The organism is Candidatus Tisiphia endosymbiont of Xenochironomus xenolabis (genome assembly GCF_964264705.1).
Lineage (GTDB): Bacteria > Pseudomonadota > Alphaproteobacteria > Rickettsiales > Rickettsiaceae > Tisiphia.
In genome coordinates this window covers 922747-1153432 of sequence record NZ_OZ183473.1, presented here as the reverse complement: position 1 = coordinate 1153432, position 230686 = coordinate 922747, and the positions used below count along the sequence as shown (strand labels likewise).

At 33.3% G+C, this 230686-nt stretch carries 199 protein-coding genes, 4 tRNA genes, 1 rRNA gene, 5 pseudogenes and 1 riboswitch (2 of these 210 running past the window's edge); of the genes and pseudogenes, 78 read left to right on the top strand and 131 right to left on the bottom strand.

The annotated features are described in order from the left end of the window. Positions 1 to 617: the 3' portion of a tRNA preQ1(34) S-adenosylmethionine ribosyltransferase-isomerase QueA gene (queA, locus tag ACFELY_RS05605; RefSeq protein ID WP_375333868.1), read on the top strand. Its footprint begins 475 nt before the window's first position; only the last 617 of its 1092 coding nucleotides appear in the window; the start codon falls outside the window, past its left edge; the stop codon is at positions 615 to 617. 415 nt (positions 618 to 1032) lie between these two features. On the opposite strand, the gene ACFELY_RS05600 is transcribed toward queA, so the two are convergent. The 6 genes from ACFELY_RS05600 to ACFELY_RS05575 all read right to left on the bottom strand — a co-directional run bounded on the left by ACFELY_RS05600 (position 1033) and on the right by ACFELY_RS05575 (position 6945). After that, a complete protein-coding gene (locus ACFELY_RS05600) occupies positions 1033 to 3771 on the bottom strand; it encodes an ankyrin repeat domain-containing protein (RefSeq protein ID WP_375333867.1) in 2739 nt (912 codons plus the stop codon). Positions 3772 to 4053: 282 nt separating this feature from the next. Beyond that, positions 4054 to 4611: a 16S rRNA (guanine(966)-N(2))-methyltransferase RsmD gene (rsmD, locus tag ACFELY_RS05595; protein ID WP_375333866.1), complete on the bottom strand. Its 558-nt coding sequence runs from the start codon at positions 4609 to 4611 to the stop codon at positions 4054 to 4056. A 4-nt stretch (positions 4612 to 4615) separates the two neighbouring features. Further along, positions 4616 to 5326, bottom strand: a complete 711-nt coding sequence (locus ACFELY_RS05590; protein ID WP_375333865.1) for a pseudouridine synthase — start codon at positions 5324 to 5326, stop codon at positions 4616 to 4618. 18 nt (positions 5327 to 5344) lie between these two features. After that, positions 5345 to 5674: a type II toxin-antitoxin system PemK/MazF family toxin gene (locus ACFELY_RS05585; protein ID WP_341759077.1), complete on the bottom strand. Its 330-nt coding sequence runs from the start codon at positions 5672 to 5674 to the stop codon at positions 5345 to 5347. After that, positions 5668 to 5904 (bottom strand): AbrB/MazE/SpoVT family DNA-binding domain-containing protein, encoded by a 237-nt coding sequence (locus ACFELY_RS05580; RefSeq protein ID WP_375333864.1) that lies wholly within the window; start codon positions 5902 to 5904, stop codon positions 5668 to 5670. Before ACFELY_RS05580 ends, ACFELY_RS05585 begins: the two co-directional genes overlap by 7 nt. Before the next feature lie 180 nt (positions 5905 to 6084). Beyond that, positions 6085 to 6945, bottom strand: coding sequence for a DUF1189 family protein (locus tag ACFELY_RS05575; RefSeq protein WP_375333863.1), 861 nt, complete (start codon positions 6943 to 6945; stop codon positions 6085 to 6087). 288 nt (positions 6946 to 7233) lie between these two features. On the opposite strand from ACFELY_RS05575, the gene ACFELY_RS05570 reads away from it, so the two are divergent. Continuing rightward, positions 7234 to 9318 carry a transketolase family protein gene (locus ACFELY_RS05570; RefSeq protein WP_375333862.1) on the top strand — a complete coding sequence of 695 codons (2085 nt, stop codon included), beginning with the start codon at positions 7234 to 7236 and terminating at the stop codon, positions 9316 to 9318. Positions 9319 to 9510: 192 nt separating this feature from the next. Here ACFELY_RS05570 and ACFELY_RS05565 read toward each other — a convergent pair whose 3' ends face one another. From ACFELY_RS05565 to ACFELY_RS05540, 6 genes are all read right to left on the bottom strand, one after another. Then, on the bottom strand, positions 9511 to 9909 hold the full coding sequence (locus ACFELY_RS05565) for a hypothetical protein (protein WP_375333861.1): 399 nt from the start codon (positions 9907 to 9909) through the stop codon (positions 9511 to 9513). Between the two features lie 284 nt (positions 9910 to 10193). Next, positions 10194 to 10715: a hypothetical protein gene (locus ACFELY_RS05560; protein WP_375333860.1), complete on the bottom strand. Its 522-nt coding sequence runs from the start codon at positions 10713 to 10715 to the stop codon at positions 10194 to 10196. Positions 10716 to 10774: 59 nt separating this feature from the next. Next, on the bottom strand, positions 10775 to 12046 hold the full coding sequence (gene glyA, locus ACFELY_RS05555; protein ID WP_375333859.1) for a serine hydroxymethyltransferase: 1272 nt from the start codon (positions 12044 to 12046) through the stop codon (positions 10775 to 10777). Between the two features lie 12 nt (positions 12047 to 12058). Further along, a complete protein-coding gene (locus tag ACFELY_RS05550; RefSeq protein WP_341759069.1) occupies positions 12059 to 12709 on the bottom strand; it encodes a dienelactone hydrolase family protein in 651 nt (216 codons plus the stop codon). Between the two features lie 3 nt (positions 12710 to 12712). Then, on the bottom strand, positions 12713 to 13453 hold the full coding sequence (locus ACFELY_RS05545) for a sugar phosphate nucleotidyltransferase (protein WP_375333858.1): 741 nt from the start codon (positions 13451 to 13453) through the stop codon (positions 12713 to 12715). Between the two features lies 1 nt (position 13454). Continuing rightward, positions 13455 to 14207, bottom strand: a complete 753-nt coding sequence (locus ACFELY_RS05540; RefSeq protein ID WP_375333857.1) for a YebC/PmpR family DNA-binding transcriptional regulator — start codon at positions 14205 to 14207, stop codon at positions 13455 to 13457. A gap of 174 nt (positions 14208 to 14381) precedes the next feature. On the opposite strand from ACFELY_RS05540, the gene coxB reads away from it, so the two are divergent. From coxB to ACFELY_RS05515, 4 genes are all read left to right on the top strand, one after another. Then, positions 14382 to 15329 carry a cytochrome c oxidase subunit II gene (coxB, locus tag ACFELY_RS05535; protein ID WP_375333856.1) on the top strand — a complete coding sequence of 316 codons (948 nt, stop codon included), beginning with the start codon at positions 14382 to 14384 and terminating at the stop codon, positions 15327 to 15329. 117 nt (positions 15330 to 15446) lie between these two features. Continuing rightward, positions 15447 to 16064 carry a CatB-related O-acetyltransferase gene (locus ACFELY_RS05530; protein WP_375333855.1) on the top strand — a complete coding sequence of 206 codons (618 nt, stop codon included), beginning with the start codon at positions 15447 to 15449 and terminating at the stop codon, positions 16062 to 16064. Between the two features lie 188 nt (positions 16065 to 16252). Then, on the top strand, positions 16253 to 17830 hold the full coding sequence (ctaD, locus tag ACFELY_RS05520) for a cytochrome c oxidase subunit I (protein ID WP_375329711.1): 1578 nt from the start codon (positions 16253 to 16255) through the stop codon (positions 17828 to 17830). A 181-nt stretch (positions 17831 to 18011) separates the two neighbouring features. Then, positions 18012 to 18296 carry an RDD family protein gene (locus ACFELY_RS05515; protein ID WP_375333854.1) on the top strand — a complete coding sequence of 95 codons (285 nt, stop codon included), beginning with the start codon at positions 18012 to 18014 and terminating at the stop codon, positions 18294 to 18296. 105 nt (positions 18297 to 18401) lie between these two features. On the opposite strand, the gene terL is transcribed toward ACFELY_RS05515, so the two are convergent. The 3 genes from terL to ACFELY_RS05500 are packed head-to-tail and all read right to left on the bottom strand — an operon-like array spanning position 18402 to position 21228. Further along, entirely contained in the window at positions 18402 to 19805 is a 1404-nt protein-coding gene (gene terL / locus ACFELY_RS05510; RefSeq protein WP_375333853.1) for a phage terminase large subunit, read from the bottom strand. After that, a complete protein-coding gene (locus ACFELY_RS05505; protein WP_341749493.1) occupies positions 19802 to 20065 on the bottom strand; it encodes a hypothetical protein in 264 nt (87 codons plus the stop codon). Before ACFELY_RS05505 ends, terL begins: the two co-directional genes overlap by 4 nt. After that, positions 20062 to 21228 carry a phage portal protein gene (locus ACFELY_RS05500; RefSeq protein ID WP_375333852.1) on the bottom strand — a complete coding sequence of 389 codons (1167 nt, stop codon included), beginning with the start codon at positions 21226 to 21228 and terminating at the stop codon, positions 20062 to 20064. The genes ACFELY_RS05505 and ACFELY_RS05500 overlap by 4 nt, the downstream gene beginning before the upstream one ends. 183 nt (positions 21229 to 21411) lie before the next feature. On the opposite strand from ACFELY_RS05500, the gene ACFELY_RS05495 reads away from it, so the two are divergent. Both ACFELY_RS05495 and ACFELY_RS05490 read left to right on the top strand, forming a co-directional pair. Beyond that, complete coding sequence (locus ACFELY_RS05495; protein ID WP_375333851.1) at positions 21412 to 22323, top strand: Rpn family recombination-promoting nuclease/putative transposase; 912 nt, start codon at positions 21412 to 21414, stop codon at positions 22321 to 22323. Positions 22324 to 22431: 108 nt separating this feature from the next. Then, a complete protein-coding gene (locus ACFELY_RS05490) occupies positions 22432 to 22611 on the top strand; it encodes an Rpn family recombination-promoting nuclease/putative transposase (protein WP_375333850.1) in 180 nt (59 codons plus the stop codon). Positions 22612 to 22753: 142 nt separating this feature from the next. On the opposite strand, the gene ACFELY_RS05485 is transcribed toward ACFELY_RS05490, so the two are convergent. The 10 genes from ACFELY_RS05485 to ACFELY_RS05440 form a co-directional block, all read right to left on the bottom strand. After that, positions 22754 to 23050: a transposase gene (locus tag ACFELY_RS05485; RefSeq protein ID WP_375334153.1), complete on the bottom strand. Its 297-nt coding sequence runs from the start codon at positions 23048 to 23050 to the stop codon at positions 22754 to 22756. Between the two features lie 16 nt (positions 23051 to 23066). Further along, entirely contained in the window at positions 23067 to 23483 is a 417-nt protein-coding gene (locus ACFELY_RS05480) for an IS3 family transposase (protein ID WP_375333849.1), read from the bottom strand. A gap of 7 nt (positions 23484 to 23490) precedes the next feature. Then, positions 23491 to 23790, bottom strand: coding sequence for a transposase (locus ACFELY_RS05475; protein ID WP_375333457.1), 300 nt, complete (start codon positions 23788 to 23790; stop codon positions 23491 to 23493). A gap of 43 nt (positions 23791 to 23833) precedes the next feature. After that, positions 23834 to 24760 carry a hypothetical protein gene (locus ACFELY_RS05470; RefSeq protein WP_375333848.1) on the bottom strand — a complete coding sequence of 309 codons (927 nt, stop codon included), beginning with the start codon at positions 24758 to 24760 and terminating at the stop codon, positions 23834 to 23836. A gap of 324 nt (positions 24761 to 25084) precedes the next feature. Further along, a complete protein-coding gene (locus tag ACFELY_RS05465; protein WP_375333847.1) occupies positions 25085 to 25504 on the bottom strand; it encodes an SCO4402 family protein in 420 nt (139 codons plus the stop codon). 12 nt (positions 25505 to 25516) lie between these two features. After that, a complete protein-coding gene (locus ACFELY_RS05460; protein ID WP_375333846.1) occupies positions 25517 to 26791 on the bottom strand; it encodes a hypothetical protein in 1275 nt (424 codons plus the stop codon). 36 nt (positions 26792 to 26827) lie between these two features. Continuing rightward, a complete protein-coding gene (locus tag ACFELY_RS05455) occupies positions 26828 to 27823 on the bottom strand; it encodes a hypothetical protein (RefSeq protein WP_375333845.1) in 996 nt (331 codons plus the stop codon). 57 nt (positions 27824 to 27880) lie between these two features. Next, entirely contained in the window at positions 27881 to 34660 is a 6780-nt protein-coding gene (locus tag ACFELY_RS05450; RefSeq protein ID WP_375333844.1) for a hypothetical protein, read from the bottom strand. A gap of 13 nt (positions 34661 to 34673) precedes the next feature. Then, the gene (locus tag ACFELY_RS05445; RefSeq protein WP_375333843.1) at positions 34674 to 36137 is read right to left on the bottom strand and encodes a hypothetical protein; all 1464 of its coding nucleotides are present in this window, start codon (positions 36135 to 36137) and stop codon (positions 34674 to 34676) included. Between the two features lie 220 nt (positions 36138 to 36357). Next, positions 36358 to 38985, bottom strand: coding sequence for an ankyrin repeat domain-containing protein (locus ACFELY_RS05440; protein WP_375333842.1), 2628 nt, complete (start codon positions 38983 to 38985; stop codon positions 36358 to 36360). Positions 38986 to 40144: 1159 nt separating this feature from the next. Between ACFELY_RS05440 and ACFELY_RS05435 the strand changes: the two genes are divergently transcribed. Further along, positions 40145 to 41959: an AAA family ATPase gene (locus tag ACFELY_RS05435; RefSeq protein WP_375334152.1), complete on the top strand. Its 1815-nt coding sequence runs from the start codon at positions 40145 to 40147 to the stop codon at positions 41957 to 41959. Here the strand turns inward: ACFELY_RS05435 and ACFELY_RS05430 are convergent. From ACFELY_RS05430 to ACFELY_RS05415, 4 genes are all read right to left on the bottom strand, one after another. Beyond that, positions 41841 to 43253, bottom strand: a complete 1413-nt coding sequence (locus ACFELY_RS05430; protein ID WP_375333841.1) for a recombinase family protein — start codon at positions 43251 to 43253, stop codon at positions 41841 to 41843. The two genes, ACFELY_RS05435 and ACFELY_RS05430, sit on opposite strands and share 119 nt — an antisense overlap. An 18-nt stretch (positions 43254 to 43271) precedes the next feature. Further along, a complete protein-coding gene (locus ACFELY_RS05425; protein ID WP_375333840.1) occupies positions 43272 to 43535 on the bottom strand; it encodes a recombinase family protein in 264 nt (87 codons plus the stop codon). Positions 43536 to 43736: 201 nt separating this feature from the next. Then, positions 43737 to 43952, bottom strand: a complete 216-nt coding sequence (locus ACFELY_RS05420; protein WP_375333839.1) for a hypothetical protein — start codon at positions 43950 to 43952, stop codon at positions 43737 to 43739. 216 nt (positions 43953 to 44168) lie between these two features. Then, a complete protein-coding gene (locus ACFELY_RS05415) occupies positions 44169 to 44426 on the bottom strand; it encodes a hypothetical protein (RefSeq protein WP_375334171.1) in 258 nt (85 codons plus the stop codon). A 166-nt stretch (positions 44427 to 44592) separates the two neighbouring features. On the opposite strand from ACFELY_RS05415, the gene ACFELY_RS05405 reads away from it, so the two are divergent. Next, positions 44593 to 44892, top strand: a complete 300-nt coding sequence (locus tag ACFELY_RS05405; RefSeq protein WP_375333457.1) for a transposase — start codon at positions 44593 to 44595, stop codon at positions 44890 to 44892. 7 nt (positions 44893 to 44899) lie between these two features. Next, the gene (locus ACFELY_RS05400; RefSeq protein ID WP_341758831.1) at positions 44900 to 45718 is read left to right on the top strand and encodes an IS3 family transposase; all 819 of its coding nucleotides are present in this window, start codon (positions 44900 to 44902) and stop codon (positions 45716 to 45718) included. A 71-nt stretch (positions 45719 to 45789) separates the two neighbouring features. Here the strand turns inward: ACFELY_RS05400 and ACFELY_RS05395 are convergent, their stop codons facing one another. Beyond that, entirely contained in the window at positions 45790 to 46050 is a 261-nt protein-coding gene (locus ACFELY_RS05395) for a hypothetical protein (RefSeq protein WP_375333837.1), read from the bottom strand. A gap of 429 nt (positions 46051 to 46479) precedes the next feature. Between ACFELY_RS05395 and ACFELY_RS05390 the strand changes: the two genes are divergently transcribed. Further along, positions 46480 to 47166, top strand: coding sequence for a TIM44-like domain-containing protein (locus ACFELY_RS05390; RefSeq protein ID WP_341759059.1), 687 nt, complete (start codon positions 46480 to 46482; stop codon positions 47164 to 47166). Here the strand turns inward: ACFELY_RS05390 and ACFELY_RS05385 are convergent. From ACFELY_RS05385 to ACFELY_RS05375, 3 genes are all read right to left on the bottom strand, one after another. After that, positions 47123 to 47437, bottom strand: a complete 315-nt coding sequence (locus tag ACFELY_RS05385) for a hypothetical protein (protein ID WP_341759058.1) — start codon at positions 47435 to 47437, stop codon at positions 47123 to 47125. The genes ACFELY_RS05390 and ACFELY_RS05385 overlap by 44 nt on opposite strands. 440 nt (positions 47438 to 47877) lie before the next feature. Next, the gene (locus tag ACFELY_RS05380; protein ID WP_341759057.1) at positions 47878 to 49197 is read right to left on the bottom strand and encodes an MFS transporter; all 1320 of its coding nucleotides are present in this window, start codon (positions 49195 to 49197) and stop codon (positions 47878 to 47880) included. A gap of 647 nt (positions 49198 to 49844) precedes the next feature. Beyond that, the gene (locus tag ACFELY_RS05375) at positions 49845 to 50000 is read right to left on the bottom strand and encodes a hypothetical protein (protein ID WP_341759056.1); all 156 of its coding nucleotides are present in this window, start codon (positions 49998 to 50000) and stop codon (positions 49845 to 49847) included. Between the two features lie 87 nt (positions 50001 to 50087). Here ACFELY_RS05375 and ACFELY_RS05370 point away from each other — a divergent pair, with 87 nt between their 5' ends. Then, a complete protein-coding gene (locus tag ACFELY_RS05370; protein ID WP_341756233.1) occupies positions 50088 to 50240 on the top strand; it encodes a Sec-independent protein translocase subunit TatA in 153 nt (50 codons plus the stop codon). 44 nt (positions 50241 to 50284) lie between these two features. On the opposite strand, the gene clpP is transcribed toward ACFELY_RS05370, so the two are convergent. Continuing rightward, positions 50285 to 50887 carry an ATP-dependent Clp endopeptidase proteolytic subunit ClpP gene (gene clpP / locus ACFELY_RS05365; protein ID WP_341759055.1) on the bottom strand — a complete coding sequence of 201 codons (603 nt, stop codon included), beginning with the start codon at positions 50885 to 50887 and terminating at the stop codon, positions 50285 to 50287. Positions 50888 to 50925: 38 nt separating this feature from the next. Then, positions 50926 to 52455 (bottom strand): Npt1/Npt2 family nucleotide transporter, encoded by a 1530-nt coding sequence (locus ACFELY_RS05360; RefSeq protein WP_375333836.1) that lies wholly within the window; start codon positions 52453 to 52455, stop codon positions 50926 to 50928. Between the two features lie 212 nt (positions 52456 to 52667). On the opposite strand from ACFELY_RS05360, the gene ACFELY_RS05355 reads away from it, so the two are divergent. The 5 genes from ACFELY_RS05355 (at position 52668) to ACFELY_RS05335 (ending at position 57114) form a co-directional block, all read left to right on the top strand. Next, positions 52668 to 53189 (top strand): hypothetical protein, encoded by a 522-nt coding sequence (locus ACFELY_RS05355; protein WP_375333835.1) that lies wholly within the window; start codon positions 52668 to 52670, stop codon positions 53187 to 53189. Between the two features lie 225 nt (positions 53190 to 53414). Continuing rightward, positions 53415 to 54386: an Rpn family recombination-promoting nuclease/putative transposase gene (locus ACFELY_RS05350; RefSeq protein ID WP_375333834.1), complete on the top strand. Its 972-nt coding sequence runs from the start codon at positions 53415 to 53417 to the stop codon at positions 54384 to 54386. A gap of 55 nt (positions 54387 to 54441) precedes the next feature. Next, positions 54442 to 54603 carry a hypothetical protein gene (locus ACFELY_RS05345; RefSeq protein WP_341759051.1) on the top strand — a complete coding sequence of 54 codons (162 nt, stop codon included), beginning with the start codon at positions 54442 to 54444 and terminating at the stop codon, positions 54601 to 54603. Positions 54604 to 54619: 16 nt separating this feature from the next. Beyond that, on the top strand, positions 54620 to 54991 hold the full coding sequence (locus ACFELY_RS05340) for a helix-turn-helix domain-containing protein (RefSeq protein ID WP_341759050.1): 372 nt from the start codon (positions 54620 to 54622) through the stop codon (positions 54989 to 54991). A gap of 431 nt (positions 54992 to 55422) precedes the next feature. After that, positions 55423 to 57114: an IS1634 family transposase gene (locus ACFELY_RS05335; RefSeq protein ID WP_375333833.1), complete on the top strand. Its 1692-nt coding sequence runs from the start codon at positions 55423 to 55425 to the stop codon at positions 57112 to 57114. Positions 57115 to 57339: 225 nt separating this feature from the next. Here ACFELY_RS05335 and ACFELY_RS05330 read toward each other — a convergent pair whose 3' ends face one another. The 9 genes from ACFELY_RS05330 to ACFELY_RS05290 form a co-directional block, all read right to left on the bottom strand. After that, complete coding sequence (locus ACFELY_RS05330) at positions 57340 to 57645, bottom strand: transposase (RefSeq protein WP_375333832.1); 306 nt, start codon at positions 57643 to 57645, stop codon at positions 57340 to 57342. Between the two features lie 14 nt (positions 57646 to 57659). Next, positions 57660 to 58073, bottom strand: coding sequence for a cytochrome c maturation protein CcmE (gene ccmE / locus ACFELY_RS05325; RefSeq protein ID WP_375333831.1), 414 nt, complete (start codon positions 58071 to 58073; stop codon positions 57660 to 57662). After that, positions 58051 to 58176 carry a hypothetical protein gene (locus ACFELY_RS05320; RefSeq protein ID WP_275656748.1) on the bottom strand — a complete coding sequence of 42 codons (126 nt, stop codon included), beginning with the start codon at positions 58174 to 58176 and terminating at the stop codon, positions 58051 to 58053. The genes ccmE and ACFELY_RS05320 overlap by 23 nt, the downstream gene beginning before the upstream one ends. Before the next feature lies 1 nt (position 58177). Further along, positions 58178 to 58816, bottom strand: coding sequence for an SCO family protein (locus tag ACFELY_RS05315; protein ID WP_094649564.1), 639 nt, complete (start codon positions 58814 to 58816; stop codon positions 58178 to 58180). Between the two features lie 10 nt (positions 58817 to 58826). Beyond that, positions 58827 to 59828, bottom strand: a complete 1002-nt coding sequence (gene hemB, locus ACFELY_RS05310) for a porphobilinogen synthase (protein WP_094649563.1) — start codon at positions 59826 to 59828, stop codon at positions 58827 to 58829. A gap of 588 nt (positions 59829 to 60416) precedes the next feature. Continuing rightward, a complete protein-coding gene (locus ACFELY_RS05305) occupies positions 60417 to 61070 on the bottom strand; it encodes a tetratricopeptide repeat protein (protein WP_375333830.1) in 654 nt (217 codons plus the stop codon). Then, entirely contained in the window at positions 61067 to 62074 is a 1008-nt protein-coding gene (gene holA / locus ACFELY_RS05300; protein ID WP_375333829.1) for a DNA polymerase III subunit delta, read from the bottom strand. Before holA ends, ACFELY_RS05305 begins: the two co-directional genes overlap by 4 nt. A gap of 8 nt (positions 62075 to 62082) precedes the next feature. Continuing rightward, entirely contained in the window at positions 62083 to 62583 is a 501-nt protein-coding gene (locus ACFELY_RS05295) for a hypothetical protein (protein WP_375333828.1), read from the bottom strand. A gap of 11 nt (positions 62584 to 62594) precedes the next feature. Then, on the bottom strand, positions 62595 to 64754 hold the full coding sequence (locus tag ACFELY_RS05290; protein ID WP_375333827.1) for a ribonuclease E/G: 2160 nt from the start codon (positions 64752 to 64754) through the stop codon (positions 62595 to 62597). A gap of 330 nt (positions 64755 to 65084) precedes the next feature. On the opposite strand from ACFELY_RS05290, the gene ACFELY_RS05285 reads away from it, so the two are divergent. Continuing rightward, on the top strand, positions 65085 to 66242 hold the full coding sequence (locus ACFELY_RS05285) for a hypothetical protein (RefSeq protein WP_375333826.1): 1158 nt from the start codon (positions 65085 to 65087) through the stop codon (positions 66240 to 66242). Here the strand turns inward: ACFELY_RS05285 and ACFELY_RS05280 are convergent. Together ACFELY_RS05280 and nusB are read right to left on the bottom strand one after the other, a co-directional pair. Further along, positions 66222 to 66914 (bottom strand): RlmE family RNA methyltransferase, encoded by a 693-nt coding sequence (locus ACFELY_RS05280; RefSeq protein WP_375330473.1) that lies wholly within the window; start codon positions 66912 to 66914, stop codon positions 66222 to 66224. The genes ACFELY_RS05285 and ACFELY_RS05280 overlap by 21 nt on opposite strands. Further along, a complete protein-coding gene (gene nusB, locus ACFELY_RS05275) occupies positions 66904 to 67389 on the bottom strand; it encodes a transcription antitermination factor NusB (RefSeq protein ID WP_341759209.1) in 486 nt (161 codons plus the stop codon). The genes ACFELY_RS05280 and nusB overlap by 11 nt, the downstream gene beginning before the upstream one ends. A 92-nt stretch (positions 67390 to 67481) precedes the next feature. Between nusB and rseP the strand changes: the two genes are divergently transcribed. Both rseP and bamA read left to right on the top strand, forming a co-directional pair. Beyond that, the gene (rseP, locus tag ACFELY_RS05270; protein ID WP_375333825.1) at positions 67482 to 68576 is read left to right on the top strand and encodes an RIP metalloprotease RseP; all 1095 of its coding nucleotides are present in this window, start codon (positions 67482 to 67484) and stop codon (positions 68574 to 68576) included. A gap of 63 nt (positions 68577 to 68639) precedes the next feature. Further along, positions 68640 to 70949 carry an outer membrane protein assembly factor BamA gene (gene bamA / locus ACFELY_RS05265; protein WP_375334151.1) on the top strand — a complete coding sequence of 770 codons (2310 nt, stop codon included), beginning with the start codon at positions 68640 to 68642 and terminating at the stop codon, positions 70947 to 70949. 233 nt (positions 70950 to 71182) lie between these two features. Here bamA and ACFELY_RS05260 read toward each other — a convergent pair whose 3' ends face one another. The 6 genes and pseudogenes from ACFELY_RS05260 to ACFELY_RS05235 all read right to left on the bottom strand — a co-directional run. Next, positions 71183 to 71956, bottom strand: a complete 774-nt coding sequence (locus ACFELY_RS05260) for a thiamine diphosphokinase (RefSeq protein ID WP_341759211.1) — start codon at positions 71954 to 71956, stop codon at positions 71183 to 71185. Continuing rightward, a complete protein-coding gene (locus ACFELY_RS05255) occupies positions 71946 to 72209 on the bottom strand; it encodes a SemiSWEET family sugar transporter (RefSeq protein WP_094649175.1) in 264 nt (87 codons plus the stop codon). Before ACFELY_RS05255 ends, ACFELY_RS05260 begins: the two co-directional genes overlap by 11 nt. Continuing rightward, positions 72196 to 72300: riboswitch (TPP riboswitch) on the bottom strand. It overlaps the preceding gene by 14 nt. A gap of 11 nt (positions 72301 to 72311) precedes the next feature. Then, the gene (locus tag ACFELY_RS05250; protein WP_341759212.1) at positions 72312 to 72491 is read right to left on the bottom strand and encodes a palindromic element RPE2 domain-containing protein; all 180 of its coding nucleotides are present in this window, start codon (positions 72489 to 72491) and stop codon (positions 72312 to 72314) included. A gap of 272 nt (positions 72492 to 72763) precedes the next feature. Next, positions 72764 to 73345: a phospholipid-binding protein MlaC gene (locus tag ACFELY_RS05245; RefSeq protein WP_094649780.1), complete on the bottom strand. Its 582-nt coding sequence runs from the start codon at positions 73343 to 73345 to the stop codon at positions 72764 to 72766. A 13-nt stretch (positions 73346 to 73358) separates the two neighbouring features. After that, positions 73359 to 74120, bottom strand: a complete 762-nt coding sequence (locus tag ACFELY_RS05240; RefSeq protein WP_375334150.1) for a VacJ family lipoprotein — start codon at positions 74118 to 74120, stop codon at positions 73359 to 73361. Between the two features lie 182 nt (positions 74121 to 74302). After that, a pseudogene (locus ACFELY_RS05235) lies at positions 74303 to 75310 on the bottom strand (palindromic element RPE2 domain-containing protein); the annotation flags it as partial. A 480-nt stretch (positions 75311 to 75790) separates the two neighbouring features. Between ACFELY_RS05235 and ACFELY_RS05230 the strand changes: the two are divergent. The 5 genes from ACFELY_RS05230 to ACFELY_RS05210 all read left to right on the top strand — a co-directional run bounded on the left by ACFELY_RS05230 (position 75791) and on the right by ACFELY_RS05210 (position 79956). After that, entirely contained in the window at positions 75791 to 76993 is a 1203-nt protein-coding gene (locus ACFELY_RS05230) for a pyridoxal phosphate-dependent aminotransferase (protein WP_375333823.1), read from the top strand. Next, the gene (locus tag ACFELY_RS05225; RefSeq protein ID WP_375333822.1) at positions 76954 to 77631 is read left to right on the top strand and encodes a lysophospholipid acyltransferase family protein; all 678 of its coding nucleotides are present in this window, start codon (positions 76954 to 76956) and stop codon (positions 77629 to 77631) included. The genes ACFELY_RS05230 and ACFELY_RS05225 overlap by 40 nt, the downstream gene beginning before the upstream one ends. Next, a complete protein-coding gene (waaA, locus tag ACFELY_RS05220) occupies positions 77628 to 79028 on the top strand; it encodes a lipid IV(A) 3-deoxy-D-manno-octulosonic acid transferase (RefSeq protein ID WP_375333821.1) in 1401 nt (466 codons plus the stop codon). The genes ACFELY_RS05225 and waaA overlap by 4 nt, the downstream gene beginning before the upstream one ends. Then, positions 79028 to 79660 carry an isopentenyl-diphosphate Delta-isomerase gene (gene idi, locus ACFELY_RS05215; RefSeq protein WP_375333820.1) on the top strand — a complete coding sequence of 211 codons (633 nt, stop codon included), beginning with the start codon at positions 79028 to 79030 and terminating at the stop codon, positions 79658 to 79660. The genes waaA and idi overlap by 1 nt, the downstream gene beginning before the upstream one ends. Before the next feature lie 220 nt (positions 79661 to 79880). Next, a tRNA-Ala gene (locus tag ACFELY_RS05210) sits at positions 79881 to 79956 on the top strand. Between the two features lie 708 nt (positions 79957 to 80664). Here the strand turns inward: ACFELY_RS05210 and ACFELY_RS05205 are convergent. The 7 genes and pseudogenes from ACFELY_RS05205 to ACFELY_RS05175 form a co-directional block, all read right to left on the bottom strand. Then, positions 80665 to 81078 (bottom strand): annotated as a pseudogene (locus tag ACFELY_RS05205) (recombinase family protein); the annotation flags it as partial. A 71-nt stretch (positions 81079 to 81149) separates the two neighbouring features. Then, a complete protein-coding gene (locus ACFELY_RS05200) occupies positions 81150 to 81647 on the bottom strand; it encodes an IS630 family transposase (RefSeq protein ID WP_375329725.1) in 498 nt (165 codons plus the stop codon). Positions 81648 to 81667: 20 nt separating this feature from the next. Next, positions 81668 to 81973: pseudogene (locus ACFELY_RS05195) on the bottom strand (helix-turn-helix domain-containing protein); the annotation flags it as partial. 18 nt (positions 81974 to 81991) lie between these two features. Then, a protein-coding gene (locus ACFELY_RS05190) for an IS5 family transposase (protein ID WP_375333819.1) occupies positions 81992 to 82754 on the bottom strand; the annotation gives its coding sequence in 2 pieces (ribosomal slippage) (positions 81992 to 82385 and positions 82384 to 82754; 765 coding nt in all). Between the two features lie 62 nt (positions 82755 to 82816). After that, positions 82817 to 83014, bottom strand: a complete 198-nt coding sequence (locus ACFELY_RS05185) for a hypothetical protein (RefSeq protein ID WP_375333818.1) — start codon at positions 83012 to 83014, stop codon at positions 82817 to 82819. Positions 83015 to 83075: 61 nt separating this feature from the next. Beyond that, entirely contained in the window at positions 83076 to 83645 is a 570-nt protein-coding gene (locus tag ACFELY_RS05180; RefSeq protein WP_375333817.1) for a Sca4 family protein, read from the bottom strand. Between the two features lie 13 nt (positions 83646 to 83658). Continuing rightward, positions 83659 to 84336: a Sca4 family protein gene (locus ACFELY_RS05175; protein ID WP_375333816.1), complete on the bottom strand. Its 678-nt coding sequence runs from the start codon at positions 84334 to 84336 to the stop codon at positions 83659 to 83661. Between the two features lie 853 nt (positions 84337 to 85189). Here ACFELY_RS05175 and ACFELY_RS05170 point away from each other — a divergent pair. Then, complete coding sequence (locus tag ACFELY_RS05170; protein ID WP_375333815.1) at positions 85190 to 85786, top strand: helix-turn-helix domain-containing protein; 597 nt, start codon at positions 85190 to 85192, stop codon at positions 85784 to 85786. Between the two features lie 77 nt (positions 85787 to 85863). Here ACFELY_RS05170 and ACFELY_RS05165 read toward each other — a convergent pair whose 3' ends face one another. From ACFELY_RS05165 to ACFELY_RS05155, 3 genes are read right to left on the bottom strand one after another with little or no spacing between them, the layout of a single operon-like run. Continuing rightward, positions 85864 to 86079 carry a type II toxin-antitoxin system VapC family toxin gene (locus ACFELY_RS05165; RefSeq protein WP_375334149.1) on the bottom strand — a complete coding sequence of 72 codons (216 nt, stop codon included), beginning with the start codon at positions 86077 to 86079 and terminating at the stop codon, positions 85864 to 85866. Beyond that, positions 86069 to 86242 carry a type II toxin-antitoxin system VapC family toxin gene (locus ACFELY_RS05160; protein ID WP_375333814.1) on the bottom strand — a complete coding sequence of 58 codons (174 nt, stop codon included), beginning with the start codon at positions 86240 to 86242 and terminating at the stop codon, positions 86069 to 86071. Before ACFELY_RS05160 ends, ACFELY_RS05165 begins: the two co-directional genes overlap by 11 nt. Positions 86243 to 86244: 2 nt before the next feature. Further along, the gene (locus ACFELY_RS05155; RefSeq protein ID WP_341750724.1) at positions 86245 to 86484 is read right to left on the bottom strand and encodes a type II toxin-antitoxin system prevent-host-death family antitoxin; all 240 of its coding nucleotides are present in this window, start codon (positions 86482 to 86484) and stop codon (positions 86245 to 86247) included. 395 nt (positions 86485 to 86879) lie between these two features. Here ACFELY_RS05155 and ACFELY_RS05150 point away from each other — a divergent pair, with 395 nt between their 5' ends. The 5 genes from ACFELY_RS05150 (at position 86880) to ACFELY_RS05130 (ending at position 92669) form a co-directional block, all read left to right on the top strand. Beyond that, positions 86880 to 88976, top strand: a complete 2097-nt coding sequence (locus tag ACFELY_RS05150; protein ID WP_375333813.1) for a sodium:solute symporter — start codon at positions 86880 to 86882, stop codon at positions 88974 to 88976. 56 nt (positions 88977 to 89032) lie between these two features. After that, a protein-coding gene (locus tag ACFELY_RS05145) for an IS5 family transposase (protein WP_375329714.1) occupies positions 89033 to 89796 on the top strand; the annotation gives its coding sequence in 2 pieces (ribosomal slippage) (positions 89033 to 89365 and positions 89368 to 89796; 762 coding nt in all). Beyond that, entirely contained in the window at positions 89796 to 90893 is a 1098-nt protein-coding gene (locus ACFELY_RS05140) for a hypothetical protein (RefSeq protein ID WP_375333812.1), read from the top strand. The genes ACFELY_RS05145 and ACFELY_RS05140 overlap by 1 nt, the downstream gene beginning before the upstream one ends. A gap of 135 nt (positions 90894 to 91028) precedes the next feature. Further along, positions 91029 to 91223 carry a hypothetical protein gene (locus tag ACFELY_RS05135; protein ID WP_375333811.1) on the top strand — a complete coding sequence of 65 codons (195 nt, stop codon included), beginning with the start codon at positions 91029 to 91031 and terminating at the stop codon, positions 91221 to 91223. Between the two features lie 525 nt (positions 91224 to 91748). Beyond that, the gene (locus tag ACFELY_RS05130; RefSeq protein WP_375333810.1) at positions 91749 to 92669 is read left to right on the top strand and encodes a hypothetical protein; all 921 of its coding nucleotides are present in this window, start codon (positions 91749 to 91751) and stop codon (positions 92667 to 92669) included. 61 nt (positions 92670 to 92730) lie between these two features. On the opposite strand, the gene ACFELY_RS05125 is transcribed toward ACFELY_RS05130, so the two are convergent. From ACFELY_RS05125 to ACFELY_RS05110, 4 genes are all read right to left on the bottom strand, one after another. Continuing rightward, positions 92731 to 93438, bottom strand: a complete 708-nt coding sequence (locus ACFELY_RS05125; RefSeq protein WP_375329879.1) for a hemerythrin domain-containing protein — start codon at positions 93436 to 93438, stop codon at positions 92731 to 92733. Beyond that, the gene (locus ACFELY_RS05120; protein ID WP_375333809.1) at positions 93422 to 94285 is read right to left on the bottom strand and encodes a hypothetical protein; all 864 of its coding nucleotides are present in this window, start codon (positions 94283 to 94285) and stop codon (positions 93422 to 93424) included. The genes ACFELY_RS05125 and ACFELY_RS05120 overlap by 17 nt, the downstream gene beginning before the upstream one ends. A gap of 674 nt (positions 94286 to 94959) precedes the next feature. Continuing rightward, positions 94960 to 96462 (bottom strand): 16S ribosomal RNA (locus tag ACFELY_RS05115). Positions 96463 to 96690: 228 nt separating this feature from the next. After that, positions 96691 to 97158, bottom strand: a complete 468-nt coding sequence (locus tag ACFELY_RS05110; protein WP_375333808.1) for a hypothetical protein — start codon at positions 97156 to 97158, stop codon at positions 96691 to 96693. Between the two features lie 426 nt (positions 97159 to 97584). Between ACFELY_RS05110 and ACFELY_RS05105 the strand changes: the two genes are divergently transcribed. Genes ACFELY_RS05105 through ACFELY_RS05095 form a run of 3 tightly spaced genes read left to right on the top strand, consistent with a single transcriptional unit; the run spans position 97585 to position 99390 of the window. Next, a complete protein-coding gene (locus ACFELY_RS05105) occupies positions 97585 to 98193 on the top strand; it encodes an S-adenosyl-l-methionine hydroxide adenosyltransferase family protein (protein ID WP_375333807.1) in 609 nt (202 codons plus the stop codon). Further along, the gene (locus tag ACFELY_RS05100) at positions 98189 to 98428 is read left to right on the top strand and encodes an SAM hydroxide adenosyltransferase (RefSeq protein WP_375334148.1); all 240 of its coding nucleotides are present in this window, start codon (positions 98189 to 98191) and stop codon (positions 98426 to 98428) included. The genes ACFELY_RS05105 and ACFELY_RS05100 overlap by 5 nt, the downstream gene beginning before the upstream one ends. 56 nt (positions 98429 to 98484) lie before the next feature. Continuing rightward, positions 98485 to 99390, top strand: a complete 906-nt coding sequence (locus ACFELY_RS05095) for a DMT family transporter (RefSeq protein WP_375333806.1) — start codon at positions 98485 to 98487, stop codon at positions 99388 to 99390. Here the strand turns inward: ACFELY_RS05095 and ACFELY_RS05090 are convergent. The 3 genes from ACFELY_RS05090 to ACFELY_RS05080 form a co-directional block, all read right to left on the bottom strand. Continuing rightward, complete coding sequence (locus tag ACFELY_RS05090) at positions 99377 to 100642, bottom strand: FAD-dependent monooxygenase (protein WP_375333805.1); 1266 nt, start codon at positions 100640 to 100642, stop codon at positions 99377 to 99379. The two genes, ACFELY_RS05095 and ACFELY_RS05090, sit on opposite strands and share 14 nt — an antisense overlap. Beyond that, the gene (locus ACFELY_RS05085; RefSeq protein WP_375329885.1) at positions 100642 to 100902 is read right to left on the bottom strand and encodes a monovalent cation/H+ antiporter complex subunit F; all 261 of its coding nucleotides are present in this window, start codon (positions 100900 to 100902) and stop codon (positions 100642 to 100644) included. Before ACFELY_RS05085 ends, ACFELY_RS05090 begins: the two co-directional genes overlap by 1 nt. Before the next feature lie 307 nt (positions 100903 to 101209). Continuing rightward, complete coding sequence (locus ACFELY_RS05080) at positions 101210 to 101956, bottom strand: hypothetical protein (RefSeq protein WP_341759304.1); 747 nt, start codon at positions 101954 to 101956, stop codon at positions 101210 to 101212. Between the two features lie 166 nt (positions 101957 to 102122). Here ACFELY_RS05080 and ACFELY_RS05075 point away from each other — a divergent pair, with 166 nt between their 5' ends. Further along, entirely contained in the window at positions 102123 to 103124 is a 1002-nt protein-coding gene (locus tag ACFELY_RS05075) for an NAD(P)/FAD-dependent oxidoreductase (RefSeq protein WP_375333804.1), read from the top strand. After that, complete coding sequence (locus tag ACFELY_RS05070; RefSeq protein ID WP_375333803.1) at positions 103124 to 103999, top strand: bifunctional 5,10-methylenetetrahydrofolate dehydrogenase/5,10-methenyltetrahydrofolate cyclohydrolase; 876 nt, start codon at positions 103124 to 103126, stop codon at positions 103997 to 103999. The genes ACFELY_RS05075 and ACFELY_RS05070 overlap by 1 nt, the downstream gene beginning before the upstream one ends. Before the next feature lie 27 nt (positions 104000 to 104026). Here the strand turns inward: ACFELY_RS05070 and ACFELY_RS05065 are convergent, their stop codons facing one another. Beyond that, positions 104027 to 104557, bottom strand: a complete 531-nt coding sequence (locus ACFELY_RS05065) for an acyloxyacyl hydrolase (RefSeq protein WP_375333802.1) — start codon at positions 104555 to 104557, stop codon at positions 104027 to 104029. 761 nt (positions 104558 to 105318) lie between these two features. On the opposite strand from ACFELY_RS05065, the gene ACFELY_RS05060 reads away from it, so the two are divergent. Then, a complete protein-coding gene (locus ACFELY_RS05060; protein ID WP_375333801.1) occupies positions 105319 to 107568 on the top strand; it encodes a tetratricopeptide repeat protein in 2250 nt (749 codons plus the stop codon). A gap of 237 nt (positions 107569 to 107805) precedes the next feature. Here the strand turns inward: ACFELY_RS05060 and ACFELY_RS05055 are convergent, their stop codons facing one another. The 3 genes from ACFELY_RS05055 to clpB are packed head-to-tail and all read right to left on the bottom strand — an operon-like array spanning position 107806 to position 112232. After that, positions 107806 to 108576 carry a TatD family hydrolase gene (locus tag ACFELY_RS05055; RefSeq protein WP_375334147.1) on the bottom strand — a complete coding sequence of 257 codons (771 nt, stop codon included), beginning with the start codon at positions 108574 to 108576 and terminating at the stop codon, positions 107806 to 107808. A 53-nt stretch (positions 108577 to 108629) separates the two neighbouring features. After that, entirely contained in the window at positions 108630 to 109637 is a 1008-nt protein-coding gene (locus ACFELY_RS05050; protein ID WP_375333800.1) for a mitochondrial fission ELM1 family protein, read from the bottom strand. 15 nt (positions 109638 to 109652) lie between these two features. Next, on the bottom strand, positions 109653 to 112232 hold the full coding sequence (clpB, locus tag ACFELY_RS05045) for an ATP-dependent chaperone ClpB (protein WP_375333799.1): 2580 nt from the start codon (positions 112230 to 112232) through the stop codon (positions 109653 to 109655). A gap of 403 nt (positions 112233 to 112635) precedes the next feature. Here clpB and yidC point away from each other — a divergent pair, with 403 nt between their 5' ends. The 17 genes from yidC to mgtE all read left to right on the top strand — a co-directional run bounded on the left by yidC (position 112636) and on the right by mgtE (position 147067). Continuing rightward, complete coding sequence (gene yidC, locus ACFELY_RS05040) at positions 112636 to 114324, top strand: membrane protein insertase YidC (protein ID WP_375334146.1); 1689 nt, start codon at positions 112636 to 112638, stop codon at positions 114322 to 114324. Beyond that, entirely contained in the window at positions 114314 to 114922 is a 609-nt protein-coding gene (gene yihA, locus ACFELY_RS05035) for a ribosome biogenesis GTP-binding protein YihA/YsxC (RefSeq protein ID WP_341748854.1), read from the top strand. Before yidC ends, yihA begins: the two co-directional genes overlap by 11 nt. Continuing rightward, positions 114876 to 115802, top strand: coding sequence for an acetylglutamate kinase (locus ACFELY_RS05030; protein ID WP_341759312.1), 927 nt, complete (start codon positions 114876 to 114878; stop codon positions 115800 to 115802). Before yihA ends, ACFELY_RS05030 begins: the two co-directional genes overlap by 47 nt. A gap of 119 nt (positions 115803 to 115921) precedes the next feature. Further along, positions 115922 to 116209: a VirB3 family type IV secretion system protein gene (locus tag ACFELY_RS05025; protein ID WP_094648608.1), complete on the top strand. Its 288-nt coding sequence runs from the start codon at positions 115922 to 115924 to the stop codon at positions 116207 to 116209. 26 nt (positions 116210 to 116235) lie between these two features. Then, entirely contained in the window at positions 116236 to 118650 is a 2415-nt protein-coding gene (locus tag ACFELY_RS05020) for a VirB4 family type IV secretion/conjugal transfer ATPase (protein WP_375334145.1), read from the top strand. A 91-nt stretch (positions 118651 to 118741) separates the two neighbouring features. Continuing rightward, positions 118742 to 121696, top strand: coding sequence for a type IV secretion system protein (locus ACFELY_RS05015; RefSeq protein ID WP_375334144.1), 2955 nt, complete (start codon positions 118742 to 118744; stop codon positions 121694 to 121696). Further along, positions 121683 to 123722: a type IV secretion system protein gene (locus ACFELY_RS05010; RefSeq protein WP_375334143.1), complete on the top strand. Its 2040-nt coding sequence runs from the start codon at positions 121683 to 121685 to the stop codon at positions 123720 to 123722. Before ACFELY_RS05015 ends, ACFELY_RS05010 begins: the two co-directional genes overlap by 14 nt. Before the next feature lie 22 nt (positions 123723 to 123744). Further along, positions 123745 to 126597 (top strand): type IV secretion system protein, encoded by a 2853-nt coding sequence (locus ACFELY_RS05005; RefSeq protein ID WP_375333798.1) that lies wholly within the window; start codon positions 123745 to 123747, stop codon positions 126595 to 126597. Between the two features lie 44 nt (positions 126598 to 126641). Further along, positions 126642 to 129353, top strand: coding sequence for a type IV secretion system protein (locus ACFELY_RS05000; protein WP_375333797.1), 2712 nt, complete (start codon positions 126642 to 126644; stop codon positions 129351 to 129353). Between the two features lie 196 nt (positions 129354 to 129549). Beyond that, positions 129550 to 132798 carry a type IV secretion system protein gene (locus ACFELY_RS04995; protein ID WP_375333796.1) on the top strand — a complete coding sequence of 1083 codons (3249 nt, stop codon included), beginning with the start codon at positions 129550 to 129552 and terminating at the stop codon, positions 132796 to 132798. Positions 132799 to 133560: 762 nt separating this feature from the next. Next, positions 133561 to 134655: an efflux RND transporter periplasmic adaptor subunit gene (locus ACFELY_RS04990; RefSeq protein WP_341749121.1), complete on the top strand. Its 1095-nt coding sequence runs from the start codon at positions 133561 to 133563 to the stop codon at positions 134653 to 134655. A gap of 129 nt (positions 134656 to 134784) precedes the next feature. Next, positions 134785 to 139773 carry a hypothetical protein gene (locus ACFELY_RS04985; RefSeq protein ID WP_375333795.1) on the top strand — a complete coding sequence of 1663 codons (4989 nt, stop codon included), beginning with the start codon at positions 134785 to 134787 and terminating at the stop codon, positions 139771 to 139773. 8 nt (positions 139774 to 139781) lie between these two features. Next, complete coding sequence (locus ACFELY_RS04980; RefSeq protein ID WP_375333794.1) at positions 139782 to 142784, top strand: efflux RND transporter permease subunit; 3003 nt, start codon at positions 139782 to 139784, stop codon at positions 142782 to 142784. Between the two features lie 236 nt (positions 142785 to 143020). Continuing rightward, positions 143021 to 143230, top strand: a complete 210-nt coding sequence (locus ACFELY_RS04975) for a cold-shock protein (protein ID WP_341759321.1) — start codon at positions 143021 to 143023, stop codon at positions 143228 to 143230. Positions 143231 to 143660: 430 nt separating this feature from the next. Then, positions 143661 to 144878: a DEAD/DEAH box helicase gene (locus tag ACFELY_RS04970; protein ID WP_375333793.1), complete on the top strand. Its 1218-nt coding sequence runs from the start codon at positions 143661 to 143663 to the stop codon at positions 144876 to 144878. 493 nt (positions 144879 to 145371) lie between these two features. After that, positions 145372 to 145456: transfer RNA gene (locus ACFELY_RS04960), tRNA-Leu, on the top strand. A 240-nt stretch (positions 145457 to 145696) separates the two neighbouring features. Further along, positions 145697 to 147067 carry a magnesium transporter gene (mgtE, locus tag ACFELY_RS04955; RefSeq protein WP_341759323.1) on the top strand — a complete coding sequence of 457 codons (1371 nt, stop codon included), beginning with the start codon at positions 145697 to 145699 and terminating at the stop codon, positions 147065 to 147067. A 224-nt stretch (positions 147068 to 147291) separates the two neighbouring features. Here the strand turns inward: mgtE and ACFELY_RS04950 are convergent, their stop codons facing one another. The 3 genes from ACFELY_RS04950 to uvrA form a co-directional block, all read right to left on the bottom strand. Next, positions 147292 to 147840 (bottom strand): GNAT family N-acetyltransferase, encoded by a 549-nt coding sequence (locus tag ACFELY_RS04950; RefSeq protein WP_341759324.1) that lies wholly within the window; start codon positions 147838 to 147840, stop codon positions 147292 to 147294. Between the two features lie 15 nt (positions 147841 to 147855). Continuing rightward, a complete protein-coding gene (locus tag ACFELY_RS04945; RefSeq protein WP_341759325.1) occupies positions 147856 to 148689 on the bottom strand; it encodes a 7-cyano-7-deazaguanine synthase in 834 nt (277 codons plus the stop codon). 272 nt (positions 148690 to 148961) lie between these two features. Beyond that, positions 148962 to 151820 (bottom strand): excinuclease ABC subunit UvrA, encoded by a 2859-nt coding sequence (gene uvrA / locus ACFELY_RS04940; protein ID WP_375334141.1) that lies wholly within the window; start codon positions 151818 to 151820, stop codon positions 148962 to 148964. 106 nt (positions 151821 to 151926) lie between these two features. On the opposite strand from uvrA, the gene ssb reads away from it, so the two are divergent. Then, positions 151927 to 152370, top strand: coding sequence for a single-stranded DNA-binding protein (gene ssb / locus ACFELY_RS04935; RefSeq protein WP_094649241.1), 444 nt, complete (start codon positions 151927 to 151929; stop codon positions 152368 to 152370). Then, positions 152354 to 153175, top strand: a complete 822-nt coding sequence (locus ACFELY_RS04930) for an alpha/beta hydrolase (protein ID WP_375334140.1) — start codon at positions 152354 to 152356, stop codon at positions 153173 to 153175. Before ssb ends, ACFELY_RS04930 begins: the two co-directional genes overlap by 17 nt. Positions 153176 to 153713: 538 nt before the next feature. Here the strand turns inward: ACFELY_RS04930 and dnaE are convergent. Then, positions 153714 to 157352: a DNA polymerase III subunit alpha gene (gene dnaE / locus ACFELY_RS04925; RefSeq protein ID WP_375333792.1), complete on the bottom strand. Its 3639-nt coding sequence runs from the start codon at positions 157350 to 157352 to the stop codon at positions 153714 to 153716. Further along, positions 157342 to 158646 (bottom strand): UDP-glucose dehydrogenase family protein, encoded by a 1305-nt coding sequence (locus ACFELY_RS04920; protein ID WP_375334139.1) that lies wholly within the window; start codon positions 158644 to 158646, stop codon positions 157342 to 157344. The genes dnaE and ACFELY_RS04920 overlap by 11 nt, the downstream gene beginning before the upstream one ends. Before the next feature lie 220 nt (positions 158647 to 158866). On the opposite strand from ACFELY_RS04920, the gene ACFELY_RS04915 reads away from it, so the two are divergent. Continuing rightward, positions 158867 to 161539, top strand: a complete 2673-nt coding sequence (locus ACFELY_RS04915) for a palindromic element RPE1 domain-containing protein (RefSeq protein WP_375333791.1) — start codon at positions 158867 to 158869, stop codon at positions 161537 to 161539. Between the two features lie 261 nt (positions 161540 to 161800). On the opposite strand, the gene ACFELY_RS04910 is transcribed toward ACFELY_RS04915, so the two are convergent. The 9 genes from ACFELY_RS04910 to rpmF form a co-directional block, all read right to left on the bottom strand. Further along, complete coding sequence (locus ACFELY_RS04910; RefSeq protein ID WP_375333790.1) at positions 161801 to 163297, bottom strand: NADH-quinone oxidoreductase subunit M; 1497 nt, start codon at positions 163295 to 163297, stop codon at positions 161801 to 161803. 163 nt (positions 163298 to 163460) lie between these two features. Continuing rightward, positions 163461 to 164951, bottom strand: a complete 1491-nt coding sequence (gene gatA, locus ACFELY_RS04905; RefSeq protein ID WP_375333789.1) for an Asp-tRNA(Asn)/Glu-tRNA(Gln) amidotransferase subunit GatA — start codon at positions 164949 to 164951, stop codon at positions 163461 to 163463. A 3-nt stretch (positions 164952 to 164954) separates the two neighbouring features. Continuing rightward, on the bottom strand, positions 164955 to 165257 hold the full coding sequence (gene gatC, locus ACFELY_RS04900) for an Asp-tRNA(Asn)/Glu-tRNA(Gln) amidotransferase subunit GatC (protein WP_094649006.1): 303 nt from the start codon (positions 165255 to 165257) through the stop codon (positions 164955 to 164957). A 256-nt stretch (positions 165258 to 165513) separates the two neighbouring features. After that, the gene (gene frr / locus ACFELY_RS04895; RefSeq protein ID WP_375333788.1) at positions 165514 to 166074 is read right to left on the bottom strand and encodes a ribosome recycling factor; all 561 of its coding nucleotides are present in this window, start codon (positions 166072 to 166074) and stop codon (positions 165514 to 165516) included. 5 nt (positions 166075 to 166079) lie between these two features. Continuing rightward, on the bottom strand, positions 166080 to 166796 hold the full coding sequence (pyrH, locus tag ACFELY_RS04890; RefSeq protein ID WP_094649315.1) for a UMP kinase: 717 nt from the start codon (positions 166794 to 166796) through the stop codon (positions 166080 to 166082). Between the two features lie 368 nt (positions 166797 to 167164). After that, positions 167165 to 167665: a palindromic element RPE1 domain-containing protein gene (locus ACFELY_RS04885; RefSeq protein WP_375333787.1), complete on the bottom strand. Its 501-nt coding sequence runs from the start codon at positions 167663 to 167665 to the stop codon at positions 167165 to 167167. Then, entirely contained in the window at positions 167655 to 167954 is a 300-nt protein-coding gene (locus ACFELY_RS04880; protein ID WP_341759885.1) for an HU family DNA-binding protein, read from the bottom strand. Before ACFELY_RS04880 ends, ACFELY_RS04885 begins: the two co-directional genes overlap by 11 nt. Before the next feature lie 71 nt (positions 167955 to 168025). Beyond that, a complete protein-coding gene (locus ACFELY_RS04875) occupies positions 168026 to 168979 on the bottom strand; it encodes a beta-ketoacyl-ACP synthase III (protein WP_375329907.1) in 954 nt (317 codons plus the stop codon). A gap of 6 nt (positions 168980 to 168985) precedes the next feature. Next, the gene (rpmF, locus tag ACFELY_RS04870) at positions 168986 to 169186 is read right to left on the bottom strand and encodes a 50S ribosomal protein L32 (protein WP_341750951.1); all 201 of its coding nucleotides are present in this window, start codon (positions 169184 to 169186) and stop codon (positions 168986 to 168988) included. A gap of 106 nt (positions 169187 to 169292) precedes the next feature. On the opposite strand from rpmF, the gene ACFELY_RS04865 reads away from it, so the two are divergent. Next, positions 169293 to 169754 (top strand): outer membrane protein assembly factor BamE, encoded by a 462-nt coding sequence (locus ACFELY_RS04865; RefSeq protein ID WP_375333786.1) that lies wholly within the window; start codon positions 169293 to 169295, stop codon positions 169752 to 169754. A gap of 112 nt (positions 169755 to 169866) precedes the next feature. Further along, positions 169867 to 169941: transfer RNA gene (locus tag ACFELY_RS04860), tRNA-Glu, on the top strand. Positions 169942 to 170767: 826 nt separating this feature from the next. On the opposite strand, the gene ACFELY_RS04855 is transcribed toward ACFELY_RS04860, so the two are convergent. Continuing rightward, positions 170768 to 171286 carry a helix-turn-helix domain-containing protein gene (locus ACFELY_RS04855; RefSeq protein ID WP_341759336.1) on the bottom strand — a complete coding sequence of 173 codons (519 nt, stop codon included), beginning with the start codon at positions 171284 to 171286 and terminating at the stop codon, positions 170768 to 170770. A gap of 615 nt (positions 171287 to 171901) precedes the next feature. Here ACFELY_RS04855 and ACFELY_RS04850 point away from each other — a divergent pair. The 3 genes and pseudogenes from ACFELY_RS04850 to ACFELY_RS04840 all read left to right on the top strand — a co-directional run bounded on the left by ACFELY_RS04850 (position 171902) and on the right by ACFELY_RS04840 (position 173318). Continuing rightward, positions 171902 to 172087, top strand: coding sequence for a hypothetical protein (locus ACFELY_RS04850; RefSeq protein WP_375329909.1), 186 nt, complete (start codon positions 171902 to 171904; stop codon positions 172085 to 172087). A 368-nt stretch (positions 172088 to 172455) separates the two neighbouring features. Beyond that, positions 172456 to 172645: pseudogene (locus tag ACFELY_RS04845) on the top strand (type I methionyl aminopeptidase); the annotation flags it as partial. A gap of 418 nt (positions 172646 to 173063) precedes the next feature. Next, the gene (locus tag ACFELY_RS04840; protein ID WP_375333785.1) at positions 173064 to 173318 is read left to right on the top strand and encodes a hypothetical protein; all 255 of its coding nucleotides are present in this window, start codon (positions 173064 to 173066) and stop codon (positions 173316 to 173318) included. 267 nt (positions 173319 to 173585) lie between these two features. Here ACFELY_RS04840 and ACFELY_RS04835 read toward each other — a convergent pair whose 3' ends face one another. From ACFELY_RS04835 to ACFELY_RS04820, 4 genes are all read right to left on the bottom strand, one after another. Next, the gene (locus ACFELY_RS04835) at positions 173586 to 173864 is read right to left on the bottom strand and encodes an acyloxyacyl hydrolase (RefSeq protein ID WP_375334138.1); all 279 of its coding nucleotides are present in this window, start codon (positions 173862 to 173864) and stop codon (positions 173586 to 173588) included. 262 nt (positions 173865 to 174126) lie between these two features. After that, entirely contained in the window at positions 174127 to 175515 is a 1389-nt protein-coding gene (locus ACFELY_RS04830) for a S41 family peptidase (protein ID WP_341748886.1), read from the bottom strand. A 7-nt stretch (positions 175516 to 175522) separates the two neighbouring features. Next, on the bottom strand, positions 175523 to 177505 hold the full coding sequence (parE, locus tag ACFELY_RS04825) for a DNA topoisomerase IV subunit B (RefSeq protein ID WP_341759340.1): 1983 nt from the start codon (positions 177503 to 177505) through the stop codon (positions 175523 to 175525). A 36-nt stretch (positions 177506 to 177541) separates the two neighbouring features. Further along, positions 177542 to 177718, bottom strand: coding sequence for an HIG1 domain-containing protein (locus ACFELY_RS04820; protein WP_341748884.1), 177 nt, complete (start codon positions 177716 to 177718; stop codon positions 177542 to 177544). A gap of 221 nt (positions 177719 to 177939) precedes the next feature. Here ACFELY_RS04820 and ACFELY_RS04815 point away from each other — a divergent pair, with 221 nt between their 5' ends. Continuing rightward, entirely contained in the window at positions 177940 to 178185 is a 246-nt protein-coding gene (locus ACFELY_RS04815; RefSeq protein WP_375329914.1) for a palindromic element RPE2 domain-containing protein, read from the top strand. Here the strand turns inward: ACFELY_RS04815 and rpoC are convergent. The 17 genes from rpoC to ACFELY_RS04730 all read right to left on the bottom strand — a co-directional run bounded on the left by rpoC (position 178160) and on the right by ACFELY_RS04730 (position 196602). Further along, positions 178160 to 182305: a DNA-directed RNA polymerase subunit beta' gene (gene rpoC / locus ACFELY_RS04810; RefSeq protein WP_375333784.1), complete on the bottom strand. Its 4146-nt coding sequence runs from the start codon at positions 182303 to 182305 to the stop codon at positions 178160 to 178162. The two genes, ACFELY_RS04815 and rpoC, sit on opposite strands and share 26 nt — an antisense overlap. 391 nt (positions 182306 to 182696) lie before the next feature. Then, a complete protein-coding gene (rpoB, locus tag ACFELY_RS04805) occupies positions 182697 to 186803 on the bottom strand; it encodes a DNA-directed RNA polymerase subunit beta (protein WP_375333783.1) in 4107 nt (1368 codons plus the stop codon). Between the two features lie 919 nt (positions 186804 to 187722). Beyond that, a complete protein-coding gene (locus tag ACFELY_RS04800; RefSeq protein ID WP_375329917.1) occupies positions 187723 to 187845 on the bottom strand; it encodes a palindromic element RPE2 domain-containing protein in 123 nt (40 codons plus the stop codon). Between the two features lie 22 nt (positions 187846 to 187867). Then, complete coding sequence (rplL, locus tag ACFELY_RS04795) at positions 187868 to 188236, bottom strand: 50S ribosomal protein L7/L12 (RefSeq protein ID WP_250312032.1); 369 nt, start codon at positions 188234 to 188236, stop codon at positions 187868 to 187870. A 32-nt stretch (positions 188237 to 188268) separates the two neighbouring features. Further along, entirely contained in the window at positions 188269 to 188778 is a 510-nt protein-coding gene (rplJ, locus tag ACFELY_RS04790) for a 50S ribosomal protein L10 (protein ID WP_341752976.1), read from the bottom strand. Positions 188779 to 188799: 21 nt separating this feature from the next. Further along, positions 188800 to 189528, bottom strand: a complete 729-nt coding sequence (rplA, locus tag ACFELY_RS04785; protein WP_375333782.1) for a 50S ribosomal protein L1 — start codon at positions 189526 to 189528, stop codon at positions 188800 to 188802. 3 nt (positions 189529 to 189531) lie between these two features. Next, on the bottom strand, positions 189532 to 189966 hold the full coding sequence (gene rplK / locus ACFELY_RS04780; RefSeq protein ID WP_375333781.1) for a 50S ribosomal protein L11: 435 nt from the start codon (positions 189964 to 189966) through the stop codon (positions 189532 to 189534). Between the two features lie 13 nt (positions 189967 to 189979). After that, entirely contained in the window at positions 189980 to 190198 is a 219-nt protein-coding gene (locus ACFELY_RS04775; RefSeq protein ID WP_375329920.1) for a palindromic element RPE1 domain-containing protein, read from the bottom strand. 139 nt (positions 190199 to 190337) lie between these two features. Beyond that, on the bottom strand, positions 190338 to 190871 hold the full coding sequence (gene nusG / locus ACFELY_RS04770) for a transcription termination/antitermination protein NusG (RefSeq protein ID WP_375334137.1): 534 nt from the start codon (positions 190869 to 190871) through the stop codon (positions 190338 to 190340). A gap of 17 nt (positions 190872 to 190888) precedes the next feature. Next, positions 190889 to 191089, bottom strand: coding sequence for a preprotein translocase subunit SecE (gene secE, locus ACFELY_RS04765; protein WP_341751060.1), 201 nt, complete (start codon positions 191087 to 191089; stop codon positions 190889 to 190891). A gap of 21 nt (positions 191090 to 191110) precedes the next feature. Further along, positions 191111 to 191186, bottom strand: a tRNA-Trp gene (locus ACFELY_RS04760). Between the two features lie 212 nt (positions 191187 to 191398). Beyond that, positions 191399 to 193474 carry an elongation factor G gene (gene fusA, locus ACFELY_RS04755; RefSeq protein WP_375333780.1) on the bottom strand — a complete coding sequence of 692 codons (2076 nt, stop codon included), beginning with the start codon at positions 193472 to 193474 and terminating at the stop codon, positions 191399 to 191401. 18 nt (positions 193475 to 193492) lie between these two features. Continuing rightward, positions 193493 to 193972, bottom strand: a complete 480-nt coding sequence (gene rpsG, locus ACFELY_RS04750; RefSeq protein WP_341749677.1) for a 30S ribosomal protein S7 — start codon at positions 193970 to 193972, stop codon at positions 193493 to 193495. 19 nt (positions 193973 to 193991) lie between these two features. After that, positions 193992 to 194378: a 30S ribosomal protein S12 gene (gene rpsL / locus ACFELY_RS04745; RefSeq protein ID WP_341748806.1), complete on the bottom strand. Its 387-nt coding sequence runs from the start codon at positions 194376 to 194378 to the stop codon at positions 193992 to 193994. Between the two features lie 190 nt (positions 194379 to 194568). Continuing rightward, positions 194569 to 195306, bottom strand: coding sequence for an RNA methyltransferase (locus tag ACFELY_RS04740; protein WP_375333779.1), 738 nt, complete (start codon positions 195304 to 195306; stop codon positions 194569 to 194571). A 29-nt stretch (positions 195307 to 195335) separates the two neighbouring features. Then, positions 195336 to 195806: a crossover junction endodeoxyribonuclease RuvC gene (gene ruvC / locus ACFELY_RS04735; RefSeq protein WP_375333778.1), complete on the bottom strand. Its 471-nt coding sequence runs from the start codon at positions 195804 to 195806 to the stop codon at positions 195336 to 195338. Between the two features lie 64 nt (positions 195807 to 195870). Beyond that, positions 195871 to 196602: a 16S rRNA (uracil(1498)-N(3))-methyltransferase gene (locus tag ACFELY_RS04730; protein WP_375333777.1), complete on the bottom strand. Its 732-nt coding sequence runs from the start codon at positions 196600 to 196602 to the stop codon at positions 195871 to 195873. 159 nt (positions 196603 to 196761) lie between these two features. Here ACFELY_RS04730 and ACFELY_RS04725 point away from each other — a divergent pair, with 159 nt between their 5' ends. Genes ACFELY_RS04725 through ACFELY_RS04715 form a run of 3 tightly spaced genes read left to right on the top strand, consistent with a single transcriptional unit; the run spans position 196762 to position 198177 of the window. Beyond that, positions 196762 to 197556, top strand: coding sequence for an isocitrate lyase/phosphoenolpyruvate mutase family protein (locus tag ACFELY_RS04725; protein ID WP_375333776.1), 795 nt, complete (start codon positions 196762 to 196764; stop codon positions 197554 to 197556). Positions 197557 to 197576: 20 nt separating this feature from the next. After that, positions 197577 to 197705: a DUF1674 domain-containing protein gene (locus ACFELY_RS04720; RefSeq protein ID WP_375333775.1), complete on the top strand. Its 129-nt coding sequence runs from the start codon at positions 197577 to 197579 to the stop codon at positions 197703 to 197705. Positions 197706 to 197727: 22 nt separating this feature from the next. Then, the gene (locus ACFELY_RS04715) at positions 197728 to 198177 is read left to right on the top strand and encodes a type II toxin-antitoxin system RatA family toxin (RefSeq protein ID WP_375333774.1); all 450 of its coding nucleotides are present in this window, start codon (positions 197728 to 197730) and stop codon (positions 198175 to 198177) included. Positions 198178 to 198579: 402 nt separating this feature from the next. Here ACFELY_RS04715 and ACFELY_RS04710 read toward each other — a convergent pair whose 3' ends face one another. The 5 genes from ACFELY_RS04710 to ACFELY_RS04690 form a co-directional block, all read right to left on the bottom strand. Beyond that, positions 198580 to 198963, bottom strand: a complete 384-nt coding sequence (locus ACFELY_RS04710) for a polysaccharide deacetylase family protein (protein ID WP_375333773.1) — start codon at positions 198961 to 198963, stop codon at positions 198580 to 198582. Positions 198964 to 199052: 89 nt separating this feature from the next. Next, on the bottom strand, positions 199053 to 199970 hold the full coding sequence (secF, locus tag ACFELY_RS04705) for a protein translocase subunit SecF (RefSeq protein ID WP_375333772.1): 918 nt from the start codon (positions 199968 to 199970) through the stop codon (positions 199053 to 199055). Between the two features lie 17 nt (positions 199971 to 199987). Next, positions 199988 to 200224, bottom strand: a complete 237-nt coding sequence (locus ACFELY_RS04700; RefSeq protein WP_094649130.1) for a DUF2312 domain-containing protein — start codon at positions 200222 to 200224, stop codon at positions 199988 to 199990. Between the two features lie 156 nt (positions 200225 to 200380). Further along, complete coding sequence (locus ACFELY_RS04695) at positions 200381 to 201631, bottom strand: MFS transporter (protein WP_375333771.1); 1251 nt, start codon at positions 201629 to 201631, stop codon at positions 200381 to 200383. After that, a complete protein-coding gene (locus ACFELY_RS04690) occupies positions 201628 to 202530 on the bottom strand; it encodes a DMT family transporter (RefSeq protein ID WP_375333770.1) in 903 nt (300 codons plus the stop codon). The genes ACFELY_RS04695 and ACFELY_RS04690 overlap by 4 nt, the downstream gene beginning before the upstream one ends. Before the next feature lie 176 nt (positions 202531 to 202706). Here ACFELY_RS04690 and ACFELY_RS04685 point away from each other — a divergent pair, with 176 nt between their 5' ends. Further along, entirely contained in the window at positions 202707 to 203420 is a 714-nt protein-coding gene (locus ACFELY_RS04685) for an OmpW family outer membrane protein (RefSeq protein ID WP_375333769.1), read from the top strand. Between the two features lie 197 nt (positions 203421 to 203617). Beyond that, positions 203618 to 204187 carry a cell cycle transcriptional regulator TrcR gene (locus ACFELY_RS04675; RefSeq protein WP_375333768.1) on the top strand — a complete coding sequence of 190 codons (570 nt, stop codon included), beginning with the start codon at positions 203618 to 203620 and terminating at the stop codon, positions 204185 to 204187. Positions 204188 to 204195: 8 nt separating this feature from the next. Here ACFELY_RS04675 and ACFELY_RS04670 read toward each other — a convergent pair whose 3' ends face one another. The 4 genes from ACFELY_RS04670 to hflK form a co-directional block, all read right to left on the bottom strand. Beyond that, the gene (locus ACFELY_RS04670) at positions 204196 to 204951 is read right to left on the bottom strand and encodes a rhodanese-like domain-containing protein (protein ID WP_375333767.1); all 756 of its coding nucleotides are present in this window, start codon (positions 204949 to 204951) and stop codon (positions 204196 to 204198) included. 197 nt (positions 204952 to 205148) lie between these two features. Then, positions 205149 to 206684, bottom strand: a complete 1536-nt coding sequence (locus ACFELY_RS04665; RefSeq protein WP_375333766.1) for a Do family serine endopeptidase — start codon at positions 206682 to 206684, stop codon at positions 205149 to 205151. A 77-nt stretch (positions 206685 to 206761) separates the two neighbouring features. Next, entirely contained in the window at positions 206762 to 207619 is an 858-nt protein-coding gene (gene hflC / locus ACFELY_RS04660; protein ID WP_094649661.1) for a protease modulator HflC, read from the bottom strand. A 6-nt stretch (positions 207620 to 207625) separates the two neighbouring features. After that, a complete protein-coding gene (gene hflK / locus ACFELY_RS04655; protein ID WP_375333765.1) occupies positions 207626 to 208681 on the bottom strand; it encodes an FtsH protease activity modulator HflK in 1056 nt (351 codons plus the stop codon). 178 nt (positions 208682 to 208859) lie between these two features. Between hflK and ACFELY_RS04650 the strand changes: the two genes are divergently transcribed. The 3 genes from ACFELY_RS04650 to ACFELY_RS04640 are packed head-to-tail and all read left to right on the top strand — an operon-like array spanning position 208860 to position 211380. Then, the gene (locus ACFELY_RS04650) at positions 208860 to 209855 is read left to right on the top strand and encodes an Mrp/NBP35 family ATP-binding protein (RefSeq protein ID WP_375333764.1); all 996 of its coding nucleotides are present in this window, start codon (positions 208860 to 208862) and stop codon (positions 209853 to 209855) included. Between the two features lie 13 nt (positions 209856 to 209868). Then, positions 209869 to 210777, top strand: a complete 909-nt coding sequence (lipA, locus tag ACFELY_RS04645; protein WP_341759364.1) for a lipoyl synthase — start codon at positions 209869 to 209871, stop codon at positions 210775 to 210777. 48 nt (positions 210778 to 210825) lie between these two features. Beyond that, positions 210826 to 211380: a phospholipase D family protein gene (locus tag ACFELY_RS04640; protein ID WP_375334136.1), complete on the top strand. Its 555-nt coding sequence runs from the start codon at positions 210826 to 210828 to the stop codon at positions 211378 to 211380. A 232-nt stretch (positions 211381 to 211612) separates the two neighbouring features. Here the strand turns inward: ACFELY_RS04640 and ACFELY_RS04630 are convergent, their stop codons facing one another. Continuing rightward, positions 211613 to 212491: a TIGR01459 family HAD-type hydrolase gene (locus ACFELY_RS04630; protein WP_375329938.1), complete on the bottom strand. Its 879-nt coding sequence runs from the start codon at positions 212489 to 212491 to the stop codon at positions 211613 to 211615. 170 nt (positions 212492 to 212661) lie between these two features. On the opposite strand from ACFELY_RS04630, the gene gyrB reads away from it, so the two are divergent. From gyrB to ACFELY_RS04605, 5 genes are all read left to right on the top strand, one after another. Continuing rightward, positions 212662 to 215091, top strand: coding sequence for a DNA topoisomerase (ATP-hydrolyzing) subunit B (gyrB, locus tag ACFELY_RS04625; RefSeq protein ID WP_375333763.1), 2430 nt, complete (start codon positions 212662 to 212664; stop codon positions 215089 to 215091). A gap of 266 nt (positions 215092 to 215357) precedes the next feature. Continuing rightward, positions 215358 to 216518 carry an ADP-forming succinate--CoA ligase subunit beta gene (sucC, locus tag ACFELY_RS04620; protein ID WP_375333762.1) on the top strand — a complete coding sequence of 387 codons (1161 nt, stop codon included), beginning with the start codon at positions 215358 to 215360 and terminating at the stop codon, positions 216516 to 216518. A 67-nt stretch (positions 216519 to 216585) separates the two neighbouring features. After that, positions 216586 to 217506 carry an Rpn family recombination-promoting nuclease/putative transposase gene (locus ACFELY_RS04615; RefSeq protein ID WP_375333761.1) on the top strand — a complete coding sequence of 307 codons (921 nt, stop codon included), beginning with the start codon at positions 216586 to 216588 and terminating at the stop codon, positions 217504 to 217506. 169 nt (positions 217507 to 217675) lie between these two features. Continuing rightward, the gene (gene sucD, locus ACFELY_RS04610; protein ID WP_341759370.1) at positions 217676 to 218554 is read left to right on the top strand and encodes a succinate--CoA ligase subunit alpha; all 879 of its coding nucleotides are present in this window, start codon (positions 217676 to 217678) and stop codon (positions 218552 to 218554) included. A gap of 266 nt (positions 218555 to 218820) precedes the next feature. After that, positions 218821 to 219888: a hypothetical protein gene (locus tag ACFELY_RS04605; protein WP_375333760.1), complete on the top strand. Its 1068-nt coding sequence runs from the start codon at positions 218821 to 218823 to the stop codon at positions 219886 to 219888. Positions 219889 to 220403: 515 nt separating this feature from the next. On the opposite strand, the gene ACFELY_RS04600 is transcribed toward ACFELY_RS04605, so the two are convergent. Next, positions 220404 to 221167, bottom strand: a protein-coding gene (locus ACFELY_RS04600; protein WP_375333759.1) for an IS5 family transposase whose coding sequence is annotated in 2 segments (ribosomal slippage) — positions 220404 to 220810 and positions 220810 to 221167 — 765 coding nt in all. Because the reading frame shifts where the segments join, the coding sequence is not laid out codon by codon here. Between the two features lie 72 nt (positions 221168 to 221239). On the opposite strand from ACFELY_RS04600, the gene ACFELY_RS04595 reads away from it, so the two are divergent. Beyond that, positions 221240 to 221518, top strand: a complete 279-nt coding sequence (locus tag ACFELY_RS04595; RefSeq protein ID WP_375333758.1) for a hypothetical protein — start codon at positions 221240 to 221242, stop codon at positions 221516 to 221518. Positions 221519 to 221556: 38 nt separating this feature from the next. Here ACFELY_RS04595 and ACFELY_RS04590 read toward each other — a convergent pair. The 11 genes and pseudogenes from ACFELY_RS04590 to ACFELY_RS04540 form a co-directional block, all read right to left on the bottom strand. Next, a pseudogene (locus ACFELY_RS04590) lies at positions 221557 to 222267 on the bottom strand (pseudouridine synthase); the annotation flags it as partial. Positions 222268 to 222621: 354 nt separating this feature from the next. Then, entirely contained in the window at positions 222622 to 223635 is a 1014-nt protein-coding gene (locus ACFELY_RS04585) for a COX15/CtaA family protein (protein WP_375333757.1), read from the bottom strand. Positions 223636 to 223716: 81 nt separating this feature from the next. Continuing rightward, entirely contained in the window at positions 223717 to 224571 is an 855-nt protein-coding gene (locus ACFELY_RS04580; protein ID WP_341759377.1) for a CPBP family intramembrane glutamic endopeptidase, read from the bottom strand. A 53-nt stretch (positions 224572 to 224624) separates the two neighbouring features. Beyond that, positions 224625 to 225059 carry a hypothetical protein gene (locus ACFELY_RS04575; RefSeq protein WP_375333756.1) on the bottom strand — a complete coding sequence of 145 codons (435 nt, stop codon included), beginning with the start codon at positions 225057 to 225059 and terminating at the stop codon, positions 224625 to 224627. Next, the gene (locus ACFELY_RS04570; RefSeq protein ID WP_375333755.1) at positions 225017 to 225580 is read right to left on the bottom strand and encodes an Rpn family recombination-promoting nuclease/putative transposase; all 564 of its coding nucleotides are present in this window, start codon (positions 225578 to 225580) and stop codon (positions 225017 to 225019) included. Before ACFELY_RS04570 ends, ACFELY_RS04575 begins: the two co-directional genes overlap by 43 nt. Before the next feature lie 40 nt (positions 225581 to 225620). Further along, positions 225621 to 225947, bottom strand: a complete 327-nt coding sequence (locus ACFELY_RS04565) for a transposase (protein ID WP_375333754.1) — start codon at positions 225945 to 225947, stop codon at positions 225621 to 225623. Positions 225948 to 226043: 96 nt separating this feature from the next. Continuing rightward, a complete protein-coding gene (locus ACFELY_RS04560; protein ID WP_375333753.1) occupies positions 226044 to 226601 on the bottom strand; it encodes an Rpn family recombination-promoting nuclease/putative transposase in 558 nt (185 codons plus the stop codon). Positions 226602 to 226641: 40 nt separating this feature from the next. Beyond that, complete coding sequence (locus ACFELY_RS04555; RefSeq protein ID WP_375333752.1) at positions 226642 to 227586, bottom strand: Rpn family recombination-promoting nuclease/putative transposase; 945 nt, start codon at positions 227584 to 227586, stop codon at positions 226642 to 226644. Positions 227587 to 227589: 3 nt separating this feature from the next. Then, positions 227590 to 228891 carry a proline--tRNA ligase gene (gene proS / locus ACFELY_RS04550; RefSeq protein ID WP_341759381.1) on the bottom strand — a complete coding sequence of 434 codons (1302 nt, stop codon included), beginning with the start codon at positions 228889 to 228891 and terminating at the stop codon, positions 227590 to 227592. A 14-nt stretch (positions 228892 to 228905) separates the two neighbouring features. Beyond that, on the bottom strand, positions 228906 to 229484 hold the full coding sequence (gene folE, locus ACFELY_RS04545; RefSeq protein WP_375333751.1) for a GTP cyclohydrolase I FolE: 579 nt from the start codon (positions 229482 to 229484) through the stop codon (positions 228906 to 228908). Between the two features lie 17 nt (positions 229485 to 229501). After that, a protein-coding gene (locus ACFELY_RS04540; RefSeq protein ID WP_375333750.1) for a cbb3-type cytochrome c oxidase subunit I crosses the window boundary here: on the bottom strand, positions 229502 to 230686 show its 3' portion. Its footprint extends 156 nt past the window's final position; only the last 1185 of its 1341 coding nucleotides appear in the window; its start codon lies beyond the right edge, outside the window — the gene reads right to left on this strand; its stop codon occupies positions 229502 to 229504.

The following is a 230686-nucleotide window of genomic DNA, read 5'->3' as shown; positions in this document are numbered from 1 at the left end:
ACGCTAATTTAGAGGATGATATAGGCAATTCAGAAGAATTTGACTATAATAGATATCAAACAGTTTATAGCAAGAACCATGGAGCAGTAGCCTCCCCAACTGCAGGGCTACATTTCTCCGAACAATTGTTGGCATTAGTTAAAGCAAAAAATATTGAAACTGCCTTTATTACCTTGCATGTTGGGGCAGGGACGTTCCTACCAGTTAAAACTGAAGATATTGATCAACATCAAATGCATTCAGAGTATTATCATATAGATAAAAAAACTGAAGATATGATTAATAAGGCAAAAAAAGAAAATAGACGAATAATAGCCGTCGGCACTACCACCTTACGAGCATTAGAAAGTAACGCCATAGCAAATAATGGGCAAATAACAAATGGTGAATTTGAAACAGCCATTTTTATTAGACCAGGATTTAAATTTCAAATTGTCGATATGTTAGTTACCAATTTTCATTTGCCAAAATCTACATTATTCATGTTAGTCTGTGCATTTGCTGGCTATCAGGAAATAACTAATATCTACAAATATGCTATAGATCAAAAAATGCGATTTTTTAGTTATGGTGATGCAACGCTTCTTTATCAGCACTGTCATTGTGAGGAGCCTTGAGCCTCAACCTTCATTGCGAGGAGCCTTGAGCCGACGAAGCAATTCTGTTCTATGTCATCTCAACTTTATGTCACCCCTGCGTAGTACTACAGTTGTAGATTGAATGTGAGTGTTCACGGAAAAAAGGTTAAAGTATAAGATGTCATTGCGAGGAGGTTGCCAGACCGACGGAGCAATCCAGGAAAGTGATTAGAAATGGATTGCTTCGTTGACCTTACGGTCTCCTCGCAATGACGCTTGGTGATCAGGTTTTTTTATTCATCACAAAAAAATCGTGAATGCTCACATCTAAACTACAAATGTAGTAGGCAGGGGTTTATACTAGATTCCCGCCTACGCGGGAATGACAAGAGTACTCGGAATGACAAATTAATTTGTAGCATGTCAATCAAAATTTGAGAATAGAATTATAATATTAATCGGCATCATTATTACCAGAATCCCCTAATGTTTTCATCTTCTCCTCTTCTTGTAAATGCAGTACTAATGTTTTCATCTCCTCCAAATCTAAGTTTTGTGTATCAGTGCTACATTCAGGCTCTTTTGGAAGAGAAGAGAAATAAGATATTTCATCTGTTTCAATAATTTTTAAACCTTTGCTTAGTTTTACCGCATTCTTTACATCATTATGATTACCTTGCTTGTTAAAATAAATTAAGTATTTGCCTTGAGGATTTTTATAAATCTCATATGTATATAATCGCTCATCACCAGTAATTTTAAGCTCTATCAGTATGTTGGGTATAATTTTTATCCCATTACTCTTATGGTCTTTATCAATTAATCCTTTTAATAAGGCATTATTAAAATTTTCAAGTAGTTGAGTATCCATTTTCTCTTTCAACTTTCGATCAACCATCACATAGAAATTTGGTTTATCTTCTACAGAATAAATATCTTGTTGATTAGAGACGTAAGTATCTTTACCAGTATTCCAATTAGCTGGCTGTTCTTTAGTAGCAGTAGTGTCTAATGACTTTTTAAGTAAAGCTTTTTTCTGGTATTGAAAATAAGCATGTATTGACCTAGGAGTAAGATTAGCAATAAACTCATTTAACTCGTCAGTATCCATCAAGTCGATTGAAACAATATTATTCTCTTCTGTAGTCTCTATGGTAGCAGCCTGGGCTAGGGGTAGGGGGACTTGTTCCTGCTCTTTTTGAAGTCTTGCTAGTAATGAACTAAGTATCTTTATTTTGGCTATAGTTGATGAATCTAAACTAGTTGCGTTATTTAAATAACACATGGCTGTGTTAAAATCCTCTTTTTCTACAGCTATATAAAAAGCAAAATCTTGAGCAGAGGATAGTAACAGAGCAGACCTATCGCCTAAGCTAGCATTCTCTTTTAGAAACTGTAAGCAGGGTTCAGATTTTTCTTCCAAACCATTCTGTTTATAAAATATAAATTCTAGATATTTAAGAAGAGGGAAAGTATGATGTCCTAAAATTTCAGGATATTGTTTGTACTGCTGGTTAATAAATTCTAACCCTTCTTGCCATAACCCAGCTTCTTTACAAATTTTTAATATTTTAAATAATTTAATTGGTATATTAAGCTCCTTTGTACAACAAATAGTGATTTCATTGCAACACTCAATGGCTTTGTTAAATTCCTTATGTTGTAAAAAGAATTTTATCCATATTTCTTTATAAATCGCTAAATAATCGTTCTGATGTGTATTATTCTGAAAAAACGTACCTAATTCTGCAAGGGAAGCATCTTGCTTAGATGCAAATTGCAGCATTATTGTAGATAAATTTTGCAGTGCTGGATCTGTTAACGTCTTTGCATGGTTTTCTAATGCTGTTAAAATAGAAAAATTTGGTGCAGACCCAACAATATTAAGCATTATTTGATACAACTCTCTAATAGCACTATCTTTAATTTTTGCTATTTGCCTTGAAATATTGTAAATATCACCATTATTAATATAATGGTTTAATTGTTCCATTATTGCCCCTTGATCATCTGGCGTTAATTTTTCCGCCTGAGAAAAATACTCTAAAGACTTTGCTATATCAGAATGTTTCCACGCTAATCCTAGATTAAATAATATCTCATATAACGATTCATTATATGTTCCAGCTGGTAGTTTTTTGAAACTCTTAATTAGATAATTATGGGCATATTCAGCATATTTAATGGTATTATTGTCATCTGCTACTCCTAAGCACTCTATACACATTATATTATATAATACTGTCAGAATAGTAGATAACTCCAAGGTTGTAGCTTTATCTATTATATATTTTTGCAATTCAGCACTCTCTTGATATTGATAGTGCTTATATAATCTAATTAACGTTTCTAAGCTGTTAATGACATATGGCATTTCATCAGATGACATCTTCTCAGAAGGTTTTGCTAATTGCTCAAGGAAGCTTTTTATACCATCGATCGCACCTACAAAATATTTTTCGTTATTTTTTTCTGATAAAATAGCTTTATAAAAATCTGCCATTCCTTTGTAAAAGCCTAAGATTTTATCTTCCTCTGGTTGCGGTTCTACAAGTTTAGCTGTTACTTTTCCCTTGTTCTTCAATACCTCTTTGGCGAATGCTACATAATTATAGAATTTACCACTTGGAGCAATTAGCTCTGCTCCGGCTGCTTTTAATTCGTTGACTATTGGAGTATATTCAAGTAAACGTGCGAAATAAAGAGACGCAAATTTTTGATTATCTTGAACATTTAAATCTGCTTTAGCTTTAATGAGTGTAATAACAGTTGGCAAACTATTAGCAATTATTGCTCTATGTACTGAAGTTTGTCCTTGAAAATCTTGATTATTAGGATTAAATCCTTTGCTAAGTAGAAAACTGACAATTTTTTCAGATCCATAGATAGCAGCTTGATCAAGTAAAGTTGCTTTAGCTGCTGAATCTTTTTGTTCTCTGAGATCAACCTTGAACTCATTAATTATTAGTTCTATTATATTTACATTGTTATCATCTTCGACTAATGGAACTAATTCATAAAATAATTCCTTGGAGCTTATTTTTAAACAAGATTTTAAGTTAGTTAACTTAAATAATAATTCAAGTGCTGTAAAGTCCTGAGCTATAATAGAATTTCTAAAAGCTTGATTTAGAAAGGCTTTATCTGATTTGTAAAAATCTAATTCTTCTTTTGTTGTTGTAATTTTTCCCATAAGAACCACTATTTATATTATTCATTTCCACCCACTATTGTCATTTCCGCGAGTTCTTGATAAAAACGTCATTGCGATGAGGCATAAGCCGACAAAGCAATCCATGCAGTCAGCTTTTTTACTCACCGAAGCAGGATGACACTAAAGATAATATACCATAAAATTTAGTGCCACTAATAACAAAGATATTATTTTTTAAAAATTTTTAATAATATTAACCATATATTAACCTTATTTTCCATAATAATTATTATAGAACTATTGTATACAAGTAAGTTTAAGCTAGGAACGTAAAATAAGCAATTTACTATCACCATATATTTTCTCTTTAACCATTTCTAAAGAATCGTCTGTAAGATGCTCATTTTTAGCAAATTCAACGACAATAATTGTTCCATCTTTTAACCATTGACTTTTTTTCAAAGCATTTACTGCCTTTGATACAAGATTTTGATAGTATGGTGGATCAATAAAAATTAGATCAAAGCTGTTTTTACATTTTGGCAAAGCTGTAGCATTGATATTTAGGAAAGTCATTTTATCCATTTCACCTATTTTACTAGCAAATGCTTTTGCTGCCCGCAAATAATCAGCATTTATATCAATTACTGTAATATCCCCTGCCCTTCTAGAACAACTTTCAAAAGCTAGGCTACCAGTGCCGGCAAATAAATCGAGAACCTTAGACTCCTTGGTAAATAACCTACCATCACTAAATTCTCCTGAAGTTAATATACTAAAAATCGCTTCTCGAATTTTGCCGGTGGAAGGACGATAATTAGAATTTTTTAAGGTGGGTATTATCCGGTTTTTATGTTTACCGGCGATAATTCGTATCATAAAATCATAAAAATTTCTTAAATTTCTCAAGAGGCAGTTCTTTATACTGATTTGGTTGCAAATCACCTAATATAAACCCCCCATAACTAATTCTAATTAATCGGTTAACACTTAGACCAAAATATTCAAATATCTTCCTAATTTCACGATTTTTTCCTTCAGTTAAAATTACTTCAAACCAACAATTAGTTTTTCCTGATTTTATTAATTTAATTAATTTAGGATCATAACGTATTTGATCAATCTCTATATTCTTATAATTTTTAAGCAATGAGCTTGGGTTACCGTGTGCTCTGACTCTATATATACGTTCAAGTTTACTTGATGGTAACTCAAACTTCCTTGCTAAGTCACCATTATTGGTAAGTAATAGTAATCCTTCACTATTGAGGTCTAATCGCCCGATTGAAATTACCCTAGGCATATTCTGTAATGCCAAATTTTCAAAGACAGTTTCTCTACCATAATTATCTTTATGCGAGGTAATTAAGCCGACAGGTTTATAATATACCCATAAACGTGGAGTTTGTTGTTCTATTACTTTTCCTGATACTTCAATAAGGCTAGTATTATCAACCATGGTGGCAGGTGAATCGATAATCACGCCATTTACCTTTACTTCACTATTTTTGATAAGCAGCTCTGCAGCACGCCTTGAACATATCCCTGCATTACTAATCGCCTTTGCCAACCTTTGTGTACTATCCTGTTTCAAAAATCCACTTCCAAATAACTACAACAATAGTCTTAATTTTGATAATATAACATTTATGAGTATTTTGTCTAATGTAAGAATCTTAGTTGCTATACGGATTCTCCAATCCATAGATCGTGCTTGATCGCATAATACCGCTCCCTTTATTTGTTCAAAGTTTATCATTACTTCAAAGGGATAGCCCTTAATTTGACTAGTAATAGGTACAAATAGAGCAAGACCACTCTTAAGGTTATATTTGTAAGGACTAAGAACTACAGCTGGTCGTGTTTTTTGAATCTCTCTACCTTTTTGAGGTTCAAAATTAATCCAAACTACATCACCTCTTTCAGGTATGAATGTTACCACAATTCATTACCTACAACAATGTCATCATTTAATATTTCATGATGACAGTTAAAATCTGTAATATTATCCAATAATATATCTAATTCTGATATTTTTGTAGTGATAATCAAATGGTTATCAGCTATTTCTAAATTAACAAATGCACCTTGTTGGAAATGTAACTTATCAGCTAGATTTTTAGGAATTCTAATCCCCAAGCTATTTCCCCATTTTTGAATTTGAGTTTGCATAATATCATTAACATTTTTATTGTATAAACAAGTATACACAATAAACCTACATCCTGCAAGTTAAAAATTCTTTAATGTCATTGCGAGGAAGCGTAGCCAACGATTCCCAGACGTCACTGCAAGACCATGTAATGGTCGAAGCAATCCTTTCTAATCACTTTCCTGGACCACCCCCCTTCCCTATTTGTTTCGTATCCTCAACATTGCTAAAAGCAGTAACAAACTAGTAAACATCTGTATATAAAATATAATACTACTAAATTCTGGCAAAAATATAACTATCATAGGTTGTAATAAAATTGCTATGCCACTTGAAAATAAGGTTATTCTAATACAGGTTTGCCAAGAGGACTTAGGACCAAAATAGTTAGTTAACAAATATACTAAGATAATAATAAAGCTTTTTTCAAATAAAATTGTTATAAAACGAAAAGCTATTATTATAGGCATTAAAATGTAAATAAATATCTTCGGTGCTTGTGTTAGGGTTTTGGCAAAGTGCTTTTTAATAACTTCTTCAGTGAGAATCTTTTGATCAGGAGTAAATAATTTAGCATATCCAATATTAAACACACTCTTTTTTTTATCGGTTATTTCTACTGTAGTAAGGGTTATATTGTTACTACTAAATAGGACGGGAACTTTAAGTTTTTCCCCATAAGATAATTGATTTTTTGAGTCTATAGCCGCAAGCTTATTGCCATTCTCATCGAGTAAATATATAGGTTCATCCTGATCAACTGAAATTTTACTACCATCATAATAGATTTCCGGTAATTGTTTAAATATATATTCGATAGTTATTGTGCCTTTTGTTAAACGATTCTCAGTAAAGTAATCGGTGAGGACTAACAAGTAATTAAATATAACAATACAATAGATCAATGATGATATAAAAGACACAGCAAATATATACTTAATCCCGTATCCTTTATATGATTTATAAACATCTTGGTAAAAATTTACTGAACTAATTGATAACCACAATTGATTCAATAACGTGCTAAACCATGAAAAAACGGATAATAGTTTTGTTGTCATAATATCTATTTTGATGTAGATTCATAAAAAATTTTTATAATTAACCCCTAACGTCATTGCGAGACCATGTAATAGTCGAAGCAATCCATTTCTAACCATTTTCTTGGATTGCTTCATCGGCTATGCCTCCTCGCAATGACTTTATCTGTCATTGCGAGACCACATAGTGGTCGCGGCAATCCACACTTATTGGATGTTTCGTCGGCTCACGCCTCGTCGCAATGACGCGTAATGTTAATCTGGTTATCTATATCAATATCTTTTAACACAAAATTAATATTTATTATAATGAAGTTTAATAAAATCCCCAAATATTCAGAAAAATATTCTAAATTAAGTAACTGTATTAGAGTTTTAGCAAGTGATAGTATAGAATATGCTCAATCAGGGCATCCAGGTATGGTTCTTGGTATGGCAGATGTCATGACCATGTTAGTATTTAATTTTCTAAAATTCAATCCTAATGATCCAACTTGGTTTGACCGTGATCGCCTGGTTCTATCAGCTGGACACGGTTCTATGTTGCTGTATAGTTTTTATTATTTAACAAATTATAAAAATTTTCATCTAGAAGATTTAAAACAATTTCGAAAATTACATTCAAAAACTCCTGGACATCCAGAATATGGAGCATATGAAGCTATTGAGGCTACTACAGGACCTTTAGGGCAGGGGTTTGGTATTTCAGTTGGGATGGCGATTGCCCAAAAAAAATATCAACAAAAATTGGGCAAAGATCTTAGTGCACACAAAATTTATTGTATAATTGGAGATGGATGCCTAATGGAAGGTATAAGCTATGAAGCTGCTTCTTTAGCTGGGCATTTATGCCTAAATAACTTAATAGTTTTATTTGATGATAATAAAATTTCCATCGATGGCTCTACCAACCTTACTGTATCTGAAAACCATCTGCTGAAATTTGCCGCCATGGGCTGGAATACCGAATCTATTGATGGGCATGATTTTGAGCAAATTAATGCCAGCCTAATTAAGGCACAAAATTCTGATAAACCATACTTGATTGCCTGCCGTACTTTAATTGGCAAAGGCTCTATTAACAAGGTGAATTCAAATGCCGCCCATGGCTGCCCGCTTGGTAAAGATGAGGTTAAACTTCTTAAAGAAAATTTAGGTTTTAATGATCAGGCGTTTACTATACCAAAGGAATTACAAGAGATATGGGGTACAGCTTGGTTAAGAAATCAAGCGAGTTATACTAATTGGCAAGAGAAGTTTGCTGATATAACTCCAGAGCAAAAAGCCTATTGCAATAAAGCTGATATAGATTGCTCTTTTCTTGATAATATCCCTATTCCAGAAAAAGCTGAAGCAACCCGTTGTTCATCTGGTAGAGTTATAGAATATCTAACCAAACTATCAGATAAAATTATTTTTGGCTCAGCTGATTTATCATTATCCAACAATATCAAAAATACTGCTAGTAACATAATTAATAAAGATGATTTTACTGGCAATTACATCCATTATGGGGTTCGTGAAAATGTTATGGGGGCTATCATGAACGGACTCGCATTATCAGGCTTCTTACCCGTAGGGGCTACTTTTCTAATATTTTCTGATTATATGAAACCAACTATGCGGCTTTCTTCTATTATGCAGCAGCAAGTGATCTACATCATGACCCATGATTCAATTGGGGTAGGAGAAGATGGCCCTACTCACCAACCAATAGAGCATCTAGCATCCTTTCGAAGCTTACCAAATATGATGGTATTACGCCCGGCAGACTATCTTGAAACAGTTGAATCTTGGCGAATTGCTTTAGCTAATAAAGATGGCCCTTCTGTTCTTGCTTTAACCAGACAGTCAGTATCTCAAATAGTTATAGTTAATTCAGGAGGATTTGGTGCTAGGAGCGATGGGGCTACGCCTATAAGTAATAGGCGAGCGACGAGTGACGACGTCACCAACTTCTCATCAATTGACTATAGCCGAAATATTTCGCAAAATTTATGTTCTAAAGGTGGGTATATACTGTCAGGGAATAATCAAGAAACAGTAGATGTTGCTATCTTCGCCACCGGCTCTGAATTATCAATATCATTAGAGGTAAAAGATATACTAAGCAAAAATGGCTTTAGTACCAATGTGATTTCAATGTTATGTTTTGAGTTATTTTTTAAACAGCAACCTAGCTATATCCAAAATATCCTATCCAATGCCAAATTAAAAGTTGCTATAGAAGCTGCAAGTAGCTTTGGCTGGCATCGAATCATTGGAGAGAACGGAATGTTCTTCGGAATGGAACAATTTGGACTCTCAGCTCCCTCTAATGATTTATACTCATATTTCGGTCTTACTCCATCAAATATTTCCGAAAAGATTATGGCAAGAATCCAAAAAAATTAGAATTGGATTGCTTCGTCGGCTAACGCCTTCTCGCAATGACGTTATCTGTCATTGCGAGCCACCATAGGTGGCGTGGCAATCTATTTCTAATAGCTTTTCTGGATTGCTTCGTGACCTTACGGTCTCCTCGCAATGACGGTTTCTCAATTATTGTTTTCTTAAACTAACGCTTATGAAATACTAATGGGTTAGCTATATCATAGTACTTTCAGCTCCTGTTAAATTAACAGTGTCGCTGACATCAAGATTAACTGTATTGGGGTAAGAATTAACTTCATCATGGTTAGCAGAATAACCATGATTAACAGAAGAATAACCATCATTATGATTAGTTCGAGTAAAAATATCTTTCAAGGAGTCCAAAACTTTTGTACGCAATCCGATTGGTTTTGCTTGTACTACTGGTACTGCTACAATTTCTTCATCCGTTTCTTCTTCATATGTTTCTTTTACATAGTTAATTGTAGTTACAAGTGGGTTGAAAGATACTGATTTTTTACTTGGAGGGTCTTGCGACTCAATGTAATGTTGGTTCTTATTGAGAGCTTGTATATTAGAGTTAGATTTACTCTTAAATATCTTCCGCTTCATAAACTTTACCTGTTTTAAAACTATTGTAACGGATTGTAAATTGTCATTCCCGCGTAGGCGGGAATCTATATCCCGCACTGAAGCATAAGCGTCAGTTTAAGAAAATAAAGTAGAAAATCGTCATTGCGAGCCACCGTAGGTGGCGTGGCAATACATTTCTAATTTTGGATTGCCACATCACCACAAAGCCGCTCCTCGCTAATAGATGTTGGGCAAGCAGATTTTTTATTCATCATAAAAAATAGCAAAAAAACCGTGAACGCTCACAATTCAGTTAATTTCACCTACGATTGCACTTCAGCTCCTGCTAAACTAATAGCGTCCTGGTGATCAATATAACCAGGATTAACTACACAAGGGGAAGAAAAAGCTCCATCAAGATTAATAAAAAAATCACTAGAATCAACAAAACAATCATCACTAGGATTGGGAATATCATGAGTAAAAATACGCTTTAAAAACATAAATATTCCTGTGCAGCATCCGATTGCTTCTACTAATGCTGCTGAGCCTTCTTCTAATGTTATATCTTTAGGTGTTTTTTCTATAGATTCAGCTAGTTTAGCTATTTTAGTTGAACTTGGTTCTTTAAGAGAAAATGCTCTTTTAGTTAGCTCAATTTTAGCTAAACTTAGTTCTTCAAGAGAAAATGCTCTTTTAGTTGGCTCAATTTTAGTTGAACTTAGTTCTTCAAGAGAAAACGCTCTTTTAGTTGGCTCAACTGCATTATTATTTATACTCGAAATGGCTTGCAACTCTATAGAACTTGAGTTATCATTGGGAGCTTGTATATCAGATAACTTCATAAACTTTACCTTTTTAAAACGTTATAACGGATAGCAATAATTTCTTATAGCCTGTTAACTTATGGTTTATAAACGTAAACTAGGAAATTATCTACTAATTTTTTAACTTGTTGGAAAGTTTTTGTCTCACAATCACTATTGTCTTGCATAGTTTTTAAGCCATCTAATACATCGCTAATCATATTACCAACTTCTATAAACTCTTGTTCTTTGAATCCTCTAGTGGTGCATGCTGGAGTGCCGAGCCTAATACCAGAAGTAATAAATGGTGAAGTGGCATCAAACGGTATCGCATTTTTATTGCAAGTTATACCGGCTCTTTCAAGCGAATCTGCTGCCACCTTACCAGTTATACCATATTTTCTTAAGTCCACTAATACTATATGATTATCAGTACCATTAGTTAAAATATCATAGCCTCTTGCCATCAAACTATTAGCAAGAGCCTTGGCGTTGTTGATAACCTGTTTTATATAAAGGTGATATTCTGGCTGTAAACATTCCAAAAATGCTACTGCTTTTGCTGCAACAATATGCATTAATGGACCACCCTGTAACCCAGGGAATAAAGCAAGATTTATCTTCTTACCCAATTCCTCATCATTTGACAGAATAAGACCACCACGTGGACCACGCAGAGTTTTATGAGTAGTAGAAGTCACAACGTGAGCATAAGGCAAAGGACTTGGATGTTCACCTACCGCAACCAGTCCAGCAATATGGGCAATGTCTGCTACTAAATACGCCCCTACTCTATCAGCAATTTCCCTAAATTTAGCAAAATCTAATTGACGTGAATGAGCAGAATAGCCAGCTATAATCAATTTTGGCTTATGCTGAACTGCCAATTGCTCTATTTGGGCATAATCAATTAGATAACTCTCCTTATTTACAGAATAGAACACTGAGTTAAACCATTTGCCAGATAAGTTAGGCGGAGCACCATGCGTCAAATGCCCACCTGTATCTAGCGACATACCAAGTATGGTGTCATGTGGTTTTAATAGAGTTAAAAATACTGCCTGATTAGCCTGAGATCCGGAATGAGGCTGAACGTTAGCATATTTACAATTAAATAGTGTTTTTACCCGCTCTATAGCCAAAAGCTCAGCCTTATCAACCTCATTACAACCGTTATAATAACGTTTTCCCGGATATCCTTCAGCATATTTATTGGTCAGAATTGAACCTTGTGCCTCTAATACCGCCGGGCTTACAAAATTCTCAGAAGCAATCAATTCAATAAAATCATGCTGACGCTTCTTCTCACCATTGATAATTTGGTATATTTCGTTATCTGTTTCAGATAATTTATTGGTAAACATATTCATTGATTGGACCTACTATTTAATGAGGTGTGTTTTTATAAACTTGACAGCAAACTGTATCCCCCTATCATCAATAGAATGTGTAAGATTTGGTATTTTGTATTTACTATAAGGAATATCATATTTCTCTAGATATTCTACTGTTTCATCCATACTACTTACATCAACCACATCGTCTAATTCGCCATGTATCACGCAAACTGGTGTAGTTTTATTGATACATTCTTGTGGGGCAATTAATCTGCCAGAAAACCCTACCATAGAATCAAAAGGTTCTTTTTGTATAAAATTCAAATATAACCCCATCATGGTACCTTGCGAAAAGCCAATTAGGATAGTATCTTTATTAGTTAAATTTAATTCTGCTTGTTTCTTTTGGATTATGTCAGTAACTAAGCCAGTATTTTTAGCAACTAATTCCCTAACATAATCAGGGTTACGGTTATTTAAACTAAACCATTGTCGACCATAAGGTGCACTATCAAATTTTTCAACGCCATGTGGGGCAATAAAGTGACAATCGGGTAATTCTTTAGACATAAAAGGAACTAATCCTATTAAATCATCGCCATCTGAACCAAGCCCATGTAATAATACTACAAGTTTTTTACATTCACTGCTCAAACTTTTTACTTCTGGGTAAGATAATATTTCATTTTTAGTCATTTTTTAAGTTCCTATAGTTAACTTAGCAATAGTTCTATTAGCTTCTTCTAGCTCTTGTTTAGTATTTACTCCAACCACTATGTCGTGGTTGGCGGATAGCAAATACGATACTTTTTCGCCATTATCCTTAACGATTTTTACCAGTTCCGTTAAATACAACTCTTTTGATTTGTCAGGATTCTTTAAAAAAATAGTAGGTAAATATTTTTTTAATATACCATTGGCAAAAGCCATAATACCAGAATTACAAGTTGTTATAGCTAATTCTTCACTCGTTGCTTGTTTAAATTCAACAATTTTCAAAAAATTTCCTAGTTTATCAGTAACTATTCGCCCATATTGCCCAGGATTATCTCGCTCAAAGCACAAGGTTGTTATGGCAGAATTTGTCGAAACTAGATGTTTTAGTAAATCATTAATAATCTCTGGCGTAATTAAAGGATTATCTCCATAAAGTACGGCTATAATTTTATTGTCATCAATTAAGTCCAAAGCACTATATACCGCATGAGCAGTACCAAGAGGTTCTGGCTGTAAAACAAATTTACAGCTATCTTTATAACAAGCAATATGTTTTTCTAATTGCCAGGAGTGGACTAAGATAACTTCATTGCTAACTTGTTGGGCATTGGTTATTACCCTATCAAGCATCGATTTACCACCAACTTTATGCATTACTTTTGGTAAGGTAGATTCCATTCTTCTACCATTACCTGCAGCTAGAACAATAACTTGGCAATCCATATTAAACGTCCTTCATAGTTTCATAAATTGCATCAGATAATTCATAATTACCAAAAACTTTTTGCACATCATCACTTTCTTCTAAAATATCTACTAATTTTAACAACTTCTCGGCTTTATCATTCTCTTCTATAATTATGGTATTTTTAGGCACCCAACCTATGTAAGATTCTTCAGGATGTCCATATTTACTGGTCAGAAATTCAAGAGCTTGCACAAAGTTCTCAATATCTGTATAGATTAAATATGTATCTTCTTCAGAAATCATATCTTTTGCTCCAGCCTCTAGGCTACTTTCAAACATAGCTTCTGCTGTGGCTAAATTTGCCGGATATTGTACTACTCCGAGATGATCAAACATATAGCTGACACTGCCCGTTTCACCTAAATTGCCACCAAATTTGCTAAAAGCCGCCCTAATCTCCGCAGCCGTACGATTTTTATTATCAGTTAAAGCCTCTATTATTATTGCAATTCCACCGGGAGCAAAGCCCTCATATCTAATTTCGGTATAATTTTCGTTGTTATTCGAATCACTTGCCGCACTTATTGCCTTATCTATTCGATCCTTTGGCAAATTTTGACTCCGAGCGGCAGCCATGCTACTCCGCAACCGTGGATTATTACTTATATCAGCCCCTAATTTAGCAGCAGTAATAATTTCTCTAACTAACTTAGTAAAAATTTTTGCCCTTTTTTTATCTTGTGCACCTTTTCGATGCTGGATATTTTTAAATTTTGAATGACCTGCCATGTTGTAATCTTAAATCATTATTGAGTAAGCCGAATGTATCAGAAGGCAATTTAAAGTCAATAGTAAATTCCTCAAGTTTTTTCACTATACTTTATTTTTTACTTTAATAAAACTGTATATCGTCTTATATTGTCTAACTATAACATATAGAATTGAGTCCACTAAGTACTATTTATGAAAAAATTTATAATAGACTTGCTGCATAAGTCAAAAATAGTTGAAGGATTTTTAGGAGAAACGAAGCCGAGTACCGCAGTGTACATAAACGTACATGAGGAGCGAAGGCGAGTTTCGACGACAAAATCATCAACTAGATTGACTTATGTAGCAAGTCTAATTTTATATCTCTTATTTGCTCACGATTGCCTAGCATCAGAACCTCAGGCATGGCAAATGCTGTTACAGACTCCAGCCAGTCATCTTATGGAAGAGCTTCAGGAGTTTCATAATTTCCTACTGCTCATATCAGGAGGAATAGTTGCTTTTATCATTGTTTTATTAATTTATGTTTGCATCAGATTTAATGCCAAAGCCAATCCTATTCCAGCAAAATTTTCTGATAATATATTGGTTGAAATTATTTGGACGATAATTCCTATAGTTATTTTAATTATTATTGCTGTACCATCATTTCGTGTTGCACGTATTGCAGAAGATATTCCTGAAATAGACATGACGGTTAAAGTTGTAGGATATCAGTGGTATTGGCACTATATCTACCCTGATCATGATAATATGGAATTTGATAGTTGTTTAATTACTGATGAAAATTTAAAACCTGGTCAAAAAAGATTATTAGAAGTTGATAATCGTATTATTATACCAGAAAATACTACCGTAAAATTTTTAATTACTGCAGGGGATGTTATACATAGTTTTGCAGTACCAGCATTAGGTATAAAGCTCGATGCTGTGCCTGGCAGAGTTAACGAAACCTGGACTAAAATTAGTAAAAAAGGTGTGTATTATGGTCAGTGTTCAGAGCTTTGTGGTGTTAATCACGGCTTTATGCCTATTGCCATTGAAGTAGTAAGCAAAGAAGAATTTCAAGATTGGTTGATTGCGGCAAAAACAAAATTTTCTATGAAAGTAAAGACAAACGTTATTGCGATGAAACCATGAGGACGACGAAGCAATAAATTGTCATTTTCGTTTCGGTGCGGAATCTAAGACCCCTGCTTACGCAGGGGTGACACTAAGTCGAGCAAGGATAACATTAACTAAATGAACAAGAGCCATATGGTAAGCCATAATAATCTTTATCCACATATTTACCCAAAACATGTTAAAGAAATTATATTTTTAAAACATTTTATTCACAATCCTAACATAATAGTAGGGGATTATAGTTATTATCATGATAACCATCACCCAGAACATTTTGAATGTAATAACGTTGTAGGATATTATCAGTGTAAATTAATTATTGGTAAGTTTTGTACTATTGCTAGAGGAACGACTTTTATTGCGGATGATGTCAATCACCCAATGGATGGTTTTTCTACTTATCCATTTTTTATTTTCGAAGGTTGGAATAATTATACGCCAACTCTTAATAAAGGAAGGAGTACAATAGTTGGTAATGATGTGTGGTTTGGTACTAATGCAGTCATTATGCCGGGAGTCACAATAGGAGACGGAGCAATTATTGGAGCATATGCAGTGGTTACTAAGGATGTACCACCTTACTCTATCGTTGCAGGTAATCCTAGTAGAATTATTAAAAAAAGATTCTCCGATGATATAATTAATGAGTTAGTACAAATAAAATGGTGGAATTGGGATTATGATAAAGTTACTAGAAATATCAAGCTCATAGTAGGAGCAGATATTGAGCAACTTAAAAAGTGTGAATAGGTATAGTCAATTGATGAGAAGTTGGGGACGTTGTCGCTCGTCGCTCGCCTATTACTTATAGGCGTCACTCCATCGCTCCTAGCCCCAAATTCTCCTGAATTGACTATAAAACGTAGACGCCTATGCGAAATATGCTACTCTTTATGACTTTTCTGCTATAATAATCTCAAGATATAAAAGGATAATTTATGAATCAAACAACAGATCATCACCAAACTCCTAAAGGTATAAAAAGATGGATTTTCTCTACCAATCACAAAGATATTGGCATTATGTATATTATATTTGCCATATTTGCTGGGATCATTGGTGGGTTATTTTCTGTTATTTTTAGACTAGAATTAGCAATGCCTGGTGGGCATATATTAGGGGCAAATTACCAACTATATAATGTATTAATTACTGCTCATGCGATAATTATGGTATTTTTCATGATTATGCCAGCTTTATTTGGTGGGTTTGGTAATTATTTTGTACCAATTTTAATAGGTGCACCGGATATGGCTTTTCCAAGGCTAAATAATATAAGTTTTTGGCTGCTTGTTCCTGCTTTTATGTTATTAATGCTTTCGGCTTTTGTTGATGGTGGTGCAGGTACTGGCTGGACGCTTTACCCCCCTCTAAGTACTCTAGTGGGACATCCTGGGGCGGCAGTCGATATGGCTATTTTAAGTTTACATATTACAGGGCTTTCTTCTATTCTTGGTTCAATCAATATGATTGTTACTATCTTTAATATGAGAACCGATGGTATGGGGTTATTTGAAATGCCTCTATTTATTTGGTCAATTTTGGTTACTGCCTTCTTGTTGATACTAGCAATTCCAGTATTAGGTGGTGCAATAACCATGTTATTAACTGATCGAAACTTTGGTACTACTTTCTTTAAACCTGAAGGGGGCGGAGATCCAGTATTATTTCAGCATTTATTTTGGTTTTTTGGTCATCCAGAAGTATATATCGTAATATTGCCAGGGTTTGGGATAGTTAGTCAGGTTCTTTCTACTTTCTCTCGTAAGCCGATATTTGGTTATTTAGGTATGGTGATAGCTATGGTAATTATAGGGTTTGTCGGTTTTATAGTTTGGGCTCATCATATGTTTACTGTTGGTCTTTCATACAATACATTAATCTATTTTACCGCTGGTACAATGATTATCGCGGTGCCTACTGGTATTAAAATATTTAGCTGGATTGCCACAATGTGGGGAGGATCAATTACTTTTGAAACCCCTATGTTGTTTTCCATAGGGTTTATCTTGTTATTTACTATTGGTGGAGTTACCGGCATAATATTATCAAATTCGGCAATCGATAGAATTTTACATGATACATACTATGTGGTAGCACATTTTCACTACACTATGTCGCTTGGGGCTTTATTTACTGCATTTGCTGGATTCTATTATTGGTTTGGTAAAATGTCAGGAAGACAATATCCTGAAATGATGGGCAAAATTCATTTTTGGATTACGTTTATCGGCGTTAATTTGACATTTTTCCCTCAGCATTTTCTGGGATTAGCTGGGATGCCAAGAAGAATACCGGACTATCCGGACGCTTTTGCCGGCTGGAATATGGTATCATCTATCGGAGCAGTTATTTCCTTTATTGCGGCTCTTTACTTTGTATTCATTGTTATTTACACTCTGAAATATGGCAAAAAATGCCCAAATAATCCTTGGGGCGATGGGGCTAATACTCTCGAATGGACAGTATCTTCTCCTCCACCATTCCATACTTTTGACGTACTACCTAAAATTTAATAGAGGAATAATTTGATAGGTGAACATATATATTGTGGCTTTTGGCGAAGAATAGCAGCTGGATTGTTTGATTACATTATTATGACATTAATATGTACAGTTATAGGTCTTGTATGTATAATTGTGGGTGTTGTTTGGCTTTTTTTAACAAATATTTCTTTTTTTTTTAGCGGAAATATTTATGGATTGGACTTTTCCAACCACATTACTACTATTCTTATATATTCCAATATTCGAGTCATCTTCAATGCAAGCAACTCCTGGCCGTTATATCTTGGACATGAAAATTATAAACAAAAATGGTACTCGAATAAGCTTTTTTAAATCTTTGTTTAGATTTATTACATTAGTATTGATAAATAGTACTGGGATATTGATAATCCCAAATATTGCTTGCATTATATGTACCAATGAAAAAGTGTTTCTACATGACATATTGTTTGGCACCAGAATGATAAGGCGATAAAGTTTAGTAGTTAGCTAACCCGATTAGTATTTAGCCATAGTAAACTAACGTCTATTAGTGATGAAGCGTAATGTTAGTCGGGTTAGCAATTCCTCACTTCGCCAATTAAAACCCCCTTATCCTTGCTATTGATTTGTTAGATCGCTCTTTGATAAAATTCAAAAATTGACTAACTGAATCAACTATATCATCATTTTTGCAATGTGGGAAATTTAACAATTCATTGAGTAATATACTATTAAAAGCCGACTGTTTTGGCAAAACTACGGCTGTAGATTGAAATAAAGCTAAAACTGAGGAGAATCTAGTAATTTTATCAAGCCGGGGCTTTATGGCAACTATATTAACAATCCCATCTAATCTTAGGTCTTGTATAACTTGCTGACCACTGGCTTTATCTTCAATTAATATATATCTAGGACAATATTTCTTGGCTAGTTTTTCTACTTGCCCCTTTAACTCTGGATAAGTAACTTTTTGCCTAAACATTGATACAAGATAATATTTCTTATCTAAAATACCCCAAGAGGTACAAACGCTATAATCAGCATTTTCTGAAATTTTAATGGCGGTATCCCAACTTTGCACAAAATAATCAAATTTTTTTGGTATGGTTTCATAAAAACTAATATCCTCAATATTTAACAATATACAATTATTAGATATTGGCTCTTGCAAATATTGAGCAGCATAATTATGCACACCAATTTCTTGTTCTAATTTTATCAGATAATCAGGATTATCGCGAAAACTATGCAAAATATCACCTGTAACATATTGATATTTATACTTATTGATTGAAAATATTTGTTCTCGTTTTGCCATAGCTGGAATTTTTAAATGATGCCAACAATTGGAATTTGCCAATAAATGTCCGCTTAAATCTTCTTCATGTAATCTTTGCATAACTAATACTATTGCTCCGGTATTTTTATTATTAAGCCTAGTGACAAAAGTTTGTTCAAACCATTCAATCACCCGTTTACGCATTTTGGGTGAATTGATTTGAGTAGGGTTATGTGGGTCATCAATAATGAGTATATCACCCCCCTCACCTGTTGCCGAACCACCAACTGACGTAGCAAACCTAAAACCATTATTATTTGTCAGAAATTTACTTTTTTGATTATGTTTTTTACTTAAAATAGTCTTCGGAAAAATTTGCTGATACCAATCGGAAGTAAGTACCAAACGACAATCTAAAGAATGTTTTACACTTAATACTTGAGAATAGCTGGCGGACATAATCCTTTTTGTTGGATCATGTCCTAATATCCAGGCTGGCCATGCTACTCCAATACATACAGATTTTAGAGACCTAGGCGGCATATTAATGATTAGCCTCTTAATATCTCCATTCTGTACTGCTTGCAAATATTCAGCAATTAGCTCAATATGCCAATTGGCTTGATATTCTACTCCAGGATTAATGGTATTAAATACTTTATTGATGAAACTATTAAAATCTTGCCTCAATATTGCATATAATAACTTCTTCGGATAAGTCATTGATATTTACTCAAAAATTCAGCTATAATTTCTTTGTCCTCTTCTTTCATTATGGTGTTTTCATTTAAATACTCATCTTTGCTAAGTTTATTTAGCTGAATAATTAAATTGACTAATTTATTCAGCGTTTCAGTAATATTCTTTTTAACTACTATCTCCCCCTTGGATTTTTTTGATTCTAGCTCATCTATTTCATCTTCAAGCAGAGAAACTATCTTAGCAATAAAACCATATAATGTAGTAATTGTATCGTTTGTCATAATCTATCTCCACCATCTATTGGTTTAAGACCGACAAGAGATATCTTCTCGTTCAAAGTCATAAAACTAGCATTGGAGATTTTAGCCCATAAATTCTCTCGTTTTTCGGTCAATGCTGAAATACTATCCCGATCAAAATCAATAATAATCTCCTCTTGATACCAGTGAGACAACCAGTTACCTAAGGCGTCTGATAATTTATCAAGCAACGGAATTAACGTCTCTTCCCACAGAGCTAATCTAGCTTCTTGCATATTACTATAAGTATTATCACCATTGATACCTAACAATTGAGGGGGAATACCAAAAGCTAAAGCTATTTCCCTAGCTGCAGAGTTTTTTGCCTCGATAAAATCCATATCCTTGGGATTAATACTCATTTCTTGCCAGTCAAGTCCACCTTCTAAAAGAAGAGGCTTACCAGAATTATTACTACTGGTAAATTTTTCGGTAAGTTGCTCGTGTAACCTATCAAACTGCTCATCACTAAGATAACCATTAGTTTCTTTGACTATCAATGCTCCACTTGGACGAGCTCCATTCCTCAGTAAAGAACTATTCCAGCTAGTAGCTTGCAAATGCAGATCGATTGACAAGGAAGCCGCATCAAGGCAAGATAATCCATAATAACAATTGGTAGGATGATAGTTTTTCAAATGTAACACCTTGCTCATTCGATCAATTGATGAAATAGGATAAATTCTTTCTCCACTGCTATTTATATATCTATATGCTACTGGAGAATTCCTCTCTAATACTAATTCAGTCGAATTGGCAGGTAATAAGTAAATTTCTCGGGGACGATTATTTATTAATGTTACTAAAATATAAGCATTACCATATAACAGCTTACTTGCTATCACTTCACCAAAAAAATCTGCTCCAGCTTTTTCTGGATTAGGTTTTTTCAATAAATTATAAACAGGATGATTTGGCATTTTTTCAAAAGCCCCTCGATTGTTTTTACTAACTATCCAAGGGACATGACTTGCTGACTGGGCTATTAAATTCACACATCGATAAACTATAACATTTTTACGATATGCCTCTATCCCAATTTTTACATCCCTAAATTCTGAATTCCCTAAACTATTAAAATCAATAAATGTATGAGATTTACAATTTTTGGCTTTAAAGACCTTTCTAAGATATTCTGTTATCATACTTACCTAAAATAAATTTCTTGTAATTACTTATAACATTATTTTATTGCTGCACTAAGTGTTGACGCATAAATATTTGTCAAATATTTAAATTTTTTTTATTGCATTACATACCTCCCTTGATTACAAATAAATCAACTAACCAATAAACACGGAAAAATAATATGTCTAAGGATAATTAAGATGACCAAAAGACCAAAACATGACCAGTTATTTAAGAAGATAATGGGCAATGAAATAGCAGCCCAAGAATTCTTAGAATATTATTTACCGAATAATTTTAAAGAAAAGATAGACTTATCAAAGATCAAAATAGAGCAAGAAAGCTATATTGAAGAGAGTTTGAGACGAAAATATAGTGACATAGTTTATTCGGTAAAAACTAAAAATGATGAGAGTGCATTCATCTATGTTTTGCTTGATCATCAATCGACATCTGATTATTGGATGGCACTAAGACTTTGGAGGTACACGTTATTATTATGTGAAAGGCATAAAAAGAATGAGGGTAAGCTACCATTAATTTGTCCGATTATCATGTATAATGGTGTAGATAAATATCATGCTCCAAGGAATTTATGGAATTTATTTACGGATTCTGAGCAAGCTAAAAAACTGATGACGGAAGATTACCAATTGGTAGATTTACAGAGTATGTCTGATGATGAGATAGTGCAGAAGAAACATTTAGGGATGATGGAATATGTGATGAAGCATATACATCAGCGAGATATGATAAAATTATGGGAGCAGTTTTTAGAAAGGTTTAAGTTAGAAATATTAGTGGATAAAGAGAATGGTTATATTTACTTAAGATCGTTTTTATGGTATACTGATGCCAGATTGCCTGAAGAAAAGCAATCGGAATTAGAACAGTTACTAGCTAAATATTTATCTGAAGAAGAAAAAGGAAATATTATGAGAACCATTGCACAAAAATATATAGATGAAGGAGAAGCTAGAGGAGAAGCTAGAGGGGAAGAGAAAAAAGCTATGGCTGTAGCTAAAAATTTACTTAAAGTTGGTGTGTCAATTGATATCATCTCTACATCCACAGGATTGTCTAAAAAAGCAATAGAAGAGTTGATGGTATAATAGGAAAAGCTTTAGCTAAGAAAATGTTTATAAGTCTGGCATCTGTATACCAAATACCAAAAATAACACCAAAAGGCTTAAGCAAAATATGAATATACCAATAATAAGATGACCAAAAGACCAAAACATGACCAGTTATTTAAGAAAATAATGGGAAATGAAATAGCAGCCCAAGAATTCTTAGAATATTATTTACCGAATAATTTTAAAGAAAAGATAGACTTATCCAAGATCAAAATAGAGCAAGAAAGTTATATTGAAGAGAGTAAGGTGGTCCCCTTTGTCTAGACAAAAATTTAGATAAATAGAGATATAATTCACAAAAATTAAATTGTTGTTTTTATACAATATTTTTTTCAAAATATACACATTCTGGAGTTTTATAATCCAAAGTTTGATGCATCCTTTGTCTATTATAAAAGTCCATATATTAGTTAATTGCTATCTTTGCCTCCTTTACTGTTGTTAAAATAATCCGATAAATTTTTTCCTGTTTTAATGATCGCCAAAAACGTTCAATAAAAATATTATCTAAGGCTCGTCCCTTACCATCCATACTAATCAAGATATTATGTAGCTTTAGCATACTAATAAAATTCTCCGAGGTAAATTGTACTCCTTGATCAGTATTAAATATTTTTGGCATACCATATTTTTCTATAGCGTCTTCAAGGGCTGTTACACAAAATTCACTTTCCAAACTAATGGAGATTCGCCAACTTAGAATATAACGACTATACCAGTCAATAATAGCTACTAAATATACGAACCCTTGGCTCAGTCTTATATAACGTTATATCTGTACTCCAAACCTGGTTTGGCAATACTATTTCTAATCCTTTTAGTAAATAAGGATATATTTTATGTGCCTGATTCCTCTTGCTTAAATTTATTTTAGGATAAACAGCTTCAAGACCCATTATCTTGTAGTAACGTCTAACAGCTTTACGACCTACCGAAAAACCTTGGGCTTGTAAATATTTAGCCATCCGCCGCATACCATAATATGGATGCATAGTATAGGTCTCATCAATTATTGCCATAATCTTGATATCTTGTTCACTAATACCAGTAGGTTGGTAGTAATAGGTTGACCTGCTAATATCCAATAACTTACACTGTTGTACAATTGTTAACTTATTATGATTAGGCTCTATCATATTACACCTAACCTTTAATTCCAAACAATGCAGATTTTTTTTTGAGCCAGTCACACTCAACGCTTAACTGACCAATTTTCTCATATAGATTCTTGATTAACCCCTGCTGATTTGGGTCAGCACTCTGTGTTTTATTCTTAAAACCTTGTACTAACAACTCAAGACCTTGTTTTTTCCAGTTACTTATCTGTGTTGCATGAACACCATACTTACTGGTTATCTGGGCTATTGTTAGCTCTCCCTTAATTGCTTCTATGACAATTTTGCCTTTCTCCTCAGCACTATATTGCCTTACTTGTTTTTTCATCTCTAGCTCTCCTTGTTTGCTAAAGAATTCTATCTCATTTTTCTTATTTTTCTGTCCAAAATATTGGAACCATTATAATTAATCCGGTAACCTCACCACCTATTCTATACTCTGCTACTTGCATTTTATATGGATCATTGCTAGCATCTTCAAGTATCTTGTTAGCATATTTAACTGCTTGATCCATTCTGTCTTCAACAGATTTCACTGGCTGATCTTTTCTAGCTTCTATTTCTGCTAAACATTTATTATATATACCTTCTATATGATCTATTGCACTTGGATCAAGATGACTACCACTTAACGCAATTATTTGGGCTTTCTCTTCTGCTGTTAGTTTACTATATATTGTTGCACTATTTACATCCTTTCCCCCTTGCTCATCTTTGTTAAGGAACAACATTGAATAGTCGAATGGTTGATTATTCTTGGTTTGACTGGCGACAAGCAACTTTGCCACTCCCTCTTCAGTCCATTTAAACTCGGTTGATTCAGCAACTGGCTTGTTGCTAGCTGGTATGCCTGGAGGAACAGTAATTTGCGGAGGGGGCTTTCCTAGTAATTCTAGTGGCAGTGCTATCTCGCCGCTACCAGCTGCATTAAAGCTATAGAGAGGCTTTCCGCTTGCTGTTGCTCCGCCTGATGATCCACTTGGTGGTTTTGGCAGTGGAGGTGGAGGCTTTGGTACTCCTGAAGACGCAGTTATCGGACAGGCTATGTTCTGTAAGAAATCAGACGAGTACTTACCTTGAGTGCTACCGGATATAGCATCATATATGCTGCCACTATTATTCGAACCTTTATTAGAAAAACTAAAATATTGCTGGTTAGTTGGGTTATAACCGATAGTAATTGCCTTACCACCCTGACTTTTGCCATAAGATTGCAGCATCTTACCATTTTCAAAGACATAGATCGGCTGTTTCAATGAAGATGACAATAATACCATTGAATAGTCATTACCAACCATAGAACCTGACTTTCTCGATAGCGAATCGATCCATAGTAAACTGGCGTCATTGCGAGGAGTAGCTTTGCTTCGTCGGCTCACGCCTTCTCGCAATGACGTAATGTTGCAAAGTGACCTTCTCGCTAGTAGACCTCTGTGAATTTGGTGTAATATTAGCCGGGTTAGCTATAACTAGTTTCCCCTGAATAAGATTTAACATAGCAACTAATTTTCTTAACTTGCTATAATATACACTACAACACCACTAGCACTAAGTAGCAGAATGAAAAAAAAATATAATAATTTAGAAGAAATTATTATTAATCATATTGAGTATAAAGCACTTTAATTATTTGCTATTTCGGAGAAATGATATTTTTTATCATTTCTATCCATCAATTCATACATCTCTTTGGCTCCAGTATAAACTTTAGACCATTCTGGGTGATTTAAATAATCTGTATTTGGCTTTCTCTCACCTATTTCAAAATCTAACAAATCAGAAAACCATTTACAAAATTTCTGAATTTGTTGTGCTTCATCTTCGTCATATAATATCTCACCAATATTGCTTTCTCTATAGTCATCTAAATCACACCAATTATATAATGTATCTAGTACATAGTATTTCAAACCATCCCAATAAGAATGAGGAGATTTTTTTTTTAGCAACTCTTCCATTTGCCAATCCCGGTCTGCTAAATATTCTAATGCACCTTTAATATTAATGCGTACTTGTGGATATAATAAAAACTTTACTACCATATATCATTACCTTTAATCTGGTTTGTAAAAACTTTTCCATTTAACCCAGATATCTGCTGGAATATGGGCATCTGGATGAGCTGATGTTTCTTTTAAACGAGGATTATTATTAATTTCAAACCAATAGGATTGATCGTGATTATATCCTTTTTCAAAATCTTCTCGACGAATTTTATACATATTATTTGTTTTACTATCGTACATAATATAATTGTTACCAGTATGATCAACAACTTTACCATTATATCTTATTGCCACATGATCACCCCTTTGGGTTGGATAGTCCGCAGCTGGATTTCCTTGATCTATCCTAATAGCATGTTTACCAGCTTTATCTTGCACTTCCCATCTTAGTCCTACTCCCTTTCTCTCATATATAGGCATACCAAACTCTCCTGGCACTTTTTCAACAAGTTTTGATAGTTGAGTCCAATTTTCATATTGTTTAAGAGACGTTGTATATTGTTCTAGTTTAAGGTCTACAGGTTTTGTAATGCCGGTAACATTCTCAATATGTTTTTTCAATGATAGATCACTAGCTACATTTGATGTCCCTAATTTCACTTCCCCAACTTCTGAAGTTGATAATTTTTGCTCAACCTTAGGAACCACAGATGAGGGTGTGGGTTTGATTTCCAGTGGGATAGGTTTGGTTAGGACATTCTCACCAAGAGCTGTTAATGAACCACCTTCAATGGCTAGCATTTTTTCTTCAAAAGCTAGCATAGCACTTGGGGTGGTAGATATACCTGGCTTATGTGGGATATGCTGGATCGTTGCTGGCACCGGTGAGGTAAGACCAATCTTGAGAGCTGAGCCTGCTCCTTGTAATATTAACCCGTCGGTAAACAGGTTTAATGTTACTTTAGTATTATCTGGTAACCCATGATAGAACTCTGATAAATTCTGATAATACTCTTTAGGCAAATATTTTTTAGCTATATCCTTGCTAAAATCTTTTACTGTAGCAATTAATTTATTGGGAATATAGCCAACAACTGCTAAAGTTTGTGACCCACCTTCAACAGTACTGATTTGGTGGACAACTTGCTGCATGCCACAATCTATTAAATCACCAACTGTTGACCATGCCGCAAGTGGCAAATTACCACCATATGTAGGGTTTATAAGACCGCTTAAAGAATTCTGCCAAACATCGTTGAGGCTTTTTGCTTGCCCTCCTGGTTCTACCCTTTTAAGTGGTATATATGTTTCCCCACCGACTGCGTAAGCTTGTTGCATTCGGGCTTCATCCCGGGCAAGTTGCTTAGCCGCAGCATCACGCATATTCTGCCCAGCAATTTGCAGGATGTTTTGGTAATATTACTGCTGTTTGTCTTGTGCTGCCTGTTTATCGGCTGTTAGAGTAGCTAGCAAAAATTTAGCTCCTGATAATTCCGCTGGACTTAAGGGTTTCGGTTGAGGAGTTGATGGTGATGGTGGGTTTAAGGGTTCTTTAGGCACAATCGGACAGGCTATGCTCTGTAAGAAATCAGACGAGTACTTACCTTGAGTGCTACCGGATATAGCATCATATATGCTGCCACTATTATTCGAACCTTTATTGGTCAAACTAAAATATTGCTGGTTAGTTGGGTTATAACCGATAGTAATTGGTTTACCACCCTGACTTTTGCCATAAGATTGCAACATCTTCCCATTTTCAAAGACATAGATCGGTTGTTTCAATGAAGATGACAATAATACCATCGAATAGTCATTACCAACCATAGAACCTGACTTTCTCGATAGCGAATCGAGTACTAGATCGCCGCTGGTCAACCACGGAAGATTGGTATCTGGAGCTTTATTAGTTCCTCCAGCGGGTTTAGGGTAAGGAGGACCACCACTCAGTTTAGGAATAGCACCACCATAGCTAGCAGGACGATAAGCAGCAAGTTCAGCCTTTCTAATGTTAATTTCTTTCTTATACTCATTTAATAGTTTCATTTGATCATTTTGGTAATTCTCAAGCAACTTATCGGTAACATAACCAATACTACTACCTACAATCGGATTAACTAGCTTCCCCTGAATAAGATTTAACATCGCTTTGCCAACCATATTACCTATCTCCTTAGATAAATCGGCAATTTTACTATCCTGCTCGCTACTACTCATTTCCATAGTTTGGTCTTTAAACTTAGCTTTGGCTCTTCCCCCTGCTCTATTAATGCTAGTTTCTATATTATGTTTTATATCATCTATGATCGGTTCTAATTTGCTTGCTATATCTATCATACCGCCTACTCTATGGACAACATGTATAGCCTTTGCCAAACCACTCTGCTTAGCTGCAGCAGAAGATATTCCAGACACTAACTCATTGATAATCCTAGCATGTTCCCTGGTCTTAGTAGCATGGAAAATACTCTGTTATATTTCTGTCATCATCTGGTGACGCTCTACATTACCCTTGCCTAGTAATATAGTATTATGACTTAAAGCATTACTTGCTACCTTTGCAACACCGCCAGCTATCCTTTCTTCTACACCCTCTAGGACATTTTTTCTTATCCCATTACTTAGCCAATCGCAGGCTTGTTCAACAGCTATAGTTTTAGCAAATTGAACCCCTGCTGTTTCAGCTAATTGCTTAATTGCCCCTAATTTTAGTTCACTCATAGTTCCTTGAACTACTGTAGTTTCTAAAGCTTTTTCTGCGGCTGTCCCAGTTGCTGCTTGTTTTGTTCCTTCTGCTGCGGCTTTTCTAGCAGCAGAAGCTTCAGCTAGTTTAGTACAACCAACTTGTGCACCAATTACCGCATAGCTAATTGCTTTACCGAGGAAGTAATCCTCTAAATTAATTGCTTTACCTTTAGCAACGCTAGCAGCTACCTTATAGGCATCCATCAACCCTTCAATAAAAATACTAGTAGCAAGTGGCATACCACCACCTAGTGTCCCAACAGCAATAAGTGCTCCTACTGCCATTTGGGCAATAGCACAAACTGCTACCAATATGGTATTCTCCCATTCTTGCCGTGGTTTATAAGTCTCTAGCTCAAATATTGTACTAATGCCCATAAACTCGATTTCCACTATATCGTCTTTGCTTAAATCAGGAGCTAATTTATCTTTGCCAATATTTGATTTAACTCTTACTTCCAACTCACCGGATTCGTTAATTATCTTAAGTGCTGAGTTTATATGCTCATAAAAACTCTTAAAAAAACCAATCTTAGTGGTAATTTGCTTTAATAATTCATTGTCAGCACTGGTGGAGGTAGCTACTGTTGTAGCCATGGCTGTTAAATATGATAAAATTTCAGATAATCTGTTGCCAGTTTCCAGTAACGACGATATTGCATTACTTTTATAGTTCTCATCGTTTTCGGGACCTCTGTTAATAAAACATTCTGCTGTGTAATAATGAGCAGCAAAATTATAGATATCATCAATATCTGTAGCTTTGCCAAGAGTTCTAAGAATAGCTCCAGAATCACTAAGACCATAATAGTGAAGAACTGCATAACTAGGATTACTATAATTACCAGCTTGATGCTTAGCTTTAGCAGTGGTAATAAACGTATCTATATTATCACTTTCTTTGTGGGTTTTTAGCCATAAGCCAAAATCCTCAATGAATTGCTTAACCTTGCCATCAACTCTTCTTTTATCCCCAACTGCTTTAGTGAATTCTGAGTAGACAGAAGTAAATTTTTGGTATAAGTCATCTTGAGCAAGAAAACCTGGTATAGTATGCTCTATACTATGGGTAATATGATAACTTTCTTGTGCGTCACGCTCTTGCTTCTTAGCAGCAACTACTTCCTCGCTACTTATACCAAGAGATTGATACTCATAATAGTTGTTATCTAACGCGATAATCTGATAACTACCACTATTACCTTGCCTTGCAGTCCTACCCTTTACTTGTGCTTCATCTCTGGCGTTCTTGGCAATGAAAGTAGATATAACATGTAGACCACCATTTGCCTCCACCTCTGAACTAGTCTTAATGTCTGTTCCTCTACCAGCTAAATTAGTTGCCACTATAATAGTATTGGGCTGGGCTAATTGCTCTATATCGGAGTTATATAAAGTCTTTTCACTTCTTGAATAATTAATAATTTTACCCTTATTGCCACATTTATTTTCCAACGCTGTACAAAGCTCTGCTGCATCCTTGATGTTCTTGCATATTATTAGTACAGCTCTATTGTGCAATATCGCTTCTTGGTAGCTACTTTCACATACTGCCTCTCTTAAATCATCTAAGGTTGGTTCAAGCCTAGCTGGTAGCTCTATAACCTGTTTGTCTTTATAAGTCGGAACAAAGGTAATATCTACTCCATATACAGTTTTTACAAATTTCTGTGAACTATCAGAGCCAAGTGTACCGGTCATGCCAAGAATTTTGCCATATTTTAGGAAATAACAGATATTGCTAATAAAAAAGGTAGTTAATCCTTCTGACGAAATACGACAATTATGCTTTATTTGTAAGAATTGGTGCAAGCCATTCTGCCATACCATATTTTCTTGCGTCACCCCAGTACTACTATCCACAGGGTTGATTACTTTCTTACCATCAGCATTAATGTTAATTACATAGTCTATATCTAATTGCAACTTAAGTGCAGCTCCTACTAAACTTGCTGCCCAATTGCCTGCCTGGAATTTAGCATATTGCACTAGATGTTTTGGTATGGGTGATGCATCGATAATGCTCTCTATCATTTCCCTAGTCCTTTCAATAGCAAAACTTTCTTCAAAATTCATAGGTAGAATGACTTTCTGAAAATTATTCCATGCTATAGTCAGAATAGGTAGTAAATATTCCATCAACGGAACAGGGGCTGTTTGTTTAGCAATATGATTGCTGCTATCTACTAGCATACTATCGACTTCGTCTACTATAGTGACGGCAAAATCTCTATCACCACGGCTTGCACCTTGACCGCTAGTATTACTGAGAAAGTCGGTTTGAAAACTTAACGCATCTCCGTATACTATATCACAGGAATAACAAGCTTTCTGCCCATCCATACTGGATTTTCCAATATTAATACCAACGCTTAGTCCCAATAACTCAAAAAAACCACTAGCTCCTTCATAACCAATGCTAGACAGAACAGGTGAACTAGTGATTAAATCTACTTTTTCTCCATTTAAGGCTAGTATGGCAGCCAGCATGGCTGATATTGTTGATTTGCCCTCACCAGTTGCGATTTGTAGTAAATTACCTTTGTTAATTGGATCATAATCAAGTAACAATAATAGGGATACTATTTGCGTATCGCGAAGTAAATGCCCTTCTTTACCATTTTGTACCGTATGTAGATTATTAGCTCTTTGTAGTACTGCTATAAGTTTTACTAGATCATCTTTACTAATAACACTTCCCGGTGAACAACTAGCCTTAAATTTTATTGCCCACTCTTTTACTTGTTCTGCATTCCAATCTTTTATAGCTAACCCATTATCATTATCACTAGCTAAATATAAATTTTGGACTTTTTGCAAAATAGCTACATATTCTTCAGCTTTTCCTTCTAAATCAGGGTTAAGCTCAACAAACTTTCTTAGTAATTCAGCCCCCTTATTCTCCAATTTATGCTCAAATTGATTACTAGCAATAGTATAAATGGCTGGCTCCAATTTCTTGCCAGGCTCTTTACTAACAATATCAACTACCGTATCACCTTCTTTGTTCCTTTGTTCATCGGTTATTTGATATTCATAAATAGTTGTAAAGCCACTTACAAAAAACAATATATTATTTGCATTAATATATTGTAAAATCTCAACTAAGTTACTTACTGACCAGCCTTTTGACTTTAATTGATAACACAACTTCCTAATCCTTGCCAAAATATCGTCTGCTCCAAGACCTTCAAGGCTCTCTAATGATTCAGATAATATTTTAGTTTCTATAACATCTATTATATTTGCTAGGCTGGCATAGCCTAAATTACTTATTATCTCTTGTTGGCTAATATTATGCTTGTTTATTAATTTCAAGAAATTACTATATTCTTCTATAGAGCTTGCTTTCTCTAATATTATTCCCAATAAAATTTCCTCCATAAACTCTGGACTATCGGAATGATAATTTAAGCTTTTCTCCAACTGTTCAAGATAGAAATGAGTTAAATGCCAATCAGGAAATTTAATCTCTATAATATTTTTAATCCTTCTCTGCTGTTCGCTTAGTAAAAAAACCTCCACGTCACCGGTTAAAAATGCCTTTAACTTAAGATATTCGTCCTCTAACCCCTCACGGGATTTACAAATAATTTCACTTATTTCCTCATCTAAATAAGGTGGAGGGAATAAATTAGCTAAAACTTTAATACATGCTTTAGTCAAATTTTTTGATTTGATTAAGTGTAAAATGGTATTAATGGTCTCTATTTGTAATTCTCTACCTTCCAGAGAGGTAATTAGAGATATCTTATCTATGCTGGCATCCACTGATCGCAATTGTAATAAGATTTTTGCTTCCTCTCTAAGTTGACTAGTAGGCAAAACTCCTAAGGGTGTTTTGGACTCTAAAAATTTAAATAATACTGCAATTGACTTAGGAAGTAGCAATTGTTTACCAGCCTTAGCCCATAAGTTCGATAGCACTAAGGTTAGTTGTTTATTACTATTGTTAAATAATTCTTCTAATAAGCTAAATTGATAATCAGCTAAATTCGCCTTATTTAGCTGAATAATCCTGATAATATTAACCGCCTGAGCCGGTAAATCCTTAGCTAAACTAATCAAATTATTAATAGTATCTAAAGCTAAATCACCACTAATCACTACCAAAGAACTTAGACCTCCAAGCATCTCTCTCAAGGTATGAGAATCTTCTAGTAATTTATCAATATTACTATTAAAATATTCCTCAATAGCCTTATGTAATAACTTCGAGTAGCAGCCTTTACTAATGAACCAACACAAATCCCGGTAAGATATCTGCTTAAAATCTATCAGCTGATTAATTACTTTAATATCTTCATTTGTACTCTCCTTTAAATCATTTGAGTATAGCAAAATTATTCGCTGCACTAATAGCAAACATTCGTTAAATGAGTCCGGATTAACTATTAGTGTCTTACTAATTATCTGATATAATCTACCTATATTCTGTACGCCATCATCCTTAAGCAAATCAATTAACTTATTTAATTCCTCGCCAATTAGTTTAGACTTATCATATACTTTAGCTATACTATGATCCGCTAACTCATCATTGAGCAACTTATCTAGTGAGTCCAAACTTGTATTAAATAATATTTGATAATGTATTTGTGAGTGGTGTTCTTTTATATAATCAAATAACTCCTGCTTAAGTAAAGCTGGATGCTTCTCAGCAACAATCGCAAGTGCTGCCAAGGCTTCTGCGGCTAGAACATCATTATTTAATGCTTGTTCCAAAGAATTAATACTTACCTCAGTAAGTCTACCATGTTTTGCTGATGCATATTTAGCAAGTAGTTTTGTTACAGCTAGTGCTGTTTTATAATCTATTACTTCAGTACTGGATTCTTTAGCAATTAGATTATTATCACCAATATCATCTAAAATATCTCCTGTAGCTCCAGTATCCTTGATTGACTGTAAATATTCTAAATCAAATTGCTTCCAATCAATATTATCTGCTAATGGTAGCTGACTATTATTATAATCAACTCCCATATAGATAGTTTGCTTTTCTCCTTTCAGTAACTTAGATAAATTAGATACATCCTCCTCCCTTATTCCTCCTGCTACTCTTTGTAGCAACTCTATTGCCCTAATGCGTAATGTTATCCCATTGTCAAGGTCTAGAATAAACTCTGTTAATGAACTAATACTCTGCTCAGGAAGCTTACCTGAATTACTAGCAATAATCTCCAAAGCTCCTAATATTCGATCGAGTACCAATGATTGACCAAGATATTTCTCACATATAATATCAGTCAAATTATCATCTTGAATCTTAAATCTAGCAAAATTCTCAAATGCCCCAACAATATTATTGATATTATTTTGATTTGAACTATTAGTGCAGCTCTTCAATAATGCTATACTTGTATTGATGGTCAAAACTGGAATCTTATTATGCGAAGCTAATATCGCTAATATTCCAGATATGTTAGCAATATTAGTATTATTTATCGGATTATTATTAAGGCTACTTATCAAAATTTCCAAACATTCCCCTGATATATTGCAGCCTTGCGTTAATAGCATTGCACAAATATTTGTATTATTTTCTATCATTTTTAGATAGATTGCTTGATTAATGGTAAAATAAGAGCTACTTAATAATTCCATTAAATATCCTTGATAATCACCAACTAATTCTACATCAATAGCAACTGAACTTCTAAAAAGTTTTATTAGCCGTCCTTCAATACCCCTAATGTCTGTAAGAGTTTGAATGTACAACAGTGGGGTATTATCCCCTATTTTTAATAATTTTTCTAAACGTTGTAAGCTGCTTTTTAGTTCCTCAATGACAGGTTCAAAGAACTTTCTATCAGCAATTACTATTTCAGACAGAAAGCTTATATCTTGGGATGATTTGAAGAGTTCTAATATTTGAGGTGCTAGTTTTTCTTTAAGAAGATTATTATTGTTGAAACTCTGAATAATCAATAATAATTGCTGTTTATATACTGAGTCATTAGTACCACTAATTTTATGGAATATATTACCTATTGTTTCAATATTAACCTTACCCTTAGCTAATAATAACTCAAGAATCAAACTGGAAGAATTGGAGTCAAGAGAGATAACCAACTTGTTAAGCTTGATACTTTGCTGATCACTAACTACATATTCTCCATTGATCAGCATATGACAAATAGTAGTTCTATGCTCTGAATAATTATCGCTAAGTAATAATGTTATTAATTGATCGTTAACATGGCTGAAGAGAACAGCATTACCATGTTCTCCAACCGTTTTTAATGTATCTAAACATTTACCGAGAATATTAGAGTTTGATTCTTTCTGGGGGTTAGCAATGATTTTATCTAATAATGAGCTAACTAATATATAACCTTGAGTCCTGATCTCTTCATTTGTAGCATCAGGTGTAATAGGTAAAACAATCCCACTACTGTGAGCAAACTCTACAATTTCTTTAAAATATGGTTGCTTTACTACATCAAGAGCTAAAACCCCGCTACCTATAATTTCTGTAGCAGAATTATCATATAATTCCGGCATTTACATACATTAGCTAATTCAAATAAAACAGATCATCTACTTCTTGTACACCTATAACTACTGCATTAAAATTATCGCATAGTGCTTCTTGTAAATATTCATTCTCTGCTATTTTTTGTTGTATTACTTGCTCCGCTGTTTCTAGCCTTGCTTTTTCCTCAACCCCACTAACTCCTTCTACAGTAGCTTTGCTATTAACTTGCTCATGCTCATTTTCGTGATTCTGCTTGCTAAGCAGATATTGTTGCAACGATATTTCTTCACCTCTCAACAGTTTAATTACAGTTTCAATATCTTGGTACTCTAATATCTTATCTTTCAGAGCCTGCTCAACTTTCAAACCAAGCTGAGCTATTTCTTCCTGTAAATTGACATGCTTAGTTACCTTTTCTAAAATCCCTGCATTACCTGATCTAACAGCAATTTTCAAAGCTGATTCACCGTTACTAGTTAAAACTCCAGCACTGTTACTATTTAGTTGCAAAATTTTTTCCACTATTTCTGCTTTTTGTGCAGAAATGGCAATTTGCAAAAGCGTATAACCAGCAAATTTTTGTAATAGGAGACTATTATCATAAGATGATAATTTACTGATGGTAACAATATCATTTTGACCTATCGCCTCCACTACCGTACTAGCCAAATCTTGCCTTGTTGCTAGAATCTTTTTAATAAAGCTTTCGTTCCCACTATGTATTAATTGTTGTAATAATGTTTTGCCCTCTATTTGATAGTCACAACAATTAGCCCCATAATTTAGAGCTAAAACAAATAATTCATTATTTGATTTCTTGATAGCATAATATGCTAACTGATTAGCATCAACTCCTAGAGATTTTATCATACTAATCATTGTCATTGATTCACTATCATACTTACCAAATAGCTCAGATAAAAAAAATGCTCGCTGCTGGCTATCAGCTGATTTCAGCATATCCAAAACAGCTTTTTGCTGCTGGCTAATATTAGCACTTATTACGTCATTGCCATGTTTTACTGCTTCTAATTTTGCTTTTTCAGCAGCTATAGCCTCTAATCTTGCTTTTTCAGCAGCTATTTTTTGCTGTCTTTCCTGTTCGATAGCTGCTAACCTTGCTTGTTCAACAGCTATTTTTTGTTGTCTTTCTTGCTCAATAACAGCTAATCTTGCCTGTTCAGCAGCTATTTTTTGCTGTCTTTCCTGCTCAATAGCCGCCAACCTTGATTGTTCTTCTTGTTGTCTTAAGGAGTTAATTTGTGAATCTAAATTTCTAATTCTCTCATTTGCCGCTGCTATATCTCGATCATAGTCTCCTTGTCTAAATCTTCTTACTGTATCGTAAGTATAATAAGGAAATGAATTTATCACCCATAAAAAATAAGTCCTATGTTTTATTTCTACTGTTTCATTATAATAATACGATTCCTTATCAATATTGTTTCTATGATTAACCGCTGCTTCCTTCTGGTTAAGAAGCTCTTGTATACGTTGTTTCATATATCATCATCCTTAACACAAAAGTTTTTTAACACCATCATAATTTCTTCCTTCCTAATTCCTATAGCTAACCTGATGCATTATTCCGTCATTGCGAGACCACGTAGTGGTTGTGGCAATCCATTTCTAATCACTCTTCTGGATTGCTTCGTCGCCACTAAAGTGGCTTCTCGCAATGACGTCAATTTGCTATGGCTAAATACTGATCAGATTAGCTATATCAAATAGCAAAATCATTTATACCTACAAGACTTGCTTCAAACTCTCCAGAAGGTAGTGAGCCAGGATATTTAAGCCACTGTAATGCTTCTGGTAAGTACTTATTCGCTATCTCTAGTACTGTTTCACCTTTATTAGCAACATGATCAGTTGAAGCAGAGTGTTCAAGAAGATATTTTACAACGTCTAGTTTTTTTATCTTAGATATCCCCTCACTTTCCCACAACGCAGAATATAAAGGAGTATAACCTCTATCATCTACAGCATTAACTGAAGCTCCTGCATTAAGTAACATTTTTACAGCAGGCAAATTAGCCAACCAGCTAGCCATATGTAAAGGTGTATAATCATTAGATGGTGATAGGTTAATATTGGCAGCATGATCAATTAGAATTTTGCTAATCTGATGCCTCAGTTCATCATCATTTTGCAGTGAGTAATATAACGGTGATGCCCCATCTTTATCAGCTTTATTTATGTTCACGCCATTAGCAATTAAACATTCTACCACTTGTAACTGTTCCTTACATATTGCTGCTTGCAAAACTGTACGACCATCACTTTGACGAATAGCATTGATATCAGCCCCTTTATCAATTAACCACTTAACTATGTCAACATGCCCCTGTTGCGATGCTAACCATAAAGCGGTATATTGCTCACTATTAGTTGTTTTATAATCAATATCTAAAATTGTAGGAGCTAGTATCTTCATTATCTCAATAAAACCTTTAAAACTAGCTATATGCCATGGAAGTGTACCTTCATTACTTGGAATATTACTATCTGCTTGTTTGCTTATTAATAATTCTGTTATTAATTTATTACCATTCGATACAGCACAAAATAATGGAGTTACTCCAACGATACTTTTAGCATTAATATTAGTTCCTTTGGTTAAAATATTTTTGACAATATTAATATCTTCTAAATTTACTCCCCAATGCAATGCTATCCATCCACCAGCATCAACTATATTAACATCAGCTCCTCTGGCTAATAATTCTTCTGCTACTTCAGGATGCTTTTTTTGCATTGCTACATGTAGAGGTGGCATACCATTAACAGCATTTATTGCATTTATATTAGCCCCAAGCTGAAGTAGAGTTTTTACTGCTTCTAATTTACCTTCCTGAGCAGTAAACCATAAAACCTTCTTCTCGTCACCTTTATCTACGATCGTTTTATCGTAGTTAATTAACGCTTTGATAACCTCTAATGCTTCTGTAGCAACTGCTTCATGTATTGGGAATGCTCCATCTTTACTTAAAATTAGAGAATTTGCACCATTATCTAATAGAAACTTAATTATTTGAGGTAGATTATAATGTGCACACCAGGATAGAGCTGTTAAACCTTTAGCATCCTGATGATTAATATCAATACCACCTTTATTTAATACTTTTTCTACCCAGGATACATCTTTAAATTCTAAAACCCAATGTAAATATCCATATCCAAAGTTATCTATAACAGTATTGTTAAATTTTGGATGGTTAAATATATATTCGGCTATAGCAGTATTTTTCTTCATACAAGCTATAAAAAATGGAGTAAATCCTTGTTTAGTAGTTTTGGCATTAATATCTGCATATTCTCCAACTAACCATTGTACAGTAACTAACTGACCTGATTCTGAAGCTATATGTAATGCTGTTGAGTTTACAGCATCAGTAGTTTTCAAGTCGATAATATTAGGAATCTTGTTTTTTAGAAACTTCATTGTGTTTATAGCCCCGTATTGACTTGCATAATGCCAAAGATGCCTACCTTCTATATCTAAAATATTAATATCAGCTTCATATTTCATTAGAAACTCCAATGTTTCTACATTATTGCGCATTGCTGATTGTAATGCCGGGGTTCCTCCTCCTTTATTCTGAGTGTTAACATGAATATTTTTAGTAAGCATTAATTGCATAACACCAATAGAGTGTGGCACCCTTGCAGCATAATGTAAGTATGTATTATCCTGAACATCTTTTAGGCTAAAATCCATTACACCTTGATATTGTGTTAATAATTCATTGGTTAAATATCTGAATCCATGATCACAAGCTAAGAAGAATGGTGTAAGTCCTTTATCATTCTGAACGTTGATATCAGCACCTTTGTCGGTTAAGAATTTAGTTGTTCTTAAGGTTTTTTCTTGATTTACTGTGTAACCATCAAGTACCCTAATACCACCACACCCCCTTAGTGTAAAGTTTTCATCAATTACCATTTGTTGCCCAACTATATATAGTTGATTAGCATCTTGTAACTCATTATTTAATTCACTGGCAAAGATTATTTCATTTGTATGGGATATAATAAGATGAAGAGCTGTACCACCATCAAAGAGGGCAGATTTATAATTAATATCAGCGGTTTTCTCAGCAATCTGTTTTATATATTTTATATGAGGAATCTGAACACAATATATCAAAGCATTCGCATCTTGCTTATCTACTAAATTAACATCTGCTCCTTTTTGCAAGAGTTTATCAACCCCATAATAAAACCCATTAATAACTGCATACATCAAAACTGTCTTGCCATCTATATCTTGATAATCTAAATCTGTAATCTTGGCAAGTGCAAGATCAAAAGCTGCTGAGTGTTGAGATTTACTTGCTTCCTTAAGCACATCAGTATGAGCTAATTCCTCTGCAGAAATAGTTTTTGTTATTACTATTAGGGGGTTTAAAGCAATACCCTTTAATTCTCGATATGAATTGAGTAAATATTTAAAAGTATTAGAAATATTTACTTGCTTTTGTAGTTGAGTACTTAAAGTAGCCTGTTGTGCTAATGCCTGACTTAACTGATTAGATAAATTTTTAAGTTACTCTTACTCATGCATTATTACCTTGTTAATTCAATATTGTCCTAAATACGTCCATAATCACCTTTAATAGTATAAGTGTAGCTCATTTAATTATTATAAATCCATATATGATCAATGGCATCATCGTGTAATTCTAAAACTGCTTTATCGCTACTTGAATGGCAATCAATACCTGCTTAGGAGTCCACATTTGACGTGTTTTGCGATCAAGTTCATATGGAGTTTATAAAAAAATTATCTTTACAACTCCTACTAAATACAACCCACCATCTTAAAAGTTGTTAAAATGACTTCTGAGATGGTGAGTAAATTTGAGTTAATTATCTTTACACATTCTTAATTTTAATGACAACAATTTATATACTATTTATCATAATATTTATTTTATAGGTTGTAAATCTACCACAGTAAAAGTTTTTTCTATATAGCTGTAACTAATCCGATAGGAATTGTCATTATAATTTAGGCTATTTCTTCTTTTACTCTACTGTGTAGAGCAAATTTACTATCATTAATAACAGCTCATGCACTGATTTCAACAGATAAATTTAGGAAACTTATATTATTTACCACATATAGCTTAATCCAATAGAATGGTGACAAGAGGATAAAAATATAGAGAGAAAAAATTATAATAAAATCAGATACCAGGAAGTTATAATTTTTTTCAGGTACTTTGTGCAGCCTTGGCTGATGTTGCCATATGATACCAGAGTATAAATTTATGTAAGGTACTAAAGGATTAATATACCGTGTCAATTATTTCAATTGGTATTATATGGTTAAGCTAGGCACTGTTAACAAAGGTATTTAACCAACTAGTTATAATGTTTTTAGTACAAATTATAAAAAAGAAATATATTATAATTTTATAGCAAGAATTTTACTAATTAGCTATTAGTGGAGAATAAAAAAGTAGTATAATGGATATTATAGTTGGAAGGAACAGGTGAAAACAATGATAGAAGAAAAAAATAAAAATAATATTAATTACCAACCAAGAATGTTTGTTGGTACCGATGACTTCAAGACATTATTGCTAAATAGCGATGTATTTGTTGATAAGAGTCTAATGATCAAAGAATTATTAGAAGATAGTGGAGCAGTTACACTCATTACTCGCCCAAGGCGGTGGGGGAAGAGCTTGAATATGGATATGGTGCGAAGATTTCTAGAAATAGAAGTGGATGAGTATGGGATACAATTGCCGCAAGAACAAAGAGTTAATTATAAGCTGTTTAGTGGAGGAGAGGTAGATTTAGGTTTTGATGAGACTAAAGAACTAAAGCCATTAAAAATTGCTAATGTAGCAAACTCTATGAAACGCCAAGGTCAATTCCCAGTTATTATTATAAGTTTTAAGGGGATTAGGGGTAGTAGTTATGAGGAAATTGAAAGTAAAATCAATTATCAAGTAATACAGTTATTTAGTAATTATCGTTATTTGGAGACTTATTTAACAGATAAGGAAAATTTATTAAATGATGCACAAAAGAAACAATTAACTAGATATTTTTCTGGAGAATTTAACAAAGTAGAGCTTGAGAATAGTTTGAAATTTTTAAGCGACTTACTTTATAAACATTTTAATCAAAAAGTTTACATACTAATTGACGAATATGATACGCCAATTAATAGTTCCTACATGGAATTTGGTCATACAGAAGAATTTAATCAGGTACTTAAACTATTCCGGGCAATATTTGGCAATAGTCTTAAAACCAATGATTCATTACAAAAAGGTGTTATTACCGGCATATTGCGTGTTGCTAAGGCTAATTTGTTTTCAGATTTGAATAATTTAACTGAATGTAGTTTACTAGATGAAAGATTTTCTAGCAGTTACGGTTTTACTCAAGTGGAAGTTGATGAATTATTAACTAAAGTGCCGCTTAAAACTAATCCAGAAGAAATTAAAAATTGGTATAATGGCTATAATTTTGGTGGAGAAGTCATTTATAATCCATGGTCAATTATGCAATGTTTGGCAAGTAAAGGCAAGCTTGATCACTATTGGATTGATAGTGGTGGGACTAATTGGATTGATCATGTATTGCTTTCAGATGAGATGCAACAAAATATCCAGGCTTTAGTTGCAGGTAAAACGATTACTTCTTCTATTACTAAACATATAAATTTTGCTGATATCAACCAACCAGAAGGGTTATTTAGCTTATTATTATTTAGTGGCTACCTAAACACAACTACCAAGATACCAGAAAGAGACATTTATGATTTATCTGCTCCTAACTACGAGGTGAAATATATTTATGAAAAGAGAATGCTGCAATGGGTTACTAAACAAATAAAAATTGATAATTCGGGATATTATTCTTTCGTTACTTTATTACCAGATGGTAGAATAGAGGAGTTTAAGGAGCGTCTGCAGGAATTGTTACTTAATTCTACTAGTTTTCATCAAACAGGAGAGAAAAAAGCCGAATTATTTTATAGTGGCTTTATGCTCGGCTTTGTTAATATGTTAGCTCCTAATTATATAATATCAAGTGAACAAGAATCAGGGGATGGCAGAGCCGACGTTATGATGATTCCAAAAATTGGCAAAGGTGATAAAGCGATGATTATCGAGTATAAAATCGCTAAATCCTCAGAAGAGCTAGCAGATATAGCCAAAGCAGGCTTACAACAAATTATTAATAGAAAATATGATAGTAAAATAAAAGAGTATTCACATGTAAAACAAATATTAAAAATTTCGATGGCATTTTGTGGAAAAAATATGGAGTTAGAATATGAAGTAACGAAGCTCTAATGATGAGCGTAAGCACTTGTATAATAAGCAATTTGGTATCTGATTGGGTTCGGAAATTGTTCACTACGCCCCGCCATTCGGTACGAGTTGTCGTTTTTTCAAAAATATCGAACGGGAAACATAGAAAGGTCTCAAGTTTTTTACCTCTAAGTTTCAGGTTCTGAAATACGAATTTTATCATTTTGCGTTTTTGAGGCATTTCAGAACCTTTGAAAATTTCATAGGCTTCAGAAGCTAGAGTTATAAAGGTTGAGGCGGTATCAGTAAATTTGTCATCTGCTTCATCATAAATTTTCAATAATCGATTAATTTCATATTGACGATCTTTTAATTGTTGTTTTTTTGCTTGAAATTCTTCTGTACTCAATTCACTATTAAGTCGTAAATCTATTAATGAGTTCAATCTTTTTTTGTTTTCAGTATGTTCTTTCTTTAAACTAGCTATCGCTTCATCATGTTCATCTTTTTTTAGCTCATTAGTGTTTTTAAGGTGTTCTAGCGTGTCTTTTAATAGCTCTGTGTCTCTCTTAATACCTATTTTCTTAAAAATCTCTTCTATCTTTGCTAAAACCTCATCTTCCCTAACATATATTTTTTTGTTTGGATTTTTTAGATCCCATGCTGCCAAATAAACCCATTGTTCTACCTTACCATTAGCATATGTTTTACTATGAATTTCCGATGTCACTATCTTGCCTGTTGTTGCACAAGTAATTAACCCTCTAAATAGGAAATCTTTACCTCCATATTTGAAAGGCTTTTTATTCCAACCTAAAAGTACTTCTTTACATGCCATAAATGTTTCTCTTGTAATAATTGGTGGATAATTATGCAACCACATCTCTCCTTTTACTAACATTTCACCGTAATAAAATGGCTGCTGCATTAAACGGTGTAATACTGTTTTATTTAGGTAATAATTCTTTTTACTCCTTAACCCTAACTCTTTTGCCATGGTTACTATGCTTCCAAGAGTATATGCACCTGTAGCATATTCTTCAAATAATTTTTTTATAATAAAAGCTCTAGATGAATCTAGAATTACTGTACTATTGCCATTTACATCTCTGCTATTTAGATAACCAATAGGAGCAGGACCTATCCATTCTCCTTTACGTAATTTATGATCTAAACTCCTTTTGACATTATCACTTAAACTATCAACATAAGATTGAGCCATTAATACGTTCATTCCCCATACCAATTTTTCATGAGATTGAGAATCTTTTGTTAATATATAACCTTCAGTTCTAAAATGTAATTCTATTTTACCATCTTTTATTGGTTCTTCCAATAATGAAATTTCTGAAATTCATCTTTGAACGCGATCAACTTTATCAGCTACAATAGCAATGGTTTCTCTATGGCTTTTAGCAAATTTGATCATCTCTTTAAATTGTTTGCGATCACCTCTGCTTGAAGATTCGATAATTTCAAAAGTTTTGATAACTTCAAGATTTTTACGTTGGCAATATTCTACTAATCTATATTTTTGAGCTTCAATTGAATGCCCCTCTTCTTGCTCCCTTGTTGAAACACGAACTAAAATTATAGCATTTGTTGCTTTGTCTGTCATATATTCTTCTCATTATAATGTTAGTTTAATTGCTTAAAACAATCTCCATCATGGATAGACCGTATAATTAGATCAGTCAAGTAAAGTATGTGCTTAATTGTCGCATTGTAGTGAGTCATTGCAGGTAAATGTAACATTTTTAGCCTATACAAATTTTTCAAGAGATTTTGAGGCTTATCTTCTGGCAAATCAGATTATTACTTATTTTTCTTGTTCTTTTTTCTGTTTCATTTTGTAGTCAATAATTATTTGATAAAAACCAATTAAATTCTTAGCTGAGTCATGAAGTTCTTCGTCACTCAATTGGTTGTTAGACATAGTCTTTAGTTTGTTAACTATTGACAGGTAAGTTTCTTTGGAAGAGCTTTTATCCTTATCTATTTCCTTTGCTATTTTTTGTATATCGGCTTTGCTCATAATATCCTCATCTTATTAAATGTTATTTTATATTCAGGAGTTTTGGACTTTGTAAAATTATGCTAAATTTTTTATTTTTTAAGCAAAAATTAAATTATAAAGTGCTGTATGCTATAATTTAAAAACCTTAATATGCAATCAAGTTACCCTCAAGTTATAATATTTAATGGGATGAGCATTTTTGGCTTTTTACTAAATGCGAAACTCCCGATATTCTTATTCATTTCTTTTTGAGAGTGGTGGTTGTTCAAATATTCCAGCATCACAGCCATAAAAATCATTAGGTGTCACAGCTCCTTGGGTTATTTTAAAAATATTCACCAATGATCTTGCTACTTTAGCAGATTTAGAATGTTTTGTCAGCCTACCAGAGCCAAAAGCTAGAATAGCTAGAATTAAAGTGCCAATAGCCTCTGATGTTCCGCTTAAACATCCTGGATTTGTTGCTGCAAGTAGAGCTACTAATAATTCCATTAGACCTCTTTCGAAACTCGCTTATGCTGAGGAATTTGTAGGAGACACGGAACGGAGAACCGCAGCGTACTCAAATGTACGTGAGGATTTATAATGGTTCCAATATTTTGGACAGAAAAATAAGAAAAATGAGATAGAATTCTTTAGCAAACAAGGAGAGCTAGAGATGAAAAAACAAGTAAGGCAATATAGTGCTGAGGAGAAAGGCAAAATTGTCATAGAAGCAATTAAGGGAGAGCTAACAATAGCCCAGATAACCAGTAAGTATGGTGTTCATGCAACACAGATAAGTAACTGGAAAAAACAAGGTCTTGAGTTGTTAGTACAAGGTTTTAAGAATAAAACACAGAGTGCTGACCCAAATCAGCAGGGGTTAATCAAGAATCTATATGAGAAAATTGGTCAGTTAAGCGTTGAGTGTGACTGGCTCAAAAAAAAATCTGCATTGTTTGGAATTAAAGGTTAGGTGTAATATGATAGAGCCTAATCATAATAAGTTAACAATTGTACAACAGTGTAAGTTATTGGATATTAGCAGGTCAACCTATTACTACCAACCTACTGGTATTAGTGAACAAGATATCAAGATTATGGCAATAATTGATGAGACCTATACTATGCATCCATATTATGGTATGCGGCGGATGGCTAAATATTTACAAGCCCAAGGTTTTTCGGTAGGTCGTAAAGCTGTTAGACGTTACTACAAGATAATGGGTCTTGAAGCTGTTTATCCTAAAATAAATTTAAGCAAGAGGAATCAGGCACATAAAATATATCCTTATTTACTAAAAGGATTAGAAATAGTATTGCCAAACCAGGTTTGGAGTGCAGATATAACGTATATAAGACTGAGCCAAGGGTTCGTATATTTAGTAGCTATTATTGACTGGTATAGTCGTTATATTCTAAGTTGGCGAATCTCCATTAGTTTGGAAAGTGAATTTTGTGTAACAGCCCTTGAAGACGCTATAGAAAAATATGGTATGCCAAAAATATTTAATACTGATCAAGGAGTACAATTTACCTCGGAGAATTTTATTAGTATGCTAAAGCTACATAATATCTTGATTAGTATGGATGGTAAGGGACGAGCCTTAGATAATATTTTTATTGAACGTTTTTGGCGATCATTAAAACAGGAAAAAATTTATCGGATTATTTTAACAACAGTAAAGGAGGCAAAGACAGCAATTAACGAATATATGGACTTTTATAATAGACAAAGGATGCATCAAACTTTGGATTATAAAACTCCAGAATGTGTATATTTTGAAAAAAATATTGTATAAAAACAACAATTTAATTTTTGTGAATTATATCTCTATTTATCTAAATTTTTGTCTAGACAAAGGGGACCACCTTAGAGAACCGTTGCACAAAAATATATCGATGAAGGAGAAGCTAGAGGGGAAGCTAGAGGAGAAGAGAAAAAAGCTATGGCTGTAGCTAAAAATTTACTTAAAGTTGGCGTGTCAATTGATATCATCTCTACATCTACTGGATTGTCTAAAAAAGCAATAGAAGAGTTGATGGTATAATTATTACAAAAAGAAATCATAATCAACAGGTTTGTTTCAGCAATTATAAATTCAAAAATATTAGTTTTAAAACAAAATAACATTACAATTTTAGAGCTAACTATAACGTTAATTACTAATTATTTAGAGACTTAATTACTCTAAATTTACACCTGTAAGCTACAATTATAGCTATATTACGGCAATTTATATTTTGAATTTATAATTGCTAGTAAAATTACTTGTCATTTTGTTTCCATTCTATTAAAGTATTAGTATGTACTAGCCTAATAAGTTATGGACACGGAGGTAGTGGTTGGACATTAGGACCAGGATCAGCCCACTATTTTACGGTATAAAATAATGGTAAAGCTAATCCAATTAGTATTTTAGCCATATAGTAAACTGGCGTCATTGCGAGACATAATAGATTGCTTCGTCGCCACTAAAACGGCTTATCGCAATGACAGGTGGTGTAAACTTTAGTGCAAGGTACATTGAATGTTAAAGAATTTAAACAATGAGTTATATTAATGTCTGCTCAAATAATAGAGTTATTAATTTTTGCTGGGGTTGCTTTTTTTATTATAAATAGGCTAATTGCTACGCTTGGCTCTACGTCAGATGAGGATCCAGCTAAACGTAAATCTTCCTTTTTCGGTGAAACAGGAATCAGAGACGTTACTTGCACAGCAAAAGCTGATACTAGTGTTTTTTTTAAGAAAAATTTACCTCAAACTATGGTAAAACCAGCCCCTATCAATCCTATGGAGTTTGATGGGTTAATAGTTGACGAAAATTCTGTGGCTATAATAGCTGGGATTGCAGCTATATCTGCTAAACTTCCATCATTTCAAGCAAGGAAATTTTTATATAGTGCAAAAGCAGCCTTTGAGCTGATCATTGAAGCTTCTAATGATGACGATATTGAAGATTTACTGACATTGGTGGATAAAAGATATATACAGGAATTTCATATTTTTTCTGAAACCTATGGAGAATTTGTCCATGGTAGCGTATTAGATACTAAAATTTCTGAAGCTTATACATTTGCTAATAATATTTTTATAAAAGTATTATTCACTGGCGAAAATATAACTAGTAAGATAAAAAACATGCAAGAAGAATGGACTTTCTCGAGAAGCCTTGTTTCTAAAAGTACAGATTGGTTTTTAACTAATGTTGCTCGTCTAGAAAATGAAGAGCAACTAACTTCTTAGCCTCTGATGATTCACCAGTATAAGTTATATTTTGGTAATTAAGTTTGATAGCAGTAAACAAAGCTGGGTGATCGTTCTCTACATTAACAATAATTTTTACGATTTGGGGAAATTCTTTGTTTAGTGTTTTAAAAATATAGTCAAGTACCAGCATACCGTAATATCTTGTACTACCACTTTTATTAGTTAAAATAACAGGATCGTGAAATTCAGATAAAAACTCTCGTGCATCACTTAAGTTTCCTATTGTATAAGTTGTTGGGTTTGGCATTTTATAAACCTATCTAAAATTATGCTATATATTAAATTACCATAAAGAGTCAGTTTAGTATACTCTTCTGCTTTGAAGAATTGGTTCCATAAAACTTCGGGGTATTCGCGTACTCATATACTAGCTGTACACTCCGCTCGCTTACCCCTTGTTTTACGTTTCAATTCTTCAAATCATTTGAGTATATATGCTTTTATGGTATATAGTAAAATGTATTAAATTAGGTGACAAAAAACATAGAGATAATTTCGAATAATTTGCTAGTTTCTGTCACATTGTTTTTAGTGGGACTTTGAAAGATGAGATTGTTATGGTATAATTGTTAAAAAGAAAAAATAGAGTTGTAGAATGTCTTCGAATCAAATGACGATATGAATTATGCTATAATTCTATATGTAGAGAATATAACACAAATAAGCTAGAAATTACTTATTAAATTATTAAACATTGCGTAACTTCTCCAACATTGCAAAATGACGCAGACCAAATCCATATGCCACAAGGAAAGGTGCAAATAATATTACTATGCCCCAATTACCAAAATACTCTATTAAGTAAACTAATCCAAAAGAGACAACAACATACATTATTGCCCGTATCACAGCACAGGAGATACTGATACATCTAAAACGTTTAAACACAGGAAACTGCTTATAAAATATTGATTTTGCTGGAAATGCTCCTGTCTCAAATAGCAATATAAAAAACTGCAACAATAATAAATAAAAAGGCAATGGGATATTAGCTAATAAATATGGTAAAAATATAATAATAATAGCCAAGGCTGTTAATCTTATTTTTAAAATTTTTATAGGATATATTTTATAACTCAAATAAGTATAAAGGATACCGATAAGTAGCTCTACTATCGCAAGAAGCAAGTTATGACTAATAATTTGTTCAGTACTATAATTGAAAGTGTTTTTCAGTATAGTAGTACAATGCATATATACAAAATAAAAAACAATTGGTCCAATAGACTCAATTGATAAATAAGCTAATAGAGTTTTTATATTAATCTTTTCATTTAGCATTTCTTGATTAGTAATATCTTTTTTCTCAAAACCGAAAGTTTTAAGTTTATTTAGCAGCCTTCTGGTTGCATCAGCAAATTCTGGAGTTTCTCTCAGTCGCGTTCTTGCCGCAGCTCCTACCAGACCAATTATTGTACCAAATAAAAAAGTATATCGCCAATTAAAACCATATGTAGTAACCAATGTTGCAATACCTAAAGCACATACTCCACCTAGATTAGCAGATATAGTAATAAAGCCAACAATAGGATATTGTATTGGTGGTTTGGTCATTTCCGTTAAATATAATCCAGCCCCTACTGCTTCTCCTAAGGATGACATACCTTGCATTATTCGACAAATAGTGATTAATATCGAAGCGATAATCCCAATTTGGGCATAAGTAGGCAAAATAAACATCACCACACAAGAACATGCCATCATGAAAGTTGTAACAACTAGTGTAGTTTTACGACCTACTTTATCGCCTATCCAACCAAATAGCAAAGCCCCAATTGGTCGAAAAACAAAAGTAGCACAGAAAGCAAAAGCCGACAGCAGAGTAGCAGTGTGCGGATCAGTTTTTGGAAAAAATAACTCATTCAACAATACTGCCATATGAACGTAGAGCATTAAGTCAAAATATTCAAGCAATGTTCCTATTGACAGCAACCCAACAGCTTCTTTTTGTTCTCTAGTTAAACTAGTATGGGTAATTCTGGTATTTTCTTGAACAAGTTCACTCATAGTGGACTCAATGTTATTGTTAACTTCGTATAGTTCATATTTCCCCGATGGTTATTTTGTTAAACATAATTTTTATTCTGTCATTGCAAGGAAAATCATAGGTCGACGAAGCAATCCAAGTTTGATCACCTAATTTAGCTCCAATTCTGCTAATATCTTAGGCGGAATATCACTACCCAACAAACTGCTTATGTAAGCATGGAGTCTTACCAACTCAGCTGGGTTGGTGGAGCGAATTTGTGATTTGACAACATTAATAGCATTTTCAAATTGAGCAAAACCTACATTGTCTTTTTTATTCCCTTTGTTATCTTTACCTCATCAGAAATCATCAGCCATATATCGTGTTTTCACCATGTTTAAGTTTTGTTCAAAGTAGCTATAATTATGATTAAATATAACCTACATTAAATAGTCAACTAATTTTTTATTAAAATATATTTATTTTTTGTTAATAAAAACAATATTCAATACTCTACTCACATGGGATATGGTTTTGATGGTTAATACCCCCTTAATTTCGTATGATATTTTAGCAATATCTCTTTTTATTACTTATCTGCCTTCGTAAAACTTCGGGGTATTCGCATGCTCACGTAGGTTTACTACGCTCCGCTCGCTCATCCCTTGTTTTTCGTTCCAATTCTTTAAATCATTTGAGTATAACTCAAATTTTCAACTGGCTTTAAGTCAGACAAGCCATACTTTTCAGCCAATTCATCGACAATTCTTGGTAAGTCATCTAACCAAACTTTACCTTGATCACCATAGATATTAATGATATTAGTTTTGAATGTTTTCATATTTATATATCTGCATTCTTTCATACTAAATAAAATTAACAATATTTGCTATAGTAACTTTAACTTAAAACTTACAAAATTGATATTATGGGAATGAGCTTCAGTCACTTATTAGTGATCTTATTAATTATCTTAGTATTGTTTGGTGCTGGTAAATTGCCTCAAGTAATGTCAGATATTGCTAAAGGTCTTAAAGCTTTTAAGGAAGGAATGAAAGATGATAAGAAAAAAGATGAATAACAAGAACATTCGTACCTTCACCTTCTTCCCGTACCATTACAATTTTATTTTTTTACTAAAATTTTTGCTCTATCGGTGATAATTTCATCAACAAGCCCAAATGATTTGGCTACTTCAGGATCCATGAAATTATCGCGTTCCATGCTTTTTTCAATAGTCTCTAGTTCTTGCCCTGTATGCTTGACATATAAGAGATTAAGCATTCTTTTTAGTTTCATGGTTTCTTTGGCATGAATTTCGATATCTGTAGCCTGCCCTTGGTAACCACCTGACGGCTGATGGATCATTATACGACTATGCGGTAGGGAGTAACGCATACCTTTCTCCCCAGCAGTAAGCAACATAGAACCAGCAGAGCAAGCTTGACCTATACAAAGAGTAGAAATCTTAGGCTTAATATATTGCATAGTATCATAAATTGCCAAACCAGAAGTTACAACGCCACCAGGAGAATTAATATACATAGAAATATCTTTTTCTGGATTTTCTGCCTCAAGGAATAGTAATTGTGCAACCACTACATTTGCCATATAATCTTCAATTTGACCACAAACAAAAACTATACGTTCTTTTAATAACCTAGAATATATATCATAGGCTCTTTCCCCTCTAGGGGTTTGTTCGATTACCATTGGTACGTATGTCATTAAATTTTCTCTAAATTTATTAGACTTCCTATAAAACTTTACTTCTGCTGTGCTAACAAGTTTTTATAATATCGATTTAAGACTTTTACTGCTAAAATCCAAATTATACAAACAATAAAAGAAACAGCCATCAAAAGACCAGCAAGATCACTATGTACAACGTTTGGGAAAATGCTGAAAGATAGAAATTGAATAGCTGATCCCGAAGATTTTCCTATTTTATACCCAAGTACATCTACCGCTGCCTTGCCTTTAGTCTTCATTTCGTTATCAAGAGGCATGTAGGACATTTCTTTAGTACAGTCAAACAATGAATATTTTACCCCTTTTCCTAAAACATGCCACAACCCTCCTATAATAACAATCATCATTAACGGAGAAATACAACTAAACCCAGTCATAATTACTAATAAAGGTTTTTCTAGTAAAACAAAAGTAAAAAACACCATACCTGTTAATAACATCGCAATTGGGGTAAGTATTGCCCCCCAAAACCAACCACAAATCCTAATTAAACTACTACCAAGAAAAGCACAAATTAATGCAGCTATTCCAGTCCAAAAGAATACTGTACCGTGGTAAGAAATAAATTCTTGAGTAGAAGGGTATAATTGTTTGGCTTTGGACATCCATAACCCTTCAGTTAGGTTAATTGTCATGGAATATGAAATCATTAATATGCAAATAATTCCTAAATATTTGGAGGAAAAAATTATCTTAGCACTCTCAACTAATCCTAGTTTCAGTATATCGGTTCTTTTATTTTTATATCTAATATTTTTAGTAGTTTCTATAATTTTCAATTCGACGAATCTATGTAAAATTAAACAAATCACCCCAGAAATTAGAATAATTACCGTAAACAATTTGAGTAAAATTTCTGTTTGGTCGTTAATATGAGAAAATAAAGGTAATAAGAAGTGGTCACCTTTGGCAAAATAGACAATTATACTACCAGATATTAATAAATTAGTTTGACCAAATAAAGAAAAGAATGAATAAAACCTTGGGGCTTCTTCAATAGTGGTAATCTTATTAGCAAGTTGCCAGAATAATAAGGTAAATACAATTACTGGCCATAATTCTCCCATTACATAAAATAACGATATACTCCATTTTCCCCAAATGAGGATAAACCACTTTAAGTGTGGTAACATGGTAACATAATGGGTTACTGTTTTAGGATCTGGATGAAAATATTCTTGATATGGAAATAAAACAAAGGCAAATAATGTAAAAAACCCTAAAAGAAAGCACATTATTATTCTAAATGCTTGTTCAGTTGTCACAACATTACAAAGTTTGCAGTAAAGAATGACGAATAAAAAGCCTAGAGGCATCTCACCCCAAAGTTTTAGAAAGCTTATAACTTCCGAACTAATTAATGTTATCACCAGGCTATCTTTCATACTACGTACTAGATTCTGGTTAAGAAGAATAAAGAATATTAGTAAAGCCATAGGTACAAACTTTACCAACTCGTTAGATCTAATAGGCCAAACAATGTGTCTAAATTTACTATTTCTAGCTCTATTCCACATAGTGAAAGAAGACTCTACTGCATTCATATAATACTCATGCTCATTTTCAAGCAACCTAAACTATTATAAAACCCCTGTCAAGTGGTTTTATAATTTAACAAAATTATAAATTCAAAAATATTAGTTTTAAAATAAGATAGAATTACAATTATCAGGTAGACTAGACTATATTTAAATCTTCTTCATAATATAGACTCCATTGTGAGTTATTATATACAAATACCCTTATTTGTAAAGATTTGCCATATATTAAACGGGAGGTACAAGATATCTTAGCAGTTTTTAATGATTCTACCAAACAATGTAATAATAATATCGATATTCAGTTAGAAGCTTTTAAAAAGAATCTTTGCAAGCTTAGTGAAGAGTATTACATTTTAAACAAAATACCAGAAAAGTTAAATAAAAGCATAATAACTATTGCTCCTGAAGTGGCTGGGGCAATTCAAGATAATAACCAACTGAAAATAGAAGAAATGACTACAGCAATTAATGGCTGCATTCAAACTTTAAAAAATATTAAAGCTGATATTGAATTTTTCAGGATTGATCGTAGTAAAAATTTCTTTTTTATGGTAGCAATTAGTCTTATCTCATCAATTATTACCTCAACCACAGTCCTTTATTTTGTATTACAATGGTTTCCACCACAGCAAAAATATGTGGTTGAAAAAGCTCACGATATTCACACAGAAGGAGTGGTACAAATATTTGATATGCAAGGTAAATTTTGTAATAAAGCACAAATAATCAAGGATTAAATGCAATCATACCTGACATCTATTTCAAAAAAACCATGTTTATTCGCAGTCAAAAAGAACTCAAAATATAATTAATTATTGCAGGCAGCCTCCTAGCATATGGACTTAAGATCATTAAAAATGGCAATATATATAATAGATTTTGTAGCAAATCATATATATGATATTATCTATTAAAAGTTTTTATGTCAAAACATATGGGAGTTCTTAAAATAGCTAGGTAAAATGACAGAACGTTTAAAGCATGATAAAATTTTTCGCAAAGCAATGGAGAATCCGCTAGTAGCACATGAATTTCTGCATGCTCATTTACCTAAACATATTAGGGATATAGTAAATTTCCCTAGTTTGACAATTGAAAATACCAGTTTTATAGAGCTAGATTTAAGAGATTCTATTTCGGATGTGTTATTTTCGGCAAAATTTGATAATAATAGGGATGGGTATCTGTATTTGATGGTCGAACATCAAAGTTCGCCTGACCACTTCATGGCATTCAGGATGTTCAAATATTTCATTAATATTTGTGATCGATATTTGACTTTAAATCCTGAGACCAAGATGTTACCATTAGTCTATCCGTTAATATTTTTTAATGGTACAGAAAAATATAATGTTCCAAGGAACTTATGGGATTTATTTGAAGACAGTAAGCTAGCAAGAAGTGCTTGGATCAATGACTACCAACTAGTTAATGTTCATGATATTCCTGATGAGCAGTTGAAACAAAGGACGTGGTCAGGGATACTTGAGTTTTTTATGAAGCATATCAAGAAACGCGATCTACTAAAAAAATGGCAGGAAGTAGCTTATATGTTACCTGAAATAACCAAGGTAACTATTGGGTACAATTACTTAGAGCTGCTATTATGTTACACATTGACAAGAATAAACCAATCGGATAGAGTAAAATTAGAAAAGTTATTAATAAGTAAGTTAAATCAGGAAACAGGTACAAAGCTTATGGGTAGTTTGGCACAACATTGGAAAGAAGAAGGCGTCATAGAAGGTTTACAAATTGGTGAGGCTAAAGGAATCCAAATTGGTAAAGAGAAGGGAATCCAGATTGGTAAAGCTGAAGGTAAAGCTGAAGCGATGAAAGCGGTAGCAAAAACTATGTTAATTAAAAATAAACCGTTAGATGAAATTATTGAATTTACTGGCTTAACTAAAATACAAATTAATAAATTGAAATAGTATATCGGAAATAGCAAAAAGCTATGAGTATCTGAAAGAGAAATATTAGGTGCCATTGAACAAATTTAAGAAAGCTGGATTCATGAAAAAAATTTTAAAAAAGAATGTTCCATCCCTTTACAGGTTATCTTATCCTGATGAATCTTTAGACAATGAGTTAGATATAACCTATCAGTCGTTTCTAATAGATGTAATTAATCTACCTAGCACATATTAATCTAGGGAAGTTAATTATGGCAAGAAGCAATGACTATATAAACAAAATCGATAAATTGATAGGACAAAAGATATATTCTCTAAGGCTTGCTAAAGGCTTGTCACGTCACCAACTTGCAACGGCAATAGAGGTAACACTTCAACAATTACAAAAATATGAGACTGGTTTCAATAGAATATCAATAGGTAGGCTGATTCTTATTGCTAAAGCATTAGAAAAAAATATTGGTTATTTTTATGAAGATTTAGAAGACATTAAAAATATTGAGCCTATTCAAACTCAGCATCAGCGTTTGTGTATAGAGGTGTCGAGGAATTTTATGAAAATACGTAACCCAGCGTATCAACAAGCTGTTAATGCATTGATACACTCACTGATTAAAGAGTAGTAGAGTAAAGGGAAAGTGCCGATACAGTTATATTGGTATCTAGGAGGCTGCCTACAATAACTAAAGTAATTCTATATTTGGCTCTTTTTGGCTGTGAATAAACATGATTTTCTTGAAATAATTACACTATTCCGCTAAGGTTTTTATGGGGTTCCTAAATTTTGTTGGGACTCTTATATGGCTACGCTAAATTTTTTGTTCACAGGACCTAGAAGATTAGCATCTGCTTCTCTTTCTGTATATAGGGTAGGTCCATACCATTATCTTCCTGACTTCGAAAAATAGTTAAAGATAAGTGTATAGAAAAAGCAGGAGAAAAAAGGTTTTGTTAATTAGAGGGCGTTTGTTGTGCCTCCATATATTTTTATTATTGACATACAATATTTTAGTAGATATACTAACCAACAATTAGTTTTAAATATACTACTTATATGTTCGTTAGAGTCAAGAAATCTGCTACCCGTAATGTTAACGCTGTTCAACTAGTAGAAGGGATACGCGATCCCATAACTAATAAAGTAAAACAACGGGTTGTTCAACATATTGGCAGTGCATCAGACCAAGAAGAAATAACTAAATTAATAGAGCTTGCTGAATTCATTAAGGTTGAAATCACTAGTAGCACTCAACCTAATCTTATCCCAGACAAGGATATAGTATCGATGGCGATGTCATCTAGACAGCGGTGCGAGAAAGAACAAATACAACCACAACCTATTGATGATATCAGCAATTTACGTAGTCAAGGAAGCACTATCATTGGCATTCATGAGGTGTATGGAAAAATTTATGACCAACTTGGTTTTAATAAAATCTTACCCAACCCTGCCAGGGAAGTGTCGAGCATAAACATAATACGCAATGTTGTTTTAGCTCGTATTGCTAACCCAACTAGTAAGCGTGAAACAGTCAATTTATTGGTCAATAATTATGGAGTAGATTTAAAGCTTGATTCGGTATACAAAACTATGGATAAAATAGATGATAAGGTGGTTGAGAAAATCGAGCAGTGTGCTTTACTTAGCAGTCAAAAGTTGTTTAAAGAAAAAATCGATGTACTATTTTATGATGCAACAACTCTTTATTTTGAATCATTTACTGAAGATGAGTTGAAGAGTAAGGGGTTTAGTAAAGATCATAAATTCAATGAAGTACAGGTAATGCTGAGCATTTTTGTTACTAATAATGGTATTCCAATCGGTTATGAGATATTTCCTGGAGCGACCTATGAAGGTCATACTTTATTGAAAGCTTTAGATAGCTTGAAAGGTAGATTTGCTATTGATAAAGTAGTGTTTGTAGCAGACAGCGGTATGTTGAATAATGAAAATTTAGCTCTATTAGAACAGGCTGGCTATCAATATATAGTAGGTGCCAAAATTAAGAATATGACTAAGGATATTACAGCTAAAATCTTAAATAGTGATGATTATCAGCCATTAACCGTTGATGCAGAAGAATATAAGGGAAAAATAATTGAACTAGCTGAAAAGGGTCGCAAACTGATTATGAGCTATAGTAGCAAAAGGGCTTATAAAGATGCTCAAGATAGAGAGCAAGCATTGAAGAAATTAATGAAAAAAATGAACAGAAGTAAAGGAGTTAAGTCGTTAATTTCTGCTAGTGGTTATAAAAAATATTTAATAATTAATAATAATGATAAGTTTGCAGTAAACGAGCAAAAGATAGAGGAAGATAGCAAATGGGACGGTTTGCATGGAGTTATTAGTAACCTAGAAAATATTGATGTAGCGTATATATTGTCTCGTTATAAAGGATTGTGGCAAATTGAAGAAACATTTAGAGTTAGTAAACACGATATTAAGATTAGACCAATTTATCATTGGAGTCCTAGTAGAATCAAGGCACATATTGCTTTATGTTTTATGGCGTTAGTATGTATAAGGCATTTAGAATATCGGGTAAATTTACAGTCAATTAAACTATCACCGGAACGATTACGTAAAGCACTAATTGGGGTGGAGATTACCAGTGTAGTACACATTAAAGATAAAAGAGTATTTGGCATTCCATCCCCGGTATCAGATGAGGCAAAGATTATTTATAAAGCAATGAATTTACCGATTAGTACTATTCCTTATTTAATATCATCAGGAGAGTAAAACTCGATAATCAAGTAGTAAAGCTAATAATTATTATAGGATTATTTTGAAATTTTTATATTCGAACAAATAATTTGTTGTGCCTAGAAATTTTATCATTTCCTGCTCTGTCAGCCATTTTTTGGCACAACAACACTGAAGTCGGGGGAATAAACATGATTTTCTTGAAATAACTACACTATTCCGCTAAGGTTTTTATGGGGTTCCTAAATTTTGTTGGGACTCTTATATGGCTACGCTAAATTTTTTGTTCACAGGACCTAGAAGATTAGCATCTGCTTCTCTTTCTGTATATAGGGTAGGTCCATACCATTTCTTTAGTAAGATTTTCAGCTGAGTGATATCATTTCTTTGCCCAGCAGTTAGTATAAACTTCAGTGGGTTACCCAGTGCATCAACGAGGGCATGAATTTTAGTACTAAAACCACCTTTGCTTCTACCTAAAGCTGCTTCCTCTTGATTACCTTTGATATATCCAGATGAGCAAGCATGTACTCTTACAATTGCTTCGTCGGCTATGCCTTCTCGCAATGACGTTTTATACTTTAACTTTTTTTCCGTGAACGTTCACTATACTGGGCTGGGGAATAATTCTCATCATGTTTAGTCAACAATTCACGAGCTATGAATATGTTGTCTAATAGCTTACCGACAGCTATTACCCCTTGCCTCTCACGAAATAAAGCGGGCAAAACCCCTTGGTAAGATATTTCTAGGTCTTTAATGTCATCGGTAATGACAAAATGCACCTTATCAGCCGTAATTTTTTTAATTGAACCTACTTTAACTAACCCCCCTACCCTAAATTCTTTGCCAAGTTTTAACTCATTAACCTTTGATGGAGGATAAAAAAATACTATATTATCTTCAAGGTTATATAATATCATATATACCCCTCCAGCACTGCATAATAGGTAAAATAATATAATTTTTAATCTATTTTTTACCCTTTTTTGCATTAACTAACCTAACCTTAACCTTATTATAACCTATCCAACTTGCTGCCAACAATAAGCCAAGAGCCAAGAAGGCAAACAGGTATGAAACTAGTAAATAATTCATCTTAATATTTTTTCTGCTGTTCCATTACTCTAATAAATTCTATAATCTCTTGAGCTGAACTATTTAAGTAAAAATGCTTTACATATTTTCCTTGTCTATCCATCAAATAAACGAAAGAAGAGTGATCTAACATATAATCTTCACTATTAGTATCTATTTTAGCATAATACACCTTAAACTTATCAGCCACTTCTTTAATCTGTTGTTCGCTACCTGTTAAACCAATAAACTTAGAATTAAAATGCTTTAAATATTCCTTAAGAACATCAGAACTATCACGTTTGGGATCGATAGTAATAAAAACAAATTCAACATCAATTTTATATTTATCAAGAGTATTAATGACCTCCATTATCTTTTGCAAAGAAGTAGGACAAATATCAGGGCAATAAGTGAAGCCAAAATAAATTAAACTCAATTTTCCTTTCAAATTATCACTATTAAAAATCTTGTCATCTTGATCAGTTAGCTCAAATTTTCCACCAATTTGCACATCATCATTATACCCCCCTCCTCTACCAGCAAGAGGCTTCTGCGGTGTCTCAAAGGATAACCACAGATAAAATGACGTAATAGTTATTAATAAACCTAATGTTATAATAATTCCTATTATTACATTAGCCTGACGTTTCTCTTGCATTATATCCTATTTATTCTACAATATTAATTGCTTGTTTATTCAATATCTGAGCTACTTCCAACGCGGCATAAGTAACAATGTTACTAGCCCCAGCTCGCTTAAAACATAATAACGATTCTATCAAAGCCGCCTGCCAATTTAAGGCATTGACCTCCGCAGCAAGTCTCAACATAGCATATTCGCCGCTGACCTGATAGGCAAATATATTAGTATTAAAGCTATTTGCCGCTTGGGCTATGATATCCAAAAACATCATACCAGGTTTAATCATAATCATATCCGCCCCTTCAGCCAGATCATGTTCTATCTCTAACATAGCCTCTCTGCTATTGCGTACATCCATCTGATATGTCGCTTTATCTAGATAAACTGCCTTATTACTGCTCACCGCATCTCTGAATGGCGAATAAAAATTTGAAGCATATTTTGCGGCATAAGATAGTATATTAACATTAATAAAACCTTCTGAATCTAGCATTTGACGTATTGCCATAATCCTACCATCCATCATATCAGATGGGGCTACGATGCCTACCCCAGCCTTTGCTAAAACTAAAGCTTGTTTACACAAAGCTTCAACCGTCTTATCATTATCTACATCACCATTATGTAAAATACCATCATGACCATGCGTAGTATAAGGATCCAGTGCAACATCACATATTACACCAATATCAATGTTAGCCTTTTTGATACTTCGAATAGTCCTACACATTAAATTATCTAGATTATACGCTTCATCCGCATTGTCACTTTTTAACTTTGCCTCTATACAGGGAAAAAGTATTATGGCATTTATGCCATTCTCATAAGCCTGCCTAGCCGTCAATACTACTTGATCAATAGACAACCTATATATACCAGGCATGGTGCTAATCTCCTGACGCTGGTTTTCCCCTTCAACAACAAATAATGCTAGCACTAAATCATTAACGCTAAGCCTATTCTCCGCTACTAATTCTCGTAACCACCGAGTTTTTCTATTTCTTCTTAATCTTACTGTTGGATACATCCATTTCTCAAAATTTTAAGTTTAATACAAATACAGCTATCCTGATTAGCATTACTATACGTCTATTAGCGAAGCACACGACAAAGCAATACTGTTTTTATCACCGCCCCTCCCTGCTCGACTTAGTGTCATACCTGCGTAAGGAGGTATCTAGATTCCCGCCGTTGCTAAGAATGACAAGAACCCGAGGGAATGACAGCTTACATACTTCGCCGGGTTACGTACTTCCTGCAATAACAAAAGTTTCTTAGGGTTTATACTCTTTTTAAGAAATATATCACAAAAATTTCTGCCACTAAGTAAAAAAATATTTTAATTGCATAAAAATCCAATATTTACATAAGATTAATAAAAATTATTCTTTTTGATACAAATCCACTTGACTTATACTATAAAATATCAATAAATATGTTCCATAATAAAAATTATTATGGAAGATTATGAAAGTTAATGTGCCTAATCTCAGATGACATGAAGAGAGAATATTAGCTCAAAAGAAATAGTAATATTACTCTTTGGTCTAAATTAGTACCTAAAAATTTTAAAATTTCTAATAAAGAGTTCGATACTTCACTTAATACTGATAATTCAGTTATTTTTAGTCTTTAAAGACTCTCCTACTCTTAAAAGCTCTGATTTGTCAAAGGCCTCTTTGATTTTTGCTTTTTGCCTGTCTAATTCTGTCAAAGCAATATCTTTCAACTTATAAGATGAAGCATAATTAGGGTCATATTTAATTGCCTTATCAAATTCTGTAATTGCCTCTAGTAATTTATGTGACAGCAACAAAATTGAACCTTTAGCACAGTAAAGTATAGCATTAAGTTTAGCATTATCAGGATTATATTTAATTGCTAAATCACATTCCTTAATTGCTTCCTGCCATTTACCTAATTTCTCCAAAACAATACCTTTGTTATTGTAAGCATCAGCGTTGTTAGGTTGATATTTAATTGCTAAATCATACTCTTTAATTGCCTCTTGCCATTTGTTTAAGCCTGCCAAAGCGATAGCTTTATTATAATAATTAACAGGATTCTCAGGTTGATATTTAATTGCCAAATCATACTCCTTAATTGCCTCTTCCAACTTACCTTCCTCTGCTAAATTATATCCTTTTTCAGAATGCACACAGCCATCAAGACTATTGGTAACTATTTTATTACGGTTAGCACACCCACTAAGTGTTATTAACACTAAACCAATAAAAATTATTAGTTGTTTTATATTAATCATTTTCATAATATTTCCTCTTGTTTGCTTATATTAAAATGTATTTTAATATAAATTTGTTGATATATATCAAAGCCAACTGGATTTAGCTTGTAATCAATTTCTGCTTGCTGCAAATGTTTCAGTGTCTTAATGCAATCCTCTAATTTAAGCTTATTTACAGCTTTTTTAAAACTTACCACATATTTATAGAAAATTGGTGGAGATAGTGATTTTATAGCCATATCTATATCAACACCAGTTTCTAATTTACTTAATACGATGTATAAATTTAGATAATATCTGATTAATGCTCTGATAATTAGCACTTCATTAATATTTTGTTGTTTTAATTTATTGAATTCTTGTAAAAAATTATCAGCATCTTTTGAGGAAAAATAAGCACATAAATTATCCCCATTTCCCATAAAATCATCACTAATTACCTGCCGGGCATCATCTAAAGTAATTTGCTCTTTATCAAATGTAAAATATATTAATTTATCGATTTCACTAACTAGCGTTTGATGGTCACCTTTTAGGCGAGTTGTTAAATAGTTAACAGCATCTTCTTTTATAACCTTCCCTACACTATTACATTTATGTAAAATTATCTTAGCAATTTTTTGTTCATCGTCATGATAACAAGCTAAAGAAGCCAAATAAGTTTCCGTTTCAAAGAATTTACGTATGCTAGAAGCAGTTGATAATTCATCAGCAATAAACACTAAGAAATGCACTGAATCTTTACTAAGAGCAAGTTTTAAAGATTTATCTATAGATTCTCCAACTGATCTTACAGTAATCAATTGTTTTTGCATAAAGAAATTTTGGGTATTAACTAAAGTTTCAAGCGACCGAGATTTAATCTCTGAATATTCTATAGAGGTTTTTAGTAAATCAAATTTCTTTACTAAGGCTTTACAAACTTTATCTATATACCCCTTATCTGAACCATAAAGTAACAGAGCCTTAATTTGTCCATTTTCTACCTTATCAAGTAGCTGCATAGTTTGTGATAGATAAAATTTCATCTTTAATGCTATTTTGCTTTAATGATATTTTGTTTAAAATATAAAATTAATCTTTCCAGTATCTCATTCGCCCCTTGTTTTGTAAGGTCTTCCAATGCCTTATCATTATCTAAATAACTATGATAAGGTGAAGAAGCTGTACTATAAGAGGTCACATGACGGAATGTTCCTGAGGTAACCTGTTGATTAGTCACAATATCAACTAACCTATATTGAATAGTTTGACCTACTGTTTCTCTTAACACATCAGAATTTTTTTTAATAATAAGCGGTAAAATTTTGTTGGTAAATTTTACCTTTAATAAATACTTTGTTGTTGATGTTGTAGATTTTGGTAGAATACTAGACAAATAGTAACAAAATTCTGCCCCAGCAATAGAGTCTATTGGCTCAACTTCAATAGCACTTAATTGGCTTAATTCTTGTAAACTATATTTATTACTATATACAGGTCTTAAACTACAAGAGGTACATAAAAACAAGTAAGTGACGATTACTAATAAACTCAAGCTACTCTTTATCAACTATTAGCCCCCTCCTGTTTAGCTAATTCCTGAGATTGCCCATTATCAGCCACTTTGTTTTTATTATAGTTACGCCTTCTAGGGGGACGAGTATAACTTGATTTCTTATCAATATATTTACGATTTGACTTAATGGTATCAACAACATTTTCATTGTCCAACTCAGTTACCACTAATGCCTTATCAGTTTCTTGACTAGACTCAACAACCTCTTTATCAATTTTTTCGTTATCAATTGCTATTTCTACATTTTTATTTAACTCACTACTAGCTTCTAACTTATCAGGAGTTTTCCATTTTTGCTTCTTTCTATTAGGATTTGAACTAGTAGGTGGCTCTTTATTAATCTTTTCCTCTTGATAATTAGAAGACTGATTTTGAATTAATGGTTTACTAGTAGCCCCAGCATGGTTAGATTTTTTTGGCAATTTTATTTTTTCAATTGAATAATTATCAGAAGTGGCAGATGGATCAACATGGAACCTTAACTTTAAATTATATTTTTCTTCAATTAGAGATATTTCTGAACGCTTATTATTCAGTAAATAGATGACTGAATGAATATTAGCAAAAACATTTACTAGATCGATATTTTCATTAAAAATTTCATTCTCTATCGTACGTAAAATTAACATAGCATTTGACTCATCTGCTCTAACAAGCCCTTTGCCATTACAATATGAACAAATCGATGAATTCGATTCCAAAAATGATGGTCTTAATCTTTGCCGAGACATCTCAAGCAAACCAAATTGGCTAATATTAGCAGTTTGAATTCTTGCCCGATCTCGACTTAGAAATTCCTTAAAAGATCTCTCAATAATTCTACGATTTCTAGCATCATACATATCGATAAAATCAATAACTACTAAGCCTGATAAATCTCTTAATTTAATTTGCCGAGCAATTTCTCTGGCAGCTTCCAAGTTGGTCTTTAACGCCGTTTCTTCAATATTTCTTTCAGAAGTTGCTTTTCCTGAATTAACATCAATTGAAATAAGTGCTTCTGTTGGGTTTATTACTATATACCCACCAGAAGGTAAAGCAAAAACAGGTTGATATAACTTAGATAGCTGCTCTTCAACAACAAATTTTGTAAAAATTGGTACTTTATTTTTGTATTCTTTAAGCTTACCAATATCGGTAGGTAATATATCCTTCATGAATTTTACAGCATTTTGATAGGCATCACTACCTTGTATTATCAACTCTTTAACAGTATGATCACACATATCCCGAATGACCTTTTGAATCAGCCCATCTTCTTCATGTATAAAACACGGGGCTATAGATTTAAGGGTACTCTCTCTAATTTTATTCCATAATCTTACTAAATAATCATAATCTCTTTTTACCTCTAAAGTAGTACAGCCAGCACCAGCAGTGCGAATTATGATGCTTGACGCATTACTACTATTACCTGAAGTTATTTTACTAACAATATTCTTAAGCCTTTTTCGTTCATCAGCATTAGATATCTTACGCGATACACCATTCTGCAAAGGAGTATTAGGCATTAAAACACAATATTTCCCAGCCAGAGACATAAAGGTGGTAAACGATGCTCCTTTATTACCTCTTTCCTCTTTAGTAACTTGCACAAGCAGAACCTGCCCTTTTTTTATTACTTCTTGAATTTTGTATTGCTTTTGTTTATTCTCTTCATCTTTATCACTTCTCTCAACATTTATCGTTTCAATGTCATTATCTAGAACATCTAAATTAAATTCTACCTGAATTTTTTCGTCCACTAATCTTTCTATAGCATTTAAATCAATTTCTTCACTATCTATTATCAAATTATAATTTCTCTTTGTTTCAGACTCCACAAGATCATCTTGGGTAATATCTGAAAGAGAGATTTCTTGTAATTTGTTTATAGAAGGCAAAGATTTAAGATCAGATGCTGGTATATTATAATAATATGGGCTAATTTCAGTAAAAGGTAAGAATCCACTCTTGTCAGGACCATAATCTATAAAGGCAGCCTGCAAGGCTGGTTCAACTCTTATAACTTTTGCAAGATATATATTACCCTTGTTTTGCTGTTTTATCGCAGTTTCATATTCAATATCTTCAATATTATTATTCTGATTTAGTAATACTACCCTTGTTTCATTAGGAAAGTTAGCATCAACTATAATTTTCTTACTCATTAATTTTTTACTCGTAAATTTCTAGGTACATCTCTAATATTTTGCAAACCTAGCAATATTAAACAATATCTATTTATTATGACAAATTTAAAAAACATTCATATCTTTTTAAGTACACTAACCTAATAAATAACTACCATTAGAAATTTCTTAGCCATCTTACGCAAATTCGCTGCTCTATAAACCTAAAATTTATTCATGGTCATAATAAAATTAATTAGACAAATTTTAATGAATAAGCTAATGTACTTTTGATTACACAGACTTCTTAAACGCCTCTCTATTAAGAAATTTATATACGATGTAATCTAGTTTAGCAAACAATTATTTATGACCCAAGATAATCATTTAAAAACAGCTTTGCTATTGTTTATTAGTGTATTTCTTTTCGCATGTATTACTTACATCAATACACTAGTAATACCAGATTTTTTAACAAGTAAAGGCCTATCTGGAGAGCAGCTAGATCATATCGAATCAATTGAAATGTTAGGTTATATAATAGCTGGTTTATTCTTAACCCCATTAATTAACAAAATTAGTGACAACAAAACTACCATTATTAGTTTAATCTTACTGATAATAGGTATATTAAACCTATTTATGATTAAGGATTACACCATCCTTAAAATCAATTTTATTATAATGGCATCCGCCTACTACACTTACATAACCACTACTATCATCAAAATAGTGGAGTTAACCAATAACTATAAATACTATAAATATTTTGCTCTTATTATCTTTTCTTTGCTATGGATAGCTGGACAATTTACCGTTGATTTATTAACCGAATTTCTAGAATCAGCGACAAATGGGTTATTATTATGCGTATCACTTTATAGTTTTATTATTATAACTTGCTTACAAAGAGATAATATTAACAAAAATACAATTTTAGTTTCTAGATTTTCATTTTTAATTGAGAACATAGAATTACAGGTTCTAACAGGCTTTATGGTATCTTACATTACTTTCGATATATTGTGGTATTATGAGGAATTTGCTTTAGAAAAACACTTTCCTGTATCAAAGATAGACACTATTTCCCATTATACTCTTATGAGTATATTTTTCTTGATATCACCTGTTATTTTATCATTAAAAATAATCAATAAATATCTTGCTAACTTAATACTGATGATTATCCTCTTAGCCAGCTTTATTCTTTTACCCCACTATGGGGTCACTTTAATAGGCAACATCTATCTCCTCTCTACAATTGGTGTATGTTTATGTGCTATCTTTATTTGTAATATATTAATATTATCCGGTAAATTTGAAGCACAGGATTTGAGAACCGCACTGGCAATATATTTCACTATGTCTGCTATTGGAATGTATTCTGGGGCTTTATCTTCTTATATATCTCATGGGCTATATGATGGGCAAGGTTTTCTATTTTCTACATATACCGTTGTTGGAACTTTTGTACTTTATTATTCTTGGTATTTTTTAAAACGAAAATTATACAGATTTCCTGCTTAAAGCAATTAAATAAATCTCTACTGACTCTTTACGACTAGAAGATGGCTTAAAATGCTTAACCTTGTGAAAATTAAGCTTAATTTTGTTCAGTGTACTATTTTCTGTACCACCCCGAAAAATTTTAGCAATAAAATGCCCTCCCGGCTTTAAGATTTTTAAAGCAAAGTCAATCGCATGCTCACATAAGTCAAGAGTCCGAATATGATCAGTTTTCGCATGACCAGTCGTGTTCGCAGCCATATCACTCATTACAATATCAGCACTACCATCTAGCATTTTTATAATAGCCTCTTCTGTACCTTCAGCATAAAAATCTTTTTGCAGACAATTTACACCAATGATTGGCTCAATCTCAAGCAAATCAACGGCAATTATCATACTATTATTACTAGCAGATTCATCAGATTTAATAATTTTGACAGCAACCTGGCTCCACCCCCCTGGGGCAGCCCCTAAATCAACTAATTTCATCCCTGGTTTTAACAAATTAAATTTTTCATGAATTTCTAGTAACTTATAAGCTGATCTGGATCTATAACCATCAAGCTTAGCTTTAGCAACATAAGGATCATTTAATTGGCGTGCAAGCCACTGTTTTGATGAATTTTTCTGCCTTTTTGCAGTTTTAACGGCAACAAACTTACCTCTAAAACCTGATATGTTAGATGTCATGGGACATAACCTCACTAGGTTCTTTAGCAATTCTATCTAATATAGAATTAACAAAACCAACCTCATTCTCACTCAACATATCACTTGTAATATCGGTGAACTCATTAATTACCACTTTGCTTGGCACATTTGGAAAAAATTGTAATTCACAAATTGCCACACGCAAAAGAGCAAGAAGTAGAACAGGTAAGCTGGTAATCTGCCATTCAGCTGTCAAATACCTTGATATCATCTTATCAATTTGGGGTAATTTTACAACTACAGACTTTACTAACAACTCAAAATAGCTTATACTTAATTTTACTTTTATTGATTTGTTTAAATTATTAGCTGCTCGCTCATCTTGATAGAATTGAATAGTTTGCTGTATGATTCGATCTATGTTTTTATCAGAACTTTCCGGTTTATACTGATAGATTGCTTGTACCGCAGCAATACGTGCTATTGTTTTGGTGTTAATCTTGGGTGAGGTCATAAAATTTTTCAACAGTATTGTAACATATTTAATCTATTACCTATAGCAAAAAAGTATAACTTAGTAAACCTCTTAAAAAAATAATGAGTTGTATGTTATCAATATTCGGATTTATTCTGACCATCAGTCTATTAGTATTTGTTCATGAGTTTGGTCATTATTACGTAGCTAAAATGTTTGGGGTAAAGGTTGAGGAGTTCTCGATAGGTTTTGGCAAGGAACTATTCTCTAAAATAGACAAAGATGGCGTAAAATGGAAAATTTGTGCTATACCCTTCGGTGGTTACGTTAAAATTTATGGATTTGACCCTGCAACATTTGAAAAACCCAAATCTTGGGAAGTTGATTCTTTAGAGCATTCGAGTTTGGCACATTACGCCTTTCTTAGTAAGCCTCTCTATGCCCAATTCTTAATTATAGCTGCTGGACCTATAGCTAATTACTTGTTAGCCATTCTAATATTCACAACTATTTATTTTTCTCACGGTCAAATAGAGATACCACCAATAATTGGTGAAGTGGTAGCTAATTCCCCTGCAGAACTAGCTGGACTTACAAAAGACGATAAAATTATTATAGTGAATAATAATAAAATTAACAGTATCGTCGATTTACAAAACAACCTATTAACCAATGGAATCAAGCCTCTCCATCTTTTAGTTGACAGAAATGGTGAGGTTATAGACATTTCTATAATTCCGGTAGAGAAAAAACTAGATAATCATCCTAATCTAAAAAGACCTTATATAGGAATTATTGCTAAAAATGATCCTATTTACATTAAAATGAATATTTTTCAAAGTATCTATCAAGGATCTGTAGACGTTATTTATATCTCAAATTTAATTTTAGGACATTTTGGACAAATGTTAATGGGGACAAGATCGTTAAATGGAATTGGTGGACCAATTACCATTGCCAAGGAATCAGGAAAATCTTTAGAACAAGGGGTAGAAAATTTTGCATTATTTATTGCTATGATATCAATTAATCTAGGTTTACTTAATTTGCTACCGATCCCAGTTCTAGATGGCGGACATTTAGCATTTATAATATATCAAATAATTTTTGGTAAAACACTTAGTGGGGCAATAAAAAATGTTATACTAAGATTAGGTATGGGGATAATTATTTTTCTTATTGTAATTTCCCTGTTAAATGATATAAAAAACTTAGTTTTTAAATAATTAAGTTAACCATACCCGTTAGTATAAAATTAAAATATTAAAGAAAAGAAGGTTCTTGTGAAAATAAAAGTCAAACCAACTATTAAAATAGCTATTTTGGCAACAACTATTTTATATAATATCTCCGCTTTATCAGCTGAATATGTTAAAGAAATAACTATTCAAGGTAACAAAAGGATTGAAACCTCAACTATTGAAAATTATTTAAAGCTTCAAGTTGGAGAAGAGTATAGTTCGTCAAGAGCAGATGAAGCAATCAAAAATCTTTACGCAACATCTTTATTTGAGAATATAACTATTAGACTAGTAAGTGGTGGTAATTTGATAGTTACTGTCTCAGAAACTCCTTTTATTGCTAAGGTAATATTCAAAGGTAATTCTAAAATCAAAACCTCTGTATTATCGAAGGAAATGCTTACTATGGCCGGTGAATCAATGAGTCGGGCTAAAATCCAACTGGATGTCGAGAAGATTAAGGAGATGTACAAACGTGCCGGTCGTTATTCGACAACTGTCACCCCACAAATCGAAAAGCTTGAGAATGATCGAGTAAGAGTTACTTTTGATATTGCAGAAGGACCTAAAACAAAAGTTAAACAAATTTATTTCCAAGGAAATAATAATTATCGTACTAATGAACTGCAATCTGTTATCCTAACCAAAAAATCGAAATGGTTTAATTTTTTAGCAACTAATGATACCTATGATCCAGAGCGTTTGGAGTATGATGAAGTATTGCTAAAGGGCTTTTATCAATCAGTAGGATTTGCCGATTTCCGAGTTATTTCTGCTACAGCAGAGCTAAATCCAACCAAGGAATATTTTACCATCACTTATTCTATTGAGGAAGGAGCAAAATATAAATTTGGCAACATTACTATTGACAATAAATTGCCTAATATTGATCTAAATGAAATTAACAAATATGTTAATGTTACTTCCGGTGAGACATTCAATATTAATCGTTTAAATAGAATAACCGATAAACTTACTGCATATTTTGCCAGTCAAGGTTATCCAGGAATTAGTGTTTATCCTGATATAAGTGGTAAAAATCCAGATCATACTGTCGATGTTAAATTTGTGATAGATAAGGCAGATAAAGTATATATTAATCAAATTAATATTACTAATAATCTAAAAACTGAAGATAAAGTTATTAGGCGAGAATTTAAAATTTCTGAAGGAGATATATTTAATCGTTCTTATATTGAGAAAGGTGATCGAAATTTACGTAATTTAGATTATTTTGAAAAAGTACTTATTAGCGTCACGCCCACAGAACGAAAAGATAAATATGATATTAATATTGATGTTGAGGAAAAATCAACGTCATCAATTAGTTTTGATGCTGGCTATAATACAGCAGGCGGACCATTTGGACGTATATCATTCTTAGAACGCAATTTAATTGGTACCGGAAAATTGTTAAATGCTGGAGTGCAAGTAGGGAAAAAAAGTATTAGTTACTATGGTGGCATAACCGAGCCTCATTTTCTTGACAAAGACTTATCGCTAGGTTTCAATGTTTTCAATAATCATAGCGGTCGTGGTACTTCATTCCTTTCACAAGGAGATCAAAATTATACGTTAAAATCTATAGGACTCAAAACCTCTCTTGGTTATGATATTGCAGAAGATTTAAGTCATGAAATTGACCATACTATTAAAAGAGAAATATTAAGCTCTCCAGGCAACCCGAGTTCTATATTCTTAAATGAACAAATGGGAAAATTCGTAACATCTGCCATTGGGCATACTATCACTTATGATCAACTTGATAGTAGGATTGTTCCTAAAAATGGTTACATTATCAGCGGTACCCAAGAATTTGCTGGTGTTGGAGGTAATAATAAATATCTAAAACATGAACTAGACGGTAAGTATTTTAAATCTTTTATCAATAATAAATTTACTTTGAAAATTGCTAGTAGTGTTGGTAATGTCATGGGTGTAGGAGGTAAAGCTGTCAGAATTTCTGATCGCTTTAATTTGGGTGATTATAGTCTTAGAGGATTTGCTGCCAGTGGAATAGGTCCTAGAGAAAAAACAACAAATGAAGGTCTTGGTGGAGAAAAATATTATACAGTTTCAACAGAACTTAACTTTCCGACTGGTTTACCAGAAGACTTTAATTTGACTGGTGCTGTTTTTATAGATGCTGGTAGTCTGTGGGGGATAGGATTAAATTCTAAAAGTGCTTATACTGCTGATAGTTTTTATAATGATAGATCGCTTCGGGCTTCTGTTGGAGTTGGCTTTATCTGGGTCACTCGCTTTGCCCCTATCAGGATGGACTGGGCTTGGCCAATTAAGAAGAAACCTTATGATGATAAGCAAACTTTCCATATAAAGTTTTCTACACATTTTTAATATGGAAAAAGCTATAGACGCGATTAGTATTTATCGATGCAAACTACCGTCATTGCGAGGGGGCGTAAGCCTCCGAAGCAATCCATTTTTGTGTCACCCCTGCGAAAGCAGGGGTCTAGATTCCGCACCGAAGCGGGAATGACAGGGTAAAAACGTCATTGCGAGAGGGCGTAAGCCTCCGAAGCAATCTATTTTAATCGTTTTTCTTGTCGGCACTAATTCAGGTTAATTGACTATATAATATCACTTCCGTAATCTTTCATTTTTTCTAAATAAATCATTACCAATGATAGACCACTATGTACCTCTATAGAAACAGTTTCACAAATAGTTCTATTAAAAGAAGAATTAGTACCCGGAAATGACATCTGATAATGCTCTAATTCCCATTTTAAGCCTTTAGTAGAAATTTGTGCTGATGAAAATCCAAGTAATGAGATTTTGGTATCTACAGACAATGTAAAAACCCTAGTCTCTCCAGCCTTAATTACGTACCCTACAATAGACGGTGCATAAAAAATGCTACCATTTTTAAGAAAAATACTAATATTATTTAATATATGATCAATATATCCTCCACTCATTCCTACAATTATAGCTGGTAACAGATTTTTATTCTCAAGATATTGTAGAGATTTTTCAAAATCACAGCTGTTCTGATCTGGTACACGAATTACTTCAGTATAGTCAATTGATGAGAAGTTGGGGACGTCGTCACTCGTCGCTCGCCTATTACTTATAGGCGTCGCTCCATCGTTCCTAGCCCCAAATTCTCCTGAATTGCCTATAGTATACAGTAAATCGACTTTTGCAGAATCTAAATCACCAATCACAACTTTTGGTATTATACCCATCTTGTACAAAGAATTTATTGCTCCATCAGCAGCTATAATAGGCAAGCCAATGTCAAAAAATGACTTATCAGGCAAGTCACCATTTAAAGCCAATATAGAATGGTATAGACCGATATCTATATGTTCATAAAAAGCTCTGTATCTATCTTGCATCGTAGTAACATTTTTGAATAATAGATATTATACTGATTATGAGTCCGGCAACATTGCTAAGAACAACAAATATTGAACCTTGGCAATAGCCATGAACAATCCATGCAACTGAGCAAGTAAGGTAATTTACTAGCATTAGCATAGATATATCATGTGTGGATTTTGTTATATATGCTTTATAGACCTGCGGCAATAGACCTATCAGAGATGTAATTAAGGCAATATAGCCAAAAAATTCTTCAATACTGTACACATTTCCCTCCGTTTGTATTAACAATATCAGGTTCAAAGGGTTGTTTATTAACTCTCAGCCTTAGTCTCCTATGGCACCCCTAATGTGAGCAAAATTATATATTTAAAGTAGATTAGTTGTCAAGATGTTTACAACAGTATCATTTGAGATTTGAGGGCTATAGTCAATTGATGAGAAGTTGGGGAAGTCGTCACTCGTCGCTCGCCTATTACTTATAGGCGTCGCTCCATCGTTCCTAGCCCCAAATTTCCCTGAATTGACTATATCTTTCAAAAATGTCATTGCGAGGGGGCGTAAGCCTCCGAAGCAATCCAATAAGTGTGGATTGCCACGACCATTACATGGTCTCGCAATGACAGATAACGTCATTGTGAGGAGCTACTTTAGTAGCGACTAAGCAATCCACAGAATAAACTTTATGGATTGCCACGCTCACATACATTCGCTCGCAATGACGGAAGCACTTACCCAAACGTCATTGCGAGGAGCTACTTTAGTAGCGACGAAGCAATCCACATAATAATCTTCATGTTCACTGGTAATGACGAAAAAGCTTATGACTTCTTTACCAATTCATCGATCAATGTATCAAAACCACTATTACTGAGAATATTCATGAACTCTGACTGTTGGGAACTGATCATACTAACACCTTCCGTAATAACATCTGAAACTTTAAAACTAGAATTATCGCTTGCATCTTTTTGACGTACCAAGTAGTTTACTTTAGCTGTTCCTATCAACATTTCTACCATAAACTCACCTTTATCAAGAATACGCACTTGTTCAACTTTAGGCTGTTGACCATGATAATTTTTCACCAAATCAGCATAGACTGTACTGACATAATTACCATAAACTTCTGTAAATTGTTTAATTTGTTCAGGGGTTAAAGTTCTTCTGTAGACCCCAAGGGTAAATTTAGCCATCCAATCTAAATCCAGGTTAGCTAAAATTAGCATCTTACTTTTAGCAATTTTGCCATCTTGAGTTAAATTTTGATCATTAAATACCTCTAGACCATTTTTTATTAGCTGATTAACATAGCTATCAACCCCCGCATTATTATCATTAGCAGTGGAATAGGCTGACAAAGACAGGAAATTTAAAATTAAGCAAACAATAAATTTTTTCATAATTTTCTATAATTTAGTTAGGTTTAGGGCATTTAAATTGTTTAGGATAGGCAATTACAGATTCCCGATTTTGATGCATAGCTGATCTTACAGCTATGTAAGGATCGGTAGAACTACGTGTTATATAGTCAGTAAATGGTAATAATCCTAACCTAGTATCTATAATTTGTACACTAGATACTACCATTTCAAAATTCCTATGTACCCTATACATTAAAGGATTTAAATAACTATTAGTAAATACCGGATCTGTGAAGTCTCTTGCATTAGTAGCACCAATAAATGGTAGGACTAAGTATGGTCCAGGCCCTACTCCATAATGAGCTAAAGTATTCCCCAAAGTTTGTTTGGTAACTTTTAAGCCAATTTTACTTGCTACGTCAAATAATCCGCCTATACCAAATGTACTATTGATAAGAAATCTCCATATACTCTTCATAGTTTGATCATAATTCATCTGTAAGCCATAATTGACAGCAGTCAAAGGTATAGTAATGTTATCTAGAAAACTACTCACTCTAGCTTTGGTATAATCATTAGTAAATTGTTTATAGCCTATAGTAATAGGTCGCAAAAACAGATAATCTAAAATGGAGTTAAAGACAAAGATTTTACGATTCAGTTTTTCATAAGGATCATAGACTTGCATACAACCATTCTTGGCACTATAAACATACTGAAAATCATCATTATCTTGAGTATTTTGAACATCCGCTATTGCGGTTAGGTTAAAAAAGTTAAGTATAACTAATGCTAGTAATATAAATCTCTTCATTATAGGTTTCATCAATGATTTTTCTTACAAACCACCATATAGTATTTATCATTTTTTTCTATAACTAATTCCTCACTACTTAATACAGTGAATTTAGTTTGACTTAAAGCTTCCTTGATATCTGTTATAGCAAAAATAAATTCTTTTCTTTTTAATGAAAGATTTGTAACGTTATTTATTGGCAAACAAAATGCAAAATATCCTAATTTATCGACTATTGAATAAATATCATTAAAGTAAGTTGACAGATTCTTAGTAAAAGAAAGAGCGTTAAAACTTAATATCACATCATATTTATTAGAATGTTGCTTAATAAAGTCTGGTATAGAAACTTCTAGTATATTATCATAGATATTCATATTTAGGGCAAAAACATTCATGGCTTCTGAACTTTCTACACCAGTAAAAGTAAAACTATCAGGAAAACGCTTTTTAACCTCAGCTCCCACTAAACCTGTATTACTACCTAGCTCTAAAATGCTGTAATTATCAGGCAAATCTGTTATGCCACTCATAATCCTACTGACAAAATTATGAGGTAGGTATAGTTGCTTATTACTACAAAATTTGTTGTTATAATATTCAGCCGTAAGATTTCTATATTGATGCCAAATTTGCTGAGGAATATCTGACGAATTATTATAATTTTGTAAAAAAGTTCCTAACTTGACTGGATCAGATTCAGAAGTTTTTTGTAGATGATACAAAGCCTTCTGATAATTATTTTTTAAGAAATATGTCCAACCAAGCCAGTAATTAACTTGGCAAGAATTATAGTCAATTGAGGAGAAGTTGGTGACGTCGTCCCTCGTTGCTCGCCTATTACTTATAGGCGTCGCTCCATCGCTCCTAGCCCCAAATTCTCCTGAATTGACTAAAGCTTGGTCTGAATTAGAAAAAAATTTATCAACCAATTTAAACCTTAATATAGCGTCATTTAAGTTATTCTTATATAAATGTTCTATACCAAGCTTTAAATTAGTTTCTTTTAAGTGTGTTACCTTATATTTTACATCGGTAAAATAATTGATCAACGTAAAAATTTTCTCCATATACCAAGATGGAAAATTTTTGCAAAAATGATAGCATGATTTCATCTTATCCTTTATTAAACCGTAACTGTTATAAATAATTTTGCTGCCAAACATAAAGTCTATGAAATTTGATTTTGTTAATATATATAATAGCATATATATTAACTAGCACTAATGACTTTGTCTATAATTATAGTCAATTGATGGGAAATTGGGGACGTCGTTACTCGTCGCTCCTAGCCCCAAATTCTCCTGAATTGACTATACATAAAATAAATCTAATATCCCTCTTTGCTCCACCATTTTTTCTCTTCTTGTGGTAATTCTGAATTTAATAATGTTTGTCATTCCCGCGTAGGCGGGAATCTAAAATATTGCATAAAAACCCTGAGATATTATAGATTCCCGCCTACGCGGGAATGACACCCTTTTAGTTGAGACAAATGGCTAAATGCTAATTAGGTTAGCTATAATGGTAAAGTAATAGATAAACTTGTCATATTGTTATTTCATATCAATTTATATATAAAATAATAATATAATAATTTAACTCGCTCAAGAATTGTTTTTTGAAAACAAATATAGTATATACTCTAATGATTTGAGTATACTTGATAAAATTATATAGGTTCTACTATGTCACTTATTGCTAAACGATTAGATTTAATAAAGCCATCCCCTACTTTAGCCTTAGTCAAAAAAACATTTGAACTAAAAAAACTAGGCAAAGACATAATTTCTCTTGGGGCTGGTGAGCCTGACTTTGATACGCCAAATAATATCAAGGAAGCTGCAATTAAAGCTGTGCGAGATGGTTTAACAAAATATACTAATGTTGATGGTGTATTGGAGCTTAAACAAGCGGTACAGAACAAATTCAAGTATGAAAATAATTTAGATTATGATTTAGACGAGATAATCGTATCCAGTGGAGGAAAACAAGTAATCTATAATTTGTTTATGACATCCCTTAACCCCGGTGATGAAGTAATTATTCCTAGTCCATACTGGGTTTCATACCCAGATATGGTAATATTAGCTGACGGTATTCCGGTATTTGTTAATTGTAACATGGAAAATAATTTTAAACTTACTGTTAATGTTCTAGAGCGAGTAATTAGCAAAAAAACTAAATGGTTAATTATTAATTCGCCGAGTAATCCAACAGGGGGGGCATATTCTTATCAAGAACTAGCTGATATTGCTGAATTATTACGCAAATATCCCAACGTAAATATTATGTCTGATGATATTTATGAGCATATTATTTTTGATGATTTTAAGTTTTATACTTTTGCTCAAGTGGCACCGGATTTAAAAGATCGAATATTTACGGTTAATGGTGTATCAAAAGCTTATTCTATGACAGGATGGCGTATAGGATACGGAGCTGGTACTAAATCATTAATTAAGGCAATGGCTATTATTCAGTCACAAAGTACTTCTAATCCTTGCTCTATAAGCCAAATGGCAGCCATTGAAGCTTTAACTGGCCCTCAAGATTTTATTAAGTCTAATGCAAAAAACTTTCAAGAAAAACGTGACTTAACCTTATCAATCCTAAATGATATCAAGGGTATTAGTTGTTATAAGCCGGCAGGAGCATTCTATTTATTTCCTAAATGTAATGAATTATTTGGGCTTAAAACCCCCTCTAATAAAATTATCAAAGATAGTAATGATTTTGGAGAATATTTGCTTGAAGAATGTAGTGTGGCAGTTGTTCCTGGTATTGCATTCGGTTTAGAAAATTATTTCAGAATTTCTTACGCAACTTCGATAAAAAATTTGGAGCAAGCATGCTTGCGTATAAAAAATGCTTGTCATCAATTAAAATGATCAAGAAACTTCTTAAAAAGAATAATTTTGCACTTAGTGTAGTCACTAAATTATTGTATAGTTATTTGAGAGTGGTTTATTTTACCTGTCGTTGGCAGTTTGTTTTTCCAGATGGTTACAATGAACAGCAATTTTTAGCACAAAAAGGGGCAATTTTTGCTTTTTGGCATAACAGGCTCGCTTTGGGTCCAGGAATATTTACCGGTCATAAAGACATCCATGCTCTTGTTTCTCCTCATTCTGATGGTGAAATAATTAGTGATATTGTCAATAAATTCGGCTTTGGGGTAATAAATGGCTCTACTAATAAAAATTCTGTGGTAGCTTTAAAAGCCATTATCAAAAAATTACATAATGGTAGTAATATAGTAATTACCCCAGATGGTCCGCGTGGACCTATTTACAAAATAAATAGTAATATTAACAAAGTGGCTCAAAAATATAATATAAAATTAATACCGGTTTCTTGTAAGGCTTCTAGATATTTTTTACTTAAAAGTTGGGATAAACTGATTATGCCGCTACCTTTTGGTAAAATAACGGCTTTTATAGGTTTGCCACTAATTTTTATGGGCAATGAAAATCAAGATGATATTAATTTAGCCCAAGCATTAAACATCAGTGAAATAAATTCATGATCTATTTATATCATATCTTAAGTTTCCTATTTCTTCCACTATATGTTCTTTTATTGGTATTGAGAGTTATTGTTGGCAAAGAAGATATAAAGCGTATAGGGGAACGTTTTGCTATTGGGCATACACATACTATAATCAATTCAGGAGGATTGGGTAGCAGGAACGATGGAGTGACGCCTATAAGTAATAGACGAGCGACGAGTGACGACGTCCCCAACTTCTCATCAATTGACTATAAACGAAATGAAACTTTAGTTTGGATACATGCCGCCAGTGTAGGGGAATCTATGATAGCTCTTACCTTAGTCGAAAATATTAATGATCTTTGGCTAAAAAGAACGATGCCAAAAACCACCTTAAAGTTTTTGGTTACTTCAGGAACCAAATCTTCTGCAAAAATATTACAACAAAAGTTACCTGTAAATGCTGTTCATCAACTAATTCCTATAGACAATATTATTTTTGTTAAGAAATTTTTTAGAAATTGGCAACCAACTCTAGGAATCTTTGTTGAATCAGAATTATGGCCATGTCTAATTAGCGAAGGGAAGAAACATTGTAAATTATTATTACTGAATGCTCGTATCTCTGATAAATCATTTGCATCATGGAAAAAAATAAGCTCATTTTTTAGGGCAATCACCTCTAATTTTAGTGAAATTATTGTTCAAAGTAACATCGATTATGAAAAATTTATGCAACTTGGTATGAGCAATATAAATAATTTAGGCAATATCAAATTTGCCAACAAAAAATTACCGGTAAATGAACAAGAATTAACAATTTTAGCACAATATATGAGTGCTAAAAGAATTATTGTATTTGCCAGCACTCATCTGGAAGATGAAACAGTATTACTGAATATTATAAAACCAATAAAACAACGATATCCAAATTGCTATTTTATTCTAATTCCACGCCATCCTGAACGTAAAAATGATATAGGGAAAGCGTGTACCCAACTAAATTTAACCTATAGTATCAAGTCTGAACAAAATATACCTATTCTGACTGATGATCTTTACATTGTTGATAAATTTGGAGAACTAGGATTATTTTTTAGCATATCTTATATTTCATTTGTTGGCGGTTCATTTAAACAAGGTGGACATAACGTACTTGAACCAGCATATTTTGCTAATTATATTATATTTGGACCAGATATGAGTAATTTTGCTAATATTGCTAATGAAATGCTTGCAAATAAAGCTGCTACGCAAATTCAAAACGAAAGTGATTTATTGAATAAAATGGAATATTTGCTATCTGAAACTGGTATCGAGGAAGCTAAAATTTATCAGACTAATGCCTTAGAATTTGTTAATAAAAACCAACAGATTTTAGGTAATTATTTAGCTATTATAGAAAAATATTTGTTAGTAGGAGTAAATAATTAATGTCATATTCAAATGAGCGGAGTGTACATTTAGTACATGAGTACGCGAATGCCCCGAAGTTTTGCAGAACCAATTCTTCAAAGCATTCGAGTATACATGTGGTATTAGTTGATGAACAAGATAATATTCTTGGAACAGAGGATAAATTGACGGTTCATAATTCTAATACACCATTGCATAGAGGGGTTTCTGTGTTTCTTTTCAATAGTCAAAAGGACATCTTGATACAAAGAAGAAGCTTACTCAAAAAAACCTGGGGTGGATTTTGGTCTAATAGTTTTTGTGGACATCCACAAATTAACGAAACTTACGATCAAGCTGTTTATAGGCATGCAAAATTTGAATTAGGCTTGGTCAGCTTGCAGAAAGTATATTTTATTGCTAATTATCGTTATAAATTTGCTATAAATAATATTGTGGAAAATGAGATATGTCCGATATATTTAGCTTTATCAGATGATGTTATCAGAATAAATGAACAAGAAATAGCAGAAGTAAAATTACTTAAATGGCAAGATTTTAAGTTATACACAGAGGAATACTCAGCCAACTTTTCTCCTTGGTGTAAAGAAGAGCTTAAAATATTAGAAAATAGCGAAATATTCAAAAAATTTATGGATTCAGCTTTATAATTATAGTATAAAACTGGACTAATAAGTATATTCTGCAAATAATGTGAATATATATGTCAATTCAGGAGGAGCGGGTAGCATACCGTTACCAACTTCTCATCAATGACTATAGTTAATTCAGGAGAATTTGGGGCTAGGAACGATGGAGCGACGCCTATAAGTAATAGGCGAGTGACGACGTCCCAATTTCTCATCAATTGACTATATATGGGATATTTTAGGGGTCATAGCTCAGTTGGTAGAGCGTTTGAATGGCATTCAAAAGGTCGGGGGTTCGATTCCCCCTGGCTCCACCATTCTCCTATTTCGCTGCATTTTATGAACATGTCGAACGGTGGACGCAAGGTATAGTCTAGCTTACAGCCGTTCAGTTCTAGGTTAGCAAATACGAAATTTAACAATTTACGTTTTTCTGTAGTAGTCGAACCTTTAAACGTTTCTAATGCCCCAGAAGCCAGTTCTACTAGGCTTATCAGCTGTTGTGAAAATTTATCATCGGCATTGTCGTGACTTGCTATTTCTCTGGCAATATCTTCACGTTTTTGTATTAACTGTTCACGTTTCTCTTCATGTTCTGCTTTTGTAATATCACCATCCAAAAATAAATCTGTTAGCTTATCCATGCGAGTTTTTATCTTTGTGTGTTCAGATTGTAACTCAGATATACGCCCCTTATGATAACCTTGTTCGATACTAGCTGAGCTTTTTATATAAGATATTACTTCTTTCAGTAACTCAGGCTCTAATCTTAGCGTTTCAAAAACCTTTTCGACTTCTTTTAATATTATTTCTTCTTTCACGTATATTGCCCTATTATTGTTATCTGGATCCCATGCTCGTAAATATGTCCACTCACCAACCTCACCATTACCGTAAGTTTTCTTTTTGGTAGCAGCAGTAACTATTCGACCAGTGGCAGCACATTTTATTAATCCTCTAAATATATACTCTTTTTCTCCATATTTAAATGGTTTTTTGTTCCAACCAAGTCTCACTGCCTGGCAAGCATCAAATACCTCCTTGGTAATAATAGGCGGGTAGATATGTGGGTATTCTTTTTTAGTTTTTAATACTCTCATTACTCCATAGTAAAATGGATTTGTAATAATCGAATAAATATGCGATTGACATAACTTACCTTGATTACCTCTAGCATTACGTAATCCCCATTCTTTTGTCTTCTCTAGCATTTCAGATAGAGTATGAGTAGCTGTAGCATATGTTTCAAATAGTTTTTTTATCAAAGGAACACGATCTGGGTCAACTATTATTTTACCTTTTCCTCTATCTCTGCTATTATTGCTTTTTATATGCAAATAGCCTATAGGGGCTTTACTTATCCATTCTCCTTGACGGAGCTTTTGAGCAATACTACGATTTACGTTATCTCTAAGGTTATCTACGTAAGATTGAGCCATCATGACAAACATATTCCACACCATTTTTTCTTGCGAAGTGGAATATTTATGAATAATACCAATTCCCGAATTTAATTTAGTAAATGATTCATGCAACAAATAGATTGAATTAGCAAGGTATTTAAATTTTTAATAGAGGAAGATACTACTATTTCTAATTGTTCAATTGTATTGTATACTTTATTCTTTATAGTCTCAGACTTTAAATGCTCCCATAATCGCTCCGCAGGATTTAATTCAGGAGAATATGGTGGCAAATAAAGAATTTCTATATTAGCAGGAACCACTAAGTCCTTAGCCTTATGCCATCCAGCACAATCCATAACAACAATGGCTTTTTGATCGCCTATATGTTTAGACATTTCCGCAAGAAACATGTTCAAAGACATAGTATTAACATTTGGCATCATTAAGCTAAAATCATCTCCTGTTATTGGGTTAACAGCACTGTAAACATAAAAATTCTGAAAACCTATTTTGATTTTAACTTGAGTTCTGATACCTTTGCGAAACCAACCATGACCTAATTTAGAATGAGTTCCAAAACGCGATTCATCAAAGAAATACAAAAAACTTCTTGGATTGCTTGTTATTTTTTCTTGAATTTTTTTTTAAACTGTTCATGAGTTTCTTTATTCTGTTTGTAATGCACTGGTCTTGGAGTAATGTACGCAAACTTAAGCTTGTGCAATGCCCTGTGTACAGCCGATTTACTTACATTAATTCCCAAATTTTCTTTAAGTTTTATGACGATACTTTTTATTGTTATGTTACAATCTTCTTGTATCCATTTGTTTATTGCTTCATAGCAGCTTTCCGTTAAATCGCTTTTCCTTCCCCTACCTTTTTTATATTCAAGATTTTTATCATCGCCTTGGGCAAAGCTTTTTATCCAGTTTCTTAGGGTGTGTCGTCACGAGATTTGAACCCACATTAGTAAAGCCCTTAAACAAAGACCCGCCATGTATGATTTTGTATTTTTAGCATATCTTGTTGCTATACCACGCCATTCTTTAAATTTTTGAAATGTATTTTCAATAATGTGCCTTAGCTTATATAGATATTTATCTATCTCTCTTTGAATCTTCCTGTTTCTTTTTGATGGTATTACAGGAATTATGTTTGCATTCACAGCCGATTCTATTATGGCGTTTGTATCGTAAGCTTTATCAGCCATAAGATGTTGTGCCTCCATATTCTGGATTAACTCACAAGCTTGAGTACAATCATTTCTGGAACCTTCTGTAACAATAATTCTGACCGGCATACCATACGCATCCACGGCCATATGTACCTTTGTATTGAGCACCTTTTGTGCGACTAACCGTTTGATTCCCGCCTTTCGCTCCAAGTCCTGCTTTGTGAATTTTTACAAATGTAGAATCTATCATTAACCATTCAAAATCAGGAGCATTTATAAAAATATTTAGCAAATTCTCCCATATCCCATTATCACGCCATCTACAGAATCTTCTGTGTACATTCTTCCAATTGCCATAATCAGGAGACAAATCTCTCCATGGAGCTCCCGTTCTAAATATCCACATCACTGCATTTATAAAAGTTCTATTGTCTCTTGCAATACCTCCCCAACAACCTTTCTGACCAGGTAAATGACTTTCTATCTTATTCCAAAGCTCATCGCTTATATCATGTCTTCTATGTGCTAAACTCATTGCTTCTTATCGCCTATTTTTATTACTACAATTATAATAACAAATCACATAAAATTATGCAATCACAATCTCGTGACGACATACCCTAGCGTATTAGTTGTGATATCAAATATTTTAGACACCATACCAATACCATGTTCTTTTGCAGCTACTATAGCTCTTAACCTAATAGCGATCCTATTCTCTTTGTTCGTACTTGCAAGTTGAGCTATAGCCTGTTTGTATAAATCTTCTGTTATTAATTTTTGATGAGTACCCATTACATTCCTAATTTTATCTATCTTTTACATTATAACCTATTTTTCTCATCTTTATACTAAATTAAATTTGGGAATTGGTATCAGATAATTGTTTCTTTACAGAAGCTAAGCCTAATTTTTTATGACCACCGCATATTTTTACAGTGTTCTCTAACTCTTCTAATGATGTACTACTTGTATCTGCTGTTTTCTCATGGTGATATGCTACTGCATGGGTAGCATAATGTTCTGCTACTAACTTCCTTGCTAAAGTAGGGTCTTGTTCGGCAAGTTGTTGTAATGATTTTCTATCTTCAGACAATTTCTGATTACTAACTGTTTGCTCAGGCGTTTTCTCTAATGTTTCTTCAGCTAACTTTTGCCTATCATGATGATATTCTTTCTTTTCTTGTTGAATGGGCAAATCACTATGGACAACATTAGCAGTAATCATCATATCCTGAGCAGTAGTTATATTTTGTGAGAGAGCGATTTCTTGACCTTTATTTTTCTCCAAAGCTAACATCATTTCTCGATATTTACCTTGAGTTACTGGCAAACTATAGACCTGTCCTAGATGTTCTATATAGCCTATTGCCTCATCTCCTTTACCATTAAATCTCACTGGTTTTGGACTACTAATCTCTGACAATTTACCTTGACTATCATAATGAGCAGTAAAAATATACTGCTCGGTCTAGGGCAATATTTCGACCATTTTCATCTTTTACCGCTAATGACAAATGCATTGAACCAGTTTTACTTGGCAATTCTGTTGGAAAATCTATGGTTCGGTAGTTGTTGATTTGCTTAAGAGTGCCATCTGACAAAGAGACTATAGCATTAATTTTATGAGTTGTTTCCTTGATAGTAGCTAACTCATCACCTGAATCATTTCTTACTATCTGGCTTCTGACATTGCCTTGCCTATCACCATCTTGCCAATTCATTGTATGAAATTGATCAGCAAAATTATGATGAACTTTCCTATATCCTACTATCTCTGTTTTTTCTAGTTCAGTTTTAACTGTGGTATTTGCAAATGCTTGATCAATTATTGGTCTATTATTGACATTTTTCAGATATTCAGCAAATTCCTGATCGTCATAGTTAGTTACGGTTAGATCATGATTTTGGGCTATATATTCTCTTAAAATATCACGCTGTTTTTGCAGAATTTCCTGCCTGATGGCTTTGGTGATTGGATCTAAGTCGTCTATATCTAGAAAGCTGCTACTAACTGAGTTGGTTAAAACAACTAAGTCCTGTGCTTCTTCTATTTGTTCTGTAACCTCATTAATATTCTCTTCAAGAATATTAGTGGGTTGTGTGTTATCTTTCATAATCCTGCTCTATTAATGACATGTGTATATAACTGTCATTGCGAGGAGACCGTAAGGTCCACGAAGCAATCCAGAAAAATTAAATTTGGATTGCTTCGTCGGCTGACACCTTCTCGCAATGACACTAGTACTTTTACCCAATCGTCATTGCGAGGAGCTACTTTAGTGGCGACGCGGCAATCCAGAAAAGTGGCTAAAAATGGATTGCTTCGACCATTACATGGTCTCGCAATGACGCTAGTATTACTAACACTTACGTTATAAGACTGCAAAAATAATAGAGTTTGACTAGTGGAGGAAAATTGTGTATGATCATAGTTACACCTCGATAATGGTTGTAATTTAATAGCAATAGCTATTGGATTAATATTACTAGCTAGTAAGTACTTTTGGGTCTGTGAAACTGTTGAGTACTTACTAGTTTTCCCAAATGTAACATTCAAGTTTTAGCTTATTAATAAGCTAAACGCTTGGGTTGTTACACTGACTTTTTTAGTTTGAGATTTATAGCTAACCCGATTAGCATTATGTCGTCATTGCGAGAAGTGTGTAAGCACAACGAAGCAATCCAAATTTAACTTTTATGGATTGCCACGACCACTATGTGGTCTCGCAATGACATGTATGCATCCCAAACGTCATTGCGAGAAGTGCGTAAGCACAACAAAGCAATCCAAAGTTCAATTTCTATGGATTGCTTCGTCGCCACTAAGGTGGCTTCTCACAATGACGCAAAGGCTAATCGGATAGCTAAACCAAAATATATATTTTAGCTCTAAAAAATTAGTCAGTAACCACTGATCTTTTTTTATGGTCTCATTCTATTTTTGGAGTCTAATCTAATTATTTTGAGGTGTCAAGAAAAAAAATACCCCATAATGGGATATTTCATTATTTAAATAGTACTTTTAATTTTAGAATGGCTCTTGTTTATAAAATACAAGAATTTTTAAAAAGAAAATTCGACAAAAAGAAAATTAATCTTAAAGATTTCGCTAGAAAAAGTGCTATTCCTTATTCTACTGTAATTAATATAACAAAAGGGTTTAGACTAAATACTGATATAAGTAATATACTTAAAATTGCTAATTATTTTAGATGTTCAATTGATGAAGTTATAGGAAGAAATGACTATATTACTTTACCTAACACTAGAGATTTAGTATTTCATGAAATTACTTCAGAAGAGATAATAACCAATATAAAAAATTTCCTAGAAAATGAAGTAAAGAAGCAAAATCTAAATTTGTATAAACTAAGTACCGAGATAGGTTTTAGTAACAATTCTTTACATAGTTTTGTTAATAAGAGAGAACAAAAAACTTTAGATAGCCGAATTGCAGTAGCCCTAGCAGACTATTTTCAAGTATCACTGGATGAAATGGTTGGCAGAATTAAGCCTAATACTTCTGATAATGACGAACCTTCTCAACAGCACACTAATGAATAGTGGATTGCTTCGACCATTACATGGGTTCGCAATGGCGTATATGTTATTAACTACCAAAATATTAGAGGTTTGGTGACTTAAAATTTTATAAACTCTAAATCATATCTTAGTATTTCGGAATCCTTTGTAACTAAAGGCATCTTTTCAAATAAACTTTGTGCAATAAGCATTCTGTCAAAAGGATCTCTGTGTAAAAGTGGAATATTTTCTAATTTCAAGATATGTTCCGGAGTAACATTTAGTAATTCATACCCGCATCCTTGTAACTGAAGTGCAAATTCATCAGGTAAGATAATTTTTCCTAGTGATTTTTTTTATTTGTAGTTCCCATAAAGAAACAACACTAGCAAAAATAATGTTATTAATATCGGTAAGTAATTTAGTAATTTTAGGGGGTAATTTTTCTGGTTCAGACAATGCCCATATTAAGGTATGAGTATCAAGTAATAATCTCACAACTAATCCTTTATCCCTAACCTTATTGCTATTTCTTCAGACCATTTGTCAAAATCTTTAGCTACTTTAATTTTATCTTTAAATATCCCAAGCCTATTAATAGATTTCATAGGACTGTATTTAATGATTTTAGCAATTGGTTTCCCCGCTCTTTCAATAATAACTTCTTCATTTTTGTCTTCTACTTCTTTTAGTAGAGATGATAAGTGAGCTTTTGCAGAAGTAATGTTTACTGGATACATAAAGTTTGCTCTAATGTTTACTAAGACTAATATTAGTTCAATTAAACATGTTTAGCAACTATAATTAAAATCCAGGATAAAAATATATATTGACTTTAGGTGTGTATATAATTTAGAATTCGAGGTGAAATTACTGCAAAGTAATTTTGGGGCTTAGAAAACCCTTTACCTTAGGGATCATCAACCTACAATGATGATACTCGACTTTTTTATGGTCGGGGAGGTGTTAGTTATGTTCAGGGCTTAAATGTTTACATTTAAGCCTAAAGGCTATCGCAGCTGTCCTAAGGCGGTTTTTCTACTCCCCCGACCACCAATCTAGATTCATTTCTTCTAACAATCTTGTCTTTGGTGGTCAAAAACTTACAGTTTTTTGACATTTAGGGGAAGATTATATGCATTTAAGTTGGGATTGGGACACAGCCATTTTTTCTATCTTTTTAACTTTTAACTTAGTAGTAGGTCTATTTTATAGTCGTGGTATAAAAAATATTAAAGAATACGCAATAGGCAACCGCAATTTCTCCACCAGCACCATAACTGCTACAATTATTGCCACTTGTATAGGGGGTGGTCTCTTTTCTGAAGCAGTTAGTGAATCCTATAAACAAGGTTTATATTTTATCATTCCGGCATTGGGTGAACCTTTAGCTCTCGTAATTGTTGGTTACTTATTAGCTCCACGTATGGCAGAGTTTTTGGGTAATCTTTCCATAGCTGAAGCCATGGGGACTCTTTATGGTAAAAAAGTTCAATTGCTTACAGCTATAGCAGGCATCTTTCTTTGTATAGGAATAGTTGGAGTGCAATTTCAAGTTTCAGCTCGCATGTTGCAACTATTCTTTCATGTTTCCAGTTTTTATGCTGTTGTGGCAAGTGCTATTATAGTAATATTATATTCAGCTTTTGGCGGTATCAAGGCTGTTACTTTTACATATATAATACAATTTCTTACTTTTGGCACTGTTGTTCCTATCATTACTTTGCTAATTTGGGGAACTCTACATGATCCTCACAAAGTTTTTGTAACAATCACAGAAAATCCTTTATTCGATTATAGGCAAGTATTTAATTTCAATGATTCTAAATTTATAAGTTCCTTTTTCCTGTTATTATTTTTTTTAATCCCAGCTTTTCAACCGGTTTTTTTTCAAAGATTGGCAATGGCTAAGAATATCACACAAGTTAGAAAGTCTTTTATAACAGGAGGTTTAATATCTCTTACGATATTAGTAATAATAATCTGGGTTGGAATATTATTACTGGCAAATAATCCTAATCTTGACCCTGAGAACTTATTAGCCCATATTATAGAAAATCACAGTTATCCAGGATTAAGAGGGATTACTGCTATAGGTATTGTAGCAATAATCATGTCTACTGCAGACTCGTACATTAATTCTTCAGCTATATTATTTACTAATGATATTTTAAAATTATTGAATTTTAAGATTATAGCTAACCCAACTAATATTACTCCGTCATTGCGAGGAGATACTTTAGTAGCGACGAAGCGATCCCAAAAATTAATTAAAAATAGATTGCTTCGTAGGTTACACCTTCTCGCAATGACCTTTGGGGTGCTTCTACGTAATAATCTTAGTGATCTCATTATATTACGTGTTTTCGCTATTTTTGTTGGCATTTTTGCTATTTTTCTAGCTTTAGAAGCAAGTAACATACTTGATTTGCTGTTAATAATATTAGGTTTTTATATGCCTGTAGTTTCAGTGCCTTTTCTTTTAGCAATTCTAGGCTTTCGTACTAGTAGTAAAGCAGTATTAATAGGAATGTTTGCTGGATTTATTATAGCAGTTAGTTTTAAAGTCTTAAATGTACAAATGAAAGCTGTCATACCAGCTATGGCAGCTAATTTGTTAACTTTGATGTTTAGCCATTACTTTTTTAAACAACCCGGTGGTTGGATTGGCGTAAAAGACCCTAGTCCTATAATTGCTTTCAGACTTGAACGTAAAAGAAAATTCAGGAAAATTATTAGTTCAATCAAACAATTCAGTCTGATAAATTTTTGTAAAGGTAATCTACCAAAGAATGAAGTTACTTTTTCTCTATTTGGCTTCTTTGTAATAATTTCCACTTATTCATCATTATTCACTATCCCAGAACATTATTGCACAAAATATGCTAATATTTATCACTTCATTTACCATTCAGTATTACTAATATCTACCGGGTTTGTAGCTTATCCGGTATTGCCTCCTAAATTTAAAAGCGAGAGATTTATAGCACTAACTTGGAGCTTAGGTGTGCTATATCTGTTGATTTGTGTTGGAAGTATGCTGGTCATTATTAGCGAATTTCATCAACTACAATGTATGATATTTATTATTAATTTACTAGTTACTGGTATTCTGCTCAGATGGCAGATAGCTTTATTCATAACGATTTTTGGTACATTTGCATCATTTCAATTTTTTAAATGTTATATGGGTGAAGACTATTTAACTAGGGCGTGTCATCAATTAAGTTGACATAAATATTAGGATGAGGCAAATTAGATATTGGTAAAAAAATAAGAAGGTGACCAATGCGCAGATATGCTTTAAGAGATGATCAATGGGAAAGGATAAAGGATATTTTACCTGGAAAAGAAGGAGACGTAGGAGCAAGTGCCAAAGATAATAGATTATTCGTAGAAGCTGTATTATATAGATATCGTGCTGGTATACCGTGGAGAGACTTACCAGAAAGATTTGGAGATTTTAGAGTAATTCATACAAGACATACACGTTGGAGCCAAAAAGATGTATGGAAGAAGGTTTTTGAACTACTTGCACAAGATGCAGATAATGAATATAGTATGATTGATTCAACGATTGTTAGAGCACATCAACATAGTGCCGGAGCTAAAAAAAAGTCATAGTAGATGACCAAGCAATAGGTCGTAGTAAAGGTGGTTTATCAACTAAAATTCATGCAACTGTTGATGCTTTAGGAAATCCGACAGCTTTTTATTTAACCCCTGGTCAGTCGCATGATTTACAAGGTTCTGATGCTTTAATGGAAACTTTGACAAAAGCGGATACCGTAATTGCAGATAAGGCTTATGATGCTAAGGCAAGAATGAGGAATAAGATAAAAGATAAGAATTGCACTCCTGTAATTCCATCCAAGAAGAATCGTAAATTTCCTGTAGAATATGATGTAGAGCTTTATAAGTATCGTCATTTAATTGAAAATTTCTTTGCAAAACTTAAACAATCTCGAGGCATTGCTACGCGTTATGATAAACTAGCTCAGAATTTTCTGGGAGCAATTTATTTGGCTTCTTCTGTAATATTACTTAATTGATGACACGCCCTAGTAATTTCGGGGATATACAGCTCCAGATAATTTACCTTTTGTTGCTATTCAGTAGTGCATTAATAGCATTTCTAAAACCAAAACAAAAACATGAAGAATTATCTGAAATTATGAAAAATGCATGGGAAACAAAATCAATAAAACTAACGCATGATTTGATAAAATTGGCACAACATGAAGAAGAGTTTTTTAATAGAATAGAAGCTCAAGAACAACAGCAACTCCATACCTTGCAACTTCAACTTAAAACATTATGTACCAAATTACAAAAAACAGCTAATAAAGACCAAATCTCTCGGATTACTGAAGAATTATATGAAGTAGCAAAACGAATAGGGGCTTGGACTTCATATCTTTCAACTATTACTCACAGAATAAGACGTCAAGTGCATATTAAGCTTACTAAAGTTAACATTAAGGAGTTAATAAATGAAGTCGTAGTAGAATGTGAAAAATTATTTGATCAACCATTGCAATTTGTTGTCCAAGATAAAACAAAATATTCTGACATAACATGTGACCAAAAAAAAATGAAAGAAGTAATAAAAAGCTTGTTGATTCATGCTATCAACAATAATGTCGATAGTAATCTGGTGAGTATTTTTCTAGATGATGATATTCTAGATTTTGAGCTAAATATATCAGAAACCACTAAAAGTAAAAAGTCAATTGAAGCAGTAAGACTAACAATGAAAAACCAAGGAAGTACACTTACTGAGCAACAACTTCAATTAATTCTTACTCCAACCTTTAGGCAAACTAATGAACTAACTTTTTTTGAGTGTTCTAATATTATAGATTCTCACTATGGAAAATTTAAGGTCGATAATAACCAAGACCAAGATAAAGGTATAAATTATAATATCACTATTCCTGCTGATATTAAGAAGATTCGACCTAAAGTAATGGATTTACCTGATATAAGGATTGAGAGTTTGAAAAATATTGCGGAAATATTTTTACAGGCACAAAAGGACGACAGGTTAAATATAGCACAGAAACTTTTTCAAGCAGGGGTTGACCTTGCTCTTATTGAACAAGTTACCTCACTTAAAAAGGAAGAAATTACCAATATTAAAAATTAAAATTACTTGAAAACGGTTACTATAGCTAATTACAGACGTCATTGCGAGCTGATGTATCCCCCCACGAAATTGTTGCAAAATAGCAAGAATTGATAGAATATCATCATTATTTAATGATGGTGGAGATAGTAGGTTATGGATGTAAAAACAGTATTAAATGAAGTAATAAAAGAACATTGTCCTTTTATACATAATAATCGTTTAAATGCGTTACTTGATGTTGCAGAAGGCTTGCTATATAGTCAAAATTTGTCTTTAAAGATAAAAAGATTTATTCGTATTTTACCCTTGGGAAATTTTTTATTGAATTTAATTATTTGCATACCATAAAACCATTGCTAGAACCCCTGGCATCTATTATAAAGACGGAGCTTTGTCATGCTTAATTTTATGGGGATATATCAGATTGCGAGGAAACCTTAGGTCAACGAAGCAATTCAAAAAAGTGATTAAAAATGGTTTGCTACGCTACCTAAAGTGGCTTGCAATGACTATTTTTCTACTTTCATTTTCTTGCTGACGCTTATGCGATGGAGCAACTCCTATAAAGTAATAGGCGGGCATTGAGCAACAACGCCTCCAACTTCTCATCAATTGACTATAGATGTCAAGGTTACATTTCATTCACTACCCTTATAATTTGGCAGGATTTTTGCTGTAGCATAGATTTTTAATATATTGTATTTTTCAACTCTTTGGTATACAGTTTATCTGTAAAGATTAATTTTTATTTATCTTTGAAATCATAAAATATCACTATAAGGTCAGCAATTATATCCAGGATAAAAACTGGATTAATTTACTAAAAACTATTTAGAATAATTAAACATTTTTTAATTTATGAGGTAAGTAATTATGGCTACACTTGAAAAAATTATCCAAGATTTGAAAAACGGAGAGCAAAATAGTGAAATAAATTTGTCTTACAGAGTTATAGGTGATAAGGGAGCCGAGGAATTAGCAAAAGCCTTACAGAACAATACCACTGTGAAAAAAATAAATTTGATGTCAACCGGCATAGGTAATAAAGGAGTATATGCATTAGCAAAAATCTTACCGAACAGTGCTGTAAGAGAAATAGATTTGTCTCACAACAATATAGGTAATGATGGAGTTGAGGCACTAGCAAACGCCTTAAAGAACAATAGTGCTGTGACAGAAGTATATTTGTCTCACAACCAGATAGGCTATGAGGGGGCGAATGAACTAATAAAAGTCTTACAGAACAGTCATGAGGTAACGGAAGTATTTTGGCATAAATACTCATACCATGAAGAAAAGTTAAAAGTATCTCAAGTCTTAAAGAACGATAAGACTGCAGTGATAATAGATTTGGCTGGAAACCAGATATCTAGAAGTGAAAAGGGAAAAGATTGTTTAAATAAAGCCTTAGAGCAAATTAACACTGTGCCGGAAATACATTTGATACACAGCTATATAGGTGATAAGGAAATAAAGACACTAGTGGAATCATTAAATAACAATAGCACTGTGAAAGAACTAAAATTGAGCTGCAATCAGATAGGCAATAAGGGAGCGAAAGCACTAGCAGACTTCTTAAGAAATAACAAAACTGTGGTAAAAATAGACTTGTCTTGCAACCAGATAGGTGATGAGGGAGTGGCGGCACTAGTAAAAGCCTTACAGAGCAATAACACTTTGCAAGAACTAGAATTGGAGTACAATCAGATAAGCAATAAATTATTACAGGATATAAATGAACTATTAAAGAAACACGAATTACAAGCCATAGAAGAATTACAATGTAAATTGTAATGATCCTTTGCCCCCCTGTTGTAATCAACTATTAACCCCTCTGAACCCATAAAAAAATTAGTTAATTTTTTAAATCGCCCTGGTCTACAATTAAGGGTAAATCAAACTCAATGGCAAAAGTAGATTTATCATCAGCAGTGAAACAACCTTCTGAGATTAATGCACGCTTCCAAATTTCAAAAAACAGTTCAGGTGAGCAAGCTTCTTTAAGATCTTGTAAATAAGTGTGTTTTTCAAGAAAATTTAAAACCGGGAAGAAGCTCGAGCTATCTAATAAAACATGTTCAGGCAGACCTTTATAACTATCTACGGTAACCTGCTGCAGCTCTTTATCAGAATAAAGTTTCCATAATTCAGGCATTAATATGTTTTCTTCTTGATAAAAATGCAGAAGATTGTGAGACAACAACTGATCATATGAGGAACAGATATGGCGACCCTGTACAACACGTTCTTCATCATCTACTGTTTTTATTGCAGTTTCAAAAAGGCACTGAAAGGTCATCAGCTCATCTTGCTGGTTGAAATGTTCTTGTTTAACGTGCTTATGCACGGTTGATCCTTTCTTATCAAACAGTGGGGTAAAATATTTTTCTTCTTTTTGTGCATGCATTTTTAGATCAAATACAATATTGTCAAAAGAATCTTTAATACTAGTTACAGCTACTATTTTTCGAAAATCTATTTTACCTAGCTTTTCTCCAAACTGGCACAGCTCCTTACGAAGAAACTTATGTACACTTCTATACAAATCATATCTTATTTTCATTTTTTATACCTTTTGGTTGTGTATTAGTTTTGGATGTAGAGTCTGAATCATTTGTTTTTTCTTTTGCCTTGTTCGATGCTTCGAATTTTTGTTTGATTTCTTCTAGAGAGGCAATTGAACTTGAAGGGATTCTAGCCCAAATACTTGTCTTTGCCGTGATAGTAGCCGTGCGTTCAGTAGTAACGTTCTTATCAAATGTTATTATACTTCCATCCCCTTCTCTCTTATAAAATGCACCCTTATTCTTTGGGCTATCAGTTAGGTTGAGTCTTGTTAAAGGTACTTGTGCTATTGCATGTGCTGCTGTACCTCTATTGTTATCGACAACTAAGGTTCTATTTTTGTCACCTTTAGTTGGTTTTATATTTTTATCATCGACTTTAGATTCAGTCGGATAGTTAAATACTTGTATTCTAAAATCTTCCGTTGGAAATGGTTTTATTTCTCCAACTTCTTGTATTTTGCGTCCTTTATGTTCAAACGATTTACCTTTTTCTTCTGTATTAGAAAAACGTGCATTTGCCTTATCTTGAGAAAATTCGATTTCATAAGCATTGGAACAAAAATAGTCATTGAATGCTTTTGCTCGATTGTTCAAATTACCTAAATCCTTTATTCGTTTTGGTTCGTTTTGTTTTATTTTTTCCTGTTCTTTTTTACTAAACACCATGTATTCCTTGACAAATGCAATCCGTAATATTTTTTTGTTACCCTTTTTTGAAACAGCTTCAAGTTGGTCAAATATATCTAGCATATTCTTAATATAATCGTTACTGCTGTTTTTATAGTATTCATTTTTATACTTAGATAACTCCTCTTTAAAATTTTTTTCTATAGGATTAGTCATAATACATACTATAATTAGTTAAAAAGTTGGTAGATGAAGATTAAAATCAAGAAATGCTAGGAGTATTCAAGTCAAGGAATGGAACGTACATTTAGTATGTAAGCATTTCGTATCTTAAATAATGACAATGCAATTCTTGATTTTCTATCTGAATGTACTAAAATGCTTTGAAGAATTATTTTTTGAAAATATCAGGAACTCGCATACTCACGTACGTTGCATGTGTTCATCCATAGTATCCTACATTTTTTATTCTATAACTATTACAATAGCACAAAAACATCATTGCGAGGAGACCATAAAGTCGACGAAGCAATACTTTTCTGGTTACTTTTTTGTGGATTGCTTCGTCGCTAATAGACAATTGGCAATCAGATTTTTTATTCATCATAAAAAAATAGTAAGAAAAAATGTAGGATACTATGGTGTTCACCTCTCATTTTCAAATCCAATTCTTTAAATAATTTGAGTATATACACTCAAATTATTTTATGATACTTTACAAATTAATATCACTTTATTAGAGATTAGCAGGTTAATTATAACATGTACAGGGAAAAACTTAAAGAAAGAGCTGTTTTTAAAAGTTTGATAACAACCAGTTAAAGGTAGTGACAGCGAAAGTCGAACTTAGGCAAATATTACAAAAGTAATACTTGCTATATTAAGTCTTTAAAGGAGGTAATCCAGCCGCAGGTTCCCCTACGGCTACCTTGTTACGACTTCACCCCAGTCGCTAATTTTACCGTGGTTGGCTGCCTCTTACGTTAGCTCACCACCTTCAGGTAAAACCAACTCCCATGGCGTGACGGGCAGTGTGTACAAGGCCCGAGAACGTATTCACCGCGGCATGCTGATCCGCGATTACTAGCGATTCCAACTTCATGTTCTCGAGTTGCAGAGAACAATCCGAACTGAGATATCTTTTAGGGATTTGCTCCACGTCACCGTCTTGCTTCCCTCTGTGGATACCATTGTAGCACGCGTGTAGCCCAACCCATAAGGGCCATGATGACTTGACATCGTCCCCACCTTCCTCCGGCTTATCACCGGCAGTTTCCTTATAGTTCCCGGCATTACCCGCTGGCAAATAAGAATGAGGGTTGCGCTCGTTGCGGGACTTAACCCAACATCTCACGACACGAGCTGACGACAGCCATGCAACACCTGTGTGTGGTCCAGCCGAACTGAAGGGATGCATCTCTGCTTCCCGCGACCACCATGTCAAGGGTTGGTAAGGTTTTTCGCGTAACATCGAATTAAACCGCATGCTCCACCGCTTGTGCGAGCCCCCGTCAATTCCTTTGAGTTTTAATCTTGCGACCGTACTCCCCAGGCGGAGTGCTTAATGCGTTAGCTACGAAACCGAAAGAATTTCTCCCGATATCTAGCACTCATCGTTTACGGCGTGGACTACCAGGGTATCTAATCCTGTTTGCTCCCCACGCTTTCGTGCATCAGCGTCAGTTGTAGCCTAGATGACCGCCTTCGCCACCGGTGTTCCTCCTAATATCTAAGAATTTCACCTCTACACTAGGAATTCCATCATCCCCTACTACACTCTAGATTAGTAGTTTTGAAAGCAGTTCCGAGGTTAAGCCTCGGGCTTTCACTTCCAACTCACTAAACCGCCTACGCACTCTTTACGCCCAGTAATTCCGAACAACGCTAGCCCCCTCCGTCTTACCGCGGCTGCTGGCACGGAGTTAGCCGGGGCTTTCTTGGTCAGGTACCGTCATTATCTTCCCTGCTGAAAAGGGCTTTACAACCCTAAGGCCTTCGTCACCCACTCGGTATTGCTGGATCAGGCTTTCGCCCATTGTCCAATATTCCCCACTGCTGCCTCCCGTAGGAGTCTGGGCCGTGTCTCAGTCCCAGTGTGGCTGATCATCCTCTCAGACCAGCTACAGATCGTTGGCTTGGTAGGCCATTACCCTACCAACTACCTAATCTGACGCGGGCTCATCCATCAGCGATAAATCTTTCCTCCGAAGAGAATATACGGTATTAGCACCTATTTCTAAATGTTATTCCGTACTGATGGGCAGATTCCCACGTGTTACTCACCCGTCTGCTACTAACTAATTTAGAGCAAGCCCTAAATTAATCCGTTCAACTTGCATGTGTTAAGCATACCGAAAGCGTTCGTTCTGAGCCAGGATCAAACTCTCAAGTTTGATTCTGTCTACTTTTTATTCAAAAAATTGACAGGTTTAATTTATCACTTTAAGTGATAAATACATTTTGCTGTCACTACCTATATCTGATTATTTACTTTTAAAAACAGCTTACGAGTTGATGAATAATCATCTTTTCGTGGAGTAATCATATGCAAAATCTACTATGCTGTCAACTGCTATTTTGACTTTTTTTATTATTTATTACAAACCACTATTATCCTCAATCTAATTTGCTGCTATCCTAATGGACGAATTTAGTCTCCAGTAAAAATAAAAAGAACCAATAGCATTGGAAATTATCCCTAGATTATTTACTATCTCTTTAAAAATATATCCTTTTATTAATGTCCCAAAGAAAAATAATGCAAACGTCAAAACTTTCGTCCTTATCAATACTGGTGTTCCAATGCAAACATATCTTTCTATAAATTCTTTGTCATCACCAGCTTTATTGGTATTATAACATATAATTGCTCCAATAATTATAGGTAATCCTATTACACTAGCCAAATACATATTTTTTACAAATAAAAACGATTCTAATGACGATACTAATGACGATACTAATGACGATTCTAATAACGATACTATATATAATATATTACCTATCATTACATACCAAAATCGTTCTTTAGAACTAACAGCATTATTTTTAAATCGCAATGCTAGTTCTCTGTCATTAAAAAAGTTCACTTTAACCTCTCTAGAGTATTTATTTGGCAAAATAATAAAATATTTTTGCTACTATTACTAGAAAAATTTTTAACATTAATTTCTTTACTCATAACTTCCTAATTTTAAAGAGTAAACCTTTTACCCATGGCATATTGTTTTAACAAATTCTTAATCGGCTCTATATTATCAATAGCTTTAAGCCCTAAATGTCTCAGGTACCATAAGGGTTTTAAATGATTTGAGAAAATACTGTTAATTATAAAAACAAATACTTTACATATTAAAGATATACTGTACACTACTGACTGCATATTAACTCTATATAGTTAACCCTATTAACATTGCCCCAATTCACAGGACAATTTAAAAATCGTAGAAAAAAGGCATAAGTTTACTATGGATAAATACTAATCGAATTAGCTATACATATCACAGAGAGAATTTATGAGTAATTCTAACTTTTCAGGAATTATAGTCCTTCAAACCGATTTCGGAACTACTGATGGAACGGTAAATGAGACAAAAGGAGTTATACATTCCATAGAAAAATCCTTGATAATTTCAGACTTAACCCATGAAATCACACCATTTAATATATTTGAAGCAGCATACCGTCTATATCAAACTGCAACTTATTGGCCAGAAGGTACCATATTTGTTAGTGTCGTTGATCCTGGTGTTGGAACACAACGCAAGTCTATTATATTAAAGTCTAAGACGGGACACTATTTTATCTCACCAGATAACGGTACCTTAACATTGATCAATCAATTTTTGGGTACAGAAGAAATCATAGAGATTAATGAAAAAGCTAACATAATGCCAAGGGCTAACAGTTCTACTTCTCATGGTAGAGATTTATACTGTTATGTTGCTGCAAGACTTGCATCAGGAAAAATTAGTCTTGAGGAAGTAGGAACAAAACTGTCCACGGAATTAATACAATTCCATTATGAACAAGCGAACATTAATACTACTAATCAATTAATCGGTACCATATCAATTCACGACAGATATGGTAATATCTGGATGAATATTGATTTAGAATATTAATAAATTTAATTTTAGAGAAGGTACAGATTATAAGATAGAAATTTCCTATAAATCAAAAAAATATTATAAAACAACTGCAAATTATAGCAAAACATTTGCCAATGTAGAACAAGGAAAAAAAGTATTATATATTAATAGCACCTCTTGTTTAGCTTTAGGTATCAATCTATTTAATTTTGCAAAAAAATATAGAATTGGTTATGGAATAGATTGGAAAATAAAAATATACTCTTGAGTAGCTTAATATTTTAATTAAGTTTGTACTTTACAATTATAGATAGTGTTGAAATAATGATAAAAAATATAAATTCTAATAATATGTTGCATGGAGTTGCGTGGTTTATTCTAAGCCTACTAATTGATAATATTAATGATGTTATCATGAAGTATTTAGGATTCAATATTCAAGCGTATGAAGTAGTATTTTTCCGCTTCCTATTTAGCACATTAACACTTATACCATTTATTTTTTATAAAAAAGTGGCAGGCTCAAAACCTAAAATGTATGTACATCTTATCAGAGGATTACTATTATTTAGTGGAATAGTAACATGGTGTATGGGTTTAGGATTTGTAAATATCACTGTTGCTACCGAAATAAATTTTACTATACCAATTTATATTTTGGTAATGGCAACTGTATTTTTGAAAGAAAAATATAGTTTGATAAAATTAGCTGCAACAGTATTGGGATTTATAGGAACAGCAATAGTGATAAATCCTAGCGATGCTGATTTTAACTTTTTCTCACTAGTGTTAATTGCCAGTGCCTTCTTATTTGCCGCACTTGATGTTATTAATAAAAAAATGGTACAGGAAGAATCTACATTAAATATGTTATTCTATTCTGGATTTTTTGTTATGTTGTTTAGTGCAATACCCACCATATATGTTTGGTCTTCTCCAACCATCAAAGACCTAGCTCTGCTATTCATTCTAGGGATCACTGGGAATTTAATACTTTACTGCTTACTTAAATCCTTCAAATTAGTTGAAATATCATCGGTAGCACCGTATAGATACATTGAACTCACATTTTCTGCAGCATTTGGTTATATTATTTTTGGAGAAGTTCCCCATATTACTACAATAGTAGGAGCAATAATTATAATATTCTCAACGTTACTTTTAATCTATGAAACTTTTTTACCAAAGCTAGCTGTCAACAAAATTATCATTTTCTTTAATAAAGATTAAACCTTTTACCCATAGCATATTGTTTTAATAAATTCTTAATCGGATCTATATTATCAATAGCTTTAAGCCCTAGACGTCTTAGGTACCATAAGGGTTTTGAATGATTTGAGAAAATACTATTTAGGCTCTCAGTAATCATATACATATTACAATTATCATTTTGTCTTAATTTTTGATATCGTTCTAGTACTACTGCATTTGTACCGCTACTTGCAACTAACCCAGTTAAAGTTTCAATATCTTTGATGCCCTGATTTAAGCCTTGACCAGCTAGCGGATGAATTACGTGTGCACTATCTGCCACTACTACTATTTTATTATGAAAATATTTACTAGTTACACGAGCTTTTAAAGGAAAAGAACTAATATCACTATCCACAGCAATAGCTCCTAGAGAATTGCCACAATTTCTACTTACCAAATACTCAAATTCTTCACTCGGCAAACTGGTCAATAACGCCGCCTGCTCTTGGCTGGTAGTCCATACTATCGATGAGGTTTTTTGATCCTTGAGAGGCAAAATGGCAAAAGGACCAGATGGCATAAAATGTTCAATAGCACAATTTTCATGATTTTTCTCATGCCTAATATTAAATGTCAAGGCAGTTTGATTATATGATTTTTCTATTTTATTGAAGAAATAATATTGACGGGCTTTAGAATTATGCCCATCACAAACAATCAATAAGTCACTATTTATAGTTTTCTGATTATCTAAATAGATGATCGAATGATCAGCTTTACTATCGATCTTTTGATAACCACACTGATCAATTATGTTGATTAATGAGTTTTTTTTAACATTTTCTAGTAATATTTGCTTAAATTCACTGTTTTTTACTATATAACCTAATGCATCATTACCTTTGATATTTGGCAAACACAACATTTCTGGTGCCTTATTATCCACAACATAAATTTCCAGCATTTTGCCAGCTATTGGCTCAATCTCAGACCACAAACGAATAGCTTCTAGGAATCGTGAAGAAGCAGGAGTTAATGCAGTAGTCCTGATATCAGCACAAAAGCTATAGTCAATTGATGAGAAGTTGGTGACGTCGTCACTCGTCGCTCGCCTATTACTTATAGGCGTCGCTCTATCGTTCCTGCTACCCAATTCTCCTGAATTAACTATACTAGAGTTTATTGATTGACACTCAAGGATCGTAGTTTTAATATTCTTTTCGGCAAATGATAATGCCGTAAGCATACCACTTAAACCACAACCTAATATTACTATTTCTTTTTTCATTACATTACGTTATTAGACTGACCAATAAAATACTTTAAATATGCTCCGCTTGCTATAAAGCTTAACAGAAAATAAATCAGAGCAATATCTAAATAACAATTATTCATTTTAAATGACCCAAGAAAACAAATGAATAAAGTCATTATACTAGTTAAACTATTCAGCACTAAGAGTTTTACAAAAATATTTCTATTTTTAAGCAATAAATAAATCATTAAAGCAACAAATAAAATATTAATGATTAAATAAAGATTTATCATAGACCTAATTTAAATTAATTAAAAATGGATTGCCACACTCACATATGTTAGCTCACAATGACGTGTACGACCTCAAAAGTCATGGCTCAGAGCTACTTTAGTGGCATTGATGCAATCCAGAAAAATGATTAAAATAGATTGCTATGCTCACATACATTCGCTCGCAATGACGTTTATACGCCTCAAATGTCATTGCGAGGAGTGCGGAAACCGCACGACGAAGCAATCCAGATTTATTATAATTTTTGGATTGCTTCGTCGGCTACGCCTTCTCGCAATGACGGTGATAATAACTATAGGGTTGTAATCACTCAAAATGTTCTTCTTTTGTTCCTACTAGTGGGACGACTTGATCACCTTCCATACTAGGATTAACATCAGACAATTCCCAAGAAGAAGACGAGCAGTCAAAAGCATCCTCAGACTTATTTGACCAGAGTTTTGATAAACTTTCAGTAGAATAAAACGAGTAGTCAGAACCATCTTCAGACTCACTTGAGTAGGAATCTAATAAATTTTTAGCTAAATCAGATAATTCTGAAGAACTTTTTATTATAGATGCATATTCTATTAAGGAAGCAAATTGCTTATCATTTTGTTGGGCAAATAAATTTATTAAATCTTTATCAAGATTTTTATAAGCCAATGAATGATATTCTTTAATTTCAAATACTTCATGCTCTTCATTCTCTGCAAGGGAAGTTTCTAAAAATTTACAAGTATCTATCAATAGAAACATATTTTGTACGCCTAGCTCTTGTGATCCTGTGTTTGCCAAATTGTAAGCAGTACCATTGTAGGAAAATTTAATTGTAGATTTAGGCTGTAAAACGAATGTTTCAAATGGAAGCTCTCCCATTATAGTTACGGTCGTATTGGGAATCACTTTTATCCAACTACTGGGTTCCATAAGCTTATCGGTGTTATCAATAATCACGTCTTTTTTATTTGTCAGACAAATATCTTTAGTACCATTTTGAATAGATTCAATATTCCACATATTAATAACCCTCGACTTAACCAACATAAATTCAGTATCTTCTAAACGGAACATATATAAACTCCTTTATTAATTTTTTAAAAAAATAATATTGTAAAATTTTTATCAAAAGAACGCAATCTTGAATTTTAGCGTTATTAGTTGATTATTTATCCATTATAACATAATATCCTGGTACCACTAAGAGTTTTACGATTTTTTATTTATAAAATTTTATTTTATGCACAATACTGATATTATAATAATTGGAGCAGGGCCAGTTGGGTTATTTGCTATTTTCCAAGCTGGGATGCTTGGTATGCGTTGTCATGTTGTTGACTCACAGGAAATAATAGGCGGACAATGTAGCATACTATATCCAGAAAAGCCGATATATGACATACCAGCCTACCCTAAAATTATGGCAGAAGAGTTGATAGAACAATTGGCATTACAAGCTAATCCGTTTAATCCGGTTTATCATCTCAATCAGCAAGTTATACAATTAAAAAAAGAAGATGACTATTTCCAAATCACCACTTCTAAAAATGTCACAATAGCTGCTAAAGTTATTATTATTGCTGCTGGCTGTGGTTCTTTTGGACCTAACAGACCTCCACTAGCTGGTATAGAAGCATTTGAAGGAAAATCAGTATTTTATTTTATCAATAACCGCAATAGTTTAGCTAACCAAGAAATCATCATAGCTGGTGGTGGAGATTCGGCTGTAGATTGGGCAATATCACTCTGCGAAATTGCTAAAAAAATATATTTAGTACATCGGCGTGAGAAATTTCGAGCAGCTCCTGAAACTATAAGGCAACTCAAAGAATTAGCTGATAATGGTAAAATTGAGCTGGTAATTAATTATCAACTAGAGCATTTAGTAGGAAAAGATGGTATATTAGAAGCTGTTGGAGTAAAGGATTTCGAAGGAAATATTCGCACCTTACCAGCAAATATATTATTGCCATTTTTTGGACTTACCCAAGAACTTGGTCCAATAAAAAATTGGGGATTACATGTTAAAACAAATCATATAATTGTCGAGCCTGGTTATTTTGAAACAAATATTCCAGGTATCTATGCAATTGGTGATATTGCTAGTTATCCAGCAAAATTAAAATTAATTCTTAGTGGTTTTGCAGAAGCAGCCAGTAGTTTACATCATGCCTATAGTAGGGTATTTGAAGGTAAAGCCTTACATTTTGAATATTCAACTACCAAAGGAGTGCATAAATAGTGAAAGAACACGGTAATATAATCAATGGTAGATATTTTGCAGACCAGATATTATATGAGTTAAAGCTAGAGGTTAATTCACTCAAGGAGCAGTTTAAATTGGTACCAACTCTTGCTATTATACTAGTGGGTGATAATCCAGCTAGTAGCATATATGTAAGAAATAAACTAAAAGCAGCGACAAAAATTGGTATGAATGCTTTGCCAATAAATTTACCTAATGAAATTCAAATTGATCATATACTAAATGAAATCAATATACTCAATAATGACGCAAATATCTCGGGGATTATCGTACAACTCCCCTTACCTAAGCATATCAATAAAAATTTAATCTTATCTGCTATTGATCCTAGCAAAGATGTTGATGGTTTTCACCCTCTAAATGTTGGTTATCTACATAGTAACTCAGGTAACGGCTTTATACCTTGCACGGCTCTTGGCTGCATTGAGTTACTTAAACAAGTTGAGAAAGATTTAGCTGGCAAGAATGTTGTAGTTATAGGACGTTCTAATATTGTCGGAAAACCATTATCAGCTTTATTACTTAGAGAAGATTGCACTGTTACTTTATGTCACTCAAAAACTCAAAACTTACATTCTATAACTTCCCGTGCCGACATAGTAATATCAGCTATCGGCTCACCTTTAACATTAACAGAAGAATATTTTAACCGACAATCTATAGTGATTGACGTTGGTATTAGTAAACTTGCCCATAGTGACAAAATGGTCGGAGACGTTGATTTTGCCAATGTTGTCGATAAAGTACGATATATATCACCAGTTCCAGGCGGTGTTGGACCAATGACGGTTGCTTTTTTGCTCAAGAACACACTTAAAGCAGCAAAACAACCTCATATAGCTAACTTGTAAAACAAAACAGATGCAACAGAGAACCACTTAAAATTTAAAACCATACCGTATGCCTAAATTAGTTAGACCGGCATTAGGTTTTACGATATCAGCATTAGAGATATGGTCAAGAATTAATGTAATTGCATGTATTTCATTAAGTTTTACACCAAAACTAACACTTTCTCTAAATAAAAGCCTTGATCCTAAGGGACGCTTTCTTAAAGCTCGTTGTTTCTCTGATTTTTTCAATTCACCATTATGAATTGCCCCTCCAAAGCTTAACCCACAAAACACAGATTCCATCATATCAAAATGCCAAGTAAGCCCAGTATAAGCACTACTTGCATATTTACTATTGTTAATATCTACGCCTATATGAGGATAGCCACGCAAAAATTCGTATTCTTCACCAAAAAGATATTCTAAATTAACGTCGTATCCTTTCTCATAACGGTGTTTTAACCTAACATTTATGTCGTGTTTGAGTATTCCTATTCTTATTTCATCAGCTAAAACTCTTTGCCCAGTTAAACAAAAAGAAATACTAAAAAAAATTACTAATATTAAACGATTCATAGTACACCACAAATTTGAAAAAAGATTAGAGATAGAATTTAAATGAATGCACCTTTATTCATAAATATCCAGCTATTCAACAAGAGTATATTATATACTTCCTGCATAAGTCAAAGATAGCCCAGAAATCCTTAGGAGAAACGCCGGCTACCTCCACGTACATAAACGATTGTTACGGAGCGGAGGCAAGTTTCGACGCCAGAATTCCAGCTAGATTGACTTATGCTAGGTAAGCCTTATGAACAAAGAGTCACTACAACGAGTAGTATACATATTTTTAGATTTGTATCCAGCACTAATTTGTATGATTTAAATAATCCATCAAAGCTAGAGTTTCTAAATCGTCTAAGCCAAGATTGTACTGTTTTCCAGTGCGATCCAACTATCATAGATACAGTTTTCAATGACTTGCCTGATTGCTAAGTGATGCATTGCTAATAAGCATATGCGATTTATTCCGTGCGACTCGTTTTTCATTAGGCATATGAAATCATGCTCATAAAAACCTTTTGGTAATATTAATGTTCTTACCATTTTAGTACCTGCACAAATTTCTATTCCCATATTATATATACCTCCTTAACTATTTCAATTGGTATTATAATTTAATAGTGTATATAATTTATAGAATATGTCACTTAATAGTATAAAAATATAATTTTGATTGTAAAATAGGTTGCAGTCATGTTAATCTATATAAAAACCCCACTAAGTAAAAATAATAATGTAATTTTTCTGAAACCATTCACTAGGAGCAAAAAATGAATAAATATTTTATAATATTATTATTAATATTGCCGCATAATTCATTTGCTCAACAACAAATATCTAATTTTGTTACACCAGTTACTTATTTTGTCAATCATGTCAAACAACTAAATTTGCTCAAAAATAATTTAATTAAACATAGACAAGTAAGTATTATAGGCACTAGTGGCATGGGAAAAACCCAACTTGCTAGAATGTATTCTTATGAGAATCAAAATAATTATAAACTTATTTGGTTTGTTGATTGTAATTTAGATATTAATCAAGAGTTGCTAAAGCTAGTAAAAGCTATTAATAGCACCGCTAAATCTAATCTAATATCAGAAGATATAAAATTAATACGAAAAGAATTAATGAGCTATTTATCGAATCAAGATAAATGGTTACTGATATTTGATAATCTAAAAGTAAGTGAAAATAAAAAAGTTCAAGAGTTCGTTGATTGGGAGCATAACGGACACGTTATATTTGTCTCTCAAGATAGCGAAATATTACCTAACGTAATCAAAATGACTGTCTTTGAAAAAGATGATGTCATTGCTCTTGCTAATAATATTCTAGAAAATAATGATCCCCTATTAGCAGAATTCTTGAGCGAAAAGTTTGCTGGTTATCCTATCCTGATAGTACAAGGAGCACAATTATTAAATAATGTAAAAGATTTAGATAGAAAAGAATATAAGGATAAAATCCAGCAATCAACAGATAAAATTCAATTAAACATTACATTAGTTATCAATGAATTAAAGCCAAGTGCTAAGAAACTTTTAAATAAAATAGCCTTAATAAATAATCAAGGTTTCTCGAAAGAACTTTTAAAAATTATTACGGATAATCAAAATACTATTGATGATGATCTCTATCAATTATCTAAATTTGCTTTAATATCTAACATTGACTCACATGACACTAACCCTATCTTTGAAATGCATGATGTTATTGCTCAGAAAATAGCCAAGATTAATTGTGGTGAGAATAATAAAGCTTATTTAAATGATATCATTACTAAATTAATGAATTATATACCAAAGAATGCATTACAGGCTCGTATTTTTAGAAGTGCTAAAACTATACAAGAAAATCTTGAAATAATTTTAAAAAATTCAGAGAAATATAACTCAGATATATATAAACTTATGGAACTTAATTATCAACTAATGCTTCAATATCATAATTCTCTCAATTATTATGACGCAGAAAAAAAGGTTACTTGGTTTAATAAAGCTGACCAGGAAGGAAAATTTAAATTATGGTTAATGAATAATGATGAAAAATGTGCATATGCAAGGTATGTGCAAGCAATAGGTGGGTATTATAGAGGTTATTCTAATTATAAGATGGCAATAAACTATTTTATAAGAGCGAAAGAAATATTTGAGAATTTAAAAGGTTACGAATCTAGAAAATGGAATTTATTGTATCATTTAACAATATCTAATATTGCACTAGGACAGGTTCAAGAAGCAGAAAAAAATATTCAAATTATGGAACAAATATTTAATGAAGATTTAATGGATAAAAAGAACATAGGCTATATGCATAATATAAAAGCAAAATTATTATTCATACAAGGAAAATATATTGAATCATTAGAAAACGTTAATAAGGTTATAGAAATATCAATTAAAAACGGACTAGCTCTTGATGACAAGCTACTTATAAATCCTTATTTATCTAAAGTAGAAATATTGAATTATCTTAAAAAATACCCAGAAGCATATGCCACAGCTGAGCATTTATATAACATGTGTAAATCCTCTGAAAAAGAGGCTCTTGAAATATTAGGTCGCATTTACACCCAAATGGCAAGTAGTGAATTAGGGCTAGGTAAACTAGACCAGGCCTCAGAACATGTTAACCAGGCTATCTCCATATTCTTAGCCAATGAGCATAAAAATCCAAAATATGCAGATTATTCGGAAGATCCAGATTTAGCAGCAAGCTATGTAGTCCAAGGTAATATTTTATTTGCTCAAAATAAGATAAAAGAAGCTATAAAATCCTATAATAAAGCTTATAGCATATATTATTACTTATATAGAGATAACCGGAAAAATGTGGCTCAAGTGAGTTACTTATATAGTCAAGGAGCTAAAGCGGCATGTAAAGCAAAAGACTTACATAGTTATAAATTCTTTGGTAAATCGCAAGTAAAGGAGTTTGGGATAACTCACTCTAATACTGTATCTATGTTTGAGTATTGTAAACAATATAATATAGATTTATGGACAAAAGAAAACTAGGCTCTGTGAACAAAATTTTAATTGTTTAGATTTTGAGTATTTTTAAGCGAAAATTAATAAGATTTTTGCCGGAATAGTTAGTTCTATTTCAAAAAAATCTTATAATTTGCAGCTAAAAAGAGTCGAAATCTAGTAATTTAAATTTTGTTCACAGAGCCTAGGTTAGGTGTATACTTAAATGATAAGGTATCAACAAGAACGATTAATTCTTAATTTTTAGCATTTTTGACGGAGGGGTTATATAAGAAGATGGGTTTTGCTGAATAAAGATATAAAATTTGTGGTAGTAGCATTTGCTACTGTTTCTAGGTTTGTTTCTTTTATTTCAGCTATTTTTTCTGCTACATATTTGACAAAAGCTGGTTCGTTTTGTTTGCCACGCATCGGAACAGGGGCAAGATAAGGAGAATCTGTTTCAATTAATAACCGGTCTAGTGGAATATAACGTACTATATCCTGTAAAGCGGTAGCGTTTTTAAAGGTTACAATTCCAGCAATCGATATATACATACCAAGGTCAAGCATTTTTTTTGCCAAATGCTTTGAAGCGGTAAAGCAATGAATAAGACCGTGAAACGCGGTATTTTGCATTTCGCTACTTAAAATATCAATAGTATCTTGTTCGGCTTCTCTTGTATGGACTATAATTGGCAACCCGGTACTTTGAGATGCCTGTATATGTTGCCCAAAAGAACTAATCTGTTGATGTTTGTCTGATGTCTGGTAATAATAATCGAGACCAGTTTCACCAATGCCAATAATTTTCGGATGATTACAATATTCCATAATAGTTTCGCACGAGACAATTTCCTTCACTTCATTGGGGTGAACTCCACACGAAGCAAAGACATTGCCGTATCTTACGGCTATTTCTAAAATATCCGGCAATTCCTCAATGGTAGTACATATAGTCTGCATGTACTTAACATTATTATTCTCAGCTCTGCTTATTATGGCTGATAAATCTTCTTTTAACATGTTGAGGTGACAATGAGAATCAATTAATATACTTTCTGCATAAGCCAGGCTAGTTGGTGATTTTGTTGTCGAATTATGGATCATCATTTTATCCAATTTTTTGTAATTATGATATTAGCAATTTTTTCTACTTCATTAAGAGGGGCATAATTATAGTTTTCAAGCTGAATTACAGATTTGTCTAGTATTTTAGCTATTCCTAATTCTAGCAAATTTTGTGTAAATGCTAGATGTTTAGGTGATTTAAAATTACTAGGACAGAATATATAAAGAGGTTTACCAGTGGAAGCTGCCTCACTACACATAGAAATCGAATCAGCCGTAGAAATTATGTAATCTGCCTGTGCCAACATCCCAAAATAAGGGTTAGGTTTAGCTTCTTCCTCTGTTGGATCGTAAATAATAGCCGATGAAGGTACCTTTTTTTTGATAATTTGTTTTGCTGAATTAGGAGTACGTCGACTAAAGCTAATAAACAAGGTATGTTTTTCATCTTGGGTCTTAGTAAGATTAGATAATATTGCAGCAAATTCGCGAGCATTTTCGTCGGTAAATTGATAATTTTTGCTATTACCACCAATAATTACCGATATAAACTGCTTAAGATCTGGATAATTTTTGCGTAACTCAATACCGCCATCCTGTATTTTTGCTTGAACATTATTAAGAGCTCCAGTAATTCTCAATATATTCTTGTCATTCGTGCATAGTTCTTCCCTGCTAACCTTATCATGATGCGGTAAAATAATTAGGTCAAATTGCTTAAATGGTAGGTTAGGGTGCATAATTTGAATAATTTTTACTTTCCCAGCAGATTTATGTTTTAAATAGCTCGCTAAAGAAGCAGTTCTTCTTCCAGCAGAAATTATTAAGTCAGGGAAGCCTTCCATCTCCCACGATTGTAACAGCTGCTTTTTCACATGGATAGGGCTAAGGGCTAGTAAAAAATTTGGTAATTTACCCCAAAAATTATATTCAATAGGTTTTAATTGATAACCAAGACCAAGCTTTTCTGCTAGAGCTATAGCTTGATTGACATTACCCACCCTGCTGTCAGCTAATACCCAAATTTTGGGTTTAATATTGTGCATTTTTCATAATTATTGTTAAGTTATCATTTTATCAATAGCTAATTCATTATTTATTGCTTTTATATTTACAATATCACCGCTACCGATTCTACTAGAAAGAATCATTTTGGCGAAATTATTCTGTAATTCTCGTTGAATAACTCTTTTCAATGGTCTAGCACCAAACATTGAATCATAACCTTTATCAGCCAGGTAATTTATTGCCGATTGATCAAATTGCAATGTAATATTTTGTTGTGAAAGAATTTCTTTCAAATTATCTAGTTGTATTTTGACAATATCATGTATGTCAGCACGAGTTAGTTTATGGAATAGAATAATCTCATCTAGCCTATTTAAGAATTCAGGTTTAAATGTTGCTCGTACATGTTGCATTACTTGCTCTTTAGTTGCATCTTGGTCATCATCTTGCTGTTGATTAATAAGTATTTCAGCCCCAAGGTTGGAAGTAAGAACAATGATGGTATTTTTAAAATCAACAGTTATTCCTTGACTATCAGTTAGACGACCTTCATCCAAAATTTGTAACATGATATTGAAAATATCCGTATGGGCTTTTTCTACCTCATCAAATAAAATAACTTGATAAGGTCTCCTACGTACCGCTTCTGTTAAAACTCCTCCCTGCTCATAACCAACATAGCCTGGAGGAGCCCCAATCAAACGTGATATAGAGTGTTTTTCCATATATTCAGACATATCAATTCTGAGAATGGCATTACGATCGTCAAATAAAAAAAGTGCCAAAGCTTTGGTTAGTTCCGTTTTACCAACACCAGTTGGACCTAAGAATAAAAACGATCCAAGTGGTCTATTATGATCCTGTATTCCAGCACGAGAACGACGCACAGCATCGCTGACTCCTTTTATAGCTTCATCTTGACCGATTACCGATTGACGTAGTTTATCTTCCATCGCTAATAACTTCTCACGTTCGCTTGATAGCATTGTGTCAATTGGTATACCAGTAATTTTGGAAATAATTATAGCTATATCGTTTTCTGATACAACTTCTTTTGATAATTTGTTATTTCCCCCTTCTACTGCTTGTTGTAGTTTCTTAGTCAAATCAGGAATAATACCATATTTCAGCTCACTAGCTCGGGCAAGATCACTACTTCTTTCTGCTCTTTCAAGTTCTAAACGAGCTTTTTCTAGCTCTTCTTTTAATTTCTGTTCAATATGTATTTGGGATTTTTCAGCTTGCCAGCTAGCATTCATATCGTAAGAACGAGATTCAAGTTTAGTTAATTCGTCTGTTAATTTGATAATTTTCTTTTTTGAATATTCATCATCTTCTTTTTTTAGAGCTGCTAGCTCAATTTTTATTTGAATGATACGACGATCAAGCTCATCTAATTCTTCCGGTTTGCTAGATAATTCTATTTTTAGCCGACTACATGCTTCATCGATTAAATCAATAGCTTTATCTGGTAAATAACGATCGGTAATATATCTGTTAGATAGAGTGCTAGCGGCAACTATAGCACTATCAACAATTTTTACGCCATGATGTAATTCGTATTTGTCCTTAATACCACGCAGAATCGAAATAGTATCTTCTACTGTTGGTTCATTAACGTAAACTGCTTGAAATCTTCTGGCAAGAGCGGTATCTTTCTCGATATATTTGCGATATTCATCTAAAGTCGTAGCACCGATACAATGGAGTTCTCCTCTAGCAAGCATTGGCTTTAGTAAATTTGATGCATCCATGGCTCCGTCTGTCTTACCAGTTCCTACTAAAAGATGTAGCTCATCAATAAATAAAATAATCTCCCCACTAGAGTGCTTAATCTCATTTAATACAGCTTTTAGTCGTTCTTCGAATTCACCACGATATTTAGCCCCAGCAATTAAAGCTCCCATATCAAGTTCAATGATTCGACAATTTGCTAGAGTTTCTGGAATATCTTGGCTAAATATTCTTTGGGCTAACCCTTCTATTATGGCTGTTTTACCAACTCCTGGCTCTCCTATTAGCACGGGATTATTTTTCATTCTTCTTGACAAAACTTGCACGGTTCTTCTAATTTCCTCATCTCTACCGATGATTGGATCAAGTTTACCAAGTTCTGCTAGCTCGGTTACATCTCTACCATATTTTTTTAGGGCGTCATAACTACTTTCAGAAGAGTTATTATCTGCTGTCTTACCTTTTCTTAACTGTAAAATTGCTGCGTTTATTTTTTTATTAGTTATTGCATTCTCTGATAAAATCTTACCAGCAGAGGTTTTATCATATGATAATGCCTCAAAAATTCTCTCAATAGTTATAAAACTATCGGCATTATTCTTTGCAAGCTCTGATGCTTTATCAAGTAATTTTAGTGCTTCTGATGATAGATAAAGTTGCCCTCCTCCCTCTATTTGCACTTTTGGGATTTTGTTTAATTCTACGGTTATAGCTCTATTCAAATCATCGAAGCTAGTACCTAAAGTATTAATAAGATTATCAATAACTCCACTATCATCGTTTAATAAACTCGCCAATATGTGTAGTGGCAATATTTGCTGATGATCATTTTTTGCTGCTATGCTTTGGGCATTAGATAATACAGATTTTGCCTGGGTAGTAAATTTATCTATGTTCATTGCCATAACCTCATAAATTTTAAATTAACTCAAAGTTTATTATAGCCAACCCGATTATTATTACTCCGTCATTGCGAGCGAACATATGTGAGCGTGGTAATCCTTTCTAATTACTTTTTTGGATTACTTCGTCGACCTGCGGTCTTCTCGCAATGACGTTAGTTTGTTATGAGCTATACTAATAAATATATCATAATATTTTCTTCCACTAAGTACTTTAATATATAATTAATGGTGAATAATAATACAAGAGATGCTGATGGTATATTAAATCAATAAATCAAATTTCTTGATTAATTTACTTAAATCTTATAGAACTCATAGGAGTAGTATAATGAATACCCTAAATTTAGGGTTTCCCATTGTTATTTTATATAATATAAATTATTTTTTTAGATCGGTAATGAATCATAACATAGTTAACTTGGTAGCTGCAATTGTCTTGTCCCTTGGGATTATTTTTGGATGGCAATATTTTTATGATAAACCAAGATTACAAAAATTAGAACAGCAAAATAAAATATATAACAAGCAAGTTCAAGAGTTAAAGAAAAAGAATATTCAAGTAGAAATCCCTAAAGAAAGTGAATCACCTGTTTCTACTAAGAGAATTCGGATAGACTCAGAATTACTTTCTGGATCGATTGCTTTAAAAGGGTTCCGGTTTGATGATTTAATTTTATTGAAATATAAGCAAGATTTATCACCAAACAGTAAACCTGTTGTGTTATTTGCCCATTCTCAGTCAGAAGAAGCCTATTTTGCCGAAATAGGATGGTTTAACAAAGATAATAGTATTATTCTTCCTGATAGTGAAACTCTTTGGCAGACTGATAATGATGAGTTAACGCCTACAAAACCTGTAAACTTATCATGGATTAACAAAGATGGGATTAAATTTTTGATTACTATAAGTATGGATAGTAATTATTTATTTACCATATATCAAACTACGGTGAATGATAGCAAGGAACCAATCTCAGTTCAATATTATGGACTAATTAACCGTAAATATACTGGCTGCAAAGAGAAATTGGTTAATCTTCATCAAGGACCAATCGGTGTTATTGATGGTAGGCTTAAAGAACATTCTTTTGACGATTTAAAAGATAAGAAAACTGAGAAATTTCCACAAACTGTTGTTGATTGGGTTGGTATAACCGATAAATATTGGTTATCTTCCTTAATTCCAGATAAAGCTAGCATGTATAGTTCTAACTTCAATTATGCAATGAAAAACGGTGTTGAAAAATATCAGGTCGACTTCATTTCTTCAACTCAGACTATAGAAGTAGGAAAAAAATTCACTATATCGCAAAGATTATTTGCCGGAGCAAAGAAAGTTGATTTATTGGATAAATACGAAAAGCAATATAATATTAAGTTATTTGACCGGGCAATTGATTTTGGTTGGTTTTATATAATCACTAAACCACTCTTTAATGTTATGAATTTTTTCTATCATTACGTTGGTAATTTCGGAGTTAGTATCTTGATCGTAACTGTTATTATAAAATTACTAATGTTTACTTTGGCTAATAAACAATATCGTGCTACGAAAGGAATGAAGAATCTTCAGCCTGAAGTAGAGAGGATTAAAGCGTTATATGCTGATGATAAAATGAGAGCTAACCAAGAAGTTATGGCATTGTACAAACGAGAAAATCTTAATCCTCTAGGTGGTTGTTTGCCACTTATTGTACAAAGCCCAGTATTGTTCTCAATTTACAAAGTGTTATACGTAACTATTGAGATGCGTCAGGCACCATTTTTTGGTTGGATAAAAGATTTATCTGTTCCTGATCCAACGTCAATTTTTAATTTGTTTGGATTACTGCCATTTTCTTGTCCAAGCTTCCTGATGATTGGTGTATGGCCTATTATCATGGCTCTTACTCTGTTCTTACAGCAAAGGATGAGTCCAGAGTCAACTGATCCAGTTCAAGCTCAAGTAGCGAAATTTATGCCGCTAGTTTTTTTAGTAATGTTTAGTAGTTTTCCAGTGGGAGTAGTGATTTATTGGTCTTGGAGTAATATTTTATCAATAGCTCAGCAATATTACATTAATAAGCTAGATAAGAATGTCGGTTGATAAGGTTACAAAACTATTTCGGCAAGAGGTAAAATTTATAGCTGGTGTGGCAAAAATAAATCAGTTCCCTAATACATCTGTACCAGAGATTGCCTTTGTTGGTAAATCAAATGTTGGTAAGTCAAGTTTGATTAATAGTATCTGTAATAATTCAAGTATTGCTAAGGTTTCTAATACTCCTGGTCGCACTAGGCAAATAAATTTTTTCTCCCTTATCGATAGACTTATTTTAGTTGATCTTCCTGGATATGGCTTTGCTGAAGTGCCAATATATATCAAACAACAGTGGGAAGTATTAATAACATACTATCTCAGAATGAGTGTAAATCTCAAATTAGTAAATTTGTTGATTGATGCTAGAAGAGGAGTAAAGCAAAATGATATGGAAATTGCTAAATTGTTACTTTCTTGCAATAAAGATTTCCAAATTGTTTTTACCAAGTCAGATAAGGTAACAGATAGAGAAAACCTAACGGCAACAGCACAGAATTTTCTTGCAACTTTGGGCTACTCCTGTAATGTAATTTATACAAGTAGTAGGAGTAAAGAAGGTGCAAAAGAATTGCAGTTTAGTTTGGCAAAATGCATTAAATTATAAAGATAAGGAAGGTAAAGGCTTTGCAGATATCAAAGATACTGCTTTAATTAAAGATATAATAAGACGTAGTAGTGAAGTTAGAGATCAAGTTATGGTATTTAAGCTACCCTCATTAATTATTGATGATGACAAATTATTGACGAGTTTTGCAGAAGTAATACAGTTGCTTGATAGTTGTGACATTAAAATCTTTATAGTGCATGATCATACTAATTTGGTGGATAATACGCTGAAATTATTTGGCTGTGATCAAAAATTTATCGATAATATTAAGGTAGCGGATTATAAAAGCTCACAAATTATAGAAATGGTTTTGTCCGGGTATGTTAATAAGCGTATAGTTTCCAAGCTCTGTAGTTTAGGTTGTTATGCTATTGGTATTTCTTGCAAAGATGCTAATCTTATACAAGCTAAGAAATCAAAATTATTGCATAGAAGAGACCCTAATAAAGATGTAATAGATATTGGGTTTATTAGTGAACCAATTATAGTAAATCCTGAGATTTTAATAAATTTTGAAGATAGTAATATTATTCCGGTTATAGCACCAGTAGCTAGTGATGAAAAAGGTAATACACATCTGCTGGATGTAAATCTGACTGCCTCGACAATTGCTTCCTCATTAGATGCAGATCATTTAGTATTATTATGTGATGGGGTAGAATTTACCGGGGGGAAATATATGCGTGTACAGGATGTTGATGTATTGAAAGAAATGCTGAATGAAGCTGTTGAGCCTAAAAAAATTGATTTAATTGGAGCAGCTTTAAGTGCCATTCAAAACAATACCGATTACGTGCATTTTCTCGATGCAGCTTTCCCTGATTCTATATTATTAAGCATGTTTACAAGTAAAGAACGTGAGTTGCCAATTATATAAAAATATGTGGGCAAAAAAATAAGTAATATTACAAAAATAATGAAAACATCTATTAGTGGAGCATAAAAATCTGCTATATTTATAGATATAACCGAATTGGAGTTAAAAGGGATTAATTTATGTCAGGTAGTTTAGTATCAGATCCGTTATTTGTTGGTTTAACAAGACCGGCAATGATCTTTGGGGTAAGTATAAAGTTTGCAGCACTTAATATGATCATATCTATGTCGTTATTTATTCAAAGTAATAGTATTATGAATTTGCTTGTTGCTTTTGTAATTCATATGATAGGGTATGTAATATGTTTTAAAGAACCAAGATTTATAGAATTGTTCTTAAATAAATCTTCTAAATGTAGTCAGTGTCCTAATAAATCATTCTATGGAGCGAACTCATACGGTATTTAAAAGAACAGTTATAAAATGACAAAATGATAAAATTATCTGTAACAAAAGCAGCAAAAGAATCGAGTTCTAGGAAAGAAAAACCTACTTCTCATTTTATTCCTTATAAGTGCCATTGGGATAGTAATACTATCCTAACCAAAAATAATGAATTATTACAAGTAGTAAAGATAGGGGGGTTTTCCTTTGAAACAGCTGATGATGAAGATTTAGATATTAAAAAAAATATCAGGAATTCGTTACTTAAAAATATGTCATCAGGCAATATTGTGATGTATTTCCATACGATCAGAAGGCGTAGACCAGTAATTTTTGATGAGATTGAATATACCTATGACCCTACCATAAAAGTACCTAATGATTTCATAACTTATTTATCAAATGAATGGCGTAAGAAACATGAGGGTTCTAGGTCGTTTTTTAATGAGTTGTATGTTAGTATCCTTTATAGACCAGATGAAGCTGGAGCGGCTGTAATCGAATACTTCATTAAGAAGCTAATGCAAAAGTCTAATAAATCTACCTGGGAAAATGACATGCGAGAGATGCAGGAAAGTTTGCGAGAGATGTCCTCAAGAGTAGTTAATACATTCCATAGTTACGGTGCCAGACTACTTGGTGTACGCAAATCTAGTAGTGGTTATTGCTGTGATATTATGGAGTTTCTCGGTACTCTGGTGAATTGTGGCTCTTCAATGCAAATGGTCGTTCCCAGAAATTCAATAGACCAATATCTTCCAACCCATAGATTATTTTTTGGTTCTAGATCCATAGAAGCACGTGGTCCAGCGGGTAGAAGATATGCTGGGATACTAAGTATTTTAGAATATGGACCATCTACATCAGCTGGGATATTTGATGGCTTTTTACAAATGCCTTTTGAATTTGTTATGACTCAGAGTTTTATTTTTGCTAATAGAACAGTGGCGATTAATAAAATGCAACTACAACAAAATAGGATGATTCAAGCAGATGATAAGGCGGTATCACAAGTTGCCGAAATCTCTCGAGCACTTGATATGGCTACCAGTGGTGATATTGGTTTTGGAGAACACCATTTTTCACTTCTATGCTCTGATAGTAATTTAAAATCCCTTGAAGATACCTTATCTATGGCTTCTGTTGAACTCTCCAACTCTGGAATTCAACCTGTTAGGGAAAAAATTAATATGGAGCCAAGTTATTGGGGACAGCTTCCTGGAAATATGGATTATATAGTAAGGGGGTCGACTATCAATACTTTAAACATGGCTAGTTTTGCATCTATGCATAATTATCCATTAGGTAAGGTTTTTAATAATCACTGGGGAGAATATGTAACTGTACTCGATACTACTTCAGGTACTCCTTTTTATTTCAGTTTTCATGTTCGGGATGTTGGGCATAGTTTGATTATTGGTCCAACTGGAGCTGGTAAAACAGTGCTAATGAATTTTTTATGTGCCCAAGCACAAAAATTTAAACCTAGAATGTTCTTTTTTGATAAAGATCACGGTGCTGAAATATTTATTAGATCACTTAACGGGGTTTATACCACCATTGATCCGGGGGGAGAATGTAACTTTAATCCTTTGCAACTTGATGATACTGGAGAGAATAGAACATTTATATTAGAGTGGCTTAAAGTACTGGTTACTTCTAATGGAGAGTCGCTATCATCAGAAGATAATAAGACTTTATCACAAGCAGTAAGCGGTAATTTTAAGCTGGAAAAGAAAGATAGAAGGTTAAAAAATGTTGTAGCATTTTTAGGCATTGATGGTCCTAATAGTTTGGCAGGTAGAATTGCTATGTGGGTTGGGAGAGGTTCGCATGCCAGAATATTTGATAATGAGACAGATAATATTGATTTACAGAAAGCTCGAGTATTTGGTTTTGATATGACAGAGTTGTTAAAAGATCCAGTTAGTCTTGCTCCTGTATTATTATACATCTTCCATAGAATTAGTATTTCTTTAGATGGTCAGAGAACTATGATAGTTCTTGATGAGGCATGGGCTTTGATTGATAATCCGGTATTTGCTCCGAAAATTAAGGACTGGCTAAAAGTTTTGCGTAAGTTAAATACTTTTGTAATTTTTGCTACCCAAAGCGTTGAAGATGCAGCTAAAAGCAGAATCAGCGATACTCTGATTCAACAAACTGCAACCCAAATATTTTTACCCAATCTTAAGGCAACTGATATTTATCGTAGTGCCTTTATGCTTAGTCAACGGGAATATATTTTAATAAAAACTACTGATCCAACATCGCGTTATTTTTTAATAAAACAGGGAGTAGATGCGGTTGTTGCTAAAATAAGTTTAGATGGTATGAATGATATTATTAATGTTCTGTCTGGTCGGGTTGAAACAGTGTTATTGTTGGATCGGATTAGAGGGCAATATGGTGATGATCCTGAAAAATGGTTGCCTATATTTTATGAGGAAGTAAAGTCACTTTAGTTAATTTATGCATTACAAACATAGAAAATCACCAACTAGATTGACTTATGCAGGAAGTCTATTTTATGGTGCTAAAGCATTTGGTAGGATAATGATCTTATGTAGTATACTCAATATTACTGCTATCCATAATAGTTATGCAGAAGAAAAAGATGCTTTAGGTACTATAATTGATACTCTTTCAAGTTTGACCTGTGAAACTGGGGGTGTGGGTGACTTATTACGTACAGAATTTTCTCACACTTGTATACCAGGGTCGTTTTTTTCCTTTGCTACTGCGAATATAATCTCGCCAGGGGTTTATGCTAATACGATGCTGCGTCTTAAAATAAATGATCATGAATTATTTGATGGAGATTACCCTGGGGGGCAGTGTGCAAGAAATAATAAAATTGATCCAAACGATCCCAAATTAACCTTTGCATTCTGCAATAATATTAAGCTACAAACTTCTAGGGTAAAGGCAATAGGTAATTCTGCCATTGCTATTGCTAAAGCCGTATTAACCGGTTCTGATCCATGGCATGATATTATGGATGCTTGGAAAGATAATAAGGGCGAATTTCATGTTATTTATAAGGATCAAAAAGATGGTGATACCGGTGTAATGTTAGACGTGCTTTTGCCAGTTGTTTTTAAAGTAGTAAGGCAAAAGGATACTATGTGTGTGGCTGCTCCTACTATATTGGCAGATTGGGTGCCGGTTGGTTGTAAGTATATTAGAGAACCCCAACCTGAATCTATATATGCGTCTTTTATGAATCTTAGTGATAATTCTCAAAATGGTTCTAACAAAACTGCTACTGATCCAATGGCAATAGTTGATTGTGGTTTATCAGCCTCTAGTTGTTACCAAAGGGCTTATAATAATTCTAAGACAGCTATAGTTATCTCTGCTCCATTAATCGAATGTATTAAAGAAATGACCGCAAGATTACTGATTAGTAAAGATGTTTGTACATTTGATGATGTTAATAAAGTGGTTAATTCTAGTAAAAGGGAGAGTAGTGTATTATTTCAATTCCAGCGTAATATGCACAGAACTGTCACTGCTTTATTAACTATATATGTAATTTTCTTTGGTTTTAAAATCATACTTTCTAGTGAAATTCCACCTAAAAATGAAATAATTAATTTTATATTAAAAATGTTATTTGTAACCTATTTCTCTGTAGGTATAAATATTACTCCCAATAGTGGTTCTGACTATAATCGACTAGATGGTATGGTGCAATGGGCTTTTCCTTTGTTATTAGGAGGAATAGATACGCTTGGTGGTTGGGTTATGAATTCTGCCCCATCAGATTTGTGTAAATTTAACCCTGAAGATTATAGCGATAAAAGTCTTTCTTATCTGCCATTATGGGATGCATTAGATTGTCGAGTAAGTCATTATTTGGGATTAGATATACTATCAACGATGATGGTAGAAAATCAATATAGAAATCATGATTTCAAGAGTTTTGACTTCTTTAGTTTCTCAGCCCCACCTTATGTATATTTACTGATTCCTGCTATTATTTCAGGTAACATGACTCTTGTATCTTTAGCACTTTCTTATCCTTTATTAGTGATTTCTGTTGGAGCATTTATGGTGAATGCTACAGTGATGTGCATGATATCTATAGTAATATTGGGTGTTTTAGCACCTCTTTTCGTACCAATGTTTTTATTTGAATATACACGAGGTTACTTTGAATCGTGGGTAAAATTGCTAATATCATTTTTGTTACAGCCTATGGTGGTGGTGACCTTTATGATTATGATGTTTTCGGTTTACGATGTTGGTTTTTATGGTCACTGTAAATATACAAGTAAAACCATAAACAATAGTATAGAAAGTGGTGGCGACGGAAAAAGAGCTGTGAAAATATTTTTTGTTAATAATGATTGGAGTAATTATAAAGAAGAAGATGTTAAAAGCTGTAAGAATAGCCTAGGTTATATGCTTAATAATCCACTTGCAACAGTTGTTGATTTTGCTAAAGATAACCTAAATGAGATGCTTAAAGAAAAGCCAGGAAGTAGTAGTACAGATAGTTATTTATCTAAATTCCAGTTTCTGCAGGGTATTGTTATGGGGCCCGGTATGTTCTTTGTATCACCAAAATTAATTTTTGAAAAAATTAAAGATATTGTGTTAGCGTTAATTACTGCCTGCTTTACTTTGTATTTAATGTATCATCTTAGTGCTCAATTGGCAGAATTTGCAGCTGATATGACTGAGGGTGTGGCACTTAGTAGTGTTGCCATTCATCCGCAAGCAATATTTAAAGCTGGTATGGCTGCTATTGGAGCAGCTGGAAACATGGCAGGAGATAAAGCAGCTGGAGCTGGTGGGGGTACTGGAGCTAAGGATATGATGGGAGGAAAAGGAGGAGGAAGTGATGGATTGGCCGGAGATAGTGCAGCTACTGGCGGTGAATCAGCAGGAGATACTGTAAGCACCGGTGGTTCTGCTGGAGCGACTGGAGCAGCGGGAGGAGATACCGTAAGCACTGGCGGTTCCTCTGGAGCTGCTGGAACAGTAGGAGGAACGATTAAGTCTTTAGGTAGTAGTGGTGCTTCTCTACCAATTCGTCATATCACAGAAGCTACTACAGATGGTGTAACTGAAGGAGGGTCTTCAAGTACAGCAGGATCTTCAAAGGAATCAAGAGTTAGTTTGGAGAATAATAGTGAACTTATTATACCTCCAACTACTAAAATGGTAGAAACAGACGATACTATTAACAAATCATCACAGGTAGCTACAAATAAACAAGAATTAGGAAAAACGCCAAACAAAGCAAAAGAAAAAAAATCATATGGATTAGTTCCTAAAACTTCGAAAGAAATGGAGAATCACACCTTAAAACCTGGAGATACTGGTTACGTTAAACAAGAAATAAGAAATCGTGAAATAAAAGATAGAAATGCTAAATTAGAGGAACAGGCATTTAAAGATTTCAAAGCAAAATCTATTAAAAATAGAGCAGCTAGACAAGTTACAGCTGATAGTGCTAATGCAAAAGTAAAAAAAGATGGCTCTGATGAAAATTCATAAAGCCATACAAATTTTTATACAATTTTGCTTAATATTTTTTGCAGTTGAGGTTTTTGCTGGTTATGGAGAGCTGTGTCCATCAGTCTCATTTGGAACCGATGATTATTTAAAGAAAAGTACTGCTTACGGTCATATTATGTATAGTATTGATATGACCAACCCTCTTGCTCCTGATGCTTGCGATCCAAGTGATGCAAGATTTAAATTTTGTCTAAAAAATAAAAAAGGGAGTCCTAAAGAATGTACAGTTATTACTCTTAACTTAAATGACTCTAAGACTCTCGGTGAGTTAAGTGCTGATAATCCTGATTTAGGTGGAAACAGTTTGTTGAAGGATATTATTCTGACAGTAAAAATTGTTGATAGACGCTTATTGTGCCTGGTCATGTCTACTTCAAAAGGACCATTGCCATTGGCTTGTAAGAATACTACCACACCAGCTCCGCCATTGCCGCCAGATGAACAATGTCGGAATATAGGCAAAACTTGTTATATGGGTACTACCAGAAGTCAGTCATTATTTAATTTTTCTGGGTTAGCTGTAGATTGCATGAAGGAAACTCTGGATAAAGTTTTTTTCCGTTATAGTAACTGTAACCCAAAAAATGATAAAGTTAGTTTGATTGCCCTTAATCCATTCTCAACCTTTCAAGAATCTTTGAAAGTATCTATTAGGGCAGCGTTAATATTATATGTTATGTTTTTTGCTGTTAATATGATTCTAAGCAAGGAATATGGTAATTTAGATAAAATAGCAACTTTTGTTATGAAACTAATAATGGTGGCTTATTTTGCTACAGGTATTGGACCAGCTTATTTTAAGGGTGGTAAAGAAACTACTGACAATGGGATGTTGCAGTATGGTTTACCGTTACTTACTGAACTTACTCCACAATTTGCCCAAATAGTTTTTAATTCTGGTGGTTCTAGAGGGCTATGTGAATTTGATGCTAAGAAATATAAAAATGGTTATAGTTTTTATGCCCTTTGGGATGCTGTTGATTGTCGGATAGCTTATTATTTGGGTATGGGGTTAATCTATAATACAGAAGCTATTTTAAATGACGTTCCTAGTACTGTGTCGGACAACAATAGCAATAAAGGTACTGCTATTGAAGATTTTAAAAAACCTGGTAGTGAAGCTCCGGATGATTTGGGTAAGGTAGGGGCATTCAGATTTTTTACTGTATTATTTGGCTTTTTATTAGCTGGTAATATTATAATAGTAGTATCTGGGTTAATATTTTCTGTAATATTCATCTCAATAATTTTATATTTTTTAACCCATTACCTAGTATGTTTAGTTACCATATATGTCATGACCTATATTTCTCCTATATTTATTCCTATGGCTTTATTTACCAGAACCAAAGCATATTTTGACGCATGGCTAAAAATTTGTATATCTTGTGCATTGCAACCTGCAGTAGTAGCTGGTTTTATTGCCTTGCTGCTTACTATGTACGATTCGGCAATATACAAAAATTGTCAGTTTATGAGGCATGATTATGTACATAATGAGGTTCAGCTTAGTACTTTTGAGCTTAGATTGCCAATAGATAAGCCTGAAGATTGTAGAAATAGTGCTGGATATAAATTATTACACTATTATTCAGGAGTAGGTTGGGAAAAGCATCTTTTAAGTTTTTTCCCAATTAAATCAATTGTGACGGATATTTTCTCATTGATGATAGATTTACTATATGTACTAGTTTTCTCAATTATTTTTTATTATTTCTCAAAATCAATTAGTCAGTTTGCAGCTGAGCTTACTGGAGGTCCGATCATGGATTCTGTAACAGCCAGTCCTACTAAGATAGTTGACATGGTTAAAAAAGGGATAGACTTTATTGCCGATGCTTCAGAAAAATCAAGCGGAAAAGTACCCGAAAAAAATCCTGCAGAAAAACCAAGGAAAGGAGGGGAAGAAGCAAAAGATTCTAGTAGTGGTGGTATGGGTGGCGGTGGTAGCGATATGGGTGCAGGTGGTGGCGGTGGTGGTATGAGTCCTGGTGGTGCTGGGTAATGGTTAACTTGGATATTATCATATGAAAGGAAATTTATCAAAACTTATAATGTTACTAGGTCTAATTGCTTTATTGGTTAGCCTTGTTATGGTAGTGCTTGCGATGATAGGATCAGTAAAAATTACTAATGGTTGTCTTATGAGATATGATGACACACAGGGTGGTAATACCGATTATATTACTAATACAGTAATGCTTAACGCAACAGGAAACTATACTGTTATTACTGAAACAAACCCAGATGGTTCGCTCAATACTAAGTATGATCCTAAGCATTACGGAGAATGGTTAAGTACTAACCTAGCTGTTACAAATGGGCAGGAGATTCAGTTTTCAATAAAAGGGAATATAAGTCTCTGCAGGGCTTATATTCCCCCAAATAATATCCAACAACTTTCAGATTTGGATAGTAATGGTAACAGAATTGCCATTCCTAGGGTTGAAGAAACTAATGTGGAACCGTTATCTTTAATTTTTGATGCTAAAACTGATGAATGGCAAAATATAGCTGAATTATTTGTTAATGATAAGGTTGAAATATCAATTTTGCCGGATCAAAAAAAATTGCCAGATATGGTTAATGTTAGTGTAAAAAATATCTTTAAGTTTGTTAAGCAAGATGGTGAATCTAAAAATTTTATAGAAACAGCAGATTGCTCAGAAGGAAAGAGAAAATACAGTCCATTATGTGGTAGATATTCAATATATTATGGGGAGTATGTTGATAATTGTCAGTGGCGTGATAGCTATTATAACAAACAAACTAGTCGTTGTCATCCAGCATGTATAGGATGCGATCCTTTCACATGTGCTTTTGATTCAAATTGTTGTCCAAAAAAATGTGAAAAAATGGGTGCATATGTAAATATATATAAAACTGCTCCGGAATTATATAAAGAAGATGATAGTTATACTTTTCCTTGGTCTGATAAGTTAAATGAATTGTATTTTAATGCAGGATTGAGCTGTACTTATACGGATAATGTTCCAACGAATACCTGCCCTGACCCAGGTAATTATGATACAAAGGATGTTGATAGAATAACTAGTGATACATACCAAAAAAGTCAAAAGCGTTTTTGGTATACTGCTCCAACAGGTCTATTATACAGAATCGATAATAGTGGGACTCCATCTAAATCTCCAGGAACAGGCTATGCATTTGCTAAAATAAATGATAAAGACAAGGAGAATGATTCAGGAAATGATAGTAAGGTGGTTAATAGTAAATATCAAATTATTTTTAACGATATTATAACCGCTACAGCAAAAAGCTATTTACAATATCGTTTTTGGTCAAAATATTCTGACTATAGCCAAAATACTGGTGGTTATGTGTTAAATATTAAGCAAACTAAATGTCGAAGAAGTAATGGTAATAGTTTTGATGATGTTATAGAGAATCGAGGTAGAGTACAGTATTTAATAATGCCATATGGTGAAAATCCTAATAAAACTAGTACAATTTATAGCACTACTAATATTCAAGTGAAAGATGCCGATGGTAATGCAAAAATTACGGCGAATGATACTGGATATTTATGGATGAGAATTTACAATGCAAAAGAGGATTATAAAGAAAGTTATGGTAGGTACAAAGTAGAATTTCGTACATCACAAAAGGTGGGTAGCTTTACTTTTAATGTTCTAAATCCTTTATTTGAGTTGTTAAAAGGAAAAATCAAGGATGCTGCGGTAACAATTTTTAAGAACATGACTTGCTATGGTGGTGGAACTACTACTTGTAGTAACTTTTTTAACTATATAAAAGCAGTGTTAATTCTTTACGTTATGTTATATGGGGCAATGTTTTTACTAGGTATGGTTAAAATCAATCAACAGGATTTGGTAATTAGGATAGCAAAAATTGCCATAGTTAGTGGATTAATGAATGAGAGTACTTTTAGATTTTTTAATGAATATATATTTGATTTTATCACTAATTTTTCAGATGGGATAATCTCTAATATGAGTGGTTATAGTATGTTTTCATCTACGGATAAGGTGTCAAATCCCTTTATGTTCCTGGATGCATTAATGAGCAAAATATTATTTAGTAAAACTTTTGCTGGTCAAGTGCTATCTTTATTATCAATGGGCCTTAGTGGACTGATTTATTTTGTTATACTATTTATTAGTGTAATTATAGTAATCATTACCGTTCTTCGGGCGGTAGCAGTTTATATTATGGCATTTATGGCAACAGCTTTATTAATCGGCATAGCTCCACTATTTCTTACATTTATGCTATTTGATTTTACTAGATATTTATTTGATAATTGGGTGCGATTTACTTTTAGATATATGATAGAACCGGTAATCTTAATGGCAGGAATTATTATACTTACTCAGTTGTTTACAATTTACTTGGATTTTACAACTGGTTATAGTGTATGTTGGAAATGTGCTTTACCTATAAAAATTCCATTTCCTGCTATTCCAGGTCTTCCTGCGATTTTCTCTAATTTAGAGATTTTTTGTATCAATTGGTTTGCACCTTGGGGGATGGATCCTCGTTCTGGGATGATGGGTTTGAATATGCAACATTATATTGCCTTAATCATCATTTCCTATGGAATGTATGGTTATGTTGAATTTTCTGGGCAAATGGTGGCAAAATTGACTAGTACTGCTGGACCTTCTGCTACCTCTATGGGGCAAAATATGTCATCGGCAATGGAGCAAGGAGCTTTGAAAAAAGTTGGTTTAGACAAACAAGGAAGAGAGGCAATCAAGCAAGATGCTAGTAAAAGATTAAAAGATAGGAATAAAGCTCTTGATAAGGGTAATAAAGCTAGATCAAAAATTGATACCAAGGATGGAAAAGATAAGGATCAAAATCCAAGTAGTAGTGGTGGTAAGAAGGGGGAATAGTGAAAGTATTTCTAATACGAATCCCAATTAATTAAGTGAATAGGATGAGAAATTTTAAGTATCTAATTTTATTGGTAGATTTACTATTTAAGGGGCAAATATTTATTGCCTTAGTAGTTCTCTTAGCCTTCCATCCTGCCAAAGCCGATGATAGTAAATATGATTGGATGAATGCGACTTTAGGAGGGCTTAGTGCTTTATTTTCATCATGCCTAGAAGTACCAAAATTTAATGGTATGCAAGAAGGCAGAATTTCTTTAGACCTGGCAAAACCCAATACATGGAATTCTACCGGTAACTACGTTAAAAAAGATAGAGCAATTAAGTTTGAATGGAGTACTAGGGGAGCTGTAAGTAATCCAAGAAAATATTTGGTGATTTACCGTATAGATCCAAGGTTCAATAAACCTCAAATATTTATTAAAACTTTTAATTATTTAACTAATAAGTATGAAGCTAGTGATTTTCCAGGATTTAAGTCAACTGACCAAACGAAAGATTATGCAACTTTAGCATTTAATAAAATACAAAATTATGTAGACTATTTTAATTTTGCTAAAAATAGACAAAAGATTTGTGTGGAAAAAGGTGATGTAATAAACATAACTCTTGCAGCAGCAGGAGAGTTTTTTAGTGCAGCTACTGATAAGGATTTGGTAAATAAAGAACTTGATAATAATATATTGGCAGTCCCGTCACTTTATACCAATAGTAACCTTGATAATAAAATACTATATTCAACTGTAGAAAGATTGTGTGATTCTATTGATCCCTCAAGAAAGAGCATAGAGTGTAGTGGTACTGGGACAAATACCAAGTATAAGATATTAGATAAGCTAATATTAGTTGGTAAGCCATTAACTCAAGCCTCTATACAAAATATGAGTAACTTAGGTATTACAGCTTGTCCTGATTCTGCCAATGATAAGAACAACACCCCCGTGTGCTTCTATGATCAAGGGAGAGGGATGAGGATATTAGTAAGTAATCAGATCGTAAAGAGAGAAGCAGAAAGTTTTGTATATTCTAAATTTTTAAAAAAGAATTTCTTATATTATAAATCTGATATTGCCGGGGATTTAAATTTTTCAACTAGCTGGTTAATTCAAGGTATGTTTACTGCTTTAGACAAACCCCTAATGAGCGATTGGACTAGTTTTACTAATCTTAATGAGCTTAATTCTTATATTAATAGCTCCAATGTAGATTTGAGTGCTAGTTTCTTACATTTTGGACGCTACATTATGGTTGTGGAAATAGGTAACGGTGATAAGGTTATTAGTGATGCACAACAAAAAAACATAGAAATTGAATATATTATAACGAACGATGGTGGAACGCCAACCGAATCAACCGTGGGTACACAAATTGCCCAAGATTTTTCAATTGATGCTGAAAAAGATGGTTATTTATGGGTTAGAGTCAAGAACCCTAATAAAGAGGTAATGGGAGAAATTAGTGTAAATTATGCTAATTACACTGGGGGTACTTGGTTTTCAGATATCGTATATAAAGGAGCCGTTAAACCTATTACTGATAGTTTTCATAATTGTACTTGGCATTTCTATACTAAACTAACTAAAAACGTAACATTACAACGAATCATCAAATCGGCATTAATTCTCTACGTAATGATATATGCGTTAACCTTTTTAGCGGGTGCTACCCAAATAACTGCTAAGGACTTATTAACGAGAATTATCAAAATAACTTTAATAGTAATCCTAATAGGAGAGAATAGTTGGAGCTTTTTTAATGATTATTTATTTAGTGCCTTTATTGAGGGTACTGACTATATAATGAGCAATGTATCAGGACTCACTAGTTCTAAGTCTAATATTTTCGGTTTTATTGATCCAATATTTGACAAATATACCAATGGTCGATTTTGGTTATTACTATTTATACAGCTATTACAAATCCATAATGGTCTTACTATTGTTGCTATCATAACTATTTATTCTCTTATACTTTACTTCAGAGCTATTTTGGAAGTCATCATAGGTTACGTTATAGCGTATATTGGTCTTTCAGTGATGATATCTTTAGCACCATTCTTTATAATCTTGGTACTATTTGAAAAAACGAAAAGTATCTTTGATAACTGGCTATCTACTTTATTTAGTTATATGATGCAACCAAGCATATTATTAATATTCTTTTTATTAATAGATCAAGTTATGTCGGATCAACTTTTAAAAATTGTAGTTAGAGCATGTTGGAATCCAGGATTCTTACCAATAGCTATAGGTTTAGATTTAACACATATAGATATACCAATTAATTTTTCTTTTAGTTTGCCATTTTTACCTGGGATACCTTTTTTTAGTCCATCAGTTGCAGAAATTAATGATTTAAACGATTTATTAAATTCTACAGGTACATTTTTGGTAATATTTACCAGTTGTTTGTTATTCTATGCTTATTGCCTAATGGCTCATGGGCTTGTGGATTATGTTACTAAAGTGGTTGTCCTATTGACTAATGTACAACCTGCAAGGCGGGAGGGGAATTTCCAAGAGCCTGATAATCCTACAAAATCTATTATGCAGGATATGGGAACTGTAGCAAAACCTATTAAGGATGTAGCTCTTGCCCCAGCGAGAATATTTAAAGACAAGGTAATCGATCAAAATTATAGAGCAAAGGGTAGAGAGGACTCTGAAAATAAAAAAGAATATACAGGCAAAATATTTGCCTCAAGACATGATTCAGACGGTGATGGAGCAGGTGGTGTATCTAATAAAACAGAATAATTACTATAGTCTGGCATCATTGCAAGGAGCTACTTTAGTAGCATTGAAGCAATCCATAAAAATTAATATAATATGGATTGCCGCGTCGCCGCAAAGCGGCTCCTCGCTAATGACGGCTTGTACTTTTCTACAACTTTTAAATTGTCACGGGGTTTATGCGTAAGGTGAGTTACTATTTAAGTCTAGGTTTTTCTAAATGAAGAATATTTTTGTTATTTTATTAATTTCTATATTTTGCCTTTCAGGGTGTACTGGGGATAGGTGCATTGATGCAGATGATTTTGGCTTTATAAAATTTGTAATTTCTTCAAGATATAAAAAAGAAGAGTTAAGTGGGCAACAACAAGATAATCAATCTGCTCCTTGGGTTGATACTGGATATAATGTAAATGGTCAACCACTGACTATCTTGGTAAAAACTTGGGATTTTGCTAAAGGAGATAAAAATAGCCCTTCAGAGTTATCAGCTTGGTGTGCATGGTATGGCCAAGAAAATAATACCAATACTTTATCTGAATTTTGTAAAAGATTACAAGAATGCCAATTTATAGATGGTAAGATGTGTACTAATAGTAAAGATGCTAAAGTTAGTAATGCACCATGCTTATTTAAAAATGGAGTGGGGCTATATTTATTGATTGCTGAACGTAATACAAATCCTAATCTTTCATTGGATACCCAACGTACACCAAAAGGAATTACCGCCCATCTTGGTGAGCCTATGGTTGGTCATACATTTTATGATCTTAATAAAAGAGGTGAATTAGTAAAAGCTGGAGGGATAAGTTATAAATATGATGAAGATCAAGGTAAAAAAAAGCAATACGATAAATCTCCATTATATTTCAAGATTTTAGATAAGTTTTACGATGATAATAATGGTCAGTATCGTGTAGTTATTAAATCTGGGGTTAATGATACTAGACCATATCCTATTGACTTTTTAGTAAATTTAATAAAAGTTGAGTTATTTGGTAAAGGAGAGGAACATGGGTTAGTTAGGAAAATTTACGAGAATATTATTAAAAAACCAGGATATCGTTTATCTGTTTCGGCTTTGTTAACTTTGTATGTTATATTTACAGGCTTTTCTTTTCTGATTGGCAATGTTAATCTCACCCATACTGAGCTAATAATTAGAATAGTAAAAATTAGTATAGTATCTACTTTACTTAGTTCTACTATTAGTTGGCAATTTTTTCATGATTATTTGTTTGTATTTTTTGTAGAAGGGGTAGAGCAAATATTACAAATAATTAAACAAACTGCTACGACCGGACCAGGTTCTTGGAGTATAATAGGCTTGATGATTGCTCCACAAACTATGGCAAAATTATTTTCATTACTGTTCGTCGATCCATTAGGGTTTATATATATAATTCTATTCTTGATAGCTCTTTATTATATCTTCATGATGGTATTTAAGGCTACTGTTATATATCTTACGGCATTGATAATTATTGGGATGATTATCATAATGGCACCAATATTCATCTGCTTTATGTTATTTGGTATTACCCGTTCATTGTTTGAGAACTGGTTAAGGCAGCTAATATCATATGCTATACAACCGATTATATTATTTACTGGTTTAGCATTTATTTCAATGATTATCAGAACAGAAATATATTCTTCACTTGGTTTTGGTGTATGTAAGTATGACTTCCCAAATTTAGGTCCGATAAATGAACTATTTGGTAGTATTAATGAAGACCTAGATACTAGTCTTGGAGACTCGATATTTTATTGGTGGTTTCCATCTCCAATGAAAGGTAACCAATTTAGTAAAGCAAGAGCTGATATATTAGTACCTGTTGATCATCGTGTAAGAGATAATTCGCCAGAAGGTAGTTCTCCGGAGGGTAGAATATGTTCAGCTTATGAATGTCAGGAGAATAGATATATTGAGTTACCATTTTTAGATCCAGTCAAAGATTTAGCAAGAATTAACAACTTTTTTAATGGTAAATTTGTTCAGCTGGATGGATTATTGTTAATTTTTGTATGTGTTTATTTACTAAGTAAATTTAATGATATAGCTGTTTCAAGTGCTAAATTCTTATCTAGCACATCAGGTAATTTGACAAATTTACAAGGAGTTGGACAAAGTGCCTTTACCCCTATTCAGCAACAAATAGAGAGACCCACAAACTATGCTTTCGGTGCTGTCAAGAAAAGGGTAGATCAAGGACTTGAAATGATAACAATGCCTGTTGCTATATGGTATGAGGAAAAAATGATGGGGGGTGTAGCACGAGAGGCACTTGACCCCAAATCAGTAAATTCGAGTGTTTTAAGTGAAGTAAAAAGAAATTACGGTATAGACTATAAAGACGTTAATGTTAAAGCTGAAAGTGATTATCACAGAGCTATTAACGAGGTTATGAAAACCATTAAACCTGATGAACCAGTTAAAGAATTTACTGGCAGTAGTTATTCAGAACTTCGAGATCATTTAGCAGCTCTTAAATTTGGTGAAGGTAAAAAATATGATTCTCTTAATGAAGATCAAAAGAAACAACTTAATGAGTTAATGAAAACTAAAGATGGTAAGAGTTTACGAGAATTAGCCAGTGATGTAAAGTTTACCAAAGATTTCCAGCAGGCTTATATGAACTCGCATCAAGAAATGTCAAAAAGAGGAGTAGGATTATTTGGTAAAAATATAGCCCCTCTCAGAAGTTGGCAAGAGATGAACAAGCGCGTTGATGAAAAGAGAGCGTTACGGGATAGAAAACGTAGGAATATAGGGGAGAAAATATATGCTGGTTATGAAGGGTTAAAGCGGGAAGCTCTGACTGCTATTGTTGGTAAAGATTTACGGGATGCTTTTGAGGGTAACTTGACTGGGGCTGAGTGGGAAGATTTTAATTATAATGATCCAAGACTTAGAACCCATAATGAATCACTTGAGGATGAACAACGATCTTTGGAATATCAAAAACTTAAGACCAAAATCAATAAAGAGACTATTGCTGTTCAGGAAGATATTTCATCTCCTGAATATCGAGCTAGACTTGAATTACAGGGTAGAACAACAGATATTGATTATTATGAACAATTAACCAACAAAGATCTTTCCTTTCAGGTATATAATGCTCTTGCTCAAGGTGAAAATGATGGAGAAAGTCCAGTATTAATGGGGGAAAGATTTATGCGAGAGAAAGCAACAGATACTCAAACTCGTGAAATGATTGACAATGCCCATAAGATTGAGCAAAGAATGATTGATGAGGATAGATATATACGCAGACAAGAACATTATGATATTATGCGTGAGAGAGCCCAAGCCAATGGTGATAACCAATCTTTAGAGTATAGCGAAGCAGTATTGAAAAAAATAGAAGAAAGAAAAGAGCATATTAAAAAGGAAATTAAATCTCATATTGATGGAATTAATCAATACCGCTTAGCTGCTAAAATGTCTAAATATGAAAAAGATTAGATGAATTTATAGGATCATTTGAGTATATATCGATAGTACCCTACATTTTTTTTTCTATTTTATTATGATAAAAAATCTGATCGCTAAGAGTCATTGCGAGGAGCCGCTTTGCGGCGACGCGGCAATCCCCAAAATGCCCAGGAATGGATCGCTTCTAGGCTCATGCTTTCTCGCAATGACATCTTGTACTTTAACTTTTTCTTTGTGAATACTCACCGTAAATTTCTGTGAAATCCTTGACATTTATTAATTATTTCGTGATAATATATTAAAATTATGTAAGAATAATAAAGATATAAAGTTTATACAGACTATCAGGTTACGAGTAAAGAGTTATATAGCTAACCCGTTAATGTTTTAGATAGCTTCTCCGTCTTTAGCTACGAAGCAATCCAAAAAAGTAACCATAAAGGATTGCTTTATCGGCTTACGCTTTCTTGCAATGACGTTTGGGATATCTAAAACTTATTCGGGTTTATAAGAAACTATTTGTAAGTGTTATTTTCTTATGATTCCCAAATATATTAAAGTAATCATCAAATTTATATTTTTTCAATAACATAATAATTTAACTTGACAATAAATTTTTAATGTATATATTGCATCGGATAAAACGGATGAGAAGTAGTCGGTTTAGCTATTCTTTTAGGAGTTGTAAAATAATAACTCTTATAAATCATAGTGTGTTTAATTAAATAACATAGAGTTATAAGAAACTAATTTATAAGTGTTGTTTTCTTACGACTCATAAGGCAGGTAGATATGGCGTTAATGAGTCGAAGAAAAGTTATATATGGGATATTATTTGTTATAACAGCGATTGTTGTGGTGATAGTTTTTATCAAAAAAGCAAATGATAAACAAATCCCCGCTCAGCAAGTTGATAATCAAGCGACCATGGTTCCTGTTGAGGTGGTTAAGGCTCAATATTCAGAAGAAACAAATGATATATTGGTTACAACAGGCAAAACCTTGCCATATGAAACACATGCAGTTAAAGTCAATGTAACAGGGAGAATTAAAGAGCTTGATTTGCCGATAGGTAGTTATGTCAATAAAGGTGATATTTTAGCAGTATTAGATACCACGCAAATTGACTACCTGATTGAACTGGCAAATGAAGAGTATCGTCTTAAAGAGAAAAAAGCTAATGCGATGAAACAGCTATCAGATAAGAATCTCATTAGCTATACAGAATATGTAAACCATCGCATAGAATATCTTGATGCTAAACATAAATATTATACATTACTTGATGACAAGACCAATCATTATATTGTTGCTCCGTTAAGTGGCATTGTTGAACGAAAACTTGTTGCTGACGGAGAGCTTGTTACACAAAAAGATAAAATTGCCGTTCTTTACGATATTCATATTATCAAGGTTGCATTTGAGCTCGATGAGAGCGACTATCAGAAATTTAAAAGTTCTCCGGATAGCTATGTTAACATCTATATTCCTGCTTTAGATTTAGCCCTTAAACTAAGCGATTTTAAAACTTCAGAAATTGCTCAAGAGAAGAATCACTCAGTCTATATTGAGGCGTTTATTCCAAATGATGACAATTCAATCACGCCTGGCTTATTTGTTAATGTAAATGTTGTTTTCAATAGCAATAAGCAACGGATAAAATTACCAAACTCAGCTATCTTTTTTGAATCCTATTATTTTGTCTACGTTATTGAAAATAATATAGCTAAAAAAGTAAAGGTTGAAATAGGTGATAGTGATAGTCAAAGTGTAGAGGTAGTTAGTGGCATCAAACCAAATGACCAAGTGGTTATTTCAGGAAAAAAGGGATTGGGTGATGGGGCTAAGGTTCTGATTGAAGATGAGACAACTAGGTCAGAATTATAATATAAGAATAATGAAAATAGCTATTAGTGGATCATAAAAATCTGCTATATTATAGAATAGTTAGTAATAGGGTAATGTTAACCTTCCCCTTATTTATATTGAAAACTAAAACAAATATTAATTAGATAAATGAAAAAACTATACTTTTTTATAATACTATTATTCTGTAGTTCTGTTCATGCTGGTGAGGTTGATAATCCAGCTCAACTTAGGAGAATGAATGTAATACAAGCTGGGGAAATACATACACTAACCAAGAAAAAACAGGCTCTTGAGCAAGAACTGAATGAGAAAAAGGCAGAGCTAGAAGATTCCAAAAATAATAATAACGATAAGAATAGTAACGATAATAATAGCTCGAGTAATTCAAATTCTTCATCAAGTACTGGGCAAAGAGCTGCTCCTAGTAATAATCCTACCCCGGAACAATATACTGGTAGTAATAAGCGTATTACTCAAGAGGATACAAACTCTCAAAGGGATTCTAAAAAACATGTAAATGAAGATGAAAATCTTAATATTACTACAAAAGATCAAAATACTAAAACTAATCAATCACCAAGTCAGGTAACTGGGAATTCTAGTCAACAAGCAATAATTTTAGATGATAATAAGCAACCAGACAGCCAAATTGTTCAAAGGGAAGAAGTGAATTTAGAACGGCAAGCACCTTCAGAAAATACTGTGAAATTGCATGAGGATATCAAAGCAGCTGAAGAAAAATTAGCAAAGTTACTAAGCAACATAAATGATTTGGATGATAAATACACGAAGAAAACACTAGAACTTGAGAAACTAGAAAAATTAGAATCCCAATTATCTAAGCAACCTGAGATAAAAACTAATTCATTTAGTCAGCAGGCTCAACAAAATAGAGGTGGTTCACAACAACAGATGGCAGGTTTTGTTCAAAAAGAACCAGAATTAAAGAATGCACAGGCTGAGATAGAAAAGAATCTAAAAGAATTAGACGCTGCTAAACTACTTACCAAAACTGAACAAGATAATTTGCAAAAAGCTCAGGATGAAACCCATGCTAAGCTGGTTGCAGCGGAGCGAGAGAAAGCTGAAGCGGTTAAAAAAGAACAGCAACAAGCAGCAGCTTTGGCTGCAATGGTTGAGAAAGAACAACAACAGAAAGCAGCTTTGGCTGCAAAAGACGCTGCTTTACAGGCGGCTAATGATAAAGCTGAACAACAGAAAGCAGAGTTGGCTGCGGCGGCTAAGAAAGAACAACAGAAAGCAGAGTTGAATGCAGTGGAGCAAGAGAAAGCTGAAGCGGTTAAAAAGATGGAAGGTGTTGCAGCAGCTTTGGCTAAAGCGGAGCAAGATAAAGATGCAGCGGTTAAGGCTGCAGCAGATGCACAGGCTGCGATGGCAAAGAATCAACTAGCATTAGAAGATTCTAAGAAGGCTAATAAAGCCTTAGAAGATAAGATAACAGATTTGAATAAAGAGAAAGATGCTGCACAGGATGCGATGGCAGAGAATCAACTAGCATTAGAAGATTCTAAGAAGGCTAATAAAGCCTTAGAAGATAAGATAACAGATTTGAATAAAGAGAAAGATGCTGCACAGGATGCGATGGCAGAGAATCAACTAGCATTAGAAGATTCTAAGAAGGCTAATAAAGCCTTAGAAGATAAGATAACAGATTTGAATAAAGAGAAAGATGCTGCACAGGATGCGATGGCAGAGAATCAACTAGCATTAGAAGATTCTAAGAAGGCTAATAAAGCCTTAGAAGATAAGATAACAGATTTGAATAAAGAGAAAGATGCTGCACAGGATGCGATGGCAGAGAATCAACTAGCATTAGAAAATGCTAAGAAGGCTAATAAAGCCTTAGAAGATAAGATAACAGATTTGAATAAAGAGAAAGATGCTGCACAGGATGCGATGGCAGAGAATCAACTAGCATTAGAAAATGCTAAGAAGGATAATAAAGCCTTAGAAGATAAGATAACAGATTTGAATAAAGAGAAAGATGCTGCACAGGATGCGATGGCAGAGAATCAACTAGCATTAGAAGATTCTAAGAAGGCTAATAAAGCCTTAGAAGATAAGATAACAGATTTGAATAAAGAGAAAGATGCTGCACAGGATGCGATGGCAGAGAATCAACTAGCATTAGAAAATGCTAAGAAGGCTAATAAAGCCTTAGAAGATAAGATAACAGATTTGAATAAAGAGAAAGATGCTGCACAGGATGCGATGGCAGAGAATCAACTAGCATTAGAAAATGCTAAGAAGGATAATAAAGCCTTAGAAGATAAGATAACAGATTTGAATAAAGAGAAAGATGCTGCACAGGATGCGATGGCAGAGAATCAACTAGCATTAGAAGATTCTAAGAAGGCTAATAAAGCCTTAGAAGATAAGATAACAGATTTGAATAAAGAGAAAGATGCTGCACAGGATGCGATGGCAGAGAATCAACTAGCATTAGAAGATTCTAAGAAGGCTAATAAAGCCTTAGAAGATAAGATAACAGATTTGAATAAAGAGAAAGATGCTGCACAGGATGCGATGGCAGAGAATCAACTAGCATTAGAAAATGCTAAGAAGGCTAATAAAGCCTTAGAAGATAAGATAACAGATTTGAATAAAGAGAAAGATGCTGCACAGGATGCGATGGCAGAGAATCAACTAGCATTAGAAAATGCTAAGAAGGATAATAAAGCCTTAGAAGATAAGATAACAGATTTGAATAAAGAGAAAGATGCTGCACAGGATGCGATGGCAGAGAATCAACTAGCATTAGAAGATTCTAAGAAGGCTAATAAAGCCTTAGAAGATAAGATAACAGATTTGAATAAAGAGAAAGATGCTGCACAGGATGCGATGGCAGAGAAAGATAAGGAATTAGAAGCTGCTAAACAACTTGCCAAAACTGAACAAGATAAGTTGGATAATTTGCAAAAAGCTCATGATGAAAATCAGGCTAAGTTGGCTACAGCGGAGCAAGTTGTACAACAACAGGCAGCAGCTTTGACTAAGGATAAAGAGAATGCGGTTAAAGCTGCAGCAGATGCACAGGCTGAGATAGACAAGAATAAACTAGCATTAGAAGATGCTAAACTACTTGCACAAACTGAGCAAGATAAGTTGGATAATTTGCAAAAAGCTCATGATGAAAATCAGGCTAAGCTGGCTGCACCGGAGCAAGAGAAAGATGAAGCGGTTAAAGCTTATAAAGAGGTGACGGCAGAACAAAGAAATGTTGTAAAAAATAACTTACAGGCGGATAATACAAACGACCAAACTGATCTTGCCAATCAACGCGATAAATTAGCTAAAGATTTAAAGGCAACACAGGATAAGTTAAACAATGCACGAGCTAAGATAGCACATAATAATCCACAATTAAAACCAAATCCGGTAGAGAAGAAAAGAGTTAACGTTTCACTTTCGTCTAATGGAGTAAGTAATAAAGCAACTGCATCAAAAATAGAAGCTACAAATCAGAAGAAAGAAAAAGGGGTAAACCTTCATCAGAGACAGGCACAGGTTAAACAAGACGAAAAAAAATTAGCCTTGCAAGAATCATCTATTAAAAAGAGACAGGCACAGGTTAAACAAGACGAAAAAAAATTAGCCCCTATAGAATCATCTATTAAACAGAGACAGGCACAGGTTAAACAAGACGAAAAAAAATTAGCCTTGCAAGAATCATCTGTTACACAGAGACAGGCACAGGTTAAACAAGACGAAAAAAAATTAGCCCCTATAGAATCATCTATTACACAAAGACAGGCACAGGTTAAACAAGACGAAAAAAAATTAGCCCCTATAGAATCATCTATTAAACAGAGACAGGCACAGGTTAAACAAGACGAAAAAAAATTAGCCCCTATAGAATCATCTATTACACAAAGACAGGCACAGGTTAAACAAGACGAAAAAAAATTAGCCCCTATAGAATCATCTATTACACAAAGACAGGCACAGGTTAAACAAGACGAAAAAAAATTAGCCCCTATAGAATCATCTATTACACAAAGACAGGCACAGGTTAAACAAGACGAAAAAAAATTAGCCCCTATAGAATCATCTATTACACAAAGACAGGCACAGGTTAAACAAGACGAAAAAAAATTAGCCCCTATAGAATCATCTATTAAACAGAGACAGGCACAGGTTAAACAAGACGAAAAAAAATTAGCCCCTATAGAATCATCTATTACACAGAGACAGGCACAGGTTAAACAAGACGAAAAAAAATTAGCCCCTATAGAATCATCTATTACACAGAGACAGGCACAGGTTAAACAAGACGAAAAAAAATTAGCCTTGCAAGAATCATCTATTAAAAAGAGACAGGCACAGGTTAAACAAGACGAAAAAAAATTAGCCCCTATAGAATCATCTATTACACAGAGACAGGCACAGGTTAAACAAGACGAAAAAAAATTAGCCCCTATAGAATCATCTATTACACAGAGACAGGCACAGGTTAAACAAGACGAAAAAAAATTAGCCCCTATAGAATCATCTATTACACAGAGACAGGCACAGGTTAAACAAAATGATAAGAAAATAAAACTTATCCCAACCCCAAATGTTCATCAAAGAGAACTTGCAAAAACCCTGAAAACGCAAGAGGCTTTAAAGTCAAGCCCAGGAAATCAAGTGGCTAAGAGTGAACAAGTGACTGGAAAAATAAGTGACTACTCTCCATTGGTCAAGCCAAGCAGACTACCGGTAATACAGGGGAAGGAACTAGCAGTTAATGATAAAGGTCGATTAATAATACAAGATCAAGAACAAGATCAACATCAAAAATTACTTAAACCAAAAAATGAAGTTGTGGAGTTAAAGCAAGAAGGCGGGGTACAACCGTTCAATAATTTAAAAACTATAGATGAAACTGTACCCCCTGATACCAAGAGTTCAATTAAAACAGAACCAACTGCGGAAATTGCAGAGCTAAAGAAATTGAAATTTGAGGTAATCAGTCCAGAGATAGTGGTAGGAGCTGCTGTTACTAAAATCGAACAAAAAGGGGGGGCAAATACCAAGCATAAATCCAGCGTTATGGAAAGAAAAATACCAATAGTAGTACCTAAAGCAGTAGAGTTTAAAAAAACTGGATTGAAGAAAGTTGGGCAACAATAAATGGATATATGATAAAAAAATTGTTGGAACATAGCAGTATTTTTGTGGTGATCAATATTGTGGTGGTGCTGCTTGGGATATACGCATATTTGCAGCTGAAAATTCAACTTTTACCCAATATCCCTGCTTCAAATATTTATATTTCGATCATCAACCCGAACGTCAGACCGGATTTGATAGAGAAATACATTACTAAACCTTTTGAAGAGGTTTTTTCACATGTTGATGGTCTTGAGTCGATTCTTGCTGTTAGTCAGCTAGGAGAAAGTAAAATAACGTTAAGTATTGCCAAAAAAGTTCCGATAGAACAAGCAATTAACCAAGTTAGAGATTTGATACTAAAAAATAAGGCTCTCTTGCAAGAGGGAGCTAAAGACCCGATAATCTCGACTGAAAGCTTTTCTGCTTTACCAATGATGTATATTGCTGTGGGGTCTAATAATAATTTGTTAGTTACCGCTGAGGATATTGAAACAATCAAGAAAAAGCTTAAATATGTTGATGGTGTAGCCAATTCATCTGGTTTTGGTGTGACAGAAAAAGTGGTTAATATCGATATTGATCCGGAAAAAATTGCAAAATATTATATTCCTTTAGATAGTGTCCTTGCTTCGTTAACACTACAAAATACTGATTTTTCTGGTGGTAAATTATCAAATCAATATAAAACAGAGTATATATCTTTTGATACGACAATCAATAAGTTGAGTGATTTTGGCGATATCAATTTGGAAAGTAATAATGTTGCTATAAAATTAAAAAATATTGCTAGCATTACGCTATCAGATAAAGAGGCGCTTAGTTTTGCCTATTTTGGCACGAATAAAATTGTTTTATTAGGTATTTTTGCTAAGTCAGATGCCAATCCAGTTGATGTATCAAAAAATGTAAAACATTTCCTAGAATATTACGAAAAAGCTAATCCACACTTTACCTTTCAGGTTGTTATTGATGATAGCCAAGATATTTTACAAGCTTTTCAAGAAGTGAAAAAAACTTTGATTGAATCGGTATTGTTGGTGTCAGTAATTGTTTTACTGCTAATGGGATCAGTGCGATATTCAATTATTGCAATCTGTGCAATTCCAGTCTCAATGGCTGCTTGTTTGGTTATGCTATATTTGTGTGGTTTTACACTCAACTCGATAACGATGTTGGCAATGGTCTTGGCTATAGGGTTGGTGGTTGACGACTCTATCGTAGTGATTGAGAATGCTGAACATTACTATCAGAAAAATAAAAATGCTTTAACTAGTATATTGCAAGCAATTTATGGTCTCTTTTTATCTGTTTTAATATTGATGCTTACGCTAGTAGTAATATATATCCCTATTTTGTTTATTAAAGGAGAGGTAGGAAAAATTTTACAGGAATTTTCTCTGTCAATCATTGCTTGTTTAGTAATGTCCTTTATCGTGGCGTTTACTTTAACACCTATATTGTTCTTAAAACTAGCAAATAATACGCATGAAAGCAAATTTGCTCAAATTGTTAATAAGACGCTGGATATGATTACGGACAAATATAAAAGTTCTTTATTTTTTATTATACGCTATGCCAGAGTATTTTTATTCTTAGTAACTATAGTTGTAGCAGCTGGTACATATGTTGCATCAAACTCTATGAAAGTAGAAATTGAGCCATTTGAAAAAAAAGATATGATTATACTTACCAACATCTTTATGCCTAATACCAATTTAAGTTACATCCATCGTTATATGGAGAAAATTACTAAAATAGTCAATAGTAGTGATAATATTAAATATACCCTAAATATTGAAGAATCGCCACGTTCAACAATTTGGATAATATTAAAAGATAAAACTAAAGCGGTGCAAACCTTGCATGAAATTGAAGCTAAACTCGCAAGAATAGCAGTAGGTGGAGATGTTTCAGTGAAGTTTGCCCAGGGGAAAAATACTGGTTCAGCAAAGGGTAACGTTGAGTTGAGCTTTTATGTCAATAACCATTCATCTATGGAGAATGCTTGGCAGGATGTTCATTTTATACAGGATAATTCACAGAATTTATTTACTAGTGTTATCGCTATTGCCACTTCACTTGTGCAAGATTATAAAATTTGGTGTAATCAAGATAAATTATTCAAATATGGCTTAAGTCAGAAAGATATATCAAATACTTTAGATATTCTGTTTAATGCTAGAAAGATAGGAAACTTTAAGCATTATGATAATACTTATGATGTTGTTGCTAAATCAGACCCTAAATTTGGTAAAATGCTAAGTAATATACAAAATATGTTTATTACAACACAGAAAAATGGAGAAAACCTTATTCAGCTTAAGGATATATGCGATATTGATAGAGTGAATACAGTTAATCAAATTATGCGTTATAATGAGCAGTATTCCATTGAAGTAATTGCCACTGCTAAACATGGCGTTAAATTGCAAGATGCAGTGCATTCTATTGATCAGTTAAATAGTAAATTGCCAAGTGATAGTGATATTAGCTATAGTGAACAAACGAAAATGCTTATTGATTCAACATCATCATTTACATTACTAATTTTAGTATCTGTATTTGGACTCTACTTATTAATGTTTGCACGCTTTAACGATTTAATGCTATCATTTATTATTCTAATTGGAGGAATTCCAGCTGCTTTAAGTATAGCTTTATTGAGTTTATATTTTACTCAAGGGGGGTTAAATATCTATACTCAAATATCACTTATCACATTAGCGGGATTAATGACTAAGCATAGTGTATTGTTATGTAGTGCAATGCATCAAGGGAAAGGAGGGATAAAATCAATAGTAACAGGAGCCACATCAAGAATCAGGGCAATTTTAATTACTTCTCTGGCTATGAGTATTGGCTTGCTGTCACTTTTCTTTGATAGTGGGAATTATGCCAATAGTCGCTTCCAAATGGCTATGGTTCTAGTAACAGGCATTGCTGTTGGATCGATATTAACACTTTATGTAACCCCTTTACTTTATATTAGTTTTTATCGTATTCGTTACCAACGTACTCGTATAGTGTAATTAATACGAAAATGTGCTAAAATGTCTATATTTCAAAAAAAAATATAAAATCTATGGATATTTTCTTATCCTTTATTGACAATTATTAAGAAAAAGAGTAGCATGCTACTTGAGTTTAATAATTAACTCTTTAATAGCATGAAAGCCTTATGTCTGCCTGTCAGTTATGTGGTTTAATTTCTACGGAAGAGTTGCGAATTAAGTTCAGATAAGTAACTCTATACTAAAAGGTTTTTATGACTACTAAAGTAGGTAAGGTCAAATGGTTTAATACAACCAAAGGTTTTGGTTTTATTCAACCAGACGATGGTGGGAATGACGTTTTTGTTCACATCTCAGCTGTAGAGCGTGCCGGGATCCGTAATCTTAATGGAGGTCAAAGTGTAGGCTTTGATCTAGAAGACAATAAGGGAAAAATTTCTGCTGTTAATCTGCAAATAAAATAATATTTATTTAAAACTACAAGCAACTACTCAAAATTTATGAGTGGTTATTAAACTAGTGAATTTTGGGTAGTATCATCTTTTTATACACTCTGTGCATTATCTTTTATAATTCAGTGTTCACTGTAAGTAAAGCTGTAATTTTATTGGACTATTTTAAGTATACTCGAATGATTTGGGGAAATGGATTTTCAAAGCAAAAGAGTATCTATGGTAGGATTGTATTTATAATTACAGCCGCTTTTACTATACAATAATTAATAACCAGCTTTATAACATAAAGAACTTAACCATAAACTTATTCTTTTTTAAGGTATAGAATATATCTTTACTCAGATGCTTTGAAGAGTTGGAGTCTAATTACAGTTTACCTTCCAATTCCTCAAATCATTTGAGTATTTTTAATTTACGATAAATAACATTGGATTTAATAATGAAAAATTTTAATTTACCAAACGAAGTGATTATATCACTTGAACAAATGAACATCACCTCTCCTACAGAAATTCAAAGAGAGGCTATACCGATTGCGATGCAAGGTAGTGATATTCTCGCTTCTAGTCAAACTGGTTCTGGTAAAACCCTTGCCTATTTACTACCAATCGTCAATTCTTTTATACAGACTAAATCAATGGCTTTGGTACTTGTACCAACTCGGGAATTAGCTAGCCAAGTACGCACTACTTTAACCAATGTAACTACTCAAATTAAGCTTCCTAGTGCGGTTTTAATAGGTGGTGAACCAATGCATAAACAATTTACGCAGCTAAAGGCAAATCCTAAAGTGGTGATTGGAACACCTGGTCGTATTATAGATCATTTACTGCGTGGTACCTTAAAACTAAATACTGTCCAATTGGTAGTACTTGATGAGATGGACAGGATGCTTGATATGGGCATGAAAGAACAGTTGGAAGAAATAAATAAATATATACCTGAAAAAAGACAGGTTTTAATGTTTTCAGCTACTATGCCAAAACATATTATTGCACTATCGCAAAAATATGTGATTAACCCTAAACGCATTACTATTGGCTCAACTACTCAGGCTGCTTCTCAAATAAAACAAGAAACTTTGCGTGTTTCTGACAAAGAGAAATTCCCTGAGCTTATAAAGCAATTAAATCAACGAGATGGTTCTATAATTATTTTTGTAAAAACTAAGCGTGGTGCTGATCAGCTTGCAAAAATGTTAAAATTTGAAGACCACAAGGCTGAAGCTATACATGGTGATTTAACGCAAGGCAGACGTGATCATGTAATTGCATCGTTTCGTTCTTCTCGTCACAGAATTATGGTGGCAACAGATGTTGCGGCTCGTGGCTTAGATATACCACATACACAGCATGTGATCAATTATGACTTACCAATGTCTCCAGAAGATTATTTACATAGAATAGGTAGAACTGGTAGAGCAGGACTTTCAGGTTGTGCATTATCCTTCATTTCGCCAGAAGATAATATTAGGTGGAAAGCTATTGATCGCCTAATGAACCAAGGTGAGAGTACTTCAAGAGAAGAAATGACAGGAAGTAAGAATCGTAGAAGAGCATTTAATGGTAACAATAATGGCAAAAAAAGTTATTTTCCACGTAATAATAACGATAAGAAACCTTATGCTGGTCGTGCTAGAAATAGCAAAGCATCCTAATTTAGTAAAATCAGTTGTGTTAGTAAAAACACAACTGATTTTAAAACTAATTTATAGCTAACCCGTTAATGTTCTATATAATTCCTTCATCATTGCGAGAAGGCGTAGCCGACGAAGCAAGAATAATGGATTGCCACAACCACTACGTGGTCTCGCTAATAGACGCTTGGTGAGCAGATTTTTTATTCATCATATTGTTGAGTTTCATTGAGTATATATGTTGATATATATAGAATAATTTGCTATATATAGCCAAAATTCAAGCTATATAGTCAATTCAGTAGAATTTGGGGCTAGGAGCGATGGAGCGACACCTATAAGTAATAGGAGAGCGACGAATGACAACGTCCCCAACTTCTCGTCAATTGACTATAGTTGAATTAGGCACTATCCTTATCTTAGAACAACGGATATAATCCTTGCAATCCTTCTTAGGAAGCTATAGCAGATATCTGAAGAAGTCTAAGATATTGTTGAAATAATTATATTAATTGCGGTCGTGGCGAAATTGGTAGACGCACAACCTTGAGGGGGTTGTTCTTAACAGAGTGGAAGTTCAAGTCTTCTCGACCGCACCAATTCTATATGTTTCAACTTAGTTGTCTTATAAAGCCTAACATGTTAAAATAACCTGATTATTTCTACATTGATACTCAAATGATTTGAAGAATTGTTCTTTGAAAATATCAGAGACTTGAATACTCACGTACGCTGGGTATGCTCGCTCCTCATTTTCAAATCCAATTCTCCAAATCATTTGAGTATATAACTGCATTCTAGATAACTCGTTATCCAGAATATGCACTAAACGAGGAGTTATGCAGAATCAACTAAAAAGTATGTTATCAATCCATCAAAACCAATTTGATGAAACGTTTGAGCAGATTAATAATCTTCTGAATAATGATGATGTTGATAAAGCTGTGGAGATTATGACTAATCTCCATTATGCAGATCTTGCAGATTTCTTAGATAATGTAAATCATAGAACATATAAAATAATTCTTCCCTTGTTAAAAGATACACTAAAGCCTGAGACTCTAGTACAGCTTAGTGTAAGCAGAAAACCACTTATAATCCAAACTTTAGGTATAGAGAAAACGGTACATTTAATTAATCAACTTGCCATAGAAGATGCTGTTGAAGTTATAGAAGATCTTGATGATATAACAAAAGAAATGATCTTAGATAATCTCAAAATAGAAAAGAGACAACAAATTATCGAAGGGTGTACTTATCCAGAAGACAGTGTTGGTAGAGTAATTGAAAGACATTTTGTGTCATTTCAAGAAGATTGGACAGTAGCTATGGCTATAGATTTTATTAGACAGCAACATATAGCACAAGATTTTCATGCTGCTATTGTGACAGATAATAAATATCGACCTATAGGCACTATACTTCTAAGCACTTTACTTAAGCATAAAGGAAATGAATTAGTAAAATATCTGATGAATCCTGAATTTAAAATTACTGATCTCTTTACTAACTTAAGTGAGTTAAGTTTTATTTTTAAGCAATATGCTTTAACAATTGTACCAGTGGTCAATAAAAGCGGTAAATTAATAGGTACCATTTCAATAGACAATATGCTCTACATCATTGAACAACAAACAGAAAAAGATATAATGTCACTTGGTGGTGTTTATACCCAAGATACATTCTACAATCTATTTTATACTGTAAGACATAGATTTCCTTGGTTATTTGTCAATCTAATTACCGCTTGTATGACATCGATAATTATTAATCAGTACAGTGTAACTATTGCCAAATTTATAACATTGGCAGCTATCACGCCTATTGTTGCTTCTATGGGGGGAAATGCTGGAACCCAAGCCATGACAGTAACAGTCAGAGCCCTTGCCAACAAAGATATCCATCATAATAATGTGTTAAAAGTACTCCTTAAAGAAGTGGTTGTATGTGGATTTAACGGTTCTATATTGGCATTAGTTGGTGCACTGTTAATCTTAGTAATGCTTTCTGATCCACAGATTAGCTTAGTTTTTTCCATAGCCGTTATCCTAACTTTCTTAATTGCTGGTCTTTTTGGTTCGGCAATACCAATTACTCTACATTATTTAAATATTGATCCTGCCACTGGTTCAGGTGTATTCCTGACCGCCATAACCGACTCGTTTGGATATTTTGCCTTCCTAACTTTAGCTTATATCTTTTTGGTATAGTGAAACAGATTAAATTAGTGCATAGTACCCTACAATTTTTATTCTATAAGTATTACAACAGCATAAAAACGTCATTGCGAGAAGGCGTAGCCGACTAAGCAATCCATTCCTGGTCATTTTTTGGATTGCTTCGTCGACCTATGGTCTCTTCGCAATGACGTTTGAGGCTTGTGTACTCCTCGCAATAACATCTTGTACTTTAACTTTTTTTCCGTGAACGCTCGCTACAGCACTTTAGCATAAATATAATAATCTCTATGTATTCCTTGCACAATCTCATATTTTTTGAGCAATCCCTCTTTAACAAAATTACATCGTTCCAAAACCTTAATTGAGCGAGTATTGTCAGTTATAACAGTTGCTTGGGTGCGAACAATTCCAGCATATTCGATAAACCTTAAAATAGCTTTGATAGATTTCAGCATAATTCCTTTACCCCAAAATTCCGGATCAAGATCGTAACTTATTTCTGCTTTGAGGTGCATTGCAGAAACACTATTAAACCCAACAGTCCCTATAAGTTTATTAGTATCTTTGAGGGAAATAGCCCAGTAAAATCCCCGATGATTATGAAATAAGCTGGACCAATATCTTATCTCATCAGTAGCTTGAGCCGTGTCCGATGGACAATTTTGTTCGGTCAGGAATGGTAGCATTTCTGGCTTATTCATATAGGTAAAATAGTTTTCGGAATCATCACTAGTTAATTCCCTAAGCACTATATTACCTAGGTCTAATACAGGAAATTGATGATATATAGAGTGGTTCAGCATATGTTAGAAAATAATTTATTTTTTATAATTAGCGGGGTCAGTTACATTATTCTCTTCAAAGGCTTTAAGTCTAGTTAAGCATGAAAGACATGTGCCACAAGATAGCCCATCATCTGATGGATCATAACAAGAAATCGTTTTGGAATAATCTACCCCTAATTCTAGACCAGCCTTGATAATTTCTCCCTTTGACATATTTATTAAGGGAGCATGAATGGTAATTTGTTTACCTGAAACTCCTACAGCAGTTGCCAGATTTGCCAGATTATTAAAAGCTGCTAAATATTCCAGACGGCAATCTGGATAATTAGCGGAATCAGTTGCATGTATCCCTATAAAAATATCAAAAGCTCCTATTATTTCACTAAATCCTAAAGCATAACTTAAAAATATGGTGTTACGTGCTGGTACATAAGTAACTGGTATACTCAAATGATTTGAAGAATTGGTTCCGCAAAACTTCGGGGCATTAGCGTGCTCACGTACTAAGTGTACGCTCCGCTCGCTCACCCCTTGTTTTACGTTCCAATTCTCCAAATCATTTGAGTATATAATCTGCTGCTTTGAGTATAGATCATTCTGTAATTCACTATGATCTTTATATTTTGGTACGTCTATGGCATTGTCAGTAAGAGCTGATCCGCCAAAGTTACGTAAATCAATATTTACAATTTTATGCTGTTTGATGTTATAGTTGTTAACTAATTGCTTAACCTTCTCCAGTTCAACATTATTGCGTTGAGAATAGTTGAAACTTATGGCATAAATTTCGTAATTCATTTTTTCCATCATGGCTAGTACGGTAGCTGAATCTGCACCACCACTAACTAAAGCTACTGCCTTTTTCATAATAATCTGCATCCGTTTATCATTAATATATATAGCTAATCCGATTAGCACTACTCTGCCTATTAGCGAGCCGTAGTATCACTCGACTAAGCACTTGCAAGTTATCATTCCCGCTTCCCATTGTCATTCCCGCGTAGGCAGGAATCTGGATACCTGCCTACGCAGGTATGACAAAACAGCATTGCTTCATCGCTACTAAGTGGCTTCTCGTAATGACCTATTGGACTTCTATATCTTTGAGTATATAGCAAAATTTTTTTCCACTAAGCTAATTATAGATAATTTTTTAAATATTTTCCAGTATGGCTCTCACTGCAAGCCGCAATATCCTTTGGAGTTCCAGTAACTACTATGCTACCACCTTTATCCCCTCCCTCAGGACCAACATCTATAACGTAATCCGCTGTTTTTACAACATCTAGGTTATGCTCAATAACTACCACCGTATTACCCATGTCAACTAATTTATGTAATACTTTAAGCAATTTATTAATATCATCTATGTGTAAACCTGTTGTTGGTTCATCAAGTATGTATAAAGTTTTACCAGTTGAGCGTTTTGATAATTCCTTAGCTAATTTTATCCTTTGTGCTTCACCCCCAGACAAAGTAGTAGCCGATTGACCAATTTTTATATAACCAAGTCCTACCTCATTTAAAGTAACCAGTTTTTCGTAAATTAATGGTACTTTCTCAAAAAAGCTCATAGCATCTTCAACTGTCATCCTAAGAACATCAGATATAGACTTATCCTTATATTTAATTTCAAGAGTCTCTCTGTTATATCTATCGCCATTACACACATCACATTTTACATAAATATCAGGTAAAAAATGCATTTCTATTTTAATCAGACCATCACCTTGACATGATTCGCATCTTCCACCTTTAACATTGAATGAAAACCTACCAACTTTATAACCCCGAGTTTTTGCAGTTGGTAATTCAGCAAACCAGTCTCTAATATGGGTAAATGCCCCTGTATAAGTTGCTGGGTTTGATCTTGGTGTACGACCTATTGGCGACTGATTGATATCAATAACCTTATCAATATATTCAAGACCAGTAATTGATTTATATTCTCCCGGAAAGACTTTTGAAGATGGTTCTAAAAACTTTAAAGCGGCTTTATATAAAGTATGAATTATTAAGCTTGATTTTCCTCCACCGGATACACCGGTTATTGCTGTAAAACTACCCAAAGGGATCGTAATATTAACATTTTGTAAATTATTAGACACAGCCCCAGTTAAGGCTATTACCTTACCGAAAGAGGGTATTCGAGTATTTGCTGGTACTTCAATAAATTGCTTACCACTTAAATAGCTGCCAGTTATGCTATTTGCACATTGTTTAATTTCCTCAATTGTTCCTTGGGCTACTATATGTCCACCATGAATACCGGCACCTGGTCCAACATCAATAATGTGATCCGATTCATACATTGTTTCTTCATCATGCTCAACAACCAGCACTGTATTACCAAGGTCTCGAAGATTTTTGAGAGTTTCTATTAAGCGAGCATTATCACGCTGATGTAAACCAATTGACGGCTCGTCAAGTACATATAACACCCCACTAAGTCCTGAACCAATTTGTGACGCTAAACGAATACGCTGGCTTTCTCCACCGGATAAAGTACCTGACCCTCTAGACAAAGCAAGATATTCAAGACCAACATTCATAAGAAATTGTAACCTTTCCTTGATTTCCTTTAATATACGCTCGGCAATAGCTACTTGTCTTTTATTAAGCTGTTGGTCTAATTGATTAAACCATTTTTGTAGTTGTAAAATACTCAAGGCAGATACTTGTCCTATATGCATATCAGCAATTTTAATACAAAGAGACTCTGTCTTTAATCTATAACCTTCACAAGCTGTACATTTGTGTTCTGCTTTGTATTTTAATAATTCTTCTTTTACTAAAGAGGAATCAGTCTTACGCTCTTTTTCTTGTAAGCTAGGTATTATTCCGGCAAAAGGCTGCTGAATAATCTGAGATTTAGAACCATCATGATATTGAAAATCTATAACTTCATCACCAGACCCATGGAGCAATATTTGCTGTATCGTATTTGATAATTCTGTAAAGGGCGTGTCTAATGAAAATTTGTAATGAGTTGCTAAGGCTTTTAATGTTTCTAAAAAGAACTTTGAGGATATTTTACCCCAGGGGGCTATAGCTCCATCCTTAATACTAACTCTGCTATCGGGAATAATTAAGTCTTTATCAAGAAATAATTCTTTGCCAAGACCTTCACATTTAGGACAAGCACCAAATGGGCTATTAAAGGAAAAAATTCTTGGTTCTATCTCAGTAATCTGGAAACCAGAAACTGGACAAGAATATTTTTCTGAAAAAATGATTCTCGAGCCTTTAGTAAGGGTGGTATCTACTCCGTTTGGTAAATCAACAATCTCGACATATACTATACCATCTGCCAATTTAAGAGCTATTTCCAAACTATCTGCAAGTCTATTGCCTAAATCACCTTCTAGAGAAATCCTATCAACAATTACTTCAATATTATGTTTTTTATTTTTGTCAAATTTTGGCAGATTATCAATCTCATAAATTTCATTGTTAATTACCAATCTGCCAAAACCCTGTTTTCTAAGATCAAGAATTTCACGTCTAAACTCACCCTTATGTCCTCGGACAATCGGAGCTAAAATGTATAATTTACTTGCTTTAGGAAAGGCAAGAATGGCATCTATCATCTCTGATATAGTCTGATTCTTGATAGGTAGACCTGTTGCTGGAGAATATGGGACTCCTACTCTTGCATATAGTAATCTCAAATAATCATAAATCTCAGTTATCGTACCCACTGTAGAGCGTGGATTTTTAGATGTAGTTTTTTGATCAATAGCTATTGCCGGCGACAAACCAGAGACTGACTCAACATCAGGCTTATCCTGAAGATGTAAGAATTGTCTAGCATAAGAAGACAGGCTTTCAACATATCTACGTTGCCCTTCAGCATAAATAGTATCAAAGGCTAATGAAGACTTACCAGAACCACTAAGCCCAGTAATTACCACAAACTTATTTCTAGGAATATCAACATTTATATTTTTTAAATTATGCTCCTTAGCACCACGAACTTTAATATATTCTTGCATAATAATTTGTTATAAATTTTTAAGGAACTTTCAAAAAACTTGTAGCATTATAGGTCGTTTTGGATTATTATTGCAATAATAAATTTTTAAATAAATTAGGTAATGATTTGTGGCTGGTAGTTTAAATAAAGCAATATTAATAGGTAATTTAGGACGTGATCCAGAAATTAGGCATACGGCTGACGGTAAAGAGATAGCAAGTTTTAGTGTTGCTACTTCTGAGACATGGAAAGATCGTACTACTGGAGAGAAGAAAGAAAAAACCGAATGGCATAGAGTAGTAGTATTTAGTGAAGGTTTGGTATCTGTTGTAAAGAATTATGCCAAAAAAGGAACTAGAGTTTACTTAGAAGGTATTTTACAAACTAGAAAATGGGTAGATAACCTTGGGCATGAAAAATATACGACAGAAATAGTGCTGCAGAATTTTAACTCACAATTTATATTGTTAGATTCTAAAGGTGTTGGCATTCAAACATCAGATACTGTTGTACCCAAAAATACGGTTACTAACTTTGACCATAGCGATTTAGATGATGAAATACCTTTCTAGAGTTGCGGTAGTTTCTTTATCTTTGGCTCTTTCTTCTTGTGTTTCGTCTATAGAAACAAGGGTTGAGGAAGCAGCAAAACTAGCATCAATAAACAGGTTTGAGAAAAAACTTGTTAAGGCTGGGGATTTTGTCATTACAACTTACCAACATATCTCGGATAAAGATAGCCCTTATGTATTTTATATTGAGGGTGATGGAAGTATTGGACGTTATGCCGTCGCTAGCAATCCGACTCCTTCCAAGATTATGTTGTTTAAGCTTGCTACTCTTGATACTAGACCTAATGTAGTTTATATAGCTCGTCCATGCCAATATACACCAGTAGAGCTTAATCCTAATTGTAATCAAGTCTATTGGACAGACAAAAGAATGGCTGAAGAGGTTATAGAATCAACAAACATAGTAATAAATAGTATAAATAATGATAAGCCAGCTAGTTTAGTTGGTTTCTCTGGTGGGGGAAGTGTTGCTATCTTGGTGGCAGCAAGAAATAAACATATTAAAGATATAATAACTGTAGCCGGTAATCTTGATATTAAAAATTTTAGTAAACATCATAAAGTATATGGATTAAAGAAGTCATTAAATCCCATAGATTATGCCATAAAAATCAATAATATCCCACAATTACATATTTCAGAAAGCAAGGATAAAATAGTACCTAGCAGTATTATGCATGGCTATATAAAAGCTAGTTCTTCAAATTGTATACAGCAAAAGATTTTTCCTAATATTACTCATACCAAAGGTTGGGATAAGGTGTGGCAGGATGTGCTGAAAATTAATCTTACCTGCAGATATTAATCCGAATAGGTTCTTTTGATGTGAGCATATCACAGAAAAAAGTAAAAAAGATAATTGCTATCCCACATAGTTCTCGTGGCAATCCATTATTCTTGGATTGCATTAATGCCACTAAAAGTGGCTCCTCGCTAATAGACGCTTGGTGATTGTATAATACTATCACGAAAACTTATAATTCCAAATTGTATAATTTATAATTGATATTTATCTAAATAATTTCTTCTTTTTTTAAAAAATTGTGTTATCATTATTTTACTTACTAGCTTTTTTATAAGTGACTTAATAATTAGTTTTGCTTAGTTATTTCCGACTCCTAGCTTATAGTACCCTACAATTTTTTATTTATTTTCTTATGATGAGTAAAAAAGCTGACTGCTAAGCGTCATGGCTCAGAGCTACTTTAGTAGCGACAAAGCAATCCATAAGAATTAGTATAGATACATCAAGATTATATGGATTGCTTCGTCGTGCGGTTTTCGCACTCCTCGCAATGACGTTTTATGCTGTTTAATACTTATAGAATAAAAATTGTAGGGTACTATGTCCCTAGCTTTGCAGAACATGACGTAAATTGATTGAGAAATTCAAAATCTTCAGTTTCTAGAGACAAAATCTCTGGTAAACATATTTTAGCTGTAAAGTTATTATCTATACTAACCTTAAGCAATAAAATTATTCTGATATTATTACGTTCAGGGTTAATACGCTTTTTCAGCAAATCGACTATTTGACATAATTCAGAATGATTTTGTGGGTATAGTTTTATCTCTAATCGCTCTTCATTTATTATATCATCAATAGTTGCGAAACTTTTAGCGATTAGTCTTATTCCTCCAGCGTCTTTAAACAAATCACAACTCACTACCACTAAACTTTGAACATCGAGTAAATGAACGAAATTCTTTAATATTTCTTCACTATAAATAGTCAGTTCAAAAATGCCAAATTGATCAGATAGTTGTAAAGTGATAAATCTGCCGCGAGATGACATACGTGAATCTTTTTTTTGTATTACACCAGCTATCCTTATCTGACTTGAACCATCTAGAAAGTCATTTTGTAGGTTAATTGAAGTCGAAATATTAAGCCGGGATAGCAAATCTTGATGTTTTGATAATGGATGTAATGTAATAAACAGCCCTAATACCTCAAATTCATAGCAAGATGCAGTATTATTATCCAGTGGTTCTGCGTCAATTAAAATTTGCTGATTTATGGAACTTACCTTAATCAGACTAAATTGATCAGAAATTTTTTCGGCATGATAGGAAGAAGCATAAGCTAGAAGTTTAGAGATACTTAATAATAACTGATTACGATTAGAATGTAGTGTATCAAAACATCCAGCTTTAATAAGATTTTCTAATAATTTTCGATTAATTGATTTAAGCGGTAGCCTTTCAATAACATCTATAATATTTTTAAATTTACCATTTTTAACTCGTTCTTCTACTAATATTCTAGCAAAATCAACCGTAACGCTTTTAATAGCAGCTAGGGCATAAATTAGACCTCCTGCATAAGCCAATCTAGTTGGTGATTTTGTCGTCGAAACTCGCCTTCGCTCCTCACGTACGTCTATGTACGCTGCGGTGCTCGGCTTCGTTTCTTCTAAAAATCCCTCAACTATTTTTGACTTATGCAGAAGGTCTGTTATAGATTTAGGATTTTCGACATACTCTTCAGCTTCTTGTGATGTAGCTATAGTACTAAAATAACCAGAGGAAAGATTGATATTAGGAGGGATAATAGCAATGTTATTATTTTTGGCTTCTTGAATGAATAGATTGATTTTATCATGGTTATTTAGTTCAAGATTTAAGCACACTACCAAGAATTCAGCTGGGAAATTAGCTTTCAGATAGGCTGTTTGATAAGATATTACTCCATAAGCTGATGCGTGGGCTTTATTAAAACCATAGCTAGCAAATTTAGCTACCGTTGCAAAAATGGATTGGGCTTGCTGACGTGAGATACCTTTGGCTATTGCCCCTTTCACAAAACTTTCTTCTTGTTCTGCCATTTCGGATTTTATTTTTTTTCCCATAGCTTTACGAAGTATATCTGCTCCACCTAAACTATAGCCTGCCATTTCTTTGGCAATTTCTAAGACCTGTTCTTGATAGATAATAACTCCATAAGTTTCTTCTAGAATTGGTTTAAGCATCTCATGCAGGTAATCCGGTTGTTGCAAACCATGTTTACAAGCAATATAAGTTGGGATGTTCTCCATCGGACCAGGACGGTATAACGCTCCTAACGCTATTATATCTTGAATGGAGTCAGGTTTAAGACGCCTTAAACTATCCTGCATTCCGTTGCTTTCAAATTGGAATACCCCAATAGTTCGACCACTACATAGCATTTCATAAGTTTTTTGATCATCAAATAGCATATTAGTAAAATCAATATTTATGTTCTGCTCTTTTAGCAGTTCTAGACATTTAGTAATGACAGTTAGAGTTTGCAGTCCTAAAAAATCAAATTTAATTAAACCAGCAATCTCAGCATATTTCATCGAATATTGCACTACCAACATTTCCGAGTTTAGGTCTTTATAAACCGGTAATATTTCTACTAAATCTTTGCCAGCTATCACAATTCCTGCTGCATGAGTAGAAGCATGTCTATTAAGCCCCTCAAGTACTAAAGATGTGTCCAGAACTTGTTTGATCAACTCCTCTTGACCATCTAAATTATACAAACCTTCACCACGTGCTGCTATACTTAACTCCTTTATTTCCTTAATAGCCTGATTTAGTGTAACAGGAGAAACAGCATTAAATGGTACAAGATCAGTTAAATATTCAGCATATTTATAAGGTAAACCAAGAACTCGTGAGACATCTTTGATCACAGCTTTTGCTTGCATCTTACCAAAAGTGATGATTTGTCCAACTTTGTTATCCCCATATTTAGAACATACGTAATTTATAACTTCCCCTCGTCGCTCTTGACAAAAGTCAATATCAAAATCTGGCATTGATATACGTTCTGGGTTAAGAAAACGCTCAAATAATAGACCGAACTTAAGAGGATCAAGATCAGTGATTAAAAGACTCCACGCAACTACTGATCCTACCCCAGAACCTCTACCAGGACCTACCATAATACCTTGTTGCTTGCTCCATTTTATAAAATCAGAAACTATCAGGAAATAGCCAGAAAAATCCATTCGACAAATGATATCTAGTTCATAATTAAGACGAGTTAAATATTGCTGTTTAACATCTTCCTGCTGATCTATGGCAATATTTTCTCGTTTAAATTTTGTAGCAAGTCTTAATAGTAATCCGGCTGTCGATTCTTTTTTAATTATGTCTACTTCATTAATATTTAGACTAGAGAAATTTGGTAACATTGGTGGATTAGCATGTGCCATAAAATAGCATCTTTGGGCTAAATGTACCGTATTCTGTACAGCATTAGGTAAATCACTAAAAAGTTCTAGCATTTCTTTTGGTGATTTAAAATAACATTCGTTACTTACCTTTTTACGATCCTCCACTTCTTTACTAACCCCAGTAGATATACATAATAATACGTCATGGGCATCATGCATATTAACATCACTAAACAATACTTTATTGGTAGCAACTAGTGGAATACCAAGATTACTGGCTATTTTTATATAACTTTCTTCTATAGATTGTTCTACTGCTAGATTATGTCGCATAATCTCAAAATAGAAACGATCAGCAAAAATGCTTTGTAGCTTAGTTGCCCAAAAAATGGCTAATTCCTCATCCTTAGCAATAAGACTTTTACCAATTATACCATCAGTATAACCGGATAAAATAATCAGCCCTTCCTGGTACTTAACTAAATCATCAAAAATAATATGATTGCAAATTTTACGATCATTTTTAGTAAAACTATCACTAACCGCCTTTAGCAGATTCTTATAACCAATTTCATCCTTGGCAATAAGCACAATTTCACAAAAACTATTCTCGGTAAAAGCAATATTTACAATTGCCGCATTTATAGGTTGTATTCCTGCTTTACAGCTAGCTAGAGCAAATTCTAACGAGCCAAATAAATTCCCCCTATCGGCTAAACAAATTGCTGGTATTTTATGCAATTTAGCTAATTCCACTATACGATCAATTGTTAAAGCACTCTCAAGAAATGAATATGAACTTTGTACTCTTAAGTGAATGAAATCAAACTGCATCTTTTATACCAATAAGATAATATTTAAATCCAAGAGCCTTTAGCATATCTCCATCAAGAATATGCCTGAGATCAAGAATTATAGGAGATTTAACTTGATGGCGAATAAGCGACCAATCTAAATCTTTAAACTCCGACCATTCGGTAGCCACTATAATTATATCACTATTTTTGCATGCACTAAGTGCTGAATCAGCAAAAAATACATTTTTTACTTCTTTTTTAGCATTATTCATACCTACCGGATCGAAGACTCTAATATTTGCTCCTTTATCAACTAAGATTTTGACGATCTTAATAGCTGGACTCTCTCTAACATCATCCGTACCAGCCTTAAAAGTCAGACCCAATATGCTAATAACTTTATTATGTAAATTATTGCCTATGATATCATGAATTTTATCTACCATATCATATGGTCTCTGATAATTACTATTTATAACAGAATTAACTATTTGAAAATTACATTGATAATGTTTAGCTATTTGTCCAAGTGCTAACATATCCTTAGGAAAACATGAGCCACCAAATCCGGGTCCAACATTTAAAAATTCTTTACCTATTCTCTTATCTAGTCCAACCCCACAAGACAGGTCTTTAGTATTTGCTCCCATTTTCTCGCATAAATTTGCCATCTCATTAATAAAAGCAATTTTGGTCGCTAAGAAAGCGTTTGAGACATATTTAGTAAGTTCTGCAGTAACCAAATCAGTACTTACCATAGGTATATTCTTGGTAATCAAAGGTCGATATATCTCTTTTAGTAAATCTTCTGCCTGTTTATTATTGGTGCCAATTAATATTCTATCAGGGTTTAAAAAATCCTCTATAGCAGTACCTTCTCTAAGAAATTCAGGATTTGAAGCAACGGAAAATTTAAAATTCTTGTTATTTAAATAATCAATAATTTGGTTACATGTTGTTGGAGGTACAGTCGATTTTATAATAATCAAACAATCATCTTTAATCCAAGGGCATAAATTATCGATAGCAGCAAATATATATTGTAAATCAGCTTTTCCTGAAGGTAGAGACGGTGTTCCTACCGTAATAAATACCGCTTGTGAATTTTGTAATTCAGCCGAATAGCTAGCTGTAAATCGTAACTTACCAGATTTTACTAATGGCGGTAAATATTCAGCTAGTTTTGGTTCATAAATTGGTAAAATATTTTTTTTTAATTGGTCGATCTTAGAAATATCACTATCTAAACAAGTAACGTCGTGTCCTAGGTAACTCATCATTACGCCAGATACTAGCCCAACGTAACCAGTACCTATAACATGAAGTTTAATATTCATTAATTATCCTTATATACTAGTGCAACAACTTTGTTATGCTATAATGCTATATTTAGGAGGTTGCCTCCTAACCCGATGTCATTGCGAGCGAACGTATGTGAGCGTGGCAATCCATGAAGTTTGTCATATGGATTGCTTCGTTGCCGCAAAGCGGCTCCTCGCAATGATGTTTGGGTAAAAGTATACATTAATTGACCAAATACTAAATAATAAAATGATGCTCATTAAAAGATTTTTCATCAGCCTAAGCGTAATAGTTTGTATAGTTGTAGTAACTTTAAGTTTATTAATATTAAGCGGGAGTAAAGGGTATTTAGATAAGCCTATTAAGAGGGCAATAGAATTTTACCTCGATAAAAAAAATACCAAAATACGAATTGGTAATTTACAAATAAGAAATAACATTTTGTCAATCGATAAAATATTTATGGATTTAGCACATAACACCCAAAGTGAGATTAACGATTTCAAAATCAGTTTTTTTATTGATGATATAAGAAACAAACCATTGCTTGTTAGTATTGTTGATATAGATAGTTTTTCCTTAATTTCTAAAGATAATCAACCTATAATAGATACTAAAATATCTGCTAAGTATATTGTAGATTTTTTTGAAAATAAGATTGAAACACAGTTAAACCTAAGTCCTATAAAAAATATTACTTTGCTCGATAGTTATGGTAAGAAATTACCGAAGGGGGAAGGGCTTTGTTCTTATGAAAGTAAAATTTCTACAACTTCAAAGAAGTTAATCAATTGCAAATTAACATTTGGTGATCAAGCATATCTATCATTCAATAGTATCTTGGATGGTAGCATAATTCAAGCTAATGGTAATGTTGAAAATATTCCTATAATGATTTATCAAATTGCTGAGAAAATTATCCCTGATAATCAAGTAATTTTATTTTTACAGGAATATATTAAAGATGGTTATATCAGAAATGGAGAATTTGATATTAATTTTGATAAAAATTCTTTAGAAAACAATAGACCTCTTGCAAAACTCGCTTATGCTGAGGAATTTGAAGGAGACGCGGAACGCAGAACCGCAGCGTACTCTAGTGTACGTGAGGATTCGAGTACCGCATCGACGTCCAAATTACCAGCAGAAGTAGAGTTAGGCAAGAGGTCTAATATTTCTCTAGTAAAAGCCAAGCTGCATGTCGTAGACCTTGAATATAAATACGATGCAGATTTTCCATCTTTAAGAAAAATTGATACAGATATTACTATATCTGGAGCCTCGGTTAAGTTTATACTAAATCGTGCATATAGCGGTAACAGCCTTATTTCCAATGGAGTAATAACCTTTGATTGGCAAGGGATGGATAAATCTAATTTTGTCATCAGTGCCATAGCTAAGGGACCGGGTATCGACCTAATTGATTTTATGTCAAATGAGGATTATAACCAAGTAAAAAAACAAGGAATTGACCTTAGAAAAATTACTGGCACCGCTAATTCAAAAATTGGCATAATAATACCGATTAGTCCAGTTATAAAAAATACCTATGACATCTCTACGATAATAACTGGAGTAAATGCTAAAGCATTTAGTGACAATATCATACTAAAGAATGCAAAAATAACCGGAACATTTAATGGTGATAAGCTAAACTTAATAGGTACAGGTAAAATTAATGACTATGACAGTAATTTTACCTATCAATATAATATCGATAATAATAACCATGATGATTACCAGCATCTATTAAAAGTAAAAACTACTATTGTCGGTAATAACCAGAAATTTGGTATATTCAAGTTAATTTCAGGTAGTAGTATCCTAGATTTTGAATATAAAGAGCAACGAAATAACAGAGGTCAATCTAATACCGGCTTCATTAAAGCCAATGCTAATCTTAAAAATTTGGAATTTTATATTGATAAAATATCTATACATAAAAAGCTTTCTGATGAAGCTAAACTTGTGTTAACTGGTAAGTTATATGATGGTCTAAAAGGTGATATTAATTTTGACCTTTCAGGAGCAAATAACTTAAAAATAGTTGGCAAGGCTAAAGTGCAAGATACTAAGTATGATGTTACTTTACCGATTATTGCTTATGGTACAACTGATCTAGTAGGAAAATTGCTTGTAGGTAAAGATAGCTTAAATGCCGAAATTCAGGGGAAACGACTAGATCTGTCTGGGTCTAATATGATGCAATTTTTAGAAAAAGAAGGGGAACCACAAAATATTCATCTAAGAGTTGATATAGATAGGGTAAGGTTAAAAAATAATATAATGCTTGATAAGCTTAATTTACAAATTGATTGTGATAAAATAAAATGCTTTTCTGGTTCTTTAAATTCAAAAATTGGCACTAAGTCTTTTAAAATGCTACTTACAGAAAAAAAGGATCTAGAACAATGGATAGTTACCTGTGATAATGCTGGAGCTTTATTTAGAGGTATTGGTATGTATAATAATATGAAGTCTGGTATTATAAATCTAACACTTGATACAAAAAGACATGAGGTTAAGAAGGGCGAAATAATACCAATCTTAGATGGGACATTTGACATAAAACGTTTTGTTATTACTGATATGTCTTTTCTAACTAGAATGGTATCATTTGTTTCGTTTCCAGGTTTTATGAGTTTTATATTAAATAATAAGGATATCTTGTTTAATAATATGACAGGTAGCTTTAGTTATATAGGTAATACCGTAAGTATTGCTAAGACATCAGCTACTGGACCATTTTTTGATTTTACCATGAAAGGTACAATTGATACTAATAAACACCAAATAAAGCTTAAAGGTAATGTAATACCTTCTTTCTTTTTTGCTAGTACCATTATCACTAAAATACCAATAATTGGTAAAGTATTTTCAAAGGTTGCTCCTTATTCTGTAGAGTTAAAATATAAGGAGTAAAACTATAAACGTCATTGTGAGGATGCATATGCCGGCGAAGCAATCCATTCCTGACTATTTTTTGGATTGCCGTGTCGCTGCAAAGTGGCTCCTCGCTAATAGACGATTGTGAGGTTGGTTGCTTCATCGGCATACGCATACTTGCAATGACGTTTTGTACTTTAACTTTCTTTCCATGAACTATATTAATTCAGGAAAATTTGGTGTTAGGAGAGACGAGTAACAACGTCACCAATTTCTCATCAATTGACTATATCACAACTATTTTACAACATAAAATAATTGTAACAAAATCTTGTGAATTGACACATCAAGCATATTGATAATTGCATTTGGCAGCAAACCTAAGTAAATTATTGTTATACATAATGGTATAATTGCAATCATTTCATAGAGATATAAATCTTTAAAGCTTGCAACCTGAACATTAGTAATTTGTCCTAGCATTACTTCTTTGTAAAGTTTTAGCATATAAACAGCTCCAAGAATAATACCAACAGCACTTATTATAGCTAGCACTATATTGGCTTGATAAATACCTATTAAACTTAAAAATTCTCCTATAAAACCGCTAGTGCCTGGTAAACCTATAGAGCCAAGCATGGCAATCATAAACAAAGTGGCAAGTATTGGCATTTTATTTGCTACACCACCATATTGGTCTATTTCCTTAGTATGCAATCTGTCATATAAAGTACCAACTATCAAAAACAAAGTAGATGCTACCACACCATGACTAATCATTTGATATATTGCCCCCTTAATTCCCACTTCTGTCAAACTAAAAATCCCAGCAGTAACATAGCCCATATGAGCTATTGATGAATAAGCTATCATCTTTTTCATATCTCTTTGAGCTAGTGCCACTAATGAACCATATATTACAGCAAATATACTCAGCACTAATACATAAAATGCAAATTCTTTTGATATATTTGGAAACATTGGTAATGACACTCGTAAAAAACCATATGCTCCAAGTTTTAATAATATCCCAGCCAAAATGACAGACCCAGCAGTTGGGGCTTGTACGTGTGCATCAGGAAGCCATGTGTGGAATGGTAGCATAGGCACTTTTACCGCGAAGGCTATAAAGATTGCCAACCATAAAACTCTCTGTACCGATAATGCTAATAAAGGTATTGATTCGTTCAGAACAAGCATATTAAAGCTGTGAAATTGGCTATAAATATATAGCAACGACAATAAGAAAAATACCGAACCAAAGAAAGTATAGAGGAAGAACTTTACAGCCGCATAGACTCTATTTTCACCTCCCCAAATTCCTATAATTAGATACATCGGGATTAATATTACTTCAAAAAATAAGTAAAATAATAGTAAATTCATTGAGGAAAAAGCCCCAATGCAAAAAGATTCAATTAATAAAAAACAAAACAAAAATTCTTTAATATATTTTTTGACGGTAAATAGACTAGCTATAATACAGATAAGGGTTAAAAAGCTGGTCAAAACAACAAAAAATACTGAAATTCCATCGACTCCAATGTGGAATTCAAGACCTATATATTGAACCCAATTATAGCATTCGACAAATTGATAAAGTTTTGATGTACTATCAAATTGAACTAATAAACAAATAGTAGCTATTAATGTTAGTACAGAGCTTAAAACTGCAACATATATCGCATAAACTTGTTTATTAACCGACCTACTCTGTCTAATAAACAGCAGAATATATAATGCACTTAGTAAAGGCAAGAAAATGCTTATTGATAAGATCGGTAAATCTGACATTCTAAACTCTAGGCTCTGTGAATATTTCTATTTAATGGGCGATTTCTTTGTTGTTTTCGTCCTCGAATCCTCACGTACTAAATGTACGCTGCGGTTCTGCGGGCGAAAACGCCTATAAATCTCCACATTAAATAGAAATATTCGCAGAACCTAAATAATCCAATTAACTCCGTTTATTAGAATATATAAAACTAATATTTTTCGAACCACGCTCGATTGCTGCTGCTACCTTTAAAGTATTATATTCATCAAGGGCTTTGCCTATTACTTGCATCCCAAGAGGTAATCCTCTAGAAGATAAAGCAGCTGGTACAGAACAACAAGGAAGACCGGCAAGACTAGCTGGAATAGTAAATAAATCGTTTAAATACATTATCACAGGATTATCTTGTTTCTCACCTAAGTTAAAGGCTTCGGATGGGGCAGATGGCAAAATTATTGCTTCAACTCGCCCAAAAGCTTTGTTAAAATCATCTGAAATCAAGCGTCTTATTTTTTGTGCTTTTAAATAATAAGCATCCATAAGAGTAGATGAAAGCAAATAAGTACCAATCATAATACGTCTTTTAACTTCAGAGCCAAAACCAGCACTCCTTGTTTTTTGATACATTTCTTCAATAGATACTCCATCATTTTCTGCCCTAAAACCATATCTTACACCATCATATCTTGATAAATTAGATGAGGTTTCAGCAGGTGCTATCACATAATATGCAGATAGTGCATATTTAGAATATGGTAATGAAATATCAATAATTTCTACCCCATCATTTTTAAGAATATCAATAGTATTTTGCCACATCTTAATAATGTCAGGCTGTATACCCTGTTTTCTCATAAGATCAAATGGAACGCCTATCTTCATATTTTTTACACTAGCATTACATGCTGACCTTAGTTGTGGTACCTCGGAGTCGATAGAAGTAGAATCCTTCTCATCAAATCCCATCATGGCTTGTAGCATTAAAGCGTTATCTTCAACAGTTCTTGTAAGCACGCCAGCTTGGTCAAGCGAACTAGCAAAAGCAATCATCCCATATCTAGAACATCGACCATATGTTGGTTTGAATCCGACAACTCCGGTATAACTGGCAGGTTGACGAACAGAGCCCCCTGTATCACTTCCAAGAGCTGCCATAGCTAAAAAAGCACTAACAGAAGCTGATGCTCCCCCAGAAGACCCCCCTGGAACTAGTGGAGTGGAAGGTGCGTCTACAGCCTTCCAAGGACTAATAACATTGCCGAAATAGCTGGTAATATTAGCAGAACCCATGGCAAATTCATCCATATTAGTCTTACCAAGCATTATTGTACCATGCTCTTGCACTTTATTACTTACAGTCGATTCGTATGTTGGTATAAATTTACTAAGCATTCTTGAGCCTGCAGTAGTTAGCACTCCTTTTGTGCAAAAAAGATCTTTTACAGAGATGGGAATTCCTTCTAATGACTTTTCTATTCCTTTATGGTAATTTTGATCAGCAATTTTAGCTTGCTGTAAAGCCGTATCTGTAGTTTCAGTAATATAGGCATTCAGCTCTTTATGCTTATCCATTTCTGCAATATGAGCTTTAGTTAGCTCAACACATGAGAATTCTTTGCTCTTTAGTGCTTTCAGGGCTTGGGTTATGGTTAATTTTACAATTTCTGACATATTTTACTCTACTACTTTTGGTACTACAAAACATTTTACTTCTCTGGCAAGTTCTGCTTTATCATTTGGTAAGTTAGCAAATAACTCATCAGAGAGATCACCATACAATACTTGATCTTTTCGCATTCTTTGGTTCATACCACAAACTGAAGTAAGTGGTTGAACGTTACTACAATCTACATCGTTTAAAATGTTAATCATATTCATGATCTCAGTCAGCTGCTGGGAAAAACTATTTATTTCCTCTTTGCTAAAATCAAACCTAGCAAGTTTTGCTATTCTTTGTACTTCTTCATTTGTAATCATTATATACCTAAATATTTACAGTCAATGTTGTTTAAAATAATATTATAGCATGAAATATATCTACACTAATAGCATGAAGTCATTTTTTAAGAATAATTATACTTATTTTGCATTGGACGATTACGTAACTTATCCAATACGTCAAAATGATGCAAAGCAAATTGTAAGTTGTCATTCCCACCCACTATGGTCATTCCCGCTTCAGTACGGAATCTAGATACCTGCTTACGCAGGTATGACACTGAGTTGAATATACTTAAACAGTCATTATTTCTTGTTCTTTTTGCTTAACATGCGAGTCGACTTTATTACTATACTCATCAGTTAATTTTTGGATTTCTTCTGAAAAATTATGATGTTCGTCCTTAGTTATGATATTGTCTTTTTCTAACTTTTTTAACTCCTCATTGCCGTCCCTTCTGATATTACGCAATGCAATTTTAGTATTTTCTCCATATTTTTGAGCAAATTTAACAAGCTCTTTGCGACGTTCTTCAGTAAGTAATGGAATGGTAATTCTGACTAATTGCCCATCTGATGATGGATTTAGACCTAGATTTGCATCAGTAATGGCTTTTTCTACAGCTTTTATCATAGATTTATCCCACACTTGCACCGTGATAGTCCTGGCATCTGGAGTAGAAAGACTTGCTACTTGTGACAAAGGCATTTTATCTCCATAGGCTTCAACCAATACCGGATCAAGTAAATTAACTGAAGCTCGACCAGTTCTGAGTCCCTTAAGTTCGTGATCCAATATTTTTAACGAGCTATCCATTTTTGATTGTAACTCTTTATATATAGTTGTTTTATCCATATCTATTAATCTTCTTGAATTTTTGTATACTCACCTTTTCCTTGCAGTACTTTTGCAAAGTTACCTTTCTCTCTAATTGAAAATACCTTAATTGGCAAGTTATTTTCTCTAGCCACTGCAACGGCAGCAATATCCATAACTTGTAAGTTCTCTTTTAGAAGATCAGTATAACTGATAGTGGAATATTTTACTGCATTAGGGTTTTTCGTTGGATCGGAATCATATACACCATTAACTTTAGTGCCTTTTAATAATAAATCACAACTCATTTCAATGGCTCTTAGGACACCCGCACTATCGGTAGTGCAAAATGGATTACCAGTTCCGCCGGAAAAAATTACTACTCTACCTTTTTCTATATGTCTTTTTGCTTTACGACGTATATAAGGCTCACAAATACTCATCATGGGGATTGCTGAAAGAACTCTAGTATGAACACCTAAACTTTCCATAATATTTTGTAAAGTAAGTGCATTTATTACCGTACCAAGCATACCAATATAATCACCAGCAGCTCTTTCAATACCAAATGCAGAATTAGTTCCACGATAAATATTACCACCGCCAACAACCACACATACCTGTACACCAATATCTATTGCTTCCTTTATATCCTCAGCAATCCTTAATATTACAGAATATTCGTGACCAAATTGCTTGTCACCCATTAAGGCTTCGCCAGAAACTTTTAGCAAAACCCGTTTATATTTTAAATGTGACATAAATTTTACATTGTTGTTAAATTATTGATTTATATAATTCTACACAAACCTATTTGATAGCTGTGGGAGGAGCCTCTTATAACTACTAAAACTAATCAAACTATTATTTTTGTCAAGTATTATAGTTGTTTTACAACTATTATAAATTTAAAAATATTAGTTTAAAACAAGGTATGATTACACTTATCAAGTTAAATATAATAGACTTCCTGCATAAGTCAAAGAAGCACTCGGGATTTTGTTGTCGAAACTCGCCTCCGCTCCTCATATACGTTTGTGTATACGAAGGTAGCAGGCTTCGTTTCGCCTAAAAATCCCGAGTGCTTCTTTGACTTATGCAGGAAGTCTAATGGTCAAAGCAATCCTTTCTAATCACTTTCCTGGATTACTTCGTTGCCACAAAGTGGCTCCTCGTAATGACGGCTTCCAGAAAGAATTTGCTGGATAGTTAACGATAATTCATAAAAATTTTTGATTAGACAATCAATCTTATTTATTTGATTACCTAATAGCTCAAGAGGCGGCTCTAATTCTATCGATACATTAGACCTCTTGCAAAACTCTAGTTCTGCTGGTAATTTAGACAATGATGCGGTACTCGAATCCTCACGTACGCTAGAGTACGCTGCGGTTCGAGGTGAAGCGTCTCCTTCAAATCCTTGTGCATAAGCGAGTTTTGCAAGAAGTCTATTCTTTGTTATCATCTGGGTCTTCAAATACTCAATATCCTGGCTTGTATAATATCGTCTATTACGTATCTTATGTATAGATATGTTTGGCAATATACTTTCTAGATATCTTAGTTGGTGAGAGTGAATATTTAGAATTTTTGTTACTTCACCAATAGAATAATATTTCTTATCCTGCATTTTTATTAATTAATAATTTTAATTTTCTAGCTGGTATAAAACGTATTACTTCTTTTTCTGGAATTATAACCGCTTCTTTTGTATGAAAATTTATACCAGGTCTAGGTTTTTTTATGCTAGTACAGAAGCTACCAAAACCTACTAACGTCAATCTTTGCTTGCTTACTATTTGCTGAATATTGCTAAATATTTGTTCGACTATTTCTTCGCATATAAGGTTTGATAGCCCCAATTTAGCTTTTAACATATAAGCAATTTTTTCTTTAGTAATAGAAGTAGTATAGTTAATTGATTTGGACTCACTCAAGCTGTTCTCTTCTCTCTTACCATCATAAAGTCTACCTGAATCAACCATAATTTCTACCATCTGATTAGAGCCGAACCCCAAGTTACTCCAGCACCAATAGCCGTAAAAAGCAATAGATCGCCTTTTTTAATATTACCGTAAGATTTTAGAGAAGCAAGAGCTAAAGGAATTGAAGCAGCCGAACAATTAGCATGTTTTGCAACTGTTTTTACTACTTTACTTGGATTAATCTTTAGTCGCTCCACAACTGCATCTATAATTCTTACATTTGCCTGATGTGGAATAAAATGATTAACATCATCTATGGTAAAATTATTATTATGCAATATTTCTTCGGCTACCTTACTCATCTTTTCTACTGCATGTCTAAAAACTTCCTGTCCTTTCATTTTTATTTTACCGGTTTTGCCATTACTACTTACACCACCATCAGTATAAAGAATATCGTGATAACGACCATCCGAATAGATATTACTATCTATTATACCGGAGTTATCATCACTATATTGCAAAATTACCGCACCGGCACCGTCACCAAATAAAATACAAGTAGCTCTATCGCTCCAGTCCATTAGAGATGACATTTTTTCAGCACCAACTAATAATATGGTTTTATATTTTCTAGATTTGATCAAAGAGTCGGCAACATGTAAACCATATATAAACCCCGAGCATACTGCCTGTAGGTCAAATGAAGGTACATTACTAAGCCCTAGATAACCTTGTAACTTAGAGGCGGTAGAAGGAAAGCTATTATCCGGAGTAGTGGTACAGGTAATTATCAAATCTATAGATGCTGGATTTAATCCAGCATCATCTATAGCATTTTGGCTAGCTTTAATAGCTAAATGTGATGTATACTCATCATCAGCCGCAATATGTCTTTGTAATATACCAGTCCTTGAGCGAATCCATTCATCGTTAGTATCAACCGATAGCGACAATTCTGCGTTAGTAATAATACGCTCCGGCAAATAGGCTCCACACCCAAGAATTTTACAAGCCATTGTGGTTTATGCTACTTCTTCATCTTTTTCTTGCTTCTGGACAATAACTTGACGACCATTATATGTGCCATCAGCTAAAGATATGTGATGAGGAAGCTTATATTCTCCTGTCTGAGAATCTATTACTACATTAATTTTACCAAGTGCAAGGTGAGAACGCCTCATATTGCGTCTTGATTTTGATGTTTTCTTTTTTGGAACTGCCATATAGCCTCTTAAAAATTACACTTTAGGATAAAAAGTATTTGTCAAATCGATATAGCAGTATATTATACTTCCATTACAAAATCTAGGTATTTTAAACATAAACTTTATGAAATTTTTTATAATTCGAACTTTTGCTATTTCATCCATATTATTCACATTATGTAGTTGTAAAACTATAGAATCAAGGGGACAGTATGTTGATGATAATTTATTAGCTACACTTGAAGAAAAAAGGCTTAGCAAATCAGAGGTAGAGGATTTAATTGGTACACCAACAATTATACCTGACTACACTCCTAATACTTGGTATTATGTTCAACGTTCTTTAGCTAGGAGAGCATGGCTTGAACCAAAAGTAATTGAACAAAAAATAGTAAAAATTACTTTTAATAAAAAAGATGTAATTGAGGAAGTTTTAGTACTTAGTGATTCGCATAAAGATGATATAAATATAATGGGAGAATATACGAAAACTTATGGTACAGAATTAAACGGACTACAAAAATTTGTAAAGAATATTGGTAGGTTCAATAAAACTACAGAGGGAAAAAAGAAGAAGAAACAATAAAATCATGCTTGCAATATTTCATAGATACTGTATAAACTGAACGCTACTAGTTCTTAAAATCATTCGAATTAGATTCATTGCTAAGAGTTAATAGACGAACTAAAGAGTTTATGGCCCCTTCGTCTAGCGGTTAGGACGTTACCCTTTCACGGTGAAAACACGGGTTCAAGTCCCGTAGGGGTCACCATTACCGTACAAGTTGCTACTTCTTTGCAATTCTGTAAATGGAAAAGCCAGAACGTAATGCAGTTTACAGCCCTCGAGTGTTAGGCTCGAAAATATAAAATTTAATAATTACATTTTTTCAGCAATTGTCGAACCTTTAAAAGTTTCATAGACGTTCGTGCTGATACATATAAGGTCTACAATCTTTTTAGAAAACTTATCATCTACTTTGTCATAACTCTTAATTAATTCAGTTAATTCATACTGTCTTCCCTTTAATTGAGCTTTCTTACAAAAAAATTCTTCTCTAGTTTAAGGTGCCATCTGCTAAGAAATCCACCAATCTATAGAGTTTATTTTGAATAACACTATGCTCTTGCGAAACTAGAGTAGAAAGAAAATAGGAATTTGTATTGCAAAAAATCAATTCACTGAATTTATGAATGCAATATGTTTTAATTTGAAATGCTTAACCGTTCTTACTATGTAAAATTAAGTATCTGACAGAACAAAAAGCTAAAATTTATAAAAAAAATTGCAATCTTTTAAAAACATCAGAGTTGATGATTTCTTTGTAATTTTTTGGACAAAAGATTTTCTTTGAAATTAGAACAATTTTTTATCCTTCAACGATCCCATAATGTCTGACTGGAGGTGGAGATGAGAAACAATCAGATATGACTAATATTCATTGGGATTTTGAGAAATTTACACAAAAAATAGACTGTTTTTTGAAAATATTACTAAATTATTATGGGAGATTACGGAGGTTAAACCATTATTCCTGATCATTTCACCAACTCTTCAGGTCAATTGAGTATATATCAGCTCGCCATAACATCAGTTTGCTATTGAGAAGGTTTATCATTATCAGAAGTAGTAGGATTAATTCTGCCAACCATTTCATCTAGTGATATTTGGAAATAGTCTGCTAGGGCTATGGTGACTGCACTACCAAGGCTTTTTTTAGCATTATTATTTTCTTTTATAAAATTAAATATAGCTGTTTCACTAAAGCCACATTTTTTTGCTAATTTATAAGGATTTAAATTTTGTTCTTTTAGCTTTCTGCAAAGAAAGTGTCTTAAGTTAGCATTAACATCATCTATTGATATATTAAAAAATTCTTGTTTTTCCTCATGTGGCAATACATAACTAATTCTGCAAACAACCCTATCTATTGAACATTTAAAATAGTTGGCTATACATAATAAAGTTTTAAGACCTATATTACGGTATTCAGCTTTAATAAGTTTCCCGACAGTTGAAGGTGGAATACCACTTTTTTGTACAAAATATTTCCTTTTTAAGTGATTTTCTTTTAATTGTTGTTTAAGGAAAATCTGTACTTGCTGCGAAAGAGTCATAAGTATTTTGAATCAAGTTAGTATAAAAATATCCTAAAAGAAAGGGTATTTTACTTGACACCCCAAAATAACTATATTAGACTCTTAAGAACAGGATGAGATCATAAAAAACAGTAATTACTGAACTAATTTTTAAAAACCAAAATGGTATATTTTGGCAAGTCTCAAACTAAAGAATCCAGTGTAATATTCAAACATTTAGCTTATTAATAAGCTAAACCTTGAATGTTACATTGAGTAAACTAGTAAGTACTTGAAGGTTTTGCGGCTTAAAAGTACTTACTAGCGAAATTAATCCAATAGCATTGCTATTAAAAACCCATTATTGAGGTGTTAACTATGAACATATACAAATTTCTTCAAATAGTCAAACTCCATTATCCTTGCAATCCTATAACGTTAAGCACTATCAATATACTGTATTATAGCTAACCCGATTAGTATTTATCTGGATAATAATTTGCTATCCTCGCATATAGGGAACTAAAATAGTATTCCAAAACCCTGAGATATTATAAACTTTCGCTTGTGCGGGAACACTTTTTTATTTAAATAAGACAAATACTCATTGGGTTAGTTGTATTAAATCATTTTTATATCTAATAGAGTAGAATTATGAAAGATACATCCCAATTATTAACACCCACTAATATTCTTCAAGAGGATAGTAATGAGGTTCAAGAAGAAAAGAAGAAACATCATAATGATAGGAAAAAATCACCTGAAGAAACATTAAAAAAAATAGTTAAGCATTATGAACTAGCAAAACAAAAAGCAGAGTTAATATCACATGGGCTGTAGTTAACAGCAAAGAATGATAATGTTGTTAATCAGCAATTGTTTAAGAATAGAATAACAGATTTCCAGTATATTCCTGGTCTTTCTTCTAAACAAGCAATTAGCAAATATCAAGCAATCTTAGTACTACAGTTGTAGTTTAGATGTGAGCATTCACGATTTTTTTGTGATGAATAAAAAAACCTGATCACCAAGCGTCATTGCGAGGAGACCGTAAGGTCAACGAAGCAATCCATTTCTAATCACTTTCCTGGATTGCTTCGTCGGTCTGGCAACCTCCTCGCAATGACATCTTATACTTTAACCTTTTTTCCGTGAACACTCACATTCAATCTACAACTGTAGTATTAGATAGATTACACATTCAATAGGGATTTGTTTTAGAACAGGGAATGTTCTTTACCACAGAGTCCATGGTAAATACTGGAAGTTACAAGACTACCCTTAGTCATTTAGACGAATGGACGGTAACCACTTGTGATAAATCATTTTCTGCACAGTTTGAGCATACTATATGGTGTCATACAAAATGGTTTTGAAATATTTACGTTATCATCATAAAATCTGACTTGTAATATTATAATAAATAACAATTTCTACATCATTATTCCTGAGTACGTCACCAACTCTTCAGGTTAATTGAGTATATATCTAAAAAAATTAGCTTTGTAGCATTTTAGCAATATATTTTTTTTACCATTATAATATCATAAATTGGCTAAATTATTGATATAGCAAGGTGTTACAGCTAATTAGAAACCATATAATCTTTACAATAAATTCAATTTAAATTAATACAATCAAAAATAAATATTAATTTAATTTAAATTTATATATAATTTTTGTAGTTTAATTACTATGCTTTATGAAGGTTTCTAATTGAACTGTTTATTAGTAACAAAATAGCTAGAATTAGATTACTTTAGAAACTTTAACATAATCTAAACCATTGTAAATAATATTTAATAGAAGGTATAAAATGCTAGAAAATAATTCAGAACAAGAAGATGTATGGCGTAATGAATTGGGGGAAACATATGAAGAACAGGAGAGTCGTTTAGATCGTGAAGAATCTGTTAGAAAACGCAATGCCATTATATTTGTTTTTATTCCTATGCTAATTGGATTTCTAACATTTACTTATTTTTTCCTTAATTCAATAGAAGAAAAGAACAAATTGATGAAGCAACAACAATCAACAACTATCGATAATACTCAAGATACAAAGAAATAAAATAATTGAATTGTATTGTAAAATCTGGGATAGTCAATTTGTATGGTTGTATCTTGAAATAGGTTTCTAGAGATTTATAGTAAAAGCAAGGAATGCTAGTATCTGTGAACAAAATTTAAATTACTAGATTTTGACTCTTTTTAGCTGCAAATTATAAGATTTTTTGAAATAGGTACACTATTCCTACAAAAATCTTATTAATTTTCGCTTAAAAACACTCAAAACCTAGACAATTAAAATTTTGTTCACAGATCCTAGGTAAGTCTATTAAAATTTATAACCATACCGCATACCTAAATTAGTTAAACCAGGGTTAAATTTCCCAAGACCAGCATTAGATAAGTGGTCAATAATTACAGCAACACTGTGCTTCTCTTGAATCATTACCCCTAAACTAAGACTTTCTCTAAATAAGAATCTTGTTCCTAAGGCTCGTCTTCTTTGCTGTAATTTTTCTACTTCACCATTATGAATTCCAAATCCAAAAGTTGCCTCTAAAAATACATATTTCATGATATCAAAATGCCAAGTAATCCCAGTATAGATATTGCTAGTATATTTCTGATTGTTAATATTTGTCCCTATATGAGGATAACCAAATAAAAATTTGTATTCGTCACTAAAAAGATATTCTAAATAATGTCAGAACCCTTCTCATAACGTTGTCTTAATTTACCCTTTAGTCCAAATTTATACCCTAAATCATGTCTCAATACTCCAATTCTCATTTCGTCAGCCAGAGTTCTTGAACCAATTAATAAAAGAATTAAAAAGATTAAGTGATGTATTTTTTTATATTTCATATAACTCAATGCCCTTTTGCTTTATTAGTTAAAATTAATCCCATAATCAAATCATAAGCTCTAGCAAATTGATAATCTTTTTTATAAAGATCAGATAGTTGGTCTAGAGTATTTTTCGATTCAGTCGTTTTTGTTTTATCTTTATCTTTTGTAGTATCATCTGTTTTCTTAATAGCCTCTTTATCTTTATTTGTAGAGTCTAGTTTTTTATCATCATTTTTTTTGTTATCGTTTTTTAAGTAATTTTTTAAAGAAGCTTCAGAGAATCTTCCATCTATCATTTTTGTTTCGGGATATTCAACTTTTACCATCTCAACAAATATGTCAGGTTCGATACCCTCTGCTTGAATTGAACGATCATTAGGGGTGTAATATTTAGCCGTAGTAAGCTTTACAGCCGCTCTAGGACTGATTACCGAAAAGCTTTGTACAGATCCTTTACCGAAAGATTTTGTGCCAAGTATTATCGCTCTTTTATGATCTTGCAAGCTACCTGCTACAATTTCTGCAGCTGAGGCAGAGCCAACATTAATAAGAACAATCATCGGAACTAATGGAGCTTTTTCTGCAGATTTATTGCTATTAAATACCGCATTACTATTCTTGGTTCTTCCCTTGGTAGTAACAATTACTCCAGAATCAATAAAATATTCGCTAACAGCAACAGCCTGCTCTAACAAACCACCAGGATTATTACGTAAATCTAGAATAATACCCTCTATGCTATTTTTACTGCCATCTTTTAAAGTTTTCATAGATTTTTTTAATTCTTCAATGGTATGTTCATTAAAAGCCCCTATTCTTATATAAGCTATATTATTTTTTTCTAAATGAGCTTTTACTGGGGTAATGGTAACTATTTCGCGGATAAGTTCAATTTCTTTTGGCTTAGATTCACCTTCTGTAATCACCAGTAATTTCACTTTTGTTCCTGGTTCTCCACGCATCTCTTTGACAGATTTATGAAAACCTAAAGTTGATACAAACTCATCATTAACTCCTACTATATAGTCTCCAGCTTTTATACCCGCCTTATAAGCTGCTAGATCATCAATAGGGGAAATGACTTTGATGGCACCATTATCATACTGCACTTGAACACCAATACCGCCAAACTCTCCTTTAGTCTCATTAAGAAAATCTTTTAGATCATCATCAGTAAAATAGCTAGAATGGGGATCTAGCGAAGTTAACATGCCTTCGATAGCAGCATCGGTCATTTTTTGTTTTTCCGGTTCTTGAACATAGTCTTTATTAATACGCTCAAAGACCTCTTGAAATTGTTTGAGATAAGCTGTATCTGATAATTCGTTCTTTTTTTTCGGTTCTTCCGCAAATGTGATATTGGCACAAAAGATAAAACTTGATAATAACATTATAAAGCGTATGAACATAGTACTCCTAAATATCTAAATTGTTTATAATTGTATCCATCTTAATTAAAGCCTGATTATAAATGAACTGAAAACGTTTTTCTGGTTTTTTGCCCATAAGATCGTCTACTATCTTAGCAATATTATCAAAATCATCTATAGTAACTTTTAGAATGGTTCTATTTTTTGGGTTCATTGTTGTTTCTTTTAACTGAGCTGGCATCATTTCACCTAACCCCTTAAATCGACCAATATCTATTTTAGCCTTACTATTTTTTAATAATTTAGCAGTTAAATCAGTTTTTTGTTGATCATTTACTGCATAGTAAGTTTTATTAGATTGGGTTAATCTATAAAGAGGTGGTTTGGCAAGATATAAATGACCTGAAGATATTAACTTCGGCATACGAAGATAAAAGAACGTCATTAACAATGAGGCGATATGAGCTCCGTCAACATCAGCATCTGTCATAATTATTATTTTTTCATAACGCAAATTCTCCTCTCGATAATTTTTAAGACTACCACAGGCTAATGCCACCTCTAAATCTTGAATTTCTTGGTTGTTAGTAATCTTCTCGAAAGTTGCATTGGCAACATTCAAAATTTTACCTCTAAGAGGTAAAATAGCTTGTGTTTCTCGATCTCTTGCCTGTTTAGCTGATCCCCCGGCAGAATCTCCTTCAACCAAGAATAATTCCGTCCCATTAGGAGAGGTTCTTGTACAATCTGCTAATTTACCTGGTAATCGCAATTTTTGTGTAGCAGTTTTACGTGAAATATTTTTTTCGTTACGCTTATTTATTCGGTATTCCGCAATATTAACTATATGTTCAAGCAGCTGGTTGGCTACGAGTTTATTACTACTCAACCAATGATCAAAATGGTCTTTAACAATGTTCTCTACTATTTTATTAATCCCAGGCGAAACCAATTTTTCTTTTGTTTGTCCTTGAAATATTGGCTCTTGGATAAATACAGAAAAAACAATAGAAGAAGTTTCTAGAATATCCTCAATAGTAAGTAAAGTGGTTTTTTTATTACCGGTCATTTCACCATATACCTTTATACCACGCAGTAATGCACTACGCAAACCTTGCTCATGGGTTCCCCCAAGAGGGGTAGGAATAGTGTTGCAATAGGATTGGATAAAAGGTTGGTCTTCATTTTTATGCCAAGCAATTGCCCATTCCACTTTTATGTGATCCTGGTCCCACTCAATATTACCACAAAAAATCTCTCCACTAACTAAATCTTCCAAATTTATTTTAGAAATTAAATAATCTTTCAAACCATCTGGAAAATGGATGAGAGCTGTTGCTGGAACATCGCTTTTAGTTTCAACTTCACATTGCCACTCTATCGTTACCCCTCTATACAAATAGGCTTTTGATTTGGCTAATTCATATATTCTTTTTGGTGAAAAGGATGGTTTCTCTCCAAAAATTTCTGGGTCAGGATGAAAATTGATAGATGTTCCCCTTAATTTTTTGGCAATATCTTCACTGGTTAAATCATTCAATTTTTGTCCTTTGGAATAAGATTGCTTGAATAATTTACCCTGCTTATATACTTTAATTTCTAAATAGTCGGATAAAGCATTAACAACCGAAATGCCAACTCCATGTAAGCCACCTGCTGTTTGATAGACATTATTTGAAAATTTACCACCAGAATGAAGGTGAGTTAAAATTACCTCAAGAGCAGATTTATCAGGAAATTTGGGATGATTATCGACAGGAATCCCTCTACCATTATCAGAGATAGTGATACTATTATTTACATGCATCTTTATGGTGATAACGCTAGCAAAACCAGCAACAGCTTCATCCATAGCATTATCTAGCACTTCCGAAACAAGATGATGCATAGCATTCTCGTCCGTCCCGCCAATATACATACCAGGACGCTTGCGTACAGGCTCAAGCCCTTCTAATACTTCAATATCTTTTGCTGTATACGAATTATTAATTTTGGGCTTCTTTTCATTAAAGCTAAATAGATCAAGCATATTATGATGTTAACTTACAAGTTTTTGATGAATATACTATTTTGAAAGATAGAGAAAAGCAAGAACACATACAGCAAATGCTTGAAATATAACCCGTAACGACATTAACTTGGAACTAAATTTTTTGTCAATTTTCCCGCCAATAGCCATAGAGACAACACCTAGCACTAAGATTAATGTAGTCAAACTTAAAGCAATTAATATATATACCACAAAATTATCTCTAAAAATTACTTTATTATATACAATAAAATTAGAAATATACTCGAATAATCCAACATTTGCAAATCCAATTCGTAGGATTCTACAACAGAACAGTTTAAAAGTCATAGATAAAAACAACCACTGTCATTGCGAGAAGCCAACTTTAGTGGCGATGAAGCAATCCACCTTCTAGCGTCATTGCGAGCAAACATACTTGAGCGTGGCAATCCATGAAGCTTGCTATAGTCAATTCAGGAGAATTTGGGGCTAGGAGCGATGGAGCGACACCTATAAGTAATAGGCGAGCGACGAGCGACAACGTCCCCAACTTCTCATCAATTGACTATATATGGATGCTTCGTCGTGTTTACACACTCCTAGCAATGACGTATAGATGTGCCTACGAATTTGCTGTAATACTAATCGGATTAGCTATAAAAGATAAGTTAATTAATCTAAAGTTTTTTGATAATTAACCTCTTCTTGATCTAGCCTAGCTGCAAATTTACGCATTCTATTCATGTAGAAACCTGTTCCTGCCGGTACTAATCTACCAACTATGACATTTTCTTTCAGTCCACGTAACTTATCAACTCTTCCAGCTATAGCAGATTCCGTTAGAACTCTTGTTGTTTCTTGGAAAGAAGCAGCTGAAATAAACGATCTAGTTTGCAGCGATGCCTTAGTAATACCTTGCAAGATTACCTGAGCTTCCGCCGGTCTTAAACCATTCTTGATAGCTTTTTCATTAATTTCAGCAAATTCGCGATGATCTATCTTCTCATCAACCATTAATGTCGTATCACCAGAATTTGTTATCTCTACTTTTTGTAGCATCTGACGGATTATTACCTCGATATGTTTATCGTCAATTTTTACACCCTGTAAACGATATACTGCTTGAATTTCTCCAACCATGTAACTTGTAAGAGCTTCTACTCCCATTACTTTTAAAATATCTTGCAACACTGGATTACCATCAATTAACATATCGCCTTTTTTAACAAAATCACCCTCATTAACCACAACATGCTTGCCTTTTGGTACCATATACTCAATTGGCATACCACCTTCACTTGGCTGAATAATAATACGCCTTTTTGACTTATAGTCTTTACCAAACTCAACTCTACCATCTAGTTCTGCAATAACGGCATGATTTTTTGGACGTCTAGCCTCAACAAGTTCAGCTACCCTTGGAAGACCACCAGTAATATCTTTGGTTTTAGCTGATTCCCTTGGAATACGTGCTAAAATATCACCTACCGATACTTTAGCCCCATCTTCAACACTTAAAATAGCATTTACTGGTATATAGTATCTAGCCTCTAAACCATTGGATAGCACAATAGTTTCTCCATTCTCATCAACTAATTGGATACGAGGACGCAACTCTGCTCCACGTAAATATTGTTTTGATTCAACTATGACTTTACTAGAAATACCAGTTGCTTCATCAGTAATATCACGAATTGATACCCCTTCTACCATATCTTTGAATGCAATTTTACCAGATTTCTCGGTAATAATTGGAATAGTATACGGATCCCACTCTACTAATTTCTGTGCCTTTTTTACCTTATCTGAATCATCAACTATTAATCTTGCACCATACGGTACTTTATGTCTTGCTTTCTCATTATTATCGCTATCCAACAATAATAACTCACATGAACGACCCATTACGATCTTACGACCTTCAGAATCAACAACAACATTACGTCCTAGAATCTTTACTTTTGCATCATGAGAGGCTTCTATTGAAGATATTTCTGCACCTTTTGTTGCAGCTCCTCCAATATGGAAAGTTCTCATGGTTAGCTGAGTACCTGGTTCACCAATTGACTGGGCAGCAATCACTCCTATTGCTTCCCCTACTGAAACTAAGGAACCAGTAGCTAGATCTCTACCATAGCATTTTACACATATTCCATCAGCGATCTCACATGTTAAAACAGATCGTACTAGCACTGCATCTAAACCAGAAGATTCGATTTCTTCTAATTTTACTTCGTTAATTAATTCACCAGCTGCTAGTAATAGAGCATTAGTAACTGGGTGATAGACGTTAATTGCAACTGTTCTGCCTAAAATTTGCTCTGCCAGTGACACAATAACTTCACCACCATCAATAATACTTCTTACTTCTATGCCTTTTGTAGTTTGACAATCTTCATCGGTAATTATGCAATCTTGAGCAACATCAACTAATCTACGGGTTAAATACCCAGAATTAGCTGTTTTCAATGCTGTATCAGCTAGACCTTTACGAGCACCATGTGTGGAATTAAAATATTCAAGAACAGTAAGACCTTCACGGAAATTAGAGATAATAGGAGTTTCAATAATTTCACCTGACGGTTTAGAAATCAAACCACGCATACCGGCTAACTGCTTAATCTGTGCTGCCGATCCTCTTGCTCCTGAAGTAGCCATCATATATATAGCATTTACTTTCTGATGATTAGGCTTATCATTAACCTGCATCATAGCAATTTCTTTCATCATGTCATTTGCTACTTTATCAGTGCATCTAGACCAAGAATCAATTACTTTATTATATTTTTCACCATAGGTAATTAGACCATCAGAATATTGTTGTTCAAACTCCTTGACCTCAGTTAATGTTGCATTAATATGATTATCTTTTGATTTTGGTACAACCATATCATCCATGCCAAAAGAAATACCTGAGGAACAAGCATATTTAAATCCAAGTTTCATTAGCTGATCAGCAAAAATTACCGTAGCCTTTTGACCACAATGACGATACACTAAATCAATTACCTCAGATATATCTTTTTTAGTCATTGCTTTGTTTACAAACTTAAATCCAACATTATAATTACGAGGCAATAACTCTCCAACAATTAATCTACCAAGGGTAGTATCCACCATAGTTGCTACAACTTCCTCTTCAGCATTAAGCATATTGCGGCGAAATTTTATCTTCGAGTGAATAGTTATTATCTTATTATACAATGCATGTTCAACCTCCGACATGTTGGCAAATGCCATTCCTTCACCAGGTTCATTGTCAAAAACCATGGTTAAATAATACAGACCAAGTACTATGTCTTTATCAGGTACGATAATCGGACGACCATTTGCCGGACTCAATATGTTGTTTGTCGACATCATGAGTACCCTTGCTTCAAGCTGAGCCTCGATTGAAAGAGGGATATGTACTGCCATCTGATCACCATCAAAATCAGCATTGAATGCAGCACAGACTAAAGGATGCAGCTGGATAGCTTTTCCTTCTATCAGTAAAGGTTCAAAAGCCTGGATACCTAAACGGTGTAAAGTTGGTGCTCTATTAAGCAATACCGGGTGTTCACGTATAACTTCTTCTAAAATATCCCATACTTCTGGTTTTTCAGCTTCAACCATTTTTTTAGCAGCTTTTATAGTAGTAGCAACTCCATGTAATTCAAGCTTTGAATAAATAAATGGTTTGAATAACTCCAACGCCATGGTCTTTGGTAAACCGCACTGGTGCAACTTAAGCTCTGGTCCAACAACGATAACGGAACGACCAGAATAATCCACCCTTTTACCCAGCAAATTCTGACGAAGCCGACCTTGTTTACCTTTTAACATATCACTAAGTGACTTAAATGGACGTTTATTAGTATTTTTCACTACTTTACCACGACGACCATTATCAAATAATGCATCGACCGATTCTTGTAACATCCTTTTTTCATTTCGAATGATAATATCCGGTGCTTTTAGTTCCAGTAGTCTTTTTAATCTATTATTTCTATTAATAACTCTTCTATAAAGTTCGTTAAGATCAGAAGTTGCGAATCTTCCTCCATCAAGCATAACTAATGGTCTAATTTCAGGTGGAATAATTGGCAGGACGGTCATAATCATCCATTCCGGCTTATTCTCAGATTCCAGAAAATCTTCAACTAACTTAAGTCTTTTGACAATCTTCTTCTTTTTAATTTCCGAAGATGTATTTAATAAATCGTCCTGCAATCTCTTCTTTAATTCAGGTAAATCAAGTTCTGAAAGCATCTGGTGAACTACTTCCGCCCCAATAGAAGCCGTAAAATTATCTCCTCCATACTCATCTTGTGCCTTTTGCAGACCATCTTCCGATAAAAGATCACCTTTCTGTAGAGCAGATAATCCAGGATCAACGACAACATAACTTTCAAAATACAGAACTTTTTCTAGATCCTTCATAGTCATATCTAGCAATGTACTAATCCTTGATGGTAAAGATTTCAAAAACCATATATGAGCAACTGGTGCTGCTAGTTCAATATGCCCCATTCTTTCTCTACGAACTCTAGATGTAGTAACTTCAACACCGCATTTCTCACAAGTAATGCCACGATATTTCATACGCTTATATTTACCACAAAGACACTCATAGTCTTTCACGGGTCCAAAAATCCTAGCACAGAATAACCCTTCTTTCTCTGGCTTAAAAGTACGATAATTTATCGTCTCAGGTTTCATCACCTCACCAAAAGACCATGAACGCACTTGATCAGGACTAGCAATATTAATCCTTATTTGATCAAATTGCTGAGTACTGCTCAATTGCCCATAGAAATTTGTCATTCCTGTTGTCATAAAGATTCTTCCTTAAAAAATTTTATCAGCAGCTAAATGCTAATCGGGTTAGGTATAAATTCTGTTATATCTATAACATATAGCAGATTTTTATGATCCACTAATAGCCATTTTCATTATTTTTACAGTATTGGTAATTTTTTGTAAGCATTCACGGTTTTTTTGCTATTTTCTTATAATAAATAAAAAATATGCTTGCCAAACGTCATTGCGAGGAGACATAGCCTACGAAGCAATCCAGTCCTGGTCATTTTTTGGATTACCGCGTCGCCGCAAAGCAGCTCCTCGCAATGACGTCTTGTACTTTAACTTTTTTTTCTGTGAACGCTCACCATTTTTTTATCCTTTACCTCAGTCTTATATTTTTAAATGCCATACGTAAGGTGAGTTTTTAATCTGCTGTAGTATCTTCAAGCTTCACATTCAAACATAAGGATCTAAACTCTTTGATCATTACGTTAAATGACTCAGGGATACCAGATTCAAAATTATTATCACCTCGAACAATAGATTCATAAATTTTAATTCTGCCAACCACATCGTCCGATTTTACAGTTAACATTTCTTGTAACGTATAAGCAGCACCATAAGCTTGCAAGCCCCAACATTCCATCTCACCAAATCTCTGACCACCAAAATGTGATTTACCACCTAATGGTTGTTGAGTTACCAAACTATAAGGACCGATAGAACGAGCATGAATTTTATCATCAGCCAAATGGTGCAGTTTTAGGAAATATTTATAGCCAACTGTAACAGTACGATCGAAATATTCTCCTGTTCTACCATCAATTAACCTAGTTTGACCTGATGGATCTTGATCTGCCATAGTTAGCATTTCTTTTACATTCTCAACCTTTGCTCCATCAAAAACCGGAGTTGCAAAATATACTCCCTTATCAATATTATTACAAAATGCCATAATTTCTTCATTAGACATTTTCTTTATATCTTTTGACGTTGAATTATGTCCATATACCTTTGATACAAAAGATTTAAGCTCTTCTATATCAGTTTTATTGTTATGAACTTGATTCAACATAGAAGATATTTTTTTACCAAGACTTACTGCCGCCCAACCAAGATGAGTCTCTAAAATCTGTCCTATATTCATCCGTGAAGGTAAGCCAAGTGGGTTAAGAACTATATCAACTACTGTACCATCTTCTAAAAATGGCATATCTTCTTCTGGCATAATACGGGAGATCACACCCTTATTCCCATGTCTTCCTGCCATTTTATCTCCAGGTTGCAGCTTATGTTTAGTCGCAATAAATACTTTCACAACTTTAAGTGCACCTTGCGGTAAGTCATCGCCACTTTGTAATTTTTCTACTTTACTACTAAAACGCTTATTGAGCCTGTCTTTCTTTTCATCATAATGACGTTTAATTTGTTCAATTTCATTCATTACATCAGTATCTTCAACAATCAACTGCCAAAACTGTCCTTTTGATAATGATTTAAGAATTTGATCGCTAATTAATTGACCGTACTTTACGGATTTAGGACCACTAACAACTATTTGTCCTATTAGAATCTTCTCTAAACGCATAAAAACAAAATGCTCTATGATTCGAAGTTCATCATCTCTATCTTTTGATAATTTTTCAATTTGTTGTTTTTCAATAGCTATAGCACGCTCATCTTTTTCTACTCCCCTACGGGAAAATACTCGTACCTCTACAACCGTACCAGTGATTCCAGAAGGAACGCGTAAAGAGGAGTCCCGAACATCCGAAGCCTTTTCTCCAAAAATAGCTCGGAGTAATTTTTCTTCTGGAGTCATAGGTGACTCACTTTTAGGAGTAACCTTACCCACCAAAATATCACCTGGTTTTACTTCTGCCCCAACATATACTATACCTACTTCGTCAAGGTGACGTAAACTTTCATCACTAACATTTGGAATATCACGAGTGATTTCTTCAGGACCAAGTCTGGTATCTCGAGCAATTATTTCAAATTCTTCAATATGAATTGAAGTATAAACATCATCTTTTACAATACGTTCTGATATTAAAATCGAATCTTCAAAATTATAACCACTCCATGGTAGAAAAGCCACTAGAACATTCCTACCAAGAGCTATCTCTCCATTATCGGTGCTTGGTCCATCAGCAATTACTTCACCTTTTACTACATAATCACCAACATTAATTAATGGTTTTTGATTAATACAAGTATTATGGTTAGACCTTTGAAATTTTAATAAATTATAAATGTCTACACCAGGTGAACCATCTGTTTTCTGTTCTTTAGTTCTCACTACTATTCTAGTTGAATCAACTTGTTCTACTATTCCATCATGTAAGGCTACAACTGAAACTCCAGAATCTTGGGCAACAATTCCTTCAATACCAGTACCAACTAAAGGGGCATCACTTCTAATAAGTGGTACAGCTTGACGTTGCATGTTTGATCCCATCAATGCTCTATTAGCATCATCATTTTCCAAAAATGGAATAAGTGATGCAGCAACAGAAACAACTTGCATCGGGGTAACGTCAATATAATCTATTTCTGCAGGGGTAAGCATAACAAAATTACCGCCATCAATCCGGCAATTAATTAACTCTTCCTGCAACAAACCTTTTTGATCGGTAGCTGCATTAGCTTGAGCAATTTTATATTTCCCTTCTTCAATAGCTGACAAGTAAACAACTTCATCAGTTACACGACCATCTACAACTTTTCGATAAGGAGTTTCAATGAAACCATGTTTATTAACCCTAGCATAAGTAGCCATGGAATTAATCAAACCGATATTCTGTCCTTCTGGTGTTTCGATTGGGCAAATACGTCCATAATGGGTAGGGTGAACGTCCCTTACTTCAAATCCAGCTCTCTCCCTACTAATTCCACCAGGTCCTAAAGCTGATAATCTTCTCTTATGAGTTATTTCTGATAATGGATTAGTTTGATCCATAAACTGAGAAAGTTGTGAAGTACTAAAAAATTCTTTTACTACAGAAACTAAAACTTTTGAATTTACTAAATCATGAGGCATAACCGCATCAAGATCAACCACGGACATTCTTTCAAGTACTGACTTCTCCATACGAACAAGACCAATCCTAAATTGATTCTCAATTAGTTCACCAACTGACCTAACTCTTCTGTTACCAAGGTGATCAATATCATCTATCGAACCTTTACCATCTTTTAGATCTACTAAAACCTTAAGAATATGTTTTATATCTTCAATAGTTAAAATAACTGTAGACTCTGGTATATTAAGTTCCAATCTTGAATTCATTTTAATACGACCAACTTCCGAAAGATCATATCTTTCAGGCTCAAAGAATAAATTATTAAATAATATCTTAGCAGCTTCAATGTTAGCCGGTTCTCCTGGTCTTAATACCCTAAATATGTCGATCAATGCTGATTCATAATTTTGGTTTTTATCAGCAAATAAGGTATTTCTTATGTAAGGACCTGATTGGGTATTGATAGCAAGTACATCAACGGACAAAATTCCAAGAGTCCTAATAGAATCGAGCGTATCTATTGTAACCATTTCACCAATGCCAGCTAGTACTTCACCATTATTTGGATTAACAAGATCATGTGCTAAATATTTCCCTACCAAATACTCCCCTTCTACCAAAATATTTTTCACTCCATCTTGAGCAAATTTCTTAGCCAGACGAGGGGTAATCTTTTGACCAGATGCAAGTATGATATTGCCAGTATCCGCATCTACTAAGTCATTAGATAGCCTATGAGCGGTTATAGACTCAGGTATAAACTTTGTTGCCCAGCATCCATTCTTGGTAAAACAGGTTACTGTATCATAATAGAATTTTATAATTTCACTGGTAGACATTCCAATAGCTCTAAGTAGAGTAGTAACATAAAGCTTTCTTTTCCTATCTATTCTAAAGTACATAACATCTTTAGCATCAAATTCAAAATCTAACCATGATCCTCTATATGGTATAACCCTAGCAGAATACAAAAACTTGCCTGAAGAGTGAACTTTGCCTTCATCATGATAGAAGAATACACCAGGCGACCTATGCATCTGTGATACTACCACTCTTTCTGTACCATTAATAACAAAGGTACCATTTTTGGTCATCAGGGGAATATCCCCCATATAAACTTCTTGTTCTTTAATGCCTTTAATTTCTCTTGCTCCAGTATCTTCGTCAATATCCCAAATACTTAATCTTAATGTAACTTTAAGGGGAGCAGCATAACTAAGACCTCTTTGTGTACACTCCTCAACATCATATTTAGGATTATCAAATTCATATTTAGCAAATTCTAAATAGGCAATATTAGAGGGATCATGAATCGGGAAAATTGAACTTAATACTGATTGTAATCCTTTGTTTTCTCGCTCAAAGTCTTTAACTCCAAATTGTAAAAAACCTTTTTCATAAGAATTTTTCTGAACCTCAATCAAATTTGGTATAGATGCTACCAAATTTATGTGACCAAAATTCTTTCTTATGCGTTTACCAATTGATAAGGACTGCGTTGTCATATAATCTCCCGATTCATTATCTATATCTTAACACGAGTTACCAATATATATATAATTGGTAACTCGGCTATAATCTTGAAAAAATAGACTTGTTATTGTGAACAAAGTTTCTGTCATAACTTTTTGTCATATTTTTGATAAAAATTGTAACTTTCAATAATTTTTGTTTTGAAACCAAACAAAAAGCCACTTAAAGAACTCAATTTAGAAGTAATGTATGTTCGAATTATTTGGAGAATTGGCATATAAAACAAAAAAGAAATCTGACATATGCATATTCAGAACAAAAGCCCATGCACAGTTTATAGTTTTACGAAACCAATTCTCTAATTATTCAAGCTTTAAATTATTCAAGCATAATCTCAAATTATTTTTATTTTTGCTAAATAGTATGAATAAATTTTTTAAATTAATAGGCTCTGTGAAGCTAAAATGCATAAATCTGTTGCAAACCTTCAGCTGATTTAGAATTTTGAATAAACAAATGCCAAATTCTCCCATGACAAAAAATATCCGCCCTAGGAGTTTAATAGCTTTTTGTTTATATTTTTGTATAAAATGCAATAGTTTTTGCAGGCACGAAAGTATATTTAGCACCACAATTCTTAAGCAAAATAGAACATCACACAACAAGTTTATTCCCATTATCAACAATACAAACCTAGATTCAGTACTAAAAACGCTAAATATATCAATGTATACTCCAATAATTTAAAGAATTAGAGTATACATATAGTCAATTAACCTGAATTAGTGTCGAATAAGCACCCATCGTACGTCTATTAGCGAGAAGGCGTAAGCCTCCGAAACAATCCATTTTAATAGTTTTTTTTTGGATTGCATCAATGCCACTAAAGTGGCTCCTCGCAATGACGCTGAGGCTAAATACTAATCGGATTTATAACGTTACCAATTCAAGTTATTCACTATAGTCAATTGATGAGAAGTTGGGGATGTTGTCGCTCAATGCTCGCCTATTACTTATAGGCGTTGCTCCATCGTTCCTAGCCCCAAATGCTCCTGAATCGACCATAATTCTCATAAAATAACTGATATTATGAAAATTATTTTAATTCAACTTTTGCTCCAGCTGCTTCTAATTTTTCTTTAAAGCTTTCAGCTTCTTCTTTATTTACACCAGATTTAATCGTTTTTGGGGCAGCATCAACTAATTCTTTAGCTTCTTTCAAGCCAAGACCAGTAAGCTCTCTAGTGACCTTAATTACTTCTATTTTTTTATCACCACTACTAACCAAAACAACTTCAAAGGCTGTCTTTTCAGCTACTGCTTCTGATGCGGCAGGAGCTGCGGCTACTGCTACAGGAGCAGCAGCTGTTACACCCCATTTTTCTTCTAGCATTTTTGAAAGCTCTGCTGCTTGAATTACTGTAAGAGTTGATAATTGATCTACGATTTTTACTAGGTCTGTCATAATTTTCTTCCTTTTAAAACTTTTTTATTAAATTAACTTTTATTTGCATAAGCTTGCAAAACTCTAGCAAGTCCAGATGCAGGAGCTTGTATAACTCCAGCAATTTTAGTTGCAGGAGCTTGTAGAACCCCAATAATTTTACCTCTAAGCTCGTCTAATGAAGGCAATTTTGCCAGTTGTTGTACAGAATTGACATCTAATACTTGATTATTTACTAAACCACCAACTATTTTCAAACATTCATTAGCTTTTGCAAATTCTACGATAAGTTTTGCAGCTTCAACAAGGTCTTCAGAATATGCTAACGCTGTAGGACCAGCAAACAAATGTGTAATATTATCAATACCAGCCTTATTGGCTGCTATTTTTGATAAAGTATTTTTAACTACTTTGAATCCCACATTTTTTGCTTTAAGAGACCTACGTAGCGTAGTCACTTGACTAACAGTAAGTCCATGATAATGAGTAATTATCACGGAGTTTGACCGCTTATACACTTCTTCAAGTTCTACGACAAACTCATGTTTCTCTGATCTTAACACCTTAACTCTCCCTGTCGTGTTTTACGATATAGTTGCTAAATCTATTTTTACTGATGGTCCCATAGTAGAAGATAGATATATTGCTTTTAAATAATTTCCTTTAGCACCAGAAGGCTTTGCTTTAACTACAGCAGATATCAAGGTTGATGCATTATTTACTAAATCTTGTTTAGTAAATGATAATTTACCAACTCCAGCATGAATAATACCAGCCTTTTCAACCCTATACTCTACTTGACCACTTTTGGCATTTTTAATTGCCGTTACGATATCTGTAGTTACCGTGCCAAGTTTTGGATTAGGCATTAAGCCCTTTGGCCCAAGAATTCTTGCCACCGAACCTATTGCTGACATCATATTTGGTGTTGCAATACAAACGTCAAAATTAATTTTCCCAGCCTTAATATCATCGATAATCTCTGTAGAACCAGCCATATCTGCTCCAGCGGCTTTAGCTTCTTCTATCTGTTCATCCTTACAAATCACTGCAACTCTACTAACTTTACCGGTACCAGCTGGCAATGCCACAACACCACGCACCATTTGATCCGAATGTTTAGGATCTACCCCTAGTTTCATTACCACTTCCAAAGTAGAATCAAATTTAGTATAGGATGCCGACTGCAAAGCTTCTATTCCTTCTGCTAAAGTACGGTTGCTAGCCAGTTCTATATTCTTTCTCGCTGCCCGTATTTTTTTACCACCAGTTAACTTTCTATTATTCACAGCATCCTTTTTATCAACTATCATATATTAATCTCCTACTACTTCAAGCCCCATAGATTCAGCAGCACCACGAATAATTTTAGCGGCAGCTATTAAATTATCAGCATTAAGATCCACCATCTTAATTTTGGCAATTTCCATACAATCTGACATGGTAACCTTACCAACAAATGCCTCTTTTTTAGTAGCACTAGAACCTTTAGGAATTTTAGCAAATTGTTTTAAATAATACGATGCCGGGGAAGTCTTGGTTACAAAAGTAAAACTATTATCCTCGTAAGCAGTAATTATAACTGGAATAGGCATCCCTGGTTCAACGTCTTGAGTAGCAGCATTAAACGCCTTACAAAACTCCATAATATTAAGCTTCTTTTGCCCAAGGGTAGAACCAATAGGTGGAGCTGGATTAGCCTTACCTGCTGGCACCGTTAACTTAATATAACATTTTATTTTTTTTGACATTATAATCCTATCTTTATTCATTCAATACCAATTGGTAATTATCTAATAATAATTTACTAATTAGTCTATTAGACCTCTTGCAAAACTCTACTTCTGCTGGTAATTTGGACAATGATGCGGTACTCGAATCCTCACGTACATTAAAGTACGCTGCGGTTCTGCGTTCCGCGTCTCCTCCAAATTCCTCAGCATAAGCGAGTTTTGCAAGAGGTCTATTATTTACCTTACACATGGCATTTAAAAGCCATAGGGAAAATAACTTAACGTCATTGCGAGACCATGTAATGGTCAAAGCAATCCATAATCATTTTCCTAGACTGCTTTGTCGGCTTCCGCCTCCTCGCAATGACACCTAAAGCTTACAACACCCTCTAATTATTCTTCTTAACTTGCGTAAAATTTAATTCTATAGGAGTTGCTTTACCAAAAATAGATATAGACACACGCAATTTATTTTTGTCATAATCAATTTCTTCTATAACTCCTGTGAAAGTCTCAAATGGACCGTCAGTAACAATTATCGCTTCACCAATTTCATATAATTTTGAAACCCTAGCATCTTTAGTTTCAGATTCAAGCTTACTAAAAATATTTTGTATTTCTTTTTCACTAAGAGCTTGAGGAGTACTTTTACTACCTAAGAAACCTGTAACTTTAGTAACACTTTTTACCAAATGCCAAGCATCACCTGTCATCTTCATTTTAACAAAAATATAACCAGGCATAAATTTCTTTTCAGTCTTAACGTTCTTACCACGTTTAACTTCAGGTACTTCAATAACCGGAACAATGATATCTTCAAAAGATTCCGACATACCTTGCTTGGCAATTTGATCAAGAATCATTTGCTTTACACGCTTTTCTGACCCCGATAATGTATGAATAACGTACCACTGCACCACAATTTCCCTAAACTTATTCTTTACTTCCCAATATTAAGTAAAACCTGCATTATGCTATGTATACCGTAGTCTAATACTAAACAAATTATACTAAAAATAAATACAGCCACCACTACTATAATAGTTGAAGTAATCAATTCCTTCTTACCAAGCCAAACAATTTTATAAACTTCTTGCTTTACTTGCTCATAAAATTTGTAGACTCTATTTTCCTTTAACATATTATACGAACTCATTATATTTGGCAGGAGCGACAGGAATTGAACCCGCAACCTTCGGTTTTGGAGACCGACGCTCTACCAATTGAGCTACACTCCTATCACATTTTCACTAAGAAATCAAACTATTTCTTAATGAATTATAATCACAGCAATTTAAAAGCCGTAGAAAAACAGTCAACGTCATTGCGAAACCACACAAGTAGGTCGAAGCAATCCATTTTTAACTATTTCCCTACAATCTTTAAACTACCATAAATTATAATATCACATCATATATGTTCCACTAATACTTTAATGTGAAAAATATTTTTATTTTTTACCTTTAATAGTCTCAGCTACCTGTAACGGCACTTGCTCATAATGAGAGAAAACCATACTATATTGAGATCTGCCTTGTGATAAAGAACGCAAAGTACTAACATAACCAAACATTTCAGCTAAAGGCACATTGGCAGTTATAACTTGTGCATTACCTCGTGGATCCATGCTTTGCATTTGTCCTCTACGACTATTTAGGTCTCCAATAATATCACCCATATATTCATTTGGAGTAATTACTTCCACTTTCATAATTGGTTCAAGTAATTTTGGATTACCTTTTGGCATACCTTCCCTAAAAGCAGCCTTGGTAGCTATTTCAAACGCTAGTACACTTGAATCCACATCATGGAATGCTCCATCTATCAAAGTTGCTTTGAAATCAATCATTGGATAACCAGCAACTACCCCTGTATCCTTAATATTATTTAAACCCTTCTCAACGCCAGGAATAAATTCCTTTGGTATAGCTCCACCAACAATTTTGCTTTCAAAAGCAAATCCTTCCCCAGCTTCTTGAGGTTCAAATATTATTTTGACCCGTGCAAACTGTCCAGCTCCACCAGATTGTTTTTTATGTGTATAGTCAATCTCACAACGCTTAGTAATTGTCTCACGATAAGCTACTTGTGGAGCTCCAACATTCACCTCAACTTTAAACTCACGTTTCATACGATCAACCATGATCTCTAAATGCAGCTCGCCCATACCTTTAATAACAGTCTGACCGCTTTCTTGATCAGTCGACACTCTAAAAGATGGATCTTCAGCAGCTAACCTAGACAATGCCATTCCCATTTTTTCTTGATCAGCAGTTGATTTTGGTTCTACGGCTAGTTCAATAACTGGTTCAGGAAATTCCATTCTCTCTAAAATAACCTGCTTATCCGCACCACACAAAGTATCACCAGTAGTTGTATTCTTAAGACCAGCCAGGGCAACAATATCTCCTGCTAAAGCTTCTTTAACATCTTCCCTTTCATTAGCATGCATAAGCAGCATTCTGCCTACTCGTTCTTTTTGATTCTTTACCGTATTAATCACAGTAGCACCAGAACTAATCTTACCAGAGTAAATTCTAACAAATGTAAGAGATCCAACAAATGGATCAGTCATTACTTTAAATGCTAAAGCAGCAAGAGGTTCAGACGTTGAGATTTTAAAGTCTTTTTCTTCTCCAGAATCAACCTCTATTCCCCTAACGATTCCAATATCAACCGGTGAAGGTAGATAATCAACAACTGCATCTAGCAAGGGTTGCACACCTTTATTTTTAAAAGCACTACCACATAATACTGGGAAAAAAGCTCTATCAATTGTTCCTTTCCTTATTGCTGATTTAATTTCTTCTTCCGTAAACTCTTCAGCTGACAAATATTTTTCCATCAAATGATCATCAATTTCAGCAACCATTTCAACAAGCAAAGCCCGATATTCTTCAGCTTTTTCTAGCATATCACTAGGAATATCTCCGTATGAATATTCAGCACCAAGAGATTCATCTTTCCAAATTATTGCCTTCATCTTAACTAGGTCAATAACCCCTTTAAAATTTTCTTCAATACCAACTGGCAACTGAATTACTAGAGGTTTTGCCCCAAGGCGATCTTTGATCATTTCCACGCATTGGTAAAAATTAGCACCCATTCTGTCCATCTTATTGACAAAACACATTCTAGGTACTCCATATTTATCAGCCTGTCTCCATACTATCTCTGATTGCGGTTCAACACCAGCCACACCATCAAATACTGCTACCGCCCCATCAAGAACCCGCAGAGATCTTTCTACTTCGATAGTAAAATCTACGTGACCTGGTGTATCAATAATATTAATTCTCTTATTTTGCCAGTAACAGGTAGTAGCAGCAGAAGTAATGGTAATACCACGCTCTTGCTCCTGTTCCATCCAATCCATGGTAGCACCACCTTCATGGACTTCACCAATCTTATGTGATTTACCAGTATAGAAAAGAATACGCTCGGTTGTAGTAGTTTTACCAGCGTCAATATGAGCACAAATCCCGATATTACGAGTATTAGCAAGAGAAAATTCCGTAGTTGACATATAACTTAATTACCTTGGTTACGATTTTTTAGGACTAAAATGAGCAAAAGCTTTGTTAGCTTCAGCCATTTTATGAGTGTCCTCTCTCTTTTTAATAGCAACTCCTCTACTATTTGACGCTTCAAATAATTCCTCTGCTAACTTGTCAATCATCATTTTTTCAGAACGTTTATTGGCTGCATTAATAATCCAACGTGATGCAAGTGCATACCCTCTTCTTTCATCGACAGGAGAAGGAACCTGATAATTTGCCCCTCCCACCCGTACTGAAGTAACTTCAAGATACGGCTTAACATTATTCATTGCATTATTGAAAGTTTCATAAGGATCTACCTTATGCTTTTTCTCTATCTTACTAAAAGCAGAATATACTATTCTTTCAGCTAGAGCTTTCTTCCCTTCTTTCATAATATTATTAATGAACCTAGCAAGCAGAGGGCTATTATACTTCATATCAGGCAAGACAACCCTTCTCTCTGCGGCATGACGACGTGACATCTTATCTCTCTATTTCAAATTATTTTTTTACAGCTTGCTGTTTTGCTGACGTACCATAACGTGAGCGTCCTTGTTTACGATTTTTTACACCCTGAGTATCATAAGCACCACGTACTATATGGTACTTAACACCTGGAAGATCAGGAACCCTTCCCCCTCTTACCAATACTGTTGAGTGTTCTTGTAAATTATGACCTTCACCAGGTATATAAGCATTGACATACTGCCCATTACTTAAGCGAACACGTGCCATCTTACGAAGAGCAGAGTTAGGCTTCTTAGGAGTGACAGTTTTCACTATTACACAAACACCTTTCAAAAATGGATTGGATTCTAAAGCCGGGGATTTTGTTCTACGAACCTTCGACTTTCTTCCAAAACGTACTAATTGATTATTTGTTGGCATCCAATACTCCAAAATTATTTCTTTTGACTCTTAATCTATCAATTTTTGAAATGATAAGAATATATAATAATCCTTAAAGCTACGGAAAAACTATATAATCTACCACTTTCACTATTAAGAGGCAACAGGTGGAACTATAGCTAATTTTTTTATAAAAGCAAAGAGTTTTTAACAAACCTCGCTATATTAGCTATTTTTGTGAACTTAAAGTTGCAATTATCCCCCTTAAAGTTTGCAGTTCTGCACTAGATAATTTATCTATACGTGTAAAAATATTCATAATATTTTGCGTCATATGTAATTTCTTCTCAGGAACTTTAAAAAAATTCTTATTATTTAATTCAGTAAATAAATGTTCAAAAAAATATCCTAATTCACCTCTTGACGCTAACTCCTGTTCATTACTAACATTTACTCTCGACTGTTTACTACGAAACAACTCATAACATATAATAATTACCGACTGGGCAATATTCAGAGAGCTAAAATCTCCGGTATTAATATTAATAATCTTATGGGCATAAGTAATTTCCCTATTTTGCAACCCACAATTTTCACGACCAAACATAATGCCTACCTTAAGACCTGCCGGACAATCTTGACTTAAATTCTCTGATAGAACATAATCTTTATTGATATTACGTGATGCTACAGTTGTTGCATATAAATAATCAATATCCTCGATACTTGCTTCTAAACTATCATAAATCTTAGCATCATCTATGATATCTATCGCCGATACCGCCACACTACGTGCCCGTTTGTTTGGCCAACCATCTCTAGGCATAACAATTCTCAACTCTGAAGCATTAAAATTTTTCATTGCTCTGGCAGTGGCACCGATATTCTCCCCCATTTGAGGTTCTACTAAAATAATAATTGGCATACTCAAATCTTTTGAGCCTGGATGTTTTTGATTTCGAGCCATATTCTAAGACTTAATTATATATTAATTTTTTAAACTTTTGGAGTGTAAGCAAAGCAAACATAGGCTACCGCAAGAGCATCTGCTTCATCAAAGTTACTGATAGCAACTGCCCCTGGTAGTAAAAGCTTAATCATTTGCAAAACCTGATTTTTTTCAGCGTGTCCATATCCCACTACTGATTTCTTAATAACATTAGGTTTAAATTCTCGAAAAGCAACATCATATCCTCCAATAAGTGACATAACCGCCCCTCTAGCATATCCCAATTTCAAAGATGATACACTATTCATATTAACAAAAGTCTCCTCCATCGCAACAATAACAGGTTGATATTGCGTTATTACCTTTTGCAAGGATGCCGTAATGAAGGCTAACCTTTTATGCATCGGTTCACTTGATTTAGTCTTTATCACCCCGCTAGCTAAATATTTCAGAGGATTAGTATCAATTACTCCCCATCCCATACCAGCTAAAGATGGGTCAATTCCTAGTATAACCAAAATTACTCTCCCACTAATAGATTTTTATAAAAAATTATTTAATTCTTCAAATTATTTGAGTATACTAAATATGGTTAGTTATAAATAATTTAATTTGTGCTAAACACGTTGCCACGGCAGTTTCAGTTCGTAGAACATTTGCTCCTAAACTTATTGATAAACTATTGGGTCTCAATGAAAGCATCTTAAGTTCATTTGGTGAAAAGCCACCTTCTGGACCGACAATAACTGAAATATTTGAGTATGATATAGGCATTATTTTTAATAATGTATTATTTTCATCTTCATTTTCATTAGCATATATTATAGAATTATCTAGGTTCCGATCAAGGAAAAGACTAAGTGATGTTAATGGCATAAGAATGGGCGGGGTCAAACGTTCGGATTGTTCTGTAGATTCAATAATACATTTCATCAATTTTTGATTATTAACATTACGAAATTGAGACCTTTCTGTAATTAATGGAATAATTTTTGTCACCCCAAGCTGTACAGCCATATCTATGGCATCTAACATTCTATCACTTTTAATAATCGATATCCCTAAAGTAAGCTCAGGTTCGATTATTGTTTTTCTTAAAATATTAGTAAGTTCAACATGTAAATTATTTTTTGTTATATCGGTAATTTGGGCTATAAACTCACCATCTATACCGTTAAAGATTCTAAAATGATCACCAATTTTTAACCTTAATACTGTTTTAAGGTAGTGGCTATGGTCTTCTGCAAGATTTAACGAATAATTTTCAATTAGTTTGATATTGCTATATATTCTATGAAGACGAGAAATTTTCATAATTTTAACTTCAATGGTCAATTGCTAGACATTTTGACTTTTTTATTTACTTCAAAACATGATTTTAATGACTAGAATTATGTTTTGAAGTAAAAATATATTATTAAGGAAGAAACAACAATGAAAAAAACTAACTCAAACAGAAGGAGATAATATAGTATGAAAAGAAAATTCGAAGATAGTTTGTTTAAAACACTTCACAGAAAGGGTAATCCTTTAGTGTTGTATAATGTTTGGGATGTTGGATCAGCAAAGATTGTAGAGAAGTCCGGGGCGGAAGCATTAGCTACAAGTAGCTTGGCAGTGGCAAACTCTTATGGTTATGAAGATGGTGAAAAGTTGCCCCTTAAATTAGCCTTGCAAAATTTAAAGAATATTATTGAAAAAGTTAAAGTACCTGTAAGTTTTGATTTTGAATCAGGATTTGCATCGGAGTTAAGTAAGTTAACAAAAAATATTGGTCTCATAGTTGAAACAGGTGCAGTTGGTATAAATTTTGAAGATCAAATTATTGGGAAAGAAAAAGCAAGATACTCTATAGAAGAACAATGTAAACGAATTAAAGCAGTTAAAGAAGCTATAAAGGAATCGTTATTTCCTAATATGTTTATTAATGCTAGAACGGATATCTTTCTTCAAAAAGATACATCTGAACATAATGAGCAAGACTTAAAAGAAGCTATAGAACGAAGCAAAGCTTATGCAGAAGTTGGAGCCGATGGGTTCTTTGCACCAGACTTAGCAAATAATAATTTTATAAAACAATTATGTGAATCTTCACCTATTCCTGTTAACATAATGGTGCAGGATGTAACGACAGTAAAAGGTCTCATTGATCTGGGTGTATCTAGAATTAGTTACGGTCCTTTCCCATATATTGCAGTAATGCAAGAATTGGAGAAATCTGCAACCGAAGCGTTAGCGTGTATTATAGATACAAATAAAAAGACGTAATACAGAGGATTAGTACATTTATGGATAACAAAAAAGATGCTACCATAAAAGATAAAAAAGAAAAGCCAGAAGAAATAGGTGGTTTTAAAGGTCAAGAACCAACTATCCATGGAGATTGGCAGCATAAAGGCCGGGTAACTGATTTTTAATGCTGCAATTGTAAATTAATTTATGCCAAGTTTTCATCAAATCAAACTCCTACCATATAATGCCCAAGAATTATTTCACTTAGTTCTTGACGTAAAGTCATATCCTGAATTCTTACCATGGTGTAGGGCTGCTAGAATCATCTCAGAAAATGAGAATCAAATTATAGCTGAATTAGTAATTCAGTTAAAAGGTTTTTCAGACCATTATCAATCAAGAATTATCTACTCAAATGATTTAAATAAGCAGAGATACTCCATTGAAGTCGAGGCAATCTCCGGACCATTTAAATATTTAAAAAATTTATGGCAATTTTCTCAAGAAGATACTGGTAGTAAAGTAGAGTTCTTTATTGATTTTAAAATGAAGTTTGCCATAGTTGACAAATTAGTTGGTATATTTTTTACTGATGCTACTGAAAAAATGGTCGATGCATTTGAAAAAAGAGCCGATAATATGTTGACTAAAGTTTGACTTATGCAGGAAGTCTATTAGTGAGGAGCTACTAAAAGTGGCTCCTCACAATTACTTTTGAAGCTTATCAAGGATTATAATTTTTAATAAAATCAAACTTATAATTTTTCTTACGCAATGCACTAATTAAATTTCGTAAATTCTCTTTACCATTAAAGCAATCTTGGAACATCTCATCATGCATTAATAAAATTAATTTATCAGGTAATGCAGTACCTTGTTCTGCAAATTTATTTGCTATTTCTTCTACTAGATGCTCAACAGATTGTACAGGACAACCATTATTATAGTGTGCCCATTCTAAATCCCATCCATACAGGTAAAAACCATTCTTGTATATACCATCATCATCTATCTTTTCAATGCGATCTTCCTGTTTTGAAATATACGGATCATCTCTACTTAAGTTAGGAAGACGGAATACATTTCTTCCAGGAAGTCTAGTATCAATATGAGAACCTTTTTTAAACCTAGCGTATCATTATTCTTTTTAAGATCATTAATTACATTTGAAAAATCGTGATAAAATTGCTGATAGTGATTATGAGCATGAGAATAACTATGATTTCCTATCTGAATAAAAGGACTTTTTTTAGCTAGCATCACAATATTTTTTGACCAACTACTAGAATCGTGGTGTAATCCTACCATAAACATGGTAACGGGAATCTTCTCCTCAGTCATAACCGTAATGATATTCTTTGTTCCTTTAAGTGGACCATCATCTGAAGTGATATAAATAGTCTGACTTGCGTATGAATAGACAGAATAAAATATACTTGTCATAAATAGTAATAAAAAAAGGTTGAATCTTGTGAAAATTTTTATAATTGTCATTATACTTACCTTAATTAATTAGATTACCCTAAATCAGGTTATTTGGTTATACTAAATTTCTTGGCAACAAATAACATTAGTATCGGAGCAGATATGAAGATAGAAGAATATGTACCAACTATTATCCCAAAAAATACTAATAAGCTAAAGCTATGAATAGCTTCTCCACCAAATATTACTAAAGCTAGGTTTGCCGACAAGGTTGTCACAACTGTTAAAATGGTTCTAGACAAAGTCTCATTAATACTCTGATTAATAATTTGTGGCATTGTTTTCTGATATGATTTCCGTAAGTTTTCTCTAATTCTATCATAGATAACTACTGAATCATTGACAGAATAACCTATTATGGTAAGAATAGCCGCTATGGAAGTTAGATTGAAGTCTAACCTCATCACACTCATAAAACCTAAACTTAGTATGGCATCATGTAGCAAAGCTATCAGTATACCAAGCCCAAAATACCACTCAAATCTAGCCCAAGTATAAGCCATTATGGCAAGAAAAGAAAGAATTAGAGCCGTTATTCCTGATTTTATCAAATGAGCTCCAACTTGTGGACCAACAAAATCTACTTTACGATATTCAAATTTATAAGGAAATTGGTTGCTTAAAGTCAATTTGATCAGCTCAATATTGTGCATTAAAGTGTCTTCACTATTGCTACCAACTCGTATCGACAAATCATTCTGGTTACCAAAATTTTGCAATACTACTTCACCAATCTTAAGGTTATTAAGTACTTCACGCATTTTGGTTAAATCAGGCGATTGATCAAGCCGTACTTCTATAACAATTCCACCAGAAAAATCAATACCAAAATTAAATTTATAAATTCCTATCCATATAATGCTCACAAGAGACAAAATAATGGACATCGTATAGCTTACTTTTTTAAATCTGATAAAATCAAAATTAACTTGCTCAGGCAATAGTCTTAACGGATATAATTTCATTATTAAATATCTTTAATTTATATACCTAAAGCTTGTCTGTACAATTCTAAGATTGCATCTTGTTCAGCCAGCTTATTTCTATCAAGTTTTTTTAGTTTTAACACAGACTTCATAGCCTTGGTATCAAAACCACTGGAGCTGGCTGCATCAAATACATCTTTTATTGCTTCAGATAATTCAGCTTTTTCTTGTTCAAGCCCTTCTATTTGATTTATATATTGTTCTAATTGTTCTTTAGCTATCACTTCTGTCATAAAATTAAATTTTTTTGTTTATCAAGACATCATAATTATACCATATATTTAGTTAACCCTTCTCGGTTTACCTATAGTATATATTATTTTTATTAGCCACTAAGTAATTTATAGATAATTTTGCTATAAATGCTAGAAAAATCTTTATAATAGTTATTACGCCGTTGAACGATCCTTATAAAAATACAGAGCTAGTAAACTTAAAATAGCACAAGCAATTATGTAATAAATAGACGAAGTAATAGTCCCCGTTTTTTGTACAAGATATGCTATCACTAAAGGCGTTGTCCCACCAAAAATACTAGTTGCTATATTATAAGATAATGATAAAGCCGTATTTCTGACATTGGTTGGATAAAATTCAGCTTGCAGGGCAGGTTCAGGACCAATATAACAGGCAGCTAAAATTGATAATACTACTTGAGATATAATTATAACACAAAAATCGCCAGTTTCAATTGCCTGTATCAAAAATGGGATAACTAAAATAATTACCAATAAATTGAACACAAAAATTTTCTTGCGACCAATTATATCCGACAAATAGCCAGAACATAAAGTAACAATTGCCATGATTATATAACAATAATTAGCTAAGTTATTAACTTCATCATTAGTAAAATTACGATTTATCTTCAAAAATGACATTAGATAAGTAGCTTGTAAATAAAATAGTACTGAGCCTGTAGAATTGATAAAGATAGATATTATCATATCAAACCAATAGACAGAGACAACTTTTTTTAGAGGAGACTTTAATATTCCACCATCTTCCTTCATACTTTGAAAACTAGGAGTTTCACTTGTATATTTCTTGATATAAAGTCCAGCAAATAAAATAAAAATTCCTAATAAAAATGGTATTCTCCACCCCCAATCATCAAATTGCTCTGCTGATAAAAAGCTTTGTATGCATTGTGAAATTCCTGAACCAAACAATAAACCAATACAAATACTGGACATTGATACGCTACTACTAAACCCACGATAGGCTACACCTGCATGTTCAATAACAAATGAAATTGAGCCAGTAAGTGCTCCGCCCATTGATAAACCTTGCAACATTCGAACTAAAATCATCAATATAGTTGCAGTAATACCTATCTCGTCATAAGTTGGTAACATACCAATTACAGCTGTTGGCAAAGACATACAAAATATAGATGCACTTAAAGCAGTTCTTCTGCCAAAACGATCTCCAATCACTCCAAAAAACACCCCACCTATTGGTCTCGTTAGATAACCGAGAGCAAATGCCTCAAAAGCATACAATAAAGACGAGCTAGGGTTTGATCCAGGGAAGAATTTTGCCCCTATAATAGGGGCAAAAAGACTAAATAGAGCGTAATCATACCATTCAAATGCATTTGCTATACCGCTTGCAAAAACTAATTTACGTTTATTCATGTGATAATTTTATCATTTTGCACCATATTTTCTTGTGTAATATTATCTTTCTCAGAATATATTATAAACAATGTTGCAGGGATTACTATCAATGCCCCATATAAAGTACTACTTTCAGGAATTTCATTAAAAACAATATATCCAGCTGATGCTGAAATGATTAACTCTAAATATCTATAAGGAGCGATGGCAGTAGCATCAACTAGGGCAAAAGCCTTTAATAGAAAGAATAAAATTAGACTACCTCCTGATCCTAAAATAAATAGCAAAATAAATTCTGAAATATTAGGGGTTTTCCAATACATTATTGATGGTGGTATTGATACTAAAGATGTGATTAGAGCAGAATAAAATAACATGCTAATCATTGATTCTTTTATTACAAATTTTTTGTTAATAATATCTAACATGGCAAAAGATATAGCAGCTAATACAAAAACCAATATTTGTGGGTTAAAATCACTAGCATTAGGTTTCAGAGTAACAACAATTCCAGTAAAGCCAAATAAAGTTGCCGCCCATCTTTGCCAAATAATATTCTCATTTAAGAAGAATACTGCCAAAACCAAGGTAAACAAAGGTATAGCCAGACTAACAATTGTAGCAGTAGTCACTGGAGCAAGCTGTAAACCATAAGTCCAAGATGTCATACCAAAAAATAATAAAACCCCTCTTGCAATATGAACAAAAGGACGATTAGTAATTAGAGTTTGTTTCCCATAATAAAAAATAAACGGTACAAGAATTAATGCACTAAAGAGAAAGCGAAAAAAAGCTACCTCAAAGCTATGTAACCTGAATCCAAGATATTTTGCTGTTATATCATTAGTTACACTAGTTATCATACTTAATACAAACCAACCAATACCAATAAAATAAGTGTTTAATTTATTATTCATATAGACCTAAAATTTTTTAAGTTATTTGTTTTTTATACTTAGTGTTTCTTATATTTAATGTTATAGTATCATCGTTGTTAGACAAGTTTAAAAAATCTTATTATCATTTGATTTCCAGATAAGAAGAATATATATAGTACAGCAATATATTTAAAGCAAGAGAAGGTTTAGTAGTTATGATAAAAGTTGCAAAAAAATTAGGGATATTTCTGTTGGTAAGTTGTGCTAGTATTTCTAGCTTTGCTAATAATACAGGTAATAATGACTATGATGCTGATTATTATGGGGATGAAGGTAATCTAGTATTTAAGATGAGAGCAGTGGGGATAAAATCTAGTGCAAAACAAACAGATTTTCCTAAGGCTACTGCTAAAAATCCAGTATCGATTGGTACCTTTGCCGAGAATGGTTATGGTTTAGATGCGTCCACGTCAATATTCTTTGCTAGTAATGTTGCAGCAGAGTTATCTTTAGGTTTTGATGTATTACGTAATAAAAATAGTAGTTTACAGAATGTGGCTTATAATTATGGTGGTAATCCAAAGGATGTTGGTAAGAGAAAATCTCTTTATATGATCCCATTGACTGTTACAGGACAATATCATATAGCTCCTTTTGGTGCTATCAGACCTTATATTGGTGTTGGTTATCATGGAGCTTATTTTATCAATAAATCCAAAGGGTGTACAGTCAAAAATGGTTACGGTGCTGTATTACAGGTCGGGGTTGATTTATACGCTAAGGATGATACATTGATTAACTTCGATGTAAAAAAGTATTTTCTTAATACCGAGGTTAATTATAAATCTCCTTTAGTAAAAAAGTCTGTCTCCTCTAAAGTAAAGTTTAATCCGCTAATGATTGCCATAGGTGTTGGTTTTAGGTTTTAGGTATAGTCAATTGATGGGAAGTTGGTGACGTCGTCACTCGTCGCTCGCCTATTACTTATAGGCGTCGCTCCATCGTTCCTAGCACCAAATCCCCCTGAATTGACTATATCAGGGCGATTTAAAAGTCTATTGTTGACTTATCAGCTAGAAGAGATTATATTTTTTAGAAAATCACATATTAATTATATTAGTTTACTATGAATTCACAACAGAAATTACCTATACTGCCTAGAGCAACTGCTATTTGGTTAATTGATAATACTGCATTAACATTTAAGCAGATAGCTGATTTTTGTGGAATTCATGAGTTTGAAATTAAAGGAATTGCTGATGGCGAAGTATCTCATGGTATTAAGGGGTTAGACCCAATCGCTGGCAGACAATTAACCAAAGAAGAAATCATACGTTGTACAAAAGATTCAACTAGTAGTTTAAGGATTTCTGTTAATGTTGCATACGATTTGATAAATACCAAGAAAAAACAACAATCTAAGTACACTCCTATTGCTAGACGTCAAGATAAACCAGATGCGGTATATTGGATACTTAAAAATTGTCCAGAAATTTTAGATAATCAAATTGTTAAGTTAGTTGGTACTACCAAATCTACCATAGATGCTATTCGTGATCGTAGTCACTGGAACATGAAGAATATTCGCCCACGTGATCCAGTATTACTTGGAATTTGTAGCCAAGTGGAATTAGACAAGAATATTGAGCAAGCAAAACTTTTACCCCAACAAGAAGAAAAAACCTCTAAAGAATAGGACTATAGTCAATCACCGCGTTGCAACCAATGCCCTTCAGCCGGTGATAGCTCACTTGCCACAGCTCTCCTATCATCAAATACAAAACATTCTCCTTGCCATAAATTGCTATGATTATGGGTATCTTCTAAATATTGTAAGATACCACCTTTAAGATGGTAAACATCATTAAAACCAAGTTTCTTTAGATAGGCTGTTGATTTTTCACATCTAATTCCACCGGTACAATACATCGCTATTTTCTTGCCAACAAGTAGGTCTTTATTTTGTTCTACCCATTTTGGAAATTGCTTAAATGTCTCTGTTTTTGGGTCTATAGCACCTTTAAAAGTACCGATACACACTTCATAGTCATTCCTAGTATCTATTACTACCACATTATTTTGGCTAATGAACTTGTCCCAATCTTTTGCTTCAATATACTCTCCCTTAAGATTGGCAATATCAATATCGCCAACTGCCATAGCAATAATTTCTTTTTTAAGCTTTATTCTCAATTTTTGAAAAGGATGAATATCACAGTAATTTATTTTAATATTTACATCTTCCGCTAACGTAAGGCTGATAATTTCATCTAATAAAAAATTTACCTGTTCTTTTGCTCCAGAAATTGAACCATTAAACCCTTCAGGAGCTAAAAGAATAGTCCCCCTAACCCCTCTTTTCTTGCCAAGATGTAAAATCTTTGGCAGCAAAACTTCAAGATTTTCTAGTTTAGTAAAACTATAAAAACTTAATACTGATATTTTAACATTATTATCCATAGTAAACATTATATTTTTTAAATTTAAAAAGCATATTTATTTCCAACAGTCTCCCACAACTATTGTAATTCCAAGTTAAATTGTCATTCCCATCCACTATTGTCATTCCCGCGTAGGCGGGAATCTAAGACCCCGCACCGAAGCAGGGCTGACACTAAATCAAGCAGGGATGACATCTTTTTATAAAAATATCAAATCTAATTTGTTACCGGCAAAGCTATAAACATAGAAACACCCCTCCTCTGTACCAATAAGATTATATTTTGTTTCTTCATAGTTCTGGCATTTTCATACAACAAATTTAACTGCTCTATAGAAGCTATCGCCTGTTGATTGCATGCTACTACTAAATCACCAATTTTAAATTTGTAATTTTTTCCATCCTTAGCAAGATCAGTTACAATAATACCATTAGCTTTATTGCCAATGGCGAATTTTTGTTTAAAATTATCGGTTAAATTACTAAAAGTAATATTATTTTTTACAATAGAGGTTTTATCACTCACCTTATCGCTTGCTATTCTAGCCTCTGGTTCCTCTTCTTGACTAATCTTACCACTTAGCTCGTGATTCTTACCATCACGTACGACTACAATTTTTACCTCTTGAGCAACGGTAGCTTCAGCAACCATTACCTGTAACCTTCTTGAACTTTTTACTGGTTGTCCAGCAAACTCTATTATTACATCTCCAGGCTTTATACCAAATTTCTCACCTGCACCATCTTTTTGCACTTCTACTACTAATGCTCCATAGGCTTCTTTTAACCCAAATCCTTCAGCTATTTCGTTAGTTACTTCTTGAATTATTATCCCAAGACCACCACGATTAATTTTTCCATTTTGCCTTAGTTGGTTGATAATTGATTTGGTGGTATTAGATGGAATGGCAAATCCAATACCAATATTAGTCCCAGAAGGAGAGAACATTACGGTATTGACTCCTATAACTTCACCATCAATATTAAACATTGGACCACCGGAATTACCATTATTGATAGCCGCATCAGTTTGTATAAAATCATCTACTATACCACTATCAATATCACGTCCTTTTGAAGATATGATACCAGCAGTGACAGTTCCTCCAAGTCTACCAAAAGGATTACCGATAGCAATAACCCAATCCCCTACCCTAGCTTTACCAGAATCCCCAAATTTTACAAAAGGCAAAGGATTTTCTGCCTCAATTTTCAAAAGAGCAAGATCGGTTTTTTGATCACTACCTACTAATTTAGCTAACATTTCTCTATTATCAGTTAATTTTACGTAAATCTCATCTGCATTGGCAACTACATGATGATTAGTAACAATAAAACCAGCCGCATCTATAATAAAACCAGAACCAAGGGGAACAGATTTAGGATTTGAATACATTTCATCAAAATTAAAAGGTAAATTAAAACGCTCCAAAAGTTCATTTAAATAATCAAACGGAAAATATTCAAAAGATTTTTTATGAAAATCTTCTGATTTTTGACTATATTGTACGGTATAAACATTTACCACAGCTGGAATAAGTGGCTCAACAATATCGGCAAAACTATAGCGAGGAGATTCAGAGGCTTTTATTGATGGTACACTAGATTCCTCAGTAGCAGCATCCTTAGTTAACGAAATTTGATTTAATGGAATATTTTCAGCAAAAACAGATGATGCCAACCATAGGCTCATCAGAAAAGCTATAAATAAATATTTTAGTAAATTATTATACTTAATAATATTTTGAACCATATCATCTATTTAATTAACTGTAAAACGTCATAGTCTCGCAATGACATATATGTAAACCAAACGTCATCAATTAACTATTATTTCCCCAAATTTAAATATTTAAATAACTCGGCTTCTGGAGACAACACAAAAGAAGTATCCTCTTTCTTTAAAGTATTTTTATATACTTCCAACGATCTATAGAATTTATAAAATTCTGGGTCAACAGAATAAGCAAGGTTATATATCTTGGCTGACTCCCTATCTCCCTCTCCTTTAATGATTTGAGATTGCATATAAGCTTCAGCAAGCAATATTTTACTTTCTTTATCAGCTCTTGATCTTATGCGAGATCCTTCTTCTTGCCCTTCAGCTCTTATTTGAGTTGCCTCTTTTTCACGAGCAGTTTGCATACGGCGATAAATTGCCGCACTATTTTCTTTCGGTAAATCAGCTCTTAGAATTCTAACATCAATTACATCAAGTCCAAAATTTCTTGCCTCTTGATTAACTTGATTTAGGATATTTGACATTATCTCAGACCTCTCATTGGTAAGAAGGCTAGTTAAAGGTAATCTACCTATAACTTTTCTCATTGAAGATTCTAGGTTTTTATTAAGCCTAATTTTAACGCCCTGGTAGTTATGAACAGTTTTATAAAACATCACAGGGTCAGTAATACGAAATTTGGCAAAAGCATCAACGATTACCCTTTTTCCATCAGAAGCAGTCAGCTCCTTTGCCTCTGCCTCTACGTTTAAGATACGTTTATCAAAAAACTCAACATTTTGAATAAATGGAATTTTGATATTTAATCCAGGTTTTTCAATTGTCCTTACTGCTTCACCGAATTGAAATACCACAGCAGAATAACGTTGATCAACAGTAAACAAAGCACTAATAACTGCTAAGAATAATCCAAGAGCTACAAAACTTATATAATAAATTGTCTTCATCCAGTACTACTCCTTAATTTTATTTTGCTGAATTGCCATATGCGGCAAAACGCCATTAGTACCCATAATAACCTTACTGGTATCCGTTAGAATTTTTTCTATAGCTTCTAAGTAAAGACGATCCTTAGTTATCGATTTATTAGCAACATATTGTGTATAGACAGCAGCAAATCTCTTACTATCCCCTTCAGCCTTTGAGATAACTTCTTGCCTGTAACCTTCCGCTTCTTGCAATATTCTAGCAGCTTCACCCCTTGCTTTAGGCAAAATATCATTATTATAGGATAGCGCCTGATTTATTTCCCGTTCTTTATCAGCTTTAGAAGTTTGTACATCCCTATAAGCATCGATTACTTCAACTGGTGGCTCAGCTTTTAGTAGCTGTACTTTTTCAATTTCAACACCAGCATTATAATGAACAAGGATTTCCCTGGTTAAAGCCTCAATTTTATTAGTAATTTCTTGTTTTTGGTCTGATAATATTGAAGAGATAGGGGTATTGCCGATCACTTCTCTTATCGCACTTTCAGCAACTATTTTTACCGACTCTTCTGGATCGACAATATTAAAAATATATTTTTCCAAATCGCTAATATGCCACATTACGTCACAATTTAGTGCAACAATATTCTCATCACCCGTAAGCATAGTGCTTTCAGCCATTATAGCTTTTGTATTATCCATATTAGATCTAAGGTTATTTGCCGATCTATAACCAATCTCAATTCTCCGAGATTGGTTTACCTTCTCAACTACTACCTGTTCAAATGGCAGAGGAAGGTGATAATTCAAACCAGGAGACCCTTTGCGAACAAATTGACCAAACCTCATTACGGCTGCTTCTTCGCCCTCCTTAACTTCATAAACTCCGGAAGCAAACCAAATGGCAACTAATGATAAACACACTAATATCATTATGTTGTTGTTGAAACCAAAATTATTAAAAAATTCCTGGAAATTAAACTTATTTTTTTTCCTTGGTCTAGTAAATATATTATATTCACCTTTTTCATCCTCTTCAGAATCTCCCCAAGGGGATTTTTTTAAAATTTGATTAAACATTTTATGCTATTGCTATTTTGTTAATTTGTATATTATATCACTAAATATAGTTAGCACTAATACCTTATAAAATAAATTAGGAGGCGGTCTGCGATAACTAATTAATTATATCTTGTATCTCTAACTGCGTCAAGTTCGTTACCAAAAAAATAACCTATTGTAACCTTATTTAAAAAAGATGATTGATATAAACCAGCAACAAATACTAAATAAAATTTCCAGTATTACCTTTAGTGACAATACGAAATTAATCGATATTATATCTAATATTGTAATTAAGGATAAAAATATTGGATTTGCAATTGATATTTTTGGCAAGGATCCTAAGGAAGTTGATGAAATAAAAATTAAAGCTATCAATAAATTAAATGAAATAGCTAATATTGGCAAAATCACTATAGTTTTAACTAGTAGCAAAAATTTATCTAAAAAATCGACTAGTCCAAAAATTAGGCATTTCATTGATGGAGTAAAAAAGGTAATATTGGTGGCATCTGGTAAAGGGGGAGTTGGCAAGTCTACTATAACCGCATTGATAGCCGAGCAGCTAAATCTGGAAGGATATAAGGTAGGAATAGTGGATGCTGATATTTATGGACCATCAATTCCGCAAATATTTGGTATTAGTGATGTGCCAGAAATAGTGTATAATAAAATGACCCCTTTAAAATCGCGGGGCATTGAAATTATTTCTATTGGATTTCTTATTCAGAATAATTCTGCTATTGTGTGGCGTGGTCCAATGGCTAGCAAAACCATTTACCAGCTATTATCTATCACTCATTGGCAGGAGTTAGATTATTTAATTATTGACATGCCACCCGGTACTGGTGATATTCACTTAAGCATTTTAGAGAATTATCACTTAGATGGAGTAATAATAGTAACTACTCCGCAAAAGATGGCGGCAATAGACGTAGTTAGGTCGATTGATTTATACAAAAAATTTAATTTACCAATTTTAGGTATTATAGAAAATATGAGCTATTTAGTTGAAGCAAGTTCAGGAAAGAAAATCGAGATATTTAGTGGCAATAGTGGAGAAAATTTTGCCAAAGAATATAATATACCCTTAATCTGTAAGATTCCTATTGAACCAAAATTATCCTATAATTGTGACAATAGTATTAGTCTTACCGATATAATTAAACTACCAATAAAACAATTTGTTTAATAAGTAGGATTATATGTCAAACATAATCAAAATAGAAGAAGTGCCAGCTATAAAAAGACCTGATTGGATAAAGGTTAAAGCACCAAATTCGTATCAATATCATGAGACAAGAAAGATAATTGAAAATTTAAAATTAAACACAGTCTGTCAAGAAGCAGCCTGCCCTAATATCGGAGAATGTTGGGCAAAAAAACACGCTACAGTTATGATACTGGGCTCTGTTTGTACTCGTGCTTGCCGTTTTTGTAATGTTAAAACTGGTCGCCCTGATTTACTCGATCCGCATGAACCACAAAGATTAGCTCAAGCTGTGATGAAATTAGGACTTGAACATGTGGTAATTACTTCAGTTGATCGAGATGATTTAGATGATGGTGGAGCTGAACATTTTGCCAATTGTATCAAAGAAATAAGACTAGCTTCACCTAGTACCACAATTGAAGTTTTAACACCCGATTTTCTTAAGAAAGAAGGAGCCGCTGACATAATAGCATCAGCAAAACCTGACGTTTATAATCATAACGTAGAAACAGTACCTTCTTTATACAAAACTATTAGACCAGGAGCTAGGTACTACAATTCACTAAGTCTTTTGCATAATGTAAAAAAATTAGACCCTGAAATTTTTACTAAATCAGGTATGATGGTTGGTCTTGGAGAATCGAACGATGAAATTATGCAAGTAATGGACGATTTAAGAGAAGCTAAAGTTGATTTTTTAACTATCGGGCAATATTTACAACCAACCAAAAATCATGCTATAGTTGATAGATATGTTTCTCCAGAAGAATTTAAATATTTTGAAAGAGTTGCCAAAGTTAAAGGATTCTCAATGGTTTCTGCCAGTCCATTAACTCGTTCTTCTTATCATGCTGGTGAGGATTTTCAAAAATTGAAGGATAATATTAGACTTCCCGCATAAGTCTATCAAATCCCAAAATTACTGTAAACATTATAGAAAATGAAAAAAATATCTAAAAAGCATAATACAAAATTATCAGTGATAATATCATTTTTACTCGGTATTGCTACCGGAGTAGGCTATAATGAAATAAATGATACAGCTTCTTGGCATAGTTTTAATGCTGAAACTGATAATTTGAATGTTTGTTTTACCCCTCCATCTGGTTGTGGATCATTAATAGCAAAAGAAATATCTAAGGCTAAGGATAGTATCTATATTCAAGCATTTGGTTTAACTTCACAAAAGATAGTGGATCAATTAATTAAAGCTAAACAAAACGGTATTGAAATAAGGGTATTATTAGATCGTAGTAACTTACACGATAGATATTCTAAAATGCATGAATTGAAACGAGCTGGTATTGATGTATCAATAGATAAAGTACCAGGTATAGCTCACAACAAAATTATGATTATTGATAAAAGCAAGGTGATTACCGGTAGTTTCAATTTTACTAACGCGGCTGATAATAGGAATGCTGAAAACATTTTGTTAATAGAAAATAGTGATATTGCAGAGACTTACTTGCAAAGTTGGCTTAGTCGTCGAGCAAAGAATTAGTGTGAGCGTTCACGGAAAAAAAGTTAAAGTACAAGACATCATTGCGAGTAGTCGTAGCCTAAGGTATAGTCAATTGAGGAGAAGTTGGTGACGTTGTCACTTGTCGCTCGCCTATTACTTATAGGCGTCGCTCCATCGTTCCTAGCCCCAAATTCTCCTGAATTGACTATAGCTACTCGCAGTGACAGAGGAAAGGCTGTCTAGAACCTTAATGGGTTAACTATAAAAATTGTCATAATAAATTTGTGGTCAATTGAATAACAAAATTTGGCATTACTCCTTGCTCAGTTGCGGCAATTTTCAAATGTTGTAATTTTTCCTCGATAGTATGATATTGGCTATGAAATATTGTTGCATTACCTGTTAATACTAAAGCCGAGTCAATTTCTAGGTTATTTGCTCCTAAAATATCAGTAAAGAAAGTATCACCTATCATGAGAACACGTTTCAATGAAATATCGGGTAGTTGCTTTAATACTGCATGATATATATCTAGATGTGGCTTGCCGCTATAAATTACCTCGCCACCAAGTTGTTTTATTTTTGCCGCAAAATATCCAGAACAATATCTCCGTATGCCTTGTTGCACAATTCCAAGGTCTGGGTTGGCACATATAGTAATTATGTTTCTTTTTACTACAGTTTTAAATAAATCATCAAACTCATCTAAATCTAAATCTTTTCTTTCATCGCGATGGAGCGTTAACAGAAAAATATTAGCTTCATTTATATTTGTGGTAATAGGTATCTGCAATTCATTCAGAAGGTCATTATCTTCTGAACCAAGATGATAAACCACTGGATTTTTTATACCAAATCTTTTATCACTTTCTAGTATCATATCAATTGCTACTTCACCAGAGCTAAAAACCATTTCTTCCGTTGCGTTAATACCCCAAATCTTATTAATTTTATTAAATAAGGAATCCCTACTACGCGGAGCATTAGTAACAAAAAAAACCTTCTTTTGCTGTTTAATTATTTTATTAATATTATCAACTACTCCAGGATAAAGCTGATTTCCTTCTACTACCACTCCCCAAAGATCAAATAAAAAAACATCATAATCATCCATTACAGATGAAACATTTCTAACATTTAGTTTTGTCATTGTTATATACACTCTATAAGTTTTTTTATAAGATAATTTAACGTTAGACTGAATAATAAACAATAAATATTTTTAGTAAAATAATATTTGTTAATAAACTGCTTGAAAAATATACACTTGCTGTAATTTTGCTGTATAGTTATCTTTTATCTATTTATTTAATGTAGGGTATGTCAGATAATCAACAAAAATCAATAGCAGAATTAGAATATGGGGCTGACTCCATCAAAGTTTTAAAAGGTCTTGAGGCAGTTAAGAAAAGACCTGGTATGTATATTGGTGATACTGATGATGGTTCAGGATTACATCATATGATTTACGAGGTTGTTGATAATGCCATCGACGAAGCCTTAGCTGGTCACTGTGATCTAATTAAAGTAATCCTAAATGCCAACGGCTCTGTAACAGTGCGGGATAATGGACGTGGAATACCTGTTGATATCCACGAAGAAGAAGGTATATCAGCAGCTGAGGTTATTATGACCCAATTGCATGCTGGAGGTAAGTTTGACCAAAACTCTTATAAAATATCTGGTGGATTGCATGGTGTTGGTGTATCTGTGGTAAATGCCCTATCAGAATGGTTAGAGCTTAGAATTTGGCGAGATAATAAGGAATATTTTATAAAATTTAGAGATGGAACTACTGAAACATCACTCACCCTAAAAGGGGAGTCAGTAGAAAAAAGCGGTACAGAGATTACTTTTTTCCCATCTATTACCACTTTTAGCATGATAGAGTTTAATTTTGCTACTGTAGAGCATAGGCTTAGAGAACTAGCATTTTTAAATTCTGGTGTTAGGATATTGTTAAGTGATCACCGTTTTGCTGAACAGCAAGAAGTAGAATTTTGCTTTACTGGTGGCGTAGAAGCTTATGTCAAATATATAGATAAAGCTAAAACTTCATTACATAAATGTATATCACTCAATACTAATAATCAGGCAACAGGGATTACTTTTGAATTGGCAATGAATTGGAATGATTCATATCATGAAAATATTTTATGTTTTACTAATAATATAAGACAACGTGATGGTGGTACGCATCTTATTGCCTTTAAAGCAGCTCTTACCAGAGTTGTCACAACTTATACCGAGAATATTGGACTCAATAAAAAAAGTAAAGTAAACTTCACAGGGGATGACACTAGAGAAGGATTGTCATGTATTTTATCAGTAAAAGTACCTGACCCCAAATTTTCATCACAAACTAAAGATAAATTAGTTAGTTCTGAAGTCCGTCCTATTGTAGAAAATGCTGTATATACTAAGGTTTTAGAATGGTTTGAAGAGCATCCTAGTGACGCAAAAATAATTATTAATAAAATTATTGAAGCGGCAACTGCTAGAGAAGCAGCCAAAAGAGCAAGGGAATTAACTCGTCGAAAATCAGCCCTGGAAATTTCAAACTTGCCTGGAAAACTTGCTGATTGTCAAGAAAAAGACCCTGCTCTTTCGGAGTTATTTATTGTGGAAGGAGATTCGGCTGGCGGTACAGCAAAGCAGGGTAGAGACAGAAAGTTCCAAGCAATTTTACCATTACGAGGTAAAATCCTGAATGTTGAAAGAGCTAGATTTGATAAAATGTTAAATTCTGAGCAAGTAGGAACGTTAATAACAGCTCTTGGGACAGCTATTGGTAACGAAGATTTTTCTTTGGATAAACTAAGATATAATAAAATAATTATTATGACTGACGCTGATGTTGATGGTTCGCACATCAGAACTTTATTGCTTACTTTCTTCTACCGGCATATGCGGCAATTAATTGATAAAGGATATTTATATATAGCCCAGCCGCCTTTATATAAGGTGAAAAAAGGTAATAACGATTTTTATTTGAAAAATGAACAAGCTTTGCAAGATTATTTAGTAAAAAATACTATTAGTGATGCAACAATTATGTTGTATAATGGACGAGAGATCAGTGGTTCTGATCTTGAGGAGATAATCAAGAAAGCTATCCGGTTCGTTACATTACTTGATCAAGTTGGCAAAAAATTTAATCGTCAAATTGCAGAATGTTTAGCTATCAAAGACTTGTTAGGTAATCAAATATTTGCGGCAGATAAGACAAATGAAATAAACCAGGCCTTGAATATTTTAAATCTTGGTGATATATCACCTGATAAAACAGATTGGCAATTTGTAGTTAGCACCAATAAAATAGAATTTTTCCGCTTTGTTCGGGGACAAAAAGAAAGTAAAATTTTATCAAAAGAACAGCTTGAATCTTTTGAATTTATTCAGCTAACCAAATCATTTACTCCGCTTGCAGATTTATTTATTGAGCCAACAAAGTTATTAATTAAAAACCAGGAATATATTATTACACTGCCTAGTATGCTGATGAATTATATATTGGAAAGCGGAAAAAAAGGTATAGCTATTCAGCGTTTCAAAGGTCTTGGAGAAATGAATTCTGATCAGTTAGGAGAGACAACATTAGACCCTCAAAGAAGAACTTTATTGCAAGTTAAAGTACATGAACAAGATAGTGCTGAAGTAATTTTTTCAACATTAATGGGAGATATTGTTGAACCTAGAAGACAATTTATTCAAGCAAATGCCTTGAATGTAATTAATTTAGATGTTTAATCTAGATTAGAGGATACGGAGTAATGATACAGGATGATTAAAAGTGGATCGCTTCATCGGCTCACGCCTCCTTGCAATAACGTTTAGGTTGCATATATGTCATTGCGAGACCACGCAAGTAGGACGTGGCAATCCATATTTATTGGAAATGAAAAAATAAGCAATATTGCAAAAATAATGAAAATAGCTATTAGCAAATCATAAAAATCTGTTATATTTATAGATATATAAAAACCTAAGATTAAATTATTTAAAAAATTATAAAAATGAATATTCATGAATACCAAGCAAAGATGATCTTGAAGCAGTATGGTATACCTACTTCTACAGGAGTTGTGATATCGCAAAAAGAAGATATCGATAGACTAATTGATGGTTTAGAAGCAGAAATATATGTGGTCAAAGCCCAAATTCACGCAGGTGGTAGGGGTAAAGCTGGTGGTGTAAAAGTTGTAAAAAGTGAAGAAGCGGCAAAAAAGGCAGCTCATGCGATGTTTGGAATTAACCTAATAACTCATCAGACATCATCTGCTGGGCAGAAGGTTCGTCGTCTCTATGTTGAATCTGGCTGTGATATTTTGAAAGAATATTATTTTAGTGCTGTTTTTGATCGTAGTAATAGTAAAGTAACTTTTATAGCTTCTACTGAAGGTGGTGTAGATATTGAAGAGGTTGCTCATAATACCCCACAAAAAATTATCAAAATATCAGTTGATCCGGCAACGGGTATACAACCATTTCATTGTCGTCAAATAGCATACAAGCTTGGCTTTAAAAATGAACAAGCAAAACAAATGATGAAAATTGTTGAGTCAACCTATCAAGCTTTTATTGCAACTGATGCTAACCAAATTGAAATTAATCCATTAATAACAAAACCTGATGGTAGTTTATTGGCACTTGATGCTAAGATTAACTTTGATGATAATGCATTATTTAAACATCCTGATATTTTAAATATGCGAGATAGTGATGAAGAAAATGCTCTTGAAATGCAAGCAAATAGCCTTGGTCTTAGTTATGTCAAGATGGATGGTACTATTGGTTGTATGGTGAATGGTGCTGGATTAGCTATGGCAACAATGGATATTATCAAGCTTTATGGTGCTGAACCAGCAAATTTTTTAGACGTTGGCGGTGGAGCTGATCGTGAGAAAGTAACAGAAGCACTAAAAATAATTTTATCAGATATGCATGTACAAGGAGTTTTAGTTAATATTTTTGGTGGTATAATGCGTTGCGATATAATTGCTGAAGGGATTATTGCTGCAGTAAAAGAGATTGGTATTAAAGTGCCACTGGTTGTACGTTTAGCTGGCACCAATTTTGAATTAGGTAAAAATATTTTAGCAAATTCTGGTTTAAAAATAATCGCTGCAAATGATTTAGCTGATGCTGCCGTTAAAATTGTTGCTGCGGTAAAGTAATTGTATGAACTTAGGCATTATTACGAAATAATTTTTTAACTTTAGTGCCAAAACATCCTGGGAAATTATGACTTCATACAAGCCAAAACATGACAAAATCTTTCGCAAATCTATGGAGAATCCAATAGTTGCTCAAGAATTTTTGGCAACTCATTTGCCGAAGGATGTGTTGGCTTTAATCGATAGCACATCTTTAAAATTAGAAAAAGATAGTTTTATTGAGTCAGACCTTTCTGAAACTATTTCTGATGTATTATTTTCTGTTAAGTTTAATGATCAGGATGGCTATATTTTTTTGCTATTGGAACATCAAAGTACTGTTGATAAAATGATGGCATTTAGATTATTTAAATATATGATTAATATTTGTGATCTATATTTAACTACTAATCCTAAAGCTAAAAGTCTTCCATTAATTTATCCTCTAATACTCTATAATGGCAAGAAGAAATATAACGCACCGCTCAATATATGGAATTTATTTAGCCATCCAGATTTAGCCAGAGGCTTTTGGATAAATGATTGTCAGCTTATTAACGTACATGACATTCCCGATGAAGAACTCAAGAAAAAAATATGGTCTGGAATTTTGTTATTTTTCCTTAAGTACATCCACGAACGTCAATTACTGAAAAGATGGCAAGAAATCTCTCATCTCTTGCCTAGATTGAGTGAAATAACAATAGGCTATGACCATATAAGAAATCTATTACAGTATACTTTGATCTTTATTGAGCAAAATGATAAAATAGAGTTAGAAAAAATATTAAAAAATAGTTTAACTAAAGAAAAAGGAGAAGAACTTATGCCTAGTATAGCTCAAGTATGGAAAGAAGAAGGGATTCAAATCGGAGTACAGGATGGTATTAGAATCGGAGAAGCTAAATTAATAAAAATGATGATAAACAATAGTAGCTCTATTGATGAAGTAGCGAGAATTACTGGACTATCTATTACTAAAATCAATGAATTACTGAAACTACAGTAAATTAATCATTGTAACAAAATAATTTTTTAATTTCTAGGAACTAATTAAGATTGGGTTCTGTTATAACCCAAGATGTTTCGCAAAATTAAAAGGGTACTTTATTACAGCTTCTTAGTCTCAAAAGAGGTCTATTTTAATAACTATCTTAAAGAATACGGAAAAGGCATGTATGTCAATATTAGTTGATAAAAACACAAAAGTAATTTGTCAGGGTTTTACTGGTTCCCAAGGGACTTTTCATTCTGAACAAGCCATTAATTATGGTACTAAAATGGTAGGAGGTGTGACTCCTGGAAAAGGTGGTAATACTCATTTAGACCTACCTGTATATAATACAGTGCATGAAGCAGTTGAAAAAACTGAGGCTACTGCCAGCGTTATTTACGTTCCACCACTATTTGCGGCTGATTCAATTTTGGAAGCTATAGATGCAGGTATTAAATTAGTAGTGTGTATTACAGAGGGTATACCAGTACTTGATATGATAAAGGTCAAAAGGGCATTAGTCGGATCAAAAACTAGATTAATTGGTCCTAATTGTCCCGGCATTATTACCCCTGACGAGTGTAAAATTGGCATAATGCCTGGTTATATTCATAAGAGAGGAAGAGTTGGCATTATATCTCGCTCCGGTACTTTAACGTACGAAGCAGTAGCACAGACTACAGCTACTGGTCTTGGTCAATCCACCTGTATTGGTATTGGTGGAGATCCAGTTAACGGTACTGATTTTGTCGATTGTATTGAAATGTTTTTAAAAGATGATGAAACCGAATCGATTATTATGATTGGTGAAATAGGTGGAGATGCTGAGGAAAAAGCTGCTGAATTAATAAGAAGTTCAAAGATTAAAAAACCAATAGTTAGTTTTATTGCCGGTATTACCGCTCCTGAAGGAAAAAGAATGGGGCATGCTGGGGCAATTATTTCTAATGGACAGGGTTCAGCTGAACAAAAGTTGGAGGCTCTACAGAGTGCAGGAGTTACTATCACTAGATCACCAGCTGATATTGGCAAAACTATGTTTGAATTATTAGGAAGAATTTAAATTTAAGAGAATACACACATACGTCATTGTAATGATACATAAGCCTCAAGCGTCATTGCGAGGAGACACTTTAGTGGCAACGAAGCAATCCAAAGAAGTAACTAGAAATGGCTTGCTTCGTCGGCTTACGCCTCCTAGCAATGACGCTTAAGGCTTATGTATTCCTTATAATTACCTCTTGTACTTTTTTGCAATTTTTAAATCGCCATGAGGGCTATGAGTAAGGTAAAGTTATTTATTGAATTAGCATATTAAGCGGAGACTAAATGCTTAGCAAACTGTATAACGACCTTATTTTACAGATTAAAGCCAATAAATATGATTTCTTAAGGTTTGATCTGATCAAACAAGATGCAATAAAGTATCTTGCCGCTCAGCTTACTGCAAAATATGATACTGTGATTATTATAGGCTTTGGTGCATCTTGCCTAAATGTTAGAGCATTGTTAAGTATGAAGACAGTAGCGACTAAAAAGCTAATATACCTTGATAATTTAGATCAGTTAGCAATTGATAAAAAATTGGCAGTAGTTAATTTAGATAAGGCAGTGTTTTTTTCGTTGAGTAGGTCTGGGAATACCAATGAAACCTATTTATTAACTAAGTATGTTTTAGAAGTTTTGCACGTTCCCTCTGAAAATGTTTATGTAATAGTACCGTTTAGTAATAGCTTGTTATATAATTTAGCGAGGTCTTTTGGTGCAAATTGTTTAGAACATGATAATGTAAGTAGTGGAAGATTTGGTATAATTTCTAATGCTTCTTTGCTACCAGCGACAATTGTAGGAGTTGATATAGATAAAGTTGTTGCAGCTGCTTCCCAGAAAATATCAGATATTATCCTTGATGGCTCTAATATTTGTGAGATAGCTGAGTATTATCTCAATCAATATTCTTTAAATAGACATATGTTAGTTATGTTTAATTATAGTTACCAATTAGATGGCTTATGTAGATGGCAGCAACAAATTATAGCTGAATCGCTTGGCAAGAATGGTTTTGGTATAACTCCTATAATAGCAAAAGGGACATTCGATCAGCACAGTCAGTTGCAACTTTATTTAGAAGGTCCGGATGATAAATTTTATAAAGTTATTACTAACAATAAAGAGAACTCAGAGATTGCAATGAGCTTAGCTGCTCATGCTAACAATATATATAATGCATTAGTGCAAGTCAAGCGACCAGTGATGCTAGAGAATTTTGTACATATCGATGAGTATGCAATTATAGATCAAATTATTCACACAATGTTGAGTACTATGCTAATTGCTAATTACCTAAAAATCGATCCATTTAATCAACCATCTGTTGACCAATACAAGAAGATATAGTTAAAGTATACTAAATTACCGCGAGGAGTTGGCGAAGCGATCACCCCACCTTCCAATATAGAATGTGGGGTATGATTTGAACCATGTCAACCTTACCATCTTTGCAACTCTTTTTTACCATTGAAACCCTAGTACTCATAAGCTTTTCTCCTATAATTTTAATTAATATTTTAAAGATTATTTGAACTTAATTATTACTCAATTTATCGTGAAAATTGGGGCAAATTCTTAAAAATCTGCTATAAAAACGCTATAAAAACATTATTTTTATTAAATTATTACCCTAATATTCAAAAAAATATGTTAATTTGAATACTTAATTAACTTTATATATTAGAAAACAATTAGGTTAATTATGCTAAATAATTATGTAACAAATTTAGTTTAGCTAGATATATACCACCAGTTCATTTCATCTTCCTAAAAATACAACAACCATAGCTTAGAATAGTAAAAATGTTACCCCTCTTGAAAGCTATAATAACAATTTTAGCAACTGTTACTAGGGTGTATCGTCACGAGATTTGAGCCCACATTAGTAAAGCCCTTAAACAAAGACCCGCCATGTATGATTTTGTATTTTTAGCATATCTTGTTGCTATACCACGCCATTCTTTAAATTTTTGAAATGTATTTTCAATAATGTGCCTTAGCTTATATAGATATTTATCTATCTCTCTTTGAATCTTCCTGTTTCTTTTTGATGGTATTACAGGAATTATGTTTGCATTCACAGCCGATTCTATTATGGCGTTTGTATCGTAAGCTTTATCAGCCATAAGATGTTGTGCCTCCATATTCTGGATTAACTCACAAACTTGAGTACAATCATTTCTGGAACCTTCTGTAACAATAATTCTGACCGGCATACCATACGCATCCACGGCCATATGTACCTTTGTATTGAGTCCCCTTTTGTGCGACTAACCGTTTGATTCCCGCCTTTCGCTCCAAGTCCTGCTTTGTGAGTTTTTACAAATGTAGAATCTATCATTAACCATTCAAAATCAGGAGCATTTATAAAAATATTTAGCAAATTCTCCCATATCCCATTATCACGCCATCTACAGAATCTTCTGTGTACATTCTTCCAATTGCCATAATCAGGAGGCAAATCTCTCCATGGAGTTCCCGTTCTAAATATCCACATCACTGCATTTATAAAAGTTCTATTGTCTCTTGCAATACCTCCCCAACAACCTTTCTGACCAGGTAAATTACTTTCTATCTTATTCCAAAGCTCATCGCTTATATCATGTCTTCTATGTGCTAAACTCATTGCTTCTTATCGCCTATTTTTATTACTACAATTATAATAACAAATCACATAAAATTATGCAATCACAATCTCGTGACGATATACCCTAAAGAGGTTGTAGAAGATATACAACAACAGCTTGCAGAGTTAGGAATGGTTACACCGCAGGAGGGAGCTTTAGACCAGGCTACAATATCCAATATGCTTGCTTTCAATCTACATCATTTGGGATCTCAAATTTTAAGTAATCATTATTCTAAAGATATGTATGATTATCTTCTTTGGGAAAATTCAAGTAATACTGATGCGAGAGGATTATTAGGTGTGTGGGATAAAAATAGTCAAGCCGTATTAGATGATATTCTGAGTTAATTGTTGAAGTTATAATCGACCTTGCATCTTTTAAATGCTTATCTATTGCAAAAAATACTAAAATAACTTGGTAAGGATGTATCAATTATTATTTCTTTACCAAATATTTTCTCAGGTAAGATTATTTTTTTGGCATGTAGTAGCATCTCCTTGGATAAAGCTATTGCTTCTAAGGTTCCATATTTTCTGTCACCTAATATGGGACAAGCTAGCATTTTCGCATGGAATCGAAGTTGATGCATCCTGCCAGTAAGAGGAGTAAACTCAACCAAGGTTAAACCATTAGACCTCTTGCAAAACTCTACTTCTGCTGCTAATTTGTACGTCGATGCGGCACTCGAATCCTCACGTACGCTAGAGTACGCTGCGGTTCGAGGTGAAGTGTCTCCTACAAATCCTTGGGCATAAACGAGTTTTGCAAGAGGTCTACTATCTAAATTCTTAAGGAATTTATAGCGGGTTATCGATAATTTACCATTTTCCTCATCATTTTGCACAGTTTCATACGCCCCCCCCCTATTCTTACCTATCATACCACTAATTTCTCCCTCGGATTGTGGAAGCTTACCTAAAACTACCGCTATATAGGTTTTTTGAATATCCTTCTCCTGAAAGGCTTTAACTAATTTTATACTACTTGCATAATTTTTAGCAATTAGCAATATTCCTGAAGTATCTTTGTCTAACCTATGAACTAACTTAAAATCTGCCCCCCGACCATTTAAATATTGCAATGCATCATCTATAGATAGAGTTATCTTGCTACCACCTTGGGTGGCAAGACCTGACGGCTTATTGATTGCTATAAACCAGTCATCTTGATAAATTAGATAATCCTTCAACAATTTACCAGCTAGTTTAATCGCTGAACTGGTAAAAATCCTATCAGAAGTTTTCAGAGTTTGTAAATTTAAACTATCCTCTATAAAAATTTTATCACCAACATTTATTCGCAGATTGGCTGCTACCTTACAAGAATTAACCATTATCCTCTTAAACCTTAAGGCACGCTCAATCACTCCTTGAGTAAGACTAGGATATAATTTTTTTAAGTAACGATCCAACCTACAAGGCAGTTCTAGATCAACATTTAATATTGCCACTTATGCACTCTTTAATAAAAAATAACTCCACAATATACAAGATAACAGTATAATTGCACAAATCTGATGGAATAAAGCTATTAATACAGGTACTGAATATAAAATAGTAGTTATGCCAGCTAACATTTGTAATAGCAATATACCAACAATGTAATAAGCTGCTTTATTTAATTTAGGATGTTTAGTTTTTATTAAGCTCACTACTAAAAATCCAGCACTAATACAAACTATATATGCTCCCATTCTATGAAAAAACTGAATAACCACAGGGTCGCTTAAACTATCTATAGTAAGTAGTTTAAACGTTAGTTCTTCAGGTATAAAATTATTACCCATTAATGGAAAGCTATTATATACCTGCCCAGCATCAAGACCTGCAACCAATCCCCCTAAAAAAATCTGTATATAAACTATACTAATAGTTACTAAACAACATAATTTTGCTGAACTCAAACTTATCGTTTGTTCATTTAGTAAAATATCAAAACTATTATTCATCAGTTGATAGAACAATAAATTATAGATGATAATCGCTATAATCAAATGCCCAGCTAAGCGGAAATGACTAACATATGGCTGCAAAATTAGCCCACTTTTTACCATATACCAACCCATAAATCCTTGAACCGCAAATAATAACAATATCCCCAAATATACTGGTAGTGATCTGCTAGCAATTTGCCTAGTCACCAAAAAATATACCAACGGTATCAGATATAATAAACCAACAACTCTCCCAGCAAAACGATGAATAAATTCAATCCAAAAAATAAATTTAAACTCTGAGAGAGTCATATTAATATTTTTTTGCTTATATTCGACTGATTGCTGATATTTACTAAACTCATCCTGCCACTCAGCATTATTGAGTGGTGGGACAATACCTGATACTGGCTTCCATTCAACAATTGATAAACCAGCATCAGTAAGCCTAGTAAGACCACCCCAAAAAATCATAAAAACCACCATACAGCAGCATGCAGCCAACCAAGGCTTTATTAATAGTTGTGACATTAAACCCAATATCTTTGATATCTATAATATAACAGATTTTTTTGATCCACTAATAGCTGTTTTATGATTTTGGATAACTTTTCAAAGCTTATTGATAGCTGGATAAGTAAAAAATAAAATATGGGTTAAATTAAGCATAAAATGAGCAAGTATGCTTGCTTCAATTCTTTTCGTTACTTTATATATCCAACCATATGAAACTCCAGCTATTGTGGCTAAAATTACATATTTTAATCCTCCTGGATAGTGCATCACTCCAAAGAAAAGTGCAGGTATTAGTATGGCTATATCCTTAGAATATTTATATTTTAACTGATTTAATGATTCTTGGAAAAATCCTCTAAATAATCCTTCCTCAGCAACGCATGTAAAAAATAAATTATTGATTACCCATATCCATAAATTTTGTGGTATCTTTGGTGCAAATTTGATGTACTCAAATGCAATAGATAACACTATTATTACTAATAGAATAATTGGTAATCTATAAAAAACTTGCAAGAGTAATATTTTCAGTTCGCTACAAGTAGATGCTAAATCTAAAGTTAAACCTATAATAATTAAACCGACAATTGTCTTATCTAAGTTTAAATATAGTGTAAACGGTAAAGCATCTGGAGTGAGTTGTATTTTATCTAAAACTAATAAATTATCAAATCCTGGAATTAAATGCAGTTCTAACATTAATCCAAGTACGAACACTAAACTCCATAAGACATATTTCAATTTAGTAGAAGATTTATGATACGAAAATACTAAATAAAAAAACAACAAAATTGCTAAAATAGCAAACAGGCTTGCTATATTACTAACAAAAGATAAGACTAGAGAAATAGATAGAAATAATTGCCATGGTTTAAATTTGCCTTTCACAGGAAGCCATAATGATATAACACTAATTAGTAATGTTATATATGTAAGATATTTTAGCCACATATTTCATCTATAATTGATTTGGGGTAATGTTGCACAGCCTATAGCTAACCAGTTTATTGCATTTTCAATAGTTCATTGATTTTAGCAATAGATAGTCCTGTAATTTTCGCTACTGCTTCAATGGAGCTACCATTATTTATCATCATTTTTATTAATTTAGCTTCCCCTTCGGCTCTACCTTTGGCTTCACCTCTAGCCTCTCCGATTTTAATACCATCCTGTAGCCCTATCTCTATCCCTTCTTCTTTCCATACTTGAGCTATACTAGGCATAAGCTCTTCTCCTTTTTCTTTAGTTAAATTATTTTTTAGTATTTTTTCTAACTCTATTTTATCACTTTGCTCAATAAAGGTCAAAGTATAGCTCAATAGATTTCTTATATGGTCATGACCTATTGTTATTTTACTCAATTTAGGCAAGAGATGAGAGATTTCTTGCCATCTTTTCAGTAATTGACGTTCGTGGATGTGCTTAAGGAAAAATAACAAAATTCCAGACCATATTTTTTCTTGAGTTCTTCATCGGGGATGTCATGTACGTTAATAAGCTGACAATCATTTATCCAAAAGCCTCTGGCTAAATCTGGATGGCTAAATAAATTCCATATATTGAGCGGTGCGTTATATTTCTTCTTGCCATTATAGAGTATTAGAGGATAAATTAATGGAAGACTTTTAGCTTTAGGATTAGTAGTTAAATATCGATCACAAATATTAATCATATATTTAAATAACCTAAATGCCATCATTTTATCAACAGTACTTTGATGTTCCAATAGCAAAAAAATATAACCATCTTGATCATTAAACTTAACAGAAAATAATACATCAGAAATAGTTTCAGAAAGGTCTGGCTCAATAAAACTATCTTTTTCTAATTTTAAAGATGTGCTATCGATTAAAGCCAACACATCTTTAGGCAAATGAGTTGCCAAAAACTCTTTAGCAACTATTGGGTTCTCCATAGATTTGCGAAAGATTTCGTCATGTTTTGGCTTGTCTGAAGTCATAATAAAATTTGCTTATATAGCTAATCTAATAATTCATTACTTACTGTACTTTCAGTAATTCCTTGATTTTAGTAATAGATAGTCCAGTAATTCTCGCTACTTCTTCAATAGAGCTACCATTATTTATCATCATTTTTATTAATTTAGCTTCTCCTCTAGCTTCTCCCCTAGCTTCTCCCCTAGCTTCTCCGATTCTAATACCATCCTGTACTCCGATTTTAATACCATCTTGTAGTCCGATTTGAATCCCTTCTTCTTTCCATACTTGAGCTATACTAGGCATAAGTTCTTCTCCTTTTTCTTTAGTTAAACTATTTTTTAATATTTTTTCTAACTCTATTTTATCATTTTGCTCAATAAAGGTCAAAGTATAGCTCAATAGATTTCTTATGTGGTCATGGCCTATTGTTATTTTACTCAATTTAGGCAAGAGATGAGAGATTTCTTGCCATCTTTTCAGTAATTAACGTTCGTGGATGTGCTTGAGGAAAAATAACAAAATTCCAGACCATACTTTTTCCTTAAGTTCTTCATCAGGAATATCATGTACGTTAATAAGCTGACAATCATTTGTCCAAAAGCCTCTGGCTAAATCTGGATGGCTAAATAAATTCCATATATTGAGCGATGCGTTATATTTCTTCTTGCCATTATAAATTATTAGGGGATAAATTAATGGGAGGCTTTTAGCTTTAGGATTAGTAGTTAAATATCGATCACAAATATTAATCATATATTTAAATAACCTAAATGCAATCATTTTATCAACAGTACTTTGATGTTCCAATAGCAAAAAAATATAGCCATCCTGATCATTAAACTTAACAGAAAATAATACATCAGAAATAGTTTCAGAAAGGTCTGGCTCAATAAAACTATCTTTTTCTAATTTTAAAGATGTGCTATCGATTAAAGCCAGCACATCCTTAGGCAAATGAGTTGCCAAAAACTCTTTAGCAACTATTGGATTCTCCATAGATTTGCGAAAGATTTCGTCATGTTTTGGCTTTTCTAGAGTCATAATAAAATTTACTTATATAGCTAATCTAATAATTCATTACTTACTGTACTTTCAGTAATTCATTGATTTTAGTAATAGATAGTCCAGTAATTCTCGCTACTTCTTCAATAGAGCTACCATTATTTATCATCATTTTTATTAATTTAGCTTCTCCTCTAGCTTCTCCCCTAGCTTCTCCGATTCTAATACCATCCTGTACTCCGATTTGAATCCCTTCTTCTTTCCATACTTGAGCTATACTAGGCATAAGCTCTTCTCCTTTTTCTTTAGTTAAACTATTTTTTAATATTTTTTCTAACTCTATTTTATCATTTTGCTCAATAAAGGTCAAAGTATAGCTCAATAGATTTCTTATATGGTCATAGCCTATTGTTATTTTACTCAATTTAGGCAAGAGATGAGAAATTTCCTGCCATCTTTTCAGTAATTGACGTTCGTGGATGTGTTTGAGGAAAAATAACAAAATCCCAGACCATACTTTTTTCTTGAGTTCTTCATCGGGGATGTCATGTACGTTAATAAGCTGATAATCATTTGTCCAAAAGCCTCTAGCTAAATCTGGATGGCTAAATAAATTCCATATATTGAGCGATGCGTTATATTTCTTCTTGCCATTATAAATTATTAGGGGATAAATTACTGGAAGGCTTTTAGCTTTAGGATTAGTAGTTAAATATCGATCACAAATATTAATCATATATTTAAATAACCTAAACGCCATCATTTTATCAACAGTACTTTGATGTTCCAATAGCAAAAAAATATAGCCGTCCTGATCATTAAACTTAACAGAAAATAATACATCTGAAATAGTTTCAGAAAGGTCTGGCTCAATAAAACTATCTTTTTCTAATTTTACAGTTGTGCTATCGATTAAAGCCAACACATCCTTCGGCAAATGAGTTGCCAAAAACTCTTTAGCAACTATTGGATTCTCCATAGATTTGCGAAAGATTTCGTCATGTTTTGGCTTTTCTAGAGTCATAACTTACATATAAGAAAGAATTTTAGAGAGGCAGGTGACAACATTTGCTACTGTTAACTCTTCTATTATTCCTGTTCTACGATCCTTTAATTCAACCACATCTTTCTCAGAGTTTTTGGAACCAATAATTATTTGGTACGGTGAACCTATAAGATCATGAGTGGCAAATTTTTTACCAGCTCTCTCATTTGTATCATCGTATAATACCTCTATTTTATTCGCTACAAACTGATCATATAGATTTTGTGATAGTTCATTGCATTTACTATCAAGTATATTCAAATTTAATATTGATACCATAAAAGGAGCAATATTTGGAGGCCATATAATCCCTTTATCATCATGACTTGATTCGATTATAGCGGCTAAAAGTCTTGAAATACCTATACCATAGGAACTCATTTCCACTGGCACAAGACTCCCATCACTAGCATTTACTAGAGCCTTCATTGCTTTAGAATATTTTGTACCAAGATAAAAAATATGCCCAACCTCTATAGCCTTACTACTAGCAAGATTATCTTCTGTTAACAAACATTTATCATGAACATGTTTTTCTTCTGCTACCGCATATAAGGATTGTAATTTTTCAATATCTAAATTTTCCTGATCTATTAAAGATAGAAATTTTTTGTCATAAAAAATAGTACTCTCACCATTAGTGGCAAGAATATGGAACTCATGGCTTAAATCCCCACCAATCTGACCATTATCAGCAAGTACTGGGATTACACGGAGTCCTATATCACGAAAAGTTTGCATATATGCTAGATACATCTGATTATAAGTTTTTATCGCACTTATTTGATCTATATCAAAAGAATACGCATCTTTCATTAAGAACTCTCTACCACGCATCACCCCAAAGCGAGGTCTAATTTCATCCCTAAATTTCCACTGAATATGATATAAGTTTTTTGGCAAATCTTTATAGGACTTAATATTATTTCTAAAAATATCGGTAACCATATCTTCATTAGTAGGTCCAAATAATAACGTATTATCATGGCGATCCTGGAATTTTAACATTTCCTTACCGTAATTCTCAAATCTTCCAGATTCCATCCATAAAGATGCTGGTTGAATACAAGGCATTAATATTTCAATGGCACCTACTTTATTCATATTAAGTCGGACAATATTTTCAACATTTTTTAGGGCTTTTAATCCCATAGGCAACCAGCTATAAATTCCAGCAGATTGTTGTCTTATCATACCGCTTCTAAGCATCAATCTGTGAGAAACTACTTGAGCCTCTACTGGCTCTTCCTTTAGCACAGGTAAAAAATATTTTGATAGTAACATAGCTCTTTCTTTGATTATTTTTTGGCAATAATATTTAGAAATTCATGACGATATTTCTGCTGCTCTAAATATATACCAGTATAATGCATAGTATTCATAATACTATCATTTTGCATAACACCTCTAAGAGTCATGCAACTATGTAATGCAGAAATCCTGACCGCAACACCCATAGGCTTAATATATTTCTGTAATGTTTCAGCAATTTGTACTGTCATTTTTTCTTGAATCTGTAGTCTTTTTGCAAAAACATCAACTATTCTGGCAAATTTACTGATACCTATTATACAATTATCTGGTATATAAGCTATATCAACCGTACCATTTATTGGTAATAAATGGTGTTCGCAAAAAGAATTAAACTTTATGTCTTTCAATAGAATGAAGTCCTGAAAGTTACCAGTCTCATAAAATTTAGTAGATAATATTTCTTCTACATTTTTATTGTATCCACAAAACATCTCTTGGTAAGTTTTTATTACTCTATCAGGAGTTTTTGCTAACCCCTCTCTATTTGGATCCTCACCAATAAATCGCAATAAAGTTCTAACTGCATCTTGGGCTTCTTCTATAGTAGGTTTTTTCAAGGTCATTATTTTTATTATACTAATTATTTCAATACCATCTTTTTACCACAAATAACAACAAACATCAAGCCACCAACAATAGCAATTAGTCCTCCAGCACCCATTGCCCCCATCAATAACTTACTGCTAATCGTCATTTCTACTCCTGGTGTTTTTCGCATCACCCCATAACCACCAGCAAAAAGAAGAGCTATAATATGTAACATTTGTCCGATAGTTAAAGTAATAATTGCTGCAGAGGAATATGAGTTTTTCTTTTGTTCATTATTACATGCATTGTCACATAAAAGAAAGCTAAATCCCATAAATGCCACACTTATTCCAACAATCGAACCATGATAGTGGGCAGGAACAGTAACGTTCATACTGGTAATTAACACGCCAATAAACCCTCCAGACAAAAATAATATGCTAGAACAAATGATGCTTGCTTTTATAAGAGAATTTACCACTAGTTTATGATTATGGCTAACTAGCTCATAAAATATTAGTATCAAAGACAGAACTGGGGCTATTCCGCCACCATATTTCATTTGTTTAGTATAATATTCTTTGAATTCAGCATCTATAGTATCATATGATAAGTGTCCCCAAATAGCTGCAAAACTTATCAAAAAATTTAAATATAATAATATCAGATATAATTTGTTAAATCTTAGCTCTTTATTTACCCAAGTATTGGATAATGCTATCGTTACTAATATCATAATTTGCGTGTAAATAAATTGCAATAAATGCCCCCCACTCCAGAAAAGCAATTCATAGTAAAATTCTATATCAACTGGCACAAGCTTAATAACTTGTTGTAGTTGATAATAAGAACAAATAAAACATACCCATACTAATATCCACATTATTGCAGTAGAAAGGATAGTAAAATTGATCAATTTTTGACTTTTTAGGTTCTTAATCGTTGCTAGGATGACGTTTGATGAAAATAACAATACCGATACGCCAAATAAACTAATTCCAAGAATAAACATTATATTCTCCAGCATTGGTATGTAATTATTCATTACAGGAAGATTTTGTCCACAAAGTGGTGATAAAGCTATTAGTGCAGTGCCAAAAAATGCTATTATTACATATGTTATACTGGAAGTCGTTGGCTGTAAATTATAGCTCCAAATACATGCTGTAACGGATATCAACCAAACTAGGATTGATAAATTAACATGAATAACCAAAGCTGATTTAAAGATTTCTGT

What these genes read in the sequence shown, in the direction of transcription:
- ACFELY_RS05370 (WP_341756233.1), top strand. Translation starts at nt 50,088, where the DNA reads ATGGGAATGAGCTTCAGTCACTTATTAGTGATCTTATTAATTATCTTA.
- hflK (WP_375333765.1), bottom strand. Translation starts at nt 208,681, where the DNA reads ATGTTTAATCAAATTTTAAAAAAATCCCCTTGGGGAGATTCTGAAGAG.
- ACFELY_RS05475 (WP_375333457.1), bottom strand. Translation starts at nt 23,790, where the DNA reads ATGAAAAAACAAGTAAGGCAATATAGTGCTGAGGAGAAAGGCAAAATT.
- ACFELY_RS05130 (WP_375333810.1), top strand. Translation starts at nt 91,749, where the DNA reads ATGGCTACACTTGAAAAAATTATCCAAGATTTGAAAAACGGAGAGCAA.
- gatA (WP_375333789.1), bottom strand. Translation starts at nt 164,951, where the DNA reads ATGTCAGAAATTGTAAAATTAACCATAACCCAAGCCCTGAAAGCACTA.
- rsmD (WP_375333866.1), bottom strand. Translation starts at nt 4,611, where the DNA reads ATGATACGAATTATCGCCGGTAAACATAAAAACCGGATAATACCCACC.
- ACFELY_RS05550 (WP_341759069.1), bottom strand. Translation starts at nt 12,709, where the DNA reads ATGACTAAAAATGAAATATTATCTTACCCAGAAGTAAAAAGTTTGAGC.
- secE (WP_341751060.1), bottom strand. Translation starts at nt 191,089, where the DNA reads ATGTTAAAGGAAAATAGAGTCTACAAATTTTATGAGCAAGTAAAGCAA.
- mgtE (WP_341759323.1), top strand. Translation starts at nt 145,697, where the DNA reads ATGCAGAATCAACTAAAAAGTATGTTATCAATCCATCAAAACCAATTT.
- yidC (WP_375334146.1), top strand. Translation starts at nt 112,636, where the DNA reads ATGAATCATAACATAGTTAACTTGGTAGCTGCAATTGTCTTGTCCCTT.
- ACFELY_RS04715 (WP_375333774.1), top strand. Translation starts at nt 197,728, where the DNA reads ATGCCAAGTTTTCATCAAATCAAACTCCTACCATATAATGCCCAAGAA.
- proS (WP_341759381.1), bottom strand. Translation starts at nt 228,891, where the DNA reads ATGTTACTATCAAAATATTTTTTACCTGTGCTAAAGGAAGAGCCAGTA.
- rpsL (WP_341748806.1), bottom strand. Translation starts at nt 194,378, where the DNA reads ATGCCAACAAATAATCAATTAGTACGTTTTGGAAGAAAGTCGAAGGTT.
- secF (WP_375333772.1), bottom strand. Translation starts at nt 199,970, where the DNA reads ATGAAATTATATCCGTTAAGACTATTGCCTGAGCAAGTTAATTTTGAT.
- coxB (WP_375333856.1), top strand. Translation starts at nt 14,382, where the DNA reads ATGAAAAAATTTATAATAGACTTGCTGCATAAGTCAAAAATAGTTGAA.
- ACFELY_RS05400 (WP_341758831.1), top strand. Translation starts at nt 44,900, where the DNA reads ATGATAGAGCCTAATCATAATAAGTTAACAATTGTACAACAGTGTAAG.
- ACFELY_RS04985 (WP_375333795.1), top strand. Translation starts at nt 134,785, where the DNA reads ATGAAAAAACTATACTTTTTTATAATACTATTATTCTGTAGTTCTGTT.
- hflC (WP_094649661.1), bottom strand. Translation starts at nt 207,619, where the DNA reads ATGAAGACAATTTATTATATAAGTTTTGTAGCTCTTGGATTATTCTTA.
- clpB (WP_375333799.1), bottom strand. Translation starts at nt 112,232, where the DNA reads ATGAACATAGATAAATTTACTACCCAGGCAAAATCTGTATTATCTAAT.
- ACFELY_RS05480 (WP_375333849.1), bottom strand. Translation starts at nt 23,483, where the DNA reads ATGATAGAGCCTAATCATAATAAGTTAACAATTGTACAACAGTGTAAG.
- ACFELY_RS04670 (WP_375333767.1), bottom strand. Translation starts at nt 204,951, where the DNA reads ATGGATAATAATGTTAAAATATCAGTATTAAGTTTTTATAGTTTTACT.
- ACFELY_RS04930 (WP_375334140.1), top strand. Translation starts at nt 152,354, where the DNA reads ATGAAATACCTTTCTAGAGTTGCGGTAGTTTCTTTATCTTTGGCTCTT.
- ACFELY_RS04990 (WP_341749121.1), top strand. Translation starts at nt 133,561, where the DNA reads ATGGCGTTAATGAGTCGAAGAAAAGTTATATATGGGATATTATTTGTT.
- ACFELY_RS05225 (WP_375333822.1), top strand. Translation starts at nt 76,954, where the DNA reads ATGCTTGCGTATAAAAAATGCTTGTCATCAATTAAAATGATCAAGAAA.
- ACFELY_RS04980 (WP_375333794.1), top strand. Translation starts at nt 139,782, where the DNA reads ATGATAAAAAAATTGTTGGAACATAGCAGTATTTTTGTGGTGATCAAT.
- ACFELY_RS05530 (WP_375333855.1), top strand. Translation starts at nt 15,447, where the DNA reads ATGGTAAGCCATAATAATCTTTATCCACATATTTACCCAAAACATGTT.
- rpsG (WP_341749677.1), bottom strand. Translation starts at nt 193,972, where the DNA reads ATGTCACGTCGTCATGCCGCAGAGAGAAGGGTTGTCTTGCCTGATATG.
- ACFELY_RS04945 (WP_341759325.1), bottom strand. Translation starts at nt 148,689, where the DNA reads ATGAAAAAGGCAGTAGCTTTAGTTAGTGGTGGTGCAGATTCAGCTACC.
- ACFELY_RS05065 (WP_375333802.1), bottom strand. Translation starts at nt 104,557, where the DNA reads ATGAATCGTTTAATATTAGTAATTTTTTTTAGTATTTCTTTTTGTTTA.
- ACFELY_RS04710 (WP_375333773.1), bottom strand. Translation starts at nt 198,963, where the DNA reads ATGACAAGTATATTTTATTCTGTCTATTCATACGCAAGTCAGACTATT.
- rplK (WP_375333781.1), bottom strand. Translation starts at nt 189,966, where the DNA reads ATGTCAAAAAAAATAAAATGTTATATTAAGTTAACGGTGCCAGCAGGT.
- sucC (WP_375333762.1), top strand. Translation starts at nt 215,358, where the DNA reads ATGAATATTCATGAATACCAAGCAAAGATGATCTTGAAGCAGTATGGT.
- ACFELY_RS04690 (WP_375333770.1), bottom strand. Translation starts at nt 202,530, where the DNA reads ATGAATAATAAATTAAACACTTATTTTATTGGTATTGGTTGGTTTGTA.
- ACFELY_RS05425 (WP_375333840.1), bottom strand. Translation starts at nt 43,535, where the DNA reads ATGACAGACAAAGCAACAAATGCTATAATTTTAGTTCGTGTTTCAACA.
- ACFELY_RS05080 (WP_341759304.1), bottom strand. Translation starts at nt 101,956, where the DNA reads ATGTTCCGTTTAGAAGATACTGAATTTATGTTGGTTAAGTCGAGGGTT.
- ACFELY_RS04720 (WP_375333775.1), top strand. Translation starts at nt 197,577, where the DNA reads ATGGATAACAAAAAAGATGCTACCATAAAAGATAAAAAAGAAAAGCCA.
- ACFELY_RS05575 (WP_375333863.1), bottom strand. Translation starts at nt 6,945, where the DNA reads ATGACAACAAAACTATTATCCGTTTTTTCATGGTTTAGCACGTTATTG.
- ACFELY_RS05465 (WP_375333847.1), bottom strand. Translation starts at nt 25,504, where the DNA reads ATGGTAGTAAAGTTTTTATTATATCCACAAGTACGCATTAATATTAAA.
- ACFELY_RS05245 (WP_094649780.1), bottom strand. Translation starts at nt 73,345, where the DNA reads ATGAAAAAATTTATTGTTTGCTTAATTTTAAATTTCCTGTCTTTGTCA.
- ACFELY_RS04865 (WP_375333786.1), top strand. Translation starts at nt 169,293, where the DNA reads ATGAAATTTTTTATAATTCGAACTTTTGCTATTTCATCCATATTATTC.
- folE (WP_375333751.1), bottom strand. Translation starts at nt 229,484, where the DNA reads ATGACCTTGAAAAAACCTACTATAGAAGAAGCCCAAGATGCAGTTAGA.
- ACFELY_RS04580 (WP_341759377.1), bottom strand. Translation starts at nt 224,571, where the DNA reads ATGTGGCTAAAATATCTTACATATATAACATTACTAATTAGTGTTATA.
- ACFELY_RS05515 (WP_375333854.1), top strand. Translation starts at nt 18,012, where the DNA reads ATGGATTGGACTTTTCCAACCACATTACTACTATTCTTATATATTCCA.
- ACFELY_RS04695 (WP_375333771.1), bottom strand. Translation starts at nt 201,631, where the DNA reads ATGAATAAACGTAAATTAGTTTTTGCAAGCGGTATAGCAAATGCATTT.
- ACFELY_RS05420 (WP_375333839.1), bottom strand. Translation starts at nt 43,952, where the DNA reads ATGAGCAAAGCCGATATACAAAAAATAGCAAAGGAAATAGATAAGGAT.
- ACFELY_RS05495 (WP_375333851.1), top strand. Translation starts at nt 21,412, where the DNA reads ATGACCAAAAGACCAAAACATGACCAGTTATTTAAGAAGATAATGGGC.
- ACFELY_RS04885 (WP_375333787.1), bottom strand. Translation starts at nt 167,665, where the DNA reads ATGCAGGATAAGAAATATTATTCTATTGGTGAAGTAACAAAAATTCTA.
- ACFELY_RS05280 (WP_375330473.1), bottom strand. Translation starts at nt 66,914, where the DNA reads ATGACATCTAACATATCAGGTTTTAGAGGTAAGTTTGTTGCCGTTAAA.
- ACFELY_RS05085 (WP_375329885.1), bottom strand. Translation starts at nt 100,902, where the DNA reads ATGATAAATCTTTATTTAATCATTAATATTTTATTTGTTGCTTTAATG.
- rpoB (WP_375333783.1), bottom strand. Translation starts at nt 186,803, where the DNA reads ATGACAACGCAGTCCTTATCAATTGGTAAACGCATAAGAAAGAATTTT.
- rplL (WP_250312032.1), bottom strand. Translation starts at nt 188,236, where the DNA reads ATGACAGACCTAGTAAAAATCGTAGATCAATTATCAACTCTTACAGTA.
- clpP (WP_341759055.1), bottom strand. Translation starts at nt 50,887, where the DNA reads ATGACATACGTACCAATGGTAATCGAACAAACCCCTAGAGGGGAAAGA.
- ACFELY_RS05240 (WP_375334150.1), bottom strand. Translation starts at nt 74,120, where the DNA reads ATGAAGAGATTTATATTACTAGCATTAGTTATACTTAACTTTTTTAAC.
- ACFELY_RS05560 (WP_375333860.1), bottom strand. Translation starts at nt 10,715, where the DNA reads ATGAAGTTATCTGATATACAAGCTCCCAATGATAACTCAAGTTCTATA.
- ACFELY_RS05380 (WP_341759057.1), bottom strand. Translation starts at nt 49,197, where the DNA reads ATGAGTGAACTTGTTCAAGAAAATACCAGAATTACCCATACTAGTTTA.
- rpoC (WP_375333784.1), bottom strand. Translation starts at nt 182,305, where the DNA reads ATGACAACAGGAATGACAAATTTCTATGGGCAATTGAGCAGTACTCAG.
- ACFELY_RS05155 (WP_341750724.1), bottom strand. Translation starts at nt 86,484, where the DNA reads ATGTATCCAGTAAACATTACTTCTGCAAAAGCTCACTTATCATCTCTA.
- ACFELY_RS05140 (WP_375333812.1), top strand. Translation starts at nt 89,796, where the DNA reads ATGACACGCCCTAGTAATTTCGGGGATATACAGCTCCAGATAATTTAC.
- ACFELY_RS04650 (WP_375333764.1), top strand. Translation starts at nt 208,860, where the DNA reads ATGATTGATATAAACCAGCAACAAATACTAAATAAAATTTCCAGTATT.
- lipA (WP_341759364.1), top strand. Translation starts at nt 209,869, where the DNA reads ATGTCAAACATAATCAAAATAGAAGAAGTGCCAGCTATAAAAAGACCT.
- ACFELY_RS05565 (WP_375333861.1), bottom strand. Translation starts at nt 9,909, where the DNA reads ATGAAGCGGAAGATATTTAAGAGTAAATCTAACTCTAATATACAAGCT.
- ACFELY_RS05340 (WP_341759050.1), top strand. Translation starts at nt 54,620, where the DNA reads ATGGCAAGAAGCAATGACTATATAAACAAAATCGATAAATTGATAGGA.
- dnaE (WP_375333792.1), bottom strand. Translation starts at nt 157,352, where the DNA reads ATGCAGTTTGATTTCATTCACTTAAGAGTACAAAGTTCATATTCATTT.
- ACFELY_RS04665 (WP_375333766.1), bottom strand. Translation starts at nt 206,684, where the DNA reads ATGGTTCAAAATATTATTAAGTATAATAATTTACTAAAATATTTATTT.
- hemB (WP_094649563.1), bottom strand. Translation starts at nt 59,828, where the DNA reads ATGTATCCAACAGTAAGATTAAGAAGAAATAGAAAAACTCGGTGGTTA.
- ACFELY_RS05350 (WP_375333834.1), top strand. Translation starts at nt 53,415, where the DNA reads ATGACAGAACGTTTAAAGCATGATAAAATTTTTCGCAAAGCAATGGAG.
- ACFELY_RS05095 (WP_375333806.1), top strand. Translation starts at nt 98,485, where the DNA reads ATGATAAAAAATATAAATTCTAATAATATGTTGCATGGAGTTGCGTGG.
- ACFELY_RS05580 (WP_375333864.1), bottom strand. Translation starts at nt 5,904, where the DNA reads ATGCAAACTCAAATTCAAAAATGGGGAAATAGCTTGGGGATTAGAATT.
- ACFELY_RS05185 (WP_375333818.1), bottom strand. Translation starts at nt 83,014, where the DNA reads ATGGGTACTCATCAAAAATTAATAACAGAAGATTTATACAAACAGGCT.
- terL (WP_375333853.1), bottom strand. Translation starts at nt 19,805, where the DNA reads ATGACTTATCCGAAGAAGTTATTATATGCAATATTGAGGCAAGATTTT.
- ACFELY_RS05360 (WP_375333836.1), bottom strand. Translation starts at nt 52,455, where the DNA reads ATGAATGCAGTAGAGTCTTCTTTCACTATGTGGAATAGAGCTAGAAAT.
- idi (WP_375333820.1), top strand. Translation starts at nt 79,028, where the DNA reads ATGTCATATTCAAATGAGCGGAGTGTACATTTAGTACATGAGTACGCG.
- nusB (WP_341759209.1), bottom strand. Translation starts at nt 67,389, where the DNA reads ATGACCTCACCCAAGATTAACACCAAAACAATAGCACGTATTGCTGCG.
- ACFELY_RS05385 (WP_341759058.1), bottom strand. Translation starts at nt 47,437, where the DNA reads ATGCCAAACCCAACAACTTATACAATAGGAAACTTAAGTGATGCACGA.
- rplA (WP_375333782.1), bottom strand. Translation starts at nt 189,528, where the DNA reads ATGATAGTTGATAAAAAGGATGCTGTGAATAATAGAAAGTTAACTGGT.
- gyrB (WP_375333763.1), top strand. Translation starts at nt 212,662, where the DNA reads ATGTCAGATAATCAACAAAAATCAATAGCAGAATTAGAATATGGGGCT.
- ACFELY_RS05320 (WP_275656748.1), bottom strand. Translation starts at nt 58,176, where the DNA reads ATGAATTATTTACTAGTTTCATACCTGTTTGCCTTCTTGGCTCTTGGC.
- ACFELY_RS04910 (WP_375333790.1), bottom strand. Translation starts at nt 163,297, where the DNA reads ATGTCAGATTTACCGATCTTATCAATAAGCATTTTCTTGCCTTTACTA.
- ACFELY_RS05050 (WP_375333800.1), bottom strand. Translation starts at nt 109,637, where the DNA reads ATGCACAATATTAAACCCAAAATTTGGGTATTAGCTGACAGCAGGGTG.
- ACFELY_RS05445 (WP_375333843.1), bottom strand. Translation starts at nt 36,137, where the DNA reads ATGAAACAACGTATACAAGAGCTTCTTAACCAGAAGGAAGCAGCGGTT.
- ACFELY_RS05010 (WP_375334143.1), top strand. Translation starts at nt 121,683, where the DNA reads ATGAAAATTCATAAAGCCATACAAATTTTTATACAATTTTGCTTAATA.
- ACFELY_RS04700 (WP_094649130.1), bottom strand. Translation starts at nt 200,224, where the DNA reads ATGACAGAAGTGATAGCTAAAGAACAATTAGAACAATATATAAATCAA.
- ACFELY_RS05250 (WP_341759212.1), bottom strand. Translation starts at nt 72,491, where the DNA reads ATGACATTTTTGAAAGATATAGTCAATTCAGGGAAATTTGGGGCTAGG.
- ACFELY_RS04855 (WP_341759336.1), bottom strand. Translation starts at nt 171,286, where the DNA reads ATGACTCTTTCGCAGCAAGTACAGATTTTCCTTAAACAACAATTAAAA.
- ACFELY_RS04725 (WP_375333776.1), top strand. Translation starts at nt 196,762, where the DNA reads ATGAAAAGAAAATTCGAAGATAGTTTGTTTAAAACACTTCACAGAAAG.
- ACFELY_RS05375 (WP_341759056.1), bottom strand. Translation starts at nt 50,000, where the DNA reads ATGAAAACATTCAAAACTAATATCATTAATATCTATGGTGATCAAGGT.
- ACFELY_RS04605 (WP_375333760.1), top strand. Translation starts at nt 218,821, where the DNA reads ATGCTTAGCAAACTGTATAACGACCTTATTTTACAGATTAAAGCCAAT.
- ACFELY_RS04730 (WP_375333777.1), bottom strand. Translation starts at nt 196,602, where the DNA reads ATGAAAATTTCTCGTCTTCATAGAATATATAGCAATATCAAACTAATT.
- ACFELY_RS04830 (WP_341748886.1), bottom strand. Translation starts at nt 175,515, where the DNA reads ATGTTCATACGCTTTATAATGTTATTATCAAGTTTTATCTTTTGTGCC.
- rpmF (WP_341750951.1), bottom strand. Translation starts at nt 169,186, where the DNA reads ATGGCAGTTCCAAAAAAGAAAACATCAAAATCAAGACGCAATATGAGG.
- yihA (WP_341748854.1), top strand. Translation starts at nt 114,314, where the DNA reads ATGTCGGTTGATAAGGTTACAAAACTATTTCGGCAAGAGGTAAAATTT.
- ACFELY_RS05290 (WP_375333827.1), bottom strand. Translation starts at nt 64,754, where the DNA reads ATGAGTAAGAAAATTATAGTTGATGCTAACTTTCCTAATGAAACAAGG.
- ACFELY_RS05120 (WP_375333809.1), bottom strand. Translation starts at nt 94,285, where the DNA reads ATGACTAATCCTATAGAAAAAAATTTTAAAGAGGAGTTATCTAAGTAT.
- ACFELY_RS05315 (WP_094649564.1), bottom strand. Translation starts at nt 58,816, where the DNA reads ATGCAAGAGAAACGTCAGGCTAATGTAATAATAGGAATTATTATAACA.
- ACFELY_RS04915 (WP_375333791.1), top strand. Translation starts at nt 158,867, where the DNA reads ATGATGCTCATTAAAAGATTTTTCATCAGCCTAAGCGTAATAGTTTGT.
- ACFELY_RS05015 (WP_375334144.1), top strand. Translation starts at nt 118,742, where the DNA reads ATGATCTTATGTAGTATACTCAATATTACTGCTATCCATAATAGTTAT.
- ACFELY_RS05150 (WP_375333813.1), top strand. Translation starts at nt 86,880, where the DNA reads ATGCATTTAAGTTGGGATTGGGACACAGCCATTTTTTCTATCTTTTTA.
- ACFELY_RS04970 (WP_375333793.1), top strand. Translation starts at nt 143,661, where the DNA reads ATGAAAAATTTTAATTTACCAAACGAAGTGATTATATCACTTGAACAA.
- ACFELY_RS05285 (WP_375333826.1), top strand. Translation starts at nt 65,085, where the DNA reads ATGACCCAAGATAATCATTTAAAAACAGCTTTGCTATTGTTTATTAGT.
- gatC (WP_094649006.1), bottom strand. Translation starts at nt 165,257, where the DNA reads ATGATTACAAATGAAGAAGTACAAAGAATAGCAAAACTTGCTAGGTTT.
- parE (WP_341759340.1), bottom strand. Translation starts at nt 177,505, where the DNA reads ATGCTTGATCTATTTAGCTTTAATGAAAAGAAGCCCAAAATTAATAAT.
- ACFELY_RS04675 (WP_375333768.1), top strand. Translation starts at nt 203,618, where the DNA reads ATGAATTCACAACAGAAATTACCTATACTGCCTAGAGCAACTGCTATT.
- ACFELY_RS04555 (WP_375333752.1), bottom strand. Translation starts at nt 227,586, where the DNA reads ATGACTCTAGAAAAGCCAAAACATGACGAAATCTTTCGCAAATCTATG.
- ACFELY_RS04570 (WP_375333755.1), bottom strand. Translation starts at nt 225,580, where the DNA reads ATGACTTCAGACAAGCCAAAACATGACGAAATCTTTCGCAAATCTATG.
- ACFELY_RS04850 (WP_375329909.1), top strand. Translation starts at nt 171,902, where the DNA reads ATGAAAGATACATCCCAATTATTAACACCCACTAATATTCTTCAAGAG.
- sucD (WP_341759370.1), top strand. Translation starts at nt 217,676, where the DNA reads ATGTCAATATTAGTTGATAAAAACACAAAAGTAATTTGTCAGGGTTTT.
- ACFELY_RS04950 (WP_341759324.1), bottom strand. Translation starts at nt 147,840, where the DNA reads ATGCTGAACCACTCTATATATCATCAATTTCCTGTATTAGACCTAGGT.
- ACFELY_RS05135 (WP_375333811.1), top strand. Translation starts at nt 91,029, where the DNA reads ATGGATGTAAAAACAGTATTAAATGAAGTAATAAAAGAACATTGTCCT.
- ACFELY_RS05435 (WP_375334152.1), top strand. Translation starts at nt 40,145, where the DNA reads ATGATAGAAGAAAAAAATAAAAATAATATTAATTACCAACCAAGAATG.
- ACFELY_RS05500 (WP_375333852.1), bottom strand. Translation starts at nt 21,228, where the DNA reads ATGATAACAGAATATCTTAGAAAGGTCTTTAAAGCCAAAAATTGTAAA.
- ACFELY_RS04875 (WP_375329907.1), bottom strand. Translation starts at nt 168,979, where the DNA reads ATGGCTTGTAAAATTCTTGGGTGTGGAGCCTATTTGCCGGAGCGTATT.
- ACFELY_RS05600 (WP_375333867.1), bottom strand. Translation starts at nt 3,771, where the DNA reads ATGGGAAAAATTACAACAACAAAAGAAGAATTAGATTTTTACAAATCA.
- ACFELY_RS04840 (WP_375333785.1), top strand. Translation starts at nt 173,064, where the DNA reads ATGCTAGAAAATAATTCAGAACAAGAAGATGTATGGCGTAATGAATTG.
- ACFELY_RS04975 (WP_341759321.1), top strand. Translation starts at nt 143,021, where the DNA reads ATGACTACTAAAGTAGGTAAGGTCAAATGGTTTAATACAACCAAAGGT.
- ACFELY_RS04685 (WP_375333769.1), top strand. Translation starts at nt 202,707, where the DNA reads ATGATAAAAGTTGCAAAAAAATTAGGGATATTTCTGTTGGTAAGTTGT.
- ACFELY_RS05505 (WP_341749493.1), bottom strand. Translation starts at nt 20,065, where the DNA reads ATGACAAACGATACAATTACTACATTATATGGTTTTATTGCTAAGATA.
- ccmE (WP_375333831.1), bottom strand. Translation starts at nt 58,073, where the DNA reads ATGCAAAAAAGGGTAAAAAATAGATTAAAAATTATATTATTTTACCTA.
- pyrH (WP_094649315.1), bottom strand. Translation starts at nt 166,796, where the DNA reads ATGTCACATTTAAAATATAAACGGGTTTTGCTAAAAGTTTCTGGCGAA.
- ACFELY_RS05060 (WP_375333801.1), top strand. Translation starts at nt 105,319, where the DNA reads ATGAATAAATATTTTATAATATTATTATTAATATTGCCGCATAATTCA.
- ACFELY_RS05090 (WP_375333805.1), bottom strand. Translation starts at nt 100,642, where the DNA reads ATGAAAAAAGAAATAGTAATATTAGGTTGTGGTTTAAGTGGTATGCTT.
- ACFELY_RS05545 (WP_375333858.1), bottom strand. Translation starts at nt 13,453, where the DNA reads ATGGATTGCCAAGTTATTGTTCTAGCTGCAGGTAATGGTAGAAGAATG.
- ACFELY_RS04615 (WP_375333761.1), top strand. Translation starts at nt 216,586, where the DNA reads ATGACTTCATACAAGCCAAAACATGACAAAATCTTTCGCAAATCTATG.
- ACFELY_RS05335 (WP_375333833.1), top strand. Translation starts at nt 55,423, where the DNA reads ATGTTCGTTAGAGTCAAGAAATCTGCTACCCGTAATGTTAACGCTGTT.
- ACFELY_RS04630 (WP_375329938.1), bottom strand. Translation starts at nt 212,491, where the DNA reads ATGACAAAACTAAATGTTAGAAATGTTTCATCTGTAATGGATGATTAT.
- ACFELY_RS05000 (WP_375333797.1), top strand. Translation starts at nt 126,642, where the DNA reads ATGAGAAATTTTAAGTATCTAATTTTATTGGTAGATTTACTATTTAAG.
- ACFELY_RS04815 (WP_375329914.1), top strand. Translation starts at nt 177,940, where the DNA reads ATGAAGCTTGCTATAGTCAATTCAGGAGAATTTGGGGCTAGGAGCGAT.
- glyA (WP_375333859.1), bottom strand. Translation starts at nt 12,046, where the DNA reads ATGAATATGTTTACCAATAAATTATCTGAAACAGATAACGAAATATAC.
- ACFELY_RS05405 (WP_375333457.1), top strand. Translation starts at nt 44,593, where the DNA reads ATGAAAAAACAAGTAAGGCAATATAGTGCTGAGGAGAAAGGCAAAATT.
- ACFELY_RS05460 (WP_375333846.1), bottom strand. Translation starts at nt 26,791, where the DNA reads ATGCGTGATGCTGCGGCTAAGCAACTTGCCCGGGATGAAGCCCGAATG.
- ACFELY_RS04800 (WP_375329917.1), bottom strand. Translation starts at nt 187,845, where the DNA reads ATGAGAATTATGGTCGATTCAGGAGCATTTGGGGCTAGGAACGATGGA.
- ACFELY_RS05260 (WP_341759211.1), bottom strand. Translation starts at nt 71,956, where the DNA reads ATGCAAGATAGATACAGAGCTTTTTATGAACATATAGATATCGGTCTA.
- ACFELY_RS04995 (WP_375333796.1), top strand. Translation starts at nt 129,550, where the DNA reads ATGAAGAATATTTTTGTTATTTTATTAATTTCTATATTTTGCCTTTCA.
- ACFELY_RS05125 (WP_375329879.1), bottom strand. Translation starts at nt 93,438, where the DNA reads ATGAAAATAAGATATGATTTGTATAGAAGTGTACATAAGTTTCTTCGT.
- ACFELY_RS05470 (WP_375333848.1), bottom strand. Translation starts at nt 24,760, where the DNA reads ATGGTTGGTAATGACTATTCAATGGTATTATTGTCATCTTCATTGAAA.
- ACFELY_RS05490 (WP_375333850.1), top strand. Translation starts at nt 22,432, where the DNA reads ATGACCAAAAGACCAAAACATGACCAGTTATTTAAGAAAATAATGGGA.
- ACFELY_RS05390 (WP_341759059.1), top strand. Translation starts at nt 46,480, where the DNA reads ATGTCTGCTCAAATAATAGAGTTATTAATTTTTGCTGGGGTTGCTTTT.
- holA (WP_375333829.1), bottom strand. Translation starts at nt 62,074, where the DNA reads ATGAAATTTTATCTATCACAAACTATGCAGCTACTTGATAAGGTAGAA.
- ACFELY_RS05305 (WP_375333830.1), bottom strand. Translation starts at nt 61,070, where the DNA reads ATGAAAATGATTAATATAAAACAACTAATAATTTTTATTGGTTTAGTG.
- ACFELY_RS05075 (WP_375333804.1), top strand. Translation starts at nt 102,123, where the DNA reads ATGCACAATACTGATATTATAATAATTGGAGCAGGGCCAGTTGGGTTA.
- ACFELY_RS04740 (WP_375333779.1), bottom strand. Translation starts at nt 195,306, where the DNA reads ATGGCTCGAAATCAAAAACATCCAGGCTCAAAAGATTTGAGTATGCCA.
- ctaD (WP_375329711.1), top strand. Translation starts at nt 16,253, where the DNA reads ATGAATCAAACAACAGATCATCACCAAACTCCTAAAGGTATAAAAAGA.
- ACFELY_RS04585 (WP_375333757.1), bottom strand. Translation starts at nt 223,635, where the DNA reads ATGTCACAACTATTAATAAAGCCTTGGTTGGCTGCATGCTGCTGTATG.
- ACFELY_RS05175 (WP_375333816.1), bottom strand. Translation starts at nt 84,336, where the DNA reads ATGAAAGATAACACACAACCCACTAATATTCTTGAAGAGAATATTAAT.
- ACFELY_RS05395 (WP_375333837.1), bottom strand. Translation starts at nt 46,050, where the DNA reads ATGTTATTTTGTTTTAAAACTAATATTTTTGAATTTATAATTGCTGAA.
- ACFELY_RS05540 (WP_375333857.1), bottom strand. Translation starts at nt 14,207, where the DNA reads ATGGCAGGTCATTCAAAATTTAAAAATATCCAGCATCGAAAAGGTGCA.
- waaA (WP_375333821.1), top strand. Translation starts at nt 77,628, where the DNA reads ATGATCTATTTATATCATATCTTAAGTTTCCTATTTCTTCCACTATAT.
- fusA (WP_375333780.1), bottom strand. Translation starts at nt 193,474, where the DNA reads ATGTCAACTACGGAATTTTCTCTTGCTAATACTCGTAATATCGGGATT.
- ACFELY_RS05025 (WP_094648608.1), top strand. Translation starts at nt 115,922, where the DNA reads ATGTCAGGTAGTTTAGTATCAGATCCGTTATTTGTTGGTTTAACAAGA.
- rseP (WP_375333825.1), top strand. Translation starts at nt 67,482, where the DNA reads ATGTTATCAATATTCGGATTTATTCTGACCATCAGTCTATTAGTATTT.
- ACFELY_RS05450 (WP_375333844.1), bottom strand. Translation starts at nt 34,660, where the DNA reads ATGCCGGAATTATATGATAATTCTGCTACAGAAATTATAGGTAGCGGG.
- ACFELY_RS05570 (WP_375333862.1), top strand. Translation starts at nt 7,234, where the DNA reads ATGAAGTTTAATAAAATCCCCAAATATTCAGAAAAATATTCTAAATTA.
- ACFELY_RS05005 (WP_375333798.1), top strand. Translation starts at nt 123,745, where the DNA reads ATGAAAGGAAATTTATCAAAACTTATAATGTTACTAGGTCTAATTGCT.
- ACFELY_RS04560 (WP_375333753.1), bottom strand. Translation starts at nt 226,601, where the DNA reads ATGACTCTAGAAAAGCCAAAACATGACGAAATCTTTCGCAAATCTATG.
- ACFELY_RS05230 (WP_375333823.1), top strand. Translation starts at nt 75,791, where the DNA reads ATGTCACTTATTGCTAAACGATTAGATTTAATAAAGCCATCCCCTACT.
- frr (WP_375333788.1), bottom strand. Translation starts at nt 166,074, where the DNA reads ATGGATAAAACAACTATATATAAAGAGTTACAATCAAAAATGGATAGC.
- ACFELY_RS04775 (WP_375329920.1), bottom strand. Translation starts at nt 190,198, where the DNA reads ATGTGTAAGGTAAATAATAGACCTCTTGCAAAACTCGCTTATGCTGAG.
- ACFELY_RS05105 (WP_375333807.1), top strand. Translation starts at nt 97,585, where the DNA reads ATGAGTAATTCTAACTTTTCAGGAATTATAGTCCTTCAAACCGATTTC.
- ACFELY_RS05415 (WP_375334171.1), bottom strand. Translation starts at nt 44,426, where the DNA reads ATGGAATTATTAGTAGCTCTACTTGCAGCAACAAATCCAGGATGTTTA.